This window comes from Chryseobacterium salviniae (genome assembly GCF_035819015.1).
Taxonomy (GTDB): Bacteria; Bacteroidota; Bacteroidia; order Flavobacteriales; family Weeksellaceae; genus Chryseobacterium; species Chryseobacterium salviniae.
Genome location: NZ_JAYLAA010000012.1, coordinates 1 through 230686, shown reverse-complemented (window position 1 = coordinate 230686; position 230686 = coordinate 1). Strand labels below are relative to the sequence as shown.

Genomic DNA, 230686 nt, shown 5'->3' with positions numbered 1-230686 from the left:
CGATCTTCAGAATTTCAGCATCATGCTGCTTCAATCCGAAATCAAATGCCGGTTTAAAATGTTCATCTTTAATTTTGTCAAATTCCGGTGCCTCGTACTGAAGTTTGCTTTTCTTCATAAAAGGGTTCGACGACAGAGAAGCGTCCGGTGTGGGAACTTCCTTTTGAGTTTCAGTGCTTTTCATTGTGGTACAGGATTGATTAAATGCTAACGCAGAAATTAATAATACTGATGAAATCTTCTTCATAAATGATTTGTTAATAATGCCTAAAGATATTAAATCTTACATTAAAAATATAATGTGAATTAAGTACAGTTCAGTTATATTTAAAACAGATGTAATATTTTTTATAAATTAGGTGTCTCTAAATAAGGTAATCATAAAACCATTGAATATGAAATCAACAAAACTTATTATCTTTTCGACATTCGTAGTATTGGCATCATGTGATGGCAGGAAAGAAAAGAATCACAATACCGAGGAAGGCGACTGGGTAGAAAAAGTGGTAAATACCGATCACGGACCGGTAAGAGAAAAACAGGTAACAGGTAATTTTGACGAGATTGAAGTTTCTCAGGCAATAGAAGCTGAAATTATAAAATCGGATGTAGAAAAAGTAGTGATTTCGGCTCCGGAAAATATTATTGATGACGTATTGGTTGATATCAGCGGCGGCGAACTCCACATTCATTATAAAAAAGGGATCCGGGTAATGAATAACCATAATGTTACCGCAAAAATTTATGCTAAAGATTTTACGAAATTAGAAGCCAATTCTGCAGCCGGTATCGCTGTTAAAGATAAATTCGTTCAGGAAAAAACAAGTATTGACGTTTCCAGCGCAGGATCTGTAAGCGGAAATCTTGAGGCGAATGATTTTGATATTTCTGCCGGAAGCAGCAGCAGTTTCTCTGGAAAAATATGGGCGGTAGATCTTGATATTGATGCCTCTTCAGGAGCAAGCATGGATCTTTCGGGGAAAGCTAAAAATGCAGAAGTTTCATCATCATCCGGAAGCAGTATTTCTGCCAAGAATCTTGTTGCAGATAATCTGAAAGCTGAAGCCTCAAGCGGAGCAAGTATTGAGATCAGCGCAGCAAAATCAATTCATGCCGAAGCTTCTTCAGGAGGAAGTGTAGATGTTTCTAAAAAAGGAAATATCAATTCCGTAACGAAACAGGAAAGCAGTGGTGGAAGCGTAAGCATTTATTAATTATTTATCATTTCCCTCTTCATCATTTGAAGAATCTTCCCACTGATTATTTGTAAAATTAAGATTGTCATAAGCCAGTAACTCCTCCTCTCGCTGGAGGAGTTCTTTCGTGGTGAAAAGATGGATCTCATCATCTTCCTCGGCCTTGGCAAGTTTTCTGATGGATTCTTTATCAATGGCCATAAATCTCTGTCCGAGACGTCTTGCCGCATATTTCCGCATTCCTGTTTCATGAAGTACGTCAACCGCCATGTCAACCGCTGTACCGAGGGTTTCACGGTAAATATTATTAATTCCGTTATTTAAAAAATCGTAGGCATCAATCCTGTTTTTAGCCCTAACGAATATTTTCACATGAGGATAATTTTCCCGCACTATTTCTGCGACAAACTTATTGTCATCCGGATCATCCAGGCAAAGGACAAGGATTTTGGCATCTTCAATTCCGGCAGCGCGTAACGTAGGAATTTTCGTGGCATCGCCGTAATATACCTTAAAACCGTAGCTCCTTAATAATTTCACACGGTCAGAATCCCTGTCTAAAACCGTGGCAGAAATTTTATTAGCTTTCAAAAGCCTTCCCACCGTACTTCCAAAATGCCCAAATCCTACAATAATAATTTTCTTTTGATGGCGATCGCCTTCCAGAATATTAAAATCATTATCGGAATCCGGAACCTCTTTGATAAAACGCGGCGTAATCAGTTTATCATTAATAATCAAAAGAAACGGAGTGATACACATGGTAATTGCTGTAACAGCCATCATTTGCGCATTAAGTTCTGGGCCGAAAAGGTAAAGGTTGGAAGCATAGTTGATAAGCACAAATGCAAATTCCCCTACCTGAGAAAGTGCAAATGCATAAAACAGGCTTTGAGGCGTATCGATTTTGAAGAATCTCCCGATTGAAAAGAGTACGACAAACTTAATGATCAGCACCGCAAAAACAGTAGTAAAAATGAAAAGCGGATCATCCTGAATAACATTAAAATTCATTGTTGAACCTACACTCACAAAAAAAACGGCGAGCAGTAACCCTTTAAACGGATCAATATGCGCTTCAAGCTCGTGCCGGAATTCACTGTTGGCAAGCATTACGCCTGCAAGAAAAGCGCCCAAAGCTGGCGACAATCCTATGGCAACCATTAATTCTGAAACTCCGATCACCAGAAATAGGGAAGATGCCGTTAATAATTCCGTCATGCCTGATTTTGAAACATATCTTAAAAATGGAACGAAGACGTATCTTCCGAGTAAAATCAATATCACAACGCCTAAAATTACAGTGGCAAACTGCATCCACTCCGGGAGGGTCTGAATGAGTACCTGAATTTCATTATCCTGATGTCTAGCCTTGTAATGAGCGATCAGCGGCAATATCGCCAAAATAGGAATTACCGCAATATCCTGAAATAAAAGCGTGGAAAATGAAGCTTCCCCTGCCATTGTTTTTAAGTTGTTTTTTTCCTGTAAAGTCTGTAAAACAATGGCCGTAGATGAGAGCGCAAAACACATGGCAATGGCAATCGATTTGTCTAAAGGCCATCCCACCAATATAAAAACCAGAAAAAGCAATGAAATGGTAAGAAGCATCTGAGTAAGCCCCAATCCGATAATTTTCTTCCGCATGTCCCAAAACTTTCTTGGCTCAAGTTCTAATCCAACCAGAAAAAGCAACATCACCACGCCAAACTCACTGGCATGCATGATGTCATCCACATCTCTTCCGGTGAGCTTCAATACATAAGGACCGATAATTATTCCGCCTGCAATATATCCGATTACAGAACTTAGTCCGAATTTCCTTGCCAGCGGAACCATAATGATGGCAACGCCCAGAAATAAAAGGGTATTCATGGCTAAGCTTGTCTCCATACTTTATTGATTAAGAAGTTCTGAAAACTCCTGTTTGTGCATTATAATTTCTTTCTTTGAAAGTTTATTGGCTTGGTAAACGATTTTAATATTTTTGATATCGGCCTTAAATACGCTTAGTGAAACGATGAGCCCGCTGATGAGTTCTTCAACTGTAAATTTATACGTTCCTTCTTTGTGGAATGATCTTTCTTTTCCTCCTGTCGTTACGAGGATGTAAACTTCCTTTCCTTTCAGTGGATTATAATTTCCCTCCTTGAGCCAGTCGCGGTCAAATACCTCATCAATCCAGAGTTTCAGGAGAGGTGGCATTCCAAACCAGATCAGCGGAAACTGAAAGATAAAACGTTCGTAGTTTTTAATTCTTTTCCTTTCCCTGAATGCTGCGATATGAAAGTCGGGATATTCTTCGTAAAGGTCTCTTAAAGTAAAATGCTGGTGCCGAACATAAAAATTGATGAGCTCTGCATTTGAGTTGGAGTGCTCTAAATAAGGATGCGCAAAAACTACCAACGTCTTCTTCATAACCTGTTTTCAGTAAATATAATGAAAAAAAATTAGATTAAAAACAGATTTTGAGCATGTCTATTAATTTTTAATACAGTTTAAAAGGATTTAATTAAGAAATAACTAAATACAGATTATTAATTTAAATATAAAAATCTGTGTACTTGTCCTTCTAAAATACACAGTTATATTAGTATAAAGATTAAGAAAAAGAATAATTGGAATTACCATCCACCGGAAGCACCGCCGCCGCCGAAGCTTCCGCCGCCGCCAAATCCGCCGAAGCCACCGCCACCGCCGGAACTTCCTCCACCAAAACCACCGCCTCCGAAGCTGCCCGGGAATGGGAAGAATCCGCCGGAATAATTCCTTCGGCCTCTTCTTGAAAGGATAACGTCGTCGTCATCATCATTTCCGCCTCCTCTGTTTCCGAATAGGATGGCAAAGATAATGAAGATCACAAAAGCGATGATAATAATTTTAATAAGTCCTCCACTTTCGTTCTTCTGGTTCTTCTTTAAAGGCTTGAATTTTCCCTGCACCGCTTCCATGATCGCAGAAGTTCCCCGGTCAATTCCTTCAAACCATTTGCCCTGCTTAAAATGCGGGGTAACAATGTAATCAAGAATCTGTCCTGCAACTGAGGCCGTTAAGTATTGTTCCACCGCCCGTCCCTGCTGGATCGACATGGTGTGGTCTTCGGTTGCAATTAAAAAGACAACACCATTGTCAACATCTTTTTGCCCGATTCCCCATTTTTCACCAAATTGGGTTGCGAGGAAATTTACATCTTCTCCTTTCGTAGATTTGATAATGATGACCTCAATTTCCGTGGAAGTGGAATCTGAGAAAGCAATCAGTTTTTTATTAAGATCGTTTTTTTCCTGCTCTGAAAGAAGATTGGCTTCGTCGAAAACAGGATATAAAACCGCCGGCTTTTTCGGTATCGAATATTGTGCTGATACAAATGTGTAAAAGCATACAAGTAAAAATGAAAATACTATTTTAAGAGAAGGTAATTTCATTAGGCAGCTCGTTGGGGTTTTCTCCCGTTACGGGAAAATGTTTTTTAAGTTCAAGGCCGGTTTCCAGAATCGCACTTTTCAGTGCTTTATAATAATTTCCTTTGGCAAATTCAGAAGTCATAAAATCATGCAGATGATCCCAGTACGACTGGTGTACTTTTTCATGAATACCGGTATCACCAATAATGGTAAGGTATTTTTGTTTGAAATTTATATGAAAAAGCACAGCATTTCTTTCCGCCGTTTTTCCCATGCACAATTCTTCAAAGACCCTGAACGCTGTTTTCGCATTGTCATGGTCCGTATTGGAATCAATATGTACGCGGATTTCGCCGGTAGAATGTTCTTCTGCTGACTGAATAGCTTCTACGAGGGAAGCTATCTGCTGATTGGTTAGGAAATTTTTAGCCATTATTCAGTGAATACTTCAGGGGCTTTTTCAGCGCCTGCTGCAGCTTTGAAATACGGTTTTTCTTTAAAGTTGGTAAAGTTCGCCAGAATATTGTTCGGAAACTTTTTAATAGTTGTATTATAATCCTGAGCTGCCTGGTTGTAATACACTGTTTCTGTACGGATGCTGTTTTCAATGGCAGTATATTCTCTCTGGAAATTAATGTATTGCTGGTCTGCTTTTAAATTCGGATAGGATTCCACAACGGCCATCAATCTGCTTAATGCCCCTGATAACTCTCCCTGTGCAGCCTGGAATTTTGCCAGATCCTGCTCCGTCATATTGGTAGGATCGATGTTGATGGATGTTGCTTTTGAACGGGCCTCAACCACTTTGGTCAATGTTTCCTGCTCAAATTTAGAATAAGATTTTACCGTTCTTTCCAGGTTAGGAATGAGGTTGGCTCTCTTCTGATAAACCGTTTCTATATTAGACCATTTTGTATTAACGTTCTGTTCTTTCGTTACAAAATTATTGTAGCCGCTTTTTCCCCAGAAGAATAAAACCGCAACAATAATCAGAAGAGCAATGCCGATAGTTCCGGCGCTCAGACAGCCTCTGTTTTTCATAGTTTAATTTTTTTAATATTTTTTTGTGCTGATCAAATATACAAATTATGTGCTAATTTTGTAAAAAATAATTTGAATGACAACAATAGTCGTGGCAATGGGAGAAAAGAACGAAATAGGTTTCGAAAATCAGTTACTTTGGCATCTTCCGAAAGATTTAAAACACTTTAAAGAGATTACTTCCGGGCACCCGGTGATTATGGGAAGAAAAACATACGAAAGCATCGGAAAGCCGCTTCCCAACCGCACGAATATTGTTATATCCGGAAAGAACGACTGGTTTGAAGAAGGGATTCTGATTGTGGGAAGCATTAAGGAAGCCATCAAGTTTGCAAAGAAGATTGATGAAGATATTTTCATTATTGGCGGCGGTAAAATTTATGAGCAGACAATGGATCTCGTCGATAGGCTTGAGGTGACTTTGGTGAAAGCTGATCTTGAAGCAGATACTTTTTTTCCAAAGATTGATTCTAAAGTGTGGAAAAAGGTAAACGAAGAATGCTATGAAAAAGATGAAAAGAATCAATATGATTTCTGTTTTCAGACCTACGAAAAAATTTAAAGTTCAAGGTTTTCAGGCTTGAAGTTCTACATTCTGAAACTTGAACTTTAGTCTCTGAACCCTAACCACTAAACCTTAATTTTATTATCTTTGCACTTCTAAAATTTAATAATGAATAAATATATAAAACTTGCTGTTGCAGCAGTTCTGATTCTTTTAGGACTTTATATGATGCTTTTTACCAGAAATCTGGGTTGGGGAATTGTTGTTTTCCTTTTGGCTGGAGTTCCCATTCTGCTTTTCTTTAAAAATGAATATATTTTGCTGGCTTTCTGGCAGCTGAGGAAACAGAATATGGAAAAAGCGGCAAGCTGGCTGAAAAATATCACAAATTACCAGGCACAGCTTCACCAATCTCAGTACGGGTATTTTCATTACCTTACAGGATTAACGCAGGCACAGGATCATCCGACAAAAGTGGAGCCACTCATGAAAAAAGCTTTGGAATATGGTTTGAATATGAAGCACGACCGTGCTATGGCTACCTTAAATCTTGCTGCTGCGGCAATTTCCAAAGGAAGAAAACAGGAAGGACAAAAATTGCTGGAAGAGGCAAAAAGACTGGACAGTGCGGGAATGATGACCGATCAGATCAAAATGATGAAGGATCAGCTGAAAATGCCATCCATGCAAAAGCACATGCACAATCCTAATATGAGAAACAGAGGGAAATTCTTTTAATTAAAAACTTTAATTTAAGATAGAAATGCACTTGGGAAATCAGGTGCTTTTTTTATTTTAATTAAATTGGCTGATATTCTAAGCTTTTTTAGGTAATCTTAATGGTTAAAATTAATTTTACATTTCAGAATTATTTTCATACCCATAAAATTTCGGGATCTGCCAATGGTATTTTACGGCTAAAGTTCTGATGGAAACAATCAGCAGAATGGTAAAAATCTGAATGATGGTATATGATAAAGTGGTGAATTCTGTTAATAACAAAAATGCAGACCCTCCCACAATACAGGCGGTTGCATAGATTTCTTTCCTAAAAATCAAAGGAATTCTGTTGAGCAGGATATCCCGGATAATTCCTCCGAAACAGCCCGTAATGGTTCCCAATCCTACACAGATTAAAGGATGTATGTCTGCATGAAGGCCTTTCTGCACACCGATTATGGTAAATAATCCCAACCCGAAGCTATCGAAAATAAATAATGTTACTCTGAAATTTTTTTCAAAAGATTTGAAAACCATGGTGAAAATGCTGGTGAGTATAATTAAAGCACAAGTCAGGAGATCATGCATCCAGAACACCGGAATGTCCAACAGTAAATCTCTTACCGTTCCGCCTCCAACAGAAGTTACAAAAGCAATGATCAGCACACCGAACGGATCAAGCCGTTTCTGCATGGCCGCAAAACTTCCCGACATCGAAAAGGATATCGTTCCCAGAACTTCTATGGCAAAATTGAACTGTTCGTGCATATGATGGGTAATAAGTAATGGGCAATGAGTAATATAAATTATGATGTTATATTTTGGGATAATGTAAACTTATACTTCGTCATAACTTTTACTAATTCTTCACATTCCTGTTTTAAATGTATAATCTTTTCCTGATTTAAATATTGAAGTTCCTCAATAAGTTCAAGCCAAAATTGAGTTTTGTCAATTTCTTCAACGACAATGCATATCTTGGCAAACTTTTCCTTTTCAGATCTTGCTCTTGAAACTGCTCTATAGTTAGAGGCAACTGAAGTTACAGATCTAATAACCTGTTTTCTTATCACAGACAAATCATCAGAATAAGGCAATGGTGACAGTGATTTAATGATGGCAATAGAAAATTTCTTAGTTCGATTTCTAAATAACTGATTGAAATCCATAGTTATAAAAATTCCTCATTACCCATTACTTATAACTTTACTCTCACCGAGTCCGGAACCAGCAGCTCATATTCCCCGCCATGATTGATGATTTCCCTTACAATGCTGCTGCTGATGAATGATTTTCCGGATGAAGTCAGTAAAAATACCGTTTCCAGTTTTTTGTGGGCTAAAGTTCTGTTCGTGTGGGCAATCGCTTTTTCGAATTCAAAATCGGCGGGATTTCTTAATCCTCTGATGATGTATTGTGCGTTTTTTTCAAAACAGTAATCTACGGTAAGGCCTTCAAAATAATCAACCTCCACATTTGGAAATTCAGCGACGGAATTTTGGATGAATTCCATTCTTTTTTCCAGAGGAAACATATATTTCTTTTGGGAATTCTGTCCGATGGCAATAATTAATTTATCAAAAAGCGGTGCAGCCCGTTCTATGATATCGTAATGTCCTAAAGTAATGGGATCAAATGAACCCGGAAAAACAGCAATTTTCATGCGTAAAATAGTTTGAGTTTCAGGTTTCGGGTTTCAGGTTGTACAAACCGTTCACTTCACACCTCTAATATCTGAGTTTATTTTTTATTAAGTGCTTTTTCAACCTCGTTTCCACAAAGATCTGATATGGCAATTCCGTAAACTTTAGCCTGCTGCGGAAGGATGCTTGCGGGAGAAAAACCGGGGTTGGTATTCATTTCCAGCATGTAGGGAATTCCATCCATCAGAATGAATTCGCTTCTTGAAAAGCCACTCATGCCAAGCGAATTGTACGCTCTTTTCGCAATTTCTTCTACACGAATTCTTGTTTCATCATTAATTCTGGCAGGAGTAATTTCTTCCGAGGCTCCTTCATATTTAGCTTCGTAATCAAAGAATTCATTTTTAGGAACAATTTCCGTGATGCCTAGGACAATCGCTTCTCCTTTGTAATCAACAACACCTACGGATACTTCCATTCCGTCAAGGAAGCTTTCAATTAAAATTTCATCATCTTCTTTGAAGGCAAGCTCTGTAGCGGCAATAAGTTCTGATTTTTCTTTTACTTTTGAAATTCCCAGTGAAGAACCCGACTGGTTGGGTTTTACAAAAACAGGAAGACCAATATTTTCAATAATTTCTTCCACATTGATGTCTTCACCTTTTCTCAGGTAAACACTTTTTGCAGAAGGAATCCCGTATTTTGAAAGTACGGCTAAAGTATCTTTTTTATTAAACGTAAGTGCGCTTTGGTAAAAATCGCAGCCGGTGTATTTCTGGCCGATGGCATCCCAGTACGCCTGAAGGATTCCGTTTTCACCAGGAGTTCCATGAATGATATTGAAGCAGACATCAAATTTCAGCGATGTATTATTATCTGTTGTTACAGAAAAATCACCTTTGTTAATCTGAAATTTCCGGTTATTTTCATCTAAAAAATACCATTCATCCCGAAGAATAACCACTTTATACACATCATAAAGATTTCTGTCCAGAGAATCATAGATCAGCTGCCCGCTCTTTAATGATACGATGTATTCTTCAGAATAGCCTCCCATCACTACAGCAACACTTTTTTTGCTCATATTTTTAAAATATCAATTAGGGCAAATTTAATGATTTTATATCATGCAATTTTGGAAATTCTTAAATTTTGAAAACGAAAATGCTGAACGGAAATCGAAGCACATTCTAAAATATTAATTATATTTGCTGTCTAATTATAGTATTTTTAGTATGCTTAAATCACTTTTCAATTGGAAAGTTTTACTGAACTTAGTTGTTGCCATCGGTGTTTTCGTGGGATTGGTTTGGCTTACATTCCGCTGGCTGGAGTATCACACCAACCATGGTCAGGAAATTCCGGTTCCCAATATTGTCAATAAATCGGTACAGGAAGCAATCAAAATATTGGATGATTCAGGATTGGATTATGAAGTGGACAGCTTTAAATATGACCCGAAATACAGACCGTTCCAGGTATTGCAGGTGTATCCTGCTCCTGGCTCACGCGTAAAAGACGGAAGAGCAATCCAGCTGAAAGTAAATCCGAGAACCTGGGCCAGAGTGGAAGTTCCTGATGTAATCAATAAATATTCGGGTCTTGCTTTCCAGAGATTGGAACAGGTAGGATTAAAAGTTGGAGATACCATTTTTGAGCCGAGCATTCAGAAAGATGCGGTGTTAAGAATATTGTATAAAGGAACGGCTGTAAAACCTAAAACAAAACTTCCTAGATTTTCTGTAGTAGATGTCGTGATAGGTTCGGGACCGCTAAGAAACATTACTATTCCTAATGTTGTGGGGCTTACCGTAAAAGAAGCAAGGGCCATCATTGCAAGAAGCATGTTTGAAGTAGGCCTTGTAGAGCATGAAGACGGCAGTAAAGACGAATCGGATATCATCTATTATCAGGATCCTGCCGCAGGAGATGTGAGAGATCAGGGAATGCAGATGGATCTCTGGGCAAGTAAGAGAACGCCGGCTGAGCTGAGAGCAAAAATAGAAGAACTTAATTCCATCTACAGAATGAAGGTTGACACAGGTTTGCCGCCAATTCAGTATCAGGAAATGCCGATATATCCGGAACAGACTAATGATATTCCGCCTCCACCGGCTGCGACGCCTAAAAAGGAGAATTCAACGATTCCAGCAGAGACTCAGAAAACGAATACTCAGAAACCTGGAGGAAAAACAACAACTTCTTCAGCAAATGATGCGTCAAAAGCGAAAACTCCGGCTTCCAATACTACCGGAACCAATACAGCTAATAAGCCTGCTGGAGCCACACAGAAAACTGCAGAAAAGCCGAAAGCTAAAAAAATAGTTGTAGAATAACAACGGCTTCCCATAAAAATACAGGCTTCAACTTTCATTATGTTGAAGCCTTTTGCATAAAAAATATAACAATGGCAGAAGATAACGAAGATTTTTTCGATGAAGAATTATCAGAACAAAACAGTATTGATAATATTGATATTGATGAGGAAAATAAAGGGCTGTATGAGCACCTTAATATCACAGTGGATAAGAGCCAGGAACCTCTGAGAATCGATAAATTTTTATTAATCTTCCGGCAGAATTCTTCAAGAAATAAAATTTCGCAGACCTGCAGGGCGGGTAATGTTATCGTTAACGGTGTTGCCGTAAAGCAGAACTACCGTGTAAAGCCCGGAGACCAGATTTCCGTATTGCTTGCGCATCCGCCAAGGGAAAATTTCATTATTCCTCAGGATATTCCTATTAATATTGTGTACGAAGATGATGATCTGATCGTTGTAGATAAAGATCCGGGAATGGTGGTACATCCCGGATTTGGAAACTGGGACAGGACTTTGGTGAATGCTTTAGCCTATCATTTTGAACAAAACGGTGAAAAATCTGATCTCGACAGGGTAGGATTGGTTCACAGGATTGATAAAGACACCTCCGGCCTTCTTGTGATTGCAAAAAATGAGTATGCCTTGAGCTTTTTGGCTAAACAATTTTTCGACAGGAAAACGAAGCGGCTTTACTGGGCTTTTGTGTGGGGAAATGTGCAGGATGATGAAGGTACGATAAGAGGCCATATCGGCCGCCATCCTAAAAACAGGATGCAGATGCACACCTATGAAGACGGCAGCCAGGGAAAACATGCCGTGACGCACTATAAGGTTCTGGAAAGATTCAGATATATGACCTGGGTAGAATGCAAATTGGAAACCGGAAGAACGCACCAGATCAGAGCACACTTTAAACATATCGGCCATACGTTATTTAATGATGAACGGTATGAAGGCCATACCCCTCTCCGTGGAGTGAATCTTCCTAAGTATAAGCAGTTTATAAAAAATGTGTTCGAAATTCTGCCAAGACATGCGCTCCATGCGCATACTTTAGGTTTTGTACATCCCACTACAAAAAAGGAATTATATTTTGAAAGCCCAATGCCGAAAGATATGGCGGATGCTGTAAAAAAATGGAGAAATTATTTAGAAAACTAAAAATATATTGAGAATTTTTTTATATTTGTTGAATTGAAATCAAGATTTGTTATGAGAAAACTATATGCTATCGTATGTTTAGCTCTTTTGTCAAATGCATACAAAGCACAAGAAACATTACCATACTATCAACAATACCTTTTGGATGGTGAGTTTCTGTTCAACCCAGCACAATACGGAAAAACTGACTATGTGCAACTTAATCTTAACTATCAGCAGCAATTTTCGAAGTTCAGCGAGTCTCCAAATGTACAATCGGTGGGGATCAATGCGAACATCTTTGATAGAGTAGGAGCAGGTTTATCTGTATTCAGAGACAGTAATGGCCCTATTTCTGCAGGAGGTATTACAGCTGGTGCATCATATTTTATTCCTCTTAGCAGCGAAGGAGACAGAAAAGACCAGTTCTCTTTCGGTACAAGCGTAAGCTTATACAACATGAATTTTGATTATTCAAAAATTAACACTCAGGATGCTTCAGACCCTTTATTACAGGGAAGCGAAAGCAATATTTTCATGGCATATGCCAACTTTGGGGTTGCGGCAACGTACAGAAATATCTTCGCAGCAGTTTCCGTAAACGATATCGCCATTACAAACGATGAAGCTATCGTAAACGGGCGTGAGCCTTCTCCGATTAAATTCTTCTTGAATTTAGGTTACGACTGGTATGTTGGTGATAACATCTATTTCACGCCTTCTGCATTAATCAACCTTAACACCAACTCTACAAGAACAATTGATTATAACTTAATGGCAACGTTCTTTAATGATATCAATGCATTCTCTTTCGGAGTGAGCTACAGATCTGTTCAGAACAGATTCGACAGCCAGCAATTACAGATTGCCCCGGTTGTAAAAGTAAGATTCAACAAATTCATGATTGGAGCTACTTACAACTTAGGCTTATCTGATATTCAGGAATATGGAGGAAACAGCTTCATGATCGGGGTAGGGTATAACTTCGATAACTTCATTAACCACAGAGGTTATAGATATTAATTGATTTAATTTAAATACATTTGAGCTCTGAAATTTTCAGGGCTTTTTTTATGATCTATATTCACATTCCCTTTTGCAGGCAAAAATGCAGTTATTGCAACTTTCATTTTTCAACATCTCTGAATTTTAAAGATGAAATGCTGGCTGCGATGAAGAAAGAGATCTTTCTCCGGAAAGATGAATTACAAAACAAAAACTTGCAATCGCTCTATTTTGGCGGGGGGACCCCTTCCATTCTTTCGCCGGATGAAATCAAATCTTTAATTGATGAAGTTTTAAAATATTTCAGTTTTGAAAACGATATTGAAATCACCTTAGAAGCGAATCCTGATGATTTGGATAAAACCTTTCTGAAAGGCTTGGCTGATTCTCCAATAAACCGTTTATCAATCGGAACCCAGAGTTTTTTTGAAGCAGATTTAAAACTGATGAACCGTGTCCATACTGCCAACGAGGCGGAAGACTCTATCAAAAGATCCCAGGATTTCGGGTTTGAAAATTTGAGCATTGATTTAATCTATGGTTCGCCAACTTCCAATTTGGAAATCTGGAAGGAAAATTTAAATAAAACCATTGCGCTGGAAGTTCCGCATATTTCTTCTTACGCCTTAACGGTAGAACCCAAAACGGCCTTGGAAAACTGGATTTCAAAAGGGAAGGTAATTAGCCCTAAAGAAGAAGAACAGAACCGGGAATTCTATTATTTATCAGATTTTCTGAAAAATAACGGATTTGAGCATTATGAAGTTTCTAATTTCGCAAAGCCCGGATTTTACTCCAGGCACAACTCTTCTTACTGGAAATACAAAGAGTATCTCGGAATAGGTCCGTCTGCGCATTCTTATAATGGTTTTGATAAACGAAGCTGGAATGTTGCCAATAATCAGCAATACATTAAAAAATTACAATCCGGTATTTTGGCTAAAGAAGAGGAAATCCTTTCGCAGAAAGATCAGTTTAATGAAATGATGATGATCGGTTTGCGGACAATCTGGGGCGTTGATCTCAATAGTCTGAATGAAAAATTCAATGGTGAAATAATGGAATATTTCCATAAAGAAATTAAATCAAAGCTTGAAGAAGGAATTTTAATCATCGAAGATAATCATTTGAAAATCCCGGAAAAACATTGGTTTATGGCAGACGGAATCGCTGCGGATCTGTTTATGGTTTAGACTTAAAGTCTTTCGTGCTCGCTTGAAAGAACAAGTTTCGAAAACTTCCGGCATCCGACTTCCTGCATCCAACAAATTCCTTATTTTTGTATAAAATTTCAGTTCAATTTGAAAACTAAAAAGCAAGATTACTCACATCTTTCACCAAAGCAACCCATCGGAATTTTCGACAGCGGAGTCGGAGGTTTAACGGTTGCTAAAGAAATTAAGAGACTTCTTCCGCATGAAGACCTTATCTATTTCGGAGATACCAAACACCTTCCTTACGGTGAAAAATCAAAGGAAGCCATTATTGAATATTCTACGAAGATCACTAATTTTTTGTTGGAACAGAACTGTAAAGCGATCGTAATTGCCTGTAACACTGCTACCGCGAATGCCCTGAGCGAAGTCTTGCAATCTGTATCGGGAAAAGTTCCGGTTATCGACGTGATCAATCCCGTTGCGGAAAAAGTGTCGTACGAAATTCATAATAATGTGGGTGTAATTGCTACTAAAGCAACGGTGAATTCAGGCTTGTATAAAAAAAGCATCAGAAAGCATAATAAATGGATTAAGGTGGATGAACTGGCAACGCCTTTATTGGTGCCTGCCATTGAAGAAGGCTTTAAAAATCATCCGATTACCCACGCTATCATTTACAATTACCTGAGCAACAGCAAGCTGAAAAATATTGAAACCCTGATCTTAGGATGCACGCATTATCCTTTGCTGATTGATGAAATCAAACAGTATTACGGAAATCGTGTCCGGGTGATTGATTCTCCGAATATCGTGGCCAATCACCTGAAAAGTATTCTTGATAAATACAATTTGCTGAATGATCAGAATCCAAACCCGAATTATCATTTTTACCTTTCGGATCTTACCAAAAACTTCGAGAAGATTTCAAAGAAATTTTTCGGGAAGACCATCGATCTGGAATTAAAAGTATTATAATGACAAAAAGGGTGTATTCATACTAATGAGTAAATTTAAATAGCCCCGATTGCAATGAAAATCCTTTTTTGCAAAAAAAGATTGTAATGGAAAGCGGGAAATAGCTCAAAAAATTAGTTACAGTAAATGCAAATGCGAAAAAATTAAAATCAAAACAAAAAAATCAGGAAATTATTCCTGATTTTGTATTTCTGTCACTTCATCCTTATTCGGTTCAAAAAAACTGAAACTTACATTTCCGTATTTTCTGGTATCAACTAAATTCGGATGGTCAAATTTCATTCTGCTTTGATGCTCTACCACCAAAACACCGTTTTCTTTCAGGTATTTATTATTTAAAACCAAAGAAATAATTTCCTGATACTTCTTTTCTTCCATTTCGAAAGGGGCATCGGAAAATACAATCTCGAAAGATTTTTTATTCCTGAATTTTTTCAGCCAGTCGAAAACATCTCCACGCTGAACATTTACCTGTAAAGCCATATCAAGCTCTGCAGCCGTCGCATTAATGAAGGCTGTATGCTTCGGGTTCATTTCTACGGAAGTAATATCCTGACAGCCTCTGGAAGCAAATTCCAGCGTAATGGAGCCAATGCCAGCAAAAAGATCAAGCACGGAAACCGACTGCATGTCATACGTGTTTTCCAAAATACTGAAAAGCGCTTCTTTGGCAAAGTCTGTGGTAGGCCTTACATCAAAATTTCTCGGTGCTGCTATTTTCTTGGCTTTCCACTTGCCTGAAATGATTCTGTACATAATTGTTGGGTTTTAGACGCTAAACTGTCAGGAAAATACGCTTTGACCTGACTTTTCAAGTCTAATTTAATATAAAATTTTTATTGGAAATATTATCGTATACGATTTTCAGATTTTTAACAAACTTCTGAAGTTCTGAAATAAAGGTTTCATTTTCCGTCGTTTCACCGTAGGCAAAGAAATGGGTTTCATTGATTCCGAAGCCGATCTTGCTTAAAGTAAACATGATGAAATACAGAAAATCTACCTCAGAATTCACATCCAGATTGTTGTATAAGATAATTTTCTTCTGATCAATGGCAAAAAACTCACACTGATTGTGATACAGGTTGATATGAATTTCTTTATTATTTTTATTTTGGATGGAATTGAGAAACTTTTCGCCTGAAAAATTAAAATTTACGGGCACAGCCAGCTCCTTTATCTTTTTATAAAAATTCTTTGGAAACGTGTAATAAAACTGAACCTTGAATTTCTCGTTGATCGACAGCATCAGCTCTTCTTTTTCTTTATCAACAGGAGCATTAAAAGCGATAAGATCAAATCCGGCCTCATGCTCGGAAAAACCTTCAGGCATCAGCGTAAAATGATTAAGCGCAGAAATCACATGAATTTCATCAAACCGCTGTTTGATCAATACTTCATCCAGCTGATCTGAAATGAGATTCTCCGGAGATTCTTCATCTTTGAAATAGGATTTTTCTTCCACAATGCTTTTGTTTTTCGCAATCTGGTAGGTTAATCCGTCTTTGGTGAAAAGTAAATTAAGTATGTTCATATATCAATTCCTGCAAATTTAGTGAAATTCTATCATTACAGCACCCGATTGATGATGAAGTATTTCCTTATTGTAAAAATCAAGTCCGGCCTGGCTTTCAAGAACATCTAAAACCATTCTCTGAAGGACGCCGTCACCAATTCCGTGAACGATTTCCAGTCTCTTGAGGTGGTTTTTCCTGCAAAAATTCAACGTTTCGAGTAATCTTTCCTTTTGAATGAAAAGCCTTTCAAAACTGTCATAATCATTAGGATTTTTAACCAGGTTATGAAAGTGCAGATCCAGGACCAATGCATTTTTCTGATGCTTTTTCGAAATGTTTTTCTTGGGTTCCGCCTTTTTTACAATTTTGATATTTTCATATAAATCCGAACTTTTCGGAACCAGCTTTTCTTTCGGATATTGATGCGTAAAGCCGTACTCATCTTTAAAAACGACAATATTTCCGTTGACCGAAGTAACCACCCCGCTCAAATCTTCATCTACCACAGAAACTTTATCACCAATTTTCATAGTACTGTCATTGCGAGGAACGAAGCAATCTCTTATTATTCTTAACTCCTCAATTTTTTTCTTAATGGTTTAAAAATTATTTTAAAACTTCGGTCCCAGCTCAATAACTTCCAGATCCCTGATTTCCGAACCGTCAATCACGAACCGCATCATCGTTCTCACTTTGTGCCATCCCTGTTTTCCACATGCTCCGGGATTGAGGTGCAGCAGATTATTTTTCGGATCAGACATCACTTTTAAAATATGCGAATGCCCGGAAATAAACAATTTAGGAGCTTTTGAAGCAATTTCCAGCTTTGCCAATGGAGTATATTTTCCGGGATAACCACCAATATGAATCATCAGAACTTCCACATCTTCACAAAAGAAACGATTCACTTCAGGAAACTCGGAACGTATTTTCGCATTGTCAATATTTCCGTAAACGCCTTTTAACGGTTTTATTTTTTCCAGCTGCTCAATCACCTCCATGCTGCCGAAATCTCCGCCATGCCATATCTCATCCGCCTGACCGGCGTACTCTAAAATGCGGTCGTCGATAAATGAATGAGAATCGGAGAGAAGAAGGATTTTGGTCATTATCTAAAGGTTCTGTCGGTAATATTTTCGTCGTATTTTTCCTTGAATGTCTGCACTCTTTCTGGATTCAATTCACCATCATTATTGATCACTCTTTCTTTTAATAACCATTTGATCAGCTTTTCCATGGCTTTTCTGGAGTTCATGAAATTTAAGATTTTTGTAAAATCAGTGGATTCAACCTTTGTTTTTTCAGTTAAGAAATTTAAAACATAATAATCATCGTCCATATATTTTGGCGTTTCATTATCCATTTGTCTGAACATGAGAATTTCTTCATCATCTTTCATGCTGTAAAATGAATATTGCAGGACATTTATTTTTTCGGCTTTCAGAATCTGTTTCCCATCCAGCAGAACCTTATCATCTTTAATGACAACTTCTTGGGAAAAATAAAAGCTTAGGCCGGAAATTAATAGAAATAAAGTCAGTAGTTTTTTCTTTTTCATTGTTAATGTTTAAATTTTTACAAAGATAAACTTAAAAAAATTCCGGAAACTGATTTTTTACGAACATTAAAAAGAGATGAATGAAACGTTTTAAATTAAGGTTAAATCAGAACATCATAATTTATTACCTTTAAACAAAAAAAATGAAGCAGAAACTTTCTATTTTCCTTCTTTTGCTCACTTTCGGTTTAGCCCATGCACAGATTGAAGAGAGCAAGCTGGATGAATTAATTCAGAACACCTTAAAAACATTCGATGTTCCGGGAATGTCGGTTGGAATCATCAAAGACGGAAAAGTAATTTACTCTAAAGGATTTGGCGTACGGTCTTTAACCACGAAACAGCCAATGGACGACAACACATTGGTCGGGATTGCTTCCAACTCCAAAGGTTTTACCTGTACAGCCCTGGCGATTTTAGCCGATGAAGGAAAATTAAACTGGGACGACAACGTTTCAAAATACATCCCGGAATTCCAGATGTACGATCCCTATGTTTCCCAAAATGTAACCATTAAAGATCTGGTAACGCACAGAGCAGGATTAGGGTTAGGACAAGGTGATCTGATGTTCTTTCCGGAAGGCGGGAATTTAACGGTCAACGATATTATCCGCAATGTACGGTATTTAAAACCGGAAAATCCTTTCAGGACAACGCTGGATTACAACAACATCATGTTCATTGTAGCCGGAGAAGTGATCCACAGAGTTTCCGGGTTAAGCTGGGCCGAATTTATCGAACAGAGAATTATGAAGCCGGTGGGGATGAATTCAAGTTTCGGAAGTTACAGCAGGGCAAAGGCGATTACCAATAAGATTGACGCACACGCTCCGGTTGACGGAAAAGCCATCGCAGTTCCGCACGACTGGAACGAAACGGCCAATGCAGCCGGAGGAATTTTAAGCAATATCAAAGATATGATGCTTTGGGCAGAATGTCTTCTTAATAATTTTACCACCAGAGACGGTAAAAAATTAGTTTCGGATAAAAATGTACAGCAGCTCTGGAGCCTGCAGATTCCTGAAGCGGTTGCCGCTAAAAATCCTTACGATACCAGTTTCTACGGATATGGTTTAGGCTGGTTTCTAAGCGATGTGAAGGGCCATAAACAGGTTCAGCACACAGGAGGACTTATCGGAACGGTTACGCAGTTTACCTTAATTCCGGATATGAAGCTGGGAATTGTGGTGCTGACCAACCAACAGTCCGGAGCAGCTTTCAGTACAATTACCAATACCGTGAAAGATTCTTATCTGGGAGTGGCCGACAGAAACTGGCTGAAAACTTACAGTGAAAGGGTGAAAAAAATGGACGAGGATTTTAACCGGCAAAAAAAAGAAGCCTTTGTCAAATCGGAAGCTTTCAGGAAAGATAAAAGCCTTCAGCCGAAAGCAGAGCAGTTTACAGGAACGTACAACGATCAGTGGTTTGGAGATGTAGAAATTACGCAGCAGGGAAATACCTACAGAATCTCATGCAAAAATTCTCCAAGATTAAAAGGTGAGTTGCTTCCGTATTCCAACAATTCTTTCATCATCAAATGGGACGACAGAAGCTACGATGCCGATGCCTACATTATTTTTAATTATGATGAAACAGGAAAAGCACAGTCGGCGAAACTGAAGCCGATTTCCGATATTACGGATTTCAGCTTTGATTTTGATGACCTGGATTTGCGAAGGAAATAAATTAACCACAAAGCTTTTTAAACACATAAGTCACATTAGATTTAAAGAATAAAGCTGCGCATATTTAGAACACATAAGTTTTTAAAAAATCTTTGATTTTTTCTAATGTGTTCTACACTATTTTCAATATTTAAAAAACTCTTCTGTGACTCATGTGTTAATTTTTATGTGAAAATCTGCGCAATCTGTGGGAGATTTAACCGCAAAAGGTTTTTTAACACATAAGTCACATTAGATTAAAGAATAAAGCTTTGCGTAAATTTTAGAACACATGAGTTTTAAAAAATCTTTGATTTTTTTCTAATGTGTTCTACACTATTTTCAATATTTAAAAAACTCTTCTGTGACTCATGTGTTAATTTTTATGTGAAAATCTGCGCAATCTGTGGGAGATTTAACCGCAAAAGGTTTTTTAACACATAAGTCACATTAGATTAAAGAATAAAGCTTTGCGTAAATTTTAGAACACATGAGTTTTAAAAAATCTTTGATTTTTTTTCTAATGTGTTCTACACTATTTTCAATATTTTAAAAAAATCTTCTGTGACTCATGTGTTACTATTTATGTGAAAATCTGCGCAATCTGTGGGAGATTTTGTGGGAGATTTTTTACAGACGGTTTATTTAATCTTTCCGGGGTCGTAGAAGAAGATCAATCTTTTTTTGGCGCCGTCAAATTCCGACCACGAATTGCAGTCGATCTCAAAACCTGCCACCCCGCAAGTCGGGAAGTGGAAAATATCTTCAGAAATGGAATTCGCAAAATTGGAAATTCCGTTGTTGTGGGAGAAAAACGCTACTGAATTCACGTTGTCGTCAAGATCGTAGATCACCGATTCAAAATTCTTTTCCGAAGGATTATAAAGCTTTTCATTCGTAGTAATGTTAATATGGTAAGACTGGTTGAAAATTTTACAGGTATTCAATGCACGTACAGCAGGGCTTGAGACAAAATAGTCAATTGCCACATTATTGTTTTTCATGAATCTCGACATATGCATTGCCTCTTCCAAACCCTTGTCTGCCAATGGTCTGTCGAAGTCTTCCGTTTCCTCCGGCCAGTCGCTCTTCGCATGTCTTACGAGGATGAGTTTCTTCATAATTTCGTTTTTGGAAAATTAAATTTATAAAAAAATTAGCGTACTAAAACAATGATTGATAAAAAAAATGTCTTTGGAATAAAATCATTAAAATTTACTAAATTTGCAAACCTATGGGACAAATCCTTGCAATAGACTACGGAAAGGCACGTTGTGGTATCGCTGCAACAGACGATATGCAGATCATTGCAAGCGGTTTGGATACTGTGGCGACTCCGGTGTTAACTGAATTTTTAAAGAAATATTTCAGCGAAAATAAAGTAGATGAAGTTGTGATCGGGCTTCCCGTAGATTTGAAAGGAAATATCTCCGAAGTGGAAACCGACATTTTGCAGTTTATCGAAATTTTTGAAAAAGAATTTCCAGCCGTGAAGGTCAACCGCTTCGACGAAAGGTTTACATCCAGGATGGCTTCTTTTTTTATCTCCCAGAGCGGAAAGAATAAAAAGCAGAGACAGCAGAAAGGATTGATAGATAAAGTAAGTGCAACCATCATATTGCAGAATTTTTTAGAACAAAGAACAAGATGATTTTACCGATAAGAGCCTTTGGTGACCCCGTTTTAAGAAAAGTAGGAAAGGATATTGACAAAGAGTATCCCAACCTGCAGGAACTGATTGAGAACATGTTCGAGACCATGTACAGCGCCAACGGAATTGGTTTGGCTGCCCCGCAGATTGGGCTGGATATCCGTCTGTTTGTGATCGATGTGAGCCCTTTGGCGGAAGACGAAGATTATGAAGACATCAAGGACGAGCTGGCAGAATTCAAAAAAGTGTTCATCAATGCCAGAATTTTGGAAGAATCCGGGGAAGAGTGGAAATTCAACGAAGGATGTCTTTCTATTCCGGATGTGAGAGAAGATGTGAAGAGAAAAGGCACGATCGTGATCGAATATTATGACGAAAATTTTGTGAAACATACAGAAACTTTTTCCGATATTAGAGCCCGTGTAATTCAGCATGAATATGATCACATTGAAGGAATTTTGTTTACAGACCACCTCAGCGCCCTGAAAAAGAAGCTGGTAAAAGGAAAACTGACCAAAATTACCCAGGGTGACGTAAGCATCGGTTACAAAATGAGATTTCCAAAATAGTTTACATTAAAAATAAAGAAAATAAGAAAAGCGCAAAAAAGCTGTCACACCAAGCTTGCCGAAGTGGAATAGCCGATTGCAGAATTTACAAAAAATAAAATTATGCTGTTAGAAAAAATAATTTCAATTTCAGGAAAACCAGGACTTTACAAATTAGTTTCTCAGTTAAGAAACGGATTTATCATTGAAGATGTTACCACGAAGAAAAAAGTAAGCATTGGGAATTCCAGCCAGGTGAGCCTGTTGGATAATATTGCGATGTTCACTTTTGATAAAGAAGTTCCTTTGTTCGAAGTTTTTGAAAATATTGCCAAAAACTATGACTACAAGGAAGCGATCCACCACAAAGCGACGGATGCCGAATTAAAAGAATTCATGACGGCTTCTCTTCCAAACTACGATACCGAAAGAGTATATGCTTCCGATATCAAGAAACTGGCGCAGTGGTACAACATCCTTCATAAAGCAGGATACATCACGCCGGAAAGCTTCGTAAAGGCAGAGCCTGAAACACTGGATGGCGAACCGGCAACGGAAGAACTCAACGTAGAAAAAGAAGCGCCTAAAAAAGCAGCCCCAAAAGCTGAAAAGCCAGCCGCTCCGAAAGTAAAAGCAACTTCCGCAGCCAAAGCCGCTCCGAAAAGCACGCACAGAAAACAGGGATAATTAATTTATCTTACTTACAATATGAACCTCATCAGATTTGATGAGGTTTTTTGTTTGTTTTAGGTTGAAATCAAAAATATCCTATTAATAATTCAGTAAAAATACGGATTGCCGTAAATATAAATAAATTCTTATTATTACATTTGAATTATATAAGCATTTTGTTAAAACCTATGAAAACTAAATTTACAATTTTTACTCTTTTGATATTAGTTTCATCAATATTAAAAGCTCAAGAAGTTATTGACAATTATACAATGAGTTACTTTAATAAAAGTTATGATATTGAGGCTAGTAAAGAAAAAAATGGAGACTTTACTGTTTACATTCAGGTTAGTGCAGAAAGAGTTTCAACGAAAGCTAACTATATGATTAAAAGTGATAGATTAAATGAATTTAAAGAAGCTCTTCTATTTACACGAGATAAATATTTAGAGTGGGCAAAAATAGCAAAAGATAATAATGTTACGGATATGACTAAAAATATAGATGCAAAATTTCCAAATATTGATATTGCTTGGCTTAGTTCTAAATGGTTTTTTTCTTTCGGTGAAAAATTATCTCCTACATTTATGATTTTGAAGAACGGACAGTTTGTTGTTTCGTTTGTAAATAAAAACACGGCATCTTCTAATCGCTACATTGATGAAACAACATATTGGGTTTTTGCTGATGTTAAAGAATTTGATGAGGTTATTCAAAAACTTGATTACGATAAAATCAAAGGGAAACTTGAAAAAATAGAAAATAAAGCTAACCTTTTTAAATAACCTTCATTCTATGGCAACTACTGTGAATTCTGCATTTGAAATTTTTATGAAAGACGTAGTTCGTTTGGATAACGAGCGTAATAAAATTGCAAAAAATAGTAAAGATTTTTTAATTTCTGAAATTAAAAAATTTCCAAGTGATGGTAAATTTTTGGATTTTTATCCAGGTGATATGCGTTTGGATTATGGGTCATTTTATAGGAAAACTAAAATAAGACCTTTAGATGATATTGATATAATGATAATTCTTCATGCTCAAGGTAATTGGCGGGAACAAAATGCCGATGGATTTATAATTCGTGTTCCAAACACATCGACAAAACAGTTGGAATTATGTAATCACGGAACTAATATTTTAAATTCAATTAGAGTGATAAATAAATTTAAAGAATATCTTGGAAATATTGCGTCTTACAAAAAGGCAGACATTAAGAGAAATCAAGAGGCTGTAACATTGGAATTAAATTCTTACGAGTGGGTTTATGATATTGTTCCGTCTTTTCAAACTGCTCCAGATATTTTAGGTAATACATTTTATTTAATTCCAGATGGAAAAGGAAATTGGAAACCAACTGATCCTAGAATTGATAAAGATAGAACTCGCAATATTAACGGGAAACAAAATATTTCTGTTATTGATATTATTAGAATTATTAAATATTGGTCTAAAAAATCAAAAGCTCCTACTATGGGCTCCTACTACTTAGAAAATTTAATATTAAATTATTACAATTCTGGAGTTTCAAGTGAGAATTATATTGATAGAGAACTTCCAAAATATTTGCACATATATATCATAATGTATTGTTTGATTTTAATGATCCAAAAGGTTTCCAAGGCAATATAAACAATCAAAGTTATGAAGAAAGACTTGCTGTACAGGAAATTGCAAGAAAAGATTATCATTTAGCAAATGAAGCTATCAAATTAGAGAATGAAGGGAATCATAAAGAATCTATAAATAAATGGCGCGAAATTTTTGGTTTAGATTTTCCAGAATATTTTTAATCGTATGAATAATATAAAAGTTAATCAAGAGAAGCCTGAAAATTTAAAATTACTTAAATCACAAAGAGTAATTTATTATCAAGCAAAAAATATTTACAAATGGCAATTATCGTTAACCATAATTGTAGTCATTTTTTTGAATTTTATAAAAATATTTCAAAAGGATTTATTTAATGAAGACATCACAGCATATATTACTATAGTATCAGTAACAATAACATTATTAGATCTGTTGTTTTTTTCAAGCCTACTTTCAAAAATGAAAACAAATGCAGCCAAAATTCAGGAGCTATTTGACTGCAGTATTTATGGTCTAGATTGGAATATTACAAATTCTGGGGAAAAACCAGATAATTGGTCTATTGAAGAAGCGCTAAATAAATATGTGGAAAATCCTAAAGCTCCAGTTACAAATTGGTATCATATCGATTTAAATGGTCTATCCCAAAAAGAGGCAATATTGCGTTGCCAACTGACAAATCTTGAATATGACAGAAAATTAAGATTTCTGTTTAAAAATGATTGTATTATTCTTGCTTCTATTATTGTTGTCTTATCTTTTATTATAGCGACTTTTATGGATGCTTCACTCAAGGGATATTTAACTCATTTCATTTCACCAAGTTTACCATTAATAGTAATTCTAATTAAAATTATTATAGATAATCAAAAAGCTGTCAAAGCACTAGAAGAAGTAAGAAATGTAGCAAACAAAATTAGTTCAGATAAAAGTAAATTAACAATGCAAAATTTAAGACAACTACAAGATAAATTATTTTTTAGTAGAAAAGATAGTGTGCTAATTCCAGAAAACTATTATTTGCTTAGAAGAAGTAATTTAGAAAAATCAACAGCTAGTAATTTTTCCACTAAATAATTAGCTAAATACTAAATTGTGGTAAATAGATTTGATGTTGATTAATTGAATTTAACTTAAAATTTCTAAGCCTTAATATTTTATCATGTAAAGTTCAAAACTTTCAATAGAAATAAAAAAGGAAAAATTATCACTTCAATCTTATTTTTATTTAATACAAAAATTAACCAAAACTCCTGAAAACTCAGGTTTTTTACATAGAATCTAATCTTATGTTTTGATTGAGAGAATAATAAATTTATCTTTTGAAAAGCTCTTCAATATTAATATCCAGAGCCGTACAAATTTTTAGAAGAGTAGAAAACAAAAAATCTTCTTTACCATTTTCAATGTCACTAATCTTAGATCGATCAATTTTACCAGCTAAATCTGCCAATTGTTGCTGCGACAGGTCTTTCTCTTTTCGCTTATCTCTCAGATTTTCACCGATTGTTTTATAGATAGTCACAAATTTTTCGTCCATATCAAAAAAAATATTGTGGTTTTATTGCCACAATTAAAAATTGTTATTATATTTGTATCAGCGAATTAACAATCAGCCTCGAAAGACCCATTCAAAAGACGCATAGTAAGCCGACAACGTCGGCCAATTGTGATCTTTACGTAGGTTTCAGGTAAAAATTTTATAACACACAGATGATGAGAAAGAAAATCCCAACCCTGCTGTTTTCAGCACCTCCGGAATAAACGGAACCGTGCTGCAAAATCATCACAGCGCTATTCCAAAACTGCCCGCCAATGCGGCAAATAGGATATAATTTTACCCAAAAACCAACCCCTCCGAAATTCCTTTATGCCTAAAGGAAAGCCGAAGTACGCTAAAACTCATCCCTTAAAAGTACTGGCTTTCTGTCAATTTTCCAAATTATTTTCATCCCGAAAGGAATTTAAAAAAGAACACGGTCTGCAAAGCGCAGCGCAGTGATTGTTGTTTTGAACATCCGGTAATGGTCTGCCATAAAAGGCAGGCCGGCTCCGGTATGCTTTAAGATTGAAAAATTTTTGGATAACCTTCATCAACGAAGTGGCTTTGTATGCCTTAAAGCATCTCAAAAAGTAAACATCTTTGTGTTGCTTTCCGATCAATAAGTTAAAGCGCATCTCATCTGCGTAATCCGCGCAATCCGCGGGATATAGATAAAAAAGGATGAATATTAGAAATCTAACGCTACGATCGCAAAGAAATGTTTTATTGCTTGTTAGTTTACGATCGCTACGGCACTCTGTTCAGCGAATGATAGCAACGCATATTCAATGGTTATCTGCTAACTAATTTGATGAAGCGCATCATCTCATCTGCGTAATCCGCGCAATCAGCGGGATATTGATTAAAATAGGATGAATATGAGATATCTAACGCTACGATCGCAAAGAAATGTTTTATTGCTTGTTAGTTTACGATCGCTACGGCACTCTGTTCAGCGAATGATAGCAACGCATATTCAATGGTTATCTGCTAACTAATTTGATGAAGCGCATCATCTCATCTGCGTAATCCGCGCAATCAGCGGGATATTAAATAAAATAACTGATGAATATTAGAATGATAGCAACGCTTATTCAATTGTTAATCTCTTGAAGCACATGTATCATTTGCTGAGTGAAACGCCTTTGCGAACTTAAAAACAGTTGGTATAAAAAAAAACCTTAGCGGCCCTTTGCGTTAAAAAGTATGATACTCAATAACGGATAATTAAAAATAATGAAAAAGAAAAAAACAGACTTCGAATCCCGGTTCTGGTCCGGCACGCGGAAACATTCCGCCGTAGGATTGCTGGAGGTATTTTTTCAGTTCAACAACCTGGCGGAAGTCAAAGAAATGCTCAGCACAATGATGCACTCTTCGGTACAGAAGAAAGCCAGGATTACAAAAAATCCTGCCGAAGTCTTTCAGCTTTACCTCTCGTTGCGGTCTTTGGTTCGTGCCTCTTTTCTGATCTCGGAAAAAGCAAAGAAAGAAATATTTAAAGTTCGTAATAAAAACCATTCTCAAAACCCGACTTCCCTTTCAAAAGAAGAATGCCAAAATCCGGTGCAGATATTCCGGAATGTTTTTGCCATCTGCAGCCTGCAGGATTTTGATGCGTTTCTGTCGGCGATGGTGTATTTCTCGCTGGGAAATTCCAAATGTGACGAGGAAAAGAAAATCATCATTCCGTATCTCCAGCTCACAAAAATGCTGGATGCCGCCTGGCTCATCGTGGAAAGGACTTCAACGGAAAGTAACTGGACTTTGTAATACATGAGTATAATTCTCTAAAGGAAATTTGCGGAAGATTTTTTATTCATAGAATCCCAAGCTCAATTTTCTTATTTCTCTAATACTACGTCGAGATCCCTACGGGATGACAAAGGTGTTGATACTTTTTCCGGCTTTTAAAATCGGAGATGATGAAGATTTTTTGTTGGTTCGCCCTTAAAAATGACATAGGAAGCTGTAGCGTTAAGAAAATTAAAATGTAGTCCGTTAAAAAATTCCTGCTGTTTGAGTGCGACATCCATATTGATATGAATGGCAAAATGTTAATTCGCGCGAGTTTCAGGAATTTTAGGACTACATTTTAATTTTTAGCAGAAGATTCCAAGTCTTGAATTTTTCGTTCTTTTGTTTCAAGACAAAAGAACATAAAAGAATATTACCTTAAATTTGTACTACTTTGAATTCTCAACTATGAATACCAAACAGGAAAAACTGGAAGCTTTCGGGAGATTATTGGATATTATGGACGATCTGCGCGAAAAATGTCCGTGGGATCAGAAACAGACCCTGGAATCGCTTCGGCATTTGACGCTGGAAGAAACCTACGAGCTTTCGGACGCAATTTTGCAGAATGATTTGCAGGAAATCAAAAAAGAGCTGGGCGATGTATTGCTGCATCTGGTTTTTTATGCAAAGATCGGCTCGGAGAAAGAAAGTTTCGATATTGCGGATGTGATCAATTCATTGAATGAAAAGCTGATTTTCCGCCATCCTCATATTTACGGGGATACCGAAGTCAAAGATGAAGAAGAGGTAAAGCAGAACTGGGAAAAGCTCAAGCTAAAAGAAGGCAACAAATCCATTCTGGGCGGCGTTCCGAAGAGTCTGCCGAGCATGGTAAAAGCATACAGAATTCAGGACAAAGTGAAAGGAATCGGCTTTGAATTTCACGATGCCGAAGACGCGTGGAAAAAAGTGGATGAAGAAATCCGGGAGTTTCATGCGGAAACAGATTTGGGTAAAAAAGAGCAGGAGCTGGGCGATGTGTTTTTCTCGCTGATCAATTATGCAAGGATTGTAGGCATCAATCCGGATTCTGCACTGGAAAGAACCAACATAAAATTCATTTCAAGATTTCAGAAAATGGAACATTTAGCTTTAGAAAAAAACCTGAAGCTTGCCGATCTGTCGCTGGAAGAAATGGATGTTCTTTGGGAAGAAGCAAAACTGTTGCAGTAAATGAAAGTACATAACCCGGTACATCACCGTTTTCAGTATTTACTGGAATTTAAACAGACCGAAAGAAAATGGCATTTTCCTTTTCTCGCGGCGTTGTGCATCGGAAGCTGTCTTTTCATCGGGTATTTTTCCGGAAAGCCGAATTATGGGGCACTTTCCAGTTTGGGAGCGCTTACGATTTTATATTTCACTTCGGCTCCGATTACGCAGAGAATGATCCATCTCGCCGTCTGCGCTTTCGGAATTGTCTTTTCATTTTCGGTAAGCTCATTCTTCGGGTTTAATGCCTATGCAGCAGCTGTGTCATTGGGAGTGATTGCTTTTCTGGCTCATTTTATTTCTTCGTACTATAAAATTCCGCCGCCGGGAAATTTTTTCTTCATCATGGTTGCGGCAATGGCGAGTACTTATCCGTTTGATCCGGAATTGATTCCGGCGCGTGTCGGATTGGTTGCGATGGGAGCGATCTTATCCTGTTCGCTTGCTTTCCTGTATTCGGTTTTTATTGAAAAAAGCACAGTGGTTACAGTACCGAGAAGGAGCTTAAAAAAAAGAAGATACACCAAATTTGTGGAAAGTACCATCATCGGTTTCTTCATGGCGCTTACTTTAATTATCGGGTATCTTTTACATTTTAACAATACTTACTGGATTTCTATTGCCGCGGTTGCGATCATTCAGGGCAGAAATTTTGAGCATGTAAGACAAAGAAATATGCACAGGATTTTAGGAACCTTTATCGGAATCGGATTTGCGTGGATTATTCTTTTATTTAACCCGGAAAAGATTGTGATGATCGTTATTATTACAGTGTTACAGTTTATTATTGAATTGTTTGTGGTCCGGAATTATGGACTGGCCGTAATTTTCATCACGCCGTTAACCATTCTCCTTACCGAGACAGCGAGTGAAGTTCATCATAATGTGGAAATCCTTATGCAGGCAAGGCTTTTAGACACCATTATCGGAAGCCTTATTGGTCTTGCGGCCGGATTTTTTCTTCACCATCAGCAGATTATTAATAACTTAGAGAAAAATATCAGGTTCTCTTATTTTCAGTTTAAAAAATTAAAAAAATAACTATGTTGCGCGTTCTTGTTTTATCAGCATTTCTTGTATTGAGCTGTAATCCCAAAGCTCAGGATTCCCCAAAATCCGGAGAGGAAGTTACTGTTGAATTTTCTTTGCCTAAAAAGCTCAAGGAAGTTTCCGGTATAGCACTGTCAAAAGACAAAAAAACGATCTGGGCGATTGAAGACCAGGGCAATAAAAACGTGATTTACGGACTTGACAGAGTGGGAAATCAGATCGCAGATGTTCTGGTAGAAAATGCAGAAAACCACGACTGGGAAGATATCACGGCAGATAATCAGGGAAATATCTATATCGGTGATTTTGGAAATAATGACAACGACAGGCGCAATTTATCCATCTTAAAAGTTGATCTGAAAGATGCTTCCCAAAAATCCACCAACGTTACCCAGACTACAACATTCCACTACGAAGGACAGACGGAATTTCCGCCAAAAAAATCTCACTGGCTCTACGACTGTGAAGCTTTCGTAGAAAAAGACGGCTACTTTTACCTCTTCACCAAAAACAGAAGCAAGGGTTTCGACGGGACTTTTCTTGTTTTTCAGGTTCCTAATAAAGCCGGTGATTTTGAAGCGAAACTTCTAGCGAAATTAAAGCTGCAGGGTGGATACAGCGATGCGGCCATTACTTCAGCGGCTCTTAACAGCAGAAACCAGGTTGTACTGCTTACTCACAAAAATGTTTATGTTCTTTCATCTCTTTTTGACAAAAATTTTGAAAAAGTTATTCTAAAAACTCCGTTAAACCACAATTCCCAAAAAGAAGCAGTTGTATATCTTGATGATAGAACGGTGCTCATTGCCGATGAAAAAGATGGAAAAGAAGGAGGGAATGTGTATAAATTCAGCCTATAATAATGTGATACCGACGTCAAAAACTGCATTTCGAGTGTTTTTTTTTAACTATAAAAGACTTCGGCAAGCTCAGTCTGACAAGGCTATAAAAACAGTTGGTATTAGGAATGTCATGCTGAGCCTGTCGAAGCATCTTCTCAAAAGTATATTTTAATTGCTTCAGGTAGGTTAAGATAAAGCAAAACCGCAGAAATCTCTGCGGTTTTTATGAGTCAAATTTTTAATATTTTTAAAACACCAATCCTACACCTCCTGAAATTCGTCCGCCGTCTTTACCGATGAAATAATCGATGCGTGCGGAGAACATTTCCAGAATATTCAGCCAGTATCCTGCTCCTACGCCCTGATGCCATTTGTCCGATGATTCGCGGTCCATCCAGACTCTTCCGAGATCATAACCTATCAAAACTCCCATATTGGCCGGTACGATATTATTTTTAACACGCCCGAAATCCCATCGCACTTCGGCATTATTCACGAAATACGATTTTCCTGCAAACCGTTCATTTCTGTAAGCACGCATGGCATTATTTCCGCCAATTGCCGCCGCCTGATAAAATTCAAAATTATTATTGTTGATGATCATCGCATTCGTGGAATTGGCAAATACGAAACGTCCTCTTTTATCAATTCTGTGGAATACGTTCAGCGTTCCCTGGAACGTTGCAAAATTTTGGTTAAATTCTGAGATATTGGCTTTCCAGCCTCCGTTTAAAATAAACTCCATTCCCAAAGTCGGAAAGGCGTTATTATCTACATTTTTAAAACTAAAGGTATAATTCGCCCCGGCAAACTGCTGCCCATCGAAAACTTCAGGATTTACATCTGGAGAAACCGCTACAAAACGATCGTCCGTCCGCTGTACTTTAGCATGCTCAAAACTCAGCTGGAATTGGTTTTTAATACCGTTCCAACCTGTTTTGGATAAAGATGGCGCAAATTTAAACTGCGAAATTCTTACCCGGTTGTAGTTTCTATCTACTGCATCCTTGTCATATTCCGTTTCATTGCCGAGACCAAAGAATGTCCTTGCAAAAAAAGGTGTCGTGTATAATGCATCAATTCCGGCATCCCACTTTCCGATCACTTTTTTGAAAACGCCTCGATACCCGAGATTAAATCCTCCAGTAGCCGTGTAAACATTGGCTCTCAGGCTGTGCTTCTGGGTAAAAGGAGTCCGTTTAAAATTATTGACCGTATAGTTGGCTACAAATCCTAAAATAACCCCATCGTCAGGATTGAAATTGGCATTCGGATAACCCGCCACGAAATTGTATTTCGGATGTTTGTAATTGTAGGTATTAATATCGTAATCGTCTGAAATATTTTTTGAAGCACCGTTTGTATTGTAGGTATTGTTTTGTGATTTAAAATCATAAATTTTCACCTTCTTCCCGTTGGCTACATTATAAGTATCGTGATTATACCCTCCGATCAGCCTGATGTTCATCTTCGGTCTTCCGTCTCCGGAAACTTCGTAAATATCATCATCTTCCAGTCCGTAAATCCATAATTCTTTAGTTTTGGAATCATCATAGGTCTTTTCAAAAACCAGTTCAGGATTTTCCTTCTTTTTATCTAATTTATATTGTTTAACATTAACCGAATTTCCTGTTTTAGTAATAACGAATTTATCAGGATTCACGGTTCCTGCCAATGGAACTTTTTTCTGTAGTACATCGTAATATTGTGAGGCGTATGTTTCCAGTTTTGTTTTTCTTAATTTCAGCTTTCTTTGTATATCTGCAATGGTTTCGTCCTGTACTTCTTTCGGAAGATTACTGAATGCATTGTCGATGTCCTGATCGGTAAGATGATCCTGAATGTATTTTGCCTGCTCCATCCACTGTTCTTCGGTCGCTCCTTTCAGGAAAACAAGATCAAGGGGATAAGGTTCCATGGAAAGCCATTTCACACTTTTGATATCATCTTTAAAGGTTTTCATGTGGCGGATTGCCGGAATATTCATAATAATTTTGAAAGCATTTCCGTCATACTTGCTGAACGCCTGATCTCTGTCGCGCGGAATGGGTTTATAAAGTATTTTGTCACCTTGCTGATATTCAGCCCATTTCCATTGGTCGGAATGCCTGTCCCAGTCACCGATCAGCATATCAAAAAGCCTGGCTCTGATATACAGTTCCTGATCTACCGAATATTTGTAGTTTTTGTTAAAATTTTTCAGGACATCATCCGTCGAAACAATATCTTTAGCATTGTTAAGAGAAGCAAGGGTTTTAGGATCTGAAGAAAACCGTTCTTCAACCATGTACATTTCATCGCCGTAATTGTTATTATATTCGCCTAATGCTTTTTGTTTAGGGATATAGAATAACCTGGGATTGCTGTGGTACAGATCAATCTTATCCGCCATATTTCCTACCGCAAATGGCGTGAACGGATGATTGGTTGTATAAAAATCCAGAAGAAACCTGTCCGGAAAAGTATTATTCAGCTCATTTCCGAAAGTGCTTTTCCTGAATGCCATGTTATTAAGAAAGCGCACGGCACTTTTTTTAACCCCTCTCATCACGAATTCCTGGCCGTCCTGCGCTCTCAAACGCAGGCTGTTCGACTGGTTTCCGCCGCCTTCTCTGAAAGGTGTATAGCCGCCATCAAGCGTAGCAATATTGGCAGTAGGAGCTTCAACAGGCATTCTGTAATATTTTCGGTAATGTTCACCCCAAAGCCATCTGTAAAATTTTCTTTTTTCCGTTAATTTTTTGGGATAAACGGTTGAAGTTACCGTTGAAGGAAATGAATCGGGATAATTATTGACAAAATCTGCAGGTTTTTCAATGACCTGTATATGAGAAAGTTTTTCTAGAGAATGATCTTTTGTGGAAAAATATTCAACATCAGAACTTTTATCTTTTCTGATGTTTAATACGGCAAAACCGCTTCCCCCGTAAGAAAAATCGGTTTTTTCTCTGATGGTAGCCGGATCAACTTTGGAGCCGGCACCGCTGATAATCTGCCTGATATTTCGGTGTTCGTGATACTGCAGGTTATGATCGTGCCCCGAAACAAAAATAACATTCTCTTTTTCCTGAACGATGCTTTTCAGACGATTGGCAAGATCTGCATAATGTTTATTGCTGATGTCTTCCGGACTTGCCCCTGAAGAGCTTCTCACTACATTGATAAGGCTTGCCACTCCGGGAACCGGAACTTTACTTTTTAAAGGGAAAAGATGCGATTTTGCAGAATTAAATCCTGCATGGGTACCGCTGCTGATTACCGGGTGGTGAAGCGCAACAATGATTTGTTTATCCTGGTTTTTATTAATTAAATCTTTAAACTCGGTGAAAAAGTCTTCACGGGTTTTGATGTCGCAGTTTTTGTTGATTCCCGGATGCTTGTCCCAGTTGAGCAAGGCCCATTCGGAATCGATAACAATTAATTTGATATCTTTCGTAAGGCTGATGTCGTCAATAGGGCAGGAGTTTTTGGGAAGAAAGGCTTTTTTATCGTTCAAATAATTTTTCACGAAATCTTCCTGAGCTTTTAATCCGTCCAGTCCGCTGTACCAGTCGTGGTTTCCGGGAATAACCAGTGTTTTACCTTTAAAGTTCTTTACAATGGTTAGCTGATCTTCCAGTTTCTGTTTTGCCAGCGGATAGTCTTTGTCAGATTCTTTCGGCATTCCGTGAGGATAGATATTATCACCCAGGAAAATGAGCATTGAATTGCTTCCTGCATTTTCCAGCCTGCTTTTCAGTAATTGTAAAGTTTGCTGAGACTGAGGCTCATCTGCATTTCCGGCATCTCCTACAAGAAACAGGGTAAAGTCATTTTCTGATTTTGCATCGGAATTGCTGACTTCAGATAAGTTTTTACCTTTTTTTACGTTATATGTTGCGCAGGAATATAAAACTCCGGCAGATAATACGAATCTAAGCGCAAGAGAAGTATTTTTTAGATGAGTTTTCAAGTATAAATTCATAAATTTACATTAACTAAATTTCGGTGATGGACATTTTACAAAAAGCCAAAGATTATGTTGAAGCCTTATTCAAAGATAAGCTATCTTCGGTATATTTTTATCATAATTTTATACATACAACATTTACGGTAAATAAAGCTGAAGAGATCCTGAAAAACACGCCTGTTTCTGAAAAAGATCAGGAAAAGGTATTGCTTGCACTTTGGTTTCATGATACAGGATACATAGAATGTGCCAAAGAGCATGAAGAAAAAGGAGCAGAGATTGCAAAAGGCTTTCTTCGCAGGGAAAACTATCCCGAAAACGATATCGATGAGATTACTAAATTAATTTTAGCGACAAAGATTACGTATGCCCCTCAAAATCTTCTGGAAAAAATTGTAAAGGATGCAGACTGCAGCCATTTCGCAAGCCACGATTATAATGATATTTCCGATGCACTGCGGAAGGAGTGGGAGCTTACCAATGTAAGGTGTTTCTCTAATGATGAATGGAATGCGGGTAATCTTGATATGCTCAAAAACAAGCATCAGTTTTATACCGATTATGCCAAAAGCGCATGGCAGCCGCTGAAAGAGAAAAATATCAAAAAAATCGAAAAAAAATTAGAAAAAGAGGAAGGTAAAAAAGACAGCTCCGAAAATAAAAAGGATAAGGATAAAGAAAAAGAGCCGAAATCTGACAGAAGCGTTGATACATTATTCAGGGTTACGCTGAGCAATCACACGAGATTAAGCGATATTGCCGACAGCAAGGCCAATATTCTTCTTTCCGTAAATGCGATTATTATTTCAGTTTGTCTTTCAGTATTGGTTCCGAAGCTGGATACCCCGAAAAATTCACATTTGATTATTCCGAGCTTTATTTTGCTTTTATCTTCTGTGTTAACGATTATTTTTGCCATCCTATCAACAAAGCCGAATGTTACAAAGGCTAAATTCAGCGCGCAGGATGTAGCCGACAGAAAAGTAAACCTGCTTTTTTTCGGGAATTTTAACAGAATGCTGTTTGATGATTACCAAAGCGCGATGAATATTCTCATCAAAGACCGGGATTATATTTATGATTCTATGGTAAAGGATCTGTATTATCTGGGAAAAGTGCTGGACAGAAAGTACAGGCTTTTATCCATTACGTACCAGATTTTTATGGCAGGAATTGTGATCTCCGTTTTATCTTTCGGGTATGCTTTTTTAAGCCTTTAAAAATTTCAACTTTTTAATACATAAAACTCATCCAGTGCGGATGAGTTTTTTTTAGGGTTAAGCAATGGAAACTCTCAGAGCAAGAAGTCCTGTGATTCCCTGAAGATCTTCCACGCGGAGAAGTTCGACATCATTTTTCAGAACAGCTTTTTTCTGTAGTCTATTAACATAATCCAGATATTCTCTCTGGTTTTCCATACCGAAGTACACGATCGTAATTTTGCCGGGGCATGTTATTCTTTCGGTTGAATTTTTTACATGCGCTTTGTCTAAACGTTTTTTGATAATTTCATAATAGGAATTATACGCTCCGTCTACATCAAATTTTTTTTCATCCATCCTGAAGCGGATGTCAATTTTTTCATTATACACGAATATCAAAGAAGCGATATCCAGGCAGATAGGAAGATTTTTTTTGAAATTTCTGAATTCCTGTTCCATATTGCAAATCGTCTTCAGTTGCCAGTATCTCAATTTATGAACTATTTTTGAATGGTAATGCAGGTCGGGAGCGATATTCTGGCCAATGTAGAGAGTGTGTTCGACACCATCTGATTTGAACCTTTCATAATAATGAGGAAAGATCTGCTGGGCTTCTATCTGGGCTTCATCCAGTACATCCGCTAATTTTCTGTTCACCAAAGTAATCGAATCATCAAGTCTTTTTCTGTTGTTATAGAAAAGATCGCTCTGACTGGATACCTGGGCAAAATAGTCTTTAATTTTTGCTTTAACCTCACTGGAAGATTTAATCTCAAGTTTAGCCTGAAGATAAGGATGAATTTCGTCCCTTAATAATCTCTGGAAACGTTGTTCGCTGTCCGCTTTAATTTCATTATTTAATTCATTTTCAAAAATTTCCAGTGCCAGCAAATACTTTTCAGACTCCGAATTGGTTAATGAAAAAATTTCATAAAGGCAATCCATCTGCTGGTTCAGGTCTTCCAGCATTAGATTAAAACGTTTTTCGGATGATGAACGGATATCGGAAAACCCAAAAAGCGGAGTCAGGTTTTTAAATGAGATCTGCTTTAAGGTATATATTTTCTTTGCTAATGATGCATTGAAATATTTCTCGGCTTCATTTCTGAATTTCCATACTACACTGTCGTGAATAGAGGTATATTCTCGCTGGATAATGGCTTCAATCTGGTAGTTTTTCTCAAAGCTGAATCTGTTCAGCGAAAACAAAATCATATCTGAAAAAAACTCCATTTTTTTAAGCTTCAATCCGTTGAAGCTGTTTGCCAGTGGCGATGTGAATTCCATAATGGCCAACAATTCATTGTCTTTCACAATAGGAATTACCATAAAGCTGTTGATGTTGTTGTCTCTTAGTATTTTGAAGGATGGCAGCGATTTTACTTCATCATCAAGGTTCTCAATGTTGGAAACAACAATCGGTCTGGAATTGTGGTTTAAATTGGTAAAAGTAGTTTTCCTGGTTTCATCATCAAAAGTGTTGATCCAGAAATCCAGGATATGGTTGGTGAAAAGATTTTCATAAATCGGCAGTTTTTCCAGCCTCTGATCTTTTTTATTGAAAAGCATTAACCCGAAATTAAGCTGAGGAACATCAAAGTAGGATTTGAAAATTTCGATGAGGTTTTCATCCGGCGCAAGGTTTTCAGGATCAATACTGATCATGCTTGATTTCAGGTCAGATAATGCTACTTCAGAGGTGCAGTCAACCAAAGAAACGATGGTAAAGCCTTTCAACACCCAAGATTCTGAAGGGAAGTATCTTTTCCATAGCTTAAAATCATCAAGGTTTTCAAGCAGCATGTCTACCACTTCTTCTGAAGGAATTTTTGCATCTTCGGTAGGATATACTTCTGCAAAATCTGCGTTTACCGTAATTTTGTAATGTTTCATGATTCCCAGTCTGTTCGGGATGTCATAATAAAACGGAAGCGAACTTTTGATATCTTTTTTATAATAAGTCTGCAGAATAAGACAGCAGCAGAATACATAAAATTCGTCGTCATCAATATTCCGGAGCTCTATCTCAAAATCTTTTCCTGCGTCTTTCAGAATATTTTTAAATCTTTCGGTATAGTTAAAGGTGATGTTAGAAAGCGGTATGCTGGCTGCTTTTATTTCATTATTGGTAAGCCCGGTCGGAAACAAATCGGAAAGCAGAAGTTTGATGAGTTCTTCATGTTTTTCCAGCAGTGAAATATCCTGAAAGCCCTCTCTCAGTTCCTGAAAATTTTTAGTTTTATCCAATAACGATTTGGCATAGTTCACACGGTATTCCAGACGGTCATTGTAGCGGATATGCTCCAGCACATCCAAATACTTTTTGAAAGAAATGTAAACCTGAAATGGAGCGTCTTTTTTATAAAGATTTGCCATGAAGTAAAGGTATAAAAAAACCACAACTTTACGGTTGTGGTCTTATATTTTGTGAGGACTTTTAGAGCCCGAACTGTCTTGCGAAAAGATCAGGGAATACTCCTAAAACAATAATTGAAGCGATTACAAATACGGCAACAATATTATACGTTAAGGTTACTTTCTCTGAAGATTTGAATGTGCTTTCTTTAAAGAAGAACATAGAAATAATTAATCTCAGGTAATAGGCAATCGATAGGGCAGATCCTAATACGGCAATCAGTACAAGAAAAGTACCGTGATCAGAATTCATCGCCTGTGAGAATAATGCAAATTTACCCATGAATCCCGCTGTTAAAGGAATTCCGGCCATGGAAAGCATTGAGATCGCAGCGGCTGTAGCCAATAAAGGTTCTGTTTTTGCCAAGCCTTTGAATGCCCCGAAAGATGTTTCTCTTTTTAATTTTTCAACATAAATCAGGCACATGAAAACACCTACTGTTGATAAAGCATACGCAAATAAATAGAATGCCAAATTATAAGTGGATAGGCTTGTCATCCCAAAGAATACCAACCCGATGTAACCTGCGTGGGAAACTGATGAATAGGCAAGCATTCTTTTTGCATTGGTTTGGGCAAGACCCATAACGTTTGCCAGAAGAAGTGTAATGATCAGGAATACTCCGAACACATTAATCCATTCTTCCGTAACGCCGCCAAATCCGATGGTCATTAATCTGAACAGTGCAAAAAATCCGGAAATTTTTACCACACTTGCCATAAAAGCCGTGATCAATGAAGGCGAACCGTAATATACATCCGGACTCCACATGTGGAACGGAGCCAACGCCACTTTAAATGCCAGTGCACAAAGAATTAATAAAACTCCTAAAATGAACATCACATCTTTTGGATTTGAAACCCCGAAATCCTGGATTTTATATAAATCGAAACTTCCGGCACTTCCGTAGATAAATGCAATCCCGAACAGAAGGAAACCTGTTGCAAATGCACCCATCAGGAAATATTTAATGGAAGCTTCATTCGATCTTAAATCGGTTTTGTTTGCTCCAGCCATTACGTATAATGGAATAGAAAGAATTTCCACTCCCAGGAATAAGGTAACCAGATTCTGGAATCCGAAAAGGATAATTCCACCGCACAATGCAAAAAGCATCAGTGCATATAATTCAGACTGGTGGCTTCTGTGATTGCTGAATGCAAAACCTCCCAAAAAGAATAACAATAAGGTGGTTACGATGGATATTTTGGTAAATAATGCAGTATTGGCGGTATAGTCGTACATATGTCTGTACTGCCCAAAAAATGCTGCTTCCGGCATAAAACTTACCCATAATGCGATAATTAATCCCAAAATCCCAATGTATCTTGCGAATTTTCCCTGCTCAAAAACTCCTGAAAATAACGCAATAACTGCCGTTAGGAAAACAATAATTAAAACACTCATAATTTATTTTCGAGATTTGAAGTTTAAAGTTCAGAGTTTTGCTCTTTCACTTTATTCTTCTCCGATCTCCTAGTTTTTTAATTTTTAAATCTTTTAATTTTTTAACTGGCCATCGCCGTGTAGATAAACTTCAACGAACTATTCACCATTTCAATGATCGGTTGCGGGAAAATACCAAATACAATCACGAACACCGCTAAACTTGCCAATACCGAAAATTCTACAGCAGAAAGATCTTTTGCTGTGCTCAGAACGGCATCATCGCCGGGACCGAACATGGCCTTTCCGTAAAATCTCAATAAATATACTGCAGCAAGGATTACGGTAAGACCGGCAATTACTGCTGCCAATCCGTTGAAATCATATATTGATTTCAACAGGATAAATTCTCCGATAAATCCGTTAGTCAATGGAACGCCCATTGAACCTAATATAATAATCAGGAATAATACGGCAAACTTAGGAGCCACTTTTGCAAGCCCACCCATTTGTCTGATATCCCTTGATTTGAATCTCTTGTATAAAATATCACAACAGTAGAATAATCCAGCTACGTTGATACCGTGAGCAAAAGTTTGTACCAAAGCTCCTTCCGCACCTTCGATATTGAAAGTTCCTCTTAAAGTAATTACTGCCGAAGCGAAGATCCCTGCAACCATTAATCCAACGTGAGAGAATGAAGAATATGCGATAATCCTCTTCATATCCGTCTGAATAATGGCGATCAATGCTCCATGAACAATACCTACAATAGCAAGAATAATAACGATTTGCCCTGAAATTCCTGCAATCGGAAGCGGCGTAATCGGTAATAAATAACGCATTACCCCATAGATCGCCATTTTAAGCATAATTCCCGATAAAAGCATCGATCCCTGAGTTGGTGAATAAGTATATGTGTCAGGTTGCCATGTATGGAAAGGGAATACCGGTAATTTTACTGCAAAAGCAAAAAAGATAAACCAGAATACTACAGTCTGCTGTGTTTCATCCAGTGTAGCATTATATAAATCTGTTAACGCATATGATGGTGAATGTATACCAACATAAATCAATCCTGCCAGCATAAATAATGATCCAACGAATGTATAGACGAAGAATTTCGTAGTAAACTCAAATCTTTTATTTTCCTGACCCCAAAGTCCGGCAATAAACCAGATCGGAATCAAGGTTACTTCCCAGAAAATGTAGAACAATAATCCGTCCAGCGAAGTGAAAACTCCTATTAATCCGAACTGCATCAGCAGTATTAAACCATAGAAGGTATTTCTGTAGCTTACATTTTCGTTAAAAGAAGATAAAATAATGATGGGCGCTAAAATATTGGTCAGCAATAAAAGAAGCAGGCTCATCCCATCGATACCGAAGTGAAGAGAGCTTTTAATAAATTGTGACCAGGGATAATTGATTTCGTGCTGCAGTACGCTGTCTACCGTTGGACCGTAATTAAAATCCGCCGCAATGTAGAACGTAATAAGCATCTGTACCAATGCAATTCCCAGTGCCAAATATTTGCTTGAATTGTTTTTCCATGCAAAAACTAATCCCGAACCTACAAGAGGTAATAGTAATAATGTTAATAACAACTCAGACATTATTATTGTAATAAAAAGTTAACAATTAATATAATTCCCACCGCTAAAGACATAACCAGAATGTAATTCTCTACATTTCCGTTCTGTACCCGCTTCATGGCTTTTCCGCTGTCTTCAGCGCCATCACCCACAAAATCTACAAAACGGTCAAGAATACCATTATCAAACATCTTTCCTCCGCGTCCTAATCCTTCAACAGTTTTTACAATCAATGCATTGTAAAGTTCGTCAATATATAATTTTCTGGCAGACAGCTTTTCCCATCCTGTGTACTGCTCTTCCGGAAGAGGCTGTTTTTTCTTATTAACATAGGTATTTTTAACAAAAAACCATACACAGAAGAACATAAGAACTGTTGCTCCTAAAAGTATCATTTCAGTACCAAAAGGAACGCCGGAAAGCGTTGTTTCCATTTGGTTAAAGCTTTCCTCGGTAAGAACGGGCTTCAGCCATTCCATCAATTTTGCGTAGTGGCCGTGACCGATGAAGTGAGGAAGGTTTATTAAACCGCCAACCACAGAAAGAATAGCCAGTACGATCAATGGTAAGGTCATATTGGTCGGGCTTTCGTGAAGGTGATGCTTTTGTTCATCAGTACCTCTGAACTCGCCGTGGAAAGTGAGGTAATACAGTCTGAACATATAGGTTGCCGTAACTGCTGCCAAAATAAATAGAATCACCCAGTAAACAGGGTTTTTAGCGTAAGCAGCTACCAAAATTTCGTCTTTGGAAATCATCCCCGATAGTAAAGGGAATCCTGAAATTGCCAGTGTTCCGATAAGGAATGTAGCATGGGTAAGAGGTATGTATTTTTTCAGGCCACCCATAAAACGCATATCCTGCTCATTGCTCATGGCATGGATTACAGAACCTGCTCCTAAGAATAATAAAGCTTTAAAGAAAGCATGTGTCATTACATGGAACATTGCTGTTGTATACGCTCCTAATCCTAAAGCAATGAACATGAATCCAAGCTGTGATACGGTAGAGTAAGCCAATACTTTTTTGATATCGTTCTGACGCAATGCGTAGAATCCTGCCAACGCTGCTGTTAAAAATCCGATGAATAGAATTCCGTCCTGAACGCTTGGCGCTAATGTAAATAAGAAATTAGATCTTACTACCAAATAAATACCTGCAGTAACCATCGTTGCTGCGTGAATCAATGCTGAAACAGGAGTTGGACCCGCCATCGCATCCGGTAACCAAGTGTATAACGGAACCTGAGCAGATTTACCGGTTGCACCGATAAATAAACTTGCGGTAATGAAGATGATTACGCTCCCGTCTAATTCAAATTTTCCTGCGTTTTCTCTGATCGTAAGATAATCAACCGCATTCGTCTGTGAAGCGAGCATGAAAATACCAATCAATAAAGCAAGGTCACCGATTCTGTTCATGATAAATGCTTTTCTCGCTGCTTTACCATATTCTTCGTTGGTGTACCAGAAACCGATGAGCAAATAAGAACATAGTCCTACACCTTCCCATCCGATAAACAGGATCAGGTAGTTGCTTCCCATTACCAAAAGTAACATGGAGAAGATAAACAGATTCAGATAAGTGAAAAACTTATAGAAACCTTTATCGTGGCTCATATATCCGATAGAGTAGAGGTGAATTAAAGATCCGATTCCCGTGATGATCATCACCATCATTAAGGAAAGCTGATCAATCTGGAATCCGAAATTAATCTGAACTCCGTTTACTCTAAACCATTCAAAAGCTTTTACAATGACAGGCTGGCTTTCTGAATCGAAATTCATGAAAATACTCACTGCGATGCAGAAAGATGCAAAAACCATTGCCGTAGCCAGGCTACCGACAACAATTTTTGCCAGATTTTTCCCGAATAAACCGTTTATAAGAAAACCTAAAAGTGGTAAAAGTATTATTGCATACACTAAATTTTCCATTCTTATCCTCTTAATTTATTAAATATACTTACATCAACAGAACGGGTATTTCTATACAGCATAGCAATAATTGCCAAACCTACCGCTACTTCCGCAGCAGCCACCACCATAATGAAGAAAACTAAAAGTTGTCCGTCGCCGTTACCTTTATACGCTGAAAATGCAGCCAGTAAAAGGTTTACAGAATTGAGCATAAGCTCTACACAACCCAAAATAACAATCGCATTTTTTCTCAGCAATACGCCCAACACTCCTAAACTGAATAATACAGAAGAAAGAATGATGAAGTAATTCAGAGGGATGCTTTGTATAAATGTATTTACTTCTCCCATAATTTATAAATCTTTTTTACCGATTAATACCGCACCTACAATACCTGCCAAAATAAGGATGGATGCAAGCTCAAACGGTAAAACATATTCATTAAACAAAAGTCTTCCCAGATTTTTAGTAAGTCCGATGCTTCCATCTGCATTTTCAACTGCAATCTGGTTCTGCTGAACTCCCCGGAACACACCCAACACTCCAATTAATAAAAGACCTGCTGTAAAAACACCAACAAATTTTAAAGTATTGTTCTTCTTACTTTCGTCTTGTTTATTAAGGTTAAGCATCATCAGGATATAGAGGAATAATACCATGATCGCTCCGGCGTAAACAATAATCTGAATTATCGCAAGAAATTGTGCATTCAGAAGAATGTACATGCCCGCAATAGAAAACATCGTAACAATTAATGACAAAATAGCATATAAAGGATTTCTCGCAAATACGAAGTACACCGCACTTGCCACTGCTAAAAACGCCACCAAGAAAAATAAAAACTGATCCATTATTTTACCGCATTTTTTTGTTTCTCGGATTGTCTTTCAGTGATATCAATCCTTTCGTTTATTTTTTCAACCAATTTATCTTTTCCATAAATGAAAGAACCTCTGTTAGTTTCCACATCTACCAAACGATCTGTAAGATAGATGGCAGATTTCGGGCAGGCTTCTTCACACATCCCGCAGAAAATGCATCTCAGCATATTGATTTCATATACCGATGCATATTTTTCTTCTCTGTAAAGATGCTTTTCTTCTTTTGTTCTTTCAGCAGCAGTCATCGTAATGGCCTCTGCAGGGCATGCCACCGCACAAAGTCCGCAGGCGGTACATCTTTCTCTGCCTTCCTCGTCTCTTTTCAAAACGTGCTGACCTCTCCAGATATCAGCTCTCGGCTTCTGTACTTCCGGATAGGAATATACTGCGGGAGCACCTTTCAATACGGTTCTTACAGCATGCTTAAAAGTAATCCCCATTCCTGTAAAAATAGCAGGAAGGTAGATTTTTTCAGCAAGGGTCATTTCTTTATTGGAAACAACTTTTGATCTGTTCGTAAGTTTCATTTATTTATAGATGTTAGATGTTAGACTAATTTTGTCTGTTATCTTAATTTTATATTCCAAACCTTCAAGGTTTCAAAAACCTTGAAGGTTTAATAAGCTTAATTAATTACCAAATGCTAAAATTACAGCGCCTGTAATCAGCAGGTTTACCAATGCCATAGGAATCAAAGTTTTCCAACCTAAGTGCATTAACTGGTCGTATCTAAACCTCGGAAGTGTCCATCTGATCCACATAAAGATCAGAATTCCGATGATTGTTTTGATTAAGAATGCGACGATACTCAAAATTCCGGCTGTATTTTCACCCCAGTTCTGAGTTACCCATTCAATTCCCGGATAGTTGTACCCTCCGAAGAACAAAACAACCATAAAAGCATTGGAAATAAACATATTTACATATTCACCAAACATGTACAATCCCAATTTCATCGATGAATATTCTGTAGAATAACCTGTTACCAATTCAGATTCACACTCCGGTAAATCGAAAGGGTGCCTGTTGGTTTCTGCCAAAGCAGCCACAATAAATACTAAGAAAGCGATCGGCTGGTAGAAAATGTTCCAGTTCAGTCCGGAAACCCATGGAATAACTCCCCATAATTTTCCATTGGTCTGGCTTTCAGTAATTTCTTTTAAATCTAAACTTCCCGTCATCATAATGATGGAAAGCAAAGCCAGTCCCATTGCCAATTCGTATGAAATCATCTGGGAAGAAGCACGAATTGCTCCTAATAATGAATATTTATTATTGGAAGCCCAGCCTCCGATCATGATTCCGTAAACCCCAATGGAAGCCATCCCGATGATGAAAAGTACCCCAACATCGATGTTGGCAACCTGCAGGTCGTAAGAAGTACCTGCAATATTTAAACTTTTACCCCAGGGAATAACCGCTCCTGTGATTAATGAAATAAACATTACCAAAGCAGGCCCGAGTACAAAAAGGAATTTTTCTGCATTAGCCGGAGTAAAATCTTCTTTAAAGAAAAACTTTCCACCGTCGGCAAGCGGCTGCAATAACCCGAATGGTCCCGCTCTGTTTGGCCCGATTCTATCCTGCATAATGGCAGCAACTTTTCTTTCTGCCCAGGTAGAGTAGGCTGCAATTGTAAGGGAAAGCAGGAAAAGCGCCAGTACAAGTATCAATTTAAATGTAAGTAAATCCATTTTTTATTTTAAATGTTTGAAGATGGGAGCTGGAAGTTTATCACATCCTGTAGTATCAGCTCATCATCACATTACCAATTTATTTTATTTTTTAACGATTTTAAAATTAAAAGTAGAATATTTGCGGTTAAACCCACCATCTTCCAGCTTCCAGCTTCCAACTTTTATTTTTCGTCTTTTTCACTGATTTCTTTAGCCATCGGATTATCTAAAACTCTTAGCTCATCTTTAGGCTTTTCGTAATGATTCAATGAAATAACAGAGTGTCTGTCAATGTGTCTCGGACCTTCGATATTCCAGTCAGGAAGCTCTTTTCTTTCAAAACGGCAGGTATCACAGATAAATTCTTCAACTTCTCCCCATTGGTCTTTTCTTGCCGTAACTCTAACGATTTCATCGCCTTTCATCCAAACTACAGCTTTTCCTGAACATTTATCACAATTGCAGGTAGCATTCATTGGTTTTGTAAACCAAACCCTGCTTGCAAAACGTGCTGTCCTGTCGGTTAATGCTCCAACCGGGCAAACGTCAATTACGTTTCCGATAAAATCATTATCCAAAGCTTTATTTAAATAAGTAGAAATTTCAGCATGATCTCCTCTGAAAAGAATTCCGTGTTCTCTTTCTCCGGTTAACTGGTTTGCAGCCAGTACACATCTTGCACACAGAATACAACGGTCCATATTTAATTTGATGTTCGGACCAAGATCATCTGCATCATAGGTATTTCTTTCAAATTCAGTTCTTGTTTCGGGATTTCCGTATTCGTAACCCAGATCCTGAAGATGGCATTCGCCGGCCTGATCACAGATCGGACAATCCAGAGGGTGATTTACCAATAGAAATTCGGTAACGGCTTTTCTTCCTTCCTGAGCTTTTTCGGAAGTAAGATTTTTTACCTCCATACCATCCATCACATTGGTTCTGCAGCTTGCCACCAATTTCGGCATAGGACGCGGATCTGCTTCAGACCCTTTAGAAACTTCTACCAAACAGGTTCTGCATCTTCCTCCGCTTGTTTCCAATTTGCTGTAGTAGCACATTGCAGGAGGTACAGATTTTCCGCCGATCTGTCTTGCTGCTTCCAGGATGGAAGTTCCAGGCAACACTTCGGTAGTCTGTCCGTCTATAGTTATTTTAAATTTTTTAACCTCTTCGCTCATATTCTATGCTTTTCGCTTTTGCTGCTCGAGCAGTAAGCTTTATTAATTATACTTTTTTGTATTAAATGTATATCCAATACCCAGATCAACTTCTCCATACACAAAATCCTGTGAAGCCTTATCCGGCTTATTATTCAGAGTTGTTTTAATATCCGGCATATTAATGTAACCTAATTTACCTTCTACCTGAACGACAATGTGTCTTATGGCAACCAGGCTTACCGCTCCTCTGATGTCGGCGCCAAATCCTGCAAGATGGAATCTGTCACTTCTTTCATTTCCCATCAGCTTTACATTCGACTTTGGCAGCAGGGCACCGATTCCGGCTCCATAGCTCAGGAAAAGATCAATATTTTTTTTGTTTAAAATATTATGATACTTCTGAGCACCAATATTAATATAATTGAGACCGTCTGTGTGTTCAAATGTTAATAATCTGGCATCACTCAAATCTACTTTTCCGTTATGAACCAGTTCAGCATATTCAGGATTATTAATATATCCTTTAAAATCAACCGTCTGATTCTGATCCATCACGTATTTCATATGATCCATTCCTAATGTAATCCCCAGATTATCTTTAGGAAAATAGGTGATTCTATAGTTCACCTGCGGAACTGTGATTGAAGTAGGCTTAAAATACACTCCCCAATCAAATTTCGTCTGTCTGTCATGAGCAACAACATTATTCAGTTGGAAATCATACCCATCCCCTTTAAAATGAATGTCCGATTTCGAATATACTGAATTGTTCCAACCCCAAAACACCATTACTGATCCTTTTTTAAACGGATCAATATCCCTTTTTTGGGCATTAACACCCAAAGTTACTGCCAATCCAAGCAGTAATACACACTTTTTTATCACCCTAATTCCTCTCTCTCTCTTAAAAGCAGTTGTTAAACTGTAGGCGCCGGTATCGGATTTGCATAGTGAGCCAATCCGTAATTTTGTGTTAAACACAATTCAGGATTTTTCACGTGCCATTCAAATTCATCTCTGAAATGGCGTATTGCCGCCGCTACAGGCCACGCTGCCGCATCCCCCAATGGGCAGATTGTGTTGCCTTCTATTTTTCTCTGAATATCCCAAAGCAAGTCTATATCTTCCATCTTGCCCTGTCCATTCTCTATTTTCTTTAAAATTTTATACATCCATCCCGTACCCTCCCGGCATGGTGTACATTGTCCGCAACTTTCGTGATTGTAGAATCTCGCTAAAGTCATGGTATGTTCTACGATACACTGGTCTTCATCCAATACGATAAAACCTCCGGAACCCATCATGGTACCGGTAGCAAAACCTCCGTCTGCCAAAGATTCGTAGTTCATGTATCTTGGTTCTCCGTTTACGGTTTTTAATAATAAATTGGCTGGAACAATCGGCACTGAGCTTCCTCCCGGAATACAGGCCTTTAATTTTTTTCCGTCTTTAATTCCGCCGCAATATTCGTCTGAATAAATGAATTCTTCAACGGTGATGGTCATGTCGATTTCATACACTCCCGGTTTATTGATGTTTCCACAAGCGGAAATCAATTTTGTACCGGTAGATCTTCCAACCCCGATTTTAGCATATTCTGCACCGGTAATATCAATGATTGGAACGACTGCTGCGATAGATTCAACATTATTTACCACCGTTGGTCTTTCCCAAAGTCCTTTTACAGCCGGGAATGGTGGTTTTAGTCTTGGATTTCCTCTTTTACCTTCAAGAGATTCAAGCAATGCGGTTTCTTCACCACAGATGTATGCTCCGGCACCTCTCTGAACGTAGATTTCTAAATCGAAACCGGTTCCGAGAATATTTTTACCTAAAAAGCCGGCTGCTTTCGCTTCTTCAATCGCTTCTTCCAAGATATCGGGAATCCATGAGTATTCTCCCCTAATGTAGATATAAGAAACGTTTGACCCCAAACAATATGATGAAATCAGCATTCCTTCAATTAATAAATGAGGAAGGAATTCCATCAGGTAACGGTCTTTGAAAGTTCCCGGTTCAGATTCATCGGCATTTACCACGAGGTGTCTCGGAACACCTTCTGGTTTTGCCAAAAAGCTCCATTTCATCCCGGTCGGGAATCCTGCTCCACCACGTCCTCTCAGTCCGGAAGCTTTTACTTCTTCCAGGATTTCGTCCGGTGTCATTTTCAGGGCTTTTTCAGCTGCTCCGTACCCTCCTTGTTTGCGGTAAGTCTCGAAATAGCGTATCCCTTCTATATGTGCGTCTTTAAGTAAAAGTTTTTTACTCATTGTTATTTGCTTATTGCAATTGGCTTTTGGCTTCTTGCATTTAATTATTAAAATTTAAATTAATTTAAACCTAACATTTAAATTTTTATTAATCTAAAGCGATTTGTCCTTCTCTGCAAAGATCAAGGATTTCGTCTACTTTTTCTATCGTTAAATTTTCATGAAAGAATTTCCCCAACTGCATCATCGGAGCATATCCGCAAGCGCCTAAACATTCTGCAGGCTTTAAGGTAAACATTCCGTCTTCCGTAGTCTGTCCGTCTTTAATATTCAGTTTGGTTCTGATATGGTTAAGGATTTTTTCGCTTCCTGAAACCATACAAGGCCCTGTTCTGCAGACTTCCAACACATATTTTCCTACCGGCTTCATGTTGAACATGGTATAGAAAGTGGCTACTTCATATACTTCGATAGGTTTAATACTCAATAATTCTGCAACATAATCCATTACTGGAACGTCTAACCAACCGCCGAATTCTTTCTGGGCTAAATGCAATACAGGAATAAGCGCAGATTTTTGCCTGCCTTCAGGATATCTTGCGATCATTTTATGCACCTGTGCTAAACTTTCCGGTTTAAAAGCTATTGTTTCGCTCATTTTTATCTAAGATTAAAGAACATTAATAAAGAATGCACTCTGATTCTGTTCTAAATTCAATTTTATATTGGAGTGATGAAAGTATTTTATGTTTCATCTTTTTTCTAAATTCTTTTTATGCGTCTAATTCTCCGGCAATAATATTCATACTGCACATGGTAACAATCGCATCTGAAATCACAGAGCCGGTAATCATCTCAGGGTAAGCCTGATAATAGATGAAACAAGGTCTCCTGAAATGCAGTCTGTAAGGACTCCTTCCACCATCGCTCACTAAGTAGAAACCTAATTCTCCGTTTCCGCCTTCTACTGCATGGTAAACTTCACCTTTAGGTACATCCGTTTCTCCCATTACAATTTTGAAATGGTAAATTAATGCTTCCATTTTCTGATATACATCTGCTTTTTCAGGTAGATAGAAATCAGGAACATCCGCATGGAACGGACCTTCCGGAAGATTTTCGTATGCTTGTTTGATGATTTTGATCGATTCCCAGATTTCCTGCTGACGAACCATGAAACGGTCGTACGTATCTCCGGAAGTTCCCACCGGAATGATAAAGTCGAAATCCTGGTAAGAAGAATAAGGTTGCGCAACTCTTACGTCATAGTCTACGCCTGTTGCCCGTAAATTTGGACCTGTGAACCCATAGCTTAATGCTCTTTCTGCAGAAATAGCTCCTGCGCCGATGGTTCTGTCCATGAAGATTCTGTTTCTTTCCAGTAGAGTACAGAATTCTTTGAATCTTGGCGGGAATGTTTTAAGGAAATCCTTAATCAACTCATGGAATTTAGGGGTGAAATCTCTTTCAAAACCTCCGATTCTTCCCATATTGGTCGTCATTCTCGCTCCGCAGATCTGCTCATACATATCATAAATACGTTCTCTTTCGATGAACATATATGTAAGGCCGGTAATTGCTCCGGAGTCCATTCCTGTTACACCATTACAGATCAGGTGATCCCCGATTCTTGCAAGCTCCATTAAAATAACACGCATATAGTCTACACGTTTCGGAACTTCAACGCCAATCAGTTTTTCTACGGTCATATGCCAACCTAAATTGTTGATGGGCGCCGAACAATAATTCATACGGTCGGTAAGGGTGGTGATCTGAGCATAGTTTCTTCTTTCGGAAATTTTCTCAAATGCTCTGTGGATGTATCCAACGGTTTGTTCTGCATGAAGGATTCTCTCTCCGTCCATGGTAAGGACATTCTGGAAAATCCCGTGTGTTGCAGGGTGTGTCGGACCTAAATTGAGGGTATACAATTGTCCGTCAATCTGCTCCTTACTTTCGTATTGGTTGAGTATATTGGATAATGAGTTATCTTTCATAATGATTGCTTTTAGCTATTTGCTTCTGGCTATTGGCTAGCTGCCATTGGCCATTCGCTTTTTATCTTCCGAACATTGCATCGTCCTTATCTGTTCTTGTCCCGTCTTCCAGGCGATATTCTTTCAGCATCGGATGATAACCAAGATCTTCCATATTCAAGATAGGTCTCAGATCCGGATGTCCTTTAAATTTAATTCCGTAGAAATCATAGGTTTCCCTTTCCATCCAGTTGGCTCCTGCATACAGATCTACTAAAGAATCTACCTCAATATTTTCTCTGGACATGAAGATTTTAATACGCAGTCTGAAGTTGGTCATCATGTTGTGCAGGTGATATACAACTCCGATTTCTTTTTCAGGGAATTCCGGGTAATGGATTCCGCAAATATCGGTAAGGAAATTGATTTCCAGGGTTGAGTCTTTCAGATAGTGAACGATTTTTTTAAGATCTTCTTTCTTCACCTCAATGGTCAGCATTCCGTAGGGTTCTGAACTTGAGATTACAGATTCCGGAAATTCCCTTGTAATTGCTTCTAATACAAATTCGTTTGTCATTTCCGTTAGTTGCTAATGTTGTAAGAATCTAATAGTTTCTGGTATTCAGGCATATCTCTTCTTCTGATGCTTTCGCTTTCTGCTAGAGCCTGAACCTGCATTACACCTTCGATGATCTGCTCGGGTCTTGGCGGACATCCCGGAACATAAACATCCACGGGAATAATTTTATCGATACCCTGTAAAACAGAATAGGTGTCAAAAATACCTCCACTACATGCACAGGCACCAACGGATACTACCCATTTCGGCTCAGCCATTTGGGTATATACTTCTTTAAGCACCGGGCCTAATTTTTTTGATATCGTACCGCAAACCATAAGTAAATCTGCCTGTCTTGGCGAGAAAGAGTTTCTTTCCATACCAAATCTTGAGGCATCATACGTTGGGTTGAGGGTAGCCATAAACTCAATGCCACAACAAGAGGTTGCAAAAGGCAGCGGCCAAAGAGAAAATTTTCTGGCCATCCCGATTACACTGCTCAGTTTTGTTGCGAAAAACCCTTCTCCTTCAAATCCTTCCGGAGCAGGTGCATCTGTTCTTATTATTGGTTTGTTATCTGACATTTTTTTAGATTTAAGATTTTAATTTTAGATTCAAAATTACTGTTAATGTTAGTTGTACAGTAAACTGAATTGTCTAAAATTGTCATTTAAAATTTCTATTCCTTTTTATTTATCCCAATCTAATGCGCCGCGTTTCCAGACATAGAAGAATGCCATAAAGAAAATCGCCACAAACATAAGCACTGCCAAGAATCCTTCCATTCCGAATTCTCTGAAGTTTACTGCGTAAGGATAAAAAAATACGATTTCAATATCGAATAGTACGAATAATACCGCTGTCAAAAAATATTTAATGGAAAACGGTGTTCTTGCATTTCCTTCTACCGGGACTCCGCATTCCCAGCTTTGGTTTTTCACAGAATTTCCTTTTTTCTGTTTCGGGCCTAAAAAATGCGCGCCAAGCAAAGAAATGGCTACGAAACCTATCGCAACACCTGCCTGTAAAAGGATTGGAATATAACTTTCAGGTAAATTCATTTTTGCATTATTATCTCAATTTGCAAATTTAGGGAATAAACAAGAAAGCATGAAATTTATGTGATTAAAAGTCTCATGAAATTGGATAAAACTTACAATTTAGAATCAATAAAAATAACAGTTATTTTTTCATTTTTTTGAGCAGAGAGAATGCCATAAAGGAAATGTAGCCAAACAGGATGCTGGCATAGATGATATTAATGGCAGTGTCGGTTCTGTCATTTCCTGTTTGAAGAAAAAGATTGAAAATTATAAATCCCAAAATTAAAACTCCAAAAATAATGATATGGGTTTTCATAAGTTTTAAACTTTATAAGTCTGCTTTTTTGTTAAAATTAAACGATATCCAAAGAATATGTTCGTCTTCTTTTATGATTAACCGGATTGTAATCCTGCCACAAAAGCTGAACACTTTTGTTTTCTTCCAGTTCCGGATTTGTTTCCAAATATTTCACACCCTTTTTCCTGAAAATTTTCCATATTTCTTTGAAAATAATAGAAGTTACGCCTCTTCGCTGGTAGTCAGGATGAATTCCTATTAAATAAAAATTCGCCCGGTCGTTTTTCCGTCCTGCCTGTAAAAAGTGCCACCATCCGAAAGGCAGAAGTTTTCCTCCTGATTTTTGTAAAGCTGTTGAATAGGAGGGCATTGTTATCGCAAAAGCTACAAGCTGGTTTTCATCATCAGCAACACAGACAATATAATCTTTATTAATGAGCTTGAAATATTTTTCCTTGTACGTTTTGCGCTGTTCAGCGGAAATTGGTGTGTATGTGGATAAATGCTTATAGGTTTCATCCAGAAGGTCAAACATGGGATCTACATATTCAATAATCTCTTCTTTTGATTTAAAGTTTAAAACTTTAAGTTTGTATTTTTGTGATATTAATTCATTGAACTTATGAATTTTATCAGGAAGTACCTCCGGAAATTGAAGCTCAAATTCTACCCATTCCTTTTCTTTTGTCAAGCCTAAATTTTCAAGGTGTTCGGGATAATATTTATGATTGTAGATTCCGATCATGGTTGCCAGCTTATCGAAGCCCATCGTAAGCATCCCTGCTTTATCAAGGTTGGTGAATCCCATCGGGCCTTCTATTTTTTTGATGCTTTTTTCTTTGGCATAAGCGATTACCGTATCAATCAGTGCTTTTGAAACCTCACGGTCGTCTATAAAATCAATCCACCCGAAACGTACTTTTCTGATGCCCAGTTCTCGTTCTTCTTTATGATTGATCATCACAGCAATTCTGCCAACAATTGTGGTGTCTTTAAAAGCCAGGAACTGTTTCGCTTCAGAATACTGCATGGCAGGATTTTCGGCAGGGTTCCAAATGCTGATTTCATCATTGATAAATGATGGAACGTAGTACGGATTGTTTTTGTACAAATCCATTGGAAATCTGACGAATTGCTTTAACTGATCCGTTGTTTTTACTTCAATTACTGAAATTTTCGACATGGTTTTAAAAGGCAAATTAATAAGCAAAGATAACCAAATAAATGCTAAACTTTGGCACAGTTTTTACATCATCTCGGGTGAAAATATATATAAAGTTACTAAGATGATAGGTTATTATATAATCATTGTGATTTCAATGCTTGTAAGCTGGTGGGTTTCCTATAGGCTCAAGTCGAAATTCGAGTATTATTCCAAAGTGCATCTCCGAAACGGGCTTTCGGGTAAGGAGGTGGCAGAAAAGATGCTGCGAGACAATGGAATTAACGATGTTCAGGTAATATCGGTTCCGGGACAATTAACAGACCATTATAATCCTGAAAATAAAACGGTAAATCTTTCAGAAGCTGTTTACATGCAGAGAAATGCAGCTGCAGCTGCGGTTGCAGCGCACGAATGCGGGCATGCTGTTCAGCACAAGGTAGGATATTCCATGCTTCAGCTTCGCTCAAAATTGGTGCCTGTGGTACAGATCAGTTCAAATCTCATGCAGTTTGTATTGATTGCAGGAATTATGGTTATGGTGGCAACGCGTTCAATTGAAAATCCTTCAGGTAATCGTTTGGTATTGGCGATCGGGGTGATTATGTTTGCGGCAACCACACTTTTTGCTTTTATCACATTGCCGGTAGAGTATGATGCGAGTAACAGGGCTATGAAGTGGTTGAGAGATACAGGTGCCGTAACTGCCGAAGAATATGTAGGGGTAAAAGACAGTTTAAAATGGGCGGCCAGAACTTACCTGGTTGCAGCGATAGGTTCGCTGGCTCAGCTTTTATACTGGGCGTCATTGCTGTTAGGAGGCAGAAGAGATTAATTTTTAAATTTGAAAATAATATGCTGCATTTCGGATAATTTATCCGAAATGCTTTCTTTTTGGGAAAGTTTTACAGAGGCAGTAACGACGCATTGTTCATTGGCGTCAAAGTGTACTACTTTTGCGTCATATTTTGAAAGAAGGGTGAAAATAACATTTTGCTGATCGAAATTGAAATGTATTTCTAATGCTGCCTCAAGCTCTTTAGTGATGATATGGGATTCTTCCAGACTCAGTTTAGCACATTCCTTATACGCTTTTACCAATCCGGAGACGCCTAATTTCGTGCCGCCGTAATAGCGTACCACGATAACAATTACATTGGTGATTTCATTAGCCAGAAGCTGGTTGTAGATGGGAAGACCTGCGCTGCCGGAAGGCTCGCCGTCGTCATTCGCCCGATAATTTTCCCCGTTAAGACCAAGCCTGAAAGCATAACAATGATGTGTTGCTTTGGGATGTTCTGTTCTTATCTTTTCCAATGTATTTTTAAGTTCTTCTTCATTATTTACGGGATAAGCAAATCCTATGAACTTGCTTCCTTTTTCCTTTAATAAAACATTTTCTACGGGTTTTTCTATGGTTTTATATTCAAACAGCATGATCGCTCTTGTAAAATTGTATTAAATTGTCTCTGAATATTTCTGCTCGCTCTGGTTTAATGTGAAATTCCGGAGCTTTTGTACCGTTTTTAAGTTTCAGATTCTCATTAATAATAACAATCGCTTCATCCCAAAGATCTTCATCAATGAATTGCTGCAAAGTAAACCTGCCTCCTTCAATAATCACCGACTGAATTTGTTCTTTGTACAAAGCATTCATCAGCTCATTCAGATAATTTTCTTTATTGATTTTTATGAAACGGGTATTTTCTTTTTCTTCATCTTTAACCGCATTAATCACAATTGTCTTTGCTTCTTTATTGTAAATGTTGAAATCCTGCGGGACTTTCAATTCAAAGTCGATCAAAATTCTTACAGGATTTTGGCCCTCTACGTTTCGTACAGTGAGAGCAGGATTGTCATTCAAAGCGGTCTGTGTGCCTACAAGAATGGCGTGCTCGTCTGCTCTCAATTGATGAACAAACTGATTAACCAAAGAATTTGAAATGGAAACCGGTTTAAAATCTTTATCCATAAAACCGTCACCAGATTTCGCCCATTTCAGAATGATATAAGGCCTTTTCTTTTCATGGAAGGTGAAAAACCGTTTGTTTAATTCAATGCATTCTTTTTCAAGAACTCCTGAAATGGCGTCAATTCCGGCGTCCTGGATGATTTTTTTTCCTTTTCCGTTTACTTTGTCGTGAGAATCCATCGCACCGATTATCACTTTTTTAAAGCCTAATTCTTTGATTTTTAAAGCACAAGGCGGTGTTTTTCCATAATGTGCGCAGGGTTCCAGCGAAACATAAATCGTAGATTGCGGAATCAGGGACTTGTCCTGAACGGAATTAATAGCATTGATTTCCGCATGGTTTTCGCCTGCTTTATGGTGGTAGCCTTCACCGATAATTTTGTCATTGTGTACAATAACACTGCCGACCAAAGGATTGGGATAAGTTTTCCCTAATGCTTTGCTCGCAAGAGCGATACATCTTTTAATATAAAATTCGTCCTGCATATTGAATGAAAAAAGCGAAGACAAATTACTTTGCTCCGCCTTTCTTTATTTTAAATCTTTTTATTCTCCTGCAATAATGCTGTGAAGATTTTGTTTTAATGTTTCCAGATGAGCTTTTTTCTCGTCAATGGTGTCAAAAGTTTCCTTTAAAAGAGGATTTTCTTTTGACGGATTCTTAAAGAATGAAAGGTTATTTTCCAGTTTTACAATTTCAGCTTCAAGATCGGAGATCTGGCTTTTTATTTTTCTTGCTTTATCAGTTAGCTGGTTTTCAGATAATCCTTCTTCTTTAAGCTCAAGCTCATTGATTTTATTGAGCTTCAGTTTTTCTCTCAATGTCTTATTAAACTCTGTGTTGATTGAAATTTTATCTCGCGGAACTTTTCCGATATTGTTCCATGCGGTTTTTATGGCTTCAATCCTTTCAATGCTTCCTTCTTCGTTGGTTACTGTTTTCAGTTCATCAAGAAGTACTTTTTTATTTTTATAATTTTCTTTCCAGTTATCGGTAGATGCGTTGCTTTTTTCTCTGTAATTGTTGAAAAATGCATTACAGGCATCACGGAACTCGTCCCAGATTTTATTGGTCATGCTTTTCGGAACATGCCCAATTTTCTTCCAGTCTTCCTGAAGTTTTTTAAATAAAGGAACTGCAATATCCCATTCTTCATTGTTCTGGTTGTCTTTTGCTGTCTGGATAAGCTTTAGCTTCTCTTCCAGGTTAGCCTGCTGAGAGCCCTTCAATGATTTGTAGTACGTATTCTTAGTGGTATTGAAACCTCTTAAGGTGGTTTTGAAATCATTCCAGTTTTGGTTGGAAAGTTTTCTCGGCACACTTCCGGTTTTTAGGAATTCCGATCTTAATTCTTCTACTTTTTTAATGGCATTTTGCCAGTAGTTGTGGTTCGGGTTTTCAGAGGGTTCCGAGAGTTTCTTAATTTCAGCGATAATCTGATTTTTCTTTTCAAGATTTTCGTTTTGCTCTGTTTCGATAGCTGCCGAAAGCTCAGACTTTCTTTCGTGGATCTTATTGGATATTTCCTTAAATTCTTCCCAGGTTTTTTCACGGAATTCTTCGGCTACAGGCTCTGCTTCTTCTTTCCACAGTTTGTGAAGATACTGAAGCTCATTCAATGCCTTTTGAATTACAGGCTCCTGTTCAAGCTGTTTTGCACGCTCAATAATATGCTGCCTTTTTTCAAGATTGTGGCTGTATTCCTGTTCAAGAAATTCTTTGTTGAGATCAAGCATCTGATAAAATTGATTCAGATGATGGAAATAGTTGTTATTAAGGATTTTGAATTCAGACTTTGCTACCTGTCCGGCTTTAGACCAGTCTTCCTTAATTTCTCTTATGGATTTGAAGAGATTGACTCCCGGCTCAGAATTGGTGTATAAATTTTTCAGTCTTTCAATAATATTCTGGCGGTGCTCCAGATTTTTCTTCTGCTCTTCTTCCTGGCCTTTCTGGTAAGCATCGTGCTTTTCCCTGAAAATATTTACCAATGCTGAAAATCTTGCCTGCGAGGGATGTTCGTAGCTGAAATTTTCCGGGGCATTTCCGGCATCAGTGTATTCGTGTTTTTTGTCTTCCACTTCATCATGGATGTAATGACTTGCTTTCTCTTTAAGCTGGTTGAATTTTTTGAAATCTTCACCAGCGTTGGGAGCATTGATGATTTTCTCCATCTCCTTCAGCGTATCAGCAAGCGAAAGCTGCACCTCTTCATGCTCTTCATCATGCTCATGCTCTTCAGCATGCGTGGTTTCGTTCTTGGGTGTTACGTCTTCTGAAGTTTCTTCCGAAGATTCCGGAGTAAAATTTTTGTTTTCCTCGTTTTCAGAAAGATTGTTTTCTGTAATCATAGCAAATCGTTTATTGTGAGTGGCATTAAAATATATCTTCTAAATATATAGCAAAAAGCCAAATATAGCACTAATTTATGTTATTTTTTTTGAAAATTCCAAATTTCCCAGGCTTTTTCTGCCTGTTGTTCAAGCATGTAATATCCATTCACTGTTTTTGCTCCTTTTTCTGAGGCTTTGATGATGAATTGCGTATAGCTTGGGTTGTAAATTAAGTCAATAATTAAATGATCTTTTGTGATGCCATCAAAAGGAAAATCCAGGCAGTCTTCAACATTCGGAAAAGTGCCTACCGGAGTACACTGAATGATAATTTTGCGATTTTCAACCATTTTACTGTCAAGACTACTATAATTGATTTCCGTGGTTCTTGACACTGTAACAGACGGGATGTTATTCTTGTCCAGAATATATTTTACGGCTTTTGCTGCACCACCGTTTCCTAATATGATGGCAGATTCCTGATGGGGTTTTTTATGAAGAAGCAGTGTTTTTTCAAACCCGAATGCGTCTGTGTTGTAGCCTGTTTTTTTTCCATTTTCAATTAAAACGCAATTCACCGCACCTATTTTTTTTGCCTCATCGCTGAGTTCATCCAGATAGTCGATGATTTTTTCTTTGTAAGGAATGGTAACGTTAAATCCTATCAGATCTGGAACAGAGAACAGCTCATTCACTTCATTAATATCCGTTAAATCAAAAATCTGGTAAGAATATCCTTTCAGCATCAGCTTCTGAAATTTGTCTTCAAAGAATTTTTTAGAGAAAGAATACGAAATGTTTCTTCCGATAAGGCCTAATTTTTTATTGGAATCCATAGGATAAAAATAAAAAAAAGACCGGAAAAAACCGGTCTCTTATATAAATATTTTTTAGGTTATTCAACCACAAATTTCGTGGAGAAAGAATCTGTTGCAAGGATATAATTTCCTTTTGTTAAACCTTTAAGATTTATTTTATTTGAATTTTTGAAAGGATTTTCAATAATCTGAATAAGCTTTCCAGAAAAATCAAAAATCTGAGCTTTTGAGATTGTATTTAGATTTTCGCCTTTTACAAACAGTTCATTGTTTTTTACAGGATTCGGGTAAACGGTGAAACCTTCTTTGTTTCCGGAATTTTCTGCTGTACCCAATGTGCTGTAGCATGTCCAGCTTAAATCATCGATTGCGACTCTGTTTCCTGAAACAGGATTTGTAATTTTAATCACAACATTTCCGCTCACATTAATATTATTGATGGTGAATGTCCCTATGGTTGAGCTATAAGGGATTGTTCCTACCAGTGTTCCGTTTATCTCAACATTTAAAGAATTAGAAGATCCTGAAAACTTCAGTTGTGTTGTTGCAGTTAAGCTTTGAATACCTCCTGTTGCTGTAGTAGTGTTGGTAAGATATCCATTTTGAATGGTAATCGCCTTTCCATTAACTGTCTGATCGGTTCTAGCATCTGTAGCGGTCCATGAAATATTGTTGCCGGTCCATGTTCTTATAGAATAACCTGAAGAATTTGCCGGAATATTTGAAAAATCTTCTGTTCCGCAGCTTCCGCCCGGCTGTCCTCCTGCAAGAGTTGTTCCTGAAGCGGTATTGCTTGCTGTAGAAGTGTTTCCTGCGGCGTCTTTAGCAATTACATAAAAATTGTATGTTGTTGAAGGATTTAATCCCGAAACAGTTGCGGTTGTGCCGGTAACGGCTGCATAAAAAGTGCCGTCTTTGTAAATGTCATATGCAGCAACGCCAATATTGTCTGTAGAGGCAGTCCAGCTTAGAGAAATTGTATTTGAAGTAGGGTTGCTCGCTGCTAGATTGGTTGGAGCAGTAGGTGCCTGAGTGTCAACAATTGGTGTTCCCCAAATCTGATTTACATATTCAGGATGGTCGATATAAGGATTTCTGTTTCCCTGGTAGGTGTAGGATTTGTCGTTTCTTTTGATCTCAGTAGCCGAAACAGGATCTGCAGCATGCCAGGCTAATAACTGGTTCAGTTCCCATGTCTGTAATCCCGGAAATGCAGAGCCTCCTAACATGTTTCCCGTTGTAAATCCTGAAAGCTGAGATTCATATCTTGTTACAAAATATAAAATCATTCTCGCCACATCTCCTTTGAAGGCGTCGATAGGTTCAAAAACAGTTCCCGAATATCCTGGAGAAACCGAGTTTCCTAATTTTGAGCCGTTTTGAGAAGTGTAGCTTGCGGTTCCTACTTTTCCGAAAGGGTAGTTTGATCTTATCCCGTTTACTTTCCCGTCTGTAGGCCTGATAAAATGAATATCGGAAACCATTGGTGGGGCTTCATTAAATAAACTTTGCGGAACAATATGTTCTCTGTTATAACAATCACCTTCTCCGGAATAATTTCCACACTGTCCTGTTGGATAATTGTAAGTGTAAGGATCTGTACCGTTGGGGTTTTCAGAATAAATATCTAAAATCGTATTGTCGTTTTCATATCCGGATTGTGCAATATTGTCGCGGTCGGTAGTTTGGTATGCTCCCCATAAACCGCCGTAGCCGTTATCGACATGCCCGTTTGTAATAATTTGTTTAAGTTTGGTCTTTAGCGTGGATCCGGTAAGGCCTGCTGTCCCATCGTAATATCCGGCAGGAATCTGAGCAAAAGCATTGATAAATGCAAAGCTCATCAATAAAGAAAATAAAGTACGTTTCATTTTTTAAAATTGGGGCGTAAAGGTACGAAAAAATGAACGTTTAATGTATTAACTTTTAGTAATGTACTCTTTGCCGATTTTAGAAAACACCCATGAAATACCAAAACCAAAAAGCGCTGCAGTAACTGAAACGATCAAATAATTTTTACCTACAATTTTTACAGGGAAAGGCAGTGTTTCATTTGCCCTGAAGAACTCGGTATACTGCTGGAAAAAGCAAAGGGTGGTTCCAAGGATAAGCCCGGAAATAATTCCTAACACAACGATGAGGATTCCGGTATAAAAGTAAATCTGACGGAGATGGCTTAAAGGTAATCCCAAAGATACCAGGGATTTCGCCTGCTGCTTCTTGTCAAGCTGTAAAATAATGATCGCTCCCGCAAGGTTAAAAGTTGTTATGAAAATCACCAGTGCGAAAATTAAGTAAATGAAAAGTTTTTCAGTATTAATCATTTTCCAGAACGCTGCATTTTCTTCTTCTTTGGTTTTAATGTCAACATTTTTTCCTAATGAAGATATGAGCTGTTGTTTTACAGAATTGACGTTATCAGGATTTTTAAGCTTGATGACAATCTGGTAAGCAGAATGTTTCGGAAGGTTGAGCAATTCTTCCGTGAGCTCGATTGGTGCAATGATATAATTATCCAGCTGGTCTTTTCCCGGGAAAACTCCTGTTACCAGAATATCTTTTTTGTTATAAATATCTTCTTCTTTATTGATAATTCCGGTTCCCGGTTTAGGCATAAATAAGGTGGCATAATCCGAATTGGAAGATACCGGTATAGAAAGCCTGTTATCCAGGGAGTTTTCCATAAGAACCTCATTGGAATACTTAAAACCGGGATAGGCGCCATAAAAAATATCCTCATCAATAGGATTTACCTTTATGTAGGCAGAATCCACTCCTCTGAGATAAGCAATATCGCCTTTGCCGTTATAGCTGATGTAGACTTTTTCTTCGATCACTCTTGAAAAGTGACTGATTTCTTTATTGTTTTTTAAAACTGAATTTATTTTATCGAAATCTTTCAGGGTTTTCCCCGAATTGCTTTTAATGGTGAGGTCTGCGTGAAGATTGGAGATGAGTTCTTTGTTGAGATCTTCCAATCCTGAAAAAACAGAAATAATAACAAACATTGCTGTAACGGCAACCGTCATTGCACCTACCGCAAGCCATGTAATAAAGGTAACAGCGGTGCTCCCTTTTTTTGCCAAAAGGTATCTGGATGCTATATAAAATGCAATGTTCTTCAAGGGGTTACAGAATAGGGTTATCGCCTTCGCCTCTTAATTCTCTGTCTAATTTTTCAACATCATCAAGAGTAGTATCTAAATAAAAATTAAGATTAGGAATGACACGAACCTGTTTTGCCATTTTCTGACCAATGAAATTTCTGTACTGCGCTTTGTTTTCTTCTATTTCCTTCATTACGGCAGCACGGAATTCCTGAGGGAAGATACTGAGATAAATTTTAGCAATCCCCAGATCTGCCGTTACTTTTACATCAGATACTGATACCAAAATACCCTGTCCGCTTTCCGCAGCCTGTTTGCGGAAAAGCTCTGCGAAGTCTTCTTGTATAATTTGTGCTACTTTTCGTTGTCTGTTGCTTTCCATAAGTTGTGCAAATTTAGTACTTTTGTTTGAATTGATCCTTTGAAAATTTGAACGTTTATCAAATTTATGACTTAATATATAATTTATGAAATTAGAACATATCGGTATTGCCGTAAAATCTTTGGGAGTTTCCGACGAGCTTTTTGCCAAGCTTTTAGGAAAGGAATCTTATAAAAAAGAATCTGTGGAAAGAGAAGGGGTAGTTACCTCATTTTACGCAGCAGGAGAAAGCAAGATTGAACTGCTGGAAGCCAGTAAGCAGGAGAGTCCGATCTCAAAATTTATTGATAAAAAAGGTGAAGGTATTCATCATCTGGCTTTTGGAGTTGATGATATTCTGTATGAGGTGGGAAGGTTAAAAAAAGAAGGATTTGAATTTATTTCCGAAGAGCCGAAGGAAGGCGCTGATAATAAATTAATTGTCTTCCTGCATCCGAAATGCACAAACGGTGTGTTGGTAGAACTTTGTCAAGAAAAGCAATAAAAAATTTTGTAGTGCCGGAAATTTTGTTATTTTTGCAGTCACAAAATCCAACCAATTTTGCGGTCCTATAGCTCAGTTGGTTAGAGCACCTGACTCATAATCAGGTGGTCCCTGGTTCGAGCCCAGGTGGGACCACTGGAAATCAGACACTTACGAATGCGTATGTGTCTTTTTTTATGTTGTTACAAGAAAGTTGCAAGAATTCCTTCGAATTTCCTATAAGTACTTTTAAAATATACTATCTTGCATTTGAAACTATAACGAAAACTTATTACTTATGGATGAAGAATCCCCTAACAAGATCAATGGGTATATCAAAAATATCTTTTTTATTTTATTGTCAATTGCATTTTTAATTGCATTTGTTTCTGAAATAGAGACTTTTTTTAAAAGTGAAATTTTTAATTGGTTTTATTATGTCGATTCAAATGGATGGTTAGATTTTTTTATTATAATTATAGGTCTCTTTTATGTTTCTATTAAAGTAAAAGAATGTCAATTTGAAGTACCAAATGAAAAACTTACCTTTTTATTCTGTTTTGTAGTAGGTTTTTACACTTACGAGAGGTTTTTTAATTCGAAATTTCCATTTACGCATTTTACATGGAAAATCTTTTCAAAAATTGTTTACCTCGATTTTCTATATGTTTTCTTACTCTTGCATTTGGCAAACTATTTAAAATACTTAATTCCCTCTTCTAAAGATCCTATTAATAACGTTTTGTTGGAAGACCTGCCTCTAAAGAAAAGTGATGAAGATGAACTTGATGGGATTTTCCAAATCACCGCTGATAAAATTTATAGTATTGTAAAGAATAATAAGTTTAAAAACTCCTATACCATTGGGGTAAATGGAGAGTGGGGGGATGGAAAGACCTCTGTTTTTAATATTGTGAAAAAGAATTTAGTAAATGAAGATATAATTATAGTTGATTTTAATCCGTGGATGGGTTTTGATAAAAAAGTACTTATCAAAGATTTTTTTAATTCTGTTTCTGAAAAATTAGGATCTGATTTATCTTTGGAGATTTCTAAATATGTTGATGAAATTCTTAGTAATGGAGAAAAATCTGGAATAATTAATTTTGTCAAATCTTTAGTAAAGAAAGATGAGAGTATTCATTCTATTTATACTCAGATAAATAAAAAGATAGAACTACTAAATAAAAAAATTGTTGTTTTTATTGACGATGTTGATCGCCTTGATCGAGAAGAAATTTTTGAATTATTAAAATTAATAAGGAATACTGCAAACTTTAGTAATGTTTTTTTCATAGTTGCCTATGATAGAACTTATGTAAATGAAAGTATTAAACATCAAAGTTCAGAAACAACCGTCAAGTATCTTGACAAGATTATTAATGTGGAAATTAATCTTCCTTACTTTGATAAGTTTTTATTAAAAGATTATTTTTTACGAAAATTGGAGGAATTGGTGCCTAAAGATTTTACTTACAAGATTAAATCTTTTAAAGAAAGATATGATAAAGATGCTTTTATATTTGATCTTGGTTTAGGTTTTAATGAAAATGACTTATTTATTTATTGGTTAAATAATTTTCGTGAAATAAAAAAAATTCTAAACTCATTAGTAGTAAATTATTCCCATATGTATAAAGATGTTAATTTTCATGATATAATTTACTTGGAGATTCTGAAATTAAAACATCCTTATCTATATAGATTAATCTTTGCGAAGAATAAAGAAATTTTTAAAATTCATTCTAATGTTAACTGTTATTTTTTTGCACTAATTGATGAAGTTAAGGCAAGGGATAAAAGATTTAAAGAAGTATTTGAAAGAAACAAACAGACTGTAGGAGAAAGTAAAGAAAAGTTGTTAACTGTATTCGAATTCTATTTAGATGAATATTGTAAAAAAAATAATATTAACAATATTGAAAGAGAACAGATTTTAGATTTAGTTAAAAGACTTTTTCCGGAAGAAACAAATAGTATAGTGGGGTATGATGTTGACAGTAGAGACAGAGAAGGTTACCTCTCTGTTCGATATGTCTCAAAATTTGAACGATATTTTTCCCAAGTAATATTTAATTCAAATATAAAGGAACAGGATTTTGATAATTTTTTATTACTACCATCTTTAGATGTTATTCCACAAATTACAAACTGGATCTCAGAGGATAAGATTAAAGATATTAGTTGGAGGTTAAATAGATTTGATACTTTTGAAAGTGGTCGTGAATATCGTAATGTAATAATTTCATCATATTATTTACTCTATTTAGATATTGCAGGTAACTTGATAGATTTTAATGTGTTACTATATAAACTTGTTGATAAGAATTGGGAAGAATTATTAGGGAGTATAGAGGGGGCAAAAGAATTTTTTAAAGACTTATTTACGGGTAATGATAATGATTCTCTTAATAAATCGTCTACTGTATTATATGAACTTTTAAAGAAAAACAAAAGGAGAACGGACGGTAAATTTCCTTTAAGTGATGATGAAATTAATGAGATTTTAAGAAAGAATGTTCAAAAATATTTGGAAAATAATATTTCATTTATTAGAAATTTTTGGAACATCTATTATAAAAGTTTAAAATTAGAAAGTACAGGAAAAACTCCGGATATTGGTGTTGTAAACGATCTAAAAAAATCTTTAAGTTCTGTAGAGCGTTTAGAGGATTTTGTGGCGAGTTTAATTACAAGTTATGGTTATGAAGGGTATCGTATAAGACATGACGATATTCTTGATATTTTTGCTTCTTATGAAGGCTTTGAGGATTTTATTTTCAAGAATAATGAAAATTCAGAAGTTATTTCTGAATTTAAAAGATTTTATTTTGAAATTAAGGACAATAATTGGGATGGAATTAATTTTCAATTTGAAAAAATTAATATCGATCATTTAAATTAATTTAAATTGACACAGTTAAGAATTTATATTTGAACTTCCTTTATTTTTGTCTTTTTTATTCATATCTGCAATAATAATACTTCTTGCAATATTTAAATCATCATCTATTTTTAAAACTAGTGTAACCAATAATTTTAATAAAATATTATAATCATTTTCCTGTTCCTTTTCATCGTGGCTATTTGTAGCATGTACATATTTATTTCTTAACCATAAACCATTTGAGAATCGATTATTAAGATAGAAATTAAAATAATCTTGTTCAGATTTAGAGAATAATGAACCTGAAAAAGTAACCATTTTTTGTATTTCCATTTTGTCTATTTCATTTCTGATATTTTCTGGGAAATACCAATAACTCATAACATCATTATTCCGTAAGATACCAATTACTGTAAGCAATTTTTCATTGTAAGGTTTTATCCATCCATTTTCGTCAACTTTAAGATAGTTTTCATCAATAAATTGTTGTACATAAAATTTGCGATTGTTCTCAAAATCCTCCATTGTAATATTTTCTGAGGTAATAAGATGAAAGAAACAAGTATATTTTTTGCCATACTTTTTATAATTAAATAGAAAACTTGTATCAGCGAAAAAATTATGACTTAATTTTAGATATTCATCTCCTATTGGATAAACATACTTTCTTTCCATTAATGATGGAATTTTCTCAAATCCTGACGTTTTCGTGGTAACCTGCAATAATTCAAAATCTATATGATCATCATGCACATACAGTTTGTACTGTTCTATCAACGATTCAAATTCCGGTACAATTAAACGGATTTTTTCTAATGGAGTACCTGAGAGAGTAGGAAGGTATAATTTGAAGCCATTAATATTGAATTTAGTATTAATATAGATGTTAACAAAATGTTCTAAAAGGTTTTCAACGTTTATATTAATAGATTCTAAAAAATGAGTGTAAATTTGGAATTTCAATGTGCTAATTAAAGTCTTATCCTGAAAATGGGCAGATATTAGAAATTCATTTTTAGATCTCATGAATACTTTTTCAAGAGTATCAATCTGTGCTGATTTTGAAACAGAATTAATACATCCTTGAAAATCTAATAAACCAAATATAGATCTAAAATTCTTAAACAATGAAATTTCATCGATATTTTCTAATAATCTCTTTTCGCTATATGAAATTATTTGTATACCATCTTTAAAAGTGATTTTCGAAACTTCTTCCTGGTCTTTAGAAAGGGATACGCCTCTACGTACTACTGTTGCATTATTACTATCAAATAGTTCATCATTTAATTTGTTTGATAATCTTTTTGCTTTAAGACGCGTTTTATCACTGATTTTTAAAAATTCTGAATCTTTATTTTTTTCTATTAATCTAATATAATTAAGATTTACGTTTTCAGAATCGATATAATTATTGATTAAATTCTCTCTATCAATGAGAGTAAGAGATTTGGGATAGAATTTTTCCTTTGGTCTACTATCATGGTTCGATTCATAGTAGTTTAAAAGGTTTTCCGCATTTCTTTCATTTGATAAAAAATAATCACGAATTTCTTTGTCGAAAAAAAGTACAATCCTATTACAGTAGAGAATGTCATTAATATCAAATTTTTGTTTTAAGAATAATAGTTTTAAATCTGAAGATTTGATCTTTTTATAGATTTCAAATCGGTTTACTAATAGCCAAAAAGATTCACAATAATTATAATCAATACTATCATAGAAGTCAACAATCTGTTGCGATTCCAATTTATTGAAATAAAGATTAATATCTTTCTTAAAATTTTTAATCTGCAAATTATATTCTTCTATTTTATCGTCATTCCATTCATGGTGAGTAAAACCATTATCTATATAATTGCAGATGTGATGAAGTTCAAGAATATCATTAATAGAATGAGACGATTTTTTGTATGAATTATTTTCGAAAAATTCATTAATTTTATTCATCATAGGATATGATATCAAATCTTCTTTTGAGAAAAATACTATTCTATTCATAAATTATAGTCTGGTATTTTAGCTAAGTTTTTCCTCTTCTTCTTCTTTTAATAAAAAATTGATTTTAGCTTGCTTTCTTATTATGTCTAAAAATGTTCTATTTCTTGCTTCTGCATCATAGATTAAAGTTTTAGCACTAACCACAAAAACCGAAACACCAATCTTATCATAATTCCTATGATAAATCGGATGTTCAGACGAAAATAATGGTATAAAATCATCCTGTAATAGTGCTTCTGAGAATTTATAATCAATATCTGTGATTAAATAACCATATACTTCATCAATTTTTTCTCTTGATTTAAATGCCTTTAAATATTCAATTAATTGTAGAATACCTTGGTGCTTCTTTCTATGGGATTTATTCTTATATTCAAAAGGTTTTAATTCTATTAGAACAGACTTTAAACGATCCGGGGATAGTGGATTATGTGAAAAGAAAAGTGAAAGATCAGGTTTATCATTTAAAATATCAATTTCGTCTTTTGACAAATCAATATCTTGTAAAACATCAGTAATTCTACGGTCACTTGCTGCATACGAATAAGTGGTAAATCTATCATCTAGAAGCCACAGATTATTTTTTCCTACACTAAAATAATCATCCTTCGTGTATCTTTCCATGAACATATTGTGAATAATTGATTCCACCTTTTCACCTTTATCTACAAGGCTTTTTAATCTTTCAATTACAATTACTCTATCATTCACATAAGATACCAATTCATTTTGTGTTAATTGGATTGCTTCATTTAGTTCAGTGTCAGTATAACTGGCTTTTCCTGAATTTGTAAGAACTTTTTCTTTAGCATTATCAAACTTCTTTTTTGCTTTATCAATGATATGTCGTTTATCTAGAAAACCGGCTAAATCTATATCTTCAGATTCTATATATTGGGTTAGATAAGGTCTTTCATTATGAATTTCTCTTAATTTCTCTTTATTTATTTTTTCGGTTTCTGGCACTCCATCTTTTACTAATTCACTAAAAATTTTTTTTATTTCATTATTAATAGTATCCCAAGATAATGTTGAATACATATCTTTTTTAACCGGAAAAATATCAAAATCATTTCTTTCATTGTTAGATCTTTCATCTAAATACTCTGATTCTAAAAGCATAAAACCAGAATAGCCATAAGGCATTGATATTTTTAAATCTTTTTCATGGAATTCGCATACAGTTCTATTATTTGCACAGTAATACGCATTTAAATTACCAATATTATTAGAAATTTTGTAATTTAAATTGAATAATATGGAATTCCCTAAATAATTTTTTATTTCGAAAGGTATATTAGTAAAATTGGGAATATCTTCCGGTGAGATCTTTATAGTAGTACCATCAAATTCATTTATGAAGTGAATGTTAACATTTACTCCCTTTTTTTGATAAAAGAATAGTGTTGGAATTAGATTCATTAAAACCTTATTTCTGATATCATCAATATCTAAGAGAATCCGTCTGTCAATTTTTTTATCAAAATCATAGTAAGTTTTATTTATATAATTTAAGGAAACTTCTGTTTTATTTTCCGTACAATCACTTTCAGATTTGTTTATGTGATCAGTATCAAAATCAAAATCGAATTTAAATTTTCTAATTTCACCTACTGACGGAATATAACTTGAGTAATTTACAAATTCATAAACTTTTAACAAAACAAATCGTCCAACACCTTTACATCCTAAATCTTTTTTATATTCGGATCTATACGTGGAAAAAGAATTATAATTTTTATCGGTTAAACCGTCACCATTATCGACTATTCTAATTGTATTTAATTTAGGAGGAACATATTCATCGCCTTCGAAAGGGTTGTCGTTTGTATTTAGATAACATTTTATATCCGTTGCATTGGCGTGTATGGAATTAGTAATTAATTCAAAAATTACATCATATTGATTGACTCTTGAACTAATATCTTCAGTGACAATTCTACTTATTGAAGCTAACATTTGGCTCATGCAATGTGAAGTTTAAGGAGAGTAAATCTAAACAATTAGTATAACAAATAAAAATTTATATGAAAACATATTTTAATAAAGTGTTAAGATTTTAAACGCTTTTTGAGATCATATAAAATTCGATGTTTGGATTTAGGAGTCATAAATCCATTTACAGAACTTTAATTATATTAATTTATCATTTACTTTAAAAACAGTTTCCGTATCTAGACTGTCGAGATAATGTTTTGTAACTGTTGTATTTGAATGTGTTAGCATTTCAGAAATTAAGTCAATAGAAACTCCATTTCTTCTCAGTACTGTTGCATAAGAATCTCGGGCGGTTTTTAATTGAAGGGTAATTGATAAATTGAGTCTTTCAGATATTTGCTTGAGAGATTTATTGACATTTTTTCTAATTTTCCGGTTCATATAATCAAAGTTTTCATCAGTGTAGCCATCTTTTAAAAACCCAAGTAGAAAAGGACTGTTCTTATCACCAACTTTACTTATAATATTTTCTACTTTTTGATTTATTGGAACAACAATTTCCTGTCTCATTTTTTTTCTGGTATTCTCTGTTTTCTTTCTGAAAAATACAAAACAGTTACCTTTTCTCTGATCCCATCTTAGTCTTAAAAGATCGGCAAAGTTGATACCATTGCAACGGTACAATAATTCCCAAATATCACGAGCAAACTCTTCATCACTACTCTCAAATTCGTCAAGGTTTATAATCTTAGAAATTTCATCATTAGTAAAAACTTGTTTTTTCGGGAAATATTCACAAATAGAATAACCACCTTTTCCAAAGGGATAAAAATAATGGGCTGGCAATATGTTTTTCTTTTTCATAAAATAATTTATTACCGTTCGGAGATCCCTAAAATTGGAATTTATTGAAGAAATTGATACGCCTTCTTGTAATCTTTTGCGCTCAATTTTTTTCAGAAATTCCGGTGTTATTTCCATAATTGTCAAGTCATTATATTCTCTAGTAAAAACATTTTTTGATTGTTTAATATGAATTTTCGTTCTAATACTTAAATGTCCATTTTCATCACAATATATTGTAAATAAGTCATTTAATTTTAATGTTAATTTTGGATCTTTCTGATTTACTTCTTCATCTTTTCCAAAAAAAAGTTTTTTTATTAGATTCCGATCAAATGTTCTCAGTTCTGAAATTATTTTTTCAACTTTGGCAACCTGTTCTTGACAATTTTTACGAAATTCTACCATTCTTATCTCCATTTCCTTTTTTACAAAAATTTTTACGTACTGCGCTTCTGTCATTTTTGAAATATTGAGATATAGTTGATTTTTTCCATCAATTACACGGATGCTGAGATTATAACTTTCTTTTTTTAGTTTAATTCTTTTATCCAAAATTAAGGTACAGGTTGCCATATTGATTATATATTTAAAGTTGGAAAATCTTCTTCAGGTGCTATATGTTTACCGCTGTTGTTTATCCAATTGTTTATCTCTGTTTTATTGAAAATTAATTTTTTACCTATTTTTCTGTATGGTATTTGTTTTCGCGATACTTTCGAATAGATAGTTGATTTCTTTAAGGGAATATAATTCAATAGTGAATTAAGGTCCATATATATACATTCTTTCATTGATTTTATTTTTAAAAAATCAAAGACGTAGGCAATGCTACGCCTTTGATGGGAATTATCAAAATATTAATTTTATCATTTTCATTTACTCTCAAACAAATCCTCGTCAATAAAATTTTTAAAATAGTATTTTCTGTTCAAAATTGTTTTCGGTAGCGATTTATAAATAAAGTCATAATCTTCACAAAATATTGGCGAAAGTGGTTCTTTAAAATATTTTAGCTGCCACATTTTTTGTTTGTCTCTCTCTAATTCGCTACAATATTCGAATAGATGCAAGTCGTCAATTTCTAGAGTTACCGGATCAGTAAACTTGTTAGCGTTTTTATACATTAATTTGGAGATCATTTCATATGGGTTATAAACGATGCGACCGTCATTTGTAACGCCAATTATCATTTCATGAAAATCTTTATCTGGAATAAAGATTGATTTTGGATAATTTTTTTTAAGTTTAGAAGAATATTTCTTCCTTGTAAATTGTATTATATTCATTTTATTTTTAATAGTTATACCTAAAATTTGCACATTAGCTATCATATACTCATAATATTTATAATTATTAGTTGTATAATAAAGTTTTTTGGGAGTGAAAAGTCACCACATAAATGATGACAATATCCTTATGGTAAGTCGATAAAAAGTACTTATTTTAGGTAAGTTTTGTTAGTAAATTACACCTTTATTTCGACTGTCGAATATGATGGAAATGTTCCTACGTCCATAATAATATTGTCGTCATAACAAAATAATGGTTCTTTGCGAATACAATTAGAATTGGTAATGTTTATATTTCTTAAAGTATTCATTGATTTTTCAATATAGTCCAGAATATTTTCCACCGAAGGCGAATTAATATTTCCTTTGATATACTCATTTTCGTAGTTTCTAATTATTGAATCAATATTGTAAATAGATTGATTATCTTCAGTAATCCCTACTAATGTTTCGTATACCAATTGTTCAGTTATTAAAGGATCAGGTAAAACCCCTAGGTCCTCTGCATCATAACAGATAATTTTTTTAGTTTTCATTTTTAAATTCTTAAAATAAATCAAGTTTGGAATTGTAAGGCAAGTCATTAACAAATACTGGTGATATATCTTTTTTCGAAGATTTGCAGAAACTATAAATTAGTAGGTCTGTAATTTGGAATGATATATATTCTGCTTTTTCTGGATCGTTATAAAGTTCGTAATAATCCGCTAGAATTATATCCTTTATTCGTTTTACACTGTAAATTGTTCTATTATTATTAGTAGTACCAATAATTGCGCTGTCGTAAATATGATACAATTTGTTAGAATTATTATTCATAATAGTTTTATTAATTTTTATTGTTTATAAAGTTTTTAGACAAAAAAATTGCTCTTAAAATTCTCATATTCACCATCAATATCAGTGAGACGTTGTTTTTCTGCTTCATAATCCCATATTAAAATACTTTTTTCAAGATAATCTGTAGGGGCATATTCCCCTCCAAGTAATTTCCAGCTAATGGATCTTTCAATGATAGGATCATCTGATATTGCTTCACCGTAATGCAATCGTCGGTCTACAATGTAATCTATTAAATAGGGAACATGATAAACTGATTTCATATTGTCACTTATTCCAATAAATCCTTGCCCATAAAAAGGATACTGTACATTTGGATATTTATTTGATAGATTTTCCGAAAAGTCCATTCGCATAAATTCTTGCTTTATGATATTTCCGTAATATAAATTATAATTTTCTTTATCGAGTCTATCCATAACTTTTATTAGTGATATGCAAAGTTCCTTGACAATACTCAATTCATTTAGTGTTTTATTTTTTCTATTTAATTTCATTTTCTTATTTATTAAGGTTGTTGTATAAATTAAAAATTATTTTGGGTAATACCGTACTTATGTAATCTTCTACAATAAATTCCTCACGTCTTTTTTCGCTTTCTTCATCCCATATGATGATACAGCCATCATTACCATCTTGTGGGTACTCTTCTTTAAGTGAGTTCCAACATAATTCCCTTTCTTTTGTCGGGTCAGGATTGGGATCTTCATATAATAATCTGTACTCAGCATATAGGTCCACCAAATTGCAGGCATGATACACCGCCTTATTATTATCTGAGATGCCTATAAACCACATGCACCGAAAGGAAGTTTTATAAATTTTAGTTTGATTTCTTCAGAAAATTCTAATCTTTCGAAATTAATATTATAGCTATTTGGGTAGAGTTTTGCGAAATTTTTAAGATCGTTTGACTTACTTTCATCTAAGAAATGTAAAAGCGGGCGGTTCGTGAAAATTAAGTTTTCATCCGAATTTTTTTGTTTTTTCTCGTTTTTCATTATATAAATATTAAATATTAAACCATCCGGGATCCCTTGGATGGGTTTCATATTAATATAATAGCCGTAATTTTTTGGAAAACCAAATTTATTTTAATAAATATTTAAAAATAAAGTTGTTTTTATAAACATATATTTTTTAATATTCCCTTTTTGCTGCGAATAAATCTATTTAGGATGTGTTTTTTTTACTATTTAATAAATTTAATTTTTTTGATTTTGTATTATACTTTTTTTTCTATATCATATTAAGACTAGTATTGATCTATAATTTTTCAAAAAAATAAAGAATGGAAAAATTAAAATTTGAATACCTTATTAGTAAAAGAGTATTCAATCAAAAAATAAATGATGATTTATTTAAAATCGTATATAATTCAATGATACCGATCGAATCAACAGTTGAAGACTTTTCGAAAGTAATTTTGAAGCCGGATGCACACAGTTGGTGTGGCGGTGTATTTTCTGGACCGATAAAAAATGAAAATTGGATAAAATCTTCAATAATTGGGATGGATTTTGATAAGGGGAGAATCACTCTGAAAGAAGTATACTCAAAATTCAAAGAATTTGATATTATACCTAATTTACATTATGATACTTTCAGTAGTTCTGAACATGCGCACAAATTCAGAATTGTTCTTTTCTTTGATATTCCAATTACATGTATAAAAACATATGCAAAAATTATGAGAACTTTGGAAAAGTTGTTCTACACAGATCCCAACTGTAAAAATCCTTCTAGAATTTTCTATGGCGGAACGAATATCAATGTAACCAATTTAAATCCCCTTTCTCTCGAAAATTTCATTCAATTTATTGATATTAATACAATTGCTAGAGATAATAATCTTACTAGAAGTACTATTGATACTACTTCAATTGATGCTAATTTTTGTAATTCCTTATATAATGATAATAAGAATGTACATTTTTTAGCAACACATAATAAATTAAATTGTACTTCTATGGCAGGGGAACAGGTTATTGATTGGGATCAGGCGTGTGAAAAAATAAAAATCTTAAATGATTTCAATAGCGGAGAATGGTTATATCATCAAGAATTATTTGGATTGGCAACCAATCTCATGTATATGAGAGGTGGTTTAAAGAAGATGAAATCCATAATGAATAATTTTAACAAATCTGGTAAAACAAAATACTCCAAAAATAACTTTGCTATTTTACCTTATGTTAAACATAAAGAATATAATCCTATTCCGGTTCATCGGTTTTCATGCCGTCCCGAAGATCTGGATATTCATGATATTATTACTGAAGTTCGTAATATCCGTGGACGTATCGAGATTGTAAAACGAATCGAAAATATAAGTCTCAAAGAAGCGGAAGAGAAAATGATTTCAAAATTTAATGAGGTTATTTCAAATGAAGAATCCTGTAAGACCTATATTTTCTCGCTTCCAACCGCTATCGGTAAAACGAGGTTACTTGAAAATGTGGAAAATTGTATTGTTGCCTTGCCCACAAATCATTTGAAAAATGAAATAAAGGGAAGAATGAATGTAAATTATACTTATTCACCAGATACGATTCAGTTTAAAGATCCCTTTCTAAATAAAAAAATTGAATACTTTTATCAGATCGGATTACCGAAAAAATCAATGAAAACAATAAGGAATGTTGCTGAAGGAAAATATCCTTCAAGCAAAGGAGATGTGCAGTTGGCATTAGATTACTGTTCTCAACTTAAATTGTGTGATAATCCTCATATAACCGTTTTGTCCACCCATAAAAGAATAATCAATTCTGATCATCTTTTGCACAAAACCGTAATTTTTGATGAAGATCCTTTAAATACATTGGTTGAAATAAAAACAACTTCAATTAAAGATATAGCTGGAGTGCAGTATTTTTACAAACCTTTAAAATCGGTGACAGATCATCTTGCAAGTCTTAAAGAGGGAATTTATGAAACACCATTATTTAATATTGATCAGGATGATTTATTTAAATTTATTGATGATAAAAGAATTTTGGAAACCAATGTGTTTGATTTCCTCAACAGTAAATTCTTTATCAAACATGAAGATTCTATTCATTATATTATGAAAAAGGAACTACCGAAAAACGCAAAGAATATTATCCTTTCAGCGACCATTCCAATTGAGTTTTATAAGAGATTGTATCCAAATATTGAATTTGAATCTATTGACATAAGAAATGTGGAACAGGTTGGAAAGGTAATCCAATATACGGGACGTTCATGTTCAAGAAGTGGTCTGGAAAGATATGGCCAAATTATCAGTGAGGAAGTTGGGGATAAGAAAGTTATTACTTTTCAAAAATTTAAAGGATTATTCAAAAATCCTATACAGGATATACATTTTGGGAACTGTTCCGGATACGATTATCTTAGTGGTAAAGACTTAACTGTTATTGGAACTCCGCACCGAAACAATATTGAATATTTCCTTCTTGCCAAATTAATGGGGGTGAAATTCGATTACTTCAAGTCACCGTTCAGGTATCAAAAAATTGTATACAATGGGTTTAAATTTATGTTCAATACATTTGATAATGAAGAATTAAGGAATATTCAAATCCATTTAATAGAATCAGATTTAATACAGGCAGTTGGAAGGGCAAGAACTTTAAGAAATGAATGTATAGCAGAGGTTTATTCAGGACTTCCATTATCAATAGCCGACGAATTTATCATCAAAAAAAATCTGCATAATCATTAAAAGTCCCGTTTTCAGACAAAAAAATGGAAAAATTTTTATTTTTATTTTGAGGATGTGTTTCTTATCAAAGTTTTTTCCCAATTAAAATTTAAAATTACAAATTCTAAACTCCGGACAAAAAATTGGCAAAAATATTTTTTCACGATATCATCCCCTATCTTTTAATAAAAGTTAAAGGGGGCGGGACGGAGGAAGGATTTAAGGTAAGGGGGGCGGGGGTATAATAATCAGATGATAAGTATTTGAAAGGTGCTAGTAAGCACCTTTTTTATTGGTAATTGATATACTGTTTTGTTTTGCACCTATCCTGCGGTCGAATAAATTAAAACAAAAACTACATCTATTTTAAACGCTAAATAGTGCTAAAAAGCGTAGGCAGAAAGTCGATTTCGCCGTAAATTTAATCTGAAATTAAAATTACAACAAAATGAGGGTTAAATATAATAGAGTTTCTACTTTAGGTCAGACAGGAAATCGTTTTGAAGCAGATACGGATAAATATGATTTGGTTTTATTGGACAAAGTTTCAGGTACAGTAAATTTTAGAGATCGTGAAAAGGGACGGGAATTAATTCGATTAGTACAAGACGGGCTTGTTCGGGAGATTACATGTGAGGAGATTAGCCGTCTGGGTCGTAATACAAGAAATGTTTTGGAGACCCTGGAGGTCTTTGAGGAGCATGGGATTAATGTGGTGGTAAGAAACATGGGACTACAATCCCGACCTAATGGAGAGAAAAATCCTATATGGAAAGTTATAATTACCATAATCTCAAGTTTGTATGAACAGGAATTGAATAATCTAAGGGAAAGAATAAATGCCGGAAAATTAATAGCAAAACAGAGAAATGTGATTTTTGGGAGACCCAATGGAACAAATGAAAGTTATGCAACCTTTATCAATAAACCAAAAAATAAAAAGGCGTTAGAATATCTGAAAAAAGGAAGAACTTTGAGAGAGATTGGAAAACTCCTTAAAATGTCAACCAAAACAGTACAAAAAGTAAAAAAAGTTGCTACGAAACTTGAAATGATTTGATAAGAATTGTTTCATTTATAACAAATTACTTTTATATATAAAAAAATTAACGTTAATTTCATTTAGATGACGGTATTTTTTGTGCAAAATAATTTCATTTTTGAATGGTGAAAATTACAACAAACTTAATGTTCATAGTATTTAACAGTGAATTAAATTATTTTTCAATTTAAATTTAAGCCTGCAAATACTTACGACAAAAAATACTATAAATACACATTAAAAGTACCGTAAAATCATAATAATTACGTAAAAAAGAACATAGTTTTAAAGCATTTTTAAAATTTTTATATATCAGAAAAGACTGTATAAGAATTAATAAATTTTCAATATAGAAAAAGACTGACTATATTTGCTATAATTAGGATTATAAAAATCCAATTTTAAAGACATTTCGAACACATAGAATGCTTGTCTAACGACGTCCTCAAGAAAATCTGGTAAATTTTATTTGGAGGGATTATGTTAGCAGCTTCCATGTCATATCTATATGGCATGGGGATGCTACATTTTCGACTCCAACGGTTTACCAGAACCTTCTTGATAGAATTTGTTAGTAGTCCTCATGCTTTCTTTATTTAATAACAATTCTTTTTGGGACTGAAGAAATAAAAACTTTTAACAATGAAAAAAGTTTGTCTATCAATCTTAACTATCCTATCATTGACATCATGTTCAAATGGTGATTCCGAAACAACAGAAGAAAACAAAAATCAATCACAGCAATTCATCGGCAAATGGCACCGATACAAAACTGTTATCTTAAATGGAACAACCGATGTACCTTTAAATTCTTACAATCATGCGAAATGTGAAATAGAGGCAATACATGAGTTTACCTCCAATAGTAAATACCTGTTGACGAACTACGTTTTAAATTATTCGACTAACCAATGCCAGCAAATTGGAGGTGTTGAAACATACCCATATTCTTACAGTTCTTCAACCAACATATTAGATATTGATGGCGAGAAATACTACATAAAGCATAGTAATTCAAATGAACTTATTCTTCAAGATTATGACTATTATGATCAAAATGGTGACGGAACGAAAGATAAAAAGTTAGACTATTACAAAAAATAGAAAAACATACCATGAAGTTAATTGATTATCTTGAAAATTTTGACTTTGAGTCACTGATTTCCACAACTTTTTTGTTACCGTTTTTCTCTATTATCATAATAATAAAAATATTATCTGTAGTATTTTATTCCTTTGTAGCAGAACATGATGAAAAAGAGGTTCTTGAAGTTACGGTATTTTCTAATTGGTTTGCCTATTTCATATTTTCATTCTCAATGTTGATTGTTTATGATTATTTTGACAGGAAAGAAAAATCGAATTTCCGGTTTACGCATACAATAGTGACTGATGATCAGAACCGAAAATCTTCTGTAACTGATAACAGTGAAAATAATGAAACATTGGAAGAAGTCAATGGTGATAATAAAGATTCATCAACATTTTCACGGAACGATATTGTAATGTCAGAGGACGTAGAAGAGGTCGAAGAATATCAATATATTCCGTCTGAAAATGAACTTTTAAGTTTAGAAAAAGATCAACATTATCTTTCCGTTTTTAAGCAATTATGTTCAGAAGCAAAAAAAACTGAAAATTTAAAAGAAATTCCATCGTCACAAATTTGTGGTAATGAAGAAGGTAATTGCAAGTGGTGTGGAAATTCTTTTGTTCAAAATAAATATTTGAAACCCTCATATCAAGCAGTGGCTGACGAAATTGGTATTAGATTTATGTTTATAGGGGATGGTTGGAACTCTCCAAATATATATAAGTATGTAAAAGATTATGAAAAAGGTATAAAAGTTCAATGTGTAACTGCTAAGAAAGAATTTTGTTCTTTAAAATGTGAGAAGGAATTTAAAAACAACAGAGGCTACTAAGTTTTGAACTTCAGTCCATTAAAATTATAATAATTAATAACTAAATCAATGAAGAAATTATCTCTAATTGGAATTTTGATCAGTATTTTAGGAATCATTCTTTCGTTTGCTGTAATTGACAATCATACTAATTTCTACAATACATTACATGACGCATTAGGAATATCGTATGAAGATTTTGAAATTGATACACCAAAAATGAGAATATATAAAACGGCCTCCATTTTAGACCATGGAACAAATATTTGTTTTTTGTTAATGTTTCTCTTTGCATATCAACTTTTCATCTGTGTAAAAGTTTACCGCTCGAAAGATTAGAAATTATTTTGATGATTCGGCATTAATTCGAATTTACTACTATCAAGTAATATTAATACAACTTAAAAACCTGAAATAATTTTCAGGTTTTATTTTTTTATTCAAATTTATTTCTTGGCAGTCCAATTTCATGCTCCTGAGGATATGGTTTCCTAAAAGTCATACTGACATCCTCTTTAATTTGACGGTGAATATCATATTGTTTTTCTTTATCGTAAGAATACCGGGGATCGGGGATCATCGGCATCTTCGCCATTTTATGAATAGTAATGGTAGGAAAGTGAAAATCAACTTCAACTGTTCCGAGTAATAAATAACATCCACCTCCCTGAAAATCATATTCCTTTAAACTGTTTGGAAAATGTGCGGTGTCAAAATAATCACCGTTGACATCAATCCAAGTTCCAAAATACATCGTCCCTTTTTTAGTGGGAACGTGTTTTCTGGAAATAAGATATGCTAACATCTTTACTTGTTTTTTATGAAATTTCAATAAGTCTTTTACAAATACTGATCCTCTGTATTTTGTCTTTAATAAATCGAAAGGACTACATGACACCGGAAATCCAATTAACTCAATTTCATCAAATGCATCCTCGAAATTTTCTCTTTTTAGTTGTGGAAGTTTAAATTCCTGAACAGGTTCTTCAATTAACATCAAACCTCTATTCTCAGGTTTAAAATTTATTAATAGTAATCTTGCTTCAACTAGCAATTCATTTTTTGGTTTAAAAGTAAACCGGAATGCCCCAATAAAAATTAGAATCTGTATTGTTTCAATCCCAATATTAATCCGTCTGACGAAGTCTTCTAATGATTTATATTCTCCGTTAATTTCACGTTCCTTAACAATCTCATGTGCTGCTTTTGTTTCCAATCCTTCTAATAACATCAATCCCAAATAAATATCTGTTCCTTTTAGTATGGTTTGAAACTCACTTGAGTTAACACATGGAACCTGAATATTTCCCCCTGACATTTTCGCCTCATGAATATAAACTTCGGTACGGTAAAACCCTCCTTGGTTATTAATAACCGAAACCATAAATTCCAAAGGGTAATATACTTTTAAATAAAGACTTTGATAACTTTCTACTGCATAAGATGCTGAATGTGCTTTACAGAATGAATATCCTGCAAAAGACTCGATTTGCCTGAACGCCTCAGTAGTTAATTTTTCCGAATGTCCTTTTCTCTTACAGGAATTAAAGAAATTATCTTTCACCTGTTGAAGTTTTTTTAGTGATCTTCCTTTTCCACTCATTGCCCGTCTCAGGATATCGCCGTCAGCTAATGACAATCCCCCAAAATACTGTGCAATCTTAATTACATCCTCCTGGTAAACCATAATCCCGTAAGTCTCCTTTAAATTTTCCTCGAATACGGAATGGAAATATTCAAATTTATCAGGATTATTATGTCTGAAAATGTATTCTCTCATCATTCCACTTTGAGCTACTCCCGGTCTGATAATTGATGAAGCAGCAACGAGCGTTCGGTAATTATCACATTTTAATCGTCTTAACAATCCACGCATTGCCGGAGATTCGATATAGAAACATCCGATCGTTCTTCCTATTGCCAAATATTCATTGCATTTTACTTCATCTTTTGACAATGCTGTATCGCGAATATCCACCTTAATTCCTCTTGTCTTTTTAATGAGATTAACAGTATCATTAATAGTTCCCAATCCTCTTTGGGAAAGAATGTCAAATTTCTCAAGTCCGATATCTTCTGCCACATTCATATCAAACTGAACAATCGGAAATCCTTTCGGTGGCATTTCAAGTGCTGTATAATGAGTTATTGGTTCTTCCGAAATTAAGATTCCACATGAATGCATACTTCTTTGATTAGGGTACTTTTCTAGTAGCCTACCGTATTTCTGAACCATTTGCACAACAGAATTCCGGTCATGAGTTTCTATCGGTTTTGTAGCCAGATCATCCAACTCTTCCTTAGGCAAACCGAATACTTTTCCTACCTCTCTGAAAATTGATTTGTATTTAAACTCAACATTAGTCCCACAAAACGCAACATGATCTCTTCCATATCGGTCAAAAATATATTCCAATATTGTATCCCTGTTCTGCCAAGACCAATCGATATCAAAATCCGGTGGTGTTTTTCGGTTAAGGTTGAGAAATCTTTCAAAATAAAGATCCAGTTCCAACGGACAAATATCAGTAATTCCCAAACAGTAACTCACAATAGAATTTGCACCACTTCCCCGGCCCACATGCATAAACCCCATACTATTACTGTAACAGATGATATCCCACGTGATTAAAAAGTAAGAACAAAAATTAAGTTCATCTATTACTTTTAATTCTTTTTCAATTCTTTTCTTTGCGATTTCGTGATTTAACCCATATATTTTTTCTAAACCCGAATAGGCTAATCGGCTGAGAAGTTTCAGATCTTCTTCTTTGGATTTGGTATAAAATTTTTTATTTCTAACTTGTTTAAAATTAAACTCAAAATGACATGCATCAAGAATGTTTTTCGTATTGCTGATAATCTCAGGATATCTTTCAAAGATTTTTAAAAGTCTTTCTTCAGAAATAAAATATTCAGTTTGCCTGCAAATTTCTTTCTTTGTTAATTTTGAAAGTAATGTATTATTATCAATCGCCCGTAAAATTTTATGCAATTCATATTCTTCATCCGTTCCGAAGGTAATGGAATGAAGAACCACCATTTTGGTAATATACTTTTTATATTCAGGTCTGATTAAAAAATTCAGTTCATCGATCCGTACACCTATAAATTCATCTTCCTTCAAAATAGGCGGGATATTACTCATAGGATAGATCACAAAAACATTTTTAAATTCCGGTGCAACCTCTGACAGCTCCTTGTTTTCACAATTATATTCTGTGACGGTCTTATTCACTTCGCCTACCCCCGAAAATTCCTTTGCAACAGTAATGTAAAGAAGTTTGCCATCTTTTCTTACTTCCATTCCTACAATAGGTTTAATTCCTACTGCTTCACATTCTTTCTTAAAATCATAAATTCCGGTAACCGTATTGATATCGGTCAATACCAATTGTTTTACCTTTAATTCACTCGCCTGCTTTACCAATTCTTCAATTGATAAAGTACCGTAACGGAGGCTGTGATAAGAATGACAGTTCAAAAACATAATTGAAGTTTTTTAGCGTTTATTTTCTAAATCAAAACCTGAAGCACGACCAACTGCATCAATGCCGAATCGGTTTTTGAGATAATCCATTGTTTGATATAAACTCATCTGTTCTTCGGTATCTTCAAACAAATTCATTTGATGATTACCATGCACAAGTCCTGTAAACCTGATCCCTATTAATCTAAGTCTCATTCTTCTGGTGTAAACCTTATTGAAAAGTTCGAGTGCAACTCTTGATAAAGTATGATCAGCAGATGTATAAGGTACTTTACACTGTTTAGTTTCAGTATCGAAATTGGCATAACGTATTTTTACTGTTACTGTTGAAGTCAGCCATTTTTCCTGCCTTAATTGATAGGTTAATTTTTCCACCATACCGGATATGAGTCTTTTCAGTTCCACAACATCCATTGTATCATTTGTAAATGTGGTTTCCGTTGAAATTGATTTTCTCTCGGAATAGGGCACGACAGGATTTTCATCAATACCGTTCGCTTTCTTCCAAAGTTCTTTTCCATTAACTCCAATCATTTGTTGAAGAACAAGCACCGGCATTTCAGAAAGTGTGTGAATTGTACGGATTCCGATCCTTGATAATAATTGGAATGTTTTATCTCCAACCATAGGAATCTTTTTGATTGATAATGGATTTAGAAAAGGTTTTATTTCTGTCTCCTGGATTTCCAATCTTCCAACTGGTTTTGATTCTCCTGTCCCGATCTTTGAAACTGTTTTATTAGAAGATAATGCAAAACTTATCGGAAGTCCGGTTTCCTTAGTTACAGATGAAGCAATTTCTTTTGTCCATTGATAACAGCCGAAAAACTTATCCATTCCTGACAGATCCAGATAAAATTCATCAATACTTGCCTTTTCTATAACCGGAACTTTCTGCTGAATAATTTCTGTAACCGTATGTGATAAATTAGAATACAATTCGTAATCACCCCGAATAACTTTAGCATCGGGACATAATCGAAGTGCCATTTTTATTGGCATTGCAGAACGTACACCGAATCGTCTTGCTTCATATGAACATGATGCAACAACTCCTCGGTCACCACCTCCTATTATCAGAGGAATACCGTTTAATTGGGAGTTATTACGTCTCTCACAGGACACAAAAAATGCATCCAGATCCATATGTACAATCGCTCGTTTCACTTTACAAAATTAGAGACTATTTGTCCCAAAATTATTATATTTGTCGGTACAATTTGTCCCAATGTCAATTTTTGCAGATAATATAAGGTTTTTGAGAGGTAAGAAAGGATTATCTCAACAGAGTTTTGCTGATGAAATTCTTATCATCAGTCGGGATCGTTATTCAAAATATGAAAACGGTCGTTCGGAACCACCGTATGAAGTTTTAATTAAAATTTCAAAGTATTTCAATGTAAGTATTGACTTACTTCTAACTGTTGATATCAGAAAATACCCATTAGAAGATATTTTGAAACTCCCTGATAATCGGATTGTTTTACCTGTTGTTGTTGATAAATTAGGAAACAACAGTATTGAAATTGTCCCTCAGAAGGCATCTATGGGATATTTGTCCGGTTACAGTGATCCTGAATATATCGAAAGTTTACAGAGGATTTCATTACCTTTTCTCACTAATGGAAAATATAGGGCATTTCCCGCAAAAGGAGATTCAATGCCGCCATTCAAAGATGGTTCTTTTATTATTGGAAAATATATCGAAAATATTGAGGAATTGAAACCAAACAAAAGTTATGTTTTCGTAACACTCAATGATGGTATATCTTATAAAAGATTTAAAAATAAAAATGAAAAATCTATAATCGTAACTTCTGACAACTCATTTTATCAACCTTATGAGATTCCATTGGGAGAAATCGTTGAAATCTGGCAATACGCATCGGGGATCTTCCCAGAAGATTTTGAACCGGATAATCTTGATAATTATAATATACAAGAAATGTTTTTAATCTTAAGAAATGATATTAAGAGAATAAATGATAAAATATTTGATAAAATTATATAACATTTTGAAAAATCCGTAAATTAGAACAAACTAATAAATAAAACCATGAAAAAATTAACAATTTTTATTTCTTTGCTATGTTGTTCTTTACTTTATTGTCAAGATGACGAATATTTAAAGCTAAATAATATTCTAAAAGAAATTAATAATACTGATCCAAAAGAAATTAACAACTCAATATCACAACTAAAATATTTATCACAACAAACAAATAATCAAGATTTAAAAACTAAAATTATAGAAGTAATAGAGACTTTGAAAAGTCTAAAAACTTCAATTCTTCAGCTCCGTCCAATTGTAAAAGAATTTCACGAATTTCCAATTACTGAAAGAGAAAAATTTATCATTTCTAAAGATCTCAAAACAGATATTATTTATATCAGACCTAAAAGCTATATCAATATGAACATTTTCCCTATTTTGGTAATATCCCAAGACAAGGTGAAAATGAGATTTATAACAAGGTATATTAGTAAAAATCCAATCAATTTTACTAAAGCTTTATTTACAATTGAAGGTGATAATTATAACTATGATCCACAAGAATTAATTATAAAAAAAGATTCGAATTCCAATACAATTGAAGAATCAGATATTTCCGTTGATGATAATTTATATTTAGTTCTTAACAAAATCATGATATCAAATGAGGAAGTAATGTATAGTTTATTTGGTAAGAAAATATGGCATATAGAAATGATGCAATCTGAAAAAGATGCTATTCGGAATATCATTTTCCTATACTTAGATATGGTAGTAAGAAAATAATATTAATTCCTTAACTTATATTGAACAGCTGATTTGTATATTAGATTTCTACTAAATTATATTAATCTTTGATCTAAAATATGTATTAATATATTTAAAATCTCAACATGATCTCTTACATTTCTCAAAAAAATGGAATTAACAATTTCTGTATTTGTGAAGATAGTTTGACGGCAAGTATATTTGATTTAATTAAATATTTGCCATCTGAATACATCATAAAAATTATTAAAAATAGTCTTCTACACGATAAAATACCCAATGATTGTGGGGTATTTCTCAATATTTCTTTTTGGGATAAATGGAATCCAAAAAACACCACTAATGAAAAATATGTAGAACCTGACATTTTTTTACGGCTTGAAAATATAGATATAATTATTGAAGCAAAAAGATTTGATTATTTCCAACAATATGATGATCAGATGAAAAAGGAAATTACAGCATATTTCAATGAATATGGTAGTGAAAACAAAGATTTATATTTTATTCAATTAGGTGGCATATATGACCATGATGATAATGACGACTTGATAGACGTATTTTATCCAAATAAATCAATAAAAGTTTGTAAAACAACCTGGACTAATTTGTTAAATACTATAATATATTTTAAGGAACAAATACAATTTAAAAATCATCTAAATGAACAACATATTATAAGAATTTTTGATGATATGATTAAAGCATTTGAAATACATCAATTTTATAAAATTGAATGGTTAAGCAATTTAAAGAAGGTCTTAATAAAGCAAGTCAAATTTAAAGCATTAAATTATAGTAAACCTCAAATGACAAATTGGTTATCAGAATTGTCTCATCAAAAAATTAACATCACCAACCAAATAACATTATTTCCCTATGCAAGATTTAAATGACACTTTAATAGAAGTTAGAAAGGCTTACCGATTAATTTATGATTATCAAAAAAGAATTTTAGATCTCATTAGCTTCATTAAAGGTAGATATGATTTTATATATTTAGGTGGGTTTTCCAAATTCAGTAATGTTTCACCAAGGAATGGTTCAGGAGATTTAAAATCTTGGTCATGGGATTGGTTAAATCTTTATTACTATGAGTTCCATTTTCAAAAAAAGATTATAGATAAAGATGAAATAAGATTTTCTATTTTTTTAATGTCAGATTCCGGATATTTTGATAAAAAGAAAGAAAATACTATCCAAAAGATTAATCCTGATTTATTTTTGGAGCCTGAAGCATCTAAAACCAAACTGATTTTTGTAATTGGGAAAAATACATGGGGATCATTTGGAAATGACAATTGGAATAATACAAATTTTACAACCGAAAATTACGGTTATGAAAAAGATGAAAAAGGGGTGATGCTATTTAAAAGTTATGATTTAGAAAAATTTGTAGACGAAAATACCGCTAATCAAACACTTTTTGATTTTCAATCTTACTGCAAAAATTATGATATTAATTTATCTGTTATCGAACGAAAATTTGTTTAATTTAATAAAAGCTATATTCAAAATTGTATAATACTTTTATTACCAATACATTTAAGCATAATCAAAAATGAAACTTTTACCCTACACAATTGAAAAAATTATTCCATACATTGTTAAAGCGAAAAGTGGAAAAGAGATTGTCAGATTTTTTAATAATTATGGCATAAGAGATATCTACGATGAAATTGGACTCCCTGATATAGGAAAGTCAAAAGGACAAAGACCATCAAAAACTGAATATGTACGTAAAAGATTAAATGAATTAAATGATAGCCAAAATTTCAGACAACTTTTAAATTCTTTTATTAGAGATAATAAATCCAGTATATCTGATTTCCAAGAAATATTAAATTCTGAAAATTATGGAATTGAAGAAGTTGATGGAGAATATAATATACAAGGTGGCGTAATTATTAAAAAACAACCTATTATAAATGAAGCTCACTTTCAGGATATTCAAACTAAAATTTTAAAAGCTTTAGATAGTGCAGAGGTATCCATTACTTTAGTTATGGCTTGGTTTACAAACAATATTCTATTTCAAAAAATAATCGAAAAACAAAAAGAGGGTATTGAGGTAAAGCTTGCTATTTATGATGATGGTATTAATAGAAAATTTGGGGTGGATATTTCTCAAGTTCCACATACTAAAATTAAAAAGGGAACAAGAGGCGGTCTTATGCATAATAAATTTTGTGTAATAGATAATCAGATTGTCATAACAGGATCATATAATTGGTCTGATAATGCAGAATTTAGAAATGATGAAAATATAACAGTAGAATATGATCCAAAACAAGCAAGTAAGTATTCAGTCGAATACAGAAGATTAACTTCTCAATAACCTCCCTATACTTGATTTAGTAGTAAACCGACAATTTGAATAAGAATCCACTTATTTTCACAAAATCATAAGTTTTATGGTAAATCGTAATTTTTTTCTAATTTTCTGATTATATTTGAAATATAAAAACTAAAACCTGAAATTGCAAACATGATGGATGAAAATTTAACATCTTCAAAATTTGATTTACTCACAATTGTTAATTTTGTTGCCCCTTCTCTTCAAGATATTAAGCTAGAAGTAGATGAACTTAGAAACAGTCACCCGAAGTTAAATAATAGTGAATTATCTAAAAAGTATTCTAAAAAAATAATAAGAAACTATACAAGTATTGGTATTGCATCTGCCTTACCAAGTGTAATTCCTGGCATTGGAACTATCGGACAAGTTGCTATTGAAGGGACTACGGTTACTGCAGATTTAACACTCATGCTCAGATTGATGGCTAAAATCTGTTATGGAATTGGAGTTATAAATAACAAAGATATGGAACAGGGATTTAATCAAGATTTTATTTACATTTTAGGTATTTGGAGTGGTGTAATTTTATCAGCAAAAGTAGCCACTGAAAAAATTGGCACTAAAGTAGCAATTGTTCAATTTAACAGGAATGTATCAGGTCAAATGCTACAAAAAATAAATAGAAGGGTTGGTACTACCATTCTTACTAAATGGGGCACCAAAAGAGGAGGTATTGCGTTAGGAAAATTAATACCATTCGGTGTCGGAGCAACTGTTGGTGGAGGGTTTAATTATTATACAATGAGTGGGTTTTCTAACGCCGCTATAAAACATTATGAATCTGAACACGATAATGAATATATAATTATCTAATATTATCTCAGGTGGTAGCAATTGTGGTAGCAAACATAAATCTCCAACTGTTAACAACTATAAATACAGGAAAGTTTTATATCCTCCAACTCCACACAAAACCCTGTAAATTAACGGTTTACAGGGTTTTATTTAGATACTAATAAGCATATGCTATAAAATTAAAACTATCTCTATAAATTATCAATTTCTAATCCCTTGAAGAATGTATTAAAAATTAATCAGGACTAAGTTCTATAGTATTATAATCATCATAAAGCTTTCTTAACTTTCTTTCCGATTCTCGAAGAGTTTCAGGATCTTCCTTCACTATACTTTTATAAGCATTCATATCAAGAATCATGTTCTTTCGCCACATATAAACCTTTTCTTTTTTAACTGGTTTTTTTAATTTATAGGAATTTGCAAAAGGGCAAAGTCCTTTCCTTTTTTTGAATTTATACAATTTATAGTGGAATTCATCTTTATCGTCGTACAGTTCTACGATAAGACCAGGAAGTTTATTAAATTTATAAGGTCCAAAATTTAATGGAATCTTAGGATTAAAATAGGCGATCCAGTTTCTTCCGTATTTGGTAGTAATTGCTTTCTGACATTTGGCATTTCCAATGGTTTTGAATTCATTAACCAATTTCCAGTTTATATTATTAGACTCTTCATATGCTGCAAATCCTTCTGATATAGGAGACGTGACATATATCTTTCCTAAAGTAATGCCGATATTTTCAGGGTACTCACTAGTGTATTTTAAATTATTAAGAGAGTTTTCATTTTCTTTTATTTTTTTATAGTACATTAAAGAATCACCAACATAAACATTCATGCTTTTGAAATAAGACTCTTTATTATTCATAAGTAAAATGAATGTTGTTAAGCGTGGCTCTTTTTCGCTTTTTATTAATTTATAATCTAAAGTATATCTGGCTTCATATTCTGTCGAAAAGTTTTTTTGAGATTTGCATATTATAGAAGTAAATATTAAAATAAAAATTGTTATTATTTTCATAGTCTTAAAAAGCCACCTAATTTAAGTAGCTTTATCATTTCAGTTAGTAAAAAATTATGATTTTTTGGGGATATACGCCACATTGAACGTAATTAATTTGGGAAAGTATGAGTTCTAAAGCGCTGTTAGAAACACTTGAATTTGTTTCTACCTGTACCACTCTTCCATATGAGGTTCTAAAGGGGAACGTATATGAAGCATATACAGACATTGTACCAACTATAAGCATTGCTACAGTAAATAATTTTTTCATAATTGTAATTTTTAAAATTTAACAAACAAATATAAAATATAATGTTATACAGCATAAATATATTTTTTTATGTTAAATATTGTAATCATATAGTAATCGGAATTACTTGATTCAATACGCGCATGATGATAAGTTGATAAGAGTTTTCAGTAATCATTCAGTAAATAAAAAATAAAACACAACACCTTTTGTCGTATTACTTATATAAGTTTGTCAAGAAAAAGCAATTATATAATTTAAAACAACAATATTTAAATCTCAATAAAAAAGTATAATGGGAATTTTAAAAATTTCATGATAGTATCTTGAAATGACGGATATAAATGTATAGGAAAAAATCAATTGAACAATTCTTCAAGTCATCACACACAATATATGAAAGACAGAAGCATATCGGAATTGTATTTAACACAAAATATGAAGGCTATACTGTTTATTTGCTTTTAATATGCTCTATACTACTATTTATATACATAGTAATATTAATATAAAAAGTATTAAAACATATAATCAAAACACAAAAATATAATAACCTTAACTAATAACTAAGACTTACCTAATCATTCTACTTTTTCAATAGTAATAGCCTACCACACCCCCTCCGTACAAACACCTAATCCTCCAATTGGTCATTTCCACGCTATTCCAGATGTTTTTTTCTGCGTTAATTTGACCTACAAAACAACCTATAAAAAACAAACATCATGGAAGCAAACACAAGCTACAACGCAAATTCTACAGGAGAATTAAAATTAGGAGGAGGTGCTCAGTTCTGGGTATATCTTTCACCACAAAACAACACGGCTAAAGTAATCGGACAGTGGAGAGTAACCTTTTCACAAGGAAACTGGAAAGACATGATCTCCAGTGAAAACCCAACCAAGCAGCTTCAGACTCCGGGCCTTTCAGGAATTTTTGATATTAAAGTAGAATTGTTAAGCGGTTCTACCGGAACATGGAGAGAAATCCCGGCTCAGGAAGGAAGCAGAAACCAGATCGGATGCAACTCCAACTGCGCTTCTATGGTAGGAATCGTGGCAGATAGTACAGACCCGGCTCCGGGAGCGATCAATGCGCACTTCTGGACAACATGGGATGCATTCTGCAAAGCATAAACCTGCTGTCATCTGAAATACTATTTATTTTCACCAATGATTTGGTGGGATGATTTTATCAACTTAATGAGACTGTTTCAAAAGTGTCATCCTGAATGCAATGCAGTAAAATGAAGAATCTAAGATTTAATTTCTAATAGATTCTTCGTTCCTCAGAATGACAAATCCAATAATTGGATTTGAAACAGTTTCATTTATTTTTTTATTCTTTTTATTTTTCCTGAATTCCCAGGGAGCAATCGCATTTACATCACTCCACAAACCCAGCTTCTTATGTTTTGCTTCATCCTGAAGTTTCTGAAGCTCTGTATTTTGGGAAGCTTTGAAATACCACCACCCGAATCCGGCTTTCACAATTTCCTTTGACAAATATTTATCACCGTCGTAGAAAACGCCCGCAACACTTCTTCCGTAGCGATCCTTTCCTACTTTATAAAAAACAACCGTTTTTCCGAAAACCTGAGCAGCGGTAAATTGCCTCGCATTGCTCCCGAAGGCCTGTCCGTTTTCGGGGCAGTCGACTTCCGCAAGCCGTAATGTTTGCTGCGATTTGTTTGCCAGTAAAACAACTATCGTATCACCATCCTTTATTTTAATGACCTTCCCTTTAATCTGCGCCGACAGAGATGCCACAACGAAAACGAAAATACCGCAAATAATTTCTTTCATTACATGTAAAAATAAGATGCAAAACTAATGATAATCTGCTACACATTTTAAAATACGCATTACTTAACGTGCAAAATTTTTATCAGATTATCATAAAGATATTGAGCATTTTTTATAGATAAATGACATTACGAGACAACAAAATATAAAGCTCTGATAACTAAAAGACTAACCCGGAACACAACAAAATACATCCCTATGCACCATAAAAAGCGTGAAAAAAATGTTTTATCGTAAAGAATTTTATATATTTGCACCATCTAACAATTAAAAAAAAATTTACTATGTCAGACATTGCATCAAGAGTAAAAGCTATCATCGCTGATAAGCTTGACGTTGAAGAAACAGAAGTAACTCCTGAAGCCAGCTTCACAAACGATTTAGGAGCTGATTCATTGGATACAGTTGAACTAATCATGGAGTTTGAAAAAGAATTCAACATTCAAATCCCTGATGATCAGGCTGAAAAAATTACTACTGTAGGACACGCTATCGCTTATATCGAAGAAGTAGTAAATAAATAATATTCTTCAACAAAAGAAAATTAAACTAAGTTTATGGAATTAAAAAGAGTAGTTGTAACCGGTTTTGGAGCAATAACACCGATTGGAAATAATGCTAAAGAATACTGGGAAAATCTTGTAAAAGGTGAGAGCGGTGCCGCTCCGATTACTCTTTTTGATGCCACAAACTTTAAAACAAAATTCGCCTGCGAGGTAAAAAATTTCGATCCGCTTCAGTATTTCGATAAAAAAGAAGCAAAAAAAATGGATAGAAATACGCAACTCGGGCTGGTAGCTGCAAGAGAAGCAGTAGAACATTCAAGAATTATTGAAGACAGCGTAGACAAAAACAGAGTCGGCGTAATCTGGGGCTCCGGAATCGGTGGTCTGGAAACATTTGAAACCGAAGTGTTGGGATGGGCCAATACGGAAATTCCGAGATTCAACCCTTTCTTTATTCCTAAAATGATTGCTGATATCACACCGGGACACATTTCTATAGAATATGGCTTCCACGGTCCCAATTACACTACAGTCTCTGCGTGTGCCTCTTCGGCTAATGCTTTAATTGATTCCAAAATGCTGATCCAGCTTGGTAAAGCAGACGTTATTGTTTGTGGGGGCTCTGAAGCAGCCGTTACGGCAAGCGGTGTCGGCGGATTCAATGCAATGATGGCATTATCTACAAGAAACGACGATCCTAAAACAGCATCAAGACCCTTCGACAAAGACAGAGATGGATTTGTTCTGGGTGAAGGCGCAGGATGTATCATTCTTGAAGAATATGAACACGCTGTAAAACGTGGTGCAACAATTTATGCAGAATTAAAAGGCGGAGGTCTGAGTGCAGATGCACATCACATGACGGCACCGCATCCTGAAGGATTAGGCGCTTTTCTGGTAATGAAAAACTGCCTGGAAGATGCAGGGCTAACTGCTGATGAAGTAGATCATATCAATATGCACGGTACTTCTACTCCATTAGGAGACATTGCAGAATCCAATGCCATTTCAAAGTTATTGGGAGAGCATGCTTTTGACATTCAGATTAATTCTACAAAATCAATGACCGGCCACCTGCTGGGTGCTGCAGGAGTTATTGAAGCTATTGCTGCGTTGGGAACAATTATTCATGGTATTGTTCCTCCTACCATCAACCATTTTACGGATGATGAAAATATCGACAGCAGACTGAATTTTACATTCAACGAAGCTGCGAAGAAAGACGTAAAAGTAGCCATGAGCAATACTTTTGGATTTGGCGGGCACAACGCCTGCGTTCTATTTAAGAAAATCTAAATCTACTGAATGGAGTTACAGAAATACTTTTCTAAATTCCTTCTCAAAAAAAGAAAAAGAAAATTAACGGAGAGAGATTATTTTCTCAGTACCGAATTGAATAAAATTCTGGGTACTGAGGTGCAGAATGTTGCTCTTTACCGCGAAGCTTTTTCATTGAAAAACTCTTCTAAAAACAGAGACAGCAATTATGAAAGGCTGGAATTTTTAGGAGATTCTGTTTTGGGCACAATCATTTCATGCCACTTGTTTCAGACGTATCCTCAGGCTAATGAAGGCTACCTGACCCAAATGAAATCCAAGATTGTGAATAGGAAGAATCTTAATAAATTAGGAGAAGATCTAAAACTTACCGACCTTTTGCAAAAACAGGCTTCTGTAGCATTGGGCGAAAATATTTCCGGAAATTTATTTGAGGCCCTCATCGGGGCTGTTTACCTGGATTTTCAATATGAAACATGCAGGAAGATTATTTTAGAGAGGCTTCTTACGCCCACTGAAATGAATAAGCTTGAAAATAAAATTGTAAGCTACAAAGGTCTCCTGCTCGAATGGAGCCAAAAGAAAAAATTAAATATAAAGTATGAAACCTGTGAAGAAATACAGGTAAACAAATCGATTGTCTTTCGTTGCCACGTGTGGCTGGGAGAAGAAAAAATCGCGAACGCTACCGAAACCTCCAAGAAAAAGGCGGAAGAAAAAGCAGCACAAAGAGCATTTTATATTTTAAACAAAAAAGAAAATATACTTGGAAATTCAAAAGCTTTATGATCTCGGCGAAACAGAATTTGAAGATGTTACCATAGGACTGGTAAGATTAGCCAAAAATGTACCCGATCATGAGTTTTTCTTTAAAGTAAATCAACAAAATGATCTGACTTTTAAACGGATTGATGACCTCATCTATCACGGGTCTTATTATGATTACTTTTTTCCAAGATTTGAAGCATATCATAAGTTTACAAAAACCTGCTTCACTTTCATCTCCAACCGATCTTCGGAAAGTAAACAAAAAAAACTACAGACCGAGCTTTTTACAGGAGAAGAAAATATTAAGTTTTTATTAAATAATCACATAGAAGTACAATATATTTTGCATAGTTCGGAACAGTTTCCTGATTTTTCCGTAATTTTGCTCCCTGAAAATCTTGTATTTCCTATTCAAGATTATACACTAGGTTCTGAGGAAGAACTTTATCAAATTATCCAGTATTATGAATAAGTATTTAAAGAAGACAAAAATTATCGCAACACTTGGTCCGGCTTCATCGTCGAAGGAAGTAATGTTAGGGTTAATGAAAGCAGGTGTTGACATTTTCAGAATCAATTTTTCACACGCTGATTACGATTTAGTTCGTTCAAATATTGAAATCATCAGAGAACTTAATAAAGAGTACGGTTTTTCTGTTGGTATTTTGGGAGACCTGCAGGGCCCAAAATTGAGAGTTGGGGTCGTAAAGGAAGGTTCTTACCTTAATCCGGGCGATATCCTTACCTTCACGAATGAAAAGATTGAAGGAGATTCTACAAAAGTTTACATGACGTACCAGCAGTTTCCTCAGGATGTAAAAGTTGGGGAAAGAATCCTGATTGATGATGGAAAGCTGGTGTTGGAAGTTACGGAAACCAACCTTATCGATACTGTAAAAGCAAAAACCATTCAGGGTGGACCTTTAAGCTCTAAAAAAGGGGTTAATCTTCCGAACACAAATGTTTCTCTTCCTGCGTTAACGGAAAAGGATATCCAGGATGCCAACTTCATGCTTGACCAGGATGTCGACTGGATCGCACTTTCTTTTGTGCGCCACGCTCAGGATATTATCGACCTGAAAGAATTAATTGCAAAACACCCGAACGGAAAATTCAAAACGCCGATTATTGCTAAAATTGAAAAGCCGGAAGGAGTAAAAAATATTGACGAAATTTTATTGGAATGCGACGGTTTAATGGTTGCCCGCGGAGATTTAGGTGTTGAAGTTCCGATGGAGGAAGTCCCGGCTATCCAGAAGACTCTGGTAGAAAAAGCAAGGTTCTATTCTAAGCCTGTAATTATTGCTACACAGATGATGGAAACCATGATCAACAGCCTTACGCCAACAAGAGCTGAGGTAAACGACGTTGCCAACTCTGTATTGGATGGTGCCGATGCGGTAATGCTTTCAGGAGAAACTTCTGTGGGAAGATATCCGGTGCAGGTGGTAGAAAATATGACCAAAATTGTAAAAAATATTGAGACCACTCATTTTTACCAGCACAGAAATGAACCAATAGAAAAAGATTTCAACTGTATAGATGAGAGATTTATTACGAACAGGGTTTGTCTGGCAGCGGTAAGAATCGCAAAAACGACTAATGTTTCTGCAATTGTTACGTTGACTAGTTCCGGCTATACTGCGTTCCAGTTAGCAGCTCACAGGCCGAACTCTCACATTATCGTGTACAGCGGAAACAAAAGGGTAATCACCATGCTGAACCTTCTTTGGGGTGTTCATGCATACTATTATGATATGAAGAAATCTACTGATGAAACGATTATCCAGGTAAATATGCTTACGCATAATTATGGATATATTGAAGCAGGAGATTTTGTGATCAACATCAATGCCACTCCGTCATACGAAGGCGGAAAAACAAATACATTAAGATTAACTACCGTTTAATTTAAATGTAGTTTTATTATTGGTAATGCCGTCAAAAATACTGGGGTGTATTTGTCCAAAACAACTTGCAATATTCAGCGGTTGGTTGGAAGAGTAAATATGGCAATGCTGAGAAATAATTGATAAAAAACGAATACTTTTATGAAGATTACGAATGTAGTTCTTCAGCATCAATGCAATCAACGCTGTAAACAATAGTTAGAAGGATGGTTTTCCATCCTTCTTTCATTAATTATTGGAACAGCTTGTATCACTAAGAAAAGCTTCCACCGGTTTGGTTTTTGTAGAAAAGATACCATCGGATGAACTTTTTCTCCGGCTTTTGTAAGCCCGGATGAATATTGAGATTACCTTACATATGGCAAAAAAAAGATTGTATTCCATTGCCCATTTTAGGATTTAATATTTTGCAGAAAGGCAAACATATCAGTCAGAGCTTTACGAATAAGCTCCTTCACCCATTTTATCGATAAACCAATATCTCCGGTTTCCTGACTGATTTTTCATTCAAAATTATTTTTCAACACACAGATCTATTTTCAGGCGTGAATTACAAAGAATTTCACCAACTATTTTGGCTATTAAGGCCTTTCCTATCAATGTATGCAGACGTTTTTGTTTGATTTAGATCTGCCTTTTCAATGAACACAAACAGGTTTAAATAAATTGCATGGTTTAAAACCGTAATTAATTAATAAAGAAAAACAGGCTCCCATTGCTGAGAGCCTGTTAAGTGATTAATAATTAAATGATTTTTATTCTTTAATGAATTTCTTCTGAGCGGTGATCTCATTTCCATCCTGAATATCGATCACGTAAACGCCATTGATAAGGTTTTGTACATCAATTTTGTTATTCAGAATAATTCCGCTTGACACTAACTGTCCTGCTGCACTGTAGATCTTATAATTCGCTTTTTTGCTGATATTTTTCACATACAATACTGAACTAACCGGGTTAGGATAAATTAAGATATCCGTTTGGTTAATTGGATTAGGAACAGAAAGTTTGGAAATTCTCACTGTATAATCTTCAACTTCTCCGTTAGGAATGTTTGTACAGTTCACCGGTATAGCGTCTTTAGACAATGCTACTCTCATCACAACATATTTATAATCTGTTAAACTGATGAAAGCATCTGCCGGTACTGTAAACGTTCCGCTTGCTTTATCGTCTGAATTTGGAGCAACTGCCATTACTCTTTCATTGATATCGAAGTATCCGTTTCTGTTGAAGTCAATCCATACCGCTACTCCAGCCTTAGTATTTCCTGAAAGTTTTTTATCAATTGTAATCTGGTTGTTTGAAGAACCCTGAATCAATTCTATAAACTTAGCAGAAACACCTGTATAGTCTGTGTAGTTGGATGCCACTGATTCATTTTCCATTTTTGGTTTACCGTTCGGAGTAACCGTAACTTTAGAAATATAACCATCAGTAGAGGTAACCGCAGACATCTGGCAATACACAATTGTAGGAGTTGTAAAGAAGTATGGTAATGTATAATTACCAGGCGTTCCGCTACATACATTTGCAACCTGCAATTCATACTGTGTCAGTTCCAATAGTCCTGTCAGCGTAATAGTGTTTGTATTTGAAGTTACTGTCGTCCAGCTTGGAATACCCACTTTTCTATATTTCAGGATATATGTTGCTCCCGGGAACGGATCCCAAACTACAACTGCAGTTGTAGGAGTAAGATTAGTAATCGTTAATCCAGGAGGCGGTAATTCACAAGTTCTTTCTGTAGTAAATACTTTAGGATTAGACCAAGCATTTACGGTTGTCTCACCGTTACATTGGTTAGCAACCTGAACTTCATACGTTGTATACGGGCTTAACCCTGTAATAGTGTATGTATTTAAAGGTGCTGTTGTAATATTTACTGTAGTCCAGGCAGTAGTTCCAGTTATTCTGTATCTTAATACATACGTTGCACTCGCTACGATTGGAGACCAGCTTATTACAGCAGAGTTTGTGGTTACCGTACCAACAGTCACATTCGGAGGTGTAGGATCACATCTGGTTGTGAATGTTTTAACTGGTGTAAATGTTCCCGGTGTTGTACCACAGCTAGTAGCAATCTGTACTTCGTATGTTGTTGCAGGTATTAATCCTGTAAGAGCCAATGGCGGATTTCCGGTTAACGTAGAAGCTACCACCTGTGACCATGTTCCTGTACCCGCAACTCTGTATCTAACAATAAAGGTAAGACCTCCTGCAGGTACAGTCCAAGTTACATTAGCAGATGTGTGGGTAATAGTATTAAATGCAACGTTTGTAGGTTCAGTAGTAGCACATGGCCTTAATCTTACCGCATAATCTTCAACTTCTCCATTTACGGCATTCTGACACATTACAGGAGCACTTGTACGCTTAAGAACAACTCTCATTGTAGTGGTAAGGTTTCCGTTGTATGCACCAGCAGGCACATTAAACAATGCCGTCACAGGGCTTGTTATGCTGGCCGGAGAAGCCATAATTTGTTCTGAGGCTTCAAATACTCCGTTTCTGTTAAAATCTATCCAGGCAGATACAGCATCATTCTGCGACCCTCCTTTAGATACGGAGATTTGGTTACCTATAGAACCTATTTCAAGATTAATTAATGTAGCCGGTGTTGTGTAGCTTATATAATTAGTCTGAACTGATGTATTGCTCATAGGAGGAATACCCGGATTTACTGAAGCAACTGTAACATTAGATATAAAATCTGTTGTTCCAGTACCCGTCATATTACAATACGTAATAGGTGTTGTTGTAAATGGTGTAGAAGGAGACCATGGGCCTTGATTTCCGCCACAGATTGTAGCTACCTGTACTTCATAAGCCGTTTGCTCTGCAAGACCTGTGATATTAAAGCTATTTCCATTGATTGGTGCCGGAGATACGTTCCAAGCTCCAACCGGGCTTGTTGTTCTCCATCTCACAAGATAGGTTGCACCAGTAGATGAGATCCATGATATATTAGCTGTAGTTGCCGTAATATTGGATACGGTAATTCCTGACGGTGCAGCCGTAGTACAAGGCTGAATATCAATAAATTTAACCTGATAATCCTCAACTTCACCGTTACTTGTAAGATTTGCACACGCATCTGAAGGCGTAAGGAAATATACAATAACGCGCATTTTCAATTTATTGGTTCCGGTGTAGGCTCCGGCTGGAACCGGGAATGTTGCTGTAACCGGTGTAGTGGAAGAATATCCGAGATTCATGATTCTTTCACCTCCTGCTACTGTTGTAGGATTATTATTAAATATTCCATCACCGTTAAAATCTATCCATGCATATGTAGAGTAGGTCCCTGATAATATTGTTCTGCCTACAGAAAGTACATTACCCGTAGAATTTCTTGCTAAAGTGATGATCTTGGTAGGATCATTAGAGAAGTCGGTATATGTACTTGAACCTGAGTTATTAGACATCGCTGGCGTAGCAGTACCTGTTACGGTAATGTTATTAATAAATGCATTAGTAACCGTTGCTGTACCTGAATTACAATAGGATATAGCAGGCGTAGTAAAGTTCACCGAACCTGACCATGCTCCTGTAGTGCCTCCACAAGTGGTTGCTACCTGTACTTCATAAGTCGTAGAACCATTAAGGTTTATAATCGTATAAGGATTTGTTGCCGGGGCAATGGTTGTCCAGGCACCAGTACCTGTTCTGTATCTTAATGAATAGGTAGCTCCTGTAGCATTAATCCATGAAACCAAAGCTGTAGAAGCGGTGATATTCGACACAACAATCGGAGATGGAGCCGCTGTTGTACACGGAGTAAGATCAATAATCTTCACAGCGTAATCTTCAATTTCTCCGTTATTTACCGTTGCGCAAGGATCTGTGATAGTTGCTGTAGAGAAAATGACTCTCATTCTCAACGTCAGCGGTCCATTGTATGAAGTTCCCGGAACAGTAAATGTAGCATTTATCGGAGTAGTTGTATTCGCTGTAGTACTGATTACTCTTTCCGTTGTTTCAAAAATTCCGTTTCTGTTGAAATCAATCCAAGCTCCAACAGCTAGTGAGTTAGTAGTGGTTGTTAACCATGATTTTGAAACAGAAATACTGTTATTCGTAGAATTGCGAACTAATGTAATTAATTTTGCAGGATCTGCAGAATAGTTAGTATATGTATTTGCTCCTGAATTATTACTCATGACATATGAGTTGGTAGGAGTAACTGTTACATTAGAAATATAACCATTGGTATTATTGTTTGAATTAATTGTACAATAAGTTACCTGCGGTGTTGTAAACTGGTAAGGTGCAGTGAACGTTCCTGTTGTACCGGAACATACATAAGCAACCTGCACTTCATAGGAAGTTTGCTCACTTAAACCATTAATTGTATACGCATTAGCTGTTAACGGAACAGTAGTCCATGTTGTAGAACCTACCGGTCTGTATTGCAATACATAAGTTGCTCCCGCTGCCGGATCCCACATTACATAAGCAGAAGTTGCAGTAAGGTTGGTTACGGTAAGGTTTAACGGTGCATTACTTGTACAAGGAATTGGCTGGATTAGTTTTACAGCATAATCTTCCACTTCTCCAAATGTGAAATTTTGACACATTACAGGAGAAGTGCTAAACTGCATTGCTACTCTCATTCTTGTGGTAGCAGGCCCATTATAAGCATTTGCAGGAACTGCAAAAGTAGCTGAAACAGGAGTTGTTGTACTAGCCGGAGAATTCATCACCTGTTCGGATGTTTCAAAAACACCATTTCTGTTGAAATCAATCCAGACACCTACTGCCTCACTGAATGCAAAGCCTGTCCAGAATTTATTTACGGATACTGTATTATTTGCAGATCCTATAACAAGGTTGATAAGAGCACTTGGTGTAGTTGTATAATCTGTATAGGTAGATCCTCCGGAGTTATTACTCATTACTGCAGCACCGTTTGGTGTTACTGTAACATTAGAAATGTATTCATCACTAAAGTTACTAGATGACATATTACAGTAATTAAGACCGAGTGTCGTAAAGTTTGTGGAAGGAGAGAAAGCTCCCTGAACTCCATTACAAACAGTAGCTACCTGTACTTCATACTGAACTCCGTCACTTAAACCCGTAAGGTTCACAGAGTTTCCTGCGGAAGTAACGGTTGTCCAGGTAGTTCCTCCTACAGGACGGTACTGAATTACATACGTTGCATTTGCAGCAGAAGTCCAAGACACGGTAGCAGTAGTTTGTGTAATCGCAGATACGGCAATACCTGCCGGAGCTGCACCTGTACAGCTTGCCAAACTCGTTACTGTAGCGGTTCCAATGGCATAGAAAACATTCCCTATAGCACTTACTCTGATTTTGACACTACCTCCAACAGTAAGGCCGGTAAGAGTTAAAGACTCGTTACCGTCATTAGCAGTGGAAGCGGATGCTACTGTCCAGGTAACTCCATTATCTGTTGTATAGTCAATTTTTACATTTGCTACATTATATGGAGCTGCTGTAGTATTGACAACATCCCAAGTAATAGGAGTCGGCGCATTATTATAAGCATTTGTAGATGTTACTTTAAATGGGCCATCATTTCCTACGACAATTTGTTGATTGGCAAATTGCGTCTGCTGTTGGGTTGGAACAGGATTGTTATCCCTTACTGTTACTCGGAAATTTGTAGTTCTTGCAACAGTGGAAACAGACTCCCAACCATTGTTGGAGTTATTTAAAACACCAGCTAATACCGATGATAATTTAGGGAAATATCTTGTAGGGCTTGTTGTTGGATTGAATGATCTGAACATCCCACCAGTGGCAGTTGTCCCGAGATTATTTTTATTAATCGTAACACTAGCGTTATCTACCTGTTCCCAGCAATAGGTCATAGGATCGTTTTCAGCATCTGTTGCAGAAGCTGTTAATACGAATGCTGTGCCTTTAGGAATATTATAGGAAGGTAAAGGTGTAATTACAGGCGGGTTATTGGTAACTGCTGTTTCAACGTCGCATGTTTTACTATTAAGATTATTCTGAACCTGATTAATACTTACCGCGTGGAAATAAGGATCCGAATGAGGCTGCACATCAGTATTGGGTCCTGTAATTCCCGCATACCCCATAATGGTGGAACCGGAACCCGGTTCTACATTTACACCCGAGCCCTCTAAGGCATGTGAAAAAGTATGGTTTGCACCCAACTGGTGACCCATCTCATGAGCTACATAATCAATATCAAAGTTGTCTCCCTGAGGAATACCATCAGCAGGGGAGGTATATCCTGAACCTTTACCTCTTGGTACTGCTGAATTAGGATCTATACAAACACATCCGATACATCCTGCATTACCCCCGCCTCCGGAAGCTCCGAATAAATGTCCGATGTCATAGTTGGCATTTCCAACATTAGCAGTAAGAGTTTGCTGCAACTCCAGATTCCATGCTCCGGCTGCTCCAGTTGCGGCAGGAGAATAAGGATCCGTAGCAGGGTTTGTATAAATTACATTTGGATAATTTTGTAAATTAAGGTGTAAAGCAAAGTCTTTTTCAAATACACCATTAACTCTGGTTAAAGAAGCATTTACTGCAACAAGTGCATTAGCCACTGTACCTCCAAAATACTGAGTATACTCTCCTGTAACCGACATAACTAATCTCATCGTTCTGTATTTTTTATCAGAAGATTTTGAGAAATCTGTTGTCTGGTTATTAAATGTTTTACCAGCTTTATACAGCTTATCGATTTCCATTTTTGTTAAACGGTCCTCGTTCATAGAGCAAAGAAAACCTTCATTGCTTTTATCAGTTTTCGGGTGCACACCATAAACTGTTTTTTCTTTGTCAGCCGGCTCTATAAATTCATAGACTCCGTTTTTGATGATCATCGACTGAAAATCATCCGGTGCCAAGCTGAATCTCAGGTATTTCCCTGGGTCATCGATCCCGACTCCTACATAAGATCCCAGCTGATACTGGTCTGCCAGTTCCTTAACAACCACAGGGAAGCTGTAAACGGCAAATTTTTCAATTTTTCCTTCTAAAGTTGGCAATGAAATGGTGACGGGTTTTGCATTTTTACCCGTTTCCTGTGCTTTCGCCAATTGAGACTTTAGTAAAGAAATGTCCAGAGTGTAATAGCTCTTAATATCCGAGCCTGCTCTTGTTTTTTCTCCTCTGAATGTTGTTGGACTCCATTGTGCACTGGTAATCGCAAACAGAAAGAGGAAAAAGAAAGAAGTAAATTTTTTCTTCATAACTTTCTCAATAATATATTAATTATACAAATCTAATCATTTTTTGTTATTAATCTGAAAGTGCAAATATTTTTTTTGTATAAATTTCACAATTTATAACGCCGAATGTTTAATAATAATATTTCATAAACAAACTTTTTTCGCTATCTCAAAATCGAGGAGCAACTCTAACCGGTGAATCTTTATTACCAGACATTTCACACAAAAAAATCCCTGAGAAGACCCAGGGATTGAACTAATCATTTAGAATTTTCTTGTTACTTTTTGATGAATTTGGAAGTAAATAATTCCTGTCCTTTTTCTTCAATAGCGATTACATAACCTCCTTTCACCAATTCGGAAACATTGATTTTTCCGTCGTTGATATTTCCTTGTTTTACCAATTGACCGGCAGCACTGTAAATTTTATAGGTTGCCTTATCAGAAACTTTAGTAATGTTTAATACATCTGATACCGGATTCGGATACATTTGAATATCTTTTTGAGGACCATTGATATCATTTGTTGCCAATACCTGAGCTTTTAGTGTTCTGCTTTGGGTGGTGCTATAATGAGAGCCGGTAAGTAATACTGTTCCGGATTGCGATTCAATTCTATAACTTCCGCCAAACTGGTAAATACCGTCACCATAAGTATCATTAATTGTAAAAGTATAACACTCATTTGGGTTTAGAGTCCAGTTTTGAGTAATTAAGGCTGGTAGACCAGCTGAATTACCGTAGCCACCGGCAGGACTGCTATATACAGTAGTACCGGCACTGTTTTTAAGAGTCCAAGAAACTTCGCTTCCATAAGCATCAAGCTGAAGCTTGAAAACAACATTTACATCCATTCTTGTAGGTGCGCCTAAGTAATTAACAATAATATTACTATTAGAAGTCCTTTGATCCGCAGTTCCGTTTACAGAAGTTACGTTAATATTCATTCTGCCACCTAAAGCCGTTGAACTCATAGGAAGCGAAATAACAGCATACTTATCCTGAGCCAGGTTACCATTCCAGTTATAGGTTTGTGTATTTCCATTAACCGTATAAGTAATTACAGCAGATGTCATCGGATTTGTTCCTCTGTTGTATAGTGTAATTCTTGGGTTTTGGGCTGTACTTGAACAATTAACCGTTACGCACACTCTTTCCAATTTAACTTCGGCATCATTCGGGAACAACGGAATAGCCACATCTTTTGTAGAAGCCTTTAATTCCAGTCTTCTTGGAGAATTGTCCATAACTGTTCTAAGCCTGCTTTTTTGATCAATGGTAAAAATGTTCATACAAGCATCATCCGTATAATCCATATAGTTTTCTACCATCTCATATACTGAAGGATTATTACAGCTTACTATATTCTGAGGGCAGTTATAATTTGCGGTATGAGCCGTTGGTGTATCTGCACAATAATCTGTTCCACAATTAGCATCTCCCCATATATGTATTAAGCCTAGGAAATGACCTACTTCATGTGTCATTGTTCTTCCTTTATCATAAGGAGCTTCCAGAGCAAAGCTACCATTAGTATCATAATCCCTGCTTCCAAAAGTAGAATATCTGGCAACTACCCCGTCAGTATAATATTCTCCACCAATAGGATCCAATCCTGCAAGATTGGTATCCGGGAACTGAGCATAGCCTAATATACTAGAGCCGTTGGGAAAATTTACACTCCACATGTTCATGTACTGTGTAGGATCCCAAATTGTTTCAGGTTTTACAAATGTTTCAATCTGAGCCTGAGACCATGCCGACTGGCAAAGATTTACCCTATCAATTCCATTTGTAGGATTACCGTTCGGGTCTACTTTGGCCAATGCAAACTGAATTTGAGTATCTGCGCCTACTGGATTGGAATTAAAACCAGGTGTGGCAGCAAGTCTTCGAAAATCATTATTCATTACTGCAATTTGAGACATTACCTGCTCATCAAGAATATTTGGGCCAACTCCTAAGTTTTGTCCACTATGAATAACATGTACTACTACAGGTATTGTAATAATATTCCCGTTTTGCGATTTCTCTACTTTTGCATTTTTTATCAGAGGAGCCAACCATGATTCGAACTGTTCCCTTGTCATTCTTTTAGGGTTCTTTTCCTGAAGATATCTTTCATATTCTTGGGTAGAACACCTTTCAAATCCGTGAGAATGTATAAGCTCAGATGGAGATACAGTACTACCAAATTCTGCTTTCTTTTTATCACCCTTGCTCTGAGCATTAACAAGAGTTATACATAATGAGGAAAGCAAAAGTACAACTTTAAAAAACTTAGATTTTTGCATTAGAAATATTTAGTTTGCAAATATATACCATTTATGACTTTTTGCCTAATAAAAGCACAGTATTGCTGATATTTTAAAGTTAATAAATAAAATATCATCAACAAATCATATCAATAAATATTTATAAATTAACATTTTTAATAAAAAATAATTTTCTAAAACACAAATTTTCTTTTAATAAATAACCAAAAAAGTTAAAATATTACAAATGAAATAATTTTCAGCTAATTAATATTTTAACATTATAAGTAATAAAAAAGTCTGGCTTATGAGAGTCAGATCTACAACAATACTCATATAATTACTCTTTAATAAACTCGATATTCTCATAACATTATCATCATTTAGTCATTTATATAACTTAAGATAATTCACATATTTCACCTGATAATTTTCTATATCGTCAAGTTTATTAATTGACCAATAACAGAAATATATTTTTATAATCTTTTATGATAAGCGTAGGCTAAAAAAAGCATGAATTACAAAAATCCATGCCATAATATAATCTGCATTCAGCTAAAAAACTTACTATTACTTATTTTATAAAAATTTTATTATTAATCTACAATTTGATCCTTCGCTATAGATACCCGTCAAATCTGAAAATTTTAAAACTTATACGCAATATTCCATGCAAAGCCCATATTGAATTTTGAGGAACTTCTGCCAAATCCCGGCACAATCATTGGCTGTATATCATTCTGTTTGGTTGTTGCAACAAGATATCTTGGCTGAAGGTTTACATCAATGAAAAAGTTGGAGCCAAAAAGTTGCACCCTGCCGCCAATTGTTCCTTCCAGCCAGTAAGAAGATTGTGAAGATGACGGAAAAGCAACCGAAGAACTGCTTCCGCCAAAACCACGAACCGGAACAGCCATATATTCCTGGGTATAAAAAGCCCCCCCTATTTTACCACCGCCATAGAATCCGTTAAATTCGTTTTCAGGATCTTTTGCCAGCATATAGAAAGCCCCTATTTTCAGAAAAGGCCCGTTTACTTCTGCATCATACCCGTTTTTCTGATAAATATTAGATTCAAATCCGGCTTCTATAATACCATGGATATTGTTTTTTATTTTTGATGAAATAAAACCCTGATAGAGTTTTCTGTCTGAAAAAAATGATACTCCCGCATTCAGGACATCTCCTCCAACCATAAAATTAGGCTCGTATTTCCATTTTTCTTTTTTTACCTGCTTAGTATTCTGAGCACAACCCAGGATACAGATTACACTAAAAAAGAAGGTAAAGATTTGTTTTGTCTTCATTCTCAATAAAATTTTGTCCGTCTTTCAGGGATTTAACAGGAGCATTTGCCGGGTTAGTGAGTACAGAATTTAAGTTTTCATACGTTTTTTTAATTCCGCATCCTGGGGAAACATATACAGCTTTGGTAGTATAATTCACTCTTACTCTGGATTCGGCACCCAGATTGGTGGTTCTGAAGTAAACATCCGTATAAGGGGAATCATCTACTCTTAAAGGAATTATTCTGGATGTTATTTTTGCCTCGCCACCCAACTGGACTTTCCCTGAGCCATAATCTACGGCAACATACAAAGAGTCAAGAGTTTTTTCATTCCCGGTTAAAGAATTAAGAAAAGAGAATTTCATTCTTGGAGTACCTTCTCCGCTTTCGCAGATATCATCATCGGCCCCGCATGAAAACAGCAGGCAGATACAGCATAGAGCAAACAGAAATTTAAAAGATTTCATATTAAAGGTGATCTTTATCAAATTTATATAAATTATTTCTTAATGAGCAATGCAATGTTTTCTACATGATGGGTCTGCGGAAACATATCTACCGGTAAAATTTTCACAACATCATAATGATCCTTCATTAAAGCCAGGTCTCGTGCCTGTGTTGCGGAATTGCAGCTTACATACACTACTTTTTCAGGTGATAGCTTCAAAATCTGCTCTACCACTTTCTGGTGCATGCCATCTCTTGGAGGGTCGGTAATAAGAACATCTGCTTTCGGGTGGCTGGCGAGAAATTCATCGTTAAAAATGTCTTTCATATCACCGCAATAAAATGTTGTATTGGTAAGTCCGTTGAGCTGCGCATGTTCTATGGCTGCATCAATGGCTTCCTGTACAGATTCGATCCCGATAACCTGTTTTGCTTTTCTTGCCACATATTGGGCAATTGTACCTGTTCCGGTGTAGAGATCATACACTACTTCATCGCCTTTCAGGTCGGCAAATTCTAATGTTTTCCTGTAGAGTTCAAGCGCTTGTTTATAGTTGGTCTGAAAGAACGATTTTGGCCCTATCTTGAATTGAAGGCCATCCATTTCTTCCATTAAATATCCTTCACCGAAGTAAACATTGATATCCAAATCGTAGATGGAGTCATTCGCTTTCGGATTGATGGCATAAACCAGGGTTTTGATCTGCGGGAATGTTTCCAGGAGGAACTGGAACAATTTTTCCCTGTTTTCTTTTTCTTCTCTGAAAAGCTGAAAAAGCACCATCCATTCGCCTTTTGAGTTCTGTCTCATCATTAATGTTCTCAAAAATCCTTCGTGGTTTTTAACATCGAAAAACTCAAGGCCATTTTTTACTGCATATTCTTTTACCGCAAGCCTTATGGTATTTGAAGGTTCTTCCTGAAGGAAGCATTCTTTAAGATCAAGGATCTTGCTCCACATTCCGGGAATATGAAAACCGAGCGCATCTCTGTTTCCGAAATTTTCTTCGGAGCTTATTTCATATTGTGTAAGCCAGCGGGAATTTGAAAAAGAGAATTCCATTTTATTTCTGTAATAATACTGCTCTTGCGAACCCAGGATCGGCACGGTTTCAAAATGATCAATCCCGCCGATTCTTTTGATATTATTATAGACTTCCTCCTGCTTAAAATCCAGCTGTTTTTCATAGCTCATATTCTGCCATTTGCATCCACCGCATACCCCGAAATGAATACATTTCGGGTCTACTCTATACGGTGATTTTTCAAGCAAATCTACCGCTTCTCCTTCGTAATATTTGGATTTGGCTTTTTTTACTTTTACGTTCACAATATCTCCCGGGATTGCGCCGGTAACCATTACTGTTTTTCCTTCTTCGGTTCTGCCGATGGCAACACCTTTGGCCCCTGCATTTAAGAGTTTGATATTTTCAAGAATAATATTTTTCTTATTTCTCTTTTTCATTAAGAATTTTTTCTGTTTTACTGTTTAAACTTTGTCAAAGATCTGAACTTTGACAAAGTATCCGGAAAGCAAGATGTTCCGGTTTGCAAAAATACAATAAAAAAAACCTTATCCGAAGACAAGGTTTTATCTATACTGAATTTAAATTATTTTGTCTGGGCCGGCTGAGGATTTGCCTGTTGTTGCGGCGCTTGCTGAGGTGCAGCAGCAGGGTCCATATTTAATCCCGGTTGCAGCTGAACATTAGGATTCACTTTTGGTGCAGAAAGCCCTGTTTGTTTATCAAGTACGGTAACCAGTTCAGGATCTCCGAGATTGAAGAAGGGCTTGCTGGCAATTTTGCCATCTTTGTCAACAACGATGAAGCAAGGTAATTTGAAACCATACACTCCATATTTTTTAGCAATATCAGAATTTAATCCTCCTTCACCATAAACATTGGTTCCTGCAATTCCTTTCAGGAGTGAATTGCTTGTTTTCACAAACTGATCTTTGGTATCATCTACATTGATATAAACAAAGTTCATTTTTGATTTATAGAAATTTACGACTTCTTTCAGAACAGGAATTGACGCTTCTCCGATGTAAGGATTCCAAGATGCGTAGAACATCATCATATAAGGTTTTCTTTTGTTTGAAGAAAGATTGTATGATTTTCCGTCTGCTTTAATCATTGCAGCTTCAGGAGCCTGCTCACCGATTTTGAAGCCGTTGATGGCAAACTGAATTTTCTTTAAATCTTCTTTAATGGTAGCATCTTTGATATCGGTATCAATGATTTTTTTAATTTTTTCGATTGTCTTTTCAGGAGATCCCGGATGAATATCAGACTGAGCCATTACAAAAGCCAGCAAATAATCTTTAGCTGTCTGTGAAAGGTCTTTTTGATTTTTCTTCAAATATTCTGTAAATAATTCTGAAGTGGTAACATCTGCTTTTCCTGCGCTGTTTGCCTGGGCATATTTCTGGAAATCCGGACTCATTTTTGTTAAAAGATATTGCCTGTAGAAAGGATTTTCTTTTACCATTACTTCTTTATTTTCCTGAAGCTTGTTTTCATAATCCGTGAAAGCTTTTGTCACTTTAAATGAAGGGTTGCCCATTTGCTTTTTACTCATTTCGTATTGATTCAGGATGGTAAGCAATGTGCTTGCAAGATCATTTTTTTTCCATTCAACCAACCCGTTATCCGGACTGAACTTTTTAACATTTTCTTCGATATTTTTAGTAATATCCGCCTGTACCTTTTCAATTCCTTTCAGGAAGGTTTTTTCATCTTTTGTCATCAGCTCATTCATATTCAAAGTCTGAGCATAGGTAGACAGGTATTTTTGTGTGGCTTTAAAGAAATCGTTGTTGTTTTTAGCATCACCCGTAACTACGAATTCTGAAGGAAAACTTATCCCGTTACCTGTAATTTCAAGTTTCTGGCCCCCCTTCAGATAGATGAGGTTTTGTTTTCCGCCATATGACATTACGTACATTCCGCTTTTCGGAGCTTCAAAACTTCCTGAGAAAGTTCCGTCTTTTTTAATTCCGATGTTAATCAGTGGTAAGGTAGCAACACCTGATGCTTCAATAAATTCGATTCTTTCTAATGGAGAACCGCCGGTAATTTTTCCTTTTACTTCTACTTTTTTAGAGCAAGACATCGCAAAAACCGCGATGATAAACAATAAAAGATATTTTTTCATTTCGAATTTTATAATTACGCAAAAATAAGTTTTTCATCTCAACTAAATATCATATTTCAAGGTATTTTATGAAACATTTAACTAAAAGAAATAAAAGCCGTGATTTTACGTATTGAACAATTGATTTTAATAGATTTATATTTGGATTTACTTTAATATTCCGCGATTATTCAATTATTAAAGACATTGATAAATTTCTATCTTTAAATTGAAATTTTGCTGTATTGCTGTTCAAAAATCTGCAAACCTATATCTTTAATCTTACATTATATTTCATTGCGGAATCAAAAAAGCAGCTTTCGGATTGAAAACTGCTTTTTTTAATATAATTTAATAATTTTATCCTCTGTCTACAAATGCTGCCATATATTCTCTATTCATTCTGGCAATGTTTTCAAGAGAAATTCCTTTCGGACATTCTACTTCACATGCACCGGTATTTGAACAGTTTCCGAATCCTTCTTCATCCATAGCTTTTACCATATTCAGCACTCTTCTCTTTGCTTCCACTCTACCTTGCGGCAATAATGCGTACTGAGAAACTTTAGCTCCCACGAAAAGCATTGCAGATCCGTTTTTACAGGAAGCTACACAGGCACCGCAGGAGATACATGCTGCCGCATCCATAGCTTTATCAGCATCTTCTTTCGGAACCGGAATGGCATTGGCATCCAAAGTATTTCCTGAAGTGTTCACTGAAATGAAACCACCCGCAGCCATCACTCTGTCGAATGCGCTTCGGTCTACAATTAAATCTTTAATTACCGGGAAGGCAGCGCTTCTCCAAGGTTCAATAACGATGGTTTCACCGTCTTTGAACATTCTCATGTGAAGCTGACAGGTTGTGATGCCTGTGTCCGGACCGTGCGCTCTACCATTGATGTATAGAGAACACATTCCGCAGATCCCTTCACGGCAGTCGTGGTCGAAAGCGATGGGTTCTTTTCCTTCGTTAATAAGATTTTCGTTCAGGATGTCCAACATTTCCAGAAATGAGGAATCTGTAGAAACATCCGATATTTTATAAGTCTCAAACTGACCTTTAGATTTATTATTTTTTTGTCTCCAAATTTTCAGCGTAAGATGTAAGCCTTTTTTTGCACTCATAATTTTGTATTTATAGGTTGGAGATTATTTTGTTGGTTTGTCTGCATTTTCAAATTTCATGTCTGAACTTAAAACTGCAATTTTATTAGAATTTTTGCTTTTCAGCTCCTGATATTTTTCCATTGCTTTCGCAATATTTTCGGATTTATCATCCTGCGAAGGCTGATATGGTATTTTGGTATTATTTTTTACAACCTGATAAAAAAGCTTTTTATCCCTGAATTCCATAGGTTTTAAAGGCCTAAGGTTAACACTGGCAATAAAAGCACCCATTTGACCTTCTGCATTAATAACATATACAGCATTAGGTTCCAGGTTCGCTTCAACATAATCTCTGTTTTCTGAGGTTGCCCAAAAAACATGTTCACCGGGTTCACATTCGTACACGAGATACTTTCCGCTTGGGATTGCCCCCAGAAATTTATCTTTATCGTAAATTCTAAAGTTAAGCAGCATTCCGGCTCCTGTTTTTAGAATATATACTAAGGATTTCCCTTCAGCAGGTTTATCTATAGCCTGAGTAGTTATTTTTTGACCGAAAACTGCAGAAACCCCAAAGAAGACTACAAAAAATAAAAGTATCTTTTTTAAACTCTCCATATCTGTTATTTGTAACTTCTTGTTTTCACCTCAATATTTTCGTAGATCAGCTCTTCCTTGTGCAATACCTCTGTATTGATATCATCTCCCTGATATTCCCAGGCTCCTACGTATTTGAAGTTTACGTCATCTCTTTCAGCTTCTCCGTCCGGAGTTGAGTGGTCTTCACGGAAGTGACCTCCGCACGATTCATTTCTATGAAGTGCATCGATAGCCATCAACTGCCCAAGCTCTAAGAAATCTGCCACTCTGAATGCCTTTTCAAGCTCGGTATTCATTCCGTCATTATCTCCGGGAACTTTTACGTTTTTCCAGAAATCCGCTCTCACTTCTTCAATTTCTCTGATGGCTTCTCTTAATCCTTCAGGCGTTCTTCCCATTCCAACTTTATTCCACATAATACTGCCTAATCTCTTGTGGAAATAGTCTACAGAATGAGTTCCGTTATTGTTCAGGAAGAATTCTATTTTTTCTTTGATCCCTTTTTCGGCTTCATCAAAAGATGAAGAATTGGTAGGGATTGCCCCTGTTCTGATGTCTGCAGAAAGATAATCTGCAATGGTGTAAGGAAGTACAAAATATCCGTCCGCAAGACCCTGCATTAATGCAGATGCTCCCAACCTGTTGGCTCCGTGATCAGAGAAATTAGCCTCTCCGATAACGAAACATCCAGGGATGGTAGACTGAAGATTGTAATCTACCCATACGCCACCCATAGTGTAGTGAACGGCAGGATAGATCTTCATTGGTGTTTTGTAAGGATCGTCAGCCGTAATTTTTTCATACATGACGAATAAGTTACCGTACTTTTCTTCCACCCATTTTTTACCTAAATCATAAATCTGCTGGTCGGTAGGATTATGAATATGTTTCTCAATAGCGGCTTCTCTACCTTTTTTCATGATCTCTGTAGAGAAATCCAGATAAACACCTTCCTGAGTATCGTTATTTTCGATTCCGTATCCGGCGTCACATCTTTCTTTAGCAGCTCTTGATGCAACGTCCCTCGGCACAAGATTACCGAAAGCCGGATATCTTCTTTCAAGATAGTAATCTCTATCTTCTTCTTTAATATTTTCAGGTCTTAATTTTCCTTCTCTGATAGCCTGTGCATCTTCAATGTTCTTCGGAACCCAGATTCTTCCTGAGTTTCGTAGAGATTCAGACATCAAAGTAAGTTTAGACTGCTGTGTTCCGTGAACCGGGATACAAGTCGGGTGAATCTGTACATAACAAGGGTTTGCGAAATATGCTCCTTTTTTGTGGATTTTCCATGCTGCAGAAACATTGGATCCCATTGCGTTGGTAGAAAGGAAATATACGTTTCCGTACCCTCCGGAAGCAATAACAACAGCGTGTGCAGAATGTCTTTCGATTTCACCGGTTACAAGGTTTCTTGCGATGATCCCTCTTGCTTTTCCGTCAACAATGACAAGATCCATCATTTCATGACGGTTGTACATCTTGATTCTTCCTTTACCGATCTGACGGCTCATGGCTGAATAAGCTCCTAATAATAATTGCTGTCCGGTCTGACCTTTTGCATAGAATGTTCTTTTTACCTGAACCCCACCAAATGAACGGTTATCAAGCTGGCCACCGTACTCACGTCCGAAAGGAACTCCCTGTGCAACACACTGGTCAATAATATTTGCAGAGACTTCTGCCAATCGGTAAACATTGGCTTCTCTCGCTCTGTAGTCACCACCTTTGATGGTGTCATAGAATAATCTGTATGTAGAGTCACCGTCTCCCTGATAATTTTTAGCAGCATTGATACCTCCCTGAGCAGCAATAGAGTGTGCTCTTCTCGGAGAATCCTGATAGCAGAATGCTTTTACATTATACCCCTGCTCTGCAAGTGTTGCAGCAGCAGAACCTCCCGCCAAACCTGTACCAACAACAATAATATCAATCTTGTCTCTGTTGTTTGGTGCAACAAGGTTCATATGGTCCTTATGATTTTTCCACTTATCCTTTAAAGGACCCGCCGGAATTTTTGAATCTAATTTACTCATATTAGTATATTGATATTATTGAGTTACAAAGTGATAAATTGCTATAAAAATAAAACCTGCAGGAATCAGGATAGAATACCATTTTCCTAATGCCATAATTACAGGAGTGTATTTAGGATGTCTTGCACCGATAGACTGGAACGAAGACTGGAAACCGTGTCCCAGGTGCAATCCCAGCAAAATGAAAGAGATAATATAAATAATTACTCTCCAGGCATCTGCAAATTTAGCGTGCAGATCTCCCCAGAAACGTGATTCTTCAATTGGTAATCCGTCTACATACTTATAGTTCATCTCGTGTAGCCAGAAATCGTACATGTGTAGAAAGATAAAAGCCAGAATTACAGCACCTGAAATAATCATATTTCGTGACATCCAGGTAGAATTGCGAGAAGGATTGTTAGCTTCATATTTAACAGGACGTGCTTTCTGGTTTTTAATCTCCAGAACAAATCCCATTACAAAGTGGAAAACTACAGCAAATATCAGAACCGGCTGCATTACAAACTGAATAAGAGGATTGTACCCCATAAACTGTGAAGCATTATTGTAAGCATCTGCACCAAAAACCGACAAAAGGTTTACAGAAAGGTGCATTACCAGAAATATCAGCAAAAAGATAGCCGACAATGCCATAGCATATTTTCTACCTATCGTAGAACTCGTTAAACCTGCCATATAAGTTTAAATTTGATTTTCCACAAAATTAAGAAATGTTAACTACAACAAAAAGTGAGAAATCTCACATATAGCCAGTTTGTAATCTTTCTAAATAAGCGTTAAAATATTATTAATAAAGGAAAATAGTAAGCGCAGAAATTATTTTAATTCATAAATTTTATGTTGATAGACTATTCTTTCAGCAGCATGGGGAAGTCTTCTGATCTCAATTCTTTTTATGCGTCTTGAAGCACAATATGGATTGATAATAAATTTTATAATTCTGGCTTTATCTGAATTTTCCTCAATCCAGAAACAGGCTTCATTATTTTTTTTAACGGATAAAACTTTATTTTTAGAGAAATCATGAATAAGGACTTCAGTCTTTCGCCCTTCATAGCAATTAAACCCGAATCTCATTACGGAAAATATAGCAAATGCAGTCATCCATATTGTAAAATTTTTAAGATTACATTTCAGAATGACGACCCTAAGCAAAAATACAATTAAAAACAGAAAAAAAACTTCAGCCCCATTCATGGGAATATTTTCAAAGAAGACATCATTAAAACCAGCAAACCAATGAATAACGACAAGCAGGATCTCAATAATGGAACCATAAAAAACAGTTAAATATTCGAAATCTGCATTAACAGCGATTAAAGCAGTCATCACAAATGAAAATACGATAATAATTTCAGAGAAGGGAACAATAAAAAAATTGGCAATGATAGAAATAAATGAAAACTGATGAAAATAATACAATACCAAAGGAAGAGTGGCAACCTGAGCCGAAACAGAAATAGAAATGGTGTTGAAGACAACTTTTTTGAACCAGTTATCCTGCTTCGGAAGATTACTGAGAATCGGCTGATTCAGCCAAAAGATTCCTAAAACAGCAAGAAAGCTTAACCGAAAGCCTACATCAAACAATTGCTGCGTATCAGACAATAAAATAATAAAAGCCGACAACGCTAAAGAATGAAGCAGATCCGGTTTCCGCTGAAGAAGAACATAGATAAAATACACACTCAGCATGATACTTGAACGGACCACCGAGCTTCCAAAGCCAATGAAAGCCGTAAAAAGCCAAATCAAAAACAGGCTTGTAAGAATAGCATATTTTCTATGCTTTACCGGTAAAATTTTAATCAATAAGAAATAAAACAAACCGAAAATCACCACAATATGTGTTCCTGAAATTGCCAGAAAATGCACCAGCCCGGATCTGCTGAAATCCTGAACCGTCTGCGCATCAATTTCCGTGCGGTCTGCAAGAATAATTCCTTTCAGAAATTCTTTTGACGGTGAGGACATTTGCGCATTGTCAATACTTTGAAGAACTTCCAACCTCATCTGAGAAAACTTTTCGGCCCAGCTTACATCGTTTCTTTTTGCAACATGCAATTCGTCATTTATATAACATTGAAAATCAATATTTTTACGTTGTAAATATTTTGAATAATCAAACTGAAAATCATATTGCGGAACTTTAGGCTTTGAAACAAAAGCCTTAGTTTGATAGTAATGGTTAAAATCAAGCTGCTTTTCACTTTTCGGAATATAAATAATAGCGTTAAAAGTTTGTTTTTCAGTTTTTACCAATGCTTCGTATTTCCTGTTTTTTTCATTAGAATTCAGCTTTCCGGAAATTTTAAAAATAATGGTATGGTTCCCCTGAGCGGAAACAGGATTTTTATAAGTATTAAAAAAGTGAAGAATGATCCCAACTCCGAAAAACATTATACATAACAGGTAAGGCTGTATTCTGTGCAAAAAATAATTCTTAAAAAACTTAGTAATTACAACCAGCAAACTTATTCCTGCAATCGCAAAAATGTAAGTTTTATCAAGAGAAAATGTATCCTGAAAGAAAATCCCAAGAATAAAAAAGACAACAAGAATGAGAAGTGGCTGCTTTTTCAACAGGTTGTGTTTCTCCAAAAATATTTATTTCATGGAAAATTTGCACAGCAATATTTTAAAATTTATAAAAACCCTTGAAATTCTTTGTATGAAAGAAAAATCACAGAAAAATTTTCTATGATTAATTACTATAAATTTAATTTTTACTTTGCTACAATAACATCAGCAGCCTTCTCGCTTGCTCCTTTTCCGCCGAGCTTTTCCCGCAAAAGCTCATAATCCCTCAACATTTCAAATCTCTTCTCCATTGAAAGTATTTTCTTTAGCTCTTCTACAAGGTTATTGGTATTTAAATCATTCTGAATTAATTCCTTTACCACTTCACGATCCATAATGAGATTAACCAGGGAAATGTATTTTATATTTTTCACCAATCTTTTGGCAATTGCATAAGAAACTTTACTTCCCCGGTAGCAAACTACTTCAGGCACGTTTAGCAATGCCGTTTCCAGAGTTGCTGTTCCGGAAGTTACTAATGCTGCTTTTGAACACCTCAGCAGATCGTAGGTTTTATTGGATACAAAATGTACATTATCATCCACATATCTTTCATAGAATTCTTCAGGAAGGCTTGGCGCACCGGCTATGACGAACTGATAATCCTTAAAATAAGGTCTTACGGAAAGCATAATCCGGAGCATTTTTTCTACCTCCTGTTTCCTTGAACCTGGCAGTAATGCAATAATTTCCTTTTCATTTAATCCGTTCTGTGCTTTAAAACTCTCATTATTAACATTTTCCAAAGTAGAAATAGCATCAAGAAGAGGATGGCCTACAAAATGAGAATGAACACCGTGTTTCTTATAGAAATCTTCTTCAAACGGAAGAATCACCATCATTTCATCCACATATTTTTTGATGGTTTCTACCCTTCCCTCCTTCCAGGCCCACAGCTGAGGGGAAATATAGTAGACAACTTTGATACCCAATTCTTTCGCAAATCTGGCAATCCTTAAATTAAAACCGGGATAATCCACAAGAATAAGAACATCCGGTTTATTATTTTGGATATCCTGCTTACAAAATTTAATATTATTCAGGATAGTCCGAAGGTTCATAGCCACTTCCAGAAAGCCCATAAAAGCAAGATCACGATAATGTTTAACAAGCGCTCCTCCCTGTTTCGCCATCAGATCGCCGCCCCAAAACCTGAACTCCGCATTGGGATCTTTCTTTTTCAGCGCTTTCATTAAATTACTTCCGTGCAAGTCTCCGGATGCTTCTCCGGCAATGATGTAGTATTTCATTTCTGGTGAAATCTTTAATTTTAAATTGCCATTATTGAATCTCCTTTAATTGCTAAATGAAATTATGGGAGGTTTCTATGACACGTATAGAGAACAAATTAGAACTTCATTGCATCTTAATTTGTAAATTTGTTCAAAGATAATGATAAAAAATGTCAGAAGAATTTGAAATAAGAAATAAAGTTGCAGAGAGCGGCCTCATCAATTTTGATCTTACCGATCTTGTACCGAAAGGAGTAAGGAAGGGGATTGATCTTAAAGATTTTCTTTTTATGGAAATGATTTTAAAGGAAAAAGATTTTCGTGAAAAAGTTGCAGCGATTGATGTGGAAGAATACCGCGATGCTTATGTTTATGTATACAACTCGGCAGATGCCATCGTTCCGCTGTGGGCGTATTTTTTAATCACGGCCAAATTAACAGGTGTTACCAAAAAAATAGTTTTCGGAAACCGTGAAGACCTGGAAGTAATCCTGATGCACAATGCCGTTAAAAATTATGATTTTGAACAAATGCGCGGCAAAAGAGTTTTGGTAAAAGGCTGCTCTGATAAGGAGATCCCCGAAAACGCATACATTGAATTGGTTGAACAGCTACAGCCTATTGTAAAATCGTTAATGTTCGGTGAAGCATGTTCCAACGTGCCGATCCTGAAAAATTAAATTCTGACGGTGTGCGACATTAGGAATAATTTTTGATAACTTCAGTTAGTCTAACTAATAAAAACATAAATCATGAGTTTAATTGACTTGCTTACAGGAAATACCGGCAGCCAGGTAGCTGAAAGAGCCGAAAGCAAATTCGGGATCAGCAGAAATCAGGTACTTGCATTGCTTGCGGTAGCGGCACCGCTGATTATTTCTTACCTCAGCAAAAAAACACAATCTGCCAATGAAGCAGAATCTTTAAATGCAGCATTGGATAAAGATCACGACGGAAGTATTCTTAATGATGTAAACCAGGCCGAAACAAGGCAATCCGAAGGAAATTCTATTCTCAATCATATTTTCGGAGGAGAAAAACAAAATGTGGAAAATCAGTTATCCCAAAAAACAGGAATTTCCATTGATAAGATCGGGCCTGTTTTAGCGATGCTGGCACCGGTCATTATGGGATATATCGGAAAAGAGAAACAACAGAACCATGTGGGAGCAGGCGGCTTGGGAGGTCTTCTCGAAAGCATTTTAGGCAATGCTTCCAGCCAGACACAAAATGAGCAATCGAATCCTTTAAATGACATTATCGGAAGCGTGCTGGGAGGCGGACAATCTAATTCTTCATCAAACCCGCTTAATGATATTCTCGGAAGTTTTTTGGGGAATGATAATAGCAGCCAGAAGAAAGACGGAGACGGAGGCGGGCTCGGAAGTATTCTGGGAAATATTTTAGGAGGTAAATAAATTAATTGATATCCATCAAAAGACCGGAAAAATTTCCGGTCTTTTTTAAGCTTTAGATTTTTCTTCAGAAGCAGCAACAGTTTTTGGAGATTTTCTTGGTCTTCTCTTCCCGTAGCTTCCGTTGTTAATCTTCCCCCTTCTTGATTTTTTGTCTCCTTTTCCCATAGAAATATAATTTAGTTGTTCTTACGAAATTAGAGAATACGGACAAAAAATCAAAAGTTCAGCTGTTAAAATTTTTATAATTCTTTACGCAATATCATACATCTCACTTCTAACATCTTACTTCTTACCCCCTAAACTTTTACCATTTTCCATTTTCCTCTTTTAAATAAAATAAACGCAACAACTGTTATTAAAGCTTCGGCAACGGGAATTGAAATAAATACGCCTTTTGGCCCCAGCTCAAAATATTTTGAAAGAAAATACGCCAAAGGAATCTGAAACAGCCAGAAGCCACAAAGATTTACCCAGGTTGGCGTCCAGGTATCTCCGGCTCCGTTAAAGGCATTGATCATCACCATCCCGATTCCGTAAAAGATAAATCCTACAGCCATAATGTGCAGTGCATTGGTTGCTATATTTCTGATCTCAGCTTCATTGGTAAAAAATCCGGCTAAAAAATCACCCAGAAAAAAGAAAATAATACTTACCGTTACCATAAAAATTACATTGTATTTCACGGTTTTCATGACAGACTGTTCGGCCCTCAGCATTTCATTGGCTCCCATATTCTGCCCCACCAGTGTAGATGCAGCATTGCTTAATCCCCAAGCCGGAAGCATAAAGAACATCATTAAACGCAAAGCCGTCTGATAGCCTGCAGAAGCATTTTCACCGCCGGTTGTCGCCACCAGCTGAGCCAGGAATATCCAGCTGCAAGAAGCAATTACAAACTGAAAAATTCCCGGAGTCGCAATTTTTATAACCGATTTTATTATTGTAAAATCAGGCCTGAAATATTTCGAGTGAATTCTGATCTGCGTATCTGCAACTAAAAGATGATACAATTGGTAAATGACTCCGACGCTTCTTCCAATAGTTGTCGCAAGAGCGGCTCCTGTTAATCCCATCGCCGGAACCGGCCCGAAACCTTTGATTAAAACCGGACATAAAATAATATTCGCAATATTGGCAATCCAAAGAGACTTCATGGCAATCGCGGCATTTCCGGCTCCTCTGAAAATCCCGTTGATCAGGAACAACAACATGATAATAACACTGCTTCCCATCATAATTCTTGTAAAATCTTTACCGTAAGCTGCAGCTTCAGGCTTTGAACCCATGAGAATTAAAATTTCTTCAGCATAAATCACTCCGAACAGGCTTAAAATAAAAGTCACCATAAAAGAAACCAATAGAACCTGAGCAGCACTTCTGGAAGCCTGCTCCGGATTTTTCTCCCCAATTCTCCTTGCCACCATCGCTGTTGCAGCCATGCTCATCCCGATGGCTATAGAATACATTACAGAAAGTACAGATTCTGTGAGGCCTACTGTCTGTATCGCAAAGCCGCTTTCTTTCAGGTGTCCCACGAAGTATAGGTCTACCAAGGCAAATACAGATTCCATTGCCATTTCCAGCATCATAGGAATTGCCAGAAGAAGAACTGCGCTTCTTATGGTGGCTTTCGTATAGTCGACCTCTTCACCGCTCAACGCTTTTTTCAGAAAGTTAAAATATTTTGACATTGATGTTAATTTGTATTCGGCAAAAATAGAAATTCAAAAATGATTATAACTTGGCATATGAAAGGTTTTACTAAAATTATTATTACAGTACTTTTAATTAATTTCTTTTAAAAACCTCCAAAAATCATATCTTTGCACACGGAAAATTCAATGTTCTGCTGTTCATGTTTTAGTCTTGATCTTCAAAACTTTAAACGCTAAACACAGAGCCCTGAACTTTAAACCCCGAACTTTTAAACAAATAATTATGTTTCGATCGCACAACAACGGAGAATTGTCTCTTAAAAATCTTAATGAAGAAGTTACACTTTCAGGATGGGTACAAACCATTCGTGATAAAGGATTTATGATTTGGATAGATCTTCGGGATCGTTACGGAATTACCCAATTGGTTTTCGATCAGGAACGTTCTACTACGGAACTGATGGAAAATGCAAAAAAGCTCGGCCGTGAATTTGTAATTCAGGTTACGGGGAAAGTGATCGAAAGAGTAAGCAAAAACCCAAACATCCCTACAGGAGAAATTGAAATTCTGGTTGAAAAATTAACGGTTCTTAATGAATCCCAGCTTCCGCCTTTCACAATCGAAGATGAAACCGATGGCGGGGAAGAATTGAGAATGAAATACCGTTATTTGGATATCAGAAGAAATCCTGTAAAAGATAAATTGATTTTCCGCCACAAAATGGCGCAGAAGGTAAGAAACTACCTTTCAGACAACGGATTTATTGAGGTTGAAACGCCGGTTTTAATTAAATCTACTCCGGAAGGAGCAAGAGATTTTGTTGTGCCGAGCAGAATGAATCCGGGACAGTTTTACGCTTTGCCCCAGTCTCCTCAGACTTTCAAACAATTGTTGATGGTGGGCGGAATGGATAAATATTTCCAGATTGTAAAATGTTTCCGTGATGAGGATTTAAGAGCCGACAGACAGCCGGAATTCACACAGATCGATTGTGAAATGGCTTTCGTGGAACAGGAAGATGTAATGAATGTGTTTGAAGGAATGACCAAAACGTTGCTGAAAGATATTACCGGACAGCAATTCGGAGATTTTCCAAGAATGACATTTGCGGATGCCATGAAAAAATACGGAAACGACAAGCCGGATATCCGTTTCGGGATGGAATTCGTGGAGCTGAATGATTTAGTAAAAGGAAAAGAATTTAAAATATTTGATGAAGCGGAACTGGTTGTTGGAATCAATGTTGAAGGTTGTGCAGAGTATACCAGAAAGCAGATTGATGAGCTTGTTGATTGGGTGAAAAGACCTCAAATCGGAGCTTCGGGAATGGTTTGGGTGAAATTCCAGAATGACGGCGTGAAAACATCTTCTGTAAATAAATTCTACAATGAAGAGGATTTAGCAAAGATCATTGAAAAATTCGGAGCTAAAGAAGGGGATCTTATGTTGATTCTTTCCGGAAACGAAAATAAAGTAAGAACACAGCTTTCCGCTTTGAGAATGGAGTTGGGTAACCGTTTAGGATTAAGAAAAGGAAACGAATTTGCACCGCTTTGGGTCGTTGATTTCCCGTTACTGGAATTTGATGAAGAAAGCGGCCGCTATCATGCGATGCACCACCCTTTCACTTCTCCGAAACCTGAAGATATTCATCTGCTGGAAACAGATCCGGGAAAAGCAAGAGCGAATGCTTATGACATGGTGTTAAACGGAAATGAAATTGGCGGAGGTTCCATCAGGATTTTTGATAAAGATCTACAGTCTAAAATGTTTGATCTTTTAGGATTTTCAAAAGAAGAAGCTGAAGCGCAGTTCGGATTCCTGATGAATGCCTTTAAATATGGTGCCCCGCCTCATGGTGGACTGGCTTTCGGATTTGACCGCCTTGTAGCAATTCTTGACGGAAACGAGGTAATCCGGGATTATATCGCATTCCCTAAAAACAATTCCGGACGGGACGTGATGATTGATGCACCGGCTGCTATTGCTGATGAACAGCTTGATGAGCTGGAACTGAAATTAAATTTAAAATCATAAATAAAAAGCGAGGAAAATTTCCTCGCTTTTTTATTTCTTAGCTTCCGTTTCCCTGAAAAAGAAATCATCCAACTGATGAATCAGTTTATGTACCGACCGCATTAAAAGATCATCATATTTTGAGATCGCATGAGCATCGGCATGGGAAAAAAAATCAGGATACAGCTTCCGAACTTCTTTTTGTACAGCTTCATCTATGGTTTCCGCAAACATGGTTCGTCTGAAATTATTCGACGCAAGTTCCGGATGAGGTAAAAGATCAGCTCTTTCTACAGCATTTTCGGCGTATGGTTTTTCTAAACTTTGAGACCACTTGATATGGCTCAGAATTTTATCCGCCGGCATATTCTTTACATATTTTTCAACGAAAGAATGAACAGGAAATCCATCTTCATGGAGAACTTTAAGAACCTTTCCGTCTTTGGCACCATAATGCCGTATGCTTTCACTCACCTTCACTAAATAAGCAAAAGCCTGAGGTTCATGAACGCTCATAAATTTTTTAAGGTCCCACATATAAATAATTAAAGGCTTTGCTACTTCGTTGCCATCCGTGCCTTGCAGATAAACGTAAAAACGGATAAGATCAATGCCAAGATCCTGAAGATCACTTACCTCTTCTATTCTCGTAATCATCGTTTTTTGATTTTACACGTTGAATATTTAAAGAAACTGCATAGAACGGCTGTACGCTAAGCTGTATAGCAAAAATTTCATCATTAGAATCACTGAAATATCTTGGAGAATCTGGGTATCGACCTTTCAGCAGGGAAAGGCAGTCTTTTTTTTCTGCATTCATTTGTATTTTGTTTTTATTAGAACAAATATATACAAAATATTGACATAACGCTTTTTATTTCACAATAATCAATTAAATTTTAAGCAAATATTTCACTTTATTATATCATTTTAAAACTCTTAATTACATACCACATCGATGTACTATAATTTCGTGCGGCACAATCATTGTACGTTTTATTTAAAATAGAGTACAATGAAAGCAATCTGGAACGGCGCCATTGGCTTTGGCTTGGTAAATATCCCCGTAAAAATTTATTCAGCAACAGAAACCACCAAACTGGATCTTGATATGCTTGATAAATCTGATTTCTCGAATATCCGTTTTAAAAGGGTAAATGAAAACACGGGTAAAGAAGTGAAATGGGAAAACATTGTAAAAGGTTATCTCATGGATGATAAATACATCATTCTCGATGAAGAAGATTATGAGGCGGCAAGCCCTGAAAAATCTAAAATATTATCTATAGACCAATTTGTAAAAGAATCTGAAGTAGATTCTGTGTACTTTGAAAATCCTTATTACCTGGAACCTCAGAAAAATGGCGAAAATGCCTACCGTCTTCTTTTAAAAGCATTGGCTAAAACAGGAATGGTAGGTGTGGGTACTTTTGTTCTTCGTGAAAGTGAAGCGATCGGAATGATCCGTCCGTACAACGATGATGTTCTGGTTCTTAACCGCCTGAGATTTGCGCAGGAAATCAGAGATTACAGTGACCTAAAGATTCCCGCCAAAAAAGAACCGAAACCAGCAGAATTGAAAATGGCGGTCAGCCTTATAGAACAGCTTTCACAGGAGTTTGATCCTGAAATGTACAAAGACACCTATTCTGAAGCGTTAATGAAAATCATTAAGCAGAAAGCAAAAGGTAAAAATATTAAAGCGAAAAAGGCTGAACCGGCTAAAGAAGGAAAAGTCATTGACCTGATGGCTCAGCTTAAAGCGAGTTTACAAAGTCCGAAATCTAAAAACGCATCCTGATGGCTTTAAAAGATTACAACGCGAAGAGAAAGTTTAATGAAACTACAGAACCTGAAGGGAAAACAAAGAAAAGCAAAGATAAGTTGATTTTTGTCATCCAAAGGCATGCCGCTTCAAGACTTCATTATGATTTCAGGCTGGAAATGGACGGCGTTCTGAAAAGCTGGGCGGTACCAAAGGGCCCCTCTTTAGACCCAAAAGACAAAAGGCTTGCGATGATGGTTGAAGACCACCCTTATGATTACAAGGATTTTGAAGGAAATATCCCGGAAGGTAATTATGGTGCCGGACAGGTGGAAATCTGGGACAGCGGAACCTATGAACCGTTAGATAATGATTCAAAACTTTCCGATGAAAAAGAACTGCTGAAAGAGCTTCACGCAGGTTCTTTAAAATTCATCCTTCACGGAAAAAAACTGAAAGGTGAATTTGCATTGGTGAAAATGAAAAACACCGAAGAAAATTCGTGGCTTCTTATAAAGCATAAAGATGATTTTGCACAAAGCGGTTATGATGCAGAAGAAAATACCTCTAAGAATTCTGAGGTTACAAAATTTTTAGAGGAAAAAAAAAGCCCAAACGTCAGCAAAAAAAGACCGTAAAGAATGATTTAAAACCCCAATTTCAAAGATTTAATTCTTTGGTTGACGAGAAAAAGCTTGAAAATTTTATAAAACCCATGCTTGCCAAGCCGCATCCTGAAGCATTTGACGACGAAGACTGGGTTTTTGAAATAAAATGGGACGGATACCGCGCCATTGCCGATCTCAGCGATGAACCTCTTTTCTACTCCCGAAACGGGATTTCTTTCTTATCTAAATTTGAAAAAGCTGCAAAAGATTTCAGTGTACAGAAACACAAAATGATCCTTGATGGCGAAATTGTCGCATACGATGAAAACGGAAGGCCAAATTTCCAGTTGCTTCAGCAAATCGGAGACAATCCTGATCTGGCTCTTGTATATCAGGTTTTTGATATTTTATGGCTAAACGGGCATTCTACAGAAGAGCTTCCGCTTATTCAACGAAAAGAACTCCTGAAAGAAGCTTTGGTAGAAACTGATGTGATTAAATATTGCGATCATATTCAGGAGAAAGGAATTTCCTTTTTTAATCAGATGAAAAAAATGAAGCTGGAAGGAATGATCGCTAAAAAAGCCAACAGTGAGTACACAGAAAACCATAGGACTTCCGACTGGCTTAAAATAAAATTCACCAACACCGAAGAGGCCATTATCTGTGGATTTACGGAACCCCGCGGATCAAGAGTCGGGTTTGGAGCCCTGATCCTGGGAAAATATATTGACGGGAAACTGATCTATTCCGGACATACCGGCACTGGTTTCAACCGCGAATCCATTCTGGAACTTCACGAAAGATTAAAAAAGATTATCCTAAAAAATTCTCCTTTTGAAAGCAAGCCTAAAACCAATATGCCCGTAACATGGACAAAACCGGAACTGGTATGCGAAATCAAATATTCAGAAATTACAAAAGACGGTATTTTCCGGCACCCGGTTTTTGTTGCATTGCGTGAGGATAAAGAGCCAGAAGAAGTAAAAAACACAGCCGGAGAGAAAGATGAAGCCAACCAAAATACAAAAATTATGAAAGCTACAGCCCCTAAAAAAATACGTCCTTCAGAAAATGAAAAGGAAATTACATTAAACAGACATAAGGTAAAGCTTACCAATCAGGACAAAGTCTATTTTCCTAAAGATGAGGTAACGAAAGGAGATGTTATTGAATATTACCAGTCTGTCGCAGACTATATTTTACCCCATCTTAAAAACCGCCCGCTTTCCCTGAACCGATTCCCGAATGGTATTGAAGAACAGAATTTTTACCAGAAAGATGCCGGCGACAATATTCCCGACTGGATAAAAACCACGCAGGTTTATTCTGAATCGAATGATAAATACATCGATTATATTTATTGTAACGACAAAGCGACTCTTGCTTATCTGAATAATTTAGGTTGCATTGATATGAACCCCTGGAATTCTTCCCTTCCCGACCTGGATCATCCTGATTTTCTTGTTTTAGATCTGGATCCTTCCAAAAAGAATACTTTCGACGATGTTATCGAAACCGCCTTACAGGTAAATGAGGTTTTAAATGCCATTAAAATTAAAGGGTATTGCAAAACTTCGGGAAGTACCGGAATCCACGTATATATTCCGATGGGCGGAAAATATGATTTTGACCAGGTGAAAGATTTTGCACATATTCTCATGAAGCAGGTTCATGAAAAGCTTCCGGAAATCACAACATTGGAAAGAAGCCTTCAGAAAAGAGATAACAGTAAAATTTACCTTGATTATCTTCAAAACAGAACCGGGCAGACTTTAGCCAGTGCTTATAGCATCAGGCCTAAAGAAGGTGCTTCCGTTTCCATGCCGCTGGACTGGAGTGAGGTGAAAACAGGTATGAGGCCCACCGACTTCAATATTCATAATGCATTGGAAAGAATTAAAGAAAAAGGAGATTTGTTTAAACCTGTATTAGGAAAAGGAATTGATATGATGAAGGCGCTGGAATTGTTGCAGGATATGGAGTAATTTAAATTTAAAGAATCATTAATACCGTTTTTAAAAAGATTTAGTAAGAACCAAATTAAAAATTACGGCAGCTTCGCCACCAGACTTTCCGGTAGAACTTTTAAAATCAAATAAATGATTTTCCATTTGAAATCCGGAACAATGGTAAATGAGTTTCCTGCATTAACGATGAATTTCGCAACGTAATCGGGCTGCATGATTAGGTTTTTGTTTAATTCTAAGCCTTGGTTGATTTTCGTATCAATATAACCAATCACCAAAGCATTTACCGTGATATTTCTTTGTTTTAATTCCTGTCTTAAACCGGCAAGATAGGTTGTAAAGGCTGCTTTTGTACTGCCATATACAAAATTGCTTTTTCGCCCACGAACTCCGGAAAGCGAGGATAAACCGATAATTCTTTCTAAATTTTTATTGCTTTTATCCATCGCAATAATATTCAATATGGAAACTGCACCAATGTAATTTACCATCATCATTTGCTGAGTTCCTTTGAAGTTTGCCAAGGCTCTTTCGTTATCCACTAAAAATCCGGCGGCATATACCACAATATGAGGTTTTGCGGGAAGTTCATCGTAAAATTTTTTGTGAGAATCAAAATCTACAGAATCGAAATATAAAATTTTCACTTTGGAATTCAGATTGTTTTCTGAAATAAATCGTTCTAAAGAGTTTGTATTTCGGGAAGCTGCCATTACAGAAAATCCTTTTTCAATGTATTGTTTAACAGCCTGTTTGGCAACATCGGAATTGGCACCTAAAATGAGAACGGTTTTGTTTGTGTTTTTATTCATGGGGCAAAGATATTTTATTAAACACTAATTTCCAGATTTTTTTCATGAATCAACACAGTTTCTAAATGTTCTCTTGTCATTTCGGCGTTAGGAGAAATTTATAGTCTGGTTTTGAAATTTTATAAATTCGTCACTCCGCTTCGCTTCATTCAAAATGATGGCCTTTGTACATTATCTTGAAAACAGCTTCTATAAAAAAGTTTCGGCGGGGTGAGCTTTGCTCACCCCGCCGAAACGAAGCATCTGTAAACTAAAAGATTATTTCTTTTCAGTTTCGATTTCTTTTTTGTCGTCTGCTTTCTCAGCAGCTTTAGCCTTATCTCCGAAACGGGCTTCCGTAAATTCCCTGGAAACAGCTGCTTTTTCAAACTTTAGCTTTCCCGATAATGTTTCAATTACAAAACCATCATCCTGAATCTGGGCGATTCTCCCGTGAAGACCCGATGTAAGAACAACTCTTGTCCCCACTTTAAGTGTCTCCTGGAAGTTTTTCTCCTGCTTTTGTTTTCTCATTTGCGGTCTTATCATTAGGAAATAAAAACCTACAAACATCACTCCCATCATGATTAACATCATGGAAGAGTTTCCTCCCTGTGCAGGTGCCTGTAAAAATATTGAAAGTAAATTCATGATATTATGGTTGAATATTTGCGGTGAATGTTAATTTGATAGGTGCTTTTTCTACATTGGCAAAAACATCTGCATACTTGCTTACGTTTCCGTCAAAGTTGGTAGAATCGAAATGTAAGGTAATTTTTCCTTTTTTACCCGGCATAATTGGCTCTTTGGTAAAATCAGGAGCCGTACATCCGCATCCCGGTTTAACTTCTGAAATCACAAGAGGATTAGTTCCTGTGTTTGTAATTTCATATACATGTTCCACTTTATCTCCTTTTTTGATTTTCCCGAAATCGAAGTTGCTTTCAGAAAGTGCAATTGTAGTTGATGGCTGATTAGACACGGGAACAGCCTTTGTCTCGTCTGCAGCCGGAGTTACCGCAGCAGAATCTCCTGAGTGGGCCGGCATTGCATCAGTAGAGTCTGTTGCAACAGTTTCGGTGCCCGCAATTTCTTTGTTCTCTTTTTTACATGAAATGAACCCAAAGCCTATTACTGATAAAGCGATAATTGAAAACGTCTTTTTCATATTGAAATATTTATATTCTATTTAAATCTTTGCAGTATTTATCCAAAATCCCATTGATGAAAATATTGGAACGGTCTGTCGCAAATACTTTAGCAATCTCTATATATTCATTAATGATAACTCTTGAGGGGGTAAGGGGAAAATTATCCAGTTCCGTAAGCGCTGTTGACAAGATTACTTTATCCATGAGTGAAACTCTTTCCAAATCCCAGTTTTCCAGTCTTTCTTCCAGTTTCTTTTCGTTGTTTTCCCAATTATCCAGTGTAGTTCTTAAAAGTTTAATGGCAAAAGTCTTATCTTCATCATCTTTAATCATTCTGATTAACGTTCTGCTTTCTTCATCTTCTTTTAAGAAACCTATTGTTTTCTGAACCATTGAATTGGCAATGTGGATATCATCATACCATGAAAGTTCCTTATCTCCTAAGTAATCATGAAAATCATCATTTTCAGCAATATATCTCAAAAATAATTTACCGATAAACTTCTGATCCTCTTCAAATGAATAAGAATCTTCTTTCATGAAATCCTGGTATCTTTTTCCGGCTGTAATTCTTTGGAAAGTCTTTACGAGAAGGTCATCATGCATATCCCATTTGAGCTGTTTGTGCTGGCCTGTAAAGAATAGCCGCTCGGGGTTTTCCTCCAGCTTAATCAAAACCTTATTGTTGATGAATTTTTGGTTAGGATTAATATTAGCATCAGTTTTAATAAATTTGTTTTTGCCGATTTCGATCTGGTTTTCTGCCAGTTCTTTCAGTGCTACCAGAAAATTTAATTCATAGATATAGAGATAGTAGATTTTCTCTATTCCGGTAAACATGTTTTTCTCCAGCACATCAAATTTCACCGGATTCTGGTAATATGAATACACAGTCTGTACTATTTTTTCACGGATTTGTCGTCTTCCTAACATTCAAAGAGCTTTTTATGGGCGCAAAGATACGAAATTTAAAATTTATGAGATTCGTAGTATGATGACATTTTTCGTAAATTTGTAAAAGTTTATGAAAGCTTTAAAAACCCTGAACCCCTATTTCTGGAAACACAAAATATTATTATTTTGGGGGGTATTATTTATCATTGCCAGTAATTTCTTCAATATATATAAAGTTCAGTTCGTAGGGAAATCAGTGGATGAACTTACAAGAAATGGAAATTTAGGATTCAACAGACAGGTTCTGATCTATGTTGCCATTATCGTAGGCTGCTCCCTTCTTACCGGATTTTTCACTTTTATGATGCGACAGACGATTATTGTTGCTTCCAGAAGAATTGAATATGAGCTTAAGAATAAAATCTACAGACATTATCAGGATTTATCGTTAACGGATTATAAAAAAACCACTATTGGAGATCTTATGAACAGACTGAGCGAAGATGTTGTTGCGGTAAGAATGTATCTGGGACCCGGTGTTATGTACGTTGCTAATCTGGTAGTACTGGTCATTATAACGGCAATTTACATGCTGAAGACCGATGTTTCCATGACGTTGTGGACATTGCTTCCTCTGCCTCTCCTTTCGTACGCTATTTACACGGTAAGTTCGATTATCAATAAAAAATCGAAGATTATGCAGAAAAGTCAGTCTGCGATTTCTACTTTTGTTCAGGACAGTTTTTCGGGAATACGTGTTGTGAAATTTTTTGCCCGTGAAAAGTATATTGAAAAAAATTACGGCGTAAAAGTGACCGACTATCAGGACAAAGCGCTCGATCTTGCAAAAACAGAAGCGTATTTTTTCACCATCATTCTTTTTGTAATCGGTTTGCTGAATGTTGCCATTATCTGGATCGGGGGACAGAAATATATTGCCGGAGAACTCAGCATCGGTAAGATTGCAGATTTCTTTATGTATATCAACACGCTGATATTTCCTTTCTCTATGGTGGGCTGGGTAACTTCTGTAAACCAGCGGGCAGAAGCATCCATGCAGAGGATTAATGAATTTATGGATAAGAAATCTGAAATCGTTAACCGAAATTTTGAAAATTATCCCATCAAAGGAGATATTGAATTCCGAAATGTATCTTATGTTTATCCGAATACAGGAATTGCTGCATTGGAAAATCTAAGTTTCACCGTTAAAGCAGGAGAATCTCTGGCCATTATGGGTAAAACAGGAAGCGGAAAATCTACCATTGCGCTATTACTTTGCAGACTTATTGATCCTACAGAAGGTGAAATTTTAATCGACGGAAAAAACTTAAAGGAGCATAATTTAGATAATTACAGAAAATTCATTGGTTATATTCCCCAGGAGAGCTATCTTTTTTCTGATACGATTGAAAATAATATCGGCTTTGCAATAGATCAGCCAACCCATGAAAAAGTGGTTGAATATGCCAAGATTGCCGACGTTGATAAGAACATCGTCGAATTCAAAGACCAGTACAAAACCATGGTAGGTGAACGTGGTGTGATGCTTTCGGGAGGCCAGAAACAAAGAATCTGTATCGCCAGAGCGCTCATTAAAGACCCAAGCATCATTATTTTTGATGATTCCCTGTCTGCGCTGGATACAGAAACTGAGCAAAATATCCTTGAAAATATTGATAGGAAAATACATAATGCTACCTCTATAATCATCACGCACAGAGAGTCTAGCGCCCAACGTGCAGATAAAATCCTCAACCTGACTGAAATTAACAATTCCGTAACAGCATAGCGCTTTCATTCATAAATGTTAAATAAATCATAAAAAAAATTTTGTGATTAAAAGAAAACTTTTATATTTGTTCTTAACAAGATTAAAAAATATCTAACAATGAGTGAATACAAGGAACGCCATGAAAATGAAATTTTCACGAAGGTGTTAAAAGCAGGGAGAAGAACTTATTTCTTTGATGTGCGCGAGACGAAAGCAGGAGATTATTATCTTACGATTACCGAAAGCAAAAAGAACTTCGGAGAGAATGGAGAAGCTACATTCGAGAAACACAAAATTTATCTTTATAAAGAGGATTTTAAAAGTTTTCAGGAGATGTTTAATGAGTCCACAGATTTCATCATTAACGAAAAGGGTGAGGATGTAATATCAGAAAAGCATGACAAAGACTTCAAAAGCAGAACCTACACCATTGATTCTGACGACGAAGTTTAAAAAAGAATAATTCTAAAAACACAAGCATCTGAAAAAAGATGCTTTTTTTGTGACTGGAAATTACTGACCTGACTCAACTGTTCCTCTTCCAAAAGAGCATGCTTTGCATAATGCAATACTTAAGATTTTCCTTTATTTTTCTGCAATGCTCTAAGGCTTTATCGGGCGTTGCATCTTAAGACTGGAGCAAATCAGAAATTCTTAGCATCTTTGATGCTATAGTTTGGATGACTTAACTGGGTTCGGACAAAATGAAAAAAAGATAATTTTTTAACAATTTTATAAAGGAATACATTCATATTTATTTTTTATTTTCAAACAAATTTGATTTTGCTTTCTTCAAAAACAATATATTAATATCAACTAAAGAATAAAGAAGCTCTCGTTTTAAATATTAAAAAGAAGCGTTAAAACTACAAAACAATTTTTGATTATTAACGGCGTATATTTATTAACTTATATATCCTAACATTAAATTTAATGCCATGTTAATAAAAATCTATCCTGAATTGGGTATTTTCGCAAAAATTATTATATGTCTATGTCCTGTTAAAAAATGAAATACTTCAAGAAAATATACGTCGATTATAAAGATCAGGTTTACTTCTTCGTAAGAAATTATATTTCAAATACAGAAGATGTGGAAGATGTGGTTCAGGAAATTTTCATACATCTTTGGAAGCATTCTTCAGCTCTAAAAGATTCTCAAAATGTAGAGCCTGTTATCTTTAAAACAGCAAAACAGGAAGTTTCCAATTTTTACAGAAAAAATAAAATGCTTTTTACTTTTTCGGATGAAGACCTTATAAAAGATGAAGCCGATTCAGAAAATATTGATGAAGAATTTAAAGAAGAGCAAATAAAGAAAATTAAGAACCTTCTGGAAAGGCTTCCCGAAAAAAGCAGATTTTTTTTTAGTAAAAATAAAATAGAAAAAATCAGTTACTCACAAATCGCGAAGGAAAATAATATTTCTAAATCAACAGTAGAAAAGCAGGTAAAAAAGGCTATCCAATTCATAAAAGCAAACCTGAATTTATATTAACCAAATATTAATCATTGTAAACAAATTATTAAATCCGCTTTTTCAAGGTGGACATTTTTATTTATGCGCGTAATTATAATTGTATGAAAGATCACCAAAAACATTTTGAAAAAACCTGGAAAAGCATTTCTGAAAAAAAACAGAAAATAAGCGTTGAAACTGACCGGAAAATTTGGACAGCTATTGAAACCAGAATTAATCAGCACAAAAGCAGGCAGAAATATTATTGGGTTGCTGCATCTGTTATAGTTCCATTATTGGGGATCTTATTTTTATATAAAAATTTTTCAACCACTGCGTCTAAGGAAAATCATCTTATTGTGCTGCAGACAGAAGATTTTTCTAAAACCTTTAAACTATCAGACAATAGCGTAATAACTTTGAAACCTTACAGTAAATTGTCATTAAAAGAAAATTTTGGAAAAGAAAACAGGGATGTAGAATTTCAAGGAAAAGGTTTTTTTAGTATTGAAAAGGACAAATCAAAACCTTTTGTAGTACATGCAGGAGATTTTAAATTGGAAGTATTAGGAACAAAATTTTTAGTAGATCAAAAATCTAAAGAGAAAAAAGTAGAACTGCTTGAGGGAAAAGTTAAAATTGAATATCAGAGTAAGATCACTTTCTTAGAGCCAAAAGAAATATGGACCGTTGACGAAAAAAGCACTGAATATCATTTTCTTAGTAAGAATCACGTAATGAATTTCTCTTTTGAAAATCAAAAATATTCTGATGTTATCAAAAAACTGGAGAAAGCATATCACGTACAGATAGAGTATCCGCCCGCTTACAAAAATGAAATAGTAAACGGGTCATTTACAGGTAATCTCGGGGAGATTTTATCCATAGCCAGTTATCCGTTCAAATTAAAAGTAGTAATAGATAATAAAAATGAAAATAAAATTATCTTAAAATAAAAATGCATCAGTAATGGGGATTACTGATGCTGAAAATTAATCGAACTCGCTAAAGTTTAACAATTAATCGTTACAAAACTATGAAAAAAACAGCAATTAGTATTGTGTTGCTCGGTATTTTTTGTGTTCCACAAATATCGCAGGCAGCCTTGCCAACTGCATTCGTGCAATCGTTGCGCGGACCGGAAAAACCACTTACAGAGGTTTTAAAAAAACTTTCAAAAACTACGAAAACAAAATTTTTCTACTCAGTTTCAGACTTAGAAGGAATTTTTATAGATGAAAGCAATATTAACTACAATTCTTTAATAACATCGCTAAATTTCCTTAAGAACAATAAGCTTATTGATTACACCATTCAAAACAACACGGTGACCATCCGTAAAGGAGCCGCAAAAATTGTTGCTAAAAATGACCCGACGGTAAAAAACGATACTTTATCACCAAGAGAATCTCACCTTGATGAAGTAGTTTTAGTAGGGTATGGAAAACAAAGCAGAAAAGATATTTCAGGATCTATTTCCTCAATAAAAGAAAATGATTTAAAAGGTATCGCTTCCGGAAATTTTGGAGATATTATTGCTGGTAAAGCAACAGGAATTCAAGTGTCTACAAATAATGGCACGCCCGGTGCTTCTCCAATTCTGCGGGTTCGGGGTATTGGGACTTTAACAGCAGGTTCCAACCCATTAATTGTAGTAGACGGTTTTCCACTTTCCGAAGGGAGCAACTTAAATTCTATAGACCCCAATTCTATATCAAAAATAGATATTCTCAAAGATGCTGCCTCCTCTGCTATTTATGGTTCCAGAGGTGCTAACGGTGTTATCCTTATCGAAACAAAGCAAGGAAAAAAGGGAAAATTAGACATAACATTAGACACATATTATGGTATTCAGCAAAGAGCTGACAAAGCAAAATATGTAGATGCATATGATATGGCTATTTATATGAAAGAAGCAAGAGATAACAATTATCTTTCCAAAGGAACAAATAGGAGTGCCTCTGATGATACTGCCACAAGAAAAGCAAAAGGAGCAACTCTTAGAGAATTAATTCCTGATTATCTTACCCCTTATCTTAACAAACAGCCTGGGCTTACCAATACCAATTGGTTTGATGAAGTATTCAGAAAAGCAGCAATAAGTAATACTACATTTACCATATTAACAGGAAGTGAAAAAAGTAAACTTGCATTTACCGGAAGTTATTTTGATCAGGAGGGAATTGTTATAGGGACAGATTACAAGAAATACTCTTCCAACATCAATTTTGTAACTGAAATCAATAAAAATCTTTCGTTAGGCGCTTCTATAACGCCTTCCTATTCTATCGGTCATACTGCTGAGTCCAATGGAGATGCATCTTCATACAATTTTGTTCAGATGGCACAAGTAATGTATCCTTTCTTTGCTCCTTATGATTCTAATGGAAATCTTATTATTTCCGAACAAATAAAAGCAAATACATCTACTGATGGAGCTTTGGTAGAAAATCCCATTGCTGTAGCCAAAATGGTTAATAGAAAGTATGCTATGTTTAAAACATTTGGGAATGCTTTTGGAGAACTAAAATTCCTGAAAGACTTTAGATATAAATTGACTGTCGGAGGAGATTATACTAATTATGAATACAATTTTTTCGATCCTTCCACTGTAGGAGCTTATAGAACTGCAGCACCTGACGTAACAAAAGCCAGCCGTACAGAGTATATCCGTAAAAATTATCTAATTGAAAATTTACTGACTTATGACAAGAGAATAGGCAATCATTCTTTTAATGCGATTGCAGGGCAATCCTATCAACAGGAAAACAATAATCAGGTGGTAACTACTGCAAGCGGTTTTCCAGATAACAGTATCACCAATATTGCGGGAGGAACCTCTTTTAAAAATGACATTACGCAATACAAATGGACGCTGATTTCCTATTTCGCCAGAGTTTCATATAATTTCAGCAATAAATATAATCTAATGGCTTCTTACCGTAAAGATGGTTCTTCACGCTTCGGAGCCAATTCCAAATGGGGAAATTTCTATGCACTATCATTAGGGTGGACAGTAAGTAATGAAAACTTCTTTCCAAAAAATAATGTTTTAAACCCATTTAAATTAAGATATAGTATTGGAACTAACGGAAATAACCAAATTGATAATTTTGGATCCCTATCGCTGATGTCTCAGGTCAATTATGTTTTTGGGGGAGTGTTGGCTCCAGGATATAGAGCCTCGTCAGCACCTAATCCTAATATCTCCTGGGAAGAATCCAAATCAAACAATTTCGGGACAGATTTTTCTTTATTCAACCAGTTTTTGAATGTTTCTGCTGATTACTATATTCTCGATAGAGATGGGCTTCTCTTAGATGTACCCGTCCCTCAACAATCGGGATATAGTTCATCGCTTCAAAATATTGGAAGAATCAGAAATACAGGCTTTGAAATTCAGCTTTCCGTAAAACCAATAGGTATTGTAAAAGATTTTGTTTATAATGGAAGTATTAATTTTTCAACCAATAAAAACAAAGTATTATCCCTCGCAGAAGGGCAGAATGAGATTGTTACCGGAACCAATAATTTTTCTGTAACCCGTGTTGGAGGATCCATCGGAGAAATGTATGGGTATAATATTACCGGAGTATACAAATCCCAACAGGAAATTGATAATTCTCCGCATATTTCCGGAACTTTGGTTGGGGATTATATTTTTCAAGACTTGAATAATGATGGGGTAATTGATGGCAAAGACAAGAGAAGTTATGGAACCGGAGTTCCCAAATATATCATCGGATTCAATAATAATTTTAGATATGGAAATTTCGAACTCGATTTCTCTCTGTATAGCGAATTGGGAAGAAACGTATACAATGGAAACGAAGTGAGTTTGTCCGGATCTTTAGAAGGATTCTCTATTGCAAACCAGCATTTTTTTGATAACCGATATAATCCGGAAACTAATCCGAACGGTATCTATGCAATGCCCAATATGAACTTTTCAAACAATAGAAAAGAAGCACGTACCTCAAATATATTTTTCCAGAATGGCGATTATTTAAGGTTAAGATCTCTTAAACTTGCTTACAATCTGCCAGAAAGCCTTACTTCAGCCTTAAAAATCAAATCAGCTCAAATTTATTTTCTTGGTAACAATCTGCTGACTTTTACTTCTTATCGTGGGCAGAATCTGGATGCCAATACAGATAATGTTTTAACCCAAGGCTTCGATAGCGGTGGCTATCCAATATCAAAATCCTATTCTTTCGGAATGAACTTTAAATTTTAATTCAACCTTAATAATACTCTTTAAAATGAGAAATATAATAATATCTGTCGTTTTTATCTTTTGCGTACAATCATGCTCTGAAGATTTACTAAATACCTATCCTGAAGCAACTAAAGTGACCTCACAATTTTATCAGGATGCTCAGCAAATTGAGCAGGCAGTAAATTCCGTATACGGTTCTTTACAATATGACGGACAATATAATTTAGCAATGCCTGCAATTGGAGAAATTCCGTCTGATAATACGTATGATGAAGTTCCTGCAAATGATTCTTTTACGTATGGTGAATTTGATTTTTTCACCATTCAGCCCAATAATTCTCTCATAGCAAGCACCTGGAAAGACACGTATGTCGGCATTCAGCAGGCTAATATCATCCTAAACAGAATTGGCGGAATTTCCGATATGGATGACCAACTCAAGAATACAAGAATCGGTGAAATTAAATTTTTACGGGCACTCATGTATTTTAATCTTGTCCGTATCTTTGGAGATGTCCCTTTGGTTACCAAAGAAACAACTGATGTAAATCAATTTTTTGGACAAGGTCGTACGCCTGCCAATGAAGTCTATACATTTATTGAGGCAGAACTTAAAGAATCTATTACACTTTTACCTAATACTACACCGCAAAAAGGTAGGGTAACCAAAGGGGCAGCATTGGGAATTTTGGCAAAAGTGTTAATAACTAAAGGAAAGTTCAGTGAAGCACTGCCATATTTATCACAAGTTATAAATTTAGGGTATAGTTTGCAGACTGATGTTACTAAAATTTTTGATGTTAATAATAAAAACAATTCTGAAATCATTTTTGATGTGCAATTTGCTTCAGGAATAAACGGAAATTCAGAAGGAAGTAATGCCTATCAAATGTTTATGCCTTCGGGAGTTGTTTCCGGAGCGAAAGGGCATAATATCCCAACAAAAGAAATTTATAATCTTTACACCAATGGAGATAAACGCAGGGATGCTTTCATCGCATTAACGAGCAACGGCGTTCCTTATACCAAAAAATTAGTCAAAACATCCAATGTCATAGCTGACGGCGGAAGTAATATTGTAGTGCTGCGTTTGGCGGATGTCTATCTTTTATTAGCAGAATGTTATGCCGAAGGGAATGATTATGTAAATGCTAATTTTTATTTGAACCAAGTGAAAACCAGAGCAGGAATTAATCCTGTAAATCTAACGACAAAACAAACTCTTTTGAACGAAATAGATCTGGAAAGACGTAAAGAATTAGTAAGCGAAGGACATCGTTGGTTCGATCTCTTGAGGACAGGTAAAGCAATTTCTGTGATGACAGCACACTTTGCAAATACACCAGGCTACAGTACTGCAAAGATACATACACACAATCTACTGATGCCGGTTCCACAAACACAAATAAATACCGACCCTGCAATTAAACAAAATAACGGATACTAAAACTTAAAGCAAAATGAATTACATAAAACTTAAATTCTTTAATCATACAATCACTCTTTTGGTTGTATTATTCTCATCGTTTTTTTCTGCACAATCCAACTATTTCAAACAAGAAATTCCAAAAAATAAAGTATTAGTTGTTGCACACCGAGGAGATTGGCGCAATTATCCCGAAAACTCCATTAAAGCAGTAAAAAGTTGCATAGAAATGGGAGTAGACATCGTGGAAGTAGACATTCAGAGAACCCAAGATGGAAAATTGATTATTATGCATGACAAAACTTTAGATCGTACCACTAATGGAAAAGGATTGATTTCTGAGACCAGTTTTTCAAAAATTCAAACTCTTAATTTGAAAAACGGTGCCGGTATGAAAACACGGGAAAAAGTTCCCAGCTTAGAAGAAATGCTCAATTTCATTAAAGGAAAAAGAATTATGCTTAATCTTGACAAAGCTTGGGACTATCTTGATGAAACCATTGAATTGCTAAACAAAACCGGAACCCGCGATCAAATTATTTTAAAAGGAAACAAAAAAGCAGAAATCTTGAAAAAAGAGATAGGGAACAAATTAGATAATATTATTTATATGCCTATGGTGTGGCCAGAAGATTATAGCATTTACAAAAGAGAAGAGGTGATCGATCCTAAGAAATATGTTAATGATTTCTCAAATTTATTCCATCCCACTGCTTATGAAGTGATTATAAAAGATGATACCCAAAAAGCCGATGAGCTGCTCAAATTTATTAAAGAAAAAAATTCTGTTATCTGGATCAATACATTATGGGCAGAATTATGTGCAGGGCATGATGACGATCTTGCAGAAGAAGACCCTGAACAACATTGGGGATGGGCGATTCGCAAAGGGGCCAGTATTATCCAGACTGATCGTCCTGAAAAGTTGATACAGTTTTTAAAATCCAAAAATATGAAGTACGAAAACTAAATTATTTTCAATATTAAAGATTCTCAGACAGAAGATAATATGACAGTTGTATAAAATATATATTCCGATGTAAATATCAGATTTAAAATTCACCTTAGCACTGTACTTGTTATTTTTGGAACATAATTAGAAAATAGAAAAAGTAATCTATAATATAATAATTTTATAAAAAAATCCTGCTTAATATATTAAGCAGGATACTGTATTTTGGGTGAATGATGGGTCTCGAACCCACGACCTTCGGAACCACAATCCGACGCTCTAACCAACTGAGCTACAATCACCGTTTTGTGAGTGCAAATATAGGAAAGATTTTTTAATTACCAAACAATTCCGTCAAAATTTTTCAGCGCAATCAGCTTCTCAGACGTAAATCCCTCAGCATAAGTCACTCCCGAAAGTCTTCCTAAATCCTGAGCACGATACGTTAAGCTTTCATAAAAATCTTTTGAGGTAATAGGTGTTTCCGGCTCTTTGGAAGTAGGATCATAAAACTGTGTTTTAAAAGACATACATGCTTCTATTTTTTTATCAAGATGCTTTGAAATATCAATTACAAATTCAGGCTCTATATTTTTCCACTGTATATAATGGAACACATGCTTTGGTCTCCAGACTTCCTGATTTTCTCCTTCCAAAACCGTTTCAATCTTTCTTAATCCTGCCAAAAAACAGGCATCAGATACTAATTTTGCTCCTTTTGCATGATCCGGATGCCTGTCGTCAATTGCATTTGCCAAAACAATTTCCGGTCTGTATTTACGGATCATTTTAACGATCCTCATTTGGTATTCTTCAGAATTTTCGAGAAAGCCATCTTTCATTCCCAGATTTTCTCTTGCAACAACGCCTAAAATTTTTGCAGAATCCATAGCTTCTGCTTTTCTCGTTTCTTCAGTCCCCCGTGTTCCAAGTTCTCCTCTGGTTAAATCAACAATGGCACAAACCTTACCTTCCGAAACCATTTTAACAAGGGTTCCTCCACAGCCTAATTCTACATCATCAGGGTGAGCACCAAAAGCTAATATATCTGTTTTCATATTTTCAAAGATATCATTTAAATAAAAACTTCCCAAACATTGCGATTGGGAAGCTTAAAATTATTTAAGAATATAATTATTTATTAATTTCTTCATTCAGTTTAACAGCATCCTGATATGTAGGATCCAGCTGAACGGATTTTGCTACATAATCTTTAGCTTTTGCAAGATCAGAATCTTTACTCATATAAGCCACTGCAAAATAAGCGTAAGCAAGGGTCTGCTTATTTGCCTCCTGATCAGCAGGTTTTACTGTGCTGATGAATTTTTCATAGGCAACTTTTGCCGCATCATTGTTGCCGGCCTGCTGATAAGAATATCCTAAGCTGTAATAACCAGGAGCCCATTCAGGCAGAAGTAAATTCATTTTTTGCCATGTTTGAATAGCCCCATTCCAATTTTTTGCTTCCTGGTATGCAGTTGCTAGCTTAAACAAAGAATCAGAGTCCTGAGAATTAGCTGCAACTTTTTGTTTTAGCCCTTCAATAATAGGATTTGTTGGTCCGGCATCAATATCACCCTGAGAAACTCCTCCTCCGGAAATTTTTACCAATTCCATATCCCATTTTAATGTTTCATCCTTCGCAGCTTTTGCGATAGCAATTTTTTGCTGAGCTTCCGTCGTTAATGCCGTTTTTTTAGCAGGATCAGTTTCAGTTTTTGCTAATCCGGCAGCAATTAATCCCATTAATCCCTGATCTGCAGGCTGCACTCTTGATTTATCAGCCTGTGCAACAAAAGTATCTATATTTTGTTTTGCCTCGGCATATTTCCCGTCTGCGTATAATTGATAAGCTCTTAATTTAAATTTAATAGGATCATTAATTTTATCAAAAATCTTATCTAAAACCTGTTTAGAGTTTGCATAATCTTCATTGGTAAAATAAAGCTTTGCAATTTCCAATTGTGTGTAAGGATCTTCATCTGCATATTTTGTATAGTTAATAAGATCTTGTGTTGCTTTTGCATTTTGCTGATATCTTATGTCATAGGCAGCCAAAGCTTTGTACGCAGGAGCATAAGTCGGATCCGTAGCGATAGCTTTATCGATGCTTGTTTTAGCTTGCTGCCATTGCTGTGCAGCCATCCATAATGTTCCGATTCTTGTATAAACCGACGCTTTATTTTTAGCTAAAGGAAGTGCTTTATCGTAGGCCGTCATGGCATCACCAGGCATTCTTTTTAGCCTGTATGCGTCTCCTAATGTATAGTAATAATGTGCGGGAACATCTTTTCTGGATGCTCTTTCAATTGCTTTGTTCAGGTATTGAATTGCTAAGTCCGGAGAATTATTTTTTTCAAACAAAGTTAAGGCTTCTGCTGCTCTGAATAATACTTCTGCATCTTTTTCTCTGGAATCAGAAACAATACTCTGAATTTCTGCAATAGCATTTTTATCTCCTTTCCCCAGTTTAACAGTTGCTAAACCGATTTTATTAAGATAACTCTTTTTGTCAGCAGCAAGTCCTTTATTAAAATTTTCGGTTGCTGCAGCAAAATCAGGTTCTCCCTGTTTTAAGTATGTATTTCCTAAGTAAAAATAATTTTCGGCAGTAGGATCTGCTGAAATCATATTGGTGAAATTAGCTTTTGCCTGAGCGTATTTATCGCTGTCCATACTGTTAATTCCGTCCTGTACGGTTTGTGCAAACGAAAAATTGGTAAAAAATACCACTGCTGCTCCAAAAGCAATCTTCTTTACATTCATAATCATTATATCTCTCATTTTATATTTTCTAATCTAATTCGATTTATATTGTACACAATTTTCAGACCAAAATAAGGATTTATTTTTGGCTAACGTGTTAATTTAATATATTTTAACGCATCTGTACTTCCCTCCTGTACAGATTATAAGGCTGCAACCCTTCCTTTTGTACAATCAATTGCCCAAGCTGCGTGCAGGAAAATCTAATAAAACCATTGGCAATATTAAAATTCCCTTCATTTGTTAAAAAATACAAAACTCTTGTAAAAGGATAATTCATTTTGCGAAGGTTTTCAAAATCTGCATTGTATAGTCTTCCTTTGTATTCAACGGGAAGTATTTTTACCATACTTCTTAATTGTTCTGATTCCTTATCATACGGGCGGCTAAAAGTATTCAGACCGATAACTCCGATTTTACCGGGGTATTTGCTTAATTCTTCAATAATATTTTTGTTCCCTGAAATAACAGAGAATTTTAATTGTTTGGGTTGCTTTTTAAGTTTTTGGGCAACAAAATTGAGATTGCTGGAATTGGCTCCGTCGAAAATAAAACTTTTATACTCAGAGAGCATTCCCTGCTGAATTTCTTCCATTGAAATGCTTTCTCTCGGAGATTCTTTAGGAACAACAAAAACCACCGCATCAGCGGCAAATTTGGATGGTAAAAATTTGAGGTCTACCTGTTCTTCATAGGTTTTAATTTCTTCGGGTGACAAATCCCTGGACATTACCACAATTCTTGCTTTGTCATTCAGAAGGTCAATGAAACCAAGATCTTCTTTTTTAGTTACGACCTTTATTTTTGTTTCAGGGTAGTTAATCATGTACCCTTCTGCCAAAGCTTCCGTAATACTTTTAAATGATTCGTCGGTAAGAATGGTCATTTCCCCTTTGTTATAGGAAGGCGATTTTTCTTCTTTTTTACAACCAACAGCTATTATACTAAGAAAAGATAGCATTATGGTTTTAATACTACTTCTCATTATTTACATTTTTTATTTTTGAAATCGCTCTGTAAATTCTGAAAATACCGTATAAAATCAGCAATACTCCTAATGCATATGCTACTCCGGGTTCCAGAACAGTGAAGAAGAATTTGTAAAGTATTACTACAATTCCTAAGACGATATAAAATAATCCCGTGACCAGGGATAACCAATTGAACATCATATAACAAAAATACAAAAAAAATAAAAAGAGAAGCATAAGCTTCTCTTTTTTAATTATTATTTAAAGATAAATTATCCTTCAAAATTCATAGTCAGAGGTAATCTGAATCTATAACGCACAGACTGTCCGTTGATTTTAGCAGGAGTCCATTTATTTTTAATAGACTTAATTGTTCTGATTGCTTCGGCATTAAAGTCTGGATTGGATCCGTTTGCCTTTACATCAGTAATACTTCCGTCTCTTTCTACAACGAATGTTACCTCAGCTTTTACTGTACCTTCATCTCCATTCATTGCAGATCCGTCAAAGTTACTAGCCACTTTATTTCTGAAGGCATTGATTCCCCCAGGGAATTCAGCAGTCTGTTCTACCTCTGTGTAAACCTGATTTTGATTAACCTGAGGTTTAACTTCAGCTGTTGAAGTTTTTGTTCCCGTTGATGGCGGCGGCGGCGGTGGTGTATAAGCCGGAGCTTTTACCCCTTCCTGATTTACCAGACCTGTCGTTGTTTCTAACTGTTTAGAAATTGGCGGCGGCGGCGTTTCAATTTTCGGAGCTTTTACAGGCTCCGGAACCACATTCTGAATAATCTCAATTTTCTCCTCCTCTTTTGGTGGCGGAGGTGGCGGAGGTGGTTCTTCTTCTTTCGGCTGCTCAATAATCTTATCTTCCTGAAGAATTTCTACTAGATCTGCCTTAACTTCTTGTTTTGGCGGTTCAGTTAATCTTTTAATGGTAAGATAAATAAAAGGAGACAATGCCGCAACCAGGAATATTGCTGTTCCAACGATAAAAGATTTTGTCAGAAGCCTAGGATACTGATGTCTTAAATCGTATGCACCATATTCCTTGTTTCTATTTTCAAATACAATCTCATCTAAAGTAAGATTCGGATCGTATACATTTTCATTTGCCATAGATTTACAATTTTATGGTTTAAATTACTTAGTAGCCGGCGCTGCTGCGGCTCCGGAATTCCCAACCTTTTTGTCGTAGATAGCTTTTTCCCAAGGTTTAAGATCGGTTACCCCGTACTGCTCGCTTTTGGTAATTGCCATTTCGTCAAGAATATCTACAAAGTTTTTATATACAGCATCGTCAGTTGGCTTGATAATCACGGTAAATTTGGATTTATCAGCTGCATTTGCTTTTGCCTGCTCAATTACTTTTCTGATTCCTTCTCTGTCGTAAGTAGTTTCATTAAGATTCTGGTCTGTCAGTGATGTATTATCCTGCTGATGCCAGAAAATCTTATTATCTTTACCTAATAATAAAGAGATAGAGTTCGAAAGTTTAATTTCTGTTGGAGGTGGTTTTTTTGTTTCATCTTTCGGTTTTGCCGGAAGACCCAAATCCATCACATTCGGTTTAGAGAATGTGGTTGTGAACATAAAGAAGGTAATCAATAGAAAACCCAAGTCCACCATCGGAGTCATATCGACTCTGGTACTTTGTTTCTTGGAACGTACCTTGCCGCCTTTGGCGCCTTTTTCCTGTACTTGTACTTCTGCCATTTCTAATCGATATTATTCGTTAGGTTTACCTTCTTGAGATGTAATCAACCAAAATTTAAGAAAATCGATATCTCTTAAACCCTCAAATAAGCTTTTCACTTTAGGATATTCTGTAGTAACGTCTCCTTTAATCGCCAATTTATAATCAGGATTAACGGCAAGACTTGCTTCTACCCAGTCTACCAATTGCTTATTTGTACTATCCATAGGAATCCCTGTAGGACTCTTGAAATTTTTCTGTGCGTCATCTGGCAAATCAAGATAGCTTTTCAGCTGGTTCATAGGAACCCCGATAGCCTGTACTCTCTGGAATGCAGCTTTTTCTTTGTTATCAAAAGTCACACCGTACTTTTTACCCATATTTTCCAAAAGCTCTAATCTCTCTTTTGCATTTTCTACGGGCTGGAAATAGAATTTCCCGTCTGGTGTAGCATTGATGGTCATCAAGCTTGCATCAGGAAGTAACTTCTCTGATATTGAAGATGGCGGTTTGATCTGCTCCACGTCAGGTTTTTTAAACTGAGTGGTCAAGATAAAGAATGTAAGCAATAGGAACGCAACGTCACACATTGCCGTCATATCCGTCACTACTCCATGTCTTTTTGGTTTGACTCTCGCCATTATTATTAATAATTTTTAATTAGACTTCTTTTTACTTCATTACCAATCATTGCTGAAAAAAATTCTTAGTTGAATTCAGCGAAAGACTGTTGGATACTCATTGAGATCTCGTCGATCTTATAAGTTAACCCGTCGATTTTAGAAGTAAAGAAGTTATAAAGGATGATTGCGATTGCTGAAGTACCGATACCTAAAGCTGTATTAATCAAGGCCTCGGAGATACCTGTAGAAAGAGCAGCTGCATCCGGAGTACCACCTCCTGATCCTAATGCGAAGAATGCCTTAATCATCCCGATTACTGTACCTAAAAGTGCTACTAATGTTGCAACAGTACCCAAGGTAGAAAGGATCATCATGTTTTTCTCTAGCATTGGCATCTCAAGAGTAGTAGCTTCTTCGATTGCTTTGTTAAGCGCTACCATTTTCTGCTCTTTGTTAAGCGTAGTATCGTGAGATAAAGCTTTGTAAGTAGTAAGACCTTCTTTTACTACATTTCCAACAGAACCTTGCTGTCTGTCGCACTCTTCTAAAGCTTCATCAATTTTGTTTTGGTTCAATAAGCTTCTTACCTGAATTACGAAGTTATCCAAATTTCCTTTTCCTGCTGCTCTTCCTAATACTAAAGCTCTTTCAATTGAGAACACGATTACGGTAAGCATGAAAGTAATCAGGATTGGTACGATAACTCCTCCTTTGTAGATAATACCTAAGAAAGAATCTGGGTGAATGTCTTTTCCATCAATATCTGAAAATGCTACAGATCCTGAACCTAATTTTTCAGCATCTTTAAAATTCCCAGGGCTACCCAAGACGAATAAATAAATACAAATTCCTATAGCTAAGATAATAGGAATAATAACAGCTGGGTTTAAACCTCCCGCTTTTCTAGCAACTACTTGCTCATCATTTTTTGAAACATTCATTTCCATATTTAACTAAATTATATTGTTTTAAAATTTTACAGGGTGTAAATTAAAGGCAAAATTAATTAAAATGCAAGAGTCTCAAATAAACATTTCTGTTTTTTTTGATAATAAAAATTTAATACGATTTCGATATTATAATTATTTTCTCTTTTTTTGGCAATAATCTTTAAATTTAACCATTACATTAAAAAGTTAAAAAATATCAGCCCTCATTTTTTTTAATTTACCAATGTTAATTTTTATTTAAATTACAATGTTCACAATTCTTCCCGGCACCACAATAATTTTCTTTGGTGTTTTCCCTTCCAGAAACTGCTGTACTTTTTCATCCTGCATTACCGATTCTTCAACTTCTTTCGCTGAAAGCTGTGCGGACAATGCCAATTTATGCTTTGTTTTTCCATTAATACTGATTGGGTATTCAATCTCATCTTCTACTAGATAATCCTCATTCAATACAGGGAATTTCTCAAATTCTATTGAAGCTGTATGACCGAGCAGACTCCAAAGTTCCTCACAAATGTGTGGTGCATACGGAGAAATGATAACGGACAAAGGTTCCAAAATATTGCGTTTATTGCATTTTATTTTTTGCAGTTCGTTCACTGCAATCATAAATGAAGATACAGAGGTATTGAAAGAGAAGTTTTCAATATCGTACACGACCTTCTTTATTAAGGTATGCAACACTTTATATTCGGCTTTTGTCGGTTCCTCTTCTGACACTTCAAAAACTTCGCCATTAAAATACAAATTCCAGAATTTTTTAAGAAAACCGTATACTCCGCTCAACCCTTGTGTATTCCAAGGCTTGGATTGCTCCAGTGGCCCTAAAAACATTTCATACAATCTTAAGCCGTCTGCTCCGTACTCTTCACAGATATCATCAGGATTTACGACATTGTATTTTGACTTGGACATTTTTTCTACTTCACGTTCTGTAATGAATTTTTCCTCACCCCAACCCTCTCCAAAGGAGAGGGAGCTTTTACCGCTCTCAAAAATAAATTCCGCATCAGCAAAATCTGGCCTCCATGATTTAAAAGCTTCTGTATCTAATTCGTCTGACGTCCCTTTTAATAAAGAAACGTCTACGTGGATTGGTTGAAAACTTTCTTTAGCCAAAATAACTTTACTGTTATCATTTAAACCAAAATTTTTCAAAACAGTATCGAAAATTAATTTTGAATTTTCTCCTTCGTTAATTTTTTCAACAATACTCTTTGAAACAAATAAAGGTTTGGAAAAAGATTCACTAGTCGACATGTAATTAAATCTATACACAAACGCACTCATCCCCAAAATCATCCCCTGATTGATCAGCTTTTGGAAAGGCTCACTATGATTGATGTATTCTCTGTCCTTTAAAAACATATTCCAGAAACGTGAGTACAATAAATGTCCGGTAGCATGCTCGCTTCCTCCGATATACAGATCAACCTGTCCCCAATATTCTGCAAGGTCTTTTTTAACGAAAACATTTTCATCATGCGGATCCATATATCGTAAAAAATACCATGAGCTTCCTGCCCAACCCGGCATCGTAGATAATTCTAAAGGGAAAACTGTTTTATCGTCGATGAGATTTGTATCAACTACTTTCTGATTCGCCTCGTCCCACGCAAAAGTTTTTGCATTTCCTAATGGCGGATCTCCATCCTCTGTCGGTAAATATTTTTCAACTTCAGGAAGTTCCAAAGGCAGCGCAGAAGTCGGCAAAGTGTACGGCATTCCATCCTTATAATATATAGGAACCGGTTCGCCCCAATATCTTTGTCTGGAGAAAATGGCATCGCGCTGTCTGTAGTTCGTGGTACCGTGCCCGATTCCTCTTTTTTCGATAGCGGAAATAATCAGCGCTTTTGCTTCGTCATATCTCAATCCATTTAAAAAATCTGAGTTTACACAAACGGAATCTTTAGAATCGAAAGATTTCTCCTGAACATCTTCATCAGTTTCCACAACCTTTTTTATTGCTAAATTAAATTTCTTGGCAAATCTGTGGTCGCGTTCATCGTGAGCAGGAACTGCCATAACAGCCCCTGTTCCGTAGCCCATCAAAACATAATCTGAAATGTAGACCGGCATTTTTTCGTTACTGAACGGGTTCATCGCATAACTTCCCGTGAAAGCACCTGAAACATTTTTCACTTCCGCCATACGGTCTCTTTCCGTTTTCTTGGACGTTTCTTCAATATAGCGATCAACTTCCGCTTTTTGTTCCGGAGTAGTGATGGTTTCTACTAAAGGATTTTCCGGAGCCAGCACCATAAAGGTTGCCCCGAAAATAGTGTCTGGTCTCGTGGTGAATACTTTTATCCTCTCCCTAAATCCCTCTCCAGAGGAGAGGGACTTCTCAGACTCTGAATATTGTCGTTTATATTCTTCTAATTTTTGCTTTATTTCTTCTGCTACACGTTCAATATTGTTAACAACTTCCTCATTCGAGAATCGTAAAACATCATAACCGAAGGAATTAAGATACTGAGTTCTCAAAGTATCATATTCAATCTGTTCTCGTTCAGAATGATAAACTCCATCTACTTCAATTACTAATTTATTTTCGAGACTGACAAAATCAACAATATAATCTTTTATTAAATGTTGTCTTCTAAATTTGCTTTCAAGCTTTCTATTCCTAAGCATCTCCCAAAGCATATCTTCAGCCTCCGTTGCTTTATGGCGCATATTTTTGGCATGCTGTAACAAAACTTTAGAATTTTGGCCTCCCGTTAAATAACCGGGCTTTTTATTTTCAAAGCTGTCGGCTCCCTCTCCCTTGGAGAGGGTTGGGGTGAGGATTTCAAAACTCACCTGAGCTCCCTGGGATTTTCCGATCCAGTATTCCTGGGAATCTTTCAGCGGCTGCGGCCAGTCAAGGCCTTTCAGTCCCTGCAGTAATCTCTCAGAATATGCAGAAATTCTCATGCTCCATTGCATCATTTTCTTTTGAAACACAGGAAAGCCTCCTCTTTCGGATTTTCCATCTTTAACCTCATCGTTTGCCAATACGGTTCCTAAAGCGGGACACCAGTTTACGGTAGTTTCTGCTCTGTACGCCAAACGGTAATTTAAAAGAATATCTTGCTTATCCATTTCAGAAGCCGTATTCCACTCTTCTGCCGTGAAATGAAGTTCTTCGGTTTGATTGGCATTTAAATCCTCAGTTCCCTTATTTTCAAAATGCTTGATCAAAGTGGAAATCGGTTCTGCCTTATCTGTATTTTTATTATACCAGGAGTGAAACAGTTCAATGAAAATCCACTGGGTCCATTTATAATAAGACGGATCTGAAGTTCTTACTTCCCTGCTCCAATCGAAAGAAAAGCCTATTTTTTTAAGCTGCTCTTCGTATCTGGTGATATTCTGTGCAGTCGTTACGGCAGGATGCTGCCCTGTTTGGATTGCATACTGTTCAGCAGGAAGCCCGAAGCTATCGTAGCCTACCGGATGCAGCACATTAAATCCCTGGTGTCTTTTATACCTTGCATAAATATCCGATGCAATATATCCGAGAGGATGCCCTACGTGAAGTCCGGCGCCCGATGGATACGGAAACATATCGAGAACGTAAAATTTAGGTTTATCAGTGCTGTCGGAAGTTTTATAGGTTTGATTTTCTTCCCAGTATTTCTGCCACTTTTTTTCTATCTGCTGATGATCGTAAAACACTTTTCGTAATTAGATATTAGATGTTAGACTTAGATATTTTAGATTAAATTTTCTTATCTCTAAAAATCAAGATTCACAAAAATAATGATTTTAGAAGAAATAGAATTTAATTTTAAATAAATATAATAAAAACAAAAAATCTCATCCAAAGATGAGATCTTGAGCTTTTTAATGAAGAGAAGCCTTTATTGCTGAGGAATTCTCTTTAAGGTATAGGTCATTGACTGGTATTCAGTAGGGTCTGAAGTATCTTCAAACTTAATGTTTAAAGTAGTTTCGTTAAGGGTAACCACACTTCCTTTATCCGGCTCCACGATTCCCTGATATTTTAACTGAATAGCTTTACTGTCTTTGTCGTAGGTGTAGGTAAAGTTTCTGTCGAAAGTTGGCTGGCAGGTTCCCGGTGTAGTTCCGTCTCCCATCTCGGTTCTTTTTCCTGAACCTGTAGCAGCAAAAACCCATCTTGATGTCTTCTGACAGTCGGTATCAAAAGAAATCCCGTCTGAAACAGGAGTACCCCCAACCGGAACGCTGGTAACAACCACTTTCATAGGCTGCCAGGTTCCTTCGATAGGATATTCCATTGTGTTGTCATCGTCGTCGTTATTACATCCTGTCGCTACGAATAATGATAAACCTGCAAATAGTAATGCTAATTTCTTCATGTATCAAATTTTTCAAGTGCTAAAATTATAATTTTTTTGATTTATTTTATAGTTTTTTATTAAAAATTATTATAAACTTAATTATTTTAAAAATATTAAGGCTTAGAAGTATCTATATTGTAGGAAAAAGCTATTTTTGCACAAAACAACACAAATGATAACGAAAAATAATTTCGACTTCATCCGCGTTCTTCTCGCCTTCATTGTTTTCGTGGGGCATCTTGGAACATTAAGCGTTTCTAAAGAGCTGGCAATCCTTCAGCACAGTCCTATTGAAATAGCAGTTTTCGGTTTTTTCGTGGTAAGCGGCTTCCTTATTGCACGCAGCTACGAGCGGTCTTCGAGTTTAAAAAGCTATCTGGAAAAAAGGATCAGGAGAATTGTTCCTGCTTATTTGCTGGTCGTTTTTCTTTGTACCATTTTGCTGAGCCTGGTAAGCACCTACTCCCTGGCAGAGTATTTCAGCAATCCGCAGGTTTATAAATATCTTTTCTGGAATTCTTTGTTTCTGAATTTTAAAGCGCCGTGGCTGCCGGGAGTATTTGGAAATCAAGCAGTAAACGGAGCGCTTTGGACATTAAAAGTGGAAATGTGTTATTATTTCTCTGTCCCGATGCTTTTTCTGTTGTTCGGAAAAAACAATAAGTATAGAAATACCATTCTGATTATTCTTTATTTTCTTTCCCTTCTCTATCTCAATTATTTTGAATCTCTAAACAAGATGTCAGCAGCAAAGCAGCTACCTGGATCATTATCTTATTTCATCCCGGGAATGTTGATTTATTTTAATTTCGATTACTTTATAAAACATAAAAACATACTTTTTGTTATTGCTATGATCACAGTCTGGATTGATCTTATTTTTAATTTTAAATTATTCTCTCCCATGATGATCGGCATTATCATACTGTATATTGCCTATTCTTTTTCGTTCCTGAATAATTTTGGAAAATATGGAGATTTTACATACGGAATTTATATTTTTCACTTTCCCATCATCCGGGTTTTTACCACCTTAGGATTTTTCCAGGATTACAATCCTTATGTAATGGCAGCAGTTTGTATGTTTATCGTCGTTGTAGTAGGGATTTGTTCATGGCATTTTTTTGAAAAAAAATTTTTATAATTATCTACACAAATGAAAGAACTCGTTTCCATTATCACACCCTCATACAATTCAGAAGAATTTATTGAGGAAACCATACAATGTGTACTGGACCAGACTTACGAAAACTGGGAATGGCTGATTACCGATGATCTTTCCCGGGACAATACTGTTAAAATTATACAGAAATATAATGATCCTCGAATACAGCTTCAGGTTCTGGAGCAGAATGGCGGTGCCGGCAACGCCCGGAATAAAAGCCTTGAAAGAGCCAATGGAAGATATATTGCGTTTCTCGATTCCGATGATCTTTGGGTTCCGGAATATCTTGAAACAATGATTAATCACATGCAGAAGTATAAAGCAGAACTCGTTTACTGCAATTATGCAAGATGTGATGAGCATACCATGCAACCTGTGCTGAAAGATTTTCATGCAGATAGAATTGTGACTTTCTCTAATTTGCTAAAAACCTGCCGACTGGCTCCCGTATCAACCATGTACGATACAAAAAGGGCAGGAAAATTTTATTTTCCTATAAAAAGCAAACGTGAAGATCATGTGATGTGGCTGAATCTTTTAAAAGAAATTCCGAAAGGCTATCCTTTACAGAAAACCTTGGCAAAATACAGAATGCGCCAGAACAGTGTTTCCCGGAAGAAAAAAAATATCATTAAAGATCAATATCTGGTATATAAAGATTTCATGGGGTTTTCAACAGTCAAATCTTTGTATTATACTGCCAATTGGGCATTAAACGGTTTTTTTAAATATTCGAAATTTTTTAATTAAATTTAAAAAATGGAATATTCAAAAGAATTCGAAGCGGCCATCAGCAATTTTTCTTCTGTAGAAAAAGACCGCCTTATTTTCAGGTTATTAAAAAAAGATAAGCTGCTGTCTAAAAAATTATATTTCGAATTGATTGATCCTGAAACTACAGACAATAAGCGGGATGCTATGGAAGAAATTGTTGAAGAAAAAGTGGTACTGGCTTCAAAATACATCAGCAATCAAAAGTATTTTTTAAGTATTGTCCGGAAAATAAGCGCAGAAATTACAGAACACGTTAAAATCACAACGGATAAATTCGGAGAAGTATCACTTACTATATTGCTGATTAACAAAATTCTTAACTACAATGAAGAGCTTGGCAGACAGAGGTTTGATAACGTGTACAAACTTTACCTGTACGTCATTAACAAAACCGTAAAAGCTTTGCTCCTTACCAGAAAACTGGACGTAGACTACTGGATGGAAATTGATGAATATTTAGATGAATTGAAGGGAAAAATTCTTCAGAATCATCATCTTTCAAAACTTTTCATCAACAACGGAATAAATCTGAACTGGCTTATGAGCGATAAAATTCCCCAAAACTTTGATGTTATTATCAAAGAAATTAAAAGCCAGGGATTCTTACGATAAGATTTTTTCAACAATCAAAGCTGTCGACTCCGGTTTTTCTGCAACGAATTTTTTGGCATTTTCAGACATTCTGCAAAGTATTTCTTCATTATTGATGAGGAACATAACAAAATCTGCTGCCAAACCGGTTTTTTCAAATGATTTTCCGCCATCTGCAGAAACCAGTTCATCTGCTTCCGGGTTTTTTCGGTAGTGATTTCCGAAAATTACAGGCACACCGAAAGTAGCAGCTTCAAGAATATTGTGCAGTCCGGCATGATGAAAGCCCCCTCCCACCACTGCAATATCTGCATAAGAATACAATTTTGAAAGCAATCCGATACTGTCGATGATCAAAACCCGTGATTTAAAATTTCTTTCTTTTTCCTTAATCGTGCTATAGAGAATAGCGTCGGGAAAAATCTGTTTCAGGTGCTGAACTCTTTTGAGATCATGTGGCGCAATAATCAGTTTTGCATAAGGAGTTCCCAACAAGACTTCTTCGGCTACTTTTTCTTCAGCTTGCCATGAACTGCCGAAAACAACCGCTTTATCCCTCCCGATAAAATCTTTAATAAATTCAACATGATTATCCTGGTTTCGCAATTGCTTTACACGGTCAAAACGGGTATCTCCTGTTACGGAAGATTGTATAAGGCCAATACTTTTCGCCAGTGCGTAAGACATTTCTGTCTGGTGAAAAAACCAGTCAACATTTTTCTGAAGCTGTTGTACAAACCACTTTCCATGAGAAGTAAAAAATGATTGTGTATCGTAAAAAAGTGCAGAAATCACATAAATTTTTGTGCCTTTTTGTTTAAGTTCTTCCAGAAGATTATACCAATACTCATATTTAACGGTAAAAAACAAATCAATATTTAGATAAGAGACAAATTCTTTTATTTGAGCCTTTTTATCAAATGGGAGATAACAGATAACGTCTGCAATATTGCTCCTTTTTACAACATTTTCATATCCTGAAGGTGAAAAGAAGGTGATAAGGATTTTATGATCCGGAAACTTTTCTTTCAGCTTTTCTAAAACAGGAAGTCCCTGCTCATATTCTCCAAGGCTGGCTGCATGCATCCAGATGACTTTATCTTTTGCAGTAAAGCCTGATTGTATTTTTTGTAAAGATTCTTTTCTGCCGAGAACACCTTTTTTCGCTTTATCATTAAATAACGAAAAGATCTTCATTCCGAAAACCATTAAGCTGATGAATATGTTATAAAAAAAAACCATTGAATTATATTTTATTTAAAAACTCCCACAAAAATGAACAGAACAACCAAACTTCCGATGATTGAAAGCAGCAATGTAGAAAATGCTACTCTCGGCTTTGTACTGTTGTTGAATGAATATCTCAGCACATAATCCTGGCTGTTTAAAAAAATCAGAGCTAATAAAAACAAAAGCCACCTCATGAAAACTCCCATAATGAGAAACTGGGCATTTTCATTTTCTTCGCTAATTGGCACAGGATAATTGGCTGAATCAGGGCTTCTTACCAGAAAGCCAAATAAAAAAAAGATAAGCGTTAGTATAGCAGGCATGAAATAAAAATATTTTTTATTTCCGAAACTATCTGGCTTTCCCTCAAAATCAAAATGAGTGGGAATGGTCTCCGGTAATGCTTTATAATTTTTAATGCTGAACCACCATAGAAAAACAAGCAGTCCGAAATTTAAAACATCAAAAATCAGCAACAGAATATTTTCCATTTCAATTCATTTTACAATTACAAAATGCTTTTAATTACCCGCAGTTTATGAGTATGTTTATTCATTTCCTTATTGAAAATACCGGTAGAATCCAGCGTATCGATTCTTACTTTTCCGGAAGCATGAATGATTTTCTGGTTATCCAGCATAATTCCTACATGAACAATTTTGCCTTCAGGATTTTCAAAAAAGGCAAGATCTCCGGGCTGGCTTTCTTCAACAAAGGTTAAAGACTCTCCCACCCCCACCTGCTGCGAAGTATCTCTCGGCAATTTTATATTGTGAACTTTAAACACCAGTTGTGTAAATCCTGAACAGTCTACTGCGAAAAAACTTTTACCGCCCCACAAATACGGAACATTAAGAAATTCTTTAGCCGTTAAAGCAATACTTTCCCGCACATTATGGCTTCTTCTGGATGCCACAACCGGAAATTCTACCTCAGAACCCATGGAAAGCAGCGTTTTTCCGTCATTCATCATTACGGAAGAGAAATCTTCGGTGACAACGGTTACTTTTCTGGCAGCGAGTTCTTCCTCCGTTACAGGCCTCAGCTGTTTGGTATCCATCCAGCCTTCATATCCGTCATAATGCATTTTTATGAGGGTCCAGTTTTTATTCACTTCGAGGATATCGGCGCTTTCGCCAAACAGGATTTCCGTAACAATTTCAGCTTTGTCCGAACTTTCTGCACGAACTGGTGCCACTGTTACAATACAAATTCCTTTATTCATATTTTATAAAAGTTTAGATTGAAAATCGTGATGAATTTCAATCTTGTATTTAGCCTTATTCTATTTTCTGCGTAAAAAATTGACACCATCGCGCAAAGGTAAAATTAGATTTTCAAAATCATCATCTTTTGCGATGAGATCATTAAGTTCTTTGATAACCTGCGTAGACTTCTGCTTCGGGTTTTCTTCAAGCACCTTACCGTACCAGAGTACATTGTCGAACATTACTACGGATCCGGATTTTGTATGAGGCTTAATCAGCCTGAAATATTCGGCATAATTTTCCTTGTCTGCATCAATAAAAACAAGATCGAAAAATTGATCGGTTTCTTTTAAAAATTCTTTTGCATCCTGAATTTTGAAATCAATTTTTGAAGAATGTCCGCTCTCTGCAAAATATTTTTTCGGAAGATACGCCAGATCTTCATTTACATCAAGTGTAGTAATTTTTCCGTTTTCTGCAAGCCCGGCTGCAAGACAGAGTGTAGCGTACCCTGTGAAAGTTCCTATTTCAAGGATATTTTGCGGCTTCATCATCTGGGAAATGATCGTAAGCAATCTTCCCTGCTGGTATCCCGAAATCATGTGCGGCTGAGTTGTTTTCTGGTAAGTTTCCTTTCTCAGCTTTTTCAGGATTTCAGGTTCGGACGAAGCATGGTTTTCCAGGTATCGGTCCATTTCCGGGTTCTTTTCTTCAAAAAAGCTCATTCTACAAATTTTGTAATTCAAATTTACTTAAATATAAGCAAAAAGTAAAAAGATTCGCAAATATTCCGTAACACGGGTAAATCCACATAAAAATTACCGTAAAAATACGGATGGTAAGACTTTCGGAATAGTGATACCTTTGGGTCAGGGTAAAAACACTAACTAAAATGGATGCTGGAGTAAAACAAATTAACCAAGAGAAGAGAGGAAATGTACTATCAAAAGATAAGGCAGAATCTCAGAAAAAAACTAAACCGGAAATATCCAATTCATTTTTTCAGCGAATTATTTCATTATTGAAAAAAGAAGAATTAATTTGACTAAAAAATAAATCCCGAATTGCTTCGGGATTTATTGTTATTGATTGAATGTTTTGTTCTTATTATTTCTTCGGTGCGATGTCCATTAATTTCATGAATTCATCAAGCTTCGGCATAATGATGATTTCCGTTCTTCTGTTTTCAGCTCTTCCGGAAACGCTCATGTTGGTTGCCTTAGGATTGTATTCTGATCTACCACCGGCAGTAATTCTTGCAGGATCTACGCCAAACTGAGTCTGTAAAACTTTAGCTACCGCAGTACCTCTCAATGCAGAAAGATCCCAATTGTCTCTTGGTAAGTTTGGAGAATTTAAAGGTGCATTATCCGTGTTACCTTCGATCAATACAGAATATTTATCATAATCGTTGATTACTTTCGCTACTTTTCCTAATACTTCCTGTGCAGCAGGCAATACGTTGTAGTCTCCTGTTTTGTACAACATTTTATCAGAAAGAGAGATCATTACCACTCCTTTCAATACTTTTACCTGAACATCACTGTCCGCTACATTATCCAAAGATCTTTTCAGTTTGTTTGATAATGCTAAATTTAAGCTGTCATTTTTAGCATTGCTTGAAATCAGCTGTTTGATGTAAGAGTTTGAAGCGTTGATTTCTCCCACCAGCTTATCAATATTGGCAGAGCTTTTTCCTGTATTGGAAAGACATGCATCCAATGAAGATTTCAAAGCGTCATGCTGACTTTTCAACAGGTTATTTTCGCTTGTCAAAGCAGAGTTTTGAGACTTCAGATCCTGAATTTCTCTCTGTCTTTCTCCCACGTTCTCAATACATTGTTTGTAGTTTGAGCTTAGTGCATCATACTGTTTTTTGCTGATACAAGATGTCATTCCCAACACCATTGCAGATACTGCTAAGATTTTAAAAATTTTCATAAATAATCATTTTAAGACGATCAAAGGTAGCAAAATTCATTTTAATAATATAGATTATCTTTGTACAAAGAAATTCTCAGCATACATTTTGGAAACGTTACACCTTAAGAATCAATTGCAAAATCTTGTGCAGGCTCCCGAAATAAGAACCTATCTTCTGGCGGTAAGCGGCGGTGCAGATTCTATGGTTTTAGTCTATATTTTTAATGATTTAGGGTTACAGTTTCAGGTAGCGCATATCAATTATAAACTCCGTGGAGAAGATTCTGATCTTGATCAAAAGGTGGTACAGGATTTTTGTAAAAATAACAATATCAAATTTCATGTTTACGAAGTTTCAGAGACAGATAACAAACCGGAAAATTCTATCCAGCTTTGGGCAAGGGAACTCAGGTACAAATTCTTTAAAGAAATCTGCAAAAAGGAGAACCTTGATTTCCTGGTGACTGCCCATCACCTGAACGACCAGCTTGAGACATTCATCATCAACCTTTCAAAAGCAGCAGGAATAAACGGATTAGCAGGAATTCCCTCAAGCGACAACAATATTTTACGTCCGCTTCTACCATTTAGCAAAGAAGAAATTTATGCTTTTGCGAAAGATAAGCATATTGAATACCGAGAAGATCTTTCCAACCAGAAAAGTGATTACCTGAGAAATAAGATACGCCATGAAATTGTTCCAAAATTGCTCGAAACCAATTCGCATTTTCTTGAAAATTTTAAAAAAAGTTCGTTATACCTCAATCAGACAAAAGATTTTGTACAGCAGCAGATTCAGGAAATTGAAAACCGCATAACTGTTTTTAACAAGGATCAAAAAATTTTATCAAAGAAACAGCTTGCCGCAGAAAGTGCTTTTGTGAAATTCGAGATTTTAAAAAAATATGGCTTTGCCAACGAAGAAGAAATTGCTAAAATTTTTACAGCGGAAAACGGAAGCGTATTTTTTTCAAAAGAATATAAGCTAATTGTAGATCGAAATGGTTTTTTTATTACAAATCCTGAAGAACATATTTCAAAAGAGAAAGCTGAAGAAATCATTTTAAAAAGCCATAATAATGAAATAATACTGAGCGATAACAATGAATATCAAATCATTATCACAAAATCATTCGATTGGCTTTTAGATCTTGAAACAATAAGCCTTCCTTTAAAGTTAAGAAAAAAGAAAGAAGCGGATGTATTCTTTCCAACCGGAATGAAAGGAAAAAAGAAGGTTTCGAAATACCTGCGGGACGAAAAATTATCAGTTTCAGAAAAGCAAAATACATGGCTGCTCTGCGATTCAAAAGACCAGGTTTTAGGGGTAATACCTTATCGGCAGGACAGGAGATTTTGCGCGGAACAACATACTGAAAAAACACTCAATATACGATGGATAAAAGAACAACAAATACTTTAGCAATAGAAGATTTTAGAAAAGACAGTAATGCTGCTTTTGCTATTTTATATCAGAAATATTTTGTCTACACCAAAAAGTTTGTCCTAAATAACAGTGGAAACCTGGAAGATGCCGAAGATATTTTTCAGGATGCTCTTATCATTTTGTACGAAAAATTATACGCTGATCATTTCAAAGCGTATACCTGCCTCGCCAATTATCTATCAGGAATTTCTAAAAATTTATGGCTGAAAAAACTCAGAAATAAAGAATTTCTTACGGAGATTCCTGAAAATTATTACCTCAACCATCAGGAGGAAATCAATGCTGCCATTGAGAACGAACGTGATTATTGGGATAAGCTTAATGATTATATGAATGCTGTATCTTCTCATTGTAAAAATTTGATTCAGGATATTTTCATGAATAATAAAAATATTGAAGAAATTCAAAGCAAATATCAATATTCCAGCAGGCACAGCGCACAAAACCAGAAGCATAAATGTGTGGAACAGATCAGAAAAATTAAACAAAACGATAATTTTTAATACTGAAATACAGATACTTATAAAAAATCACTCACAACACGGGTGATTTTTTTTTGTTTCTGGAACTTATAAATAAGTAACAATATTATGACCAGAAAAATAATACTAAGTCTCTGCCTCTTCATAGCAATATTTGCAAATGCACAGAGCAAAAAAGGAATCAGCTTCCAAAAAATCAGTTTAGAAACGGCAAAACAAATTGCGAAGAAAGAGAATAAGCTCATCTTCATAGATATTTACACCACTTGGTGCGGGCCTTGCAAGCTCATGAAGAAAAACACCTTTACCGATGCAAGAGTTGGAGAAATTTTTAACAAAAACTTTGTGAGTCTTGCCATAGATGCAGAAAAAGAGGGTGTAGCCCTGGCCAAAGAATTTAACATTGTTAATTTTCCGTCGTTCTTATTTTTAGATGCAAACGGAAAACTCGTTCAGTATGATTTCGGATATTATAATGCAGAACAATTTTCAACGATAGGAATGTCGGTTTCGAATAAAATTTCGAACTCTGCAACTCCGAAAACAATTGATATGGTAAAAGGCAAAATGGTGGGCGATAAAATTCCGGACTTTTCTGCGAAAGATCATCTGGGAAATCTGTTTTCTTCATCAGATCAAAAGGAGAAATTGATTGTGGTTTTCATTCGTGGACAATGGTGTCCTTACTGCAATAAATATATCGAATCCCTTCAGAATCTTTCTCCGGAATTACAGGCTAAAAATGCCAAACTGGTGATCATATCTCCCGAAAAACCGGAATTTATTGAAAAAACCATCGAAAAAACCCAAACCTCATACACGGTATTATATGATGAGGGCTACAAAATCGCCGAAGCGTTTGATGTATTGTATACTCCCGACACGAAAATACTGGATCTTTACAAATCAAAGGTGGAAGGTTTTGCGGAAAGCAGATCTGATAATTCCGGAAGGCTTCCTGTTTCCGCAACTTTTATTCTGGACGAAAACAAAATAATCTCATGGAGGCATTTTAATCCGGATTATAAAGAAAGAGCAGCAATAGAAGATATTTTAAAACAATTATAAATTTAAAACACGACTTATGAAAACATTTTATTTCTCTTTATTAAGCATTTTTTTAATGACTATTCCCGGATTTTTACATGCGCAGGGCTGCAGCGATGCCGGCTTTTGCACCGTAAATAGTTTAAAGCCGCACAATACCGCAGATTCTGCCAATGTGTACAAAAATGAGCTGAAAGCCGGGTTTTCATTGGGAAATGCAGATAATTCGATAACGGTTTACGGACAATACCTGGAATACAACAGGCAGATCAGTTCTACATTGGGAATCAGTGCCAAAGCAACTTCTATTGCTCAGACAGGAAACGGCATCAGCGTATTCGGATTATCAGACATTTACCTGAATTCCAATTACCGGGTAAATAAAAACCTTACGTTCACGTTAGGCGCAAAAATCCCTCTCAACAATGGAAATAAAGCCGATAACGGAAGCATTCTGCCGATGGATTATCAATCCAGCTTAGGAACGTTTGACCTTATTGCAGGAGTTGGATACCAGATTAAAAAACTACAGTTGGTTGCAGCGCTGCAACAGCCTTTAACACAAAATGAAAACCAGTTCAATGCTAAAAATTATCCCACCAGTTCCTCTTTGGCAGGTTTCCAGAGTACGAAAGATTTTAAACGCAGCGGCGATGTCCTCCTGAGAGCTTCTTATCCGGTAAAAATCACGGAAAAGCTATTGTTAACACCTGGTTTGTTAAATATTTATCACCTTTCTAAAGATAAGTTTACAAATTCAGCAGGAGCTGAAGAAGAAATCGACGGATCTGAAGGTTTAACCATTAATGGAAATATTTTTCTGGATTATAATTTAAATAAAACCAATGCTTTGCAGCTGAATGTTGGAGTCCCTTTTTTAGTGCGTGATACACGACCTGACGGATTAACAAGAAGTTTTATCGCCAACCTGGAATACCGTTTTAGATTTTAATAAATTTTAAGAAATAAAGGCATTTTCAGCATATTTAAAAAATCCGAAACATATATAGACGTTTATAAATAACTGTTATTTGAAAAAAGAAAGTTCCTGGGTTTTTTAGGGACAAAAAAATATCTAATTTAGCGAAGCAAAAAAAAATCCGGTTCCCGGCTGATCGTGAAATTTCCATATTTGCGCAGCCTTACCTGCAGAACCTGATATACTGGGGGAATGAGAAGTCCTGATACATTCTCAAAATTTTTAATAAGAAGCAAAATGAAATTTAAAAACTGGTTTTTATTAGTTCTCGTGTTTTTAGCAACAGGAATTAATGCGCAAATCAAAAATCCTGTAAAATTTAAATTTACAATCAACGAATTAGGAGACAATCAATACGAAGCCGTGCTGAATGCCACAATGGAAAGCGGCTGGCATATTTATTCCAAAGACCTTCCGGAAGACACAGGAATTCCTACTGAATATAAAGTTTCCGGAAAAAATATTGAGCTGATCGGAAAATTTACCGAAGTTGGAAAAAAGCATGAAGAATTTTCAGAAGCATTCGGTGGAACAATTGTGTATTATTCCAATTCTGCTGGTTTTAAACAAAAATTCAGGCTGAAAGACGGTACGAAACCGGGAGATGTTGTTGCTGAAATTACATATCAGACCTGTGACGACAGGGTTTGTCTTGCGCCAAATACGTTAGAGTTTAATAAACAGGTAATTCCGAAAGGTGTCACTGAAGAAACTACAACCGGAACTGCTGAACCAACAAAAGATTCTGCAAAAACAGAAACCACACTCGTAAATCCGGCAAAAGAGACTGTTATTGTAACAGAATCATCAAAATTGGATCCTAAACAGCTAAAAATTGCATCGATCAATTTTGAGAAACCGCTTACCGATTGCGGCGTTGCCACTGAAAAAGTAGCTGAAAATTACTGGACGTATCTACTTCTTGGATTTATCGGTGGACTTATTGCACTGCTCACTCCATGTGTTTTCCCAATGATCCCGCTTACGGTATCATTCTTTACCAAAGGAAGCCTGAACAAGGCCAAAGGAAAAAGAGATGCTTTCATTTACGGCTTTTTTATTTTCCTGATTTTTGTTTTGCTGAGCGTTCCTTTTCATATTATTGACGGGATTGCAGGAAATATCTTCAACGAAATATCCACAAGCGTATGGCTGAATATCGCCTTCTTCATCATATTCATTTTCTTCGCAGGAAGTTTCTTCGGGTATTATGATATCACATTACCAAGCTCCATTGCCAACAAATCCTCAAAAGCAGAAGAAGCAGGCGGAATGGTAGGAATTTTCTTCATGGCTTTAACCTTAGTAATCGTTTCATTTTCCTGTACAGGACCTATTTTAGGGAGCTTACTGGGAAGTGCGGTAACTGGTTCTGCAAACGTTCCAATGCTTTTAACATTTGCTCTGGCAGGCTTCGGACTGGCTTGGGCAATCATCTTCGGATTACTGGCTTTATTCCCGCAGGCTTTACAAAGCCTTCCTAAATCAGGCGGCTGGATGAATACGGTGAAAGTTGTTTTAGGTTTCGTAGAATTGGCTTTGGCATTAAAATTCTTATCAAAAGCAGACTTGGTTTCCAAAACATTCTTATTGAAAAGAGAACTTTTCATTGTGATCTGGATTCTTGTGGCTTTAGGATTGGCATTGTATTTATTTGGTGTAATACGATTTCCGCATGATGATAAAAAACCGAAAATTTCCATCACCCGAAAAATTCTTGGGGTTTTGGGATTAGGGTTCGTGATTTACCTGGTTCAGGGATTGATTCCTTCAGAACGCCCTAAACTGCAATTATTAAGCGGAATTTTACCTCCGTTAAATGTAAGCTATTTCCATGATGAAAAAGACGGGATCTTAGGAATGCATCCTGAACATGATTTCTTTAAAGCAGTAGAACTTGCAAAAAAGGAAAACAAACCGATCTTAATTGACTTCACAGGTTACGGTTGTGAAAACTGCCGTAAGATGGAAGAATTTGTATGGAGCGAAAGCGATATTCTACCGATTCTTCAGAATGATGTTGTTTTAGCTTCGCTGTATGTAGACGACAAAGAAGAGCTCCCCGAAGATCAGAAAACGAAAATTGACCTTGGCGACGGACAGGTGAAGAAAGTAAAAACAATAGGCGACCGATGGAGCTTGTTCCAGCAGGTGAACTTTAATAACAATTCGCAGCCGCATTATGTTTTATTGACTCCGGACGGAAAAGTAATCAACACCCCGGTTTCAGGATATATGCCTAAAGAGGATTTCAAAAAATTCCTTGAATGCGGAGTCAATTATTATAAAAACAATAAATAATTTAGATTACCATAGCGCAAAAGCCTTATCAATTTTTTGATAAGGCTTTTTTATGTTATTGATTTGCAGAAAAATAAGCAACATGCCATTTAAAGAATACAAAATAATTATTCAAATCAAATATTAGGTATATAATTTGCATTGATTCCAAATAATAAATATCAATTTGATACGCTTATTCAAAAACCGTTTAACATTTAAAAAACTATTAACTATGGCAGAAATTATCGCACAAGAAAAGCAAGGAGGCAGCAAACAGAGAAAAAAAATGATCCGCGTGGATATGACTCCAATGGTAGATTTAGGATTTCTCTTAATTACCTTCTTTATGTTTACCACTAATTTTACAAAACCTAATGTCATGGATCTGGGGTTGCCCGCGAAAGAGATCAATACAAATCCTATCAATAGACCTGTAATAGATCCATTGAATCAGATTACATTTATTTTAGGAAAAGACAACCGGGTTTTTTATCATCAAAAAACTAAAGAAGATTTAAATAGATCGAATTTAAAAGAAACCAATTTCAGCGGAATCAATATCACTAAAATTATTTCCGAAGCTTATATCAAAGCTCCAAAAAAGGAAAATTTCATCATTATCATTGAACCTACAGATGATGCGAATTATAAAAATTTCGTAGATGTCCTGGATAATATTGCCATCTCGAAAAAAGAACGCTACGGAATAACCGACCTCAAACCGTGGGAAAAGAAAGTTTATGATGAATTAACACAATAAACACCAAAGAGCATTTTCAGAATGCTCTTTTTTTATTTATTTTTGGATATAATTTTATTCGATGAAAAACTTGTTAACCGCTCTTGCTGTGACGGCTTTAGTAATTTCCTGTTCTAAAAAAGAAGCGACTTCTATTTCCGGGAAAACCGACAGCACAAAAATCATAGATTCCATTAATGCTGCAAGAACAAAGATTAACGATAGCATCAAATCTAAAAACCGCTTCAAAGATTTCAGCGGATCTCATAAAATTACCCATAATTCAATAAAAGGTTCCGGAACCATTTCGTTTGAAAAAATTGACGGCGAAAGAGACCATTACAATGTTTCCGGGCAATTAAAATCAGGGAAAAATTCTCTGGAAATTAAAGGCTTTATGGCCGTCATTTCAGAAAAGCACATGAATTTCACGGGAACAATCTCGCAAAGCATTTCTGAGAACGGAAACGGAAAGCCTGATCTCAGGAAAGGCACCAAAACATTCATGTCTAAAGATGGCGGAAAAACATACCGTCTCCAGGACATGGTAAATGGTTCGGGATTTGTTGATTATATAGATATTCATTTTTAACTCCTGAATTTATGCTGAACTTCGAAAGAAAAGGGAACGGAAAAGAAACATTGGTTTTGCTTCATGGCTTTATGGAAAATATTTCCATCTGGAGCGATATGGAGCCTCATCTTTCCGAAAATTTTTCGTTATTGAAAATCGATCTTCCGGGACACGGGCAATCGGAAATTATTGCTGAAGTTCAGACAATGGAGCTGATGGCAGAAGAAGTAAAAAAAGTCCTGGACGACCAAAATCTTAAAAATGTTCACCTGCTCGGTCATTCTATGGGCGGCTACATTTCTTTAGGCTTTGCTGAAAAGTATCCAGATTACCTGAAAAGCTTAACTTTATTTTTCTCATCCTTTCTTCCGGACGATCCTGAAAAAAAAGAGCAGCGCATCAAAAGCTACCGCATCATAGAAGACGCTTTTGCGCATTACGCCAGAGCAGGTGTTCCGAACCTTTTCAACTCAAACGAAAGAGATGTCCTGGAAGGCAAAATAGAAACTGCCCTTGAAGTTGCCCTTTCAACTAACAACATGGGCGCCTTGGCTTCTGTAAAAGGAATGGTGGAAAGAACCGATAAAAAGCATGTTCTTGAAAACCTTGACTGCAAAATTTTAGTTATTGCAGGAAAACATGACAATGCGGTAAAAACGGAAGTGATGATTAAAAACCTTCCGGACAGAACCAACGTAAAGTCATACGTTCTGGACTGCGGGCATAACGGACATTGGGAAAAACCGTCCATCTGCGCAGAAATCATCAATACGGAGCTTCTCCATCATTTACCGAAACATTTAGTTTTGTGATATGCTGGATTTCCTGTTTAAAAAAAAGAAACCCGTAATCGGGCTCACGCTTTCTGGCGGAGGAATGCGTGGAATTGCTCACATTGCTGTTTTAAAAGCATTGGAAGAATATAACCTGAAACCGGACATTATTTCCGGAACCAGCGCCGGATCCATCGTAGGAGCCTTTTATTCCCTTGGCAAATCACCGGAAGAAATGATGGAAATTATAAAGCAGACGACTTTCTTTTCAAGATCCTATTTAAAGCTCTCAAAAAACGGGATTTTCAGTTCGAAATTTATCATGAAATTATTCATGGATCATTTTCCGGAAGATGATTTTAAGATTTTAAAAATCCCGGTATATGTAGCCGCAACTGAAATGACGCACGGAATTGTAGATTTCTTTTCTGAAGGAGAGCTATTTGGCCCGCTGCTCGCTTCATCAAGTGTACCTTTTGTCTTGCCTCCTGTAAAAATTGGTGAAAAAATTTATGTTGATGGCGGTGTTTTAGACAACCTTCCCATTGAACCTATCATTGATAAATGTGATTTTCTCATCGCTTCGCATGTCAACTCCATCAGTTATGATAGTCTTGAAAATATGAGTCTCATGAAAGAATTCGACAGAATTTTACATTTAGCCATTGCCAAATCCGTTTACTCCAAAGCGAAGTCCTGCGACATTTTCCTTGATCCTCCTAAAATGACGAAGTTCAGTCTTTTTAATAAAAAGTTTCTTGATGTCATGTTTCAGGAAGTGTATGAATACACCTGCAAAGAGCTTGAAGAGAAGGGATACTCGCGGTTTCAGAGTTAAATTAAGAGTTTTAGTGTTATAGTTAAGTGTGTCATTAAGCAAAACGATTCATTCTCTAAAAAATAAAATCTGAATTCCAACTTTTTTACTGCATTTCCCCTCAAATCAAATCTTAATTTTAATCTAATTATAAACTTTCCTCAGCCTCAATTTTACCTTTAAAGGTTTTAATTGTATCCTGCAAAGACTCATAAGATTTTCCTCCCGCAGCGTTGATGTGACCACCTCCGTTGAAGTATTTTCTTGAGAATTGGTTAACGTCCATATCATCTTTGCTTCTGAAAGAAATTTTGATGAAGTCTTCATACAAATCTTCCATAAAGAAAGCTGCCATTTTTACTCCCATGATACTCAGCCCGTAATTAACAAAACCTTCTGTATCTCCTTTCTGGAAACCATATTCTTTTAATTCTTCTCTTGTTAAATAAAGAACGGCAACTTTTCCGTCTTTTACCACTTCAATTCTTCCTAAAATTAAAGCCAGCAAATGAAGGCGCGAAACCGTATTGGTATCCCAGGTATTTGAAGTAATTAAGGCAGGATCTGCTCCATGCTCAATAAGGTTTGCAATAATCCTGTGAGTAGTTGCACTGGTAGAACGGAAACGGAAACCTCCTGTATCCGTCATAATTCCTGTATAAAGACATTCAGCAATATCTTTATCTACAAGGTTTTCATCATCCAAAGCTTCAATGAAATGATACACCATCTGGCAGGTTGCGGGAATCACCGTATCAGAATATACAAAATCAAAATTTTCAGGCTGCTGATGATGATCAATAAGAATCTTCTTTGCTTTTGCATTGGCAAGCCAGTCTCCCAGCAAACCAATTCTGGAATGCGCATTAAAATCAAGGCAAAAAATAACATCCGCTTCACTGATCAGATCAGAAGCTACTTTTCTTTTGTATTCACCGATCAGAACTTTTTTGGCTTCCGGCATCCATTTCAGAAATTTGGGAAAATCGTTGGGAACAATTACTTCAGCAAAAATTCCTTTGGCTTTAAGAAAATGCTTTAAACCCAGGCTGGAACCAATTGCATCACCATCAGGATTATAATGGGTAAGGATTATGATTTTGTTTTCCGGAGTTAGTAATGTATTGATTTCTAAAAGTTCTGCGGGTGTAAACATGAGATGCTTTTATTTTTTTCTTTAAATTTAAGTTTCCAAAGATAGAGCTTTTAAGCAAATCATTAAGCATTATTTTTGTTCCGGTTCAAGCAGCCCCCTGTAATGCTTTGTAAAAATTCAATAAAATAATAAGCTTAAAAATTTCAAAAAAATATTGGTAAAATTTGTAACTTTTAAAAAATTGCCTATCTTTGCAACCTGAAAATTAATAGATAATTACGATTTAAACATATAGTAATGAGTAAAAGAACATTCCAGCCATCAGAAAGAAAAAGAAGAAACAAACACGGTTTCAGAGAAAGAATGTCTACGCCAAATGGAAGAAGAGTTTTGGCTGCGAGAAGAGCTAAAGGCAGAAAGAGTTTAACTGTAAGTGCATCACGCGCTAAGAGATAATCTTTTTATTATCATATACAAATCATGCTTGAAAAGAAGTTTTTCAGGCATTTTTTGTTGTTAAAATTTCCTAAAATTTAGGTTCTTTATCCTTCTTTTTCCTATTTTTAAATTCTGAAAAATTTTAGAAAAAAAGCACTTTAAAACTGAATTATGCCACATACACATATTGCCGGAGACAACATTATCAGCCTGCAGCACGCCAAGATTGCACAGAAGAACTTCACCGTGCTTTCTGATGTGAACCTTAATATTAAGAAAGGTCGTTTCTGCTATCTTATCGGAAAGACAGGTTCCGGGAAAAGTTCGCTACTGAAAACATTGTACGGGCATATTCCTTTAGCTTCAGGACACGGAGCGGTTGTAGGTTTTGATCTTGCCAAGCTAAAAGCTTCAGACGTACCGAACCTGAGAAGAAAATTAGGGATTGTCTTCCAGGATTTCCAGCTGCTTTCTGACAGAACAGTAGAAAAGAACCTTAGATTCGTACTGGAAGCTACGGGATGGAGTGACAAAATAAAAATGGAAGACCGTATCAATGAGGTGTTGGGAAGCGTAAACATGAAGAGCAAGAAACATAAAATGCCTCATGAACTTTCCGGTGGTGAGCAGCAGCGTGTTGCGATTGCGAGAGCTCTTCTTAATCATCCTGATTTAATTTTAGCGGATGAGCCTACTGGAAACCTTGATCCGGAAACTTCTAATGAAATTATGACTTTGCTGAAGCAGGTTGCCCTTGAAAACGGAGCGGCCGTGGTAATGGCTACACATGATTATCACATGATCCAGAATTTCCCGGGAGAAGCGATAAGATGTGAAGACGGAAAAGTTTCTGTGCTTGATACAGCGGAATTATTTGAATAAAATTCAAATAATTAAGAACAATTTAGGAAGTTAAGTTGCTTTAAGAAAAAATCAAATAATATTCTTAACTCCTTAATAGCTTAATGGTAAAAAATAGTTTTATTTTCTAAAAGCATGAAATTCTTTGGTGAGTTCAAGATATTGGTCCGAGTATTGTCTCGGACTTTTTTCTATAATAAATTCAGATTCAATTAAATTATTTTCAGATAAGGAAAACTCAAGAATCAGTCTTTTTATCTTTGAATTTTCGATTCCTTTTATATTAATTTTTCGGATCAGAAACATCCGGTTTTCTTCAGCTATTGCAATGAAATCATTTCCTGCTTCAGCTGGAATTATTATCGACAGACTTCCTTTCTCTGAAAGCATTTGCGAAGATTTTGCAACAAGCTGGCGAAAATTCAGCTCTACCGTTTGTCTTGCAATTTTATCCTTTTCAGAATTGGAAGCTTCAAAATACGGGGGATTCGAGACAATGAGATCAAACCTCTGTTCCGTTTCAAAAAATTTAAAATCCTGATGAATATTCTTTAACCTGGAACAAAAAGGAGAATTTTCAAAATTGATTTTAGTGAGTTCAGCTGCATCTTTATTGATATCAATTCCTAAAAACTCTGCATCAGAATTTCTCTGCGCAAGCATTAATGAGATCAATCCGGTTCCGGTTCCGATTTCGAGAATTTTGAGAGTATTTTGAACATTCGCCAAAGCACCGAGCAGAACACCATCGGTTCCTACCCGAAAAACCTCTTTTGACTGCTGAATGGTAAATTGTTTAAACGTAAAAGGTTTCACTATAAATTCGTAGGCAAAGTGATGGTGAATGTAGAACCTTTTCCGACTTCGGATTTCACGGTAATTTCGCCTTTATAATCTTCAACCATTTTCCTTACCATAGCCAAGCCAAGACCCATTCCGCTGTTTTTAGAGGTGAAATTGGGTTCAAAAATTCTTTCATAAATATTTTCAGGAATTCCGATTCCGTTATCCTGAACAGAAATCATTACTCTTCTCTGATGCTGTTCTACATCAACATTAATAATGAGTTTTCGCTCATCACTTTCAGCCTGTTTGGCATTGGTAACAAGATTGGTAATGATTCTGGACAAGTAAATCCTGTCCATATTGATCATGATATTGCTTTTATTGGAATGCATGAAAATACTGTCGTCATTGAAAACGCGAAGAATATCTTCCACTTCATTATTCAGGTTAATAATTTCATTATTTTTCTCCGGCAGCTTGGCAAATTCTGAAAAAGCTGAAGCAACAGTGGCGATAAGATCAATCTGATCAACCATTGTTTTGCTCATTTGTTTTACTTTCTCCCTGATGTTCGGATCTTCGGGATCAAATTTTCTTTCAAAATTCTGAATCGTAAGCTTCATTGGCGTGAGCGGATTTTTCACTTCATGAGCTACCTGCTTCGCCATTTCTCTCCACGCTTCTTCGGATGCTTTGAAACGGAGCCTTTCTTTCTGATCCTGAATCTGAAGAATCATCCTGTTATATGCTCTTGCAAGAGCATTCAATTCATCATTTTTATAATACCGGATGGGCCGCATTTCATTTTCAAACAGCGTAATCCTGGTAATCATATCAGAAAATTTGGTAATATTTTTCGCTAAATTATTAGACATAACCCAGCTGAACCATACACTGAAAAGAATCAGGAAGATATCAACCAGAATAATATATTTCACATAGGTATTAAGAACATCAAGATACTCGGATTCATTATGGTATAAAGGGATATATACAATGGCAATCGGCTCAAGGTCATTGTTTTTCAGGAGAAGATAGGATGAGGTAAGCACGGCATCTTTAGAGGCATCATATCCTTTGATATCTACCCTTGCTTTGGTTGCAAGAATCCTGTTAACAATATTGATAGGAATCTTTTTCTGCTCTACGAGGCTTTCATCTTTATTGGAAAGTAAATAATTTCCTTTCAAGTCGTATAAAATAATGTCGTGCAGGTTGATGTCTGCAATTTCAAAGATTTTGTTATCAAGAAGAGTGGGTAGATCCTGCGTTTCTGTATGTTTCATGCTTACTGCATAATCCAGATAGCGGATTACCGCTCCTGTTTTTTCCTGCATATCAATCCTGCTTTTCGTAATGGAATTTTCCCTTAAAACAAAATAGGGAACCAGCGAAGAAGCGACAACACTTAAAAGACATACCAACAAGAATCCGAAAAAGACACGGTTTCTCAGGCTATATCCTTTGTACATACTCATTGACATTCTGTTTATTAATTAACCTAGCAATATACTTACCAATTATGTCAAATTCCAAATTAACATGGTCACCTTTTTTTAAATACTGCATATTGGTAAATTCCCAGGTATAAGGAATAATAGCAACAGAAAACTGATGGTCTTCACTTTTTGCAACTGTGAGACTGATTCCGTTTACCGTAATGGAACCTTGAGGAACTGTAACAAAACCGCCGTTACCATCATACGAGATCGTAATGAAATAACTTCCGTCTTTATTTTCAATATTCACCACTTCTCCGGTTTTATCAACATGACCTTGTACAATATGCCCATCAAGCCTCCCGTCCATTTTCATGCAGCGTTCAAGGTTTACCACAGTTCCAACTTCCCATTTTCCGAGATTTGTTTTTTCTAAAGTTTCATTGATTGCTGTAACTACATATTGGTTCTCACTGATCATTACAACGGTAAGGCAACAACCGTTGTGTGCTAAACTTTGATCGATTTTCAGTTCATTCGTGAAAGGACAGGTTAATATAAAATTAATATTGCTTCCGTTTTCTTCAATCTTCTCAATTACCCCTACCGCTTCAATTATTCCTGTAAACATATTATTTTTTGCTAAATTTGTAGTTTATTAATCTTCAAAGATAATCAAAATGAGCCCAAAAAACCATAAAGTACGAGTAGGAATTTCAATAGGAGATTTTAATGGCATCGGCCCGGAAATCATCATGAAATCCCTTGCAGACAAAACCATTACGGATTTTTTCACCCCTGTGATTTTTGGTTCGGGAAAATTGTTCACTTATCAGAAAAATATTTTTAAGCTGAATCTGAATTTCAATTACATTAATGAAGCATCGCAAGCCCAGGGAGGAAAGCTTAATATGGTGAATCTCGTAAAAGAAAATTCTATGGTAGAGCTCGGCACACCAACCGAAGAATCCACCAAATTGGCCATTGATTCTCTTGAAGCTGCCACAGAAGCTTTATTAAAAGGAGACATTGATGTACTGGTTACAGCACCCATCAACAAGGATGAAATGGTGAAAATGGGCTTTAAACATGCCGGACATACCGGATATTTTGAAGAAAAATTCAATAAAAAAGGATTAATGTTCCTGGTAACGGAAGATTTAAAGGTAGCGGTACTGACACACCACATTCCAATTGCTCAGGTGGCGGAAAATATTTCTAAAGAAAAAATCAAAAAGCAAATCCGCGTTTTAAACCAGACTTTAATTGAAGATTTTAATATTTCAAAACCGAAAATTGCTGTTTTAGGGTTAAATCCACATGCAGGAGACGGCGGCGTAATTGGAAAAGAAGAAATTGAAATTATTGCTCCTGCCATTAAAGAACTTTCAGATAACGGAATCCTTGCATTCGGACCCTTCCCTGCCGACAGTTTTTTCCAGCCGGAAAAATACAAAAGTTTTGATGCGGTTCTGGCGATGTACCACGATCAGGGTTTAGCCCCGTTTAAAACATTAGCGTATGAAGAAGGCGTGAATTATACAGCAGGTCTTCCATTCATAAGAACCTCTCCGGATCATGGAACTGCTTATGACATTGCAGGAAAAAACATAGCGGACGAACGGAGTTTTACCGAAGCTATTTTTACAGCTATTAAAGTTTTCAGGAACAGAAGCGAATACAATGATTTGATGAGCAACCGACTGCAACCGAGAAAAATGGTTGTAGATAACGGAATAGATGAAGATTTACCGGACGAAGCAGAAGCGTAAATCTCCAATATAGATTTTAAGTGAATTTGTTTTAGAAATTATTTGTTATTATAAAAAAATTGCATATTTTTGCACACTCATTTTATGGACAAGTTAAGAAACTATGACGTAAACTTTTCCGGATTAAAAACCGGCAGGCACGAGTTCAGGTTTGAGATCAATAAGGAGTTCTTTCAATTATTTGATACTGAACAGGAATTTACAAATCCCAGGATTTCAGTAAATGTTTTACTTGACAAACATTCTACGTTTCTGGAGTTTGAGATCAAAGTAAATGGTACGGTAGCGCTTGTTTGTGATATTACAAACGAAAATTTCGACCATTCCATTGAAAATGAGATCAAGGTATTGGTGAAATTCGGGGAAGAATATGACGACAGCGAGGAAGATGTTATAACAATTCCTACAAGCGATCATGCTTTCAATGTGGCACAATTGGTTTATGAAAACGTTGCCCTTTCTATTCCGATGAAAAAAATTTCACCAAATGTAAGTGATGAAGATCTTGCCATCCTTGAAAAGTTCAGTCCCAAAGAAAATGATGAAGAGGAAGAACATAAAAGCGACCCGAGATGGGATGCATTAAAAAATTTGAAGAATAAAAATTAAATAGTTTAATGATGAGATGATGAATCTCATCACTCATCAATTAAAAAAGTTATTAGAAAATGGCACATCCAAAGAGAAGACAGTCGTCTACAAGAAGAGATAAGAGAAGAACTCACTATAAAGCTGTAGTTCCTCAATTAGCTAAAGATGCAACAACAGGAGAGCTTCACTTATATCACAGAGCTCACTGGCATGAAGGGAAACTTTACTACAGAGGAAAAGTAGTATTGGAAAAGGAAGTAACAACTACTGAAGAAAATTAAGAGTCGATTTCCTCTGGAAAACACTCGTTTTGATACAAAAAACCGCCGATTTTTATAAAAATCGGCGGTTTTTTGTTGTTTTTTACTATTTTTTGGTATCTTTGGCCCAAAATCAAATATCAATTTTATGGACATTAAAGACATACAAAATCTTATCAAGTTTGTATCTAAAGCAGAAGTTTCTGAAGTAAAATACAAAACTAAAGATTTCGAAATCACTATTAAAACTCCATTAGCGGGTAGCGAAGTTGCTTATGCTCAACCTACTGTGTATCACACTGCGCCTCAGCAGGCTGCTGCTGCCCCTGCACCGGTTGCGACTCCTGCAACTGCGCCTGCTGAAAAAACCGAAGCAGCATCCGATGAAAGTAAATATGTGACTATCAAGTCTCCAATGATAGGAACTTTCTACAGAAAGCCATCTCCTGATAAAGATGTATTTGTAAATGTAGGCGATGAAGTTTCCGTAGGTAAAACGGTTTGTGTAATCGAAGCAATGAAACTATTCAACCAGATTGAATCTGAGGTAAGCGGAAAGATCGTTAAGATTTTAGTAGATGATTCTTCTCCTGTAGAGTATGACCAACCTTTATTCTTAGTAGATCCATCATAATTTAGTTAGAAGTTAGAAGTTAGAAGATAGAAGTTAGATAACTAACTTTTAAGTTTCGTACTCATTCCTAATTTTCAAATTATCTAATTTTCAAATTAAAGAAGATGTTCAAAAAAATATTAATAGCCAATCGTGGCGAAATTGCAATGCGTATATTACGTACTTGCAAAGAGATGGGGATTAAAACCGTTGCGGTTTATTCGACTGCCGACAAAGACAGTCTTCACGTAAGATTTGCAGACGAAGCGGTTTGTATCGGTCCAGCAATGAGCAGAGACTCATATTTAAAAATTCCTAACATTATTGCTGCTGCGGAAATCACCAATGCAGACGCAATTCACCCTGGTTATGGCTTCTTATCAGAGAACTCCAACTTTTCCAGAATCTGCCAGAAAAACGGTATCAAGTTCATCGGTGCTACTCCTGAACAGATTGAGAAAATGGGAGATAAAGCGAATGCGAAAGCAACCATGAAGGCGGCAGGTGTACCTTGTGTGCCTGGTTCCGACGGCCTCATTGAATCTTATGAAATTGCTGCTAAAACTGCCGAAGAGATTGGTTATCCTGTGATGATTAAAGCTACGGCCGGTGGTGGTGGAAAAGGGATGAGAGCAGTCTGGAAAGCTGAAGATCTGAAAGAGCATTGGGAATCTGCGATCCAGGAAGCGGTTGCTGCTTTCGGAAACGGAGGAATGTACATGGAAAAACTGATCGAAGAACCAAGACATATTGAAATTCAGGTTGCGGGAGATCAGTTCGGTAAAGCCTGTCATCTTTCTGAAAGAGACTGCTCGGTTCAGAGAAGAAACCAAAAGCTTACGGAAGAAACGCCCTCGCCTTTCATGACCGACGAGCTTCGTGAGAAAATGGGTGAAGCTGCCGTAAAAGCGGCTGAATTTATTGGTTATGAAGGAGTGGGTACTATTGAATTCCTTGTAGACAAACACAGAAATTTCTATTTCATGGAAATGAATACGAGAATTCAGGTAGAGCATCCGATTACAGAACAGGTAATTGATTATGATCTGATCAGAGAACAAATTCTTCTGGCTGCAGGAACTCCTATTTCGGGAATCAATCATTATCCGAAATTACATTCCATTGAATGCAGAATTAATGCAGAAGATCCCTATATGGATTTCAGACCATCTCCGGGGAAAATCACAGGATTAAACATTCCTGGGGGACACGGTGTAAGAGTTGACACTCACGTTTATTCAGGATATACTATTCCTTCCAATTATGATTCAATGATCGCAAAACTTATCACTACGGCACAAACCCGTGAGGAAGCTATTGCTAAGATGAGAAGAGCGTTGGAAGAATTTTATATTGAAGGCGTTAAAACAACCATTCCTTTCCATAGACAGCTGATGGATCATGAAGATTATCTTTCAGGAAATTACACCACAAAATTCATGGAAGATTTTGTGATGGATAAAAAATACGACAATCATTAATCTGATTTGTATATAATTTTTAACCGCCTCATGAAGGCGGTTTTTTTATGCAGCATTTAAAAAACTTTGTCAAAGTTCGGAACTTTGACAAAGTTGATGCGCAAGTATTTAATTTAAAAAAATATTAAAATCATATTTTCTAAAGATAGAATAACTATAACAGATTATTTGTATAATAAATATTTTCTGATACACTTTTACTACAGAATTAAAAGTTCTTAAATTAACGTCTTTATCAACACTGGATTTCTGTTTAACGATATCATTTATATTGTTTACATTTGCGCAAAATCAAATATATGTCAACAGCAGAAATTATAAAAGATTCACAATATTTTATCGACCTTGAGGACAAACATGGTGCCCACAATTACCATCCTCTTCCCGTTGTCTTAGACAAAGGTGAAGGTGTTTTTGTATGGGATGTGGAAGGCAAAAAATATTATGACTTTTTATCAGCTTATTCTGCTGTTAATCAAGGACATTCTCACCCTAAAATTGTGGAAGCATTAGTGGAGCAGGCTAAAAAACTTGCTTTAACATCAAGGGCCTTTTACAATTCCAGATTGGGGGAATACGAGAAGAAGATTACTGATCTTTTTGGTTTTGATAAGGTATTGCCCATGAATTCCGGGGCGGAAGCAGTAGAAACCGCAGTGAAATTAGCCAGAAAATGGAGCTACGAGATAAAAGGTATTTCCGAAAATGCGGCTAAAATTGTTGTTTGCGAAAATAATTTTCACGGAAGAACCACTACCATCGTTTCTTTCTCAAATGATCCGGATGCCAATCAGAATTACGGCCCTTTTACACCAGGATTTATTAAAATTCCGTACAATGACATCAATGCATTGGAAGAAGTTCTGAGCAGAGAGGCAGACAATATTGCGGCATTCCTTGTTGAACCGATTCAGGGTGAAGCGGGAGTTTATGTTCCGGACAGCGGTTTTCTGAAAAGCGCTTCCGAATTATGTAAGAAATATAATGTTTTGTTTATTGCAGATGAAGTTCAGACGGGTATTGCAAGAACCGGGAAATTAATTGCCTGTCATCATGAAGATCTTCAGCCGGACATTCTTATTTTAGGCAAGGCTCTTTCCGGCGGGATGTATCCTGTTTCAGCAGTTTTAGCCAATAACGAAATTATGAATGTCATAAAACCCGGCCAGCATGGATCAACCTTTGGGGGAAATCCTATTGCGTGTGCAGTAGCAGTAGCAGCACTGGACGTTGTACAGGAAGAAAAACTATCCGAGAGAGCTGAAGAGCTGGGGAAATTATTCCGTTCCGAAATTGAAAAATTAATTGAAAAAACCAATCTTATTACCAAAGTAAGAGGAAAGGGATTACTTAATGCCATTTTAATCAATGATACTCCGGAAAGTTCCACAGCATGGAATATATGCTTACAATTAAAAGATAACGGGCTACTTGCCAAACCGACTCATGGAAATATCATCAGGCTTGCTCCGCCTTTGGTTATTACGGAAGAGCAGCTTTTAGATTGTGTGAAAATTATCGAAAAAACCATCCTTTCATTTCAGTAGAAATGGAAGCGATGAATGATTCATTAAAAAATTTGATAAAATCTTTAAACCTTAAAGTTTTATACGCTGAGACTCTGATTTACAAGTCTAAATATTTTCAAATCAAACAATTACGATCAATTTTTACCTTCCGGAAAATTCTTTTGAACGGTAGATTACTGATATAAACGGAAAGATACACCGATACATTTCAAATTAAAACTTATCTTTGAAAATTAATTCTTTTTTAGATAAAATAATTGGGATGGCAGAAAAGGTCATGATGAATGTAAGTGGCTTAATCATTACGTATAACGAAGAAAAAAACATTCGGGAAGTACTGGAGTGCTTTGATTTCTGTGACGAAATTATTGTTGTAGATTCTTTCAGTACAGATAAAACAATAGAAATCGCACAGCAATTTTCTAAAGTAAAGGTAATTCAACATACGTTTGAGGATTTTACAAAGCAAAGAAATATTGCTTTGGATGCCGCAAAAAATGACTGGGTATTGTTTCTTGACGGAGATGAAAGAATCACTGCGTCTTTAAAAAATGAAATTCTGGAAGAATTAGAAAAGCCGGAGAAAAAAGATGCTTATTATTTTTACAGAAAATTTTATTTTGCAGGTAAGCCCATTCATTATTCCGGAACACAGACCGATAAGAATTTCAGGCTGTTTAGAAAGTCCAAGGCAAGATACACCGGTGACAAAAAAGTTCACGAAACGCTTCATGTAAACGGAACCATTGGAGCGTTAAAAAATAAGCTGCTGCATTTTTCCGTTAGTGATTATAACTCCTATAAATCAAAAATGATTCATTATGGAATTCTGAAAGGGCAGGAACTGGCAGCCAAAGGGAAAAAATATAGTCTTGCAATACAATATTCAAAAACGGCTTTTAAATTTTTTAAGGCATATATTTTGCGTTTAGGTATTCTTGACGGAAAAGAAGGCTATCAGCTTTCCTATCTGCAATCCTTAAGTGTTTTTGAAACGTATGAATCATTAAAAAAGGAGCAAAACTGAGTGAATGAAAATCTGTGTAATTAGTTTCGATTTCTGGGGATACGACCACTATATAGTTGATGCTTTACGTTCTAAAAATATAGATGCCCACCACATTAAAATTGCCGATGTAACCCATTCTAATTTTAGTGAAAGGGCAAAAAATGCCGTAAGCAAAATCTTTCTCAATAAAAATCTGAAAACGGAAAAAAGACAACGGTTTGTTACCGATTCTCTTCACCAGCTGGGATATCAGGATCAGATTCTGGTGATGAACCCGGATACTTTTGATTTCGCTACCCTTCAGGAAATCAGAAAATATACCAGCCGCCTTATCACTTATCTTTATGATAGCCTTGACCGCGTGGTAGTGGATAAAGAAAAACTTGATCTTTTTGATAAAATATTTTCATTTGATATTGCCGATGTTGAAAAATATGGCTTTGAAAAGCTCACCAATTATATTTACCTTCCATTTTGTCCGGAGAGAAAACAAAATCCTGAGATGGATCTTTTTTACATCACTTCCTATGATAATAAAAGAGTAGAATTTATTAAACAGCTTACTAAAAGGCTCCTGCAGATACAGTCTAAATTTCAGATTATTGTGATCGGGAAAAAAGGCTGGAAGCATCAATTAAGGAATGTATTTATTCAGATTCCGGAAAACCTGCACATCTTATTCAGCATTAAAAAAATAAGCCATAAAAAACTTCCGGAATTTTATAAAAATTCGCGAGCTTTGCTTGATCTCACCCGTGAAAACCAATACGGACTGAGCTTCAGGGTCTTTGAAGCGTTGGCTTTGGAAAAGAAAATCATTACGGATAATGAGCTGATCAAAAGGTATGATTTTTACAACCCGAAGAATATCCTGGTGTTAAATGAAACATGCAGTAATCTGGAAAAATCTTTTTTTGAAACTCCTTATGAAAAAGTTCCGGAAGAAATTTATTACAGGTATACCCTGGAACATTGGACGGATAAAGTGTTTGGGCTCAACAAAAAAGCATAATAATGGGAATTATAAAAAGAATTAAAAAACACTTTAAACGAAAAGAAAAACTCAGTATTCTAAATACACAGGAGATTGTTAACATAGGCTCTTTTGACCCGTTAAAAAAAACCATTTTATTTGCATCCCGGGATTTTCCTACTCATGATAGAGACTCCGGCTCCAACAGGCTTAAGGAAATTATCTTCATCTACAAAGAGTTGGGCTACAACTGTATTTTATTTGCGCCTCATATATTTGAAGATGATCCTTATGTAAAGTTTTATAAGGTAAATAATATCATTGTATTTACTGAAAACAAAAAGTACAAAACCATCTACGAATTTCTAAATGATTTTAAAAAAGTAGACTTTGTCTGGTTTAACGGACCTCTTGCCCTGAATTTATTCTATCAAAAAATAAAAAATATTCTGCCCACTGCGAAATTCATCTACGACATGGTAGACATTCATTTTTTACGTTATAAAAGAGCAATTGAGATTGAACCGAACCGTATTTCGTTAAAGAAAAAATATAAACACTTCTTCCGTCTGGAAACGGTTATTGCGCCTCAACTTGACTATATCATTGCGATTTCCGATAAAGAAAAGGAAATCATGCAAAAGTATTCTGATGAAAGAAAAATCCTTACCATTTCCAATATACATTATCCTAAAATTGATATTTCAGAAAGGAATGATTTTGCATCAAGCAGGGGAATTGTATTCATTGGTTCTATTCATGAACCCAATATTGATGCGGTAAAGTTTTTATATGAAAAAGTAATGCCCCTGGTATGGAAGGAAAATCCTGATCTTGAGGTAAGCGTGATTGGAAATGTCGCTGATAAACTCGATCTGAAACAATATCCTAAGTTCAAATTTTTAGGATTTGTGGAAAGCATTGAGGAGTATTTCATGACGTCTAAATTGATGGTAGCACCATTGAGATTCGGAGCCGGTGTAAAAGGTAAGATAGGCCAGGCCTTTGAATATTTTTTACCTGTTGTAACTACAGATATCGGCGCTGAAGGCATGCAGCTGGTGAACGAAAAAAATGTTCTGATTGCCAATGATGAAAAATCTTTTGCAGAATCCATCATCCGACTGAATAATGATGAAAAACTTTGGAATCTTCTTAGTGAAAATTCGGTAAACAGCCTTCGTCCTTTTTCAATCGAGGCGGTACACGAAACCCTGAAAAAAATTATTTAACATGAACCTTTCAGTAAGCATTATTGTTCCTTGTTACAATGCTTCGCATTACATGCATGAAGTACTTTTAAGCATTAAGAATCAAACGTATAAAAACATCCAGTGCATTTTGATCAATGACGGAAGCACGGACAATACGCTGGAAATTATCAACACTTTTTCCGATGAAAGGTTTGAAATGTATGACCAACAGAATAAAGGGCTTTCTGATACAAGAAATTTCGGGCTGGAAAAAGCTAAAGGAGATTTTATCTTTTTCTGTGACAGTGACGATCTCCTTCCACCAAAATCTATCGAAACCCTCGTTTCCGCCTATACCGGAAAAGAAGATATTATCGTTGGAAAAACAGCCACTTATTCATGGTACAAAAAAGAAAACATTTCATCATTACCTCATCCTTCTGAAAAGCAAGTAATTGCCAACAATCATTTTGAGGTTCTCATTAAAAATATGACCGAAGGCTTAAGTCCTATTGCACAGAATAAACTTTACAGAAAAGTATTCATCCAAGAAAATCATCTGAAATTTTTAAGCGGAATCTACCATGAAGATGAATTATGGTTTTTCGAAACAATGTTCAGGGCCAAAAACGTGATGTTCATTCCTGAAATTACTTACCTTTATACTGTTGACAATGCACAGTCGATCACTAAAAAGAAAAGCGATAAAAATCTTTTAGGTTATCTGAGTATTATTAAAACCATCTACAATAAATATTATCTTACCTATCCGCAGAAGAATATCAGTGCTTATTATATAGCTTATCTGAAAAAAATAGTTATCGGAAATTTTAAACACGATTCAAATTATTCCGATGAAGCGGTACTTGAAATGGAAAGGACATTTAGGGAAGCCAATCCTGAATTCAATGATGAGATTAACCTGAAAAATATTGAGAAAACTTACTTTAAATACCTCAATACCATCAGTTTAAAGGATAGCAATACTATAAAAAGGGAATACTTCAACAGACCTGTCAATAGTCTGCGAAAGCATTTTAAAATCATCATGTTCCGTATTTTCAATTCAAATTCAAAATGATGAAAATGGAAAAATTTCTTTTGATAATGCCTGATTATTCAGATTTCCAACAGCTTTTTGTCAATAATCTTACAAAAGCAGGGTTTGAGCCTTTTCTTATTACAGATAAAGTTTCAAAATTCAAATACCGCGGGCTTGAAAGTATTAAAAACTTTTTTATCAAAAATATCCTTAGGGATAAAGGCTATAAGCAAAAACTGATCAATCGCCATTTTGAAGAGGAGCTTGAAGGCAATCTTTCCGCAATAGAAAGTAAACTGGATTATATTCTGGTGATACGCCCAGATAATTTTCCGGTTTCATTCATAAAAAAACTCAAAGAAAAAACTTCGAAACTGATCGCCTACCAGTGGGACGGGATTGAAAAGTTTCCTGAGGTTAAAAAATATTTCGATTTATTTGACACTTTTTTCTGTTTTGAAAAAGTTAAAAATCAGCATAATATCAGGCAGATTACCAATTTTTATTTTGATCATCTTCCTCCGTTTTACAAACCATACCATACTGAAAATCCTAGTCTTTATTTCGTGGGATTATATTGGAAAAGCAGGGAAGAAAAAATCGACAGATTTATTGATGAGGTTTCCGCTTTTGATGTAAATCTCTCCATATTCATTCAGTACTTCACTGAGCCGGAACGTAAAAACAGCAAAATTACCTACATTAAAAACAGGATTACTTTTGAGGAAAACCTGGAACATGTAAAAAACTCAGACATTCTACTGGATTTTGTAGATCCTCTGCATAACGGACTTTCTATCCGATTTTTTGAAGGACTTTATTATCAGAAAAAAGTAATTACAGACAATATTACAGTAAAAAATTATGACTTTTACCATCCTGACAATATCTTTATCATTGAAAACGACAATTATAAAAATATTAAACAGTTTCTGAAAAAACCTTACTACAAAATTCCCGAAGAAATTGTGAAAAAATATGGCTTTAGCAACTGGATCAGGGAAATTATACAATAATAACAGCTTTATTTGAATCCTAAATATTCAAACATACTTTTGATATTTTTCTCCTGCTGATTGACAGAAAATTTTTCGAGAGGCTGACTGCTATTTTGGTGAAGGGTATTCCATAGTTTTTCATTGTGGTAAAGTTCCAGGATTTTATCTGCAAAATGTTCTGCATTATTTCCCGATACCAAAGCGGTCACTCCATCCACAAGGCCCATTCCTTCTGCACCGATCTCCGTTGTTACTACGGGCAGGGAAAATTCCAGAGCCTGGCCTATTTTACCTTTAACACCGGCTCCGTATCTTAGCGGTGCTACAAAAATTCTTGAGTTTTCAAACCAGTAATCAACACTTTTCTGATATCCCAGAATACAGAAGCGCTCTGAATTATATTGTTTTTTTATTTCGTCAGGAAAATCCGGCCCGAGTATATTAATTTTAATCGTATCATCTTTAGCCCAAACCAAAGGCATTATGTTTTCGTAAAGGAATTTTACGGCATCCATATTCGGCATATGATAAAAACCGCCTATAAATAAAAGATCTTTCCTGTCGGAATATGCTACATGCTGAACCTTCACAGGTTCATGAATATTGCTTACCGTAAATATTTTCTCATTCTGAATACCTTGTCCGGAAACGATTTTCTTTTCCTCATCACTGATGGAAACAACTACATCTGCTTTCTGCATAGCAGAATATTCTGTTTCCCTAAAGAATTTCATTTCCTTTTTACGGTCTTTTGTTATGGCGATATATTCATTTTCCCTCTCCATTCTCAGATAATGAAGATCTACCATGTCGTACACTATTTTCTGTCCGGAAAGTTTATCTTTTATCATTTTATACCAAAAATCAAAACCCGTCGGCCTGAAAATCCAGACAATATCTACAAATTGAAGGGCTTCCTGTACCTGATCTTTAATTTTAACCATCTTGTCTTGTGCATTGACAAAATCTTTGCAGACTTCAACACCAATACCTCTGAAAAAATTTACATACACGTCATCTTCATCACTAAGCTGTTTTACTGCTAAAATTATCCTGTGCTGATTTTTCTGAAGAATCTTTACGATTTCCAAAAACCTCCTGGAACCCGAATCTTTGTCCGGTTTCGGAATAAGTTCTTCAAGAATTAAAATATTCGGTTTTTTATAAAAAACGTTGAGATTATTGGCATTTCCTTTATCAAGAAATCTTGTATTGGTAAAATATTGATTCCATCTGCTCATAAAGATTTCCCTATTCTTTTGAAGCAGAAGTTCTTTACCATTGTCTTTGCCTGTGTAAGATATATTTTCAAAATGAATAATTTCGGAACCCGGCTGATAATAAATATCCAGACCCTGTTCATACTTTAAACGCTGACAAAGATCGGTTTCCTCATAGTAAGCAGGCAGAAAAGCTTCATCCAGGAGATTGAGATTGCCGCTACTGTCTACTCTTTGAAAAAGTAAACTGCATCCGGAACAATAATCAACCTTTCTTAAAAAATTATATTTTGGTGTATCAATAGCTTCACATCTTCCCAGGTTTACAATTTCTGTATTTTCAAAGATGAGGCATCCGGCTTCCTGTAGTGTGTTATCAGCGAAGATCATTTTAGAGCCTACAGCACCCACTTTATCTTTACTTTTGAAAACATTGAGGAGGCTTGACAAATAATTTTCCTGAACCTCAACGTCGTTGTTCAGAAGGTATACATATTTCCCTTTTGCTGCCTGGATGCCTTTATTAATATTTCTGAGAAAGCCTAAATTTTCCGGGTTATCGATAATGGTTATTCCGTTAATCTTTTTTAAATATTCTAAAGTATGATCTGTACTTTTATCATTGATGATGATAATTTCCTTTTGAATATCACGGTCAAACTGATCGATGGTATAAAGGCAGTTTAAAGTATATCTTATCTGATTGTAAACGGGAATAATAATTGAAACTTCAGGACTTTCGCCAACAGTGAAATTAAAGGTAAAATTTTCAAAAAAATCTAAATCATAATGATTAATCTTAAGTATTCTCTTATTCTTAATAAAATTACGATCCCTGATTTTATTTTTAAAAAATCTTTTAATTCCCATTTTTAATTTATTATTTTGTCATGCCTTAAATATTCCGGCTAACGAAAATAAGCATTTATTATGAGAGACAAAAAAAACATTATCAAAGCAGGCTATCTACTATCTTATGATTATTCTTATATTTTCACTTCTGTAAAACAAATTTACGATCATGTAGACCGTATTGTGATAAGCTATGATGAAAACAATAAAACTTGGGCCGGCAATAATGTAAACATTCCTGAAAGTTTTTTCTCAGAAATAAGAAGTCTTGATAAGCACAATAAAATTATATTTTATAAAGATAAATTTTTTATTCCCGGTAGTGCCCCTATGGAACTGGAAACAAGGCAAAGAAATATGATGGCGGAAAAAATGGGAAATGGAGGATGGCACATTCAAATTGATGGTGATGAATATGCTTATGACTTTAAAAAGCTCTCTCAATTCTTAAGAAAACACCAATATCTTTTGGCAAATCCTGAAAAAAATCCTATTAATTTTCAGGTAGATTGGGTCACCTTATTCCGGCATGATGAACATGGTTTTTATATTGTTGAGCCATTTGAAGAAAAATGCTTCCTTATCACCAACTATCCAAAATACCAATACGCAAGAAGAACCAATACAGGACGAACATTATCCCTCGAATATCGCCTCATTCATCAGTCATGGGCAAGAGATGAAAATGAAATCCTTGAAAAAATAATGAACTGGGGACACAAAAATGATTTTGACACGATGAAGTTTTTTGAATTCTGGAAAAGCATTCATTCGGAAAACCACACTGAATTCATTGATTTTCATCCGCTTTCTCCTTCAGACTGGCATAAGCTTTCTTTTTTTCCCTCAAAAAATATTGATGATTTTATAACAGCATTTGAGAGGAAGTTTCCTCAGCCTGAACTTAAGCTCAATCTTTCAGGCACAAAAAAATTCAAACTATGGCTGAAAAGTCTGTTCTAAAAAAACGGCTGTCTTAATTACAGTCAGCCATTTATATTTACTAAAGATTAATTTCGATCATATTCATCCTCAATCCTCACAATATCATCTTCCCCAAAATATGTTCCGGTCTGCACTTCAATAAATACCACAGGCTTTTCGGAAAGATTCATCATTCTGTGTTTTGCACCAAGAGGGATGAAAATACTTTCTCCGTACTTTAGACTGATCTCCTTATCGTCCAGAACCACCGTTGCATCACCTTTAATAATCGTCCACTGCTCCTGTCTTTTATGATGGTACTGATAAGAAAGCTTCTGGCCCGGATTTACCTCTATTCTTTTTAGTTTATAGTTCGGTTCATCTGCCAAAACATAATATTTCCCCCAGGGTCTCTCTCCTATTTCTAACATAATTTACGGCTTTTTTTATTATACAAAAGTAAATATTCAGATCAAAAAAGCAAGCAAACCATCTCTTAAACATTCTTAAAACCGTATATTTTTAAGTAAATTTGCACAAAATTTAAATTGAAAATGGAGAAAGTAAGAGTACGTTTTGCTCCAAGTCCTACAGGACCTTTGCATTTGGGGGGTGTAAGAACCGCATTATATGATTATCTTTTTGCTAAAAACCAGGGTGGCGAATTTGTATTGAGAATTGAAGATACGGATACCGCAAGATACGTGGAAGGCGCAGAAGAATACATAGAAGAAGCTTTGGAATGGTGCGGGATCATTGCCGATGAAAGCCCTAAAAAAGGAGGAAAATTCGCTCCGTACAGACAGTCTGAAAGACGAGATATTTACGACAGATACACAGAACAGATCCTGAAAACAGATTATGCCTATATCGCTTTCGACACCGCGGAAGAACTGGATGCCATCCGCGCAGAATATGAAGCAAGAGGTGAGGTTTTCTCTTATGACAACCGAACCAGAAATCAGCTTAGAAACAGTTTGGCACTCTCTGAAGAAGAAGTACAAAAGCTGCTTGACGAAAAAACGCCGTATGTCGTAAGATTCAAAATGCCCATTGACCGTACTTTAGGACTTACAGATATTATTCGTGGAAATTTTGCAGTTAATACAAACACGTTGGATGATAAAGTCCTGGTAAAAAACGACGGAATGCCCACGTACCATTTTGCCAATATTATTGATGACCACGAAATGGAAATTTCCCACGTGATCCGTGGTGAAGAATGGCTGCCTTCTTTAGGGTTACATACTTTATTATATGAAGCAATGGGTTGGGAAGCTCCGCAGTTTGCGCACCTTTCATTGATTTTAAAGCCGGAGGGAAAAGGTAAACTCAGCAAAAGGGACGGCGATAAATTTGGGTTTCCTGTTTTTCCTCTGAATTTTACGGATCCTGCAACAGGAAACGTTTCCAAAGGTTACAGAGAAAGCGGGTATCTTCCGGAAGCATTCATCAACATGGTGGCGCTTTTGGGATGGTCTCCTGCAGATGATAAAGAAATTTTATCCCTGGACGAAATGGCAAAAGAGTTCGATTTACACAAAGTTCATAAAGCCGGGGCGAGATTCAGCAAAGAAAAAGCGGAATGGTTCAACCATCAGTATATTCAGCAAAAATCTGATAAAGAATTGCTTGAAATCTTGAAAAATTCAGACTTTAATACAACGCTTTCAGATGAAAAATTACTGAAAATAATATCATTAATGAAGGAAAGATTAACCTTTTTAAAAGATCTTACTCTTGATAATGAAAAAGGAAAGTTTTTTTTCGAAGCACCTGCTTCTTATGATGAAAAAGCTTCAAAGAAAGCATGGAATGAAGAAACTTCCGGTATTTTTGAAGAATTGATTTCCACTTTGGAAAATACAGATTTCAATGCTGAACAGCTAAAGCAGGCCATTCATGATTTTGCCGAAAAGAAAGGATTGGGAATGGGAAAAGTGATGATGCCCTTGCGCCTTTCGCTGGTAGGAGAACTCAAAGGTCCTGATGTACCAGACATCATGGAACTTCTTGGAAAAGAGGAAACTATCTCCAGAATAAACAATGCAATTAATAATTTTAAATAGATTCATATAATTTTTCATAAATTTGAAAGATTTAATTTACTTCAAGAAATGGAATATTTAAGTTTCGAACTTCCTATAAAAGAACTAATGGATCAACTTCAGACATGTTCTTTGGTAGGAGAAGAAAGTGGTGTTGATGTAAAATTAGCATGTAGCCAAATCGAGGATAAGATTTTAGAAAAGAAAAAAGAAATCTACAGTAATCTTACGCCTTGGCAGAGAGTACAACTTTCCCGTCATCCGGATCGCCCTTACGCATTGGATTTTATCAACGGAATAGCAGATAAAGGCAGTTTCCTTGAGCTTCACGGAGACAGAAATTATGCCGATGACCCGGCAATGGTAGGTGGTTTACTTACACTTGACGGTCAGAAAGTGATGGTAATTGGTACTCAGAAAGGAAGAACTACAAAAGAAAGACAACACAGAAGGTTCGGAATGCCGAATCCTGAAGGATACAGAAAAGCGTTGCGCCTCATGAAACTCGCTGAAAAGTTTCAGATCCCTGTCGTAACTTTGATAGACACACCGGGGGCCTATCCGGGATTGGAAGCTGAAGAAAGAGGTCAGGGTGAAGCTATTGCCAGAAATATTTTTGAGATGGTTCAGCTTAAAACGCCCATCTTCACTTATATTATCGGTGAAGGAGCAAGCGGCGGAGCATTAGGAATTGGTGTAGGAAATAAAGTATATATGCTGGAAAATACCTGGTATACCGTAATCGCTCCGGAAAGCTGCTCATCCATCCTCTGGAGAAACTGGGACCACAAGGAAGATGCGGCCAACGCATTGAACCTTACTCCGAAAGATGCCTTACGAGAGAAATTTATCGACGGTATTATTGAAGAACCTCTTGGAGGAGCACACTATGATCCTACAGGTGCATTTCAGAATCTGAAGACTTCTATTTTACAGAATATCAAAGCCTTCTCAAAATTCACAGGACAGGAACTCGAAACCCAAAGACAGGATAAGTTTATTGCCATGGGGCAGTTTAAAGGATGATATAAAAAGCCGGTTAAGAAATTCTTAACCGGCTTTTTATATCATATATTTTTATTTTAATCCTCTCTCAGATTCAGTTCGATCTCAATATCTTTGGTGATCTTTTTTAGAGATGAATACTTGGCATCACAAACCATAGTTGTAAGAATGTATTCCCCTTTTTCCACCAGCAGGAAATTCTGTCCGTTTGCCGGAACATCAAGATTATAGTATTTTTTTCCGTTGATCTTTACAATCAGGTTACATTTTGACCGATTTCTGATATTGATGTAAGCTTCCTTATCCATCGGGTCATTATTAAAAATGTGGGTAAGCATGGCTGCTGTTTTTTTATTTTTTTCACTTGCTTCGGATTTTTTGCCTGCTGCTGCGCCAACACTGGCATAACTTACGGTTCGTTCAGGAGTTGCAGTGCCTGCATTAGCAGCTATAGCCTTTCCTTTATTGAGGTTGTTGTTATCAATAACCATCTGTTTGATTTTGTCTTCGCTCAGCGTTTTTATCGTTGGCTTGGCTTCCGGAGAATTATTTGCCATTACGATCTTCATCAGCTTTCTTTTGAAATAATCTGTTTTGGCATGTCCTGGGTTCTGCTTCAGGAACCCTGCAACAACTCTGGCTTCAGCAGTGGCTTCCGCATCACTTTCGCTATAAATAATAGCTGTTTCCTTTTCAACAATAGCTTTTGATTTTGCCTTTTTCTTTTTCTGTGAAAAACCAAGGGTAAATATGCATAAAAATATAAGAAGAAATATTTTTTTCATTAAAGAGACATTTAAAAAATTATTAAATATATAAATAACGCAAAAAGTCATTTTTTAGTTTATCATTAAAATCATTATCTTTGCATCGCTTTAAAATTAAGCTAAAAATTAATACGAATCTTAAATAAAAAAAATAATAGATATTATGTCTTATACACCAGCTGCTGCAGACGTAGCAAAATTGAGAAACCAAACAGGTGCAGGTATGATGGACTGCAAAAAAGCTTTAGTAGAAGCAGAAGGAGACTTCGAAAAAGCAGTAGATATCCTTAGAAAAAAGGGACAGAAAGTGGCTGCTAACAGAGCAGACAGAGAATCTACTGAAGGAGCAGTGATCGCAAGAGTAAATGAAGACAACACGCTGGGTGCTGTTATTTCATTAAACTGCGAAACCGACTTCGTTGGTAAAAACGAAGCTTTCATTGAGCTTGCTTACGAACTTGCTGAAATGGCAATCTTTGCTGCTACAAAAGAAGAACTTTTAGCTACAGATTTCCACGGAATTACTGTTGCTGAAAAATTAGTTGAGCAGACGGGTGTAATCGGTGAAAAAATTGAGATCGGCGCATTCGAAAGAATTGAAGGGCCTTTCTTAGGAGCTTACATCCACGCAGGAAACAAAATCGCTGCTATCACTGCACTTTCTGCCAATGTAGAAGGAGCTTCTGAAGCTGCAAAAGCTGTTTCTATGCAGGTAGCTGCCATGAACCCGATTGCTCTTGACGAAACTTCTGTTTCTCAGGCAACGATTGACAAGGAATTGGAAATTGAAAGAGAACTTCTTATTAAAGAAGGAAAACCTGAAAATATTATTGAAAACATCCTTAAAGGTAAAATGCAAAGATTCTACAAAGACAACACATTGGTACACCAGTCTTTCATAAAAGATGCGAACATCACTGTTGCCGACTATGTAAAATCTGTAAATGCAGATCTTAAAGTAACAGGATTTGTAAGAGTAAGCTTATAATTCTTGCTTATTTAAAAATATGATCCCGGTGCTAAGCATCGGGATTTTTTATTATGATATCCTGTGTTGCATTAAACATATATTAAATATTCAACAAAAGTAAAATTTATATATCAGATGTTTAAATTTTAGATAAATAATTGATTTTTAATACTTACATTTGCATCCCTTATTGACAAACATGAAAAAATTTCTACTAACCATTTGTACTTTTTTTTGTTTATTATACAACGCACAGCTTGATACAGATCACTGGTTTGCGCCAATGGCATCAAAAGTTGGAGACAACGCACTGGAAGGTTATTTATATGTCTCAACGAACGAGATTACGCCCTTTAATGTTCAAATTTTCAATAACAATACATTATATACAACAGTACAGGTAAGCAAAGGCAATCCTGTAGAAGTAGCAATCCCAAATTCTTTTCTTATCACTGTCAATCAGCAGGATCTTTTCATCCCGAATTCTATGGGGATGCATGTAAAAGGAACCAAAAAATTCTTTGCCAATTACAGATTTTCTGTTCAGAACCATGCAGAAATTATCACCTCAAAAGGACTGGCGGGGTTGGGAACTATTTTTTATGCGGCAATGGCTCCGAATAACAGCAATGCCCCGAACGTAAGTTCCCCAATAATCAGTTCAACAATAGGAATAACTGCTACAGAAGACAATACCTCAATCGTCGTGTCCGGATATAATCCAAACGTTATTTTTTCCGACGGCTCTTCTACTCCAACAAAAGCTTTCACACTTAATAAAGGGCAATCGTACATTATGGACGTTCGTGCCGTAGACAGCCCGTTCAACCTTGATGGATTAATCGGCGCAAAAATAGCAGCCACAAAACCAATCTCTGTAACCAATGGAAATTTTAATGGAATGCATTATCCCGCAAACGGGCTTAGCAATAATGATATTCTTATGGATCAGGCAGTTCCGGTTGACAGGCTGGGAAAAGATTTCGCTGTGGTAAAAGGCAACGGCTCTGTAACATCACAAATGGAGTCTGCATTGGTTATTGCCACGGAAAATAATACCCAGATTACAATTAACGGAGTAAGCTCAGGAATTACCCTGAACGAAGGACAATATTATATGATTCCGAGTTTGAATTACGTTAATCAGGGAAATGGAATTTACAATATGGGAATTTCTGCCAACAAAAATGTGTATGTATACCAGTTTTTGGCTGGAGTTTCCGGCGGAAACGAATATCCAACGGGAGGAATGAACTTTATCCCGCCGCTAAGCTGTTTTCTTCCAAATAAAATTGATGAAATCGGCTTTATTAATAAAATCGGAAACCAGACATTCAGTACAAGGCTTAATATTATCACCCAAACTGGCGCAACTGTTACTTTAAACGGAAATCCTATTGCTGCGATCAACGGCCCGGTTCCTGTTAGCGGCAATCCAAACTGGGTAACTTACTCTATCCCAAGCATTTCAGGAACTATTACCGTAAATTCAACCAAATCTGTAACCGCAGGAATTGCTTCCGGAAGTGGTGCTGTGGGATATGGCGGTTACTTCGCCGGATTTTCATCTGTTCCTGTCATTTCAAAAACCGGGGACTGCTATCTGGGAATTTTATTGCAGGTAGACAATAGTTATGACGGCTATCAATGGTATCTCAACGGAAATCCGATTCCGGGTGCAACATCATATTCTATCAACCCTGAATTATACGGAGCCGGAACATACACATGCCTTGTAACAAAAAATAATTGTGAATCTAAACTGACAACAGGATATAATTATACCCTTTGTCCGCCTATTACAACAACCACCTACAATATCGGCTCATGTAACACTAAAGTTATTTCTCCTGCTTTCACAACATCTGCCCAAACAATAGTCCCTGCCAATACCAGTATAATCCTGGCACCGACTTACGGAACGGCAACGGTAAATCCAGCAACAGGACAAATTACCTACACTCCAAACCCCGGGCTTACAGCAGATGCTACGGATACCTTTATTTATTACACCGAAGGAAACGGAAACCCTGCTGATTTTGAGTATTTTAAAATTATTGTTAATATTGATGCATTACAAACCGCAAATGGCTCATTGACATCATGTACAGATGCTAACGGAAATGGCACCTTCGATCTTACTTCGGTAACAGTTACTCCGGATTCCGGGACTACGGTTCAATATTTTACCAATGCTGCATTATCGGGTACGCCAATTGCCACTCCTGCAGCTTATAACGGTCCTGCAGGAACTGTTTATGCCCAGGTTACTTCTCAGTTCGGATGCACAAAAGCCGCAGAAATTGTATTAACAACCAACCCTTCGCCTTCTGTGAATACCGCAAATTTCAACGCCATACTGTGTGATGATAATTTCGACGGAATGGTGAATGTTAATTTTTCAACAGTTACCGCTGCAATCGTTCCCAATCCCGCCGCTGTTAATGTAAGATACTATCTTCAGCAGACGGATGCCAATGCAGGAAATGCCAATAATTTACCCATCAACTGGAGCTATACTGTCAACACAACGGTTTATGTTCGTGCAGATGCACTTACGGGAAGTTGTCCGTCCGCTTTCGGGCAGATTGATTTTAAAATAGGTAACCGGATTACATTACTTAATGCAGCTGCAAATGCAAATATCTGCGACAATGATATTAACGGCTCTGAAACTGTTAATTTAAGTAACTATCAAAACCTTTTTACAACAAATACCAGTGTAGCTTTAACATTCCACAACACTTTAGCAGATGCTCAGGCGGGAATCAACGCTTTATCCCCTGTCCAGGTTATTACCACAGCTTCAACTACCTTTTATATAAGATTTACAAGCGCAACAGATTGCCCGGGCACTGGTGTTTTAACATTGATTTTAAAAGCTCCCAAAAAATCTGATGTCCTGAAAGATCAGGTTGTCTGTAATGGCGAAAAAGTCATACTGGATGCAGGACCTGGCTTTGCCTCTTACAAATGGAGCACAGGAGCTACCTCCCAAACCATAACCGCTGGCGAAGGAAGCTATTTTGTAGATCTTGAATTCAACGGATGCATCTACCGTCAGTCTGTAAATGTTACCACTTCACCGTCTCCTGCGATTACTAAAATTGAAGTTTCAGGCTTTAATGCGACAGTTTCCGTTTCCGGAGGAACGCCTCCATATCTTTATTCTTTAAATGGAATTGATTATCAGACTTCCAATATATTCACGGGATTATCAAGAGGACTTCATAAAGCTTACGTTTTGGGAGCAGACCAATGCTCTCCGGTGATTAAAGAATTTTTAGTATTAAACCTCATCAATGCAATTACTCCTAATGGAGACGGCATCAATGACGCTTTGAACTATTCAGATCTTAGAATTAAACAAAATGTTTCTATAGAAGTTGTAGACCGTTATGGAGCTCCTGTTTACAAATCTTCCGACAAAAACTACATTTGGGACGGAAAGGTGAATGGAAGACCTTTATCTACCGGAACATACTGGTATGTACTGAAGTGGACGGAGCCTGATACGAAATTGCCGGTTTCATACTCTGGCTGGGTTTTAATTAAAAATCGTGAATAAAAACAACTTTTTGATGTTTTTTTAGCAATATATTGAATAATAGTTTATTTTTGTAGAAATCATAATCCATCCCATATGAAAAGATTTCTATTATCTTTCGTATTAATGCTATTGGCAATTAATACTTTATTTGCACAGAGAGATACAGAACATTGGTTTGCACCGATGAAAAATAAGACAGGCTTAACCGGTGGTGTAAACAGCCAGTCCATCTATTTCTCTACCGATTCCACGGTTCCATTTGATGTGGATATTTATAACAATAATACCGTAATCGCTACAGTGAACATTGTTAAAGGGAGTCCGGTAATATACAACCTTCCAATAAACGCCGGAAACTCAAATATTGTCACAACATTGCAAGCCGATGCCTTTACACCAATCACAAAGGGTATTTATACAAAAGGTTCCAGACCTTATTATGCCAATTTTAGAATTTCGGTGCCAAGCCACGGTGAAGTTATAACATCGAAAGGAAAAGCCGGAATTGGTAAAAAGTTCTATGCAGCAGCTGCGCCTATTACAGATTTAGGCGGCGGAACCATCTATAATTTCACAACAGGAATTCTCGCAACGGAAAACAATACGGTTGTTACGGTTTCAGGATATTCTCCAAGTGTTGTATTTTCAAACGGCACCACAGGAGCCACCACTCCATCCATGTCTTTCACGCTTAATAAAGGGCAATCCTATATTATTGAAGGAGTGGGAAATCAATCCGGTAACGCAAGCGGATTTATTGGTGCTAAAATTGAATCTGATAAACCAATATCTGTAACCAACGGTAACTTCAACGGACAGTTTTCCTGGGGAACTGTCGGAGGAAGTTCGGATATTATTATGGACCAGTCTGTACCGGTAGAGCGATTAGGAAATGAATTTGTTTTGGTAAAGGGAAATGGTAATGTTTCTGCACAGATGGAAGATGCCCTGATTATTGCTACCGAAAACAATACAGAAGTACGAATTAATGGCGGCCCGGTAGTAGCAACCCTGAACGAAGGACAATTTTACAGGGTAAACGGACCTAATGCAACAGCTCCGGCTAATAACGTTAATTATATAAATCAGGGGAATGAACATTATAACATGTACATTAAAACCTCTAAAAATGTATATGTTTACCAACTTCTTGCCGGCCTTGCAACCAGTATTGCAACATTAGGTTATAATTATATTCCGCCTTTAAATTGTTTCTTACCCCGAAAAATTGATGAGATCGCATTAATTAATGATCTGAATGGTGTTACTAATGATATTAAACTAAACATTCTTACTGAAGCAGGAGCTGCGGTTACCTATACCGTCGGAGCAGGAGCACCTGTTACGCCAACTGCAACACAGGGCCCATATCCGGTTCTGGGTACCACAGCGTGGGTATCCTACTCCATTGCAGGATTATCCGGCAACGTTACGGTTAATTCTACAAAAGCTGTAACAGCAGGTATTGCGGGAGGAAGCGGCGTTGTGGGATACGGAGGATATTTTGCAGGGTTTTCATCGGTTCCGGTGATCGCCAAGCAAACCGGAGATTGCGTTCCCGGAATTATTCTTGAGGTTGATGATAGTTTTGAAACCTATCAGTGGTTTTTGAATAATGTTGCAATTGCGGGTGCTACCCAAAATGTATATACACCTACTCAGGCTGGAAATTATACTGTGAAAGTAACAATGGGAACCTGTCCCCCGGTAACAACACCGGTTTACAAAGTATTCTCTTGCATCACCAATACAACAACTAACATTAATGCATGTGCTACTAAAGTAATTACACCAACATTTTCATTCAATACCACACAGACTCCTTTGCCAAGTACGGTAACGATTCTTACCTATCCTACAAACGGAACAGCAACGCTAAACCCATCTACAGGGCAGATTACTTACATTCCGAACCCCGGATATTTAGGGGCAGATACAATCGTATACCAGTTCTGCGGTAATGCTCCTGAGTTTGTTGATTGTGAGAAAGTAACTTTAAATTTAAATGTTGTTCCTTTTATTTTAACTGACACTACCATTAGAACATGCCAATATAATGGAAAAGGATTTTTTGATCTTACAACAGCTAATGTTACAACCTACAGCCCTGTTATTAAAAAGTTCTACCCAACTTTGGCAGATCTTAATGCAGGAACCAATGAAATAACAAATCCTACCAACTATTTCTCAGCGGAAGGTTTTGTATACGTAAAGGTAACCACCAATGAGGGATGTGTTGGAAATGCCAAAATCACATTAGCATTTTTACCTTCACCTGTAGTCACAGAAGCAACATTAAGCGAGTGTTTCCTTGAGACAGATGAAAGCAAAGCGAGATTCGACCTTACTATTGCCAGTGTAACAGCAGAAAGCCCTGTTACAAAAAAATACTATCCTACATTTGTTGATGCAAGCAACGGAACCAATGAGATCCTAAATGCAAGTATTTATATCTCCGGAAACGGAACTGTCTATATAAGAGTATACAACAGCAATCAGTGCTATTCTATTGCGAAGGTTAATCTAAAGGTAATTCCTCCAAAAAGATCTGCTACTCTTACTGATAAAATTATTTGTATCGATGGAAGAACCAATCTGGATGCAGGGCCTGGATACGCCTCTTACGAATGGAATACCGGAGCTACAACCCAAGTATTGGAAGGGGTTTCAGTGGGAGAATACTGGGTAATTCTTGAAGATAACGGATGTTTTGTAAAACAGGTTGTAAAGGTTAAAAAAGCAGACACTCCGGTTATTAGCGAAATTGAAATTTCTAACAATACAGTAACTGTTAATGTAACAGGAGGTAAAGGACCTTACCAGTACGCCGTTGATGCTCCAGCTAATTGGCAGGATTCTAACGTATTTACCGGGCTTACAAGAGGACAGCATGTTTTCTATGTAAAAGATGCCTACAACTGTACACCGGTTTCTGTTGAAATCACTGTACCCAACCTCATTAATGCCATTACACCAAATGGAGATAATAAGAATGACTTTATCGATTACAGTGAACTTTCTTACAAAGACAATCTTTCATTTGTTGTGTATAACCGATATGGGAACAAGATATTCACCGGAGATAAATTCAACAATTATAAATGGGATGGGAAGCACTATGATAAAAAGCTTGTAACCGGAACATACTGGTATCACATTAACTGGAATGAACCTAATAAGGAAAAAACTCCGATCAAATATACCGGTTGGATTTTAGTGAAAAATATAGATTAATAAGGATTATTGATAAAAAAAATAGGCTGTCTCTTGAGATAGCCTATTTTTTTATCATTCTGCCAATTTGTTGTTTTCCGAAAAAAGGCTTTTAATATACAAAAATATTTGAGACATTCATGTAGTATTAAATCACAACGGTTTGTAGAAATAATTGATTTAACAATTTTATCGACAAAATAATATATTTTATATAATTATAATCTATTTTTATTGATTATATAAACAAAATAATCATTTATATTTGCATAAATATTAATTGTTAAGTCGTGAAAAAAATTTTATTTACATTCTTCTTATTATTCATTGGTACAAACATAACTTTTGCTCAAAAAGACACGGAGCATTGGTTTGCACCATATTTTGACACATCAAATTCTAATTACAGCCATGCATTATACTTTTCAACAGATTCCTTAACTCCATTCGAAGTAAAGATCTATAATAACAATGCTGTTATCGGTACCATAACCATCAGTAAAGGAGCACCTCAAATATTTAATCTGAATACTGATTTTATAAGAACTGCGAATCTTTCCAGCGCCGGAGTTCCTAAAAATATGGGAATATACACAAAAGGCGACCGCCCCTATTTTGTCTCTTTGAGAATTGCCCGAATTACACATGGCGAAATTATAACCTCTAAAGGTAAAGCAGGTATTGGAACCCGGTTCTTTTCAGCTGCCGCTCCTATTACAGCTTCCGGTTCTTTGTACAATTTTACGACAGGAATAATGGCAACAGAAGACAATACAACTGTTACCATTTCCGGATACAATCCAAATATAAAGTTTCAAAATATCCCAACACCAGCCCCGTCCGCTCTTAGTGTTACACTTAACAAAGGCCAATCTTATATCCTTACTGGAAACGCAGGCACTTTAGCCAACAGAGAAGGATTCATAGGAGCAAAAATAGAAGCTACAAAACCCATTTCCGTAACAAACGGAAACTCTAACGGATTTTACGCTACAGGAAATGCTGACGGCTCAGACCTAATTATGGATCAGTCTGTCCCTACCGATCGTCTTGGTAACGAATTTGCAATGGTAAAAAGTATTTCAACCAGCCCTCATAACATGGAAGGTGGAATTATCATTGCGACAGAAAACAACACCGATATATATTTGAATGATTCTGCAAATCCTGTTATTACCATTAATGAAGGAGAATATTACAGGATTCTCGCCAATCAATATAAAAATCAGGGAGGAGGGCATTCTAATATTTATATAAAAACCTCCAAAAATGTTTACTTATATCAACTTGTAGGATCAGGCGCAGGCAATTATACCGGCGGATACAACTATATCCCTCCTTTAAACTGCTTTCTTCCAAGAAAAATCGATGAAATTGGAAATATTAATGCCATGCCGAATATCACGGCTCCTATCAATTTAAAACTGAATATTTTAACTGAAGCAGGGGCTGCTGTCACCGTGAACGGTGTTACACCTACACCCGCACAGGGCCCTTATCCCCTTACCGGAAATTCACAGTGGGTAACCTATGCCATTACCGGCATTACAGGAAACATAACTATTACCTCAACCAAAGCAGTTACTGCAGGAATCAACGGAGGATACGGAACCGCAGGATACGGAGGATATTTCGCAGGCTTTTCATCAGTTCCATTAATTACAAAAAAATCCGGAGACTGTATTCCTGGTATTATCCTTGAAGTCGCAGATAATTATGATATGTATCAATGGTTTTTGAATGGAAATCCTATTGCAGGAGCAAACTCTAACTGCTACACGCCTGTAGCCGCAGGAAACTATACGGTTAAAGTATCGGTAGGCACATGCACCCCGGTTACAACACCAATATACAAGGTCTTTAAATGCCTTCAGCAAACAATAAAAAGTTTGATAATTTGTGAAGCTTTTCATGAAATTGTTCCTGAATTTACCAATTCTGCACAAACTTATGCCCCTAATACAGTTACCGTTGTCACACCTCCGATACATGGAACAGTAGCCATAAATCAGAATGGAGTAATTATTTACACCCCGAATCCCGGATTTTTAGGAAATGACAGCATTGTTTACAAATTTTGCGGCAACGATCCGGAATTCCCGGATTGCGAACAGGTAACGTTAAACTTAACTGTTTCTGAAAGCCCGACAGTGAATGATATTACTTTAAGATCATGTTTAAATAACCCGAATAATGCAACAGCTTCGTTCAACCTTACGACAGCCTCGGTAACATCAACCCCCGGAGTTGTAAAAAAATATTATCCAACTAATACAGATGCACAGAACGGCACCAATGAAATCCTGAATCCAGCAACATATATTGCGCCGAACAGTATTGTTTTTGTAAAGGTGAGCATAACAAGCTTATGTTTCAAAATAGCTAAAATAACGCTTCTCGTAATACCTCCGGCCTATTCTGATATCCTTAAAGATAAAACCATTTGCACGGGAAAGACAACTACATTGGATGCCGGGCCCGGATTCGACGGATATCAGTGGAATACAGGAGCAACCACCCAATCTATTAATAATGTGACCGTAGGCACCTATTGGGTAGAGCTGAAAACGGGAGAATGCGTGATAAGGCAGAACGTAACAGTATCCCCATCCGAACAGCCGGTTATTTCGAATATCGAAGTATCTAATAATACTGTCACCATCCATGTTGTAGGCGGGACTGCACCATATAGATTTTCAAAAGATAATATCAGCTGGCAGGAATCCAATGTATTTACAAATGTTCCGAGAGGAAGTATGGTGTTCTATGTAAAAGACGATTATGGCTGTGATCCTGCATCGGTAGAAGTTACCGTTCCTAATCTGGTAAATGTCATTACGCCCAACGGAGACGGGATAAATGATATTCTGGATTATTCAGCTCTGGCTAATAAACCCAATTTTACATTTAATATTTTTGACCGGTACGGAAGTAAAATTCATGAAGGAAATAAAGCCAACGGCTACAAATGGGACGGAACGATGGCAGGAAGAAAAGTATCTACCGCAAGCTATTGGTTTGATATCAGCTGGAATGAGACCAATAAAAAGAATACACTCATAAAATACACAGGCTGGATATTAGTGAAAAATATAGATTGACAAAAAGTAGAATATTTAATAAAAAAGGCTGTCTAAAGACAGTCTTTTTTATTAAATGCTTTTCAAATTATTATAAAAAGATTCTTCGTTTTATAAAAAATTTTCAATTCAGGGCCTTTTTTTAAAAATAGCACTATCAATTTATAAAATATTCTATTATTTTTGCAATAATCCTAATTCCTATTTATGAAAAAATTTCTATTGTCTTTCTTATTAATGTTTATTAGCATTAATACGCTTTTTGCACAAAGAGATACAGACCATTGGTTTGCGCCTTATTTTGATGCTTCAGGCTCTAATTACAATCATGCGCTGTATCTCTCAACAGACGCTGCCACCCCATTTGCAGTTGATATTTACAATAACAACGTTATTATTGGCACTGTTACCATCAGCAAAGGAGCACCACAGGTTTTTACTCTTAATACTAATGTAATAAGAACCACAAATGTCTCTGCTGCCGGAGTTCCCAACAATATGGGAGTATACACTAAAGGAGAACGCCCTTATTTTGTTTCTCTCAGAGCTGCCATAAGTTCGCACGGGGAAATTATTACCTCGAAAGGTAAAGCCGGGATTGGTAGAAAGTTTTATGCAGCTGCTACTCCTATTACCACTACCGGATCACTGTATAATTTTACCACAGGAATTATGGCAACAGAAGATAATACCATTGTTACCATTTCCGGATATGACCCGAACGTACAGTTCGTGAACATCCCAACTCCTACGCCACTTACACTTACCGTAACCCTGAATAAAGGACAATCTTACATTCTTACCGGTAACAATAACGTAGTAGCCAACAAAGAAGGATTTATCGGAGCAAAAATAGAAGCTACAAAACCTATTTCTGTAACAAACGGAAACTCTAACGGATTTTATGCAACGGGAACCAATGACGGCTCCGACCTTATTATGGACCAGTCTGTCCCTACAGATCGTCTCGGCAACGAATTCGCCATGGTAAAAAGTATTTCTACCAGCACCGCAAACATGGAAGGTGGAATTATAATCGGCACCGAAAATGGTACCGATATTTATCTTAATGATGCTACAACCCCTGTTGCCAGTATTGATGAAGGCGAATACTACAGGATTCTCGCCAATCAATATAAAGATCAGGGCGGAGGCCATTCAAACCTTTACGTGAAAACCACGAAAAATGTTTACCTGTATCAGCTTGTAGGAGCAGGCTCTGCCAATAATACGGGAGGGTACAATTATATACCCCCTTTGAATTGTTTTTTACCAAGAAAAATAGATGAAATTGGCAATATCAATCTGATGCCGAGTATTACTTCCGCCATCAATTTAAAGTTAAATATTTTAACAGAAGCTGGGGCAGCTGTTACCGTGAATGGCAATACGCCTACTGCCGCTCAGGGCCCTTATCCCCTTACCGGAAATGCGCAGTGGGTTACGTATGCTATTACAGGAATTACAGGAAATGTAACCGTTACCTCAACCAAAGCAGTAACCGCAGGAGTAAACGGTGGATACAGCACAGCCGGATACGGTGGATATTTCGCTGGTTTCTCTTCCATTCCTTTGATTGCAAAACAAACGGGAGACTGTATTCCGGGGCTTGTACTTGAAGTAGATGATAGCTACGAAACCTACCAATGGTTCCTGAACGGAAACCCTATTCCGGGTGCTAACTCTAACAGCTATACGCCAACGGTTGCCGGAAATTATACCGTAAGAATTACAGTAGGATCTTGCCCTCCTGCTACCACACCAATCTACAAAGTGTTTACTTGTCTTGAAAATTCTACAAAAAACATTACGGTTTGTGAAGGGTTTCAGGCTATTATTCCTGAATTTACCAATTCCACACAGACTTATGTGCCGGGTACGGTAACCATTGTAACGCCACCGGCAAACGGAACGGCAGTTATTGATCCGAATGGCGTAATTATTTATACCCCGAATTTCGGATTCACAGGTAATGATACTATTGTTTATAAATTCTGTGGCAACGATCCTGAATTTGTAGACTGCGAACAGGTTACCTTAACCTTAACCGTTTCTGAGAGCCCAACGGTGAATGATGCTACTTTAAGATCATGTTTTATAGAATCTAATCCGGCAACAGCATTATTTAACCTTACCACTGCCCCAGTAACAGGAACTACCGGAATTGTAAAACAGTATTACCCGTCTCCTACCGATGCACAGAACGGTACCAACGAAATCCTGAATCCAGATAACTATATTGCACCAAATGGCGTAGTTTTCATAAAAGTTAGCAATGCAAACGGCTGTTTCAGAATAGCTAAAGTGACCTTAATTGTACTTCCACCTGTATATTCTTCTGTGCTTGAAGATAAAATCATATGCATGGAAGACACCACGACATTAGATGCCGGAACAGGTTTTGACGGATATCAGTGGAGCACCGGAGCAACTACCCAATCGATTAACAATGTCACTGTAGGCACCTATTGGGTAGACCTGAAAACAGGAGACTGCGTAGCAAGGCAAAATGTAAAAGTATATCCATCCGAGCAGCCTGTTATTTCAAATATTGAAATTTCAAATAATACCGTTACAGTAAACACAATCGGAGGGGTGGCACCTTACAGCTACTCATCAGATAATATCAACTGGCAGGATTCTAATATTTTCACGAATGTTCCGCGAGGCAATACTGTATTTTATGTAAAAGATGATTATGGTTGTGATCCCATCACAGTGGAGGTTACCGTTCCCAATTTAATCAATGTCATTACACCTAACGGAGACGGTGTTAATGATATTCTTGATTATTCGGCATTGTCTTACAAACCGAATTTTAAATTCAATATTTTTGACCGCTACGGAAGTAAAATCCATGAAGGAAATAAAGCAAACAGCTATAAATGGGATGGAGCGATCGGAGGTAAAAAAGTATCCACAGGCAATTACTGGTTTGATATCAGCTGGAATGAGCCTAACAGCAAGAATACTCCGATTAAATATTCCGGATGGATCATGGTAAAAAACAGAGAATAAGATATTTCCACTCATTATTCAAGAAGAGACCGTCTTTCGAGATGGTCTCTTTTCTTTAATTTTAAATCAAAACTTAAAAAACATGATCGTAAGCAGTTTATTTTGATTATTTAAATAAAACAAACATATTTTATTATTAAATTTGTAATAAAAGCAATAACTTAATGAAAAAAGTTCTATCTGTTTTATTTATATTTTATTTTTTCAGCTCTTTGTTTGCCCAATTGGACAGAGAACATTGGTTTGCGCCTATGATAGATAGAACTGCAAATCCTAATCCTTTCCAAAGACTCTATCTTTCCACTAACCGTACCACACCTTTTCCGGTAGATGTGTACAACAACAATACAATAATTGCTACCGTAATCATCAGTAAGGGGAATCCCCAAAAAATTGATATTCCCAGGGATATGATTATTACCACCCAGCAGACTGATCTTTTTATCCCAACTACTAAGGGACTTCATGTAAAGGCCGAATTTCCTTTTTATGCCAATCTCAGGTTTTCAGTATTTAACCATGCCGAAATTATAACCTCTAAAGGGATACCTTCTACAGGGAAACTTTTTTATGCGGCGAACGCTCCCATTACTGTAAGCAACAATATCTTGAACTTCATGACAAGTATTCTGGCAACGGAAGATAATACAACCGTCACGGTTTCGGGATACAAACCAGGGGTACAATTTTCTAACGGAACAACCGGTGTTACCAACCCTACCATAAATTTTACTCTAAATAAAGGCCAATCTTATATCATAGACGGAATAGGAAATATCCCCGGGAATTTTGACGGCTTTATAGGTGCTAAAATTGTATCAAGCAAACCGGTGAACGTTACAAACGGTAACTTTAACGGTCAATATGCCGGAAATTTTGCTACCAGCTCAGATATTCTTATGGATCAGGCAGTTCCTGTGGAAAGGCTCGGAAATGAATTTGCATTGGTAAAAGGTAACGGGACCCTTACTTCAAATATGGAAGGTGCTCTTGTCATTGCCACCGAAAACAATACAGAAATACGCGTTAATAATGAAACAGCGCCCATTGCGACATTAGATATCGGACAGTATTTCATGATTCCCGGTTCAAAATACCAGCTTCAGGGAAATGATCATTATAACCTATATATTAGAACATCTAAAAATGCCTACATTTATCAGGTTCTTGCAGGGGCAAGCAATGCAGGAAACGAGGTTGCCACAGGAGGATTTAACTTTATTCCTGCTCTGAACTGCTATTTACCTAAACAAATCAATGAACTTGGCCTTATCAATGAAAATTTTGTATTTTCAAATGGAAATCCATCCGGAATTTTAAATGTCCCCACCAAGTTAAACCTCATCACGGAACGTGGTGCAGCGGTTACTGTAAACGGCGCTGTACCGCCCGCTACAACGGGTCCTTTTAACATGACGGGAACCAATAACTGGGTTACTTATGGCATTCCTAACACCGCAGGAACCATAACAGTTGTATCTTCCAAAGCTATTACGGCAGGTATTACGGCAGGTAGTGATGCCGTAGGATACGGTGGCTTTTTCGCAGGATTCCCTACACAGCCTGTTATTCTTAAAACAGGAGGAGACTGTGCTCCCGGTATTATTCTTACCGTTGACCCAATTATTTACGACACATACCAATGGTATAACAACGGAACTTTAATTCCCGGAGCTACCGCCCCATCTATATCTCCCACCCAATCGGGATATTACACCTGCTCTGTAACTATGGGAAGCTGCGCTCCGCTGGTAACGGAACAATTTAAGGTATTAAACTGTACAAAACTTTCATCCTCAGCCTACGATCTTTGTACTTCCAAAACAATTACTCCTGCATTTACAACTTCATCACAAACGCCTGTCCCTTCAACCGTATCTATTGTTACCACACCAACTTTGGGAACGGCAACCGTAAATCCGGCTACAGGAATAATCACATACACGGTAACGAATCCAGGAACGGCGGCCACTGATACTTTCAGCTATACTTTTTGTGGAAATGATCCGGTTTTTACCGACTGTGAAACTGTAACCGTTACGATGAATATTCAGGCCGTGATTGTAAATAATGCTACGCTTACTGCCTGCAACAATGGCTCCGGACAGGGAGTGTTTAATTTAACTTCTGCCAATATCACCACTAATTCTCCGGTGGCTATTACCTATTATCCTACATTGCTGGATGCACAAAATGAAACCCCGGCAGCATTGATAACAGCTCCAGCCAATTATACGGCTGCCAACGCAACTATTGTATATGCAGTAGTTAAAAATAATCTGGGCTGTAAAAGTATTGCCCAGATCACACTAAATCTATATACTTACGCCACTATTATTAATAATTATACAGGAACATTTTGTGATGATAATCTGGATGGTACAGTTGAAGTTATTTTATCCAACATTACTCCTATTGTCTTATCAAATCCTAATTATTTTCCGTTAATAAGATATTATGCTAATATAGCAGATGCCAATATAGGAAATAACAATACCCTTCCGAATAACTGGTCTTATAATGCTCCCACAACCATTTACATAAGAGTAGATTCGCCTGACGGATGTGCACCGGTAGTAAAACCGCTTAATTTTACCATCGGACCTAAAATTCCATTGACAAATGCAGCCGTTTCCGAAACCATGTGCGATGATGATCTGGATGGTATCAAAATAATTGATTTACTACCTTATATCAGTCAATTTACCAATGATCCTGCGGTAACTCATACTTTCTTTGCGACACAGCAGAATGCGCAGAATAATATTGCCCCGCTTCCAAATCCTGTTGCTATTTCCGGTGTACAAACTATCTACATCCGTTTTGAAAAAGCAGGAGTATGCCCTAATATAGCATCGATCATAATCAATCTAAAAACACCGAAGGATTCTGATATTCTGGTAAGTAAAGTTATTTGTCCGCAAACAAAAACTACTCTGGATGCAGGGCCGGGCTTTACCGGTTATGTATGGAGTACCGGCGCTACGACACCTTCAATCAGCAATGTAGTGGCCGGTAATTATTGGGTGGATCTTACTTTCGAAGGCTGTACCTACAGGCAGAATGTTACAGTAACAGAATCTGTACTTCCGGTAATAGGCAGTATTGAAATAAACGGGAACACCGTAACCATAGGTGTGAGCGGAGGAACTCCGCCTTATGAATATTCTTTAGACGGAATAAACTGGCAAAGCTCTAATGTTTTCATGAATGTTCCGCGGGGAAATCAGATTGCTTATGTTCGCGATTCCAACCGATGCGGTGATGTGATAAAAACCTTTGTCATGATTAATCTTATCAATACTATTACACCTAACCTTGACGGATATAATGATGCTATTGATTATTCAGCATTAATGGATAAAGAAAATATAGTATTTAGAATATTCGACCGATATGGCGCTGAAATATTTAGGGGAGATAAGTCCAACAGATTTATCTGGGACGGCAAAATCCAGGGAGGAAGGCCTATAAACACCGCAACTTACTGGTATTTCCTGAGCTGGACTGAATCTAAAGGGACAACTACCGTAAAATATACGAGCTGGTTGTTGGTTAAAAATTATTAATTTCAGAATTATTGAAGTAAGTCTTTATCTGATTTCGCCAAGAAGAATTATTTATAACATTTATTAACAGTTCTATACTAAAGTTTAATATAATTTTAACCAGTTTTCACTACTAAAATAGGTATAAATTGATGCAATTCTGCGTAATTTTGCCTCAGTTATATGAAGAATTTATTTACCTTATTGCTGTTGGTTTTTCTGGTAAAAATTAACGCCCAGTCGTTTTCCGGCGAAGTATTTCTTAGAGACAACTCCGTTTTATATCTCAATCAGGTATACGTTACCAATCTTACTACTCAAAAAACCGTTCTCAGCGATTACAACGGCGATTTTACCATTTCCGCAAATGCAGGAGACCTTATTCGCTTTACATCAATCGTTACGGAAAGAAAAGATATCAGATTGACGCCACAAATGATGGAGCAGAAAAATCTGATCGAATTACGAATTGCTTATTATGACATTCAGGAGGTGGTCATTAACAGATTTAAGCCAACAGGAAATCTCAGATATGATGTAAATGCCTTGAGGAAAGAAGACAAAGCTCTTGCTATAAAAAAAGTAATCGGGCTTCCCGAGCCTAAAGGAGACGGTACTCCTCCGCAACTTCCGGTTGCCGGTTTGAGAGATGGCGGACTTACCTTCAGCCTGGAAAGTATTTACGATATTCTTTCCGGTGAACGAAAGAAAAAGCAGCGTTACCTAGCGTATGAAAGGATGAATAATTCCGTAACACAGATTAAGAATTATTTAGGAAAAGATTATTTTACGCGTTTTAAAATTCCTGAAAATCTTATCGACAACTTCCTTCAGTTCGTTTATACTTCGGAAAATATTGAGTCCTATATTATGGCGGGCAACTTTGAAGCAATAAAAATCCCTATCGAAAAATACCTGCCGATCTACCAGCGAAGGCTCAGAAATTCACACCTTCAGGAAATTGTAAAATAATATAAAAACTTTTAATGCATATTGTGATTCGGTATGCATTTTTTGTATTGATCATATTATTTTTTAATTTTATTGCCTCTCAGTGTTATATTAAAATGCAATATTTTGCGTTTATGATTGGACACCTTTAATCAAATACGAAATTTAATATTAATGAATGAAGAAGATATTTTTGATTTTCAGCGCTATTTTTTTTGTGAATTTTTCTGCCCAGAAAAAAGGGAAGGATTACAGTGAAATTTTAAAAAGCAAAAATATTTATGAAATCAATGCTTTTCTGAGAGATGCCCATCCCGATGATCCCAGAAGATCTGTATTGAAACCTCGGGTCATGGAAATGATGAAAGATTACATCAAAAATGCAAAACCCGGCGACAGTAAAGTAAAGCAGATGCAGGACTGGCTTGCGATGCTGAAAAGACGGCCTTCTACCAAAATATCTTTTGAAGAGATGAATGCCAATATTAAGAAAAAGCAGATTGCGAAATACCAGAAAGAACTGCAGGTGGGCCAGGCTGCAGTGGTATACACGCCAAGCAATCCTCAAAATGTGTATATAGCTCCCACTATCGCTACTCCTTCTGCAGCACCTGCTGCTGCAATACCGGATGCTGAAGCTTCGGAGTTTAATATGCTGATGGCAGACAACCCTGTTGAACACAAAAACAAAACGGTAAAAATATTAAATTCACTTTTTGATAATGATCCGAATGCTAAAGAATGCATTGTGATGATCGAAAATAAATCCGACTGTAATATTATCGTGCGAATGGAAGGCATCGGTATCACCAAATACAGGCTTCCGGTTCCCGCCCATGGTGACAACTCTATTGTGGTGCAGAAGGGAGATTACCTTTTCACGAGCATTGTCTGCGGCGCGCAGTATGCATCCCAGAAAACCATTCAGAAACCTTTAATGGTAGCATTAGGAAGTTCTGCTAAGAAATAATTGCTTAAATTTCAGGATAGCTTTTATAAATTTTGCTATTTTTGCAGAATTTTATAACTGTTTCATGGGTAAGAATAAATTAGCAAGGTTCGCAGAAAACAAAATATTGCCGAATGTCGTTCAGCCAACAAGGGAAGATGCGCTGAGCGGCTTCAGTCTTAAAGGAAAATGGAGAACGGAATTTTTTAAGAATGACCACCCTATCGTCCTTGAACTGGGCTGCGGTAAAGGGGAATATACCGTAGGACTTGCAAAAGCATTTCCTGAAAAAAACTTCATCGGTATTGATGTAAAGGGGGCAAGATTTTGGTTTGGCGCCAAAGAGGCTCACGAAAGCGGCATGCAGAATGTTGCGTTCCTGAGAACCCAGATTGAACTTGTAGATTATTTTTTTGCTGAAAATGAGGTAGATGAAATCTGGATCACGTTCCCCGATCCACAGATTAAATATAAACGTACGAAGCACAGACTTACTCATCCTGATTTTTTAGACCGTTATAAAAAGTTTCTGAAACCCGGTGGAATCATCCATTTAAAAACAGATTCCGAATTTCTGCATGGCTATACTCTCGGCTTTCTGCAGGGAGCAGGATATGAAATCATCACCGCACATCATGATATCTACGGAGCCCCGGAATATGATCCCGCCACTCCCCACTTGAGAGATATCAGAACTTATTATGAAGAGCTTTTTTCCGCCAAAGGAAAAACAATAACCTATATTAAGTTTAAAATTAACTAAAACAACAATATGATGAAAAAAATACACGCCAACCTATCGAATCCAAAACCAGCTGCCGTAGCGTTTATTAACATGGTAAGGATATAAACTTTATATCCAGATAATTCATTTTAATTAACACAAACCCGCATGAAAAAAAATATTATGTACATTTTATTATGTACAGTTTTAGCCTGTAAAAGTGCCGATACCAGAAAGCGTTCTCAAAATATTTTAGAAAGCACAGATATCAAAGAAATTGAAAATTATCTTGCTACCACACATCCTGATGATCCGAAAAGAAGTGTTCTGAAACCCAAACTTATTGCATTGAAAAATTCTGAATGGACCAAAGGGAAGAAGAACGCAAAACCTATGGAAGCAAGGCCTGTTATCAGTGAAATACCAAATTCTGCACTTGGAAAACCGAATTCTGAAGAGGCTGAAGAATTCAAGCGCCTGATTGCATCTACCTCAAAAGAACATAAAGAAAAAACGGTACAACTCCTTAATGCGATGTTTAATGAGGATATCAACAGCAAAGAAGTTATTCTTTTATTCAAAAACCAGTCGGATTGTAATCTGGTTCTGAAGATACAGGGCAAGGATTTTTACAATATGGCTGTTCCGGCAAAAGGTGAAAACTTTATTGTAGTTAATAAAGGAACTTATACGCTGAAGGGAAACGTATGCGATGTGGTGTATTCTTCTAAAAAAGACCTGAATAAGAGCATATTTTTAACGATCAGCAATCCAAAACCTGCTGAGGGAAATACCTTGAGAAAAAAGTAAAAAGGTTACATTTGTAATGATAAATTATCTTTATGAAAAAGTACGTTGCAATTTCAGCAGCTTTTATTTTATTGCTTAACAGCTGCGGCAGTTCCGGAAACACAAAAAACAACCCGGTTAGAAAGCCCGCCGTAAGACCGTCTGCCACAGGAAATAGCACAACTGCGGCGGCACAGGTTGAGAGAGAATATCAGGCGCTTATGAAAACCTATAAATCTGAAACGGCAGAGGTGCTTACCCATTTGCTTAATGATTCATCCAATGATCCCAGAACATCAATCACGGTAGAAAACAATTCCCGCTGTAATATGGTTCTTACAATAAGCGGAAATAATTATTTTAAGAAAGTTCCTATAGCCGCAAATAAAATAGGGGCCGTAATGGTTCCTAAAAATCAGAACTATAATCTTTCCGGGATGATCTGCAATGCCGTTTATCAGAAAACAAAATTTGTATCAGGGCCTTATGAGGTAAAGCTTTCAAATTAATAAAGCATTATTAACCTCATATTAAAAAATAAAAAGCGCTGAATTTAAAAATTCAGCGCTTTTTGTATGGTAAGAAAATCTTAATTATTCTCCATCAAAGTCAGCATCTTTATCAGCAGATACTACTTCCCCTTCTTCTTTAGATTTTTCTTTATCAGCTTTTCTCTGAGACTGACCTTCTTTGATAGCTTCAGAAACTACGCTAAGGATCATGTCGATAGATTTAGAAGCATCATCATTTCCTGGGATTACGAAGTCTACTTTTCTAGGATCTGAATTGGTATCAACGATACCGAAAACAGGAATACCTAATTTTTTAGCTTCCGTTACAGCGATGTGCTCTCTCAAGATATCAACTACAAATACTGCAGATGGAAGTCTCACCATGTCAGCGATAGAACCTAAGTTCTTCTCAAGGTTAGCTCTTTGTCTGTCTACCTGTAATCTTTCTTTTTTAGATAAAGTTTCGAACGTACCATCTTTTTTCATTTTGTCGATGGAGTTCATTTTTTTAACAGCCTTTCTGATGGTAACGAAGTTCGTTAACATACCTCCCGGCCATCTTTCTGTAATGTAAGGCATATTCAGTTCAGAAGCGTGTTTTGCCACAACTTCTTTCGCCTGCTTTTTAGTTGCTACGAAAAGAACTTTTTTACCTGCAGAAGTTAATTTTTCCAAAGCGCTGCACGCTTCATCCAATTTAACTGCTGTTTTATGTAAGTCTACAATGTGAATACCATTTTTCTCCATAAAAATGTATGGAGCCATATTTGGGTTCCACTTTCTGGTCATGTGACCGAAGTGTACGCCAGCCTCTAGAAGGTCTTTTACATTTGCTTTTGCCATGTTTTCTGTTTTTGTTAGTTTACTTTCCGTTTTTTAAACAATCAACAACTTCTTTAGATGGGAGAAGCGTTTGGATGCTAAACGTAACGGGCAAAGTTGCTGTTGGCTGATTGCATTGTGCAATTGGCTTTCCAGCGTTGGGTTAAAAAATAATTTTTTAAAAATTTTCCTAAAGCTATCTGCCATAAGCCAATAGCCATACGCTTTTTTAACGTTTTGAGAATTGGAATCTCTTTCTTGCTTTTTTCTGACCTGGCTTCTTTCTTTCCACCATTCTCGCGTCTCTTGTAAGTAAACCAGCTGGCTTCAATGCTAATCTGAACTCAGCGTTGATTTCGCACAAAGCTCTTGAAATACCTAATCTGATAGCTTCTGCCTGACCTGTATTTCCACCACCGAATACGTTTACGGTAACGTCATACTGACCAACAGTTTCAGAAAGGATAAATGGTTGGTTCAACTTGTAAACCATTACATCTGTAGAGAAGTATTCTTTAGCATCTTTACCGTTTACTGTAATGTTACCAGTTCCTGGCTTTACATAAACTCTTGCTACAGAAGTTTTTCTTCTTCCGATTTTGTGAACTGTAGACATATTAATTATTTAAATTCGTTAACATTAATTGTTTTAGGCTGTTGAGCTTCATGTTTGTGCTCAGTTCCTTCGTATAAGTAAAGATTCTTAAGGATTGCAGCTCCCAGTCTGTTTTTAGGCAACATCCCTTTTACTGATTTTTCCAATACTTTTAAAGAATCTTTCTTTTGAAGTTCAGCCGCAGTCATAGACTTCTGTCCTCCAGGATATCCTGTATGCCAGATATAAGTCTTGTCGTTCCACTTGTTTCCGGAAAGAGTTACTTTCCCAGCGTTCAAAACAATTACGTTATCACCACAGTCTACGTGAGGTGTATAATTTGTTTTGTGCTTACCTCTCAAAATCTTTGCAACCGTAGAAGCTAGTCTTCCCAACGGCTGTCCTTCAGCGTCTACCACAACCCATTCTTTATTAGCAGTAGCTTTGTTCGCTGAAACAGTTTTGTAACTTAATGTATTCACACGTTTTAGTTAAAGATTAAACATAATTTTCCCCTAAAAGGGTGTGCAAAGGTACAAATTATTTTGTTATCCCAAAAGCATACAACACAATTATTATTATTTAAACTTAAAATTAAGATATTTAGGACATTAGCCAATCTCGCCAATTTAAAGTTCTGCTGTTTCTTTTCCACAAGGCTTGCATTCGCTTCTAATTATTCCATTCTAATAAAAAACCAAACACTTATAAACATTATGTTAATTACGATTTTTTATCATTATTTATTAAATTTTATTCAAACTATAGCATAAAAAATTATGAATAACAATATCTAATAAGTTAATTTTTATATTTGCGGGAATAAAACATTACTAATCATGAGCCACGGAAAATTGAGAGATGATAAAAGCTGCCTAAACTGCGGACATCTGGTGGAAGAAAGATTTTGCCCGCATTGCGGACAGGAAAATGTTCAGCCTAAACAGCCTTTCTATTATTTATTTACCCATTTTATTGAAGATTTTACGCATTATGACGGACAGTTCTGGAAAACAATCAAATACCTTTTATTCCGTCCCGGAAAGCTTACCAAAGAATATCTTGCAGGAAAAAGACAGGCTTATGTAGCTCCTGTAAAACTTTATATTTTTATAAGTTTCATTACCTTTTTTCTGCCTTCTCTATTGCCTTCTTCGGAAGAAAAAAAGGAAACAAATGATATTTATACTCTAGATACAAAAGAAAGGGAAAAAGCAAATAAAGAGCAGATTGCAAAGATACTGGATAGTATTGGCATAGAAAATAATAATACGCAAATTCCAAAAGAAGCCATTAACGACCTTAAAGTAAGCATCGTAAATGACAATGACAGTAAAACAGACGTTTTAGAAGAAACCAGAGATGGAAAATTAATGATTCTCGGGGCTGAAAATATGAAGCAGTTTGATTCGCTGTATTCAAAAAGCGGCAATAGCAGACTGCCTTTTGATTTCGTGAGGCCTTTTGCAAAAAAGGCATTTCATTTACAGGAACAAGGTTTGAACAAGGAACAGATTTTTGATAAATTTAGTGAAACGTTTGTGCATACGCTCCCTAAAGCATTATTCATTTACCTTCCTGTTTTTGCTTTTTTCTTATGGATTTTTCATAATAAAAAGAAATGGTGGTTCTTTGACAACGGGATTTTTACACTTCATTATTTCTCTTTCCTGCTGTTGGGAATTCTCATTATAATAATTTTGTCGGAACTCCTGTCTTTACTTCCGGATTATTCTGTCTTTAATATATTGAGTATCCTTACTTCTACCGTTGCTATTGTTTATATGTTTATCTATTTCTTCATAGCCCATCACAGAGTCTACGAAAATTCAAGGGGTATCAGTGTTATTAAAGGAATTTCCTTATTTATTATTAATTTTTTAGCACTGCTGTGTATGCTCCTTTTACTTGTTTACACAAGCTTCCGGATGATGCATTAATTACGAAGTGTTTTATTCGCCCTGAAGCTTGCAATCAGGTAATACGCTACAAAAACCGTAGAAAACTTCAGTATGGAAGGAATCGCCAGCTCAAGATTAAAAATTAAAGTTCCCACGAGAACTAAAATTCCCATAGCCACAAAAGACAAACCCATTTTTTTGGCTAAAGTAAAATCCGGCGTATCTAAATAATAAGCAATTCCCCAGGCGGAACCAAAAGCAACGGCATAATAAATGTCTAATTCGATATTTTCCGAACTGTAAAAGAAATAATTGATTAAAAAGCTTACAACCGTTCCCAATAAAAAATAGAGCAATGCCTTTTTCATATCCTATATAATAATATGCAAAAGTAGAGAAATTAATCTGAGATTCTGAAAACCAGCCTCCACAAACTAACAAATGTTTGGCATTGGGCAAATATCCAAAACAGGAATCAAATATAACAATATGAAAATCAAGTTTTTAAACCCATACAAAAGGTTGTTATTTTATTATTATATTTGAAAATTCAGAAATTTTCTAGATTTTTTTATGGAAACCCAAAAATATACTCCTAAAAACAAAGTAAGAATCGTAACGGCTGCTTCATTATTTGACGGTCACGATGCTGCCATTAATATCATGCGCCGTGTCATTCAGGGAACCGGATGCGAAGTCATCCATCTTGGACACGACAAATCTGCTGAAGAAGTCGTTAATACGGCAATTCAGGAAGACGCCAACGCAATTGCCTTAACCTCTTATCAAGGCGGTCACAATGAATATTTCAAGTACATCTATGACCTTTTAAGAGAAAAAAATTCTCCACAGATCAAAATTTTCGGTGGCGGCGGCGGTGTGATTCTGCCTGAAGAAATAGAAGACATCATGTCTTACGGAATTGATAGAATTTATTCTCCGGATGACGGCCGTGAACTTGGACTTCAGGGAATGATTGATGATCTGGTTAAGAAATCCGACTTCGCAACCGGAAAAGATGTTGAAGTTAATGACCTGGATTCAATTCAATTTGAAAATCCTACAAGCATTGCCAAAGTAATTTCTGCCGTTGAAAACTTCTCTGAAGAGAAACCTGAACTGGTAAAAGCCATCGATGAAAAATCAAAAGATTTAAACATTCCGATTATCGGGATAACAGGAACAGGAGGAGCCGGAAAATCATCATTAACAGATGAATTGGTAAGACGTTTCCTACGTTCCAATACTGATAAAAAAATTGCGATCATTTCGATTGACCCTTCTAAAAAGAAAACAGGAGGTGCATTGTTGGGAGACAGGATCCGTATGAACGCGATCAATGATCCGCGGGTTTACATGCGTTCAATGGCAACAAGAGAAAACAACGTTTCCGTTTCTCCTTTCATTCAGTCGGCTTTAAATGTTTTAAAACTCTCTCATCCTGATGTAATTATCCTTGAAACTTCAGGAATTGGGCAATCTGGTTCAGAAGTTTCTGATTTTGCAGATGTTTCCATGTATGTAATGACTCCTGAATATGGAGCTTCCACACAGCTGGAAAAAATCGACATGCTGGATTATGCAGATTTGGTGGCCTTAAATAAATCTGACAAAAGAGGTGCTTTGGATGCGCTTCAGGCAGTAAGAAAACAATTCCAGAGAAACCATTTATTATGGGAACAGCCATTGGATGAAATGCCGGTGTATGCCACAAAAGCCTCACAATTCAATGATCACGGAACAACTGAATTGTACAACAGATTGATTTCTAAAGTAAATAACAAATTTGTTGATTTAAACTTAAAAACATTTGTTGAACAGGAAGTTACAGAAGAAGTAACGATTATCCCTCCAAAAAGAGTTCGTTATCTTTCTGAAATTGTTGAAAATAACAGACAATACGATGCCAATGTTGAAAAACAGGCTGAATTAGCAAGAAAAATGTATCATATTGAGGGAGTGAAAAATTTCCTCTCCAATGAAACTTTAGATGCTGAATACCAAAAAGCTGAGAAAGAGCTTCAACAGGAAAATATTGATTTCCTTAAAACCTGGGACAATACGAAAGAAGCTTTCAAAGCTGAATTTTATTCTTATTTCGTAAGAGGAAAAGAAATTAAAGTTGAAACCTCAACAGAATCTTTGTCTCATTTAAAAATTCCGAAAATCGCATTACCAAAGTACAACGATTGGGGAGATTTAATCAAATGGAAAGGCCAGGAAAACCTTCCGGGAAGTTTCCCTTATACTGCAGGAATTTATCCTTTCAAAAGAACAGGCGAAGACCCAACAAGGATGTTTGCCGGAGAAGGCGGCCCTGAAAGAACCAACAGAAGATTCCATTATGTTTCCGCAGAAATGCCTGCGAAACGTTTATCTACCGCTTTCGATTCCGTAACATTGTACGGGCAGGATCCGGCTTTACCACCGGATATTTACGGAAAAATCGGAAATGCGGGAGTTTCGATTGCAACGCTGGATGATGCAAAAAAACTCTACTCAGGATTTGATCTGGTGAATGCAATGACATCTGTTTCAATGACAATCAATGGTCCTGCGCCGATGTTACTGGCTTTTTTTATGAATGCGGCCATCGATCAGAATGTTGAAAAATACATTATTGAGAATAAGCTTGAGGCTAAGGTTGAGGAAGTTTTAAAAGCAAAATTCGACGATAAAGGTTTAGCAAGACCAAAATATAATGGTGAATTACCTCCTTCCAATAATGGTTTAGGTTTAAAACTATTGGGAATTACCGGAGATGAAGTTATTCCGGCAGACGTGTATGCTGAAATCAAAGCTAAAACCATCGCTACCGTTCGTGGAACCGTTCAGGCAGATATTTTAAAAGAAGATCAGGCGCAGAATACGTGTATTTTCTCTACGGAGTTTGCATTGAGATTAATGGGTGATGTTCAGGAATATTTCATTAAAGAAAAAGTAAGAAACTTCTACTCTGTTTCCATTTCAGGATATCATATTGCAGAAGCAGGCGCTAATCCGGTTTCTCAGTTGGCCTTTACATTGGCAAATGGTTTCACGTATGTAGAATATTATCTGTCAAGAGGAATGGACATCAATGATTTTGCACCGAACTTATCGTTCTTCTTCTCGAATGGTATCGACCCTGAATATTCAGTAATAGGACGTGTAGCCAGAAGAATCTGGGCAAAAGCGATGAAACTGAAGTATGGAGCTGACGAAAGAAGTCAGATGCTGAAATACCACATCCAGACTTCAGGACGTTCACTGCACGCGCAGGAAATTGACTTTAACGATATCAGAACTACTTTACAGGCATTATATGCAATCTACGACAACTGTAATTCACTGCATACCAATGCTTATGACGAAGCAATCACGACTCCGACTGAACAGTCTGTAAGAAGAGCAATGGCAATTCAGCTGATTATCAATAAAGAATTAGGATTGGCGAAAAATGAAAATCCGCTGCAAGGTTCATTTATTATTGAAGAATTAACTGATTTGGTTGAAGAAGCTGTATATGCGGAATTCGACAGAATCACGGAAAGAGGCGGCGTTTTGGGCGCAATGGAAACGATGTACCAGCGTTCAAAAATCCAGGAAGAATCAATGCATTACGAATGGCTGAAACATACCGGAGAATATCCAATCATCGGAGTCAACACATTCTTAGGAAAAGACGGCTCTCCAACGGTTCGTCCGGGAGAAGTAATCCGTTCAACGGAGGAAGAAAAGCAGTTCCAAATTGAAATGCTTCATAATTTCCAGAAATCCAATGAAGACAAATCTGAAGCTGCTCTTAAAACGCTGCAACATGCCGCGATCAATCAGCAAAACTTATTCGAAGTGATGATGGACGCTGTGAAATACTGTTCTCTTGGACAGATCACCAATGCTTTGTTTGAAGTGGGTGGTAAGTACAGAAGGAATATGTAGTCTTACATTACAAACCTTCAAGGTTTTGAAAACCTTGAAGGTTTTTTTAATAATACACAAAAATGATGAATAAAACTTTACTGGAATCCGGTAAATACTACCATATCTACAATAGAGGTAATAACGGACAGAATATTTTTTTTGATCCTGGAAATTACACCTTCTTTCTAAACAGATTTCACCAGTACATGTCTCCGTTTTGCGATACAATTGCCTGGGTTTTATTGAAAAATCATTTTCATATTTTAATTTATGTAAAACCTGTTGAGGAGATAAATTGTGAAAAACTGGAATATACTGCAACTGAAAACCCTAAAAAGATTGACATTCATTTGCAGTTTGGCCACTTCTTCAATTCATACGCCAAAGCAATTAATAAACGTTATAAAAGAACAGGAAGTTTGTTTGAGAAAAATTTTGAGAGAAAAGAAGTTGCTACGGTTGCGTATTTTAAAAAGCTTATTCATTATATTCATTTCAACCCTGTAAAACACGGGTTTTCCGAATACATTTGGGATTACCCTTGGAGTTCTTATCAAAGTATTATTTCCCATAAACCTACAAAACTTAACAGAAAGTTTGTGTCTGAACTTTTTAAAAATCAGGAATATTTTAAACTATATCATTTAGAAGAACAGGATTACTCCGATATTCAGGATTTTATAATTGAGCTATAAATCAAACCTTCAAGGTTTTGAAAACCTTGAAGGTTTATAAAGGAAATTCTTTGAGGTTTTTGTATTTTTGAATTTTTCCACTTTAATTTAACTCATTCAAAAGATTTTATGAAAGGATGTTTCTTAATTACATTTATAATTTCTATATCACATTCCTAAATATCTGCAAATCATATGGATACAAAAAACACAAGTGTTATGAATAAGAATATTGAAGAGTTACAAAAAAGGCAGGAAGCTGAAAAAAACAAGATTGAGTCCAACGCTTTAAATGATTTTGGCAAACCTGATAGTATTGAATTACATTAAACCTTCAAAGTTTTAAAAATCTTGAAGGTTTTATTATTTTGAAGTTTCGTTATTTTTGTAACATGAAACCCAACCCATTTCAATTTAAGCAGCGGAAATGCCTGATATGGTAGTAATATAATATTTTTAATTCTTCCGAATTATTTATTCAAAAATATAATGAATTTCCGAGAGATTTAATCTGGATGTTCATTATAAATACTACTTTTGTAATTGAACAATTTGTAACCTTATGTTAATGAAAAATTCTTTGAAGTCTATCTTAATTTTATTGGGAATCACATTTTCGGTTTCTATGTATTCACAAAAGAGAACCGAGGATTTCTCAATCAGTTTCCCAGATAAAAAACTTGAGAAAAGTTACTATAATAACATCAAACTTATTGATGCAAGAATTGATTCCACATCATTAGGAATTGTTCAGAAAGGAGCGTTCAACACTAAAGCCAAAGTTGTCCCCACGACCAATCTCAACGATCAGTTCCAAAACTTGTTAAACCACATTAATGGAGAAAATACAGATAACGGTACCATTGTAATGTATCTGAAACAGTTGTATTTTGCCGAAATTACCGGTGCTTTTAGCGAACACGGCTACTGCTACTTTCAAGCTTATCTATTTGCCAGAAACGAAAACGGAACGTATTCTTATCTTGACAAAATAGATTCGGTAATTGATCATTCATCAATGGATGTAACCAAAGCCACCATGAAAAAAGGCAGCGAGATGGTAAGTGACTTTATAAGCAGTAATATCTCCAAAAAACCTACACAAACTGATCAATACAGTCTTAATGACATCAAAAATTTTGATGAGATTGAAAAACAAAAATTAAGTTTATATAATTCTGCGGAATTAAAGGAAGGAATATATCCTGATTATAATTCTTTTAAAAATCTACAGCCCTCAGAAAGAGTAATTTCCAATGTAAAATTCTACGGGAAAACTAATAAGATTATTAAACTGTACGAAACGATAGAAGGCAAAGAAAAAGAAATCAAGAAGAATGATGTGTTTGCGATCGTGTATCAAGGTTCCCCCTACATATATTTACCTGTAGAAAATGCCCTTGTAAAGGCAGAAAAAAAGGATGGAGATTTTTATTTTACAGGAAAAATAAAATCTACTGCAAAAACCGGAGACGTAGTTCTTGCTTCAGCATTTTTCGGAATTATTGGAGGATTGATTGCTTCAGAGTCTACCTCGGTTCCATTTGAACAAAAGCTTGACTACATTAATGGAGGCTTTATTCCCATCAAAGAAGTTAAATAATAATTCACAGAATCTCCTTTTTTGGGAGATTTCTTATTTTAAATGAAACCGAAAGCCATTTTCAACTGGAGCAGCGGAAAAGATTCTGCTTTAGCTTTATATAAAATTTTAAGAGAAGACCAATTTGAAATAACTTCTTTGCTGACGAGCATTAATAAAGAATTTCAGAGAATTTCCATGCACGGCGTTCATGTTTCCTTATTGGAAAAGCAGGCTGAAAGTTTAGGATTTCCGCTCGTCAAAATTAAACTCCCGAAAGAGCCCACCATGGAAGAATATCGTGAAATCATGGATAAAACCATGAATGAAATTAAATCCGGAGGTGTCACGCATTCAATTTTCGGAGATATTTTTCTGGAGGATCTGAAGAATTACCGGGAAGAACAATTATCGCAAATCGGAATGAAGGCTGTTTTTCCATTATGGAAAAGAAATACTACCGAGCTTATTCATGAATTTCTGGATCTTGGATTCAAAACGATTGTGACCTGCGTTAATGAAACTTATTTAGATAAAAGTTTTGCAGGAAGAATTATAGATCAGGATTTCATTAAAAATTTACCAAAAAATGTAGATCCTTGCGGAGAAAACGGTGAATTTCACACCTTCACTTTTGATGGTCCGATTTTTAAAACTCCTGTCTTATTTCGCACTGGAGAAACGATAAAGAAAACCTATCCTAAGCCAAAAACAAATGAAGAAAGTGAGAATGGCGAATACGTTTTCTGGTTCTGTGATCTGATCTTAAAATAACTTATACTGTTACGATTAGTCCAAATGACAAAAAAGCTTTACTTTATAGCAATATATCCGCCTCAGCAGATTATAGATGAGATAAAAAAATTCAAAATTGATCTTGCGCTCCATTACGGAAATTCAAAGGCTTTAAAAAATGAAGCGCACATCACTCTGTTTCCTCCTTTCTCCAGAGAGGTTCTTTTGGAAACGGATATCCATGAAGCATTTCAACGGATTGATACTAATATTCCACCGTTTGAAATTAAGCTTAACGGTTTCGGAAGTTTTGCAAATCCTAAAAATCCGGTGATCTATGTAAAACCGGAAGATAACGAACAATTAAAAATACTGCATCAGAAAGTAAAAGAAATATTTAGCTTCATCAATTATTCCTTTAATCCTCATATAACAATCGGATATAGGGATTTGACCTGGGAAAACTATCTCAAAGCATGGGAAAATTACAAAGAAAAAGAATATAAAACTGTCTTTTTAGTTGATAAAATACTATTACTTCGATACGATCACAACTGGGTTCCGATAGCAGAAAAAAAGTTACGGTTATGATATGACATTTAATGAAAGTACAGAAAGAGATCATTTAAAATCATATCTTTGAGCCAATGATTGCAGAGAAAATAATTTTAGGAATCGACCCTGGAACAACGATAATGGGTTTTGGTATTATTTCCGTGAAAAAAGGGAATATGGAAATGATATCGATTCATGAATTGCTGCTTAAAAAATATCCCAACCACGAAACCAAACTGAAGTATATTTTCGATAAAACTTTAGCTTTAATTGATGAATTCCATCCGGATGAAGTTGCTCTGGAAGCGCCTTTCTACGGAAAAAATGTACAAAGTATGCTGAAATTGGGAAGAGCGCAGGGCGTTGCCATGGCAGCAAGCCTTCACCGAAATATTCCGATTACGGAATATTCACCGAAAAAAATAAAAATGGCGATCACCGGAAACGGAAATGCCAGTAAGGAACAGGTTGCGGGAATGCTGCAAAACCTGCTGAATTTAAAAGAATTTCCGACGAAATATCTTGATGCTTCCGATGGATTGGCTGTTGCTGTTTGCCACCACTTCAATTCCGGAACGATTACTGATACTAAATCTTATACCGGCTGGGAAAGTTTTCTCAAACAAAATCCTGGTCGTCTGAAATAATATTTATCCCACAAATTATTGCTGATCTGTGGGAATATCATTAGTTATTTTGTTTTGTATTCTCCGGGAGTAATCTTAAAATCTGCTGTCGGCTTTCCGTTCTTATCATAATAGTTGTACACCATCGTTACATCATTATCACGAAATTGCTTAATGTCCGGGGAAGTTTTTATAACGCGCAAAGCACCTTCTTTAGCACGGGTCTTGAACATTTCAATCTGTTCCGGCGTTACACTTTCTTTCACATCATCCAGCAATGTATAATTATATCTGAAAATTCTCCCCGGCTGTGCGGAAACACTGTCAAGACGTACGCCGTCTGCTAAATTTTGCGGAGTCGCTTTGTTCATACTCGCTGCAACTTCTTTAAGATCATCATCAATGGTTTTCTCCTTGCTGCATGATGTTAAAACCAATGTAAGGCATACTGCCGAAAAGCTGATTACATTTTTCATAATAGTTATTTTGTGATTGATACTTAAAGATAAGGATATTTTTCAAATAAATTTAATCCATTGAATTACAATAAAATAAACAGCTAATCCGTTATACTTGGTAAAACATAATACTATCTTTTACATTGGTATAGTTTTTAGTAGTACATTTGTATAAATTTTCTGTTATGAATAACAACCAACAAACTATAAATCAGGCGAATCATAAAATAAATTGGTTTGAGAAGTTTCTGATGGTATGCTCCGGAGGAAACATCCATATTTTACGAAAAACCCCGAGTGAATGGAACAAATTTGCGGGAATTGGAGGGATCGTTTTATTCACTTCTGTTTTTGCGACACTATCCGCAGGATATGCTATGTATACGGTATTTGATAATATCTGGACATCTATTGGCTTCGGTATTTTGTGGGGATTAATGATCTTCAACCTGGATCGATATATTGTTTCTTCGATAAAAAAAACCGGAACCTGGTGGAATCAGGTTTTAATGGCTATTCCAAGATTAATTTTAGCAACGTTCCTGGGAATTATCATTTCCAAACCTCTGGAGCTTAAAATCTTCGAAAAGGAAGTCAACAAACAGCTCAATACGATCATTCAACGAAATAAGAAGCAATTGCAGGGCGAAATGAACGGAAGGATCCTTCAACAGAGTGCCCCTTTTGAAACCGAAAAAAAACAAATCACCGAGAAAATTGCCAGTTACCAGAAATCCTATGATTCTGCTTCTGTAGAACTTGAAAAGGAAATTTTGGGAAAACAGTCCGGACTTACCAGTGGGAAAGAAGGTTTCGGGCCCAATGCGAAGCGTAAACAGGAACTCAAAGAACAAAGACGCCAGGATCTGGAAAATTACCAGAAACAGGTTGCCCCACGGCTGGAATATCTGGATAAAGAAATTTCCAAAGTGTACACCAATTTAGAAACAGAAAGAAAATCTACCGAAACTTTTGAAGATAAATTCAATGGTTTTGCAGCAAGGCTTCAGGCACTGGATGAACTGGGTAAAAATTCAGCTATAATAGGTTTGGCAGCGGCTTTCATCATGGGACTTTTCATTTGCCTTGAAATTTCTCCGGTTTTGGTTAAATTAATATCTCACGTAGGACCTTATGACTATCTTTTGGAAAAAACAGAAAATGATTTCCGGCTCTATTCAAAAGAGAAAATTGAAAAAGGAAATGCATTAACGAATTTTAGAATCGATGATTTTAAAGATAAATTAAAATAGCAACAGCATTAAAAACACTATGAGCCTTTCAGATTCCGGAAGGCTTTTTTATTAGGTATGATTTCAAAGGAATATTTTTTGTTCGGTATTTTATATGCCTTCATCAGTAATCAATAAATACCTGTACTTTCCTGAGACTGAGATATTGAGAATTATCTACCAGTCGGGTGCAGTATATGACTATCTTCAAGTGCCGGCAGAAATCTTTGAACGGTTTAAAACGGTACAATCCAAAGGAAGATTTCTGAATTATGTAATTAAACCTAAATTTAAATATAAAAAGGTTGAATAAATACAGATTTTGGTAAATCTAATTTGTGATTTTCGGGCGCGGGCTTCGCCCGCGCCCGAAAATCAATAAGGCTGTCGCACGACAGCCTTATTAAATATCTTATCTTAATTCTTACAAAGAATAGTTTGGAGCTTCCTGCGTAATAATCACATCGTGAGGGTGCGATTCTTTCAATCCGCTTCCGGTAATCATTACCATTTTAGTTTCCGTTTGCAAAGCTTCAATATCTTTGGCGCCACAGTATCCCATTCCGGCTCTCAAACCTCCTGTTAACTGGAAAATAACGTCTTCCAGTTTCCCTTTGCTTGGGACTCTTCCTTCAATTCCTTCCGGAACGAATTTTTTAGCCTCACTCTGGAAATATCTTTCCTTTCCGCCTCGCTTCATGGCAGAAAGACTTCCCATTCCCTGATACGTTTTGAATTTTCTTCCCTGGAAGATAATTTCTTCACCCGGTGCTTCATCAGTTCCCGCAAGAAGCGATCCTAACATCACAGCTCCTGCGCCGCTTGCAATGGCTTTTACAATATCTCCGGAAAGCTTAATTCCGCCATCTGCGATTACTGCAACATTTTTAGTTTTGGCATATTCGTAGACATTATAAATAGCGGATAATTGAGGAACGCCGACTCCTGCAACCACTCTTGTGGTACAGATAGAACCTGGGCCTACTCCCACTTTAAGAACATTTGCTCCAGCCTTGATCAAATCCTCGGCTGCTTCAGCCGTTACAATATTTCCACCCACGATATCCAAGTCCGGATAGGCTTTTCTGATTTCAGAAATTTTGTCCAAAACTCCTTTAGAATGCCCGTGTGCAGAATCGATACCGATGATATCAACTCCGGCTTTTACCAGCGCTTCAATTCTTTCCAATGTATCTTCTCCAACGCCAACACCTGCTCCAACGATTAACCTTCCGTTCTGATCTTTATTGGCATTAGGGTATTCCAGCTGGTTATCAATATCTTTAATGGTGATTAAACCAACCAGTTTATTTTCAGCATCAACAATAGGAAGTTTTTCAACCCTGTTTTTAAGAAGTATTTCTTTGGCCTTTTCAAGATTGGTATTTTTATCCGATGTAATGAGATTATCTTTCGTCATAATCTCTTCCACTTTCATATCGAGGTTTTCCTGATATTTTACGTCTCTGTTGGTAATGATTCCAATTAATGTATTTTCGGCATCCACTACCGGAAGACCGGAAATTTTGTATTTGGCCATGGTATCTTTAGCCTGAGCCAGGGTATGATCTTTTGAAAGCGTAACAGGATCGGAGATCATTCCGTTTTCAGAACGTTTTACACGGTTTACCTGAGCAGCTTGTTCAGCAATCGTCATATTCTTATGAATGAAACCCAAACCTCCTACTCTCGCCAGAGCGATGGCCAATTCTGCTTCCGTAACAGTATCCATTGCAGCAGAAACTATAGGAACATTAAGCGTAATTTTGTCGGTAAGTCTTGATTTTAATGAAACCTGATTAGGTAAAACTTCTGAATAAGAAGGAACTAGAAGAACGTCATCGAAAGTGATGGCTGTCTCTACAATTTTGTTATGAATAGACATCTTTACTTTCTTGCAAAATTAAGGTATTTTAATGAAATATGAAAATTGATTTTAATAGTTTAAATAAAACTTAATAATCAATAACTTAAATTAAAAAACCACTTCAAATTTGAAATGGTTTGTACAAAATGAAAATTAGTTCATAATTGAATATGAATGTCTATTTATCTTTTACTGAAGCAATCATTCTTGAAATATCATCAGCTGTAAAGCTTCCTTTAATGTCAACAAAAACAAGCTCTTTATCTGAATTTACAGTAATCATCATGTTTTTAATGGCGTCACCTTTCTGCTTTACCCGAATGTTGACATTGTCACCGTTATGTTTTATCATTGCCCATTCTTCATAATTATTGTCATTCAGGTAGTTTGCAAAATCTCTTAACATCTTACGGTCTCCGTTTTCAACAGTTAATACCTTTATTTTGGAAACTTTTTTTACCAGCCTGATAAGCTCCTCATCTTCACCGTCTTCTCTTAAGGCTTTTTTGATGTAAGGTTTAGCCAAAAACATCGGAACGTTGATGCTTACAAATTTGGCTCCTTTAAATTCCCTTCCGGAATCTGAAAAATAAGCGATATTCGGTCTTTCTGAAACAACGCATGACTGCATAAAGAACATTAAAGAAAGGATGAGAAAAATGTTTTTACATATTTTCATGGCTGATAATTTTTAGTTGATTTGTTTTAAGCTTCCCCCCGAGGTTTTGCTGATATTGGAGTCTACCTTTGGATTTCCTTTATACCTGATGCTTCCTCCTGAAGAGGCTGTCGCTTTTAAACGTTCTGCAACACTTCCGGTAACAACGCCTCCCGATGTTGCTTCGGCTTCAAGCTCATTGAACTGAAATTTCTCCGAATTGCAGACTGCACCGCTGCTTACATCTATTGAACCTGCATCAACTCTTCCGTTAAGATTGGCTACTGCGCCGCTTGATGCTTTAACAGCAATCTGCCTTGTATTAATGGTAGAATTGATGACCGCTCCGGAACTTACCTCAACTTTTGTATTATCTGAATTGAAATTTCCGTTCACGACAGATCCTGATGAAAGGTCAACTGAAACTGTTTCTTCGTTTATTGTGTTAATGGCATTGAATACAGCTCCCGAAGAAGTCTTAATATTGTCTATTCTCGGTGCAGAAACATTTACGCTGATGTTTTTAAATTTTAAATTTCGCTGTCCTTTATTATCAACATATACTTTCAATACGCCTTTATCCACTTTGGTTACAATATACTGCAGCTTGTCTGCATCAGCAATTACTTTTACCGTAGCTGGGGTTTCCTGCTTGAAGTTGACAATAACACCAGTACTTACAGCTACTCCTGAAAACTCCCCTACATTTCTGGACTCCCCGTTCAGGTAGGATGCTGTATTTTGGGAAGCAAAACTATTTTTGGTATTGGTAACCGGGTTTGTCTTAGTCTCGGTTGAATTGATGATTTTATTGATATCATCCATGGAAAGCTTTCCATCAAGTTTTATCAGGATACTTTCTTCACCTCCACTATCAATGCTTAACAACAGATCGTCAAGAATTCCGTTCTTTTCCTCAGCAGACAGGAATTTTATTTTTGCCCCGTTGCTGTTCATGGTCATGATCTCACTGTAATTGAGGTTGCTTAAATAAGATTTAATATCCTTGTTGATCTGCAACAGCTTTTGTCCATGTAAAGAACCGGCATCCTGAGGTTTTTCAGCAATGAAAACTTTCAATCCATTTATTTTTGACAACAAAGGCTTGATCTGATCGAGTTCTGCATCACCTAAATCCAGATTGCTGAGCATCCCGAACATCGGTTTTGCAATTTTTATGGAAGTTACACCTTCCACTTCCTGGTATTTATCAAAAAGCTGGTCTAGCTTGTCCTGCCCGTACACATTGAAAAACTGTGAGAAGGCAAATGCGAATATGATGAATATTTTTTTCATGAGTCAATTTTATTTTTTTGATTATTAGAGCCTGATCAGGAGCATAATCTTTTTAGGGTTAATTAATAATCGTCGTCTACGACTGTTGGTTTTGCTAATTTTTCACTAACGTTATTTGCAAATATCTGGAATGAATACTTAGTCACATTAATAGCTTCTTCCACGTTGTCAATTCTTTTTCCGTTTACGATAACATAAGAATCTTTATAGCCTGTGGAATCTTTTGCCGCTTTATGATAAGAGGAATTATTTACATACCGTGGCTTTCTTTCTTTTTTAAGCCTTCCTCTTTTAGGCAAAATTTCATCTAAATAATCTTTTTCCGCGATGGTGTTTTCCTGGAATGATGAATCTTGTTTTATTCCGTTAGCAGAATCCGATACATGATTTACCGCAACCTGAGCCTGCTGCTCATTATTTTCTTCGATGAAATTATTTTTTTCTTGCTTAATTTGATTTTCAACCATTCGAGCCTGATCTTCAATACTCTGATGATAATTATAATTGAAAATAAATCCGATACTCAACAGCATTACGAAACCTGCTGCCATCCAGAACCATTTCGGAAACGCTGGCTTAGTTTTGCTGTCGATTGGGATAATGGGAGTTTTGTTACTGTTTTCTACATCTTCTTTACCTTCTGTTTTTTTAAGGAAATCCTCAAAGTCCCAATCCATTTTTTCTTCTTTTAAATTGCGGAAGATTTCATCGTATTTATCTTGAAATTTGTCTTTGCTCATAGCTCATCAATTGTGAAATTTGTTCTTTTACTTTTTGTCTTGCTCTCATAAGATTTACTCTTACTGCGTTTTCTTCCATTTCCAGCATTTCTGCGATTTCCGAGACTTCATATTCTTCCACATCTTTCAAATGGATAACCATCTTTTGTTTTTCCGGAAGCTGATTAATAAAACCAATAATATGGTCTTTCAGATTATTCACTTCCATACTGTAAAGCTCTGATCGATGAAGCTGCATATCTGCAAACCCTGTCTTTACATCATGATGCTTCAGCCTGTTCAGGCATTCGTTGCGCACTGCTTTTAGCGCATAGGATTTTAAGTTCCCCAAATGCTCCAGCTCATCTTTCTTCTGCCAGAACTTTATCATTAAGTCCTGCACTACATCTTCCGCCTCATCACTACTCATGACGAATCTCTTCGCAAAGCGATACATCTCATTTTTGAGAGTGAATACCGTACTTCTGAAAGTTTCTTGGGTCATAAGTTTTGTTTCTATAGATAAGACATTCAGATTTTACATTTTATTACATCAAAAACAAAAAAACTTCAAAAAATTTTGAAGTTTCCTTTATTCATCATGAAGCTGTTTAAACTTATTTTAGAAAAAAAGTTCCGAGAAAATTAGCAATTTTGGATTGCAATTAAAAAAACTAATAATCTGGAACTCATCAGCAAAGATAAAATAGAGAAATGGATTTTACCCCATTTAAGCAAAGGAAAAAGGGGATTTTCTACAAAGTTTGACGTGGTAAAAATAATCCAGACCATTATAAAACGGCTGAAAACCGGTTGCCAGTGGCGTGAGATTTCTTTAAAAGACTATTTTGGGGAAGAAAAGATAAGCTGGCAAAATGTGTATTATTTTTTTAATAAATGGAGCAAG

Annotated in this window: 211 protein-coding genes and 2 tRNA genes (1 of these 213 cut by a window edge); 104 read left to right on the top strand and 109 right to left on the bottom strand. The window is 36.1% G+C overall.

The features are described from left to right. Positions 1-247, bottom strand: partial view of a M3 family metallopeptidase gene (locus SOP96_RS03060; RefSeq protein ID WP_326319752.1) — the start only. Its footprint begins 1895 nt before the window's first position; the window shows 247 of its 2142 coding nt (coding positions 1-247); its start codon is at positions 245-247; the stop codon falls past the left edge of the window. A 148-nt stretch (positions 248-395) separates the two neighbouring features. Between SOP96_RS03060 and SOP96_RS03055 the strand changes: the two genes are divergently transcribed. Then, positions 396-1214, top strand: coding sequence for a head GIN domain-containing protein (locus tag SOP96_RS03055; RefSeq protein ID WP_326319751.1), 819 nt, complete (start codon positions 396-398; stop codon positions 1212-1214). Here SOP96_RS03055 and SOP96_RS03050 read toward each other — a convergent pair whose 3' ends face one another. The 5 genes from SOP96_RS03050 to SOP96_RS03030 form a co-directional block, all read right to left on the bottom strand. Beyond that, positions 1215-3089, bottom strand: a complete 1875-nt coding sequence (locus SOP96_RS03050) for a monovalent cation:proton antiporter-2 (CPA2) family protein (protein ID WP_326319750.1) — start codon at positions 3087-3089, stop codon at positions 1215-1217. 3 nt (positions 3090-3092) lie between these two features. Further along, complete coding sequence (locus tag SOP96_RS03045) at positions 3093-3614, bottom strand: NAD(P)H-dependent oxidoreductase (protein ID WP_326319749.1); 522 nt, start codon at positions 3612-3614, stop codon at positions 3093-3095. 206 nt (positions 3615-3820) lie between these two features. Further along, a complete protein-coding gene (locus SOP96_RS03040) occupies positions 3821-4621 on the bottom strand; it encodes a TPM domain-containing protein (protein WP_326319748.1) in 801 nt (266 codons plus the stop codon). Then, complete coding sequence (locus SOP96_RS03035) at positions 4602-5033, bottom strand: TPM domain-containing protein (protein WP_326319747.1); 432 nt, start codon at positions 5031-5033, stop codon at positions 4602-4604. The genes SOP96_RS03040 and SOP96_RS03035 overlap by 20 nt, the downstream gene beginning before the upstream one ends. Beyond that, entirely contained in the window at positions 5033-5641 is a 609-nt protein-coding gene (locus SOP96_RS03030) for a LemA family protein (RefSeq protein ID WP_326319746.1), read from the bottom strand. Before SOP96_RS03030 ends, SOP96_RS03035 begins: the two co-directional genes overlap by 1 nt. Before the next feature lie 76 nt (positions 5642-5717). Between SOP96_RS03030 and SOP96_RS03025 the strand changes: the two genes are divergently transcribed. Continuing rightward, positions 5718-6203 carry a dihydrofolate reductase gene (locus SOP96_RS03025; protein ID WP_326319745.1) on the top strand — a complete coding sequence of 162 codons (486 nt, stop codon included), beginning with the start codon at positions 5718-5720 and terminating at the stop codon, positions 6201-6203. Between the two features lie 111 nt (positions 6204-6314). Next, positions 6315-6884: a DUF2892 domain-containing protein gene (locus tag SOP96_RS03020; RefSeq protein WP_326319744.1), complete on the top strand. Its 570-nt coding sequence runs from the start codon at positions 6315-6317 to the stop codon at positions 6882-6884. Positions 6885-7001: 117 nt separating this feature from the next. Here SOP96_RS03020 and SOP96_RS03015 read toward each other — a convergent pair whose 3' ends face one another. The 4 genes from SOP96_RS03015 to SOP96_RS03000 all read right to left on the bottom strand — a co-directional run bounded on the left by SOP96_RS03015 (position 7002) and on the right by SOP96_RS03000 (position 9593). Continuing rightward, positions 7002-7634 carry a trimeric intracellular cation channel family protein gene (locus SOP96_RS03015; RefSeq protein WP_326319743.1) on the bottom strand — a complete coding sequence of 211 codons (633 nt, stop codon included), beginning with the start codon at positions 7632-7634 and terminating at the stop codon, positions 7002-7004. 38 nt (positions 7635-7672) lie between these two features. Continuing rightward, entirely contained in the window at positions 7673-8035 is a 363-nt protein-coding gene (locus SOP96_RS03010) for a four helix bundle protein (RefSeq protein WP_326319742.1), read from the bottom strand. 29 nt (positions 8036-8064) lie between these two features. Continuing rightward, entirely contained in the window at positions 8065-8529 is a 465-nt protein-coding gene (gene coaD, locus SOP96_RS03005; RefSeq protein WP_326319741.1) for a pantetheine-phosphate adenylyltransferase, read from the bottom strand. A 77-nt stretch (positions 8530-8606) separates the two neighbouring features. After that, entirely contained in the window at positions 8607-9593 is a 987-nt protein-coding gene (locus SOP96_RS03000; protein ID WP_326319740.1) for a D-alanine--D-alanine ligase, read from the bottom strand. A gap of 151 nt (positions 9594-9744) precedes the next feature. Between SOP96_RS03000 and SOP96_RS02995 the strand changes: the two genes are divergently transcribed. From SOP96_RS02995 to murI, 5 genes are all read left to right on the top strand, one after another. After that, positions 9745-10845, top strand: coding sequence for a PASTA domain-containing protein (locus SOP96_RS02995; RefSeq protein ID WP_326319739.1), 1101 nt, complete (start codon positions 9745-9747; stop codon positions 10843-10845). 71 nt (positions 10846-10916) lie between these two features. Beyond that, positions 10917-11990 carry an RluA family pseudouridine synthase gene (locus tag SOP96_RS02990; RefSeq protein WP_326319738.1) on the top strand — a complete coding sequence of 358 codons (1074 nt, stop codon included), beginning with the start codon at positions 10917-10919 and terminating at the stop codon, positions 11988-11990. Positions 11991-12041: 51 nt separating this feature from the next. Then, a complete protein-coding gene (locus tag SOP96_RS02985; RefSeq protein ID WP_326319737.1) occupies positions 12042-12992 on the top strand; it encodes a PorP/SprF family type IX secretion system membrane protein in 951 nt (316 codons plus the stop codon). A 50-nt stretch (positions 12993-13042) separates the two neighbouring features. Next, positions 13043-14167 (top strand): radical SAM family heme chaperone HemW, encoded by a 1125-nt coding sequence (gene hemW, locus SOP96_RS02980; protein WP_326319736.1) that lies wholly within the window; start codon positions 13043-13045, stop codon positions 14165-14167. Between the two features lie 108 nt (positions 14168-14275). After that, a complete protein-coding gene (gene murI, locus SOP96_RS02975; protein WP_326319735.1) occupies positions 14276-15106 on the top strand; it encodes a glutamate racemase in 831 nt (276 codons plus the stop codon). A gap of 171 nt (positions 15107-15277) precedes the next feature. Here murI and SOP96_RS02970 read toward each other — a convergent pair whose 3' ends face one another. The 5 genes from SOP96_RS02970 to SOP96_RS02950 all read right to left on the bottom strand — a co-directional run bounded on the left by SOP96_RS02970 (position 15278) and on the right by SOP96_RS02950 (position 18181). After that, entirely contained in the window at positions 15278-15862 is a 585-nt protein-coding gene (locus SOP96_RS02970; protein ID WP_326319734.1) for an RsmD family RNA methyltransferase, read from the bottom strand. Positions 15863-15923: 61 nt separating this feature from the next. Continuing rightward, positions 15924-16640, bottom strand: a complete 717-nt coding sequence (locus tag SOP96_RS02965) for a DUF3822 family protein (protein ID WP_326319733.1) — start codon at positions 16638-16640, stop codon at positions 15924-15926. An 18-nt stretch (positions 16641-16658) separates the two neighbouring features. Continuing rightward, the gene (locus tag SOP96_RS02960; protein WP_326319732.1) at positions 16659-17153 is read right to left on the bottom strand and encodes a Smr/MutS family protein; all 495 of its coding nucleotides are present in this window, start codon (positions 17151-17153) and stop codon (positions 16659-16661) included. Positions 17154-17234: 81 nt separating this feature from the next. Further along, entirely contained in the window at positions 17235-17732 is a 498-nt protein-coding gene (locus SOP96_RS02955) for a metallophosphoesterase family protein (RefSeq protein ID WP_326319731.1), read from the bottom strand. Next, the gene (locus SOP96_RS02950; protein ID WP_326319730.1) at positions 17732-18181 is read right to left on the bottom strand and encodes a hypothetical protein; all 450 of its coding nucleotides are present in this window, start codon (positions 18179-18181) and stop codon (positions 17732-17734) included. The genes SOP96_RS02955 and SOP96_RS02950 overlap by 1 nt, the downstream gene beginning before the upstream one ends. A gap of 143 nt (positions 18182-18324) precedes the next feature. Here SOP96_RS02950 and SOP96_RS02945 point away from each other — a divergent pair, with 143 nt between their 5' ends. Continuing rightward, positions 18325-19869: a serine hydrolase gene (locus SOP96_RS02945; protein WP_326319729.1), complete on the top strand. Its 1545-nt coding sequence runs from the start codon at positions 18325-18327 to the stop codon at positions 19867-19869. Positions 19870-20489: 620 nt separating this feature from the next. Here the strand turns inward: SOP96_RS02945 and SOP96_RS02940 are convergent. Further along, a complete protein-coding gene (locus tag SOP96_RS02940) occupies positions 20490-20969 on the bottom strand; it encodes a SixA phosphatase family protein (RefSeq protein WP_326319728.1) in 480 nt (159 codons plus the stop codon). Positions 20970-21082: 113 nt separating this feature from the next. Here SOP96_RS02940 and ruvX point away from each other — a divergent pair, with 113 nt between their 5' ends. From ruvX to SOP96_RS02905, 7 genes are all read left to right on the top strand, one after another. After that, positions 21083-21499, top strand: coding sequence for a Holliday junction resolvase RuvX (gene ruvX, locus SOP96_RS02935; protein ID WP_326319727.1), 417 nt, complete (start codon positions 21083-21085; stop codon positions 21497-21499). Next, the gene (def, locus tag SOP96_RS02930) at positions 21496-22068 is read left to right on the top strand and encodes a peptide deformylase (protein ID WP_326319726.1); all 573 of its coding nucleotides are present in this window, start codon (positions 21496-21498) and stop codon (positions 22066-22068) included. The genes ruvX and def overlap by 4 nt, the downstream gene beginning before the upstream one ends. Before the next feature lie 102 nt (positions 22069-22170). After that, positions 22171-22734, top strand: a complete 564-nt coding sequence (locus SOP96_RS02925; protein WP_326319725.1) for a DUF5606 family protein — start codon at positions 22171-22173, stop codon at positions 22732-22734. 173 nt (positions 22735-22907) lie between these two features. Further along, complete coding sequence (locus SOP96_RS02920) at positions 22908-23504, top strand: hypothetical protein (protein WP_326319724.1); 597 nt, start codon at positions 22908-22910, stop codon at positions 23502-23504. A gap of 10 nt (positions 23505-23514) precedes the next feature. After that, positions 23515-24351, top strand: coding sequence for a hypothetical protein (locus tag SOP96_RS02915; RefSeq protein WP_326319723.1), 837 nt, complete (start codon positions 23515-23517; stop codon positions 24349-24351). Next, the gene (locus SOP96_RS02910) at positions 24309-24512 is read left to right on the top strand and encodes a hypothetical protein (protein WP_326319722.1); all 204 of its coding nucleotides are present in this window, start codon (positions 24309-24311) and stop codon (positions 24510-24512) included. The genes SOP96_RS02915 and SOP96_RS02910 overlap by 43 nt, the downstream gene beginning before the upstream one ends. Before the next feature lie 4 nt (positions 24513-24516). Further along, positions 24517-25389 carry an S-4TM family putative pore-forming effector gene (locus SOP96_RS02905; RefSeq protein WP_326319721.1) on the top strand — a complete coding sequence of 291 codons (873 nt, stop codon included), beginning with the start codon at positions 24517-24519 and terminating at the stop codon, positions 25387-25389. A 238-nt stretch (positions 25390-25627) separates the two neighbouring features. Here the strand turns inward: SOP96_RS02905 and SOP96_RS02900 are convergent, their stop codons facing one another. After that, positions 25628-25852, bottom strand: a complete 225-nt coding sequence (locus tag SOP96_RS02900) for a helix-turn-helix domain-containing protein (RefSeq protein WP_326319720.1) — start codon at positions 25850-25852, stop codon at positions 25628-25630. Positions 25853-27091: 1239 nt separating this feature from the next. Between SOP96_RS02900 and SOP96_RS02895 the strand changes: the two genes are divergently transcribed. The 4 genes from SOP96_RS02895 to SOP96_RS02880 all read left to right on the top strand — a co-directional run bounded on the left by SOP96_RS02895 (position 27092) and on the right by SOP96_RS02880 (position 30777). After that, positions 27092-27628 (top strand): hypothetical protein, encoded by a 537-nt coding sequence (locus SOP96_RS02895; RefSeq protein ID WP_326319719.1) that lies wholly within the window; start codon positions 27092-27094, stop codon positions 27626-27628. Between the two features lie 432 nt (positions 27629-28060). Further along, positions 28061-28828: a nucleoside triphosphate pyrophosphohydrolase gene (gene mazG / locus SOP96_RS02890; RefSeq protein ID WP_326319718.1), complete on the top strand. Its 768-nt coding sequence runs from the start codon at positions 28061-28063 to the stop codon at positions 28826-28828. Further along, positions 28829-29908 carry an FUSC family protein gene (locus tag SOP96_RS02885; RefSeq protein ID WP_326319717.1) on the top strand — a complete coding sequence of 360 codons (1080 nt, stop codon included), beginning with the start codon at positions 28829-28831 and terminating at the stop codon, positions 29906-29908. Positions 29909-29910: 2 nt separating this feature from the next. Continuing rightward, positions 29911-30777, top strand: coding sequence for a hypothetical protein (locus SOP96_RS02880; protein WP_326319716.1), 867 nt, complete (start codon positions 29911-29913; stop codon positions 30775-30777). A 229-nt stretch (positions 30778-31006) separates the two neighbouring features. Here SOP96_RS02880 and SOP96_RS02875 read toward each other — a convergent pair whose 3' ends face one another. Beyond that, entirely contained in the window at positions 31007-34723 is a 3717-nt protein-coding gene (locus SOP96_RS02875; protein WP_326319715.1) for a metallophosphoesterase, read from the bottom strand. Positions 34724-34749: 26 nt separating this feature from the next. Between SOP96_RS02875 and SOP96_RS02870 the strand changes: the two genes are divergently transcribed. Next, positions 34750-35928, top strand: coding sequence for a Pycsar system effector family protein (locus SOP96_RS02870; protein ID WP_326319714.1), 1179 nt, complete (start codon positions 34750-34752; stop codon positions 35926-35928). Positions 35929-35985: 57 nt separating this feature from the next. On the opposite strand, the gene SOP96_RS02865 is transcribed toward SOP96_RS02870, so the two are convergent. The 18 genes from SOP96_RS02865 to SOP96_RS02780 form a co-directional block, all read right to left on the bottom strand. Continuing rightward, complete coding sequence (locus tag SOP96_RS02865) at positions 35986-38286, bottom strand: GAF domain-containing protein (RefSeq protein ID WP_326319713.1); 2301 nt, start codon at positions 38284-38286, stop codon at positions 35986-35988. 61 nt (positions 38287-38347) lie between these two features. Next, positions 38348-39733 carry an NADH-quinone oxidoreductase subunit N gene (locus tag SOP96_RS02860; protein WP_326319712.1) on the bottom strand — a complete coding sequence of 462 codons (1386 nt, stop codon included), beginning with the start codon at positions 39731-39733 and terminating at the stop codon, positions 38348-38350. Positions 39734-39834: 101 nt separating this feature from the next. Beyond that, positions 39835-41328 (bottom strand): complex I subunit 4 family protein, encoded by a 1494-nt coding sequence (locus SOP96_RS02855; protein ID WP_326319711.1) that lies wholly within the window; start codon positions 41326-41328, stop codon positions 39835-39837. Between the two features lie 2 nt (positions 41329-41330). Next, positions 41331-43244 carry an NADH-quinone oxidoreductase subunit L gene (nuoL, locus tag SOP96_RS02850; RefSeq protein WP_326319710.1) on the bottom strand — a complete coding sequence of 638 codons (1914 nt, stop codon included), beginning with the start codon at positions 43242-43244 and terminating at the stop codon, positions 41331-41333. A gap of 2 nt (positions 43245-43246) precedes the next feature. Further along, positions 43247-43576 carry an NADH-quinone oxidoreductase subunit NuoK gene (gene nuoK / locus SOP96_RS02845; protein WP_029298757.1) on the bottom strand — a complete coding sequence of 110 codons (330 nt, stop codon included), beginning with the start codon at positions 43574-43576 and terminating at the stop codon, positions 43247-43249. Positions 43577-43579: 3 nt separating this feature from the next. Next, the gene (locus SOP96_RS02840; protein ID WP_326319709.1) at positions 43580-44077 is read right to left on the bottom strand and encodes an NADH-quinone oxidoreductase subunit J family protein; all 498 of its coding nucleotides are present in this window, start codon (positions 44075-44077) and stop codon (positions 43580-43582) included. Further along, positions 44077-44634: a NuoI/complex I 23 kDa subunit family protein gene (locus tag SOP96_RS02835; protein ID WP_029298761.1), complete on the bottom strand. Its 558-nt coding sequence runs from the start codon at positions 44632-44634 to the stop codon at positions 44077-44079. Before SOP96_RS02835 ends, SOP96_RS02840 begins: the two co-directional genes overlap by 1 nt. Before the next feature lie 102 nt (positions 44635-44736). Beyond that, a complete protein-coding gene (nuoH, locus tag SOP96_RS02830; protein ID WP_072885486.1) occupies positions 44737-45801 on the bottom strand; it encodes an NADH-quinone oxidoreductase subunit NuoH in 1065 nt (354 codons plus the stop codon). A 164-nt stretch (positions 45802-45965) separates the two neighbouring features. Then, positions 45966-46964: an NADH-quinone oxidoreductase subunit G gene (locus SOP96_RS02825; RefSeq protein WP_326319708.1), complete on the bottom strand. Its 999-nt coding sequence runs from the start codon at positions 46962-46964 to the stop codon at positions 45966-45968. Between the two features lie 42 nt (positions 46965-47006). Then, positions 47007-47801 carry a hypothetical protein gene (locus SOP96_RS02820; protein ID WP_411911975.1) on the bottom strand — a complete coding sequence of 265 codons (795 nt, stop codon included), beginning with the start codon at positions 47799-47801 and terminating at the stop codon, positions 47007-47009. A 62-nt stretch (positions 47802-47863) separates the two neighbouring features. Next, positions 47864-49216, bottom strand: coding sequence for an NADH-quinone oxidoreductase subunit NuoF (gene nuoF / locus SOP96_RS02815; RefSeq protein WP_326319706.1), 1353 nt, complete (start codon positions 49214-49216; stop codon positions 47864-47866). Positions 49217-49304: 88 nt separating this feature from the next. Continuing rightward, positions 49305-49814: an NADH-quinone oxidoreductase subunit NuoE family protein gene (locus SOP96_RS02810; protein WP_123852551.1), complete on the bottom strand. Its 510-nt coding sequence runs from the start codon at positions 49812-49814 to the stop codon at positions 49305-49307. A gap of 115 nt (positions 49815-49929) precedes the next feature. After that, positions 49930-51153, bottom strand: a complete 1224-nt coding sequence (nuoD, locus tag SOP96_RS02805; protein WP_326319705.1) for an NADH dehydrogenase (quinone) subunit D — start codon at positions 51151-51153, stop codon at positions 49930-49932. Between the two features lie 61 nt (positions 51154-51214). After that, the gene (locus SOP96_RS02800) at positions 51215-51709 is read right to left on the bottom strand and encodes an NADH-quinone oxidoreductase subunit C (RefSeq protein ID WP_326319704.1); all 495 of its coding nucleotides are present in this window, start codon (positions 51707-51709) and stop codon (positions 51215-51217) included. 5 nt (positions 51710-51714) lie between these two features. Further along, positions 51715-52275, bottom strand: a complete 561-nt coding sequence (locus tag SOP96_RS02795) for an NADH-quinone oxidoreductase subunit B (RefSeq protein WP_066441001.1) — start codon at positions 52273-52275, stop codon at positions 51715-51717. Between the two features lie 105 nt (positions 52276-52380). Continuing rightward, positions 52381-52752, bottom strand: a complete 372-nt coding sequence (locus SOP96_RS02790; protein ID WP_326319703.1) for an NADH-quinone oxidoreductase subunit A — start codon at positions 52750-52752, stop codon at positions 52381-52383. A gap of 121 nt (positions 52753-52873) precedes the next feature. Further along, a complete protein-coding gene (locus SOP96_RS02785; protein ID WP_326319702.1) occupies positions 52874-53050 on the bottom strand; it encodes a hypothetical protein in 177 nt (58 codons plus the stop codon). Between the two features lie 37 nt (positions 53051-53087). Then, complete coding sequence (locus SOP96_RS02780) at positions 53088-54215, bottom strand: GNAT family N-acetyltransferase (protein WP_326319701.1); 1128 nt, start codon at positions 54213-54215, stop codon at positions 53088-53090. 103 nt (positions 54216-54318) lie between these two features. On the opposite strand from SOP96_RS02780, the gene SOP96_RS02775 reads away from it, so the two are divergent. Further along, the gene (locus SOP96_RS02775) at positions 54319-55029 is read left to right on the top strand and encodes a zinc metallopeptidase (protein WP_326319700.1); all 711 of its coding nucleotides are present in this window, start codon (positions 54319-54321) and stop codon (positions 55027-55029) included. Here the strand turns inward: SOP96_RS02775 and SOP96_RS02770 are convergent. The 7 genes from SOP96_RS02770 to SOP96_RS02740 form a co-directional block, all read right to left on the bottom strand. Continuing rightward, positions 55026-55631 carry an IMPACT family protein gene (locus SOP96_RS02770; RefSeq protein ID WP_326319699.1) on the bottom strand — a complete coding sequence of 202 codons (606 nt, stop codon included), beginning with the start codon at positions 55629-55631 and terminating at the stop codon, positions 55026-55028. The genes SOP96_RS02775 and SOP96_RS02770 overlap by 4 nt on opposite strands. Then, a complete protein-coding gene (gene ribD / locus SOP96_RS02765) occupies positions 55621-56652 on the bottom strand; it encodes a bifunctional diaminohydroxyphosphoribosylaminopyrimidine deaminase/5-amino-6-(5-phosphoribosylamino)uracil reductase RibD (RefSeq protein ID WP_326319698.1) in 1032 nt (343 codons plus the stop codon). The genes SOP96_RS02770 and ribD overlap by 11 nt, the downstream gene beginning before the upstream one ends. 60 nt (positions 56653-56712) lie before the next feature. After that, complete coding sequence (locus tag SOP96_RS02760; RefSeq protein WP_326319697.1) at positions 56713-58518, bottom strand: DUF349 domain-containing protein; 1806 nt, start codon at positions 58516-58518, stop codon at positions 56713-56715. A gap of 80 nt (positions 58519-58598) precedes the next feature. Continuing rightward, positions 58599-59336 carry a shikimate dehydrogenase family protein gene (locus SOP96_RS02755; protein ID WP_326319696.1) on the bottom strand — a complete coding sequence of 246 codons (738 nt, stop codon included), beginning with the start codon at positions 59334-59336 and terminating at the stop codon, positions 58599-58601. Positions 59337-59395: 59 nt separating this feature from the next. Beyond that, positions 59396-61189 (bottom strand): endonuclease, encoded by a 1794-nt coding sequence (locus SOP96_RS02750; RefSeq protein WP_326319695.1) that lies wholly within the window; start codon positions 61187-61189, stop codon positions 59396-59398. A 48-nt stretch (positions 61190-61237) separates the two neighbouring features. Next, positions 61238-62443, bottom strand: coding sequence for an ABC transporter permease (locus SOP96_RS02745; RefSeq protein ID WP_326319694.1), 1206 nt, complete (start codon positions 62441-62443; stop codon positions 61238-61240). Between the two features lie 4 nt (positions 62444-62447). Beyond that, positions 62448-62807: a ribosome-binding factor A gene (locus SOP96_RS02740; RefSeq protein ID WP_072885499.1), complete on the bottom strand. Its 360-nt coding sequence runs from the start codon at positions 62805-62807 to the stop codon at positions 62448-62450. 85 nt (positions 62808-62892) lie between these two features. On the opposite strand from SOP96_RS02740, the gene mce reads away from it, so the two are divergent. The 3 genes from mce (at position 62893) to SOP96_RS02725 (ending at position 66175) form a co-directional block, all read left to right on the top strand. Continuing rightward, positions 62893-63291, top strand: coding sequence for a methylmalonyl-CoA epimerase (mce, locus tag SOP96_RS02735; RefSeq protein ID WP_326319693.1), 399 nt, complete (start codon positions 62893-62895; stop codon positions 63289-63291). A gap of 61 nt (positions 63292-63352) precedes the next feature. Further along, positions 63353-63426, top strand: a tRNA-Ile gene (locus tag SOP96_RS02730). A gap of 142 nt (positions 63427-63568) precedes the next feature. Further along, positions 63569-66175, top strand: a complete 2607-nt coding sequence (locus tag SOP96_RS02725; protein WP_326319692.1) for a KAP family P-loop NTPase fold protein — start codon at positions 63569-63571, stop codon at positions 66173-66175. Positions 66176-66190: 15 nt separating this feature from the next. Here the strand turns inward: SOP96_RS02725 and SOP96_RS02720 are convergent, their stop codons facing one another. The 9 genes from SOP96_RS02720 to SOP96_RS02685 all read right to left on the bottom strand — a co-directional run bounded on the left by SOP96_RS02720 (position 66191) and on the right by SOP96_RS02685 (position 74072). Further along, complete coding sequence (locus SOP96_RS02720; protein WP_326319691.1) at positions 66191-68158, bottom strand: hypothetical protein; 1968 nt, start codon at positions 68156-68158, stop codon at positions 66191-66193. Between the two features lie 18 nt (positions 68159-68176). Continuing rightward, positions 68177-70126: an ATP-binding protein gene (locus tag SOP96_RS02715; protein ID WP_326319690.1), complete on the bottom strand. Its 1950-nt coding sequence runs from the start codon at positions 70124-70126 to the stop codon at positions 68177-68179. A gap of 165 nt (positions 70127-70291) precedes the next feature. Further along, entirely contained in the window at positions 70292-71515 is a 1224-nt protein-coding gene (locus tag SOP96_RS02710) for a tyrosine-type recombinase/integrase (RefSeq protein ID WP_326319689.1), read from the bottom strand. A gap of 5 nt (positions 71516-71520) precedes the next feature. Then, on the bottom strand, positions 71521-71715 hold the full coding sequence (locus SOP96_RS19965; protein WP_394363622.1) for a helix-turn-helix transcriptional regulator: 195 nt from the start codon (positions 71713-71715) through the stop codon (positions 71521-71523). Positions 71716-71814: 99 nt separating this feature from the next. Further along, positions 71815-72273: a hypothetical protein gene (locus SOP96_RS02705; RefSeq protein ID WP_326319688.1), complete on the bottom strand. Its 459-nt coding sequence runs from the start codon at positions 72271-72273 to the stop codon at positions 71815-71817. Positions 72274-72407: 134 nt separating this feature from the next. Next, positions 72408-72767, bottom strand: a complete 360-nt coding sequence (locus SOP96_RS02700) for a hypothetical protein (protein WP_326319687.1) — start codon at positions 72765-72767, stop codon at positions 72408-72410. A 318-nt stretch (positions 72768-73085) separates the two neighbouring features. Beyond that, complete coding sequence (locus tag SOP96_RS02695; RefSeq protein ID WP_326319686.1) at positions 73086-73568, bottom strand: hypothetical protein; 483 nt, start codon at positions 73566-73568, stop codon at positions 73086-73088. Between the two features lie 4 nt (positions 73569-73572). After that, complete coding sequence (locus tag SOP96_RS02690; RefSeq protein ID WP_326319685.1) at positions 73573-73812, bottom strand: hypothetical protein; 240 nt, start codon at positions 73810-73812, stop codon at positions 73573-73575. Between the two features lie 44 nt (positions 73813-73856). Continuing rightward, the gene (locus SOP96_RS02685) at positions 73857-74072 is read right to left on the bottom strand and encodes a hypothetical protein (protein WP_326319684.1); all 216 of its coding nucleotides are present in this window, start codon (positions 74070-74072) and stop codon (positions 73857-73859) included. Positions 74073-74362: 290 nt separating this feature from the next. On the opposite strand from SOP96_RS02685, the gene SOP96_RS02680 reads away from it, so the two are divergent. From SOP96_RS02680 to SOP96_RS02665, 4 genes are all read left to right on the top strand, one after another. Then, complete coding sequence (locus SOP96_RS02680; protein WP_326319683.1) at positions 74363-76777, top strand: hypothetical protein; 2415 nt, start codon at positions 74363-74365, stop codon at positions 76775-76777. Between the two features lie 427 nt (positions 76778-77204). After that, positions 77205-77816 (top strand): recombinase family protein, encoded by a 612-nt coding sequence (locus tag SOP96_RS02675; protein WP_326319682.1) that lies wholly within the window; start codon positions 77205-77207, stop codon positions 77814-77816. A gap of 624 nt (positions 77817-78440) precedes the next feature. Further along, positions 78441-78902 carry a hypothetical protein gene (locus tag SOP96_RS02670; protein ID WP_326319681.1) on the top strand — a complete coding sequence of 154 codons (462 nt, stop codon included), beginning with the start codon at positions 78441-78443 and terminating at the stop codon, positions 78900-78902. Between the two features lie 11 nt (positions 78903-78913). Then, positions 78914-79723, top strand: coding sequence for a hypothetical protein (locus SOP96_RS02665; RefSeq protein WP_326319680.1), 810 nt, complete (start codon positions 78914-78916; stop codon positions 79721-79723). A gap of 415 nt (positions 79724-80138) precedes the next feature. Here the strand turns inward: SOP96_RS02665 and SOP96_RS02660 are convergent, their stop codons facing one another. Then, a complete protein-coding gene (locus tag SOP96_RS02660; protein ID WP_326319679.1) occupies positions 80139-83192 on the bottom strand; it encodes a DNA polymerase III subunit alpha in 3054 nt (1017 codons plus the stop codon). A gap of 12 nt (positions 83193-83204) precedes the next feature. Continuing rightward, complete coding sequence (gene dinB, locus SOP96_RS02655) at positions 83205-84359, bottom strand: DNA polymerase IV (RefSeq protein ID WP_326319678.1); 1155 nt, start codon at positions 84357-84359, stop codon at positions 83205-83207. Between the two features lie 61 nt (positions 84360-84420). Here dinB and SOP96_RS02650 point away from each other — a divergent pair, with 61 nt between their 5' ends. From SOP96_RS02650 to SOP96_RS02625, 6 genes are all read left to right on the top strand, one after another. Further along, complete coding sequence (locus SOP96_RS02650; protein ID WP_326319677.1) at positions 84421-85203, top strand: XRE family transcriptional regulator; 783 nt, start codon at positions 84421-84423, stop codon at positions 85201-85203. Between the two features lie 45 nt (positions 85204-85248). After that, entirely contained in the window at positions 85249-85971 is a 723-nt protein-coding gene (locus SOP96_RS02645; protein WP_326319676.1) for a hypothetical protein, read from the top strand. 107 nt (positions 85972-86078) lie between these two features. Further along, positions 86079-86849: a hypothetical protein gene (locus SOP96_RS02640; RefSeq protein WP_326319675.1), complete on the top strand. Its 771-nt coding sequence runs from the start codon at positions 86079-86081 to the stop codon at positions 86847-86849. Beyond that, the gene (locus tag SOP96_RS02635) at positions 86833-87447 is read left to right on the top strand and encodes a hypothetical protein (RefSeq protein ID WP_326319674.1); all 615 of its coding nucleotides are present in this window, start codon (positions 86833-86835) and stop codon (positions 87445-87447) included. The genes SOP96_RS02640 and SOP96_RS02635 overlap by 17 nt, the downstream gene beginning before the upstream one ends. A 67-nt stretch (positions 87448-87514) precedes the next feature. Further along, the gene (locus SOP96_RS02630; protein WP_326319673.1) at positions 87515-88291 is read left to right on the top strand and encodes a phospholipase D-like domain-containing protein; all 777 of its coding nucleotides are present in this window, start codon (positions 87515-87517) and stop codon (positions 88289-88291) included. 150 nt (positions 88292-88441) lie between these two features. Continuing rightward, positions 88442-89125 carry a hypothetical protein gene (locus SOP96_RS02625; protein WP_326319672.1) on the top strand — a complete coding sequence of 228 codons (684 nt, stop codon included), beginning with the start codon at positions 88442-88444 and terminating at the stop codon, positions 89123-89125. A gap of 217 nt (positions 89126-89342) precedes the next feature. Here the strand turns inward: SOP96_RS02625 and SOP96_RS02620 are convergent, their stop codons facing one another. Continuing rightward, positions 89343-90131, bottom strand: a complete 789-nt coding sequence (locus tag SOP96_RS02620) for a GLPGLI family protein (RefSeq protein ID WP_326319671.1) — start codon at positions 90129-90131, stop codon at positions 89343-89345. A 957-nt stretch (positions 90132-91088) separates the two neighbouring features. Between SOP96_RS02620 and SOP96_RS02615 the strand changes: the two genes are divergently transcribed. Continuing rightward, positions 91089-91499 (top strand): hypothetical protein, encoded by a 411-nt coding sequence (locus SOP96_RS02615; protein WP_326319670.1) that lies wholly within the window; start codon positions 91089-91091, stop codon positions 91497-91499. 126 nt (positions 91500-91625) lie between these two features. Here the strand turns inward: SOP96_RS02615 and SOP96_RS02610 are convergent, their stop codons facing one another. Further along, positions 91626-92168 (bottom strand): thermonuclease family protein, encoded by a 543-nt coding sequence (locus tag SOP96_RS02610; RefSeq protein WP_326319669.1) that lies wholly within the window; start codon positions 92166-92168, stop codon positions 91626-91628. Between the two features lie 284 nt (positions 92169-92452). On the opposite strand from SOP96_RS02610, the gene SOP96_RS02605 reads away from it, so the two are divergent. The 5 genes from SOP96_RS02605 to pyk are packed head-to-tail and all read left to right on the top strand — an operon-like array spanning position 92453 to position 96630. Beyond that, positions 92453-92692, top strand: coding sequence for an acyl carrier protein (locus tag SOP96_RS02605; RefSeq protein WP_002976354.1), 240 nt, complete (start codon positions 92453-92455; stop codon positions 92690-92692). Between the two features lie 33 nt (positions 92693-92725). After that, complete coding sequence (gene fabF, locus SOP96_RS02600; RefSeq protein ID WP_326319668.1) at positions 92726-93970, top strand: beta-ketoacyl-ACP synthase II; 1245 nt, start codon at positions 92726-92728, stop codon at positions 93968-93970. A gap of 9 nt (positions 93971-93979) precedes the next feature. Further along, positions 93980-94741 carry a ribonuclease III gene (gene rnc / locus SOP96_RS02595; protein WP_326319667.1) on the top strand — a complete coding sequence of 254 codons (762 nt, stop codon included), beginning with the start codon at positions 93980-93982 and terminating at the stop codon, positions 94739-94741. Then, the gene (locus tag SOP96_RS02590; protein ID WP_326319666.1) at positions 94719-95192 is read left to right on the top strand and encodes an IPExxxVDY family protein; all 474 of its coding nucleotides are present in this window, start codon (positions 94719-94721) and stop codon (positions 95190-95192) included. The genes rnc and SOP96_RS02590 overlap by 23 nt, the downstream gene beginning before the upstream one ends. Beyond that, positions 95185-96630 carry a pyruvate kinase gene (gene pyk, locus SOP96_RS02585; RefSeq protein WP_326319665.1) on the top strand — a complete coding sequence of 482 codons (1446 nt, stop codon included), beginning with the start codon at positions 95185-95187 and terminating at the stop codon, positions 96628-96630. The genes SOP96_RS02590 and pyk overlap by 8 nt, the downstream gene beginning before the upstream one ends. Positions 96631-97385: 755 nt before the next feature. Here pyk and SOP96_RS02580 read toward each other — a convergent pair. From SOP96_RS02580 to lpxB, 12 genes are all read right to left on the bottom strand, one after another. Continuing rightward, the gene (locus SOP96_RS02580; protein WP_326319664.1) at positions 97386-103835 is read right to left on the bottom strand and encodes a GEVED domain-containing protein; all 6450 of its coding nucleotides are present in this window, start codon (positions 103833-103835) and stop codon (positions 97386-97388) included. A 257-nt stretch (positions 103836-104092) separates the two neighbouring features. Then, entirely contained in the window at positions 104093-106108 is a 2016-nt protein-coding gene (locus tag SOP96_RS02575) for a M43 family zinc metalloprotease (RefSeq protein WP_326319663.1), read from the bottom strand. Positions 106109-106719: 611 nt separating this feature from the next. After that, a complete protein-coding gene (locus SOP96_RS02570) occupies positions 106720-107379 on the bottom strand; it encodes a DUF6048 family protein (RefSeq protein WP_326319662.1) in 660 nt (219 codons plus the stop codon). Next, positions 107345-107827 (bottom strand): hypothetical protein, encoded by a 483-nt coding sequence (locus SOP96_RS02565; protein ID WP_326319661.1) that lies wholly within the window; start codon positions 107825-107827, stop codon positions 107345-107347. The genes SOP96_RS02570 and SOP96_RS02565 overlap by 35 nt, the downstream gene beginning before the upstream one ends. A gap of 32 nt (positions 107828-107859) precedes the next feature. Beyond that, the gene (gene rlmD / locus SOP96_RS02560; protein WP_326319660.1) at positions 107860-109272 is read right to left on the bottom strand and encodes a 23S rRNA (uracil(1939)-C(5))-methyltransferase RlmD; all 1413 of its coding nucleotides are present in this window, start codon (positions 109270-109272) and stop codon (positions 107860-107862) included. Between the two features lie 146 nt (positions 109273-109418). After that, positions 109419-110966, bottom strand: coding sequence for a TlpA family protein disulfide reductase (locus SOP96_RS02555; RefSeq protein WP_326319659.1), 1548 nt, complete (start codon positions 110964-110966; stop codon positions 109419-109421). A 339-nt stretch (positions 110967-111305) separates the two neighbouring features. Then, positions 111306-112073 carry a succinate dehydrogenase/fumarate reductase iron-sulfur subunit gene (locus SOP96_RS02550; protein ID WP_072883500.1) on the bottom strand — a complete coding sequence of 256 codons (768 nt, stop codon included), beginning with the start codon at positions 112071-112073 and terminating at the stop codon, positions 111306-111308. Between the two features lie 24 nt (positions 112074-112097). After that, the gene (locus tag SOP96_RS02545) at positions 112098-112673 is read right to left on the bottom strand and encodes a hypothetical protein (RefSeq protein WP_326319658.1); all 576 of its coding nucleotides are present in this window, start codon (positions 112671-112673) and stop codon (positions 112098-112100) included. A gap of 5 nt (positions 112674-112678) precedes the next feature. Next, positions 112679-114691 (bottom strand): fumarate reductase/succinate dehydrogenase flavoprotein subunit, encoded by a 2013-nt coding sequence (locus tag SOP96_RS02540; RefSeq protein ID WP_326319657.1) that lies wholly within the window; start codon positions 114689-114691, stop codon positions 112679-112681. Between the two features lie 15 nt (positions 114692-114706). Next, positions 114707-115369 carry a succinate dehydrogenase cytochrome b subunit gene (locus tag SOP96_RS02535; protein WP_326319656.1) on the bottom strand — a complete coding sequence of 221 codons (663 nt, stop codon included), beginning with the start codon at positions 115367-115369 and terminating at the stop codon, positions 114707-114709. 141 nt (positions 115370-115510) lie between these two features. Continuing rightward, positions 115511-117295, bottom strand: a complete 1785-nt coding sequence (locus SOP96_RS02530) for a ComEC/Rec2 family competence protein (protein ID WP_326319655.1) — start codon at positions 117293-117295, stop codon at positions 115511-115513. A gap of 125 nt (positions 117296-117420) precedes the next feature. Beyond that, on the bottom strand, positions 117421-118524 hold the full coding sequence (gene lpxB / locus SOP96_RS02525; protein ID WP_326319654.1) for a lipid-A-disaccharide synthase: 1104 nt from the start codon (positions 118522-118524) through the stop codon (positions 117421-117423). A 152-nt stretch (positions 118525-118676) separates the two neighbouring features. Here lpxB and SOP96_RS02520 point away from each other — a divergent pair, with 152 nt between their 5' ends. Together SOP96_RS02520 and SOP96_RS02515 are read left to right on the top strand one after the other, a co-directional pair. Then, positions 118677-119186, top strand: coding sequence for a DUF2480 family protein (locus tag SOP96_RS02520; RefSeq protein WP_326319653.1), 510 nt, complete (start codon positions 118677-118679; stop codon positions 119184-119186). A 72-nt stretch (positions 119187-119258) separates the two neighbouring features. Beyond that, positions 119259-119924, top strand: a complete 666-nt coding sequence (locus SOP96_RS02515; RefSeq protein WP_326319652.1) for a DUF937 domain-containing protein — start codon at positions 119259-119261, stop codon at positions 119922-119924. 45 nt (positions 119925-119969) lie between these two features. Here the strand turns inward: SOP96_RS02515 and SOP96_RS02510 are convergent, their stop codons facing one another. Continuing rightward, positions 119970-120089, bottom strand: coding sequence for a 30S ribosomal protein THX (locus SOP96_RS02510; protein WP_326319651.1), 120 nt, complete (start codon positions 120087-120089; stop codon positions 119970-119972). 131 nt (positions 120090-120220) lie between these two features. Further along, positions 120221-121615, bottom strand: a complete 1395-nt coding sequence (locus SOP96_RS02505; RefSeq protein WP_326319650.1) for an MATE family efflux transporter — start codon at positions 121613-121615, stop codon at positions 120221-120223. 247 nt (positions 121616-121862) lie between these two features. On the opposite strand from SOP96_RS02505, the gene aspS reads away from it, so the two are divergent. Then, positions 121863-123617, top strand: a complete 1755-nt coding sequence (gene aspS, locus SOP96_RS02500) for an aspartate--tRNA ligase (RefSeq protein ID WP_326319649.1) — start codon at positions 121863-121865, stop codon at positions 123615-123617. Between the two features lie 30 nt (positions 123618-123647). Here aspS and SOP96_RS02495 read toward each other — a convergent pair whose 3' ends face one another. Continuing rightward, positions 123648-124253, bottom strand: coding sequence for a hypothetical protein (locus SOP96_RS02495; protein ID WP_326319648.1), 606 nt, complete (start codon positions 124251-124253; stop codon positions 123648-123650). After that, a complete protein-coding gene (locus tag SOP96_RS02490) occupies positions 124225-124416 on the bottom strand; it encodes a hypothetical protein (protein ID WP_326319647.1) in 192 nt (63 codons plus the stop codon). The genes SOP96_RS02495 and SOP96_RS02490 overlap by 29 nt, the downstream gene beginning before the upstream one ends. Positions 124417-124611: 195 nt before the next feature. On the opposite strand from SOP96_RS02490, the gene ku reads away from it, so the two are divergent. The 3 genes from ku to ligD are packed head-to-tail and all read left to right on the top strand — an operon-like array spanning position 124612 to position 127957. Then, positions 124612-125397 carry a non-homologous end joining protein Ku gene (gene ku, locus SOP96_RS02485; protein WP_326319646.1) on the top strand — a complete coding sequence of 262 codons (786 nt, stop codon included), beginning with the start codon at positions 124612-124614 and terminating at the stop codon, positions 125395-125397. Further along, entirely contained in the window at positions 125397-125999 is a 603-nt protein-coding gene (locus tag SOP96_RS02480) for a DNA polymerase ligase N-terminal domain-containing protein (RefSeq protein WP_326319645.1), read from the top strand. The genes ku and SOP96_RS02480 overlap by 1 nt, the downstream gene beginning before the upstream one ends. Positions 126000-126037: 38 nt before the next feature. Then, positions 126038-127957, top strand: coding sequence for a DNA ligase D (gene ligD, locus SOP96_RS02475; protein WP_326319644.1), 1920 nt, complete (start codon positions 126038-126040; stop codon positions 127955-127957). Between the two features lie 62 nt (positions 127958-128019). Here ligD and SOP96_RS02470 read toward each other — a convergent pair whose 3' ends face one another. From SOP96_RS02470 to SOP96_RS02455, 4 genes are all read right to left on the bottom strand, one after another. Beyond that, the gene (locus SOP96_RS02470) at positions 128020-128751 is read right to left on the bottom strand and encodes an SDR family NAD(P)-dependent oxidoreductase (RefSeq protein WP_326319643.1); all 732 of its coding nucleotides are present in this window, start codon (positions 128749-128751) and stop codon (positions 128020-128022) included. A 258-nt stretch (positions 128752-129009) separates the two neighbouring features. Then, complete coding sequence (yajC, locus tag SOP96_RS02465) at positions 129010-129381, bottom strand: preprotein translocase subunit YajC (protein WP_326319642.1); 372 nt, start codon at positions 129379-129381, stop codon at positions 129010-129012. 4 nt (positions 129382-129385) lie between these two features. Next, positions 129386-129898 carry a DUF1573 domain-containing protein gene (locus SOP96_RS02460; protein WP_326319641.1) on the bottom strand — a complete coding sequence of 171 codons (513 nt, stop codon included), beginning with the start codon at positions 129896-129898 and terminating at the stop codon, positions 129386-129388. 10 nt (positions 129899-129908) lie between these two features. Beyond that, a complete protein-coding gene (locus SOP96_RS02455; RefSeq protein ID WP_326319640.1) occupies positions 129909-130814 on the bottom strand; it encodes a transcription antitermination protein NusB in 906 nt (301 codons plus the stop codon). 91 nt (positions 130815-130905) lie between these two features. Between SOP96_RS02455 and SOP96_RS02450 the strand changes: the two genes are divergently transcribed. The 7 genes from SOP96_RS02450 to SOP96_RS02420 all read left to right on the top strand — a co-directional run bounded on the left by SOP96_RS02450 (position 130906) and on the right by SOP96_RS02420 (position 140623). Next, entirely contained in the window at positions 130906-132567 is a 1662-nt protein-coding gene (locus SOP96_RS02450; RefSeq protein WP_326319639.1) for an ABC transporter ATP-binding protein, read from the top strand. Between the two features lie 99 nt (positions 132568-132666). Next, on the top strand, positions 132667-133002 hold the full coding sequence (locus SOP96_RS02445) for a DUF3276 family protein (RefSeq protein ID WP_029295477.1): 336 nt from the start codon (positions 132667-132669) through the stop codon (positions 133000-133002). Positions 133003-133558: 556 nt separating this feature from the next. Then, positions 133559-134047, top strand: a complete 489-nt coding sequence (locus tag SOP96_RS02440) for an RNA polymerase sigma factor (RefSeq protein WP_326319638.1) — start codon at positions 133559-133561, stop codon at positions 134045-134047. An 83-nt stretch (positions 134048-134130) separates the two neighbouring features. After that, complete coding sequence (locus SOP96_RS02435; RefSeq protein WP_326319637.1) at positions 134131-134964, top strand: FecR family protein; 834 nt, start codon at positions 134131-134133, stop codon at positions 134962-134964. An 80-nt stretch (positions 134965-135044) separates the two neighbouring features. Continuing rightward, a complete protein-coding gene (locus tag SOP96_RS02430; RefSeq protein WP_326319636.1) occupies positions 135045-138245 on the top strand; it encodes a SusC/RagA family TonB-linked outer membrane protein in 3201 nt (1066 codons plus the stop codon). A 25-nt stretch (positions 138246-138270) separates the two neighbouring features. Then, positions 138271-139674, top strand: a complete 1404-nt coding sequence (locus tag SOP96_RS02425; RefSeq protein WP_326319635.1) for a RagB/SusD family nutrient uptake outer membrane protein — start codon at positions 138271-138273, stop codon at positions 139672-139674. A gap of 13 nt (positions 139675-139687) precedes the next feature. Further along, the gene (locus SOP96_RS02420) at positions 139688-140623 is read left to right on the top strand and encodes a glycerophosphodiester phosphodiesterase family protein (RefSeq protein WP_326319634.1); all 936 of its coding nucleotides are present in this window, start codon (positions 139688-139690) and stop codon (positions 140621-140623) included. Positions 140624-140832: 209 nt separating this feature from the next. Here SOP96_RS02420 and SOP96_RS02415 read toward each other — a convergent pair. The 11 genes from SOP96_RS02415 to SOP96_RS02365 form a co-directional block, all read right to left on the bottom strand. Further along, positions 140833-140908 (bottom strand) — tRNA-His (locus SOP96_RS02415). A 35-nt stretch (positions 140909-140943) separates the two neighbouring features. Continuing rightward, positions 140944-141663 (bottom strand): bacillithiol biosynthesis deacetylase BshB1, encoded by a 720-nt coding sequence (gene bshB1 / locus SOP96_RS02410; RefSeq protein ID WP_326319633.1) that lies wholly within the window; start codon positions 141661-141663, stop codon positions 140944-140946. Positions 141664-141739: 76 nt separating this feature from the next. After that, on the bottom strand, positions 141740-143389 hold the full coding sequence (locus tag SOP96_RS02405) for a tetratricopeptide repeat protein (protein ID WP_326319632.1): 1650 nt from the start codon (positions 143387-143389) through the stop codon (positions 141740-141742). 94 nt (positions 143390-143483) lie between these two features. Further along, a complete protein-coding gene (locus SOP96_RS02400) occupies positions 143484-144356 on the bottom strand; it encodes a PstS family phosphate ABC transporter substrate-binding protein (RefSeq protein WP_326319631.1) in 873 nt (290 codons plus the stop codon). Beyond that, positions 144346-144543 carry a C4-dicarboxylate ABC transporter gene (locus SOP96_RS02395; protein ID WP_411911973.1) on the bottom strand — a complete coding sequence of 66 codons (198 nt, stop codon included), beginning with the start codon at positions 144541-144543 and terminating at the stop codon, positions 144346-144348. The genes SOP96_RS02400 and SOP96_RS02395 overlap by 11 nt, the downstream gene beginning before the upstream one ends. A gap of 71 nt (positions 144544-144614) precedes the next feature. Continuing rightward, positions 144615-145460, bottom strand: coding sequence for an energy transducer TonB (locus SOP96_RS02390; RefSeq protein WP_326319630.1), 846 nt, complete (start codon positions 145458-145460; stop codon positions 144615-144617). A 24-nt stretch (positions 145461-145484) separates the two neighbouring features. After that, a complete protein-coding gene (locus SOP96_RS02385) occupies positions 145485-146057 on the bottom strand; it encodes an ExbD/TolR family protein (RefSeq protein ID WP_326319629.1) in 573 nt (190 codons plus the stop codon). A gap of 12 nt (positions 146058-146069) precedes the next feature. Further along, positions 146070-146678: an ExbD/TolR family protein gene (locus SOP96_RS02380; RefSeq protein WP_326319628.1), complete on the bottom strand. Its 609-nt coding sequence runs from the start codon at positions 146676-146678 to the stop codon at positions 146070-146072. Positions 146679-146743: 65 nt separating this feature from the next. Beyond that, positions 146744-147607 carry a MotA/TolQ/ExbB proton channel family protein gene (locus SOP96_RS02375; protein ID WP_326319627.1) on the bottom strand — a complete coding sequence of 288 codons (864 nt, stop codon included), beginning with the start codon at positions 147605-147607 and terminating at the stop codon, positions 146744-146746. A gap of 240 nt (positions 147608-147847) precedes the next feature. Then, a complete protein-coding gene (locus SOP96_RS02370; RefSeq protein WP_326319626.1) occupies positions 147848-151276 on the bottom strand; it encodes a leucine--tRNA ligase in 3429 nt (1142 codons plus the stop codon). 185 nt (positions 151277-151461) lie between these two features. Beyond that, positions 151462-151941, bottom strand: a complete 480-nt coding sequence (locus SOP96_RS02365) for a lipocalin-like domain-containing protein (protein WP_326319625.1) — start codon at positions 151939-151941, stop codon at positions 151462-151464. A gap of 154 nt (positions 151942-152095) precedes the next feature. Between SOP96_RS02365 and SOP96_RS02360 the strand changes: the two genes are divergently transcribed. Genes SOP96_RS02360 through SOP96_RS02350 form a run of 3 tightly spaced genes read left to right on the top strand, consistent with a single transcriptional unit; the run spans position 152096 to position 154474 of the window. Next, positions 152096-153067 carry an acyltransferase family protein gene (locus SOP96_RS02360; protein WP_326319624.1) on the top strand — a complete coding sequence of 324 codons (972 nt, stop codon included), beginning with the start codon at positions 152096-152098 and terminating at the stop codon, positions 153065-153067. A gap of 12 nt (positions 153068-153079) precedes the next feature. Continuing rightward, complete coding sequence (locus tag SOP96_RS02355; protein ID WP_326319623.1) at positions 153080-153838, top strand: glycosyltransferase family 2 protein; 759 nt, start codon at positions 153080-153082, stop codon at positions 153836-153838. A gap of 9 nt (positions 153839-153847) precedes the next feature. Next, the gene (locus SOP96_RS02350) at positions 153848-154474 is read left to right on the top strand and encodes a deoxyuridine 5'-triphosphate nucleotidohydrolase (RefSeq protein ID WP_326319622.1); all 627 of its coding nucleotides are present in this window, start codon (positions 153848-153850) and stop codon (positions 154472-154474) included. On the opposite strand, the gene SOP96_RS02345 is transcribed toward SOP96_RS02350, so the two are convergent. The 4 genes from SOP96_RS02345 to SOP96_RS02330 are packed head-to-tail and all read right to left on the bottom strand — an operon-like array spanning position 154466 to position 157616. After that, positions 154466-155695, bottom strand: coding sequence for a 3-deoxy-D-manno-octulosonic acid transferase (locus SOP96_RS02345; protein WP_326319621.1), 1230 nt, complete (start codon positions 155693-155695; stop codon positions 154466-154468). The genes SOP96_RS02350 and SOP96_RS02345 overlap by 9 nt on opposite strands. Positions 155696-155706: 11 nt before the next feature. Next, on the bottom strand, positions 155707-156174 hold the full coding sequence (locus SOP96_RS02340) for a DUF1648 domain-containing protein (protein WP_326319620.1): 468 nt from the start codon (positions 156172-156174) through the stop codon (positions 155707-155709). A 17-nt stretch (positions 156175-156191) separates the two neighbouring features. Beyond that, complete coding sequence (locus tag SOP96_RS02335) at positions 156192-156908, bottom strand: C40 family peptidase (protein ID WP_326319619.1); 717 nt, start codon at positions 156906-156908, stop codon at positions 156192-156194. Between the two features lie 60 nt (positions 156909-156968). Further along, entirely contained in the window at positions 156969-157616 is a 648-nt protein-coding gene (locus SOP96_RS02330; protein ID WP_326319618.1) for an O-methyltransferase, read from the bottom strand. Between the two features lie 167 nt (positions 157617-157783). On the opposite strand from SOP96_RS02330, the gene SOP96_RS02325 reads away from it, so the two are divergent. Further along, positions 157784-157936 carry a hypothetical protein gene (locus SOP96_RS02325; RefSeq protein WP_326319617.1) on the top strand — a complete coding sequence of 51 codons (153 nt, stop codon included), beginning with the start codon at positions 157784-157786 and terminating at the stop codon, positions 157934-157936. A gap of 62 nt (positions 157937-157998) precedes the next feature. Here SOP96_RS02325 and SOP96_RS02320 read toward each other — a convergent pair whose 3' ends face one another. Further along, complete coding sequence (locus SOP96_RS02320; protein WP_066440732.1) at positions 157999-158832, bottom strand: OmpA family protein; 834 nt, start codon at positions 158830-158832, stop codon at positions 157999-158001. Between the two features lie 88 nt (positions 158833-158920). On the opposite strand from SOP96_RS02320, the gene tilS reads away from it, so the two are divergent. From tilS to SOP96_RS02275, 9 genes are all read left to right on the top strand, one after another. Continuing rightward, positions 158921-160237 carry a tRNA lysidine(34) synthetase TilS gene (gene tilS / locus SOP96_RS02315; protein ID WP_326319616.1) on the top strand — a complete coding sequence of 439 codons (1317 nt, stop codon included), beginning with the start codon at positions 158921-158923 and terminating at the stop codon, positions 160235-160237. Beyond that, complete coding sequence (locus SOP96_RS02310; protein ID WP_326319615.1) at positions 160210-160764, top strand: RNA polymerase sigma factor; 555 nt, start codon at positions 160210-160212, stop codon at positions 160762-160764. The genes tilS and SOP96_RS02310 overlap by 28 nt, the downstream gene beginning before the upstream one ends. Before the next feature lie 87 nt (positions 160765-160851). Continuing rightward, positions 160852-161811, top strand: coding sequence for a redoxin domain-containing protein (locus SOP96_RS02305; protein WP_326319614.1), 960 nt, complete (start codon positions 160852-160854; stop codon positions 161809-161811). Between the two features lie 16 nt (positions 161812-161827). Next, on the top strand, positions 161828-162742 hold the full coding sequence (locus SOP96_RS02300; protein ID WP_326319613.1) for a hypothetical protein: 915 nt from the start codon (positions 161828-161830) through the stop codon (positions 162740-162742). A gap of 264 nt (positions 162743-163006) precedes the next feature. Continuing rightward, a complete protein-coding gene (locus SOP96_RS02295; RefSeq protein WP_326319612.1) occupies positions 163007-165070 on the top strand; it encodes a protein-disulfide reductase DsbD family protein in 2064 nt (687 codons plus the stop codon). Between the two features lie 214 nt (positions 165071-165284). After that, the gene (locus tag SOP96_RS02290) at positions 165285-165812 is read left to right on the top strand and encodes a biopolymer transporter ExbD (protein ID WP_326319611.1); all 528 of its coding nucleotides are present in this window, start codon (positions 165285-165287) and stop codon (positions 165810-165812) included. Positions 165813-165873: 61 nt separating this feature from the next. Then, on the top strand, positions 165874-166383 hold the full coding sequence (locus tag SOP96_RS02285) for a hypothetical protein (protein ID WP_326319610.1): 510 nt from the start codon (positions 165874-165876) through the stop codon (positions 166381-166383). An 11-nt stretch (positions 166384-166394) separates the two neighbouring features. Next, a complete protein-coding gene (locus tag SOP96_RS02280) occupies positions 166395-167177 on the top strand; it encodes an alpha/beta fold hydrolase (protein WP_326319609.1) in 783 nt (260 codons plus the stop codon). 1 nt (position 167178) lies between these two features. Beyond that, a complete protein-coding gene (locus SOP96_RS02275) occupies positions 167179-167976 on the top strand; it encodes a patatin-like phospholipase family protein (RefSeq protein WP_326319608.1) in 798 nt (265 codons plus the stop codon). A gap of 127 nt (positions 167977-168103) precedes the next feature. Here the strand turns inward: SOP96_RS02275 and SOP96_RS02270 are convergent, their stop codons facing one another. Beyond that, a complete protein-coding gene (locus SOP96_RS02270) occupies positions 168104-169111 on the bottom strand; it encodes a DHH family phosphoesterase (RefSeq protein WP_326319607.1) in 1008 nt (335 codons plus the stop codon). Between the two features lie 237 nt (positions 169112-169348). On the opposite strand from SOP96_RS02270, the gene rpmH reads away from it, so the two are divergent. Together rpmH and SOP96_RS02260 are read left to right on the top strand one after the other, a co-directional pair. Next, on the top strand, positions 169349-169507 hold the full coding sequence (gene rpmH, locus SOP96_RS02265) for a 50S ribosomal protein L34 (protein ID WP_007843334.1): 159 nt from the start codon (positions 169349-169351) through the stop codon (positions 169505-169507). Between the two features lie 153 nt (positions 169508-169660). Beyond that, positions 169661-170371 carry a cell division ATP-binding protein FtsE gene (locus tag SOP96_RS02260; RefSeq protein ID WP_326319606.1) on the top strand — a complete coding sequence of 237 codons (711 nt, stop codon included), beginning with the start codon at positions 169661-169663 and terminating at the stop codon, positions 170369-170371. A gap of 99 nt (positions 170372-170470) precedes the next feature. Here SOP96_RS02260 and SOP96_RS02255 read toward each other — a convergent pair whose 3' ends face one another. From SOP96_RS02255 to SOP96_RS02245, 3 genes are read right to left on the bottom strand one after another with little or no spacing between them, the layout of a single operon-like run. Next, positions 170471-171166 carry a tRNA1(Val) (adenine(37)-N6)-methyltransferase gene (locus SOP96_RS02255; RefSeq protein ID WP_326319605.1) on the bottom strand — a complete coding sequence of 232 codons (696 nt, stop codon included), beginning with the start codon at positions 171164-171166 and terminating at the stop codon, positions 170471-170473. Then, positions 171166-172620, bottom strand: a complete 1455-nt coding sequence (locus SOP96_RS02250) for a sensor histidine kinase (protein WP_326319604.1) — start codon at positions 172618-172620, stop codon at positions 171166-171168. The genes SOP96_RS02255 and SOP96_RS02250 overlap by 1 nt, the downstream gene beginning before the upstream one ends. Next, complete coding sequence (locus tag SOP96_RS02245; RefSeq protein ID WP_326319603.1) at positions 172592-173206, bottom strand: riboflavin synthase; 615 nt, start codon at positions 173204-173206, stop codon at positions 172592-172594. The genes SOP96_RS02250 and SOP96_RS02245 overlap by 29 nt, the downstream gene beginning before the upstream one ends. Before the next feature lie 49 nt (positions 173207-173255). Between SOP96_RS02245 and pdxA the strand changes: the two genes are divergently transcribed. From pdxA to SOP96_RS02190, 11 genes are all read left to right on the top strand, one after another. Then, a complete protein-coding gene (gene pdxA / locus SOP96_RS02240) occupies positions 173256-174347 on the top strand; it encodes a 4-hydroxythreonine-4-phosphate dehydrogenase PdxA (RefSeq protein WP_326319602.1) in 1092 nt (363 codons plus the stop codon). A gap of 84 nt (positions 174348-174431) precedes the next feature. Continuing rightward, on the top strand, positions 174432-174956 hold the full coding sequence (locus SOP96_RS02235) for a YceD family protein (protein WP_326319601.1): 525 nt from the start codon (positions 174432-174434) through the stop codon (positions 174954-174956). Positions 174957-175015: 59 nt separating this feature from the next. Next, positions 175016-175219 carry a 50S ribosomal protein L32 gene (gene rpmF, locus SOP96_RS02230; protein WP_076443861.1) on the top strand — a complete coding sequence of 68 codons (204 nt, stop codon included), beginning with the start codon at positions 175016-175018 and terminating at the stop codon, positions 175217-175219. 127 nt (positions 175220-175346) lie between these two features. Next, complete coding sequence (accB, locus tag SOP96_RS02225; protein WP_326319600.1) at positions 175347-175832, top strand: acetyl-CoA carboxylase biotin carboxyl carrier protein; 486 nt, start codon at positions 175347-175349, stop codon at positions 175830-175832. Positions 175833-175936: 104 nt separating this feature from the next. Beyond that, positions 175937-177292 (top strand): acetyl-CoA carboxylase biotin carboxylase subunit, encoded by a 1356-nt coding sequence (gene accC, locus SOP96_RS02220; protein ID WP_326319599.1) that lies wholly within the window; start codon positions 175937-175939, stop codon positions 177290-177292. Between the two features lie 299 nt (positions 177293-177591). Continuing rightward, a complete protein-coding gene (gene rocD / locus SOP96_RS02215; protein ID WP_326319598.1) occupies positions 177592-178839 on the top strand; it encodes an ornithine--oxo-acid transaminase in 1248 nt (415 codons plus the stop codon). Positions 178840-179083: 244 nt separating this feature from the next. Beyond that, the gene (locus tag SOP96_RS02210; protein WP_326319597.1) at positions 179084-179848 is read left to right on the top strand and encodes a glycosyltransferase family 2 protein; all 765 of its coding nucleotides are present in this window, start codon (positions 179084-179086) and stop codon (positions 179846-179848) included. Positions 179849-179852: 4 nt separating this feature from the next. After that, the gene (locus SOP96_RS02205) at positions 179853-180842 is read left to right on the top strand and encodes a glycosyltransferase family protein (protein ID WP_326319596.1); all 990 of its coding nucleotides are present in this window, start codon (positions 179853-179855) and stop codon (positions 180840-180842) included. Between the two features lie 2 nt (positions 180843-180844). Then, a complete protein-coding gene (locus SOP96_RS02200; protein ID WP_326319595.1) occupies positions 180845-182035 on the top strand; it encodes a glycosyltransferase in 1191 nt (396 codons plus the stop codon). 1 nt (position 182036) lies between these two features. Beyond that, positions 182037-183077, top strand: a complete 1041-nt coding sequence (locus tag SOP96_RS02195; RefSeq protein WP_326319594.1) for a glycosyltransferase family 2 protein — start codon at positions 182037-182039, stop codon at positions 183075-183077. A gap of 5 nt (positions 183078-183082) precedes the next feature. Further along, on the top strand, positions 183083-184054 hold the full coding sequence (locus SOP96_RS02190; RefSeq protein ID WP_326319593.1) for a hypothetical protein: 972 nt from the start codon (positions 183083-183085) through the stop codon (positions 184052-184054). A gap of 8 nt (positions 184055-184062) precedes the next feature. On the opposite strand, the gene SOP96_RS02185 is transcribed toward SOP96_RS02190, so the two are convergent. Continuing rightward, positions 184063-186126, bottom strand: coding sequence for a glycosyltransferase (locus SOP96_RS02185; RefSeq protein ID WP_326319592.1), 2064 nt, complete (start codon positions 186124-186126; stop codon positions 184063-184065). Positions 186127-186186: 60 nt separating this feature from the next. On the opposite strand from SOP96_RS02185, the gene SOP96_RS02180 reads away from it, so the two are divergent. After that, complete coding sequence (locus SOP96_RS02180) at positions 186187-187071, top strand: hypothetical protein (RefSeq protein ID WP_326319591.1); 885 nt, start codon at positions 186187-186189, stop codon at positions 187069-187071. Positions 187072-187118: 47 nt separating this feature from the next. On the opposite strand, the gene SOP96_RS02175 is transcribed toward SOP96_RS02180, so the two are convergent. Beyond that, on the bottom strand, positions 187119-187463 hold the full coding sequence (locus SOP96_RS02175; protein WP_326319590.1) for a phosphomannose isomerase type II C-terminal cupin domain: 345 nt from the start codon (positions 187461-187463) through the stop codon (positions 187119-187121). A 123-nt stretch (positions 187464-187586) separates the two neighbouring features. On the opposite strand from SOP96_RS02175, the gene gltX reads away from it, so the two are divergent. Together gltX and SOP96_RS02165 are read left to right on the top strand one after the other, a co-directional pair. Continuing rightward, positions 187587-189101, top strand: coding sequence for a glutamate--tRNA ligase (gltX, locus tag SOP96_RS02170; RefSeq protein WP_326319589.1), 1515 nt, complete (start codon positions 187587-187589; stop codon positions 189099-189101). A 48-nt stretch (positions 189102-189149) separates the two neighbouring features. Then, the gene (locus tag SOP96_RS02165) at positions 189150-190106 is read left to right on the top strand and encodes an acetyl-CoA carboxylase carboxyltransferase subunit alpha (RefSeq protein WP_326319588.1); all 957 of its coding nucleotides are present in this window, start codon (positions 189150-189152) and stop codon (positions 190104-190106) included. Between the two features lie 56 nt (positions 190107-190162). Here SOP96_RS02165 and SOP96_RS02160 read toward each other — a convergent pair whose 3' ends face one another. After that, the gene (locus SOP96_RS02160) at positions 190163-190870 is read right to left on the bottom strand and encodes a DUF6759 domain-containing protein (protein WP_326319587.1); all 708 of its coding nucleotides are present in this window, start codon (positions 190868-190870) and stop codon (positions 190163-190165) included. A 145-nt stretch (positions 190871-191015) separates the two neighbouring features. On the opposite strand from SOP96_RS02160, the gene tsf reads away from it, so the two are divergent. The 11 genes from tsf (at position 191016) to SOP96_RS02105 (ending at position 212153) form a co-directional block, all read left to right on the top strand. Then, positions 191016-191840 (top strand): translation elongation factor Ts, encoded by an 825-nt coding sequence (gene tsf, locus SOP96_RS02155; protein ID WP_326319586.1) that lies wholly within the window; start codon positions 191016-191018, stop codon positions 191838-191840. Positions 191841-192021: 181 nt separating this feature from the next. Beyond that, positions 192022-195390 (top strand): T9SS type B sorting domain-containing protein, encoded by a 3369-nt coding sequence (locus tag SOP96_RS02150; protein ID WP_326319585.1) that lies wholly within the window; start codon positions 192022-192024, stop codon positions 195388-195390. A 75-nt stretch (positions 195391-195465) separates the two neighbouring features. Next, positions 195466-198606 carry a T9SS type B sorting domain-containing protein gene (locus tag SOP96_RS02145; protein ID WP_326319584.1) on the top strand — a complete coding sequence of 1047 codons (3141 nt, stop codon included), beginning with the start codon at positions 195466-195468 and terminating at the stop codon, positions 198604-198606. A 269-nt stretch (positions 198607-198875) separates the two neighbouring features. Next, a complete protein-coding gene (locus tag SOP96_RS02140; RefSeq protein ID WP_326319583.1) occupies positions 198876-201686 on the top strand; it encodes a T9SS type B sorting domain-containing protein in 2811 nt (936 codons plus the stop codon). A 186-nt stretch (positions 201687-201872) separates the two neighbouring features. Then, positions 201873-204683, top strand: a complete 2811-nt coding sequence (locus SOP96_RS02135) for a T9SS type B sorting domain-containing protein (protein WP_326319582.1) — start codon at positions 201873-201875, stop codon at positions 204681-204683. A gap of 164 nt (positions 204684-204847) precedes the next feature. Continuing rightward, a complete protein-coding gene (locus tag SOP96_RS02130; RefSeq protein WP_326319581.1) occupies positions 204848-208252 on the top strand; it encodes a T9SS type B sorting domain-containing protein in 3405 nt (1134 codons plus the stop codon). Between the two features lie 162 nt (positions 208253-208414). Further along, complete coding sequence (locus SOP96_RS02125) at positions 208415-209203, top strand: hypothetical protein (RefSeq protein ID WP_326319580.1); 789 nt, start codon at positions 208415-208417, stop codon at positions 209201-209203. Positions 209204-209360: 157 nt separating this feature from the next. Beyond that, the gene (locus SOP96_RS02120) at positions 209361-210152 is read left to right on the top strand and encodes a DUF6759 domain-containing protein (RefSeq protein ID WP_326319579.1); all 792 of its coding nucleotides are present in this window, start codon (positions 209361-209363) and stop codon (positions 210150-210152) included. 64 nt (positions 210153-210216) lie between these two features. After that, positions 210217-210894, top strand: a complete 678-nt coding sequence (gene trmB / locus SOP96_RS02115) for a tRNA (guanosine(46)-N7)-methyltransferase TrmB (RefSeq protein ID WP_326319578.1) — start codon at positions 210217-210219, stop codon at positions 210892-210894. 144 nt (positions 210895-211038) lie between these two features. Continuing rightward, a complete protein-coding gene (locus SOP96_RS02110; RefSeq protein ID WP_326319577.1) occupies positions 211039-211665 on the top strand; it encodes a DUF6759 domain-containing protein in 627 nt (208 codons plus the stop codon). Between the two features lie 32 nt (positions 211666-211697). Continuing rightward, positions 211698-212153 (top strand): DUF6759 domain-containing protein, encoded by a 456-nt coding sequence (locus SOP96_RS02105; protein WP_326319576.1) that lies wholly within the window; start codon positions 211698-211700, stop codon positions 212151-212153. A gap of 84 nt (positions 212154-212237) precedes the next feature. Here SOP96_RS02105 and rpsB read toward each other — a convergent pair whose 3' ends face one another. From rpsB to rplM, 3 genes are all read right to left on the bottom strand, one after another. Continuing rightward, positions 212238-212999, bottom strand: coding sequence for a 30S ribosomal protein S2 (gene rpsB / locus SOP96_RS02100; protein WP_029295347.1), 762 nt, complete (start codon positions 212997-212999; stop codon positions 212238-212240). A gap of 208 nt (positions 213000-213207) precedes the next feature. Next, positions 213208-213594, bottom strand: coding sequence for a 30S ribosomal protein S9 (rpsI, locus tag SOP96_RS02095; RefSeq protein ID WP_072883409.1), 387 nt, complete (start codon positions 213592-213594; stop codon positions 213208-213210). Between the two features lie 5 nt (positions 213595-213599). Continuing rightward, complete coding sequence (gene rplM, locus SOP96_RS02090) at positions 213600-214055, bottom strand: 50S ribosomal protein L13 (protein ID WP_027381190.1); 456 nt, start codon at positions 214053-214055, stop codon at positions 213600-213602. Positions 214056-214412: 357 nt separating this feature from the next. Here rplM and SOP96_RS02085 point away from each other — a divergent pair, with 357 nt between their 5' ends. Then, entirely contained in the window at positions 214413-215513 is a 1101-nt protein-coding gene (locus SOP96_RS02085) for a DUF3667 domain-containing protein (protein ID WP_326319575.1), read from the top strand. Here the strand turns inward: SOP96_RS02085 and SOP96_RS02080 are convergent. After that, complete coding sequence (locus tag SOP96_RS02080) at positions 215510-215842, bottom strand: hypothetical protein (RefSeq protein ID WP_326319574.1); 333 nt, start codon at positions 215840-215842, stop codon at positions 215510-215512. The genes SOP96_RS02085 and SOP96_RS02080 overlap by 4 nt on opposite strands. A gap of 205 nt (positions 215843-216047) precedes the next feature. Between SOP96_RS02080 and SOP96_RS02075 the strand changes: the two genes are divergently transcribed. The 6 genes from SOP96_RS02075 to ruvC all read left to right on the top strand — a co-directional run bounded on the left by SOP96_RS02075 (position 216048) and on the right by ruvC (position 223570). Continuing rightward, the gene (locus SOP96_RS02075; protein WP_326319573.1) at positions 216048-219395 is read left to right on the top strand and encodes a methylmalonyl-CoA mutase family protein; all 3348 of its coding nucleotides are present in this window, start codon (positions 216048-216050) and stop codon (positions 219393-219395) included. A 62-nt stretch (positions 219396-219457) separates the two neighbouring features. Further along, complete coding sequence (locus SOP96_RS02070; RefSeq protein ID WP_326319572.1) at positions 219458-220072, top strand: hypothetical protein; 615 nt, start codon at positions 219458-219460, stop codon at positions 220070-220072. A 547-nt stretch (positions 220073-220619) separates the two neighbouring features. After that, complete coding sequence (locus SOP96_RS02065) at positions 220620-221654, top strand: hypothetical protein (RefSeq protein WP_326319571.1); 1035 nt, start codon at positions 220620-220622, stop codon at positions 221652-221654. Positions 221655-221696: 42 nt separating this feature from the next. Further along, complete coding sequence (locus tag SOP96_RS02060) at positions 221697-222407, top strand: Dph6-related ATP pyrophosphatase (protein WP_326319570.1); 711 nt, start codon at positions 221697-221699, stop codon at positions 222405-222407. A gap of 24 nt (positions 222408-222431) precedes the next feature. Continuing rightward, on the top strand, positions 222432-222959 hold the full coding sequence (locus SOP96_RS02055; protein ID WP_326319569.1) for a 2'-5' RNA ligase family protein: 528 nt from the start codon (positions 222432-222434) through the stop codon (positions 222957-222959). A 56-nt stretch (positions 222960-223015) separates the two neighbouring features. Beyond that, positions 223016-223570 (top strand): crossover junction endodeoxyribonuclease RuvC, encoded by a 555-nt coding sequence (ruvC, locus tag SOP96_RS02050; protein WP_326319568.1) that lies wholly within the window; start codon positions 223016-223018, stop codon positions 223568-223570. Positions 223571-223614: 44 nt separating this feature from the next. Here the strand turns inward: ruvC and SOP96_RS02045 are convergent, their stop codons facing one another. After that, on the bottom strand, positions 223615-224025 hold the full coding sequence (locus SOP96_RS02045; RefSeq protein ID WP_326319567.1) for a hypothetical protein: 411 nt from the start codon (positions 224023-224025) through the stop codon (positions 223615-223617). A 167-nt stretch (positions 224026-224192) separates the two neighbouring features. Between SOP96_RS02045 and SOP96_RS02040 the strand changes: the two genes are divergently transcribed. Both SOP96_RS02040 and SOP96_RS02035 read left to right on the top strand, forming a co-directional pair. Beyond that, a complete protein-coding gene (locus SOP96_RS02040) occupies positions 224193-225260 on the top strand; it encodes a DUF4407 domain-containing protein (protein ID WP_326319566.1) in 1068 nt (355 codons plus the stop codon). A gap of 94 nt (positions 225261-225354) precedes the next feature. Then, positions 225355-225552: a KTSC domain-containing protein gene (locus tag SOP96_RS02035; protein WP_326319565.1), complete on the top strand. Its 198-nt coding sequence runs from the start codon at positions 225355-225357 to the stop codon at positions 225550-225552. 111 nt (positions 225553-225663) lie between these two features. Here the strand turns inward: SOP96_RS02035 and guaB are convergent, their stop codons facing one another. The 5 genes from guaB to SOP96_RS02010 form a co-directional block, all read right to left on the bottom strand. Beyond that, positions 225664-227124 carry an IMP dehydrogenase gene (gene guaB / locus SOP96_RS02030; RefSeq protein WP_326319564.1) on the bottom strand — a complete coding sequence of 487 codons (1461 nt, stop codon included), beginning with the start codon at positions 227122-227124 and terminating at the stop codon, positions 225664-225666. Positions 227125-227284: 160 nt separating this feature from the next. Beyond that, complete coding sequence (locus SOP96_RS02025) at positions 227285-227785, bottom strand: DUF4252 domain-containing protein (RefSeq protein ID WP_326319563.1); 501 nt, start codon at positions 227783-227785, stop codon at positions 227285-227287. A gap of 12 nt (positions 227786-227797) precedes the next feature. Then, complete coding sequence (locus SOP96_RS02020) at positions 227798-229060, bottom strand: DUF4252 domain-containing protein (protein ID WP_326319562.1); 1263 nt, start codon at positions 229058-229060, stop codon at positions 227798-227800. Between the two features lie 62 nt (positions 229061-229122). After that, a complete protein-coding gene (locus SOP96_RS02015) occupies positions 229123-229800 on the bottom strand; it encodes a hypothetical protein (protein ID WP_326319561.1) in 678 nt (225 codons plus the stop codon). Next, positions 229775-230284, bottom strand: coding sequence for an RNA polymerase sigma factor (locus SOP96_RS02010; protein WP_326319560.1), 510 nt, complete (start codon positions 230282-230284; stop codon positions 229775-229777). The genes SOP96_RS02015 and SOP96_RS02010 overlap by 26 nt, the downstream gene beginning before the upstream one ends. Positions 230285-230437: 153 nt before the next feature. Here SOP96_RS02010 and SOP96_RS02005 point away from each other — a divergent pair. Continuing rightward, a partial coding sequence (locus SOP96_RS02005) for a transposase (RefSeq protein ID WP_326319778.1) occupies positions 230438-230686 on the top strand: 249 nt, incomplete at its 3' end.

Coding starts and splice junctions, on each gene's coding strand:
- SOP96_RS03055 (WP_326319751.1), top strand. CDS start 396: ATGAAATCAACAAAACTTATTATCTTTTCGACATTCGTAGTATTGGCA.
- SOP96_RS03050 (WP_326319750.1), bottom strand. CDS start 3,089: ATGGAGACAAGCTTAGCCATGAATACCCTTTTATTTCTGGGCGTTGCC.
- SOP96_RS03045 (WP_326319749.1), bottom strand. CDS start 3,614: ATGAAGAAGACGTTGGTAGTTTTTGCGCATCCTTATTTAGAGCACTCC.
- SOP96_RS03040 (WP_326319748.1), bottom strand. CDS start 4,621: ATGAAATTACCTTCTCTTAAAATAGTATTTTCATTTTTACTTGTATGC.
- SOP96_RS03035 (WP_326319747.1), bottom strand. CDS start 5,033: ATGGCTAAAAATTTCCTAACCAATCAGCAGATAGCTTCCCTCGTAGAA.
- SOP96_RS03030 (WP_326319746.1), bottom strand. CDS start 5,641: ATGAAAAACAGAGGCTGTCTGAGCGCCGGAACTATCGGCATTGCTCTT.
- SOP96_RS03025 (WP_326319745.1), top strand. CDS start 5,718: ATGACAACAATAGTCGTGGCAATGGGAGAAAAGAACGAAATAGGTTTC.
- SOP96_RS03020 (WP_326319744.1), top strand. CDS start 6,315: ATGAATAAATATATAAAACTTGCTGTTGCAGCAGTTCTGATTCTTTTA.
- SOP96_RS03015 (WP_326319743.1), bottom strand. CDS start 7,634: ATGCACGAACAGTTCAATTTTGCCATAGAAGTTCTGGGAACGATATCC.
- SOP96_RS03010 (WP_326319742.1), bottom strand. CDS start 8,035: ATGGATTTCAATCAGTTATTTAGAAATCGAACTAAGAAATTTTCTATT.
- coaD (WP_326319741.1), bottom strand. CDS start 8,529: ATGAAAATTGCTGTTTTTCCGGGTTCATTTGATCCCATTACTTTAGGA.
- SOP96_RS03000 (WP_326319740.1), bottom strand. CDS start 9,593: ATGAGCAAAAAAAGTGTTGCTGTAGTGATGGGAGGCTATTCTGAAGAA.
- SOP96_RS02995 (WP_326319739.1), top strand. CDS start 9,745: ATGCTTAAATCACTTTTCAATTGGAAAGTTTTACTGAACTTAGTTGTT.
- SOP96_RS02990 (WP_326319738.1), top strand. CDS start 10,917: ATGGCAGAAGATAACGAAGATTTTTTCGATGAAGAATTATCAGAACAA.
- SOP96_RS02985 (WP_326319737.1), top strand. CDS start 12,042: ATGAGAAAACTATATGCTATCGTATGTTTAGCTCTTTTGTCAAATGCA.
- hemW (WP_326319736.1), top strand. CDS start 13,043: ATGATCTATATTCACATTCCCTTTTGCAGGCAAAAATGCAGTTATTGC.
- SOP96_RS02970 (WP_326319734.1), bottom strand. CDS start 15,862: ATGTACAGAATCATTTCAGGCAAGTGGAAAGCCAAGAAAATAGCAGCA.
- SOP96_RS02965 (WP_326319733.1), bottom strand. CDS start 16,640: ATGAACATACTTAATTTACTTTTCACCAAAGACGGATTAACCTACCAG.
- SOP96_RS02960 (WP_326319732.1), bottom strand. CDS start 17,153: ATGAAAATTGGTGATAAAGTTTCTGTGGTAGATGAAGATTTGAGCGGG.
- SOP96_RS02955 (WP_326319731.1), bottom strand. CDS start 17,732: ATGACCAAAATCCTTCTTCTCTCCGATTCTCATTCATTTATCGACGAC.
- SOP96_RS02950 (WP_326319730.1), bottom strand. CDS start 18,181: ATGAAAAAGAAAAAACTACTGACTTTATTTCTATTAATTTCCGGCCTA.
- SOP96_RS02945 (WP_326319729.1), top strand. CDS start 18,325: ATGAAGCAGAAACTTTCTATTTTCCTTCTTTTGCTCACTTTCGGTTTA.
- SOP96_RS02940 (WP_326319728.1), bottom strand. CDS start 20,969: ATGAAGAAACTCATCCTCGTAAGACATGCGAAGAGCGACTGGCCGGAG.
- ruvX (WP_326319727.1), top strand. CDS start 21,083: ATGGGACAAATCCTTGCAATAGACTACGGAAAGGCACGTTGTGGTATC.
- def (WP_326319726.1), top strand. CDS start 21,496: ATGATTTTACCGATAAGAGCCTTTGGTGACCCCGTTTTAAGAAAAGTA.
- SOP96_RS02925 (WP_326319725.1), top strand. CDS start 22,171: ATGCTGTTAGAAAAAATAATTTCAATTTCAGGAAAACCAGGACTTTAC.
- SOP96_RS02920 (WP_326319724.1), top strand. CDS start 22,908: ATGAAAACTAAATTTACAATTTTTACTCTTTTGATATTAGTTTCATCA.
- SOP96_RS02915 (WP_326319723.1), top strand. CDS start 23,515: ATGGCAACTACTGTGAATTCTGCATTTGAAATTTTTATGAAAGACGTA.
- SOP96_RS02905 (WP_326319721.1), top strand. CDS start 24,517: ATGAATAATATAAAAGTTAATCAAGAGAAGCCTGAAAATTTAAAATTA.
- SOP96_RS02900 (WP_326319720.1), bottom strand. CDS start 25,852: ATGGACGAAAAATTTGTGACTATCTATAAAACAATCGGTGAAAATCTG.
- SOP96_RS02895 (WP_326319719.1), top strand. CDS start 27,092: ATGAAAAAGAAAAAAACAGACTTCGAATCCCGGTTCTGGTCCGGCACG.
- mazG (WP_326319718.1), top strand. CDS start 28,061: ATGAATACCAAACAGGAAAAACTGGAAGCTTTCGGGAGATTATTGGAT.
- SOP96_RS02885 (WP_326319717.1), top strand. CDS start 28,829: ATGAAAGTACATAACCCGGTACATCACCGTTTTCAGTATTTACTGGAA.
- SOP96_RS02880 (WP_326319716.1), top strand. CDS start 29,911: ATGTTGCGCGTTCTTGTTTTATCAGCATTTCTTGTATTGAGCTGTAAT.
- SOP96_RS02875 (WP_326319715.1), bottom strand. CDS start 34,723: ATGAATTTATACTTGAAAACTCATCTAAAAAATACTTCTCTTGCGCTT.
- SOP96_RS02870 (WP_326319714.1), top strand. CDS start 34,750: ATGGACATTTTACAAAAAGCCAAAGATTATGTTGAAGCCTTATTCAAA.
- SOP96_RS02865 (WP_326319713.1), bottom strand. CDS start 38,286: ATGGCAAATCTTTATAAAAAAGACGCTCCATTTCAGGTTTACATTTCT.
- SOP96_RS02860 (WP_326319712.1), bottom strand. CDS start 39,733: ATGAGTGTTTTAATTATTGTTTTCCTAACGGCAGTTATTGCGTTATTT.
- SOP96_RS02855 (WP_326319711.1), bottom strand. CDS start 41,328: ATGTCTGAGTTGTTATTAACATTATTACTATTACCTCTTGTAGGTTCG.
- nuoL (WP_326319710.1), bottom strand. CDS start 43,244: ATGGAAAATTTAGTGTATGCAATAATACTTTTACCACTTTTAGGTTTT.
- nuoK (WP_029298757.1), bottom strand. CDS start 43,576: ATGGGAGAAGTAAATACATTTATACAAAGCATCCCTCTGAATTACTTC.
- SOP96_RS02840 (WP_326319709.1), bottom strand. CDS start 44,077: ATGGATCAGTTTTTATTTTTCTTGGTGGCGTTTTTAGCAGTGGCAAGT.
- SOP96_RS02835 (WP_029298761.1), bottom strand. CDS start 44,634: ATGAAACTTACGAACAGATCAAAAGTTGTTTCCAATAAAGAAATGACC.
- nuoH (WP_072885486.1), bottom strand. CDS start 45,801: ATGGATTTACTTACATTTAAATTGATACTTGTACTGGCGCTTTTCCTG.
- SOP96_RS02825 (WP_326319708.1), bottom strand. CDS start 46,964: ATGAGCGAAGAGGTTAAAAAATTTAAAATAACTATAGACGGACAGACT.
- nuoF (WP_326319706.1), bottom strand. CDS start 49,216: ATGAGTAAAAAACTTTTACTTAAAGACGCACATATAGAAGGGATACGC.
- SOP96_RS02810 (WP_123852551.1), bottom strand. CDS start 49,814: ATGAGCGAAACAATAGCTTTTAAACCGGAAAGTTTAGCACAGGTGCAT.
- nuoD (WP_326319705.1), bottom strand. CDS start 51,153: ATGAAAGATAACTCATTATCCAATATACTCAACCAATACGAAAGTAAG.
- SOP96_RS02800 (WP_326319704.1), bottom strand. CDS start 51,709: ATGACAAACGAATTTGTATTAGAAGCAATTACAAGGGAATTTCCGGAA.
- SOP96_RS02795 (WP_066441001.1), bottom strand. CDS start 52,275: ATGTCAGATAACAAACCAATAATAAGAACAGATGCACCTGCTCCGGAA.
- SOP96_RS02790 (WP_326319703.1), bottom strand. CDS start 52,752: ATGAATTTACCTGAAAGTTATATTCCAATCCTTTTACAGGCAGGTGTT.
- SOP96_RS02785 (WP_326319702.1), bottom strand. CDS start 53,050: ATGAAAACCCATATCATTATTTTTGGAGTTTTAATTTTGGGATTTATA.
- SOP96_RS02780 (WP_326319701.1), bottom strand. CDS start 54,215: ATGTCGAAAATTTCAGTAATTGAAGTAAAAACAACGGATCAGTTAAAG.
- SOP96_RS02775 (WP_326319700.1), top strand. CDS start 54,319: ATGATAGGTTATTATATAATCATTGTGATTTCAATGCTTGTAAGCTGG.
- SOP96_RS02770 (WP_326319699.1), bottom strand. CDS start 55,631: ATGCTGTTTGAATATAAAACCATAGAAAAACCCGTAGAAAATGTTTTA.
- ribD (WP_326319698.1), bottom strand. CDS start 56,652: ATGCAGGACGAATTTTATATTAAAAGATGTATCGCTCTTGCGAGCAAA.
- SOP96_RS02760 (WP_326319697.1), bottom strand. CDS start 58,518: ATGATTACAGAAAACAATCTTTCTGAAAACGAGGAAAACAAAAATTTT.
- SOP96_RS02755 (WP_326319696.1), bottom strand. CDS start 59,336: ATGGATTCCAATAAAAAATTAGGCCTTATCGGAAGAAACATTTCGTAT.
- SOP96_RS02750 (WP_326319695.1), bottom strand. CDS start 61,189: ATGAAACGTACTTTATTTTCTTTATTGATGAGCTTTGCATTTATCAAT.
- SOP96_RS02740 (WP_072885499.1), bottom strand. CDS start 62,807: ATGGAAAGCAACAGACAACGAAAAGTAGCACAAATTATACAAGAAGAC.
- mce (WP_326319693.1), top strand. CDS start 62,893: ATGAAATTAGAACATATCGGTATTGCCGTAAAATCTTTGGGAGTTTCC.
- SOP96_RS02725 (WP_326319692.1), top strand. CDS start 63,569: ATGGATGAAGAATCCCCTAACAAGATCAATGGGTATATCAAAAATATC.
- SOP96_RS02720 (WP_326319691.1), bottom strand. CDS start 68,158: ATGAATAGAATAGTATTTTTCTCAAAAGAAGATTTGATATCATATCCT.
- SOP96_RS02715 (WP_326319690.1), bottom strand. CDS start 70,126: ATGAGCCAAATGTTAGCTTCAATAAGTAGAATTGTCACTGAAGATATT.
- SOP96_RS02710 (WP_326319689.1), bottom strand. CDS start 71,515: ATGGCAACCTGTACCTTAATTTTGGATAAAAGAATTAAACTAAAAAAA.
- SOP96_RS19965 (WP_394363622.1), bottom strand. CDS start 71,715: ATGGACCTTAATTCACTATTGAATTATATTCCCTTAAAGAAATCAACT.
- SOP96_RS02705 (WP_326319688.1), bottom strand. CDS start 72,273: ATGATAGCTAATGTGCAAATTTTAGGTATAACTATTAAAAATAAAATG.
- SOP96_RS02700 (WP_326319687.1), bottom strand. CDS start 72,767: ATGAAAACTAAAAAAATTATCTGTTATGATGCAGAGGACCTAGGGGTT.
- SOP96_RS02695 (WP_326319686.1), bottom strand. CDS start 73,568: ATGAAATTAAATAGAAAAAATAAAACACTAAATGAATTGAGTATTGTC.
- SOP96_RS02685 (WP_326319684.1), bottom strand. CDS start 74,072: ATGAAAAACGAGAAAAAACAAAAAAATTCGGATGAAAACTTAATTTTC.
- SOP96_RS02680 (WP_326319683.1), top strand. CDS start 74,363: ATGGAAAAATTAAAATTTGAATACCTTATTAGTAAAAGAGTATTCAAT.
- SOP96_RS02675 (WP_326319682.1), top strand. CDS start 77,205: ATGAGGGTTAAATATAATAGAGTTTCTACTTTAGGTCAGACAGGAAAT.
- SOP96_RS02670 (WP_326319681.1), top strand. CDS start 78,441: ATGAAAAAAGTTTGTCTATCAATCTTAACTATCCTATCATTGACATCA.
- SOP96_RS02665 (WP_326319680.1), top strand. CDS start 78,914: ATGAAGTTAATTGATTATCTTGAAAATTTTGACTTTGAGTCACTGATT.
- SOP96_RS02660 (WP_326319679.1), bottom strand. CDS start 83,192: ATGTTTTTGAACTGTCATTCTTATCACAGCCTCCGTTACGGTACTTTA.
- SOP96_RS02650 (WP_326319677.1), top strand. CDS start 84,421: ATGTCAATTTTTGCAGATAATATAAGGTTTTTGAGAGGTAAGAAAGGA.
- SOP96_RS02645 (WP_326319676.1), top strand. CDS start 85,249: ATGAAAAAATTAACAATTTTTATTTCTTTGCTATGTTGTTCTTTACTT.
- SOP96_RS02640 (WP_326319675.1), top strand. CDS start 86,079: ATGATCTCTTACATTTCTCAAAAAAATGGAATTAACAATTTCTGTATT.
- SOP96_RS02635 (WP_326319674.1), top strand. CDS start 86,833: ATGCAAGATTTAAATGACACTTTAATAGAAGTTAGAAAGGCTTACCGA.
- SOP96_RS02630 (WP_326319673.1), top strand. CDS start 87,515: ATGAAACTTTTACCCTACACAATTGAAAAAATTATTCCATACATTGTT.
- SOP96_RS02625 (WP_326319672.1), top strand. CDS start 88,442: ATGATGGATGAAAATTTAACATCTTCAAAATTTGATTTACTCACAATT.
- SOP96_RS02620 (WP_326319671.1), bottom strand. CDS start 90,131: ATGAAAATAATAACAATTTTTATTTTAATATTTACTTCTATAATATGC.
- SOP96_RS02615 (WP_326319670.1), top strand. CDS start 91,089: ATGGAAGCAAACACAAGCTACAACGCAAATTCTACAGGAGAATTAAAA.
- SOP96_RS02610 (WP_326319669.1), bottom strand. CDS start 92,168: ATGAAAGAAATTATTTGCGGTATTTTCGTTTTCGTTGTGGCATCTCTG.
- SOP96_RS02605 (WP_002976354.1), top strand. CDS start 92,453: ATGTCAGACATTGCATCAAGAGTAAAAGCTATCATCGCTGATAAGCTT.
- fabF (WP_326319668.1), top strand. CDS start 92,726: ATGGAATTAAAAAGAGTAGTTGTAACCGGTTTTGGAGCAATAACACCG.
- rnc (WP_326319667.1), top strand. CDS start 93,980: ATGGAGTTACAGAAATACTTTTCTAAATTCCTTCTCAAAAAAAGAAAA.
- pyk (WP_326319665.1), top strand. CDS start 95,185: ATGAATAAGTATTTAAAGAAGACAAAAATTATCGCAACACTTGGTCCG.
- SOP96_RS02580 (WP_326319664.1), bottom strand. CDS start 103,835: ATGAAGAAAAAATTTACTTCTTTCTTTTTCCTCTTTCTGTTTGCGATT.
- SOP96_RS02575 (WP_326319663.1), bottom strand. CDS start 106,108: ATGCAAAAATCTAAGTTTTTTAAAGTTGTACTTTTGCTTTCCTCATTA.
- SOP96_RS02570 (WP_326319662.1), bottom strand. CDS start 107,379: ATGAAGACAAAACAAATCTTTACCTTCTTTTTTAGTGTAATCTGTATC.
- SOP96_RS02565 (WP_326319661.1), bottom strand. CDS start 107,827: ATGAAATCTTTTAAATTTCTGTTTGCTCTATGCTGTATCTGCCTGCTG.
- rlmD (WP_326319660.1), bottom strand. CDS start 109,272: ATGAAAAAGAGAAATAAGAAAAATATTATTCTTGAAAATATCAAACTC.
- SOP96_RS02555 (WP_326319659.1), bottom strand. CDS start 110,966: ATGAAAAAATATCTTTTATTGTTTATCATCGCGGTTTTTGCGATGTCT.
- SOP96_RS02550 (WP_072883500.1), bottom strand. CDS start 112,073: ATGAGTGCAAAAAAAGGCTTACATCTTACGCTGAAAATTTGGAGACAA.
- SOP96_RS02545 (WP_326319658.1), bottom strand. CDS start 112,673: ATGGAGAGTTTAAAAAAGATACTTTTATTTTTTGTAGTCTTCTTTGGG.
- SOP96_RS02540 (WP_326319657.1), bottom strand. CDS start 114,691: ATGAGTAAATTAGATTCAAAAATTCCGGCGGGTCCTTTAAAGGATAAG.
- SOP96_RS02535 (WP_326319656.1), bottom strand. CDS start 115,369: ATGGCAGGTTTAACGAGTTCTACGATAGGTAGAAAATATGCTATGGCA.
- lpxB (WP_326319654.1), bottom strand. CDS start 118,524: ATGAAATACTACATCATTGCCGGAGAAGCATCCGGAGACTTGCACGGA.
- SOP96_RS02520 (WP_326319653.1), top strand. CDS start 118,677: ATGTCAGAAGAATTTGAAATAAGAAATAAAGTTGCAGAGAGCGGCCTC.
- SOP96_RS02515 (WP_326319652.1), top strand. CDS start 119,259: ATGAGTTTAATTGACTTGCTTACAGGAAATACCGGCAGCCAGGTAGCT.
- SOP96_RS02510 (WP_326319651.1), bottom strand. CDS start 120,089: ATGGGAAAAGGAGACAAAAAATCAAGAAGGGGGAAGATTAACAACGGA.
- SOP96_RS02505 (WP_326319650.1), bottom strand. CDS start 121,615: ATGTCAAAATATTTTAACTTTCTGAAAAAAGCGTTGAGCGGTGAAGAG.
- aspS (WP_326319649.1), top strand. CDS start 121,863: ATGTTTCGATCGCACAACAACGGAGAATTGTCTCTTAAAAATCTTAAT.
- SOP96_RS02495 (WP_326319648.1), bottom strand. CDS start 124,253: ATGATTACGAGAATAGAAGAGGTAAGTGATCTTCAGGATCTTGGCATT.
- SOP96_RS02490 (WP_326319647.1), bottom strand. CDS start 124,416: ATGAATGCAGAAAAAAAAGACTGCCTTTCCCTGCTGAAAGGTCGATAC.
- ku (WP_326319646.1), top strand. CDS start 124,612: ATGAAAGCAATCTGGAACGGCGCCATTGGCTTTGGCTTGGTAAATATC.
- SOP96_RS02480 (WP_326319645.1), top strand. CDS start 125,397: ATGGCTTTAAAAGATTACAACGCGAAGAGAAAGTTTAATGAAACTACA.
- SOP96_RS02470 (WP_326319643.1), bottom strand. CDS start 128,751: ATGAATAAAAACACAAACAAAACCGTTCTCATTTTAGGTGCCAATTCC.
- yajC (WP_326319642.1), bottom strand. CDS start 129,381: ATGAATTTACTTTCAATATTTTTACAGGCACCTGCACAGGGAGGAAAC.
- SOP96_RS02460 (WP_326319641.1), bottom strand. CDS start 129,898: ATGAAAAAGACGTTTTCAATTATCGCTTTATCAGTAATAGGCTTTGGG.
- SOP96_RS02455 (WP_326319640.1), bottom strand. CDS start 130,814: ATGTTAGGAAGACGACAAATCCGTGAAAAAATAGTACAGACTGTGTAT.
- SOP96_RS02450 (WP_326319639.1), top strand. CDS start 130,906: ATGAAAGCTTTAAAAACCCTGAACCCCTATTTCTGGAAACACAAAATA.
- SOP96_RS02445 (WP_029295477.1), top strand. CDS start 132,667: ATGAGTGAATACAAGGAACGCCATGAAAATGAAATTTTCACGAAGGTG.
- SOP96_RS02440 (WP_326319638.1), top strand. CDS start 133,559: ATGAAATACTTCAAGAAAATATACGTCGATTATAAAGATCAGGTTTAC.
- SOP96_RS02435 (WP_326319637.1), top strand. CDS start 134,131: ATGAAAGATCACCAAAAACATTTTGAAAAAACCTGGAAAAGCATTTCT.
- SOP96_RS02430 (WP_326319636.1), top strand. CDS start 135,045: ATGAAAAAAACAGCAATTAGTATTGTGTTGCTCGGTATTTTTTGTGTT.
- SOP96_RS02425 (WP_326319635.1), top strand. CDS start 138,271: ATGAGAAATATAATAATATCTGTCGTTTTTATCTTTTGCGTACAATCA.
- SOP96_RS02420 (WP_326319634.1), top strand. CDS start 139,688: ATGAATTACATAAAACTTAAATTCTTTAATCATACAATCACTCTTTTG.
- bshB1 (WP_326319633.1), bottom strand. CDS start 141,663: ATGAAAACAGATATATTAGCTTTTGGTGCTCACCCTGATGATGTAGAA.
- SOP96_RS02405 (WP_326319632.1), bottom strand. CDS start 143,389: ATGAGAGATATAATGATTATGAATGTAAAGAAGATTGCTTTTGGAGCA.
- SOP96_RS02400 (WP_326319631.1), bottom strand. CDS start 144,356: ATGAGAAGTAGTATTAAAACCATAATGCTATCTTTTCTTAGTATAATA.
- SOP96_RS02395 (WP_411911973.1), bottom strand. CDS start 144,543: ATGATGTTCAATTGGTTATCCCTGGTCACGGGATTATTTTATATCGTC.
- SOP96_RS02390 (WP_326319630.1), bottom strand. CDS start 145,460: ATGGCAAATGAAAATGTATACGATCCGAATCTTACTTTAGATGAGATT.
- SOP96_RS02385 (WP_326319629.1), bottom strand. CDS start 146,057: ATGGCAGAAGTACAAGTACAGGAAAAAGGCGCCAAAGGCGGCAAGGTA.
- SOP96_RS02380 (WP_326319628.1), bottom strand. CDS start 146,678: ATGGCGAGAGTCAAACCAAAAAGACATGGAGTAGTGACGGATATGACG.
- SOP96_RS02375 (WP_326319627.1), bottom strand. CDS start 147,607: ATGGAAATGAATGTTTCAAAAAATGATGAGCAAGTAGTTGCTAGAAAA.
- SOP96_RS02365 (WP_326319625.1), bottom strand. CDS start 151,941: ATGAAGAAATTAGCATTACTATTTGCAGGTTTATCATTATTCGTAGCG.
- SOP96_RS02360 (WP_326319624.1), top strand. CDS start 152,096: ATGATAACGAAAAATAATTTCGACTTCATCCGCGTTCTTCTCGCCTTC.
- SOP96_RS02355 (WP_326319623.1), top strand. CDS start 153,080: ATGAAAGAACTCGTTTCCATTATCACACCCTCATACAATTCAGAAGAA.
- SOP96_RS02350 (WP_326319622.1), top strand. CDS start 153,848: ATGGAATATTCAAAAGAATTCGAAGCGGCCATCAGCAATTTTTCTTCT.
- SOP96_RS02345 (WP_326319621.1), bottom strand. CDS start 155,695: ATGGTTTTTTTTTATAACATATTCATCAGCTTAATGGTTTTCGGAATG.
- SOP96_RS02340 (WP_326319620.1), bottom strand. CDS start 156,174: ATGGAAAATATTCTGTTGCTGATTTTTGATGTTTTAAATTTCGGACTG.
- SOP96_RS02335 (WP_326319619.1), bottom strand. CDS start 156,908: ATGAATAAAGGAATTTGTATTGTAACAGTGGCACCAGTTCGTGCAGAA.
- SOP96_RS02330 (WP_326319618.1), bottom strand. CDS start 157,616: ATGAGCTTTTTTGAAGAAAAGAACCCGGAAATGGACCGATACCTGGAA.
- SOP96_RS02325 (WP_326319617.1), top strand. CDS start 157,784: ATGGATGCTGGAGTAAAACAAATTAACCAAGAGAAGAGAGGAAATGTA.
- SOP96_RS02320 (WP_066440732.1), bottom strand. CDS start 158,832: ATGAAAATTTTTAAAATCTTAGCAGTATCTGCAATGGTGTTGGGAATG.
- SOP96_RS02310 (WP_326319615.1), top strand. CDS start 160,210: ATGGATAAAAGAACAACAAATACTTTAGCAATAGAAGATTTTAGAAAA.
- SOP96_RS02305 (WP_326319614.1), top strand. CDS start 160,852: ATGACCAGAAAAATAATACTAAGTCTCTGCCTCTTCATAGCAATATTT.
- SOP96_RS02300 (WP_326319613.1), top strand. CDS start 161,828: ATGAAAACATTTTATTTCTCTTTATTAAGCATTTTTTTAATGACTATT.
- SOP96_RS02295 (WP_326319612.1), top strand. CDS start 163,007: ATGAAATTTAAAAACTGGTTTTTATTAGTTCTCGTGTTTTTAGCAACA.
- SOP96_RS02290 (WP_326319611.1), top strand. CDS start 165,285: ATGGCAGAAATTATCGCACAAGAAAAGCAAGGAGGCAGCAAACAGAGA.
- SOP96_RS02285 (WP_326319610.1), top strand. CDS start 165,874: ATGAAAAACTTGTTAACCGCTCTTGCTGTGACGGCTTTAGTAATTTCC.
- SOP96_RS02280 (WP_326319609.1), top strand. CDS start 166,395: ATGCTGAACTTCGAAAGAAAAGGGAACGGAAAAGAAACATTGGTTTTG.
- SOP96_RS02275 (WP_326319608.1), top strand. CDS start 167,179: ATGCTGGATTTCCTGTTTAAAAAAAAGAAACCCGTAATCGGGCTCACG.
- SOP96_RS02270 (WP_326319607.1), bottom strand. CDS start 169,111: ATGTTTACACCCGCAGAACTTTTAGAAATCAATACATTACTAACTCCG.
- rpmH (WP_007843334.1), top strand. CDS start 169,349: ATGAGTAAAAGAACATTCCAGCCATCAGAAAGAAAAAGAAGAAACAAA.
- SOP96_RS02260 (WP_326319606.1), top strand. CDS start 169,661: ATGCCACATACACATATTGCCGGAGACAACATTATCAGCCTGCAGCAC.
- SOP96_RS02250 (WP_326319604.1), bottom strand. CDS start 172,620: ATGTCAATGAGTATGTACAAAGGATATAGCCTGAGAAACCGTGTCTTT.
- SOP96_RS02245 (WP_326319603.1), bottom strand. CDS start 173,206: ATGTTTACAGGAATAATTGAAGCGGTAGGGGTAATTGAGAAGATTGAA.
- pdxA (WP_326319602.1), top strand. CDS start 173,256: ATGAGCCCAAAAAACCATAAAGTACGAGTAGGAATTTCAATAGGAGAT.
- SOP96_RS02235 (WP_326319601.1), top strand. CDS start 174,432: ATGGACAAGTTAAGAAACTATGACGTAAACTTTTCCGGATTAAAAACC.
- rpmF (WP_076443861.1), top strand. CDS start 175,016: ATGGCACATCCAAAGAGAAGACAGTCGTCTACAAGAAGAGATAAGAGA.
- accB (WP_326319600.1), top strand. CDS start 175,347: ATGGACATTAAAGACATACAAAATCTTATCAAGTTTGTATCTAAAGCA.
- accC (WP_326319599.1), top strand. CDS start 175,937: ATGTTCAAAAAAATATTAATAGCCAATCGTGGCGAAATTGCAATGCGT.
- rocD (WP_326319598.1), top strand. CDS start 177,592: ATGTCAACAGCAGAAATTATAAAAGATTCACAATATTTTATCGACCTT.
- SOP96_RS02210 (WP_326319597.1), top strand. CDS start 179,084: ATGGCAGAAAAGGTCATGATGAATGTAAGTGGCTTAATCATTACGTAT.
- SOP96_RS02205 (WP_326319596.1), top strand. CDS start 179,853: ATGAAAATCTGTGTAATTAGTTTCGATTTCTGGGGATACGACCACTAT.
- SOP96_RS02200 (WP_326319595.1), top strand. CDS start 180,845: ATGGGAATTATAAAAAGAATTAAAAAACACTTTAAACGAAAAGAAAAA.
- SOP96_RS02195 (WP_326319594.1), top strand. CDS start 182,037: ATGAACCTTTCAGTAAGCATTATTGTTCCTTGTTACAATGCTTCGCAT.
- SOP96_RS02190 (WP_326319593.1), top strand. CDS start 183,083: ATGGAAAAATTTCTTTTGATAATGCCTGATTATTCAGATTTCCAACAG.
- SOP96_RS02185 (WP_326319592.1), bottom strand. CDS start 186,126: ATGGGAATTAAAAGATTTTTTAAAAATAAAATCAGGGATCGTAATTTT.
- SOP96_RS02180 (WP_326319591.1), top strand. CDS start 186,187: ATGAGAGACAAAAAAAACATTATCAAAGCAGGCTATCTACTATCTTAT.
- SOP96_RS02175 (WP_326319590.1), bottom strand. CDS start 187,463: ATGTTAGAAATAGGAGAGAGACCCTGGGGGAAATATTATGTTTTGGCA.
- gltX (WP_326319589.1), top strand. CDS start 187,587: ATGGAGAAAGTAAGAGTACGTTTTGCTCCAAGTCCTACAGGACCTTTG.
- SOP96_RS02165 (WP_326319588.1), top strand. CDS start 189,150: ATGGAATATTTAAGTTTCGAACTTCCTATAAAAGAACTAATGGATCAA.
- SOP96_RS02160 (WP_326319587.1), bottom strand. CDS start 190,870: ATGAAAAAAATATTTCTTCTTATATTTTTATGCATATTTACCCTTGGT.
- tsf (WP_326319586.1), top strand. CDS start 191,016: ATGTCTTATACACCAGCTGCTGCAGACGTAGCAAAATTGAGAAACCAA.
- SOP96_RS02150 (WP_326319585.1), top strand. CDS start 192,022: ATGAAAAAATTTCTACTAACCATTTGTACTTTTTTTTGTTTATTATAC.
- SOP96_RS02145 (WP_326319584.1), top strand. CDS start 195,466: ATGAAAAGATTTCTATTATCTTTCGTATTAATGCTATTGGCAATTAAT.
- SOP96_RS02135 (WP_326319582.1), top strand. CDS start 201,873: ATGAAAAAATTTCTATTGTCTTTCTTATTAATGTTTATTAGCATTAAT.
- SOP96_RS02130 (WP_326319581.1), top strand. CDS start 204,848: ATGAAAAAAGTTCTATCTGTTTTATTTATATTTTATTTTTTCAGCTCT.
- SOP96_RS02125 (WP_326319580.1), top strand. CDS start 208,415: ATGAAGAATTTATTTACCTTATTGCTGTTGGTTTTTCTGGTAAAAATT.
- SOP96_RS02120 (WP_326319579.1), top strand. CDS start 209,361: ATGAAGAAGATATTTTTGATTTTCAGCGCTATTTTTTTTGTGAATTTT.
- trmB (WP_326319578.1), top strand. CDS start 210,217: ATGGGTAAGAATAAATTAGCAAGGTTCGCAGAAAACAAAATATTGCCG.
- SOP96_RS02110 (WP_326319577.1), top strand. CDS start 211,039: ATGTACATTTTATTATGTACAGTTTTAGCCTGTAAAAGTGCCGATACC.
- SOP96_RS02105 (WP_326319576.1), top strand. CDS start 211,698: ATGAAAAAGTACGTTGCAATTTCAGCAGCTTTTATTTTATTGCTTAAC.
- rpsB (WP_029295347.1), bottom strand. CDS start 212,999: ATGGCAAAAGCAAATGTAAAAGACCTTCTAGAGGCTGGCGTACACTTC.
- rpsI (WP_072883409.1), bottom strand. CDS start 213,594: ATGTCTACAGTTCACAAAATCGGAAGAAGAAAAACTTCTGTAGCAAGA.
- SOP96_RS02085 (WP_326319575.1), top strand. CDS start 214,413: ATGAGCCACGGAAAATTGAGAGATGATAAAAGCTGCCTAAACTGCGGA.
- SOP96_RS02080 (WP_326319574.1), bottom strand. CDS start 215,842: ATGAAAAAGGCATTGCTCTATTTTTTATTGGGAACGGTTGTAAGCTTT.
- SOP96_RS02075 (WP_326319573.1), top strand. CDS start 216,048: ATGGAAACCCAAAAATATACTCCTAAAAACAAAGTAAGAATCGTAACG.
- SOP96_RS02070 (WP_326319572.1), top strand. CDS start 219,458: ATGATGAATAAAACTTTACTGGAATCCGGTAAATACTACCATATCTAC.
- SOP96_RS02065 (WP_326319571.1), top strand. CDS start 220,620: ATGAAAAATTCTTTGAAGTCTATCTTAATTTTATTGGGAATCACATTT.
- SOP96_RS02060 (WP_326319570.1), top strand. CDS start 221,697: ATGAAACCGAAAGCCATTTTCAACTGGAGCAGCGGAAAAGATTCTGCT.
- SOP96_RS02055 (WP_326319569.1), top strand. CDS start 222,432: ATGACAAAAAAGCTTTACTTTATAGCAATATATCCGCCTCAGCAGATT.
- ruvC (WP_326319568.1), top strand. CDS start 223,016: ATGATTGCAGAGAAAATAATTTTAGGAATCGACCCTGGAACAACGATA.
- SOP96_RS02045 (WP_326319567.1), bottom strand. CDS start 224,025: ATGAAAAATGTAATCAGCTTTTCGGCAGTATGCCTTACATTGGTTTTA.
- SOP96_RS02040 (WP_326319566.1), top strand. CDS start 224,193: ATGAATAACAACCAACAAACTATAAATCAGGCGAATCATAAAATAAAT.
- SOP96_RS02035 (WP_326319565.1), top strand. CDS start 225,355: ATGCCTTCATCAGTAATCAATAAATACCTGTACTTTCCTGAGACTGAG.
- guaB (WP_326319564.1), bottom strand. CDS start 227,124: ATGTCTATTCATAACAAAATTGTAGAGACAGCCATCACTTTCGATGAC.
- SOP96_RS02025 (WP_326319563.1), bottom strand. CDS start 227,785: ATGAAAATATGTAAAAACATTTTTCTCATCCTTTCTTTAATGTTCTTT.
- SOP96_RS02020 (WP_326319562.1), bottom strand. CDS start 229,060: ATGAAAAAAATATTCATCATATTCGCATTTGCCTTCTCACAGTTTTTC.
- SOP96_RS02015 (WP_326319561.1), bottom strand. CDS start 229,800: ATGAGCAAAGACAAATTTCAAGATAAATACGATGAAATCTTCCGCAAT.
- SOP96_RS02010 (WP_326319560.1), bottom strand. CDS start 230,284: ATGACCCAAGAAACTTTCAGAAGTACGGTATTCACTCTCAAAAATGAG.